Annotated in this window: 232 protein-coding genes and 4 pseudogenes (1 of these 236 only partly in view); 116 read left to right on the plus strand and 120 right to left on the minus strand. The window is 31.1% G+C overall.

Going from position 1 to position 230,686, the window contains the following annotated elements; all coding sequences use genetic code 11:
- Positions 1-1,197, minus strand: the 5' portion of a protein-coding gene (gene tssM / locus CCUN_RS00640; protein WP_027305845.1) for a type VI secretion system membrane subunit TssM. Its footprint begins 2,331 nt before the window's first position; only the first 1,197 of its 3,528 coding nucleotides appear in the window; the start codon lies at positions 1,195-1,197; its stop codon lies beyond the left edge, outside the window.
- Between the two features lie 130 nt (positions 1,198-1,327).
- Between tssM and CCUN_RS00645 the strand changes: the two genes are divergently transcribed.
- Positions 1,328-1,843 (plus strand): Hcp family type VI secretion system effector, encoded by a 516-nt coding sequence (locus CCUN_RS00645; protein WP_027305846.1) that lies wholly within the window; start codon positions 1,328-1,330, stop codon positions 1,841-1,843.
- Positions 1,844-1,869: 26 nt separating this feature from the next.
- Here the strand turns inward: CCUN_RS00645 and CCUN_RS10130 are convergent, their stop codons facing one another.
- From CCUN_RS10130 to tssJ, 7 genes are all read right to left on the minus strand, one after another.
- Positions 1,870-2,070: a zinc ribbon domain-containing protein gene (locus CCUN_RS10130; RefSeq protein WP_269474150.1), complete on the minus strand. Its 201-nt coding sequence runs from the start codon at positions 2,068-2,070 to the stop codon at positions 1,870-1,872.
- On the minus strand, positions 2,019-2,321 hold the full coding sequence (locus CCUN_RS09945; protein WP_027305847.1) for a zinc ribbon domain-containing protein: 303 nt from the start codon (positions 2,319-2,321) through the stop codon (positions 2,019-2,021). Before CCUN_RS09945 ends, CCUN_RS10130 begins: the two co-directional genes overlap by 52 nt.
- Complete coding sequence (locus CCUN_RS09950) at positions 2,309-2,521, minus strand: transposase (RefSeq protein WP_027305848.1); 213 nt, start codon at positions 2,519-2,521, stop codon at positions 2,309-2,311. Before CCUN_RS09950 ends, CCUN_RS09945 begins: the two co-directional genes overlap by 13 nt.
- Before the next feature lie 2 nt (positions 2,522-2,523).
- Positions 2,524-2,733: a hypothetical protein gene (locus tag CCUN_RS09955; RefSeq protein ID WP_027305849.1), complete on the minus strand. Its 210-nt coding sequence runs from the start codon at positions 2,731-2,733 to the stop codon at positions 2,524-2,526.
- 901 nt (positions 2,734-3,634) lie between these two features.
- Positions 3,635-4,408: a type IVB secretion system protein IcmH/DotU gene (gene icmH, locus CCUN_RS00660; RefSeq protein WP_027305850.1), complete on the minus strand. Its 774-nt coding sequence runs from the start codon at positions 4,406-4,408 to the stop codon at positions 3,635-3,637.
- The gene (gene tssK, locus CCUN_RS00665; RefSeq protein ID WP_027305851.1) at positions 4,405-5,802 is read right to left on the minus strand and encodes a type VI secretion system baseplate subunit TssK; all 1,398 of its coding nucleotides are present in this window, start codon (positions 5,800-5,802) and stop codon (positions 4,405-4,407) included. The genes icmH and tssK overlap by 4 nt, the downstream gene beginning before the upstream one ends.
- Positions 5,803-5,811: 9 nt before the next feature.
- Positions 5,812-6,258, minus strand: a complete 447-nt coding sequence (gene tssJ / locus CCUN_RS00670) for a type VI secretion system lipoprotein TssJ (RefSeq protein ID WP_027305852.1) — start codon at positions 6,256-6,258, stop codon at positions 5,812-5,814.
- Positions 6,259-6,379: 121 nt separating this feature from the next.
- Between tssJ and CCUN_RS00675 the strand changes: the two genes are divergently transcribed.
- The 16 genes and pseudogenes from CCUN_RS00675 to CCUN_RS10225 all read left to right on the plus strand — a co-directional run.
- Positions 6,380-7,627, plus strand: a complete 1,248-nt coding sequence (locus CCUN_RS00675; RefSeq protein WP_027305853.1) for a type VI secretion system domain-containing protein — start codon at positions 6,380-6,382, stop codon at positions 7,625-7,627.
- A gap of 67 nt (positions 7,628-7,694) precedes the next feature.
- Complete coding sequence (gene tssB, locus CCUN_RS00680; RefSeq protein ID WP_027305854.1) at positions 7,695-8,180, plus strand: type VI secretion system contractile sheath small subunit; 486 nt, start codon at positions 7,695-7,697, stop codon at positions 8,178-8,180.
- A gap of 1 nt (position 8,181) precedes the next feature.
- On the plus strand, positions 8,182-9,636 hold the full coding sequence (tssC, locus tag CCUN_RS00685; protein ID WP_027305855.1) for a type VI secretion system contractile sheath large subunit: 1,455 nt from the start codon (positions 8,182-8,184) through the stop codon (positions 9,634-9,636).
- A gap of 2 nt (positions 9,637-9,638) precedes the next feature.
- Positions 9,639-10,031 (plus strand): type VI secretion system baseplate subunit TssE, encoded by a 393-nt coding sequence (gene tssE / locus CCUN_RS00690; protein WP_027305856.1) that lies wholly within the window; start codon positions 9,639-9,641, stop codon positions 10,029-10,031.
- A complete protein-coding gene (gene tssF, locus CCUN_RS00695; RefSeq protein ID WP_027305857.1) occupies positions 10,028-11,749 on the plus strand; it encodes a type VI secretion system baseplate subunit TssF in 1,722 nt (573 codons plus the stop codon). The genes tssE and tssF overlap by 4 nt, the downstream gene beginning before the upstream one ends.
- Positions 11,746-12,654, plus strand: a complete 909-nt coding sequence (gene tssG / locus CCUN_RS00700; RefSeq protein WP_027305858.1) for a type VI secretion system baseplate subunit TssG — start codon at positions 11,746-11,748, stop codon at positions 12,652-12,654. The genes tssF and tssG overlap by 4 nt, the downstream gene beginning before the upstream one ends.
- A gap of 164 nt (positions 12,655-12,818) precedes the next feature.
- The gene (locus tag CCUN_RS00705; RefSeq protein WP_027305859.1) at positions 12,819-15,278 is read left to right on the plus strand and encodes a type VI secretion system Vgr family protein; all 2,460 of its coding nucleotides are present in this window, start codon (positions 12,819-12,821) and stop codon (positions 15,276-15,278) included.
- Positions 15,279-15,292: 14 nt separating this feature from the next.
- Positions 15,293-16,123, plus strand: coding sequence for a hypothetical protein (locus tag CCUN_RS09845; protein WP_232087694.1), 831 nt, complete (start codon positions 15,293-15,295; stop codon positions 16,121-16,123).
- Between the two features lie 91 nt (positions 16,124-16,214).
- Entirely contained in the window at positions 16,215-16,559 is a 345-nt protein-coding gene (locus CCUN_RS00715; RefSeq protein WP_027305861.1) for a hypothetical protein, read from the plus strand.
- A complete protein-coding gene (locus CCUN_RS09850; RefSeq protein WP_027305862.1) occupies positions 16,549-17,190 on the plus strand; it encodes a hypothetical protein in 642 nt (213 codons plus the stop codon). The genes CCUN_RS00715 and CCUN_RS09850 overlap by 11 nt, the downstream gene beginning before the upstream one ends.
- 452 nt (positions 17,191-17,642) lie before the next feature.
- Positions 17,643-18,506 carry a hypothetical protein gene (locus CCUN_RS00725; RefSeq protein WP_027305863.1) on the plus strand — a complete coding sequence of 288 codons (864 nt, stop codon included), beginning with the start codon at positions 17,643-17,645 and terminating at the stop codon, positions 18,504-18,506.
- Positions 18,503-20,032 (plus strand): hypothetical protein, encoded by a 1,530-nt coding sequence (locus CCUN_RS09885; RefSeq protein WP_027305864.1) that lies wholly within the window; start codon positions 18,503-18,505, stop codon positions 20,030-20,032. The genes CCUN_RS00725 and CCUN_RS09885 overlap by 4 nt, the downstream gene beginning before the upstream one ends.
- Before the next feature lie 16 nt (positions 20,033-20,048).
- On the plus strand, positions 20,049-20,885 hold the full coding sequence (locus CCUN_RS00735) for a hypothetical protein (RefSeq protein WP_027305865.1): 837 nt from the start codon (positions 20,049-20,051) through the stop codon (positions 20,883-20,885).
- On the plus strand, positions 20,873-24,064 hold the full coding sequence (locus CCUN_RS09960) for a hypothetical protein (RefSeq protein ID WP_232087695.1): 3,192 nt from the start codon (positions 20,873-20,875) through the stop codon (positions 24,062-24,064). Before CCUN_RS00735 ends, CCUN_RS09960 begins: the two co-directional genes overlap by 13 nt.
- Before the next feature lie 12 nt (positions 24,065-24,076).
- Complete coding sequence (locus CCUN_RS00745) at positions 24,077-24,940, plus strand: hypothetical protein (protein ID WP_027305866.1); 864 nt, start codon at positions 24,077-24,079, stop codon at positions 24,938-24,940.
- A gap of 31 nt (positions 24,941-24,971) precedes the next feature.
- Positions 24,972-25,073 (plus strand): annotated as a pseudogene (locus CCUN_RS10225) (DUF3825 domain-containing protein); the annotation flags it as partial.
- 433 nt (positions 25,074-25,506) lie between these two features.
- Here the strand turns inward: CCUN_RS10225 and CCUN_RS00750 are convergent.
- The 4 genes from CCUN_RS00750 to CCUN_RS00765 form a co-directional block, all read right to left on the minus strand.
- A complete protein-coding gene (locus tag CCUN_RS00750; protein WP_027305867.1) occupies positions 25,507-26,160 on the minus strand; it encodes a hypothetical protein in 654 nt (217 codons plus the stop codon).
- A 484-nt stretch (positions 26,161-26,644) separates the two neighbouring features.
- A complete protein-coding gene (hemH, locus tag CCUN_RS00755) occupies positions 26,645-27,574 on the minus strand; it encodes a ferrochelatase (RefSeq protein ID WP_027305868.1) in 930 nt (309 codons plus the stop codon).
- Positions 27,571-28,431 carry a Gfo/Idh/MocA family protein gene (locus tag CCUN_RS00760; protein ID WP_027305869.1) on the minus strand — a complete coding sequence of 287 codons (861 nt, stop codon included), beginning with the start codon at positions 28,429-28,431 and terminating at the stop codon, positions 27,571-27,573. Before CCUN_RS00760 ends, hemH begins: the two co-directional genes overlap by 4 nt.
- A 7-nt stretch (positions 28,432-28,438) precedes the next feature.
- Positions 28,439-29,515: a DegT/DnrJ/EryC1/StrS family aminotransferase gene (locus tag CCUN_RS00765; RefSeq protein WP_027305870.1), complete on the minus strand. Its 1,077-nt coding sequence runs from the start codon at positions 29,513-29,515 to the stop codon at positions 28,439-28,441.
- A gap of 107 nt (positions 29,516-29,622) precedes the next feature.
- On the opposite strand from CCUN_RS00765, the gene alaS reads away from it, so the two are divergent.
- From alaS to CCUN_RS00785, 4 genes are all read left to right on the plus strand, one after another.
- A complete protein-coding gene (gene alaS, locus CCUN_RS00770) occupies positions 29,623-32,163 on the plus strand; it encodes an alanine--tRNA ligase (RefSeq protein ID WP_027305871.1) in 2,541 nt (846 codons plus the stop codon).
- A complete protein-coding gene (gene maf, locus CCUN_RS00775) occupies positions 32,163-32,714 on the plus strand; it encodes a septum formation inhibitor Maf (protein ID WP_027305872.1) in 552 nt (183 codons plus the stop codon). The genes alaS and maf overlap by 1 nt, the downstream gene beginning before the upstream one ends.
- A complete protein-coding gene (locus CCUN_RS00780; protein WP_027305873.1) occupies positions 32,711-34,642 on the plus strand; it encodes a penicillin-binding protein 1A in 1,932 nt (643 codons plus the stop codon). The genes maf and CCUN_RS00780 overlap by 4 nt, the downstream gene beginning before the upstream one ends.
- A 653-nt stretch (positions 34,643-35,295) precedes the next feature.
- Positions 35,296-37,230, plus strand: a complete 1,935-nt coding sequence (locus tag CCUN_RS00785; RefSeq protein WP_164502901.1) for a DUF2972 domain-containing protein — start codon at positions 35,296-35,298, stop codon at positions 37,228-37,230.
- Between the two features lie 968 nt (positions 37,231-38,198).
- Here the strand turns inward: CCUN_RS00785 and CCUN_RS00790 are convergent.
- The 8 genes from CCUN_RS00790 to gatC form a co-directional block, all read right to left on the minus strand.
- On the minus strand, positions 38,199-38,987 hold the full coding sequence (locus tag CCUN_RS00790; protein ID WP_027305122.1) for a shikimate dehydrogenase: 789 nt from the start codon (positions 38,985-38,987) through the stop codon (positions 38,199-38,201).
- Positions 38,984-39,790 carry an SPOR domain-containing protein gene (locus CCUN_RS00795; RefSeq protein ID WP_027305121.1) on the minus strand — a complete coding sequence of 269 codons (807 nt, stop codon included), beginning with the start codon at positions 39,788-39,790 and terminating at the stop codon, positions 38,984-38,986. Before CCUN_RS00795 ends, CCUN_RS00790 begins: the two co-directional genes overlap by 4 nt.
- Positions 39,791-39,802: 12 nt before the next feature.
- The gene (locus tag CCUN_RS00800) at positions 39,803-40,348 is read right to left on the minus strand and encodes a DUF1882 domain-containing protein (protein ID WP_027305120.1); all 546 of its coding nucleotides are present in this window, start codon (positions 40,346-40,348) and stop codon (positions 39,803-39,805) included.
- Positions 40,345-41,589, minus strand: a complete 1,245-nt coding sequence (locus CCUN_RS00805; RefSeq protein ID WP_027305119.1) for a serine hydroxymethyltransferase — start codon at positions 41,587-41,589, stop codon at positions 40,345-40,347. Before CCUN_RS00805 ends, CCUN_RS00800 begins: the two co-directional genes overlap by 4 nt.
- A complete protein-coding gene (gene lysS / locus CCUN_RS00810; RefSeq protein WP_027305118.1) occupies positions 41,586-43,094 on the minus strand; it encodes a lysine--tRNA ligase in 1,509 nt (502 codons plus the stop codon). The genes CCUN_RS00805 and lysS overlap by 4 nt, the downstream gene beginning before the upstream one ends.
- On the minus strand, positions 43,095-43,565 hold the full coding sequence (locus tag CCUN_RS00815; RefSeq protein ID WP_027305117.1) for a Fur family transcriptional regulator: 471 nt from the start codon (positions 43,563-43,565) through the stop codon (positions 43,095-43,097).
- A complete protein-coding gene (locus CCUN_RS00820) occupies positions 43,565-44,140 on the minus strand; it encodes a CvpA family protein (RefSeq protein ID WP_027305116.1) in 576 nt (191 codons plus the stop codon). Before CCUN_RS00820 ends, CCUN_RS00815 begins: the two co-directional genes overlap by 1 nt.
- 70 nt (positions 44,141-44,210) lie before the next feature.
- A complete protein-coding gene (gene gatC, locus CCUN_RS00825) occupies positions 44,211-44,498 on the minus strand; it encodes an Asp-tRNA(Asn)/Glu-tRNA(Gln) amidotransferase subunit GatC (RefSeq protein ID WP_027305115.1) in 288 nt (95 codons plus the stop codon).
- 139 nt (positions 44,499-44,637) lie between these two features.
- Here gatC and CCUN_RS00830 point away from each other — a divergent pair, with 139 nt between their 5' ends.
- The 6 genes from CCUN_RS00830 to pyk all read left to right on the plus strand — a co-directional run bounded on the left by CCUN_RS00830 (position 44,638) and on the right by pyk (position 50,109).
- Entirely contained in the window at positions 44,638-45,216 is a 579-nt protein-coding gene (locus CCUN_RS00830; protein WP_027305114.1) for a hypothetical protein, read from the plus strand.
- A complete protein-coding gene (locus CCUN_RS00835; protein ID WP_027305113.1) occupies positions 45,213-46,211 on the plus strand; it encodes a PQQ-binding-like beta-propeller repeat protein in 999 nt (332 codons plus the stop codon). Before CCUN_RS00830 ends, CCUN_RS00835 begins: the two co-directional genes overlap by 4 nt.
- Complete coding sequence (locus tag CCUN_RS09965) at positions 46,208-46,531, plus strand: hypothetical protein (protein ID WP_027305112.1); 324 nt, start codon at positions 46,208-46,210, stop codon at positions 46,529-46,531. The genes CCUN_RS00835 and CCUN_RS09965 overlap by 4 nt, the downstream gene beginning before the upstream one ends.
- Complete coding sequence (locus CCUN_RS00845) at positions 46,518-47,147, plus strand: type III pantothenate kinase (protein WP_027305111.1); 630 nt, start codon at positions 46,518-46,520, stop codon at positions 47,145-47,147. Before CCUN_RS09965 ends, CCUN_RS00845 begins: the two co-directional genes overlap by 14 nt.
- A 117-nt stretch (positions 47,148-47,264) precedes the next feature.
- Positions 47,265-48,608: an FAD-dependent oxidoreductase gene (locus CCUN_RS00850; protein ID WP_027305110.1), complete on the plus strand. Its 1,344-nt coding sequence runs from the start codon at positions 47,265-47,267 to the stop codon at positions 48,606-48,608.
- 58 nt (positions 48,609-48,666) lie between these two features.
- Complete coding sequence (gene pyk / locus CCUN_RS00855; RefSeq protein WP_027305109.1) at positions 48,667-50,109, plus strand: pyruvate kinase; 1,443 nt, start codon at positions 48,667-48,669, stop codon at positions 50,107-50,109.
- Between the two features lie 176 nt (positions 50,110-50,285).
- Here the strand turns inward: pyk and hisIE are convergent, their stop codons facing one another.
- The 18 genes and pseudogenes from hisIE to CCUN_RS00940 form a co-directional block, all read right to left on the minus strand.
- Positions 50,286-50,912, minus strand: a complete 627-nt coding sequence (hisIE, locus tag CCUN_RS00860; RefSeq protein ID WP_027305108.1) for a bifunctional phosphoribosyl-AMP cyclohydrolase/phosphoribosyl-ATP diphosphatase HisIE — start codon at positions 50,910-50,912, stop codon at positions 50,286-50,288.
- Entirely contained in the window at positions 50,909-51,682 is a 774-nt protein-coding gene (locus tag CCUN_RS00865; protein ID WP_027305107.1) for a type II restriction enzyme, read from the minus strand. The genes hisIE and CCUN_RS00865 overlap by 4 nt, the downstream gene beginning before the upstream one ends.
- Positions 51,675-52,538: a DNA adenine methylase gene (locus CCUN_RS00870; protein ID WP_035175611.1), complete on the minus strand. Its 864-nt coding sequence runs from the start codon at positions 52,536-52,538 to the stop codon at positions 51,675-51,677. Before CCUN_RS00870 ends, CCUN_RS00865 begins: the two co-directional genes overlap by 8 nt.
- 227 nt (positions 52,539-52,765) lie before the next feature.
- Positions 52,766-53,068 carry a type ISP restriction/modification enzyme gene (locus tag CCUN_RS00875; protein ID WP_088245156.1) on the minus strand — a complete coding sequence of 101 codons (303 nt, stop codon included), beginning with the start codon at positions 53,066-53,068 and terminating at the stop codon, positions 52,766-52,768.
- On the minus strand, positions 53,061-53,213 hold the full coding sequence (locus tag CCUN_RS00880) for a hypothetical protein (RefSeq protein WP_027305104.1): 153 nt from the start codon (positions 53,211-53,213) through the stop codon (positions 53,061-53,063). Before CCUN_RS00880 ends, CCUN_RS00875 begins: the two co-directional genes overlap by 8 nt.
- The gene (locus CCUN_RS09695; protein WP_157258329.1) at positions 53,213-53,377 is read right to left on the minus strand and encodes a hypothetical protein; all 165 of its coding nucleotides are present in this window, start codon (positions 53,375-53,377) and stop codon (positions 53,213-53,215) included. Before CCUN_RS09695 ends, CCUN_RS00880 begins: the two co-directional genes overlap by 1 nt.
- Positions 53,378-53,382: 5 nt before the next feature.
- Complete coding sequence (locus CCUN_RS00885) at positions 53,383-56,406, minus strand: type ISP restriction/modification enzyme (protein WP_051521671.1); 3,024 nt, start codon at positions 56,404-56,406, stop codon at positions 53,383-53,385.
- A gap of 1 nt (position 56,407) precedes the next feature.
- Complete coding sequence (gene hisF, locus CCUN_RS00890) at positions 56,408-57,175, minus strand: imidazole glycerol phosphate synthase subunit HisF (protein ID WP_027305103.1); 768 nt, start codon at positions 57,173-57,175, stop codon at positions 56,408-56,410.
- The gene (hisA, locus tag CCUN_RS00895) at positions 57,157-57,894 is read right to left on the minus strand and encodes a 1-(5-phosphoribosyl)-5-[(5-phosphoribosylamino)methylideneamino]imidazole-4-carboxamide isomerase (protein ID WP_027305102.1); all 738 of its coding nucleotides are present in this window, start codon (positions 57,892-57,894) and stop codon (positions 57,157-57,159) included. The genes hisF and hisA overlap by 19 nt, the downstream gene beginning before the upstream one ends.
- Positions 57,895-57,897: 3 nt before the next feature.
- Positions 57,898-58,485 (minus strand): imidazole glycerol phosphate synthase subunit HisH, encoded by a 588-nt coding sequence (hisH, locus tag CCUN_RS00900; protein WP_027305101.1) that lies wholly within the window; start codon positions 58,483-58,485, stop codon positions 57,898-57,900.
- Positions 58,486-58,601: 116 nt separating this feature from the next.
- A pseudogene (locus CCUN_RS00905) lies at positions 58,602-59,574 on the minus strand (HTH domain-containing protein).
- 84 nt (positions 59,575-59,658) lie between these two features.
- Positions 59,659-60,737: pseudogene (locus CCUN_RS00910) on the minus strand (DNA-methyltransferase).
- 38 nt (positions 60,738-60,775) lie between these two features.
- Positions 60,776-61,489, minus strand: coding sequence for a R.Pab1 family restriction endonuclease (locus CCUN_RS00915; protein WP_035175609.1), 714 nt, complete (start codon positions 61,487-61,489; stop codon positions 60,776-60,778).
- Positions 61,482-62,522 carry a hypothetical protein gene (locus tag CCUN_RS00920; protein WP_027305099.1) on the minus strand — a complete coding sequence of 347 codons (1,041 nt, stop codon included), beginning with the start codon at positions 62,520-62,522 and terminating at the stop codon, positions 61,482-61,484. The genes CCUN_RS00915 and CCUN_RS00920 overlap by 8 nt, the downstream gene beginning before the upstream one ends.
- 105 nt (positions 62,523-62,627) lie before the next feature.
- Positions 62,628-63,686: a bifunctional histidinol-phosphatase/imidazoleglycerol-phosphate dehydratase HisB gene (gene hisB, locus CCUN_RS00925; RefSeq protein ID WP_027305098.1), complete on the minus strand. Its 1,059-nt coding sequence runs from the start codon at positions 63,684-63,686 to the stop codon at positions 62,628-62,630.
- A 1-nt stretch (position 63,687) separates the two neighbouring features.
- Positions 63,688-64,980: a histidinol dehydrogenase gene (hisD, locus tag CCUN_RS00930; RefSeq protein WP_027305097.1), complete on the minus strand. Its 1,293-nt coding sequence runs from the start codon at positions 64,978-64,980 to the stop codon at positions 63,688-63,690.
- Between the two features lie 6 nt (positions 64,981-64,986).
- Positions 64,987-65,886, minus strand: coding sequence for an ATP phosphoribosyltransferase (hisG, locus tag CCUN_RS00935; RefSeq protein ID WP_027305096.1), 900 nt, complete (start codon positions 65,884-65,886; stop codon positions 64,987-64,989).
- Between the two features lie 134 nt (positions 65,887-66,020).
- Positions 66,021-67,649 (minus strand): multidrug ABC transporter permease/ATP-binding protein, encoded by a 1,629-nt coding sequence (locus CCUN_RS00940; RefSeq protein WP_027305095.1) that lies wholly within the window; start codon positions 67,647-67,649, stop codon positions 66,021-66,023.
- A gap of 162 nt (positions 67,650-67,811) precedes the next feature.
- Here CCUN_RS00940 and CCUN_RS00945 point away from each other — a divergent pair, with 162 nt between their 5' ends.
- The 8 genes from CCUN_RS00945 to rplQ all read left to right on the plus strand — a co-directional run bounded on the left by CCUN_RS00945 (position 67,812) and on the right by rplQ (position 71,937).
- Complete coding sequence (locus CCUN_RS00945) at positions 67,812-68,606, plus strand: MBL fold metallo-hydrolase (RefSeq protein ID WP_084483653.1); 795 nt, start codon at positions 67,812-67,814, stop codon at positions 68,604-68,606.
- A 15-nt stretch (positions 68,607-68,621) separates the two neighbouring features.
- On the plus strand, positions 68,622-68,840 hold the full coding sequence (gene infA, locus CCUN_RS00950) for a translation initiation factor IF-1 (protein WP_027305093.1): 219 nt from the start codon (positions 68,622-68,624) through the stop codon (positions 68,838-68,840).
- Between the two features lie 175 nt (positions 68,841-69,015).
- Complete coding sequence (rpmJ, locus tag CCUN_RS00955; protein WP_027305092.1) at positions 69,016-69,129, plus strand: 50S ribosomal protein L36; 114 nt, start codon at positions 69,016-69,018, stop codon at positions 69,127-69,129.
- A gap of 2 nt (positions 69,130-69,131) precedes the next feature.
- A complete protein-coding gene (gene rpsM, locus CCUN_RS00960; RefSeq protein ID WP_027305091.1) occupies positions 69,132-69,497 on the plus strand; it encodes a 30S ribosomal protein S13 in 366 nt (121 codons plus the stop codon).
- A 21-nt stretch (positions 69,498-69,518) separates the two neighbouring features.
- Positions 69,519-69,911 carry a 30S ribosomal protein S11 gene (rpsK, locus tag CCUN_RS00965; RefSeq protein WP_027305090.1) on the plus strand — a complete coding sequence of 131 codons (393 nt, stop codon included), beginning with the start codon at positions 69,519-69,521 and terminating at the stop codon, positions 69,909-69,911.
- Positions 69,912-69,926: 15 nt separating this feature from the next.
- Positions 69,927-70,553 (plus strand): 30S ribosomal protein S4, encoded by a 627-nt coding sequence (gene rpsD, locus CCUN_RS00970; RefSeq protein ID WP_027305089.1) that lies wholly within the window; start codon positions 69,927-69,929, stop codon positions 70,551-70,553.
- Between the two features lie 13 nt (positions 70,554-70,566).
- Entirely contained in the window at positions 70,567-71,580 is a 1,014-nt protein-coding gene (locus tag CCUN_RS00975; protein ID WP_027305088.1) for a DNA-directed RNA polymerase subunit alpha, read from the plus strand.
- Positions 71,581-71,583: 3 nt separating this feature from the next.
- Positions 71,584-71,937: a 50S ribosomal protein L17 gene (rplQ, locus tag CCUN_RS00980; protein ID WP_027305087.1), complete on the plus strand. Its 354-nt coding sequence runs from the start codon at positions 71,584-71,586 to the stop codon at positions 71,935-71,937.
- 365 nt (positions 71,938-72,302) lie between these two features.
- Here the strand turns inward: rplQ and CCUN_RS09890 are convergent, their stop codons facing one another.
- Positions 72,303-73,442, minus strand: coding sequence for a CatB-related O-acetyltransferase (locus CCUN_RS09890; protein ID WP_051521669.1), 1,140 nt, complete (start codon positions 73,440-73,442; stop codon positions 72,303-72,305).
- 222 nt (positions 73,443-73,664) lie between these two features.
- On the opposite strand from CCUN_RS09890, the gene CCUN_RS00990 reads away from it, so the two are divergent.
- The 20 genes from CCUN_RS00990 to CCUN_RS01085 all read left to right on the plus strand — a co-directional run bounded on the left by CCUN_RS00990 (position 73,665) and on the right by CCUN_RS01085 (position 94,287).
- Entirely contained in the window at positions 73,665-75,197 is a 1,533-nt protein-coding gene (locus CCUN_RS00990) for an ABC transporter substrate-binding protein (RefSeq protein WP_027305086.1), read from the plus strand.
- Positions 75,197-76,141 carry an ABC transporter permease gene (locus CCUN_RS00995; RefSeq protein ID WP_027305085.1) on the plus strand — a complete coding sequence of 315 codons (945 nt, stop codon included), beginning with the start codon at positions 75,197-75,199 and terminating at the stop codon, positions 76,139-76,141. The genes CCUN_RS00990 and CCUN_RS00995 overlap by 1 nt, the downstream gene beginning before the upstream one ends.
- Positions 76,134-76,910, plus strand: a complete 777-nt coding sequence (locus tag CCUN_RS01000) for an ABC transporter permease (protein WP_027305084.1) — start codon at positions 76,134-76,136, stop codon at positions 76,908-76,910. The genes CCUN_RS00995 and CCUN_RS01000 overlap by 8 nt, the downstream gene beginning before the upstream one ends.
- A complete protein-coding gene (locus CCUN_RS01005; protein ID WP_027305083.1) occupies positions 76,910-77,653 on the plus strand; it encodes an ATP-binding cassette domain-containing protein in 744 nt (247 codons plus the stop codon). Before CCUN_RS01000 ends, CCUN_RS01005 begins: the two co-directional genes overlap by 1 nt.
- Positions 77,646-78,305 (plus strand): ABC transporter ATP-binding protein, encoded by a 660-nt coding sequence (locus CCUN_RS01010; RefSeq protein ID WP_027305082.1) that lies wholly within the window; start codon positions 77,646-77,648, stop codon positions 78,303-78,305. The genes CCUN_RS01005 and CCUN_RS01010 overlap by 8 nt, the downstream gene beginning before the upstream one ends.
- Positions 78,306-78,402: 97 nt before the next feature.
- On the plus strand, positions 78,403-78,792 hold the full coding sequence (locus CCUN_RS01015; protein ID WP_027305081.1) for an NAD(P)H-quinone oxidoreductase subunit 3: 390 nt from the start codon (positions 78,403-78,405) through the stop codon (positions 78,790-78,792).
- Positions 78,774-79,277: a NuoB/complex I 20 kDa subunit family protein gene (locus CCUN_RS01020; protein ID WP_027305080.1), complete on the plus strand. Its 504-nt coding sequence runs from the start codon at positions 78,774-78,776 to the stop codon at positions 79,275-79,277. The genes CCUN_RS01015 and CCUN_RS01020 overlap by 19 nt, the downstream gene beginning before the upstream one ends.
- The gene (locus CCUN_RS01025) at positions 79,274-80,068 is read left to right on the plus strand and encodes an NADH-quinone oxidoreductase subunit C (RefSeq protein WP_088245155.1); all 795 of its coding nucleotides are present in this window, start codon (positions 79,274-79,276) and stop codon (positions 80,066-80,068) included. Before CCUN_RS01020 ends, CCUN_RS01025 begins: the two co-directional genes overlap by 4 nt.
- 1 nt (position 80,069) lies before the next feature.
- Entirely contained in the window at positions 80,070-81,296 is a 1,227-nt protein-coding gene (gene nuoD, locus CCUN_RS01030; RefSeq protein WP_027305078.1) for an NADH dehydrogenase (quinone) subunit D, read from the plus strand.
- Complete coding sequence (locus CCUN_RS01035) at positions 81,293-81,514, plus strand: NADH-ubiquinone oxidoreductase subunit E family protein (protein ID WP_027305077.1); 222 nt, start codon at positions 81,293-81,295, stop codon at positions 81,512-81,514. The genes nuoD and CCUN_RS01035 overlap by 4 nt, the downstream gene beginning before the upstream one ends.
- Positions 81,515-81,519: 5 nt before the next feature.
- On the plus strand, positions 81,520-82,212 hold the full coding sequence (locus CCUN_RS01040) for a hypothetical protein (protein ID WP_027305076.1): 693 nt from the start codon (positions 81,520-81,522) through the stop codon (positions 82,210-82,212).
- Entirely contained in the window at positions 82,209-84,674 is a 2,466-nt protein-coding gene (locus tag CCUN_RS01045) for an NADH-quinone oxidoreductase subunit G (RefSeq protein WP_027305075.1), read from the plus strand. Before CCUN_RS01040 ends, CCUN_RS01045 begins: the two co-directional genes overlap by 4 nt.
- Entirely contained in the window at positions 84,667-85,665 is a 999-nt protein-coding gene (gene nuoH / locus CCUN_RS01050) for an NADH-quinone oxidoreductase subunit NuoH (protein ID WP_027305074.1), read from the plus strand. Before CCUN_RS01045 ends, nuoH begins: the two co-directional genes overlap by 8 nt.
- A gap of 11 nt (positions 85,666-85,676) precedes the next feature.
- Entirely contained in the window at positions 85,677-86,348 is a 672-nt protein-coding gene (gene nuoI, locus CCUN_RS01055) for an NADH-quinone oxidoreductase subunit NuoI (RefSeq protein ID WP_027305073.1), read from the plus strand.
- Complete coding sequence (locus CCUN_RS01060; RefSeq protein ID WP_027305072.1) at positions 86,345-86,863, plus strand: NADH-quinone oxidoreductase subunit J; 519 nt, start codon at positions 86,345-86,347, stop codon at positions 86,861-86,863. The genes nuoI and CCUN_RS01060 overlap by 4 nt, the downstream gene beginning before the upstream one ends.
- The gene (gene nuoK, locus CCUN_RS01065; RefSeq protein WP_027305071.1) at positions 86,860-87,156 is read left to right on the plus strand and encodes an NADH-quinone oxidoreductase subunit NuoK; all 297 of its coding nucleotides are present in this window, start codon (positions 86,860-86,862) and stop codon (positions 87,154-87,156) included. The genes CCUN_RS01060 and nuoK overlap by 4 nt, the downstream gene beginning before the upstream one ends.
- A 1-nt stretch (position 87,157) precedes the next feature.
- Positions 87,158-88,954, plus strand: coding sequence for an NADH-quinone oxidoreductase subunit L (nuoL, locus tag CCUN_RS01070; RefSeq protein WP_027305070.1), 1,797 nt, complete (start codon positions 87,158-87,160; stop codon positions 88,952-88,954).
- A 1-nt stretch (position 88,955) separates the two neighbouring features.
- Positions 88,956-90,443 (plus strand): NADH-quinone oxidoreductase subunit M, encoded by a 1,488-nt coding sequence (locus CCUN_RS01075; protein WP_027305069.1) that lies wholly within the window; start codon positions 88,956-88,958, stop codon positions 90,441-90,443.
- Complete coding sequence (locus CCUN_RS01080) at positions 90,433-91,848, plus strand: NADH-quinone oxidoreductase subunit N (protein ID WP_027305068.1); 1,416 nt, start codon at positions 90,433-90,435, stop codon at positions 91,846-91,848. The genes CCUN_RS01075 and CCUN_RS01080 overlap by 11 nt, the downstream gene beginning before the upstream one ends.
- Before the next feature lie 69 nt (positions 91,849-91,917).
- Positions 91,918-94,287: a tetratricopeptide repeat protein gene (locus tag CCUN_RS01085; RefSeq protein ID WP_085296601.1), complete on the plus strand. Its 2,370-nt coding sequence runs from the start codon at positions 91,918-91,920 to the stop codon at positions 94,285-94,287.
- Here the strand turns inward: CCUN_RS01085 and miaA are convergent.
- Positions 94,276-95,145, minus strand: coding sequence for a tRNA (adenosine(37)-N6)-dimethylallyltransferase MiaA (miaA, locus tag CCUN_RS01090; protein ID WP_027305066.1), 870 nt, complete (start codon positions 95,143-95,145; stop codon positions 94,276-94,278). The genes CCUN_RS01085 and miaA overlap by 12 nt on opposite strands.
- Before the next feature lie 69 nt (positions 95,146-95,214).
- On the opposite strand from miaA, the gene mqnP reads away from it, so the two are divergent.
- The 17 genes from mqnP (at position 95,215) to CCUN_RS01175 (ending at position 107,238) form a co-directional block, all read left to right on the plus strand.
- The gene (gene mqnP / locus CCUN_RS01095; RefSeq protein ID WP_027305065.1) at positions 95,215-96,087 is read left to right on the plus strand and encodes a menaquinone biosynthesis prenyltransferase MqnP; all 873 of its coding nucleotides are present in this window, start codon (positions 95,215-95,217) and stop codon (positions 96,085-96,087) included.
- Positions 96,078-96,572 carry a hypothetical protein gene (locus tag CCUN_RS01100; protein ID WP_027305064.1) on the plus strand — a complete coding sequence of 165 codons (495 nt, stop codon included), beginning with the start codon at positions 96,078-96,080 and terminating at the stop codon, positions 96,570-96,572. Before mqnP ends, CCUN_RS01100 begins: the two co-directional genes overlap by 10 nt.
- Positions 96,572-97,099: a DUF6115 domain-containing protein gene (locus CCUN_RS01105; protein WP_027305063.1), complete on the plus strand. Its 528-nt coding sequence runs from the start codon at positions 96,572-96,574 to the stop codon at positions 97,097-97,099. Before CCUN_RS01100 ends, CCUN_RS01105 begins: the two co-directional genes overlap by 1 nt.
- Before the next feature lie 9 nt (positions 97,100-97,108).
- Positions 97,109-98,071, plus strand: a complete 963-nt coding sequence (gene moaA / locus CCUN_RS01110; RefSeq protein WP_027305062.1) for a GTP 3',8-cyclase MoaA — start codon at positions 97,109-97,111, stop codon at positions 98,069-98,071.
- A 2-nt stretch (positions 98,072-98,073) separates the two neighbouring features.
- Entirely contained in the window at positions 98,074-98,808 is a 735-nt protein-coding gene (locus tag CCUN_RS01115) for a 7-carboxy-7-deazaguanine synthase QueE (RefSeq protein ID WP_027305061.1), read from the plus strand.
- Positions 98,805-99,386: a 6-pyruvoyl trahydropterin synthase family protein gene (locus tag CCUN_RS01120; protein WP_027305060.1), complete on the plus strand. Its 582-nt coding sequence runs from the start codon at positions 98,805-98,807 to the stop codon at positions 99,384-99,386. The genes CCUN_RS01115 and CCUN_RS01120 overlap by 4 nt, the downstream gene beginning before the upstream one ends.
- Complete coding sequence (locus CCUN_RS01125) at positions 99,386-99,826, plus strand: c-type cytochrome (protein WP_027305059.1); 441 nt, start codon at positions 99,386-99,388, stop codon at positions 99,824-99,826. Before CCUN_RS01120 ends, CCUN_RS01125 begins: the two co-directional genes overlap by 1 nt.
- Positions 99,823-100,233, plus strand: a complete 411-nt coding sequence (locus CCUN_RS01130) for a hypothetical protein (protein WP_027305058.1) — start codon at positions 99,823-99,825, stop codon at positions 100,231-100,233. Before CCUN_RS01125 ends, CCUN_RS01130 begins: the two co-directional genes overlap by 4 nt.
- Positions 100,234-100,887, plus strand: a complete 654-nt coding sequence (locus CCUN_RS01135) for a 16S rRNA (uracil(1498)-N(3))-methyltransferase (protein ID WP_027305057.1) — start codon at positions 100,234-100,236, stop codon at positions 100,885-100,887.
- A gap of 71 nt (positions 100,888-100,958) precedes the next feature.
- The gene (rpmE, locus tag CCUN_RS01140) at positions 100,959-101,159 is read left to right on the plus strand and encodes a 50S ribosomal protein L31 (RefSeq protein WP_027305056.1); all 201 of its coding nucleotides are present in this window, start codon (positions 100,959-100,961) and stop codon (positions 101,157-101,159) included.
- A 1-nt stretch (position 101,160) separates the two neighbouring features.
- Entirely contained in the window at positions 101,161-101,982 is an 822-nt protein-coding gene (gene rsmI / locus CCUN_RS01145) for a 16S rRNA (cytidine(1402)-2'-O)-methyltransferase (protein ID WP_027305055.1), read from the plus strand.
- A 19-nt stretch (positions 101,983-102,001) separates the two neighbouring features.
- Positions 102,002-102,685 carry a 23S rRNA (guanosine(2251)-2'-O)-methyltransferase RlmB gene (gene rlmB / locus CCUN_RS01150; RefSeq protein WP_027305054.1) on the plus strand — a complete coding sequence of 228 codons (684 nt, stop codon included), beginning with the start codon at positions 102,002-102,004 and terminating at the stop codon, positions 102,683-102,685.
- The gene (locus CCUN_RS01155) at positions 102,678-103,643 is read left to right on the plus strand and encodes a membrane protein (RefSeq protein ID WP_027305053.1); all 966 of its coding nucleotides are present in this window, start codon (positions 102,678-102,680) and stop codon (positions 103,641-103,643) included. The genes rlmB and CCUN_RS01155 overlap by 8 nt, the downstream gene beginning before the upstream one ends.
- Positions 103,637-104,443: a hypothetical protein gene (locus tag CCUN_RS01160; protein ID WP_027305052.1), complete on the plus strand. Its 807-nt coding sequence runs from the start codon at positions 103,637-103,639 to the stop codon at positions 104,441-104,443. The genes CCUN_RS01155 and CCUN_RS01160 overlap by 7 nt, the downstream gene beginning before the upstream one ends.
- Positions 104,444-104,447: 4 nt before the next feature.
- A complete protein-coding gene (locus tag CCUN_RS01165) occupies positions 104,448-105,653 on the plus strand; it encodes an LL-diaminopimelate aminotransferase (RefSeq protein WP_027305051.1) in 1,206 nt (401 codons plus the stop codon).
- A complete protein-coding gene (locus tag CCUN_RS01170; RefSeq protein ID WP_027305050.1) occupies positions 105,653-106,900 on the plus strand; it encodes a homoserine dehydrogenase in 1,248 nt (415 codons plus the stop codon). The genes CCUN_RS01165 and CCUN_RS01170 overlap by 1 nt, the downstream gene beginning before the upstream one ends.
- Positions 106,900-107,238 (plus strand): YraN family protein, encoded by a 339-nt coding sequence (locus tag CCUN_RS01175; RefSeq protein WP_027305049.1) that lies wholly within the window; start codon positions 106,900-106,902, stop codon positions 107,236-107,238. Before CCUN_RS01170 ends, CCUN_RS01175 begins: the two co-directional genes overlap by 1 nt.
- Positions 107,239-108,517: 1,279 nt before the next feature.
- On the opposite strand, the gene cgpA is transcribed toward CCUN_RS01175, so the two are convergent.
- The 4 genes from cgpA to recA form a co-directional block, all read right to left on the minus strand.
- The gene (gene cgpA, locus CCUN_RS01180) at positions 108,518-109,180 is read right to left on the minus strand and encodes an AMIN domain-containing protein (RefSeq protein ID WP_027305048.1); all 663 of its coding nucleotides are present in this window, start codon (positions 109,178-109,180) and stop codon (positions 108,518-108,520) included.
- Entirely contained in the window at positions 109,170-109,373 is a 204-nt protein-coding gene (locus tag CCUN_RS01185; protein WP_027305047.1) for a hypothetical protein, read from the minus strand. Before CCUN_RS01185 ends, cgpA begins: the two co-directional genes overlap by 11 nt.
- Before the next feature lie 65 nt (positions 109,374-109,438).
- A complete protein-coding gene (gene eno, locus CCUN_RS01190; RefSeq protein WP_027305046.1) occupies positions 109,439-110,683 on the minus strand; it encodes a phosphopyruvate hydratase in 1,245 nt (414 codons plus the stop codon).
- A gap of 1 nt (position 110,684) precedes the next feature.
- Positions 110,685-111,713, minus strand: coding sequence for a recombinase RecA (gene recA, locus CCUN_RS01195; protein WP_027305045.1), 1,029 nt, complete (start codon positions 111,711-111,713; stop codon positions 110,685-110,687).
- Positions 111,714-111,819: 106 nt separating this feature from the next.
- On the opposite strand from recA, the gene CCUN_RS01200 reads away from it, so the two are divergent.
- Genes CCUN_RS01200 through CCUN_RS01210 form a run of 3 tightly spaced genes read left to right on the plus strand, consistent with a single transcriptional unit; the run spans position 111,820 to position 113,735 of the window.
- Positions 111,820-112,680: a menaquinone biosynthesis family protein gene (locus CCUN_RS01200; RefSeq protein WP_027305044.1), complete on the plus strand. Its 861-nt coding sequence runs from the start codon at positions 111,820-111,822 to the stop codon at positions 112,678-112,680.
- A 12-nt stretch (positions 112,681-112,692) separates the two neighbouring features.
- Positions 112,693-112,962: a flagellar biosynthesis protein FliQ gene (fliQ, locus tag CCUN_RS01205; RefSeq protein WP_027305043.1), complete on the plus strand. Its 270-nt coding sequence runs from the start codon at positions 112,693-112,695 to the stop codon at positions 112,960-112,962.
- Positions 112,959-113,735, plus strand: coding sequence for a UDP-N-acetylmuramate dehydrogenase (locus CCUN_RS01210; RefSeq protein ID WP_027305042.1), 777 nt, complete (start codon positions 112,959-112,961; stop codon positions 113,733-113,735). The genes fliQ and CCUN_RS01210 overlap by 4 nt, the downstream gene beginning before the upstream one ends.
- A gap of 181 nt (positions 113,736-113,916) precedes the next feature.
- On the opposite strand, the gene CCUN_RS01215 is transcribed toward CCUN_RS01210, so the two are convergent.
- The 3 genes from CCUN_RS01215 to CCUN_RS01220 are packed head-to-tail and all read right to left on the minus strand — an operon-like array spanning position 113,917 to position 114,832.
- On the minus strand, positions 113,917-114,324 hold the full coding sequence (locus CCUN_RS01215) for a hypothetical protein (protein ID WP_027305041.1): 408 nt from the start codon (positions 114,322-114,324) through the stop codon (positions 113,917-113,919).
- A 43-nt stretch (positions 114,325-114,367) separates the two neighbouring features.
- Positions 114,368-114,532 carry a hypothetical protein gene (locus CCUN_RS09700; RefSeq protein WP_157258326.1) on the minus strand — a complete coding sequence of 55 codons (165 nt, stop codon included), beginning with the start codon at positions 114,530-114,532 and terminating at the stop codon, positions 114,368-114,370.
- Between the two features lie 9 nt (positions 114,533-114,541).
- Positions 114,542-114,832: a hypothetical protein gene (locus tag CCUN_RS01220; protein WP_027305040.1), complete on the minus strand. Its 291-nt coding sequence runs from the start codon at positions 114,830-114,832 to the stop codon at positions 114,542-114,544.
- A 90-nt stretch (positions 114,833-114,922) separates the two neighbouring features.
- Between CCUN_RS01220 and CCUN_RS01225 the strand changes: the two genes are divergently transcribed.
- Positions 114,923-115,183: a helix-turn-helix domain-containing protein gene (locus CCUN_RS01225; RefSeq protein ID WP_027305039.1), complete on the plus strand. Its 261-nt coding sequence runs from the start codon at positions 114,923-114,925 to the stop codon at positions 115,181-115,183.
- A 30-nt stretch (positions 115,184-115,213) separates the two neighbouring features.
- Here CCUN_RS01225 and CCUN_RS01230 read toward each other — a convergent pair whose 3' ends face one another.
- The 4 genes from CCUN_RS01230 to CCUN_RS01245 all read right to left on the minus strand — a co-directional run bounded on the left by CCUN_RS01230 (position 115,214) and on the right by CCUN_RS01245 (position 118,444).
- The gene (locus tag CCUN_RS01230) at positions 115,214-116,092 is read right to left on the minus strand and encodes a hypothetical protein (RefSeq protein WP_027305038.1); all 879 of its coding nucleotides are present in this window, start codon (positions 116,090-116,092) and stop codon (positions 115,214-115,216) included.
- 265 nt (positions 116,093-116,357) lie between these two features.
- Positions 116,358-117,092, minus strand: coding sequence for an amino acid ABC transporter ATP-binding protein (locus tag CCUN_RS01235; protein WP_027305037.1), 735 nt, complete (start codon positions 117,090-117,092; stop codon positions 116,358-116,360).
- Position 117,093: 1 nt separating this feature from the next.
- Positions 117,094-117,750 carry an amino acid ABC transporter permease gene (locus CCUN_RS01240; protein ID WP_027305036.1) on the minus strand — a complete coding sequence of 219 codons (657 nt, stop codon included), beginning with the start codon at positions 117,748-117,750 and terminating at the stop codon, positions 117,094-117,096.
- Complete coding sequence (locus tag CCUN_RS01245; RefSeq protein WP_027305035.1) at positions 117,743-118,444, minus strand: amino acid ABC transporter permease; 702 nt, start codon at positions 118,442-118,444, stop codon at positions 117,743-117,745. Before CCUN_RS01245 ends, CCUN_RS01240 begins: the two co-directional genes overlap by 8 nt.
- A 193-nt stretch (positions 118,445-118,637) precedes the next feature.
- Between CCUN_RS01245 and ctb the strand changes: the two genes are divergently transcribed.
- A complete protein-coding gene (gene ctb / locus CCUN_RS01250; protein WP_027305034.1) occupies positions 118,638-119,021 on the plus strand; it encodes a truncated hemoglobin Ctb in 384 nt (127 codons plus the stop codon).
- A gap of 4 nt (positions 119,022-119,025) precedes the next feature.
- Here the strand turns inward: ctb and recG are convergent, their stop codons facing one another.
- The 19 genes from recG to CCUN_RS01350 form a co-directional block, all read right to left on the minus strand.
- Positions 119,026-120,843 carry an ATP-dependent DNA helicase RecG gene (recG, locus tag CCUN_RS01255; RefSeq protein WP_027305033.1) on the minus strand — a complete coding sequence of 606 codons (1,818 nt, stop codon included), beginning with the start codon at positions 120,841-120,843 and terminating at the stop codon, positions 119,026-119,028.
- On the minus strand, positions 120,833-122,053 hold the full coding sequence (locus tag CCUN_RS01260; RefSeq protein ID WP_027305032.1) for a M16 family metallopeptidase: 1,221 nt from the start codon (positions 122,051-122,053) through the stop codon (positions 120,833-120,835). The genes recG and CCUN_RS01260 overlap by 11 nt, the downstream gene beginning before the upstream one ends.
- Complete coding sequence (locus tag CCUN_RS01265; protein ID WP_027305031.1) at positions 122,053-123,099, minus strand: dehypoxanthine futalosine cyclase; 1,047 nt, start codon at positions 123,097-123,099, stop codon at positions 122,053-122,055. Before CCUN_RS01265 ends, CCUN_RS01260 begins: the two co-directional genes overlap by 1 nt.
- A 276-nt stretch (positions 123,100-123,375) precedes the next feature.
- Positions 123,376-123,594 carry a hypothetical protein gene (locus CCUN_RS01270; protein ID WP_027305030.1) on the minus strand — a complete coding sequence of 73 codons (219 nt, stop codon included), beginning with the start codon at positions 123,592-123,594 and terminating at the stop codon, positions 123,376-123,378.
- A gap of 1,441 nt (positions 123,595-125,035) precedes the next feature.
- On the minus strand, positions 125,036-125,236 hold the full coding sequence (locus CCUN_RS01280; protein ID WP_415270575.1) for a hypothetical protein: 201 nt from the start codon (positions 125,234-125,236) through the stop codon (positions 125,036-125,038).
- 449 nt (positions 125,237-125,685) lie between these two features.
- Complete coding sequence (locus CCUN_RS01285; RefSeq protein ID WP_027305027.1) at positions 125,686-126,051, minus strand: hypothetical protein; 366 nt, start codon at positions 126,049-126,051, stop codon at positions 125,686-125,688.
- Between the two features lie 187 nt (positions 126,052-126,238).
- Positions 126,239-129,241, minus strand: coding sequence for a coiled-coil domain-containing protein (locus CCUN_RS01290; protein WP_085296602.1), 3,003 nt, complete (start codon positions 129,239-129,241; stop codon positions 126,239-126,241).
- On the minus strand, positions 129,234-130,685 hold the full coding sequence (locus CCUN_RS01295; protein WP_027305024.1) for a coiled-coil domain-containing protein: 1,452 nt from the start codon (positions 130,683-130,685) through the stop codon (positions 129,234-129,236). Before CCUN_RS01295 ends, CCUN_RS01290 begins: the two co-directional genes overlap by 8 nt.
- Positions 130,686-130,698: 13 nt before the next feature.
- Positions 130,699-131,292 carry a hypothetical protein gene (locus CCUN_RS01300; protein WP_027305023.1) on the minus strand — a complete coding sequence of 198 codons (594 nt, stop codon included), beginning with the start codon at positions 131,290-131,292 and terminating at the stop codon, positions 130,699-130,701.
- Entirely contained in the window at positions 131,289-132,128 is an 840-nt protein-coding gene (locus CCUN_RS01305; RefSeq protein ID WP_027305022.1) for a hypothetical protein, read from the minus strand. The genes CCUN_RS01300 and CCUN_RS01305 overlap by 4 nt, the downstream gene beginning before the upstream one ends.
- Positions 132,129-133,046, minus strand: a complete 918-nt coding sequence (locus CCUN_RS01310; RefSeq protein WP_027305021.1) for a hypothetical protein — start codon at positions 133,044-133,046, stop codon at positions 132,129-132,131.
- Between the two features lie 42 nt (positions 133,047-133,088).
- Positions 133,089-134,264, minus strand: coding sequence for a phage capsid family protein (locus CCUN_RS01315; RefSeq protein ID WP_027305020.1), 1,176 nt, complete (start codon positions 134,262-134,264; stop codon positions 133,089-133,091).
- 14 nt (positions 134,265-134,278) lie between these two features.
- Positions 134,279-134,659, minus strand: a complete 381-nt coding sequence (locus CCUN_RS01320; protein ID WP_027305019.1) for a hypothetical protein — start codon at positions 134,657-134,659, stop codon at positions 134,279-134,281.
- 23 nt (positions 134,660-134,682) lie between these two features.
- Entirely contained in the window at positions 134,683-135,267 is a 585-nt protein-coding gene (locus CCUN_RS01325; protein WP_051521668.1) for a hypothetical protein, read from the minus strand.
- A 31-nt stretch (positions 135,268-135,298) separates the two neighbouring features.
- Complete coding sequence (locus CCUN_RS01330) at positions 135,299-135,544, minus strand: hypothetical protein (RefSeq protein ID WP_027305018.1); 246 nt, start codon at positions 135,542-135,544, stop codon at positions 135,299-135,301.
- 22 nt (positions 135,545-135,566) lie between these two features.
- Positions 135,567-135,890, minus strand: coding sequence for a hypothetical protein (locus CCUN_RS01335; protein ID WP_027305017.1), 324 nt, complete (start codon positions 135,888-135,890; stop codon positions 135,567-135,569).
- Between the two features lie 10 nt (positions 135,891-135,900).
- Positions 135,901-136,068, minus strand: a complete 168-nt coding sequence (locus CCUN_RS09705; RefSeq protein WP_164502902.1) for a hypothetical protein — start codon at positions 136,066-136,068, stop codon at positions 135,901-135,903.
- Between the two features lie 493 nt (positions 136,069-136,561).
- On the minus strand, positions 136,562-137,299 hold the full coding sequence (locus CCUN_RS01345; RefSeq protein WP_027305015.1) for a hypothetical protein: 738 nt from the start codon (positions 137,297-137,299) through the stop codon (positions 136,562-136,564).
- 2 nt (positions 137,300-137,301) lie between these two features.
- The gene (locus CCUN_RS01350) at positions 137,302-137,640 is read right to left on the minus strand and encodes a hypothetical protein (RefSeq protein ID WP_027305014.1); all 339 of its coding nucleotides are present in this window, start codon (positions 137,638-137,640) and stop codon (positions 137,302-137,304) included.
- Positions 137,641-137,775: 135 nt separating this feature from the next.
- Here CCUN_RS01350 and CCUN_RS01355 point away from each other — a divergent pair, with 135 nt between their 5' ends.
- From CCUN_RS01355 to CCUN_RS01365, 3 genes are read left to right on the plus strand one after another with little or no spacing between them, the layout of a single operon-like run.
- The gene (locus CCUN_RS01355) at positions 137,776-138,273 is read left to right on the plus strand and encodes a hypothetical protein (protein WP_027305013.1); all 498 of its coding nucleotides are present in this window, start codon (positions 137,776-137,778) and stop codon (positions 138,271-138,273) included.
- 6 nt (positions 138,274-138,279) lie between these two features.
- Entirely contained in the window at positions 138,280-139,014 is a 735-nt protein-coding gene (locus CCUN_RS01360) for a hypothetical protein (RefSeq protein WP_027305012.1), read from the plus strand.
- A 9-nt stretch (positions 139,015-139,023) separates the two neighbouring features.
- Positions 139,024-140,571: a terminase large subunit domain-containing protein gene (locus CCUN_RS01365; protein WP_027305011.1), complete on the plus strand. Its 1,548-nt coding sequence runs from the start codon at positions 139,024-139,026 to the stop codon at positions 140,569-140,571.
- Between the two features lie 159 nt (positions 140,572-140,730).
- Here the strand turns inward: CCUN_RS01365 and CCUN_RS01375 are convergent, their stop codons facing one another.
- Both CCUN_RS01375 and CCUN_RS01380 read right to left on the minus strand, forming a co-directional pair.
- Positions 140,731-140,946, minus strand: a complete 216-nt coding sequence (locus CCUN_RS01375; protein ID WP_035175604.1) for a CopG family antitoxin — start codon at positions 140,944-140,946, stop codon at positions 140,731-140,733.
- A complete protein-coding gene (locus CCUN_RS01380) occupies positions 140,943-141,221 on the minus strand; it encodes a BrnT family toxin (protein WP_027305008.1) in 279 nt (92 codons plus the stop codon). The genes CCUN_RS01375 and CCUN_RS01380 overlap by 4 nt, the downstream gene beginning before the upstream one ends.
- Positions 141,222-141,588: 367 nt before the next feature.
- On the opposite strand from CCUN_RS01380, the gene CCUN_RS01385 reads away from it, so the two are divergent.
- From CCUN_RS01385 to CCUN_RS01425, 9 genes are all read left to right on the plus strand, one after another.
- Positions 141,589-142,122, plus strand: coding sequence for a DUF5675 family protein (locus CCUN_RS01385; protein WP_027305007.1), 534 nt, complete (start codon positions 141,589-141,591; stop codon positions 142,120-142,122).
- 87 nt (positions 142,123-142,209) lie between these two features.
- Positions 142,210-142,389 (plus strand): hypothetical protein, encoded by a 180-nt coding sequence (locus CCUN_RS01390; protein ID WP_027305006.1) that lies wholly within the window; start codon positions 142,210-142,212, stop codon positions 142,387-142,389.
- Complete coding sequence (locus CCUN_RS01395; RefSeq protein WP_027305005.1) at positions 142,389-142,820, plus strand: hypothetical protein; 432 nt, start codon at positions 142,389-142,391, stop codon at positions 142,818-142,820. The genes CCUN_RS01390 and CCUN_RS01395 overlap by 1 nt, the downstream gene beginning before the upstream one ends.
- A gap of 11 nt (positions 142,821-142,831) precedes the next feature.
- Positions 142,832-144,910, plus strand: coding sequence for a hypothetical protein (locus CCUN_RS01400; RefSeq protein WP_085296603.1), 2,079 nt, complete (start codon positions 142,832-142,834; stop codon positions 144,908-144,910).
- Positions 144,911-145,163: 253 nt separating this feature from the next.
- Entirely contained in the window at positions 145,164-146,885 is a 1,722-nt protein-coding gene (locus CCUN_RS01405) for a portal protein (protein ID WP_035175602.1), read from the plus strand.
- A gap of 624 nt (positions 146,886-147,509) precedes the next feature.
- Positions 147,510-148,097 carry a Panacea domain-containing protein gene (locus CCUN_RS01410; RefSeq protein ID WP_164502903.1) on the plus strand — a complete coding sequence of 196 codons (588 nt, stop codon included), beginning with the start codon at positions 147,510-147,512 and terminating at the stop codon, positions 148,095-148,097.
- Complete coding sequence (locus CCUN_RS01415; protein ID WP_085296605.1) at positions 148,079-148,261, plus strand: hypothetical protein; 183 nt, start codon at positions 148,079-148,081, stop codon at positions 148,259-148,261. Before CCUN_RS01410 ends, CCUN_RS01415 begins: the two co-directional genes overlap by 19 nt.
- Before the next feature lie 607 nt (positions 148,262-148,868).
- A complete protein-coding gene (locus CCUN_RS01420) occupies positions 148,869-149,429 on the plus strand; it encodes an ImmA/IrrE family metallo-endopeptidase (RefSeq protein WP_169732376.1) in 561 nt (186 codons plus the stop codon).
- Positions 149,422-149,874 carry a hypothetical protein gene (locus tag CCUN_RS01425; protein ID WP_027306085.1) on the plus strand — a complete coding sequence of 151 codons (453 nt, stop codon included), beginning with the start codon at positions 149,422-149,424 and terminating at the stop codon, positions 149,872-149,874. Before CCUN_RS01420 ends, CCUN_RS01425 begins: the two co-directional genes overlap by 8 nt.
- Before the next feature lie 204 nt (positions 149,875-150,078).
- On the opposite strand, the gene CCUN_RS01430 is transcribed toward CCUN_RS01425, so the two are convergent.
- The 10 genes from CCUN_RS01430 to CCUN_RS01470 all read right to left on the minus strand — a co-directional run bounded on the left by CCUN_RS01430 (position 150,079) and on the right by CCUN_RS01470 (position 163,984).
- Positions 150,079-150,438, minus strand: coding sequence for a PBECR3 domain-containing polyvalent protein (locus CCUN_RS01430; protein WP_085296606.1), 360 nt, complete (start codon positions 150,436-150,438; stop codon positions 150,079-150,081).
- Between the two features lie 127 nt (positions 150,439-150,565).
- Complete coding sequence (locus CCUN_RS01435) at positions 150,566-157,594, minus strand: putative barnase/colicin E5 family endoribonuclease (RefSeq protein WP_085296607.1); 7,029 nt, start codon at positions 157,592-157,594, stop codon at positions 150,566-150,568.
- 59 nt (positions 157,595-157,653) lie between these two features.
- Positions 157,654-159,249, minus strand: a complete 1,596-nt coding sequence (gene dnaG, locus CCUN_RS01440) for a DNA primase (protein ID WP_027305289.1) — start codon at positions 159,247-159,249, stop codon at positions 157,654-157,656.
- 9 nt (positions 159,250-159,258) lie between these two features.
- Positions 159,259-160,422, minus strand: coding sequence for an ATPase domain-containing protein (locus CCUN_RS01445; protein ID WP_027305288.1), 1,164 nt, complete (start codon positions 160,420-160,422; stop codon positions 159,259-159,261).
- A 1-nt stretch (position 160,423) separates the two neighbouring features.
- Entirely contained in the window at positions 160,424-160,750 is a 327-nt protein-coding gene (locus CCUN_RS01450) for a hypothetical protein (protein WP_027305287.1), read from the minus strand.
- 41 nt (positions 160,751-160,791) lie between these two features.
- Positions 160,792-161,094 (minus strand): hypothetical protein, encoded by a 303-nt coding sequence (locus CCUN_RS01455; RefSeq protein WP_027305286.1) that lies wholly within the window; start codon positions 161,092-161,094, stop codon positions 160,792-160,794.
- Positions 161,095-161,096: 2 nt separating this feature from the next.
- Entirely contained in the window at positions 161,097-162,155 is a 1,059-nt protein-coding gene (locus CCUN_RS01460; RefSeq protein WP_027305285.1) for a hypothetical protein, read from the minus strand.
- A 20-nt stretch (positions 162,156-162,175) separates the two neighbouring features.
- A complete protein-coding gene (locus CCUN_RS09915) occupies positions 162,176-162,340 on the minus strand; it encodes a hypothetical protein (protein ID WP_169732370.1) in 165 nt (54 codons plus the stop codon).
- Positions 162,333-162,782: a DUF3310 domain-containing protein gene (locus tag CCUN_RS01465; RefSeq protein WP_027305284.1), complete on the minus strand. Its 450-nt coding sequence runs from the start codon at positions 162,780-162,782 to the stop codon at positions 162,333-162,335. Before CCUN_RS01465 ends, CCUN_RS09915 begins: the two co-directional genes overlap by 8 nt.
- A 2-nt stretch (positions 162,783-162,784) precedes the next feature.
- On the minus strand, positions 162,785-163,984 hold the full coding sequence (locus CCUN_RS01470; protein ID WP_027305283.1) for a tyrosine-type recombinase/integrase: 1,200 nt from the start codon (positions 163,982-163,984) through the stop codon (positions 162,785-162,787).
- 553 nt (positions 163,985-164,537) lie between these two features.
- On the opposite strand from CCUN_RS01470, the gene CCUN_RS09555 reads away from it, so the two are divergent.
- The 5 genes from CCUN_RS09555 to CCUN_RS01490 all read left to right on the plus strand — a co-directional run bounded on the left by CCUN_RS09555 (position 164,538) and on the right by CCUN_RS01490 (position 167,472).
- Positions 164,538-164,720: a hypothetical protein gene (locus CCUN_RS09555; protein ID WP_125921752.1), complete on the plus strand. Its 183-nt coding sequence runs from the start codon at positions 164,538-164,540 to the stop codon at positions 164,718-164,720.
- A gap of 88 nt (positions 164,721-164,808) precedes the next feature.
- On the plus strand, positions 164,809-166,113 hold the full coding sequence (locus tag CCUN_RS01475) for a HipA domain-containing protein (protein ID WP_174564649.1): 1,305 nt from the start codon (positions 164,809-164,811) through the stop codon (positions 166,111-166,113).
- Between the two features lies 1 nt (position 166,114).
- Positions 166,115-166,309, plus strand: coding sequence for a hypothetical protein (locus CCUN_RS01480; RefSeq protein WP_027305282.1), 195 nt, complete (start codon positions 166,115-166,117; stop codon positions 166,307-166,309).
- Positions 166,310-166,348: 39 nt separating this feature from the next.
- On the plus strand, positions 166,349-167,242 hold the full coding sequence (locus CCUN_RS01485; protein WP_084483661.1) for a Fic family protein: 894 nt from the start codon (positions 166,349-166,351) through the stop codon (positions 167,240-167,242).
- Positions 167,239-167,472, plus strand: coding sequence for a hypothetical protein (locus CCUN_RS01490; RefSeq protein WP_027305281.1), 234 nt, complete (start codon positions 167,239-167,241; stop codon positions 167,470-167,472). Before CCUN_RS01485 ends, CCUN_RS01490 begins: the two co-directional genes overlap by 4 nt.
- Before the next feature lie 437 nt (positions 167,473-167,909).
- On the opposite strand, the gene CCUN_RS01495 is transcribed toward CCUN_RS01490, so the two are convergent.
- From CCUN_RS01495 to exbB, 3 genes are read right to left on the minus strand one after another with little or no spacing between them, the layout of a single operon-like run.
- Positions 167,910-168,587, minus strand: a complete 678-nt coding sequence (locus CCUN_RS01495) for an energy transducer TonB (RefSeq protein ID WP_027305280.1) — start codon at positions 168,585-168,587, stop codon at positions 167,910-167,912.
- Entirely contained in the window at positions 168,584-168,973 is a 390-nt protein-coding gene (gene exbD / locus CCUN_RS01500) for a TonB system transport protein ExbD (RefSeq protein ID WP_027305279.1), read from the minus strand. The genes CCUN_RS01495 and exbD overlap by 4 nt, the downstream gene beginning before the upstream one ends.
- Positions 168,966-169,397 carry a TonB-system energizer ExbB gene (exbB, locus tag CCUN_RS01505; RefSeq protein WP_027305278.1) on the minus strand — a complete coding sequence of 144 codons (432 nt, stop codon included), beginning with the start codon at positions 169,395-169,397 and terminating at the stop codon, positions 168,966-168,968. Before exbB ends, exbD begins: the two co-directional genes overlap by 8 nt.
- Positions 169,398-169,628: 231 nt before the next feature.
- On the opposite strand from exbB, the gene CCUN_RS01510 reads away from it, so the two are divergent.
- A complete protein-coding gene (locus tag CCUN_RS01510; protein WP_027305277.1) occupies positions 169,629-170,048 on the plus strand; it encodes a PepSY-like domain-containing protein in 420 nt (139 codons plus the stop codon).
- Between the two features lie 474 nt (positions 170,049-170,522).
- Here the strand turns inward: CCUN_RS01510 and metF are convergent, their stop codons facing one another.
- The 3 genes from metF to luxS all read right to left on the minus strand — a co-directional run bounded on the left by metF (position 170,523) and on the right by luxS (position 174,632).
- Positions 170,523-171,371 carry a methylenetetrahydrofolate reductase [NAD(P)H] gene (gene metF / locus CCUN_RS01515; protein WP_027305276.1) on the minus strand — a complete coding sequence of 283 codons (849 nt, stop codon included), beginning with the start codon at positions 171,369-171,371 and terminating at the stop codon, positions 170,523-170,525.
- 1 nt (position 171,372) lies between these two features.
- The gene (gene metE / locus CCUN_RS01520) at positions 171,373-173,649 is read right to left on the minus strand and encodes a 5-methyltetrahydropteroyltriglutamate--homocysteine S-methyltransferase (protein ID WP_027305275.1); all 2,277 of its coding nucleotides are present in this window, start codon (positions 173,647-173,649) and stop codon (positions 171,373-171,375) included.
- A 485-nt stretch (positions 173,650-174,134) separates the two neighbouring features.
- Positions 174,135-174,632, minus strand: a complete 498-nt coding sequence (gene luxS, locus CCUN_RS01530; protein ID WP_027305274.1) for an S-ribosylhomocysteine lyase — start codon at positions 174,630-174,632, stop codon at positions 174,135-174,137.
- Positions 174,633-174,765: 133 nt separating this feature from the next.
- Here luxS and gatB point away from each other — a divergent pair, with 133 nt between their 5' ends.
- The 3 genes from gatB to CCUN_RS01545 are packed head-to-tail and all read left to right on the plus strand — an operon-like array spanning position 174,766 to position 178,258.
- A complete protein-coding gene (gatB, locus tag CCUN_RS01535) occupies positions 174,766-176,184 on the plus strand; it encodes an Asp-tRNA(Asn)/Glu-tRNA(Gln) amidotransferase subunit GatB (protein ID WP_027305273.1) in 1,419 nt (472 codons plus the stop codon).
- On the plus strand, positions 176,184-177,080 hold the full coding sequence (locus tag CCUN_RS01540; protein ID WP_027305272.1) for an NAD(P)H-dependent glycerol-3-phosphate dehydrogenase: 897 nt from the start codon (positions 176,184-176,186) through the stop codon (positions 177,078-177,080). Before gatB ends, CCUN_RS01540 begins: the two co-directional genes overlap by 1 nt.
- Positions 177,081-177,088: 8 nt before the next feature.
- Positions 177,089-178,258, plus strand: coding sequence for an amidohydrolase family protein (locus CCUN_RS01545; protein WP_027305271.1), 1,170 nt, complete (start codon positions 177,089-177,091; stop codon positions 178,256-178,258).
- Here CCUN_RS01545 and CCUN_RS01550 read toward each other — a convergent pair.
- From CCUN_RS01550 to CCUN_RS01600, 11 genes are all read right to left on the minus strand, one after another.
- Positions 178,255-180,156 (minus strand): Na/Pi cotransporter family protein, encoded by a 1,902-nt coding sequence (locus tag CCUN_RS01550; RefSeq protein ID WP_084483657.1) that lies wholly within the window; start codon positions 180,154-180,156, stop codon positions 178,255-178,257. The two genes, CCUN_RS01545 and CCUN_RS01550, sit on opposite strands and share 4 nt — an antisense overlap.
- 19 nt (positions 180,157-180,175) lie before the next feature.
- On the minus strand, positions 180,176-180,613 hold the full coding sequence (locus CCUN_RS01555) for a hypothetical protein (RefSeq protein ID WP_027305270.1): 438 nt from the start codon (positions 180,611-180,613) through the stop codon (positions 180,176-180,178).
- On the minus strand, positions 180,610-180,921 hold the full coding sequence (locus tag CCUN_RS01560; RefSeq protein ID WP_027305269.1) for a rhodanese-like domain-containing protein: 312 nt from the start codon (positions 180,919-180,921) through the stop codon (positions 180,610-180,612). Before CCUN_RS01560 ends, CCUN_RS01555 begins: the two co-directional genes overlap by 4 nt.
- Positions 180,918-182,747, minus strand: coding sequence for a molecular chaperone HtpG (gene htpG / locus CCUN_RS01565; RefSeq protein ID WP_027305268.1), 1,830 nt, complete (start codon positions 182,745-182,747; stop codon positions 180,918-180,920). Before htpG ends, CCUN_RS01560 begins: the two co-directional genes overlap by 4 nt.
- 217 nt (positions 182,748-182,964) lie before the next feature.
- Complete coding sequence (gene crcB, locus CCUN_RS01570; RefSeq protein WP_027305267.1) at positions 182,965-183,333, minus strand: fluoride efflux transporter CrcB; 369 nt, start codon at positions 183,331-183,333, stop codon at positions 182,965-182,967.
- A gap of 1 nt (position 183,334) precedes the next feature.
- A complete protein-coding gene (locus CCUN_RS01575; RefSeq protein ID WP_232087697.1) occupies positions 183,335-184,042 on the minus strand; it encodes a lysophospholipid acyltransferase family protein in 708 nt (235 codons plus the stop codon).
- On the minus strand, positions 184,020-185,204 hold the full coding sequence (locus tag CCUN_RS01580) for an SH3 domain-containing protein (RefSeq protein WP_027305265.1): 1,185 nt from the start codon (positions 185,202-185,204) through the stop codon (positions 184,020-184,022). Before CCUN_RS01580 ends, CCUN_RS01575 begins: the two co-directional genes overlap by 23 nt.
- Complete coding sequence (gene purQ, locus CCUN_RS01585) at positions 185,201-185,848, minus strand: phosphoribosylformylglycinamidine synthase subunit PurQ (RefSeq protein WP_027305264.1); 648 nt, start codon at positions 185,846-185,848, stop codon at positions 185,201-185,203. The genes CCUN_RS01580 and purQ overlap by 4 nt, the downstream gene beginning before the upstream one ends.
- Entirely contained in the window at positions 185,845-186,081 is a 237-nt protein-coding gene (purS, locus tag CCUN_RS01590) for a phosphoribosylformylglycinamidine synthase subunit PurS (RefSeq protein ID WP_027305263.1), read from the minus strand. The genes purQ and purS overlap by 4 nt, the downstream gene beginning before the upstream one ends.
- 9 nt (positions 186,082-186,090) lie before the next feature.
- The gene (purC, locus tag CCUN_RS01595; RefSeq protein ID WP_027305262.1) at positions 186,091-186,801 is read right to left on the minus strand and encodes a phosphoribosylaminoimidazolesuccinocarboxamide synthase; all 711 of its coding nucleotides are present in this window, start codon (positions 186,799-186,801) and stop codon (positions 186,091-186,093) included.
- On the minus strand, positions 186,798-188,120 hold the full coding sequence (locus CCUN_RS01600; protein WP_088245161.1) for a S41 family peptidase: 1,323 nt from the start codon (positions 188,118-188,120) through the stop codon (positions 186,798-186,800). Before CCUN_RS01600 ends, purC begins: the two co-directional genes overlap by 4 nt.
- Before the next feature lie 293 nt (positions 188,121-188,413).
- Between CCUN_RS01600 and CCUN_RS01605 the strand changes: the two genes are divergently transcribed.
- The gene (locus CCUN_RS01605) at positions 188,414-188,719 is read left to right on the plus strand and encodes a metal-sensing transcriptional repressor (protein ID WP_035175651.1); all 306 of its coding nucleotides are present in this window, start codon (positions 188,414-188,416) and stop codon (positions 188,717-188,719) included.
- A gap of 86 nt (positions 188,720-188,805) precedes the next feature.
- The gene (locus tag CCUN_RS01610) at positions 188,806-191,379 is read left to right on the plus strand and encodes an ATP-dependent Clp protease ATP-binding subunit (protein WP_035175649.1); all 2,574 of its coding nucleotides are present in this window, start codon (positions 188,806-188,808) and stop codon (positions 191,377-191,379) included.
- Between the two features lie 47 nt (positions 191,380-191,426).
- Here the strand turns inward: CCUN_RS01610 and CCUN_RS01615 are convergent, their stop codons facing one another.
- Positions 191,427-192,134, minus strand: a complete 708-nt coding sequence (locus CCUN_RS01615; protein WP_125921754.1) for an FkbM family methyltransferase — start codon at positions 192,132-192,134, stop codon at positions 191,427-191,429.
- Positions 192,122-192,310, minus strand: coding sequence for a hypothetical protein (locus CCUN_RS01620; protein ID WP_027305258.1), 189 nt, complete (start codon positions 192,308-192,310; stop codon positions 192,122-192,124). The genes CCUN_RS01615 and CCUN_RS01620 overlap by 13 nt, the downstream gene beginning before the upstream one ends.
- A gap of 206 nt (positions 192,311-192,516) precedes the next feature.
- On the opposite strand from CCUN_RS01620, the gene ccoN reads away from it, so the two are divergent.
- From ccoN to flhB, 11 genes are read left to right on the plus strand one after another with little or no spacing between them, the layout of a single operon-like run.
- Positions 192,517-193,983 (plus strand): cytochrome-c oxidase, cbb3-type subunit I, encoded by a 1,467-nt coding sequence (ccoN, locus tag CCUN_RS01625; RefSeq protein ID WP_027305257.1) that lies wholly within the window; start codon positions 192,517-192,519, stop codon positions 193,981-193,983.
- Between the two features lie 12 nt (positions 193,984-193,995).
- A complete protein-coding gene (gene ccoO / locus CCUN_RS01630) occupies positions 193,996-194,661 on the plus strand; it encodes a cytochrome-c oxidase, cbb3-type subunit II (protein WP_027305256.1) in 666 nt (221 codons plus the stop codon).
- A 4-nt stretch (positions 194,662-194,665) separates the two neighbouring features.
- Positions 194,666-194,929: a cytochrome c oxidase, cbb3-type, CcoQ subunit gene (locus CCUN_RS01635; RefSeq protein WP_027305255.1), complete on the plus strand. Its 264-nt coding sequence runs from the start codon at positions 194,666-194,668 to the stop codon at positions 194,927-194,929.
- Positions 194,929-195,807 (plus strand): cbb3-type cytochrome c oxidase N-terminal domain-containing protein, encoded by an 879-nt coding sequence (locus CCUN_RS01640; RefSeq protein ID WP_027305254.1) that lies wholly within the window; start codon positions 194,929-194,931, stop codon positions 195,805-195,807. The genes CCUN_RS01635 and CCUN_RS01640 overlap by 1 nt, the downstream gene beginning before the upstream one ends.
- Positions 195,804-196,025, plus strand: coding sequence for a DUF4006 family protein (locus CCUN_RS01645; RefSeq protein WP_174564650.1), 222 nt, complete (start codon positions 195,804-195,806; stop codon positions 196,023-196,025). Before CCUN_RS01640 ends, CCUN_RS01645 begins: the two co-directional genes overlap by 4 nt.
- Entirely contained in the window at positions 196,022-196,123 is a 102-nt protein-coding gene (locus CCUN_RS09560) for a hypothetical protein (RefSeq protein ID WP_088245160.1), read from the plus strand. The genes CCUN_RS01645 and CCUN_RS09560 overlap by 4 nt, the downstream gene beginning before the upstream one ends.
- The gene (locus CCUN_RS01650) at positions 196,120-196,710 is read left to right on the plus strand and encodes a hypothetical protein (protein WP_027305252.1); all 591 of its coding nucleotides are present in this window, start codon (positions 196,120-196,122) and stop codon (positions 196,708-196,710) included. Before CCUN_RS09560 ends, CCUN_RS01650 begins: the two co-directional genes overlap by 4 nt.
- On the plus strand, positions 196,703-197,221 hold the full coding sequence (locus tag CCUN_RS01655; RefSeq protein WP_027305251.1) for a FixH family protein: 519 nt from the start codon (positions 196,703-196,705) through the stop codon (positions 197,219-197,221). Before CCUN_RS01650 ends, CCUN_RS01655 begins: the two co-directional genes overlap by 8 nt.
- Entirely contained in the window at positions 197,218-199,605 is a 2,388-nt protein-coding gene (locus CCUN_RS01660) for a PD-(D/E)XK nuclease family protein (RefSeq protein ID WP_027305250.1), read from the plus strand. Before CCUN_RS01655 ends, CCUN_RS01660 begins: the two co-directional genes overlap by 4 nt.
- Positions 199,602-202,337 carry a RecB-like helicase gene (locus tag CCUN_RS01665; protein ID WP_027305249.1) on the plus strand — a complete coding sequence of 912 codons (2,736 nt, stop codon included), beginning with the start codon at positions 199,602-199,604 and terminating at the stop codon, positions 202,335-202,337. Before CCUN_RS01660 ends, CCUN_RS01665 begins: the two co-directional genes overlap by 4 nt.
- 47 nt (positions 202,338-202,384) lie before the next feature.
- A complete protein-coding gene (gene flhB / locus CCUN_RS01670) occupies positions 202,385-203,482 on the plus strand; it encodes a flagellar biosynthesis protein FlhB (RefSeq protein WP_027305248.1) in 1,098 nt (365 codons plus the stop codon).
- Here flhB and motB read toward each other — a convergent pair.
- From motB to CCUN_RS01700, 6 genes are all read right to left on the minus strand, one after another.
- Complete coding sequence (motB, locus tag CCUN_RS01675) at positions 203,479-204,213, minus strand: flagellar motor protein MotB (RefSeq protein WP_027305247.1); 735 nt, start codon at positions 204,211-204,213, stop codon at positions 203,479-203,481. The two genes, flhB and motB, sit on opposite strands and share 4 nt — an antisense overlap.
- Positions 204,214-204,222: 9 nt before the next feature.
- On the minus strand, positions 204,223-204,996 hold the full coding sequence (gene motA, locus CCUN_RS01680; protein ID WP_027305246.1) for a flagellar motor stator protein MotA: 774 nt from the start codon (positions 204,994-204,996) through the stop codon (positions 204,223-204,225).
- Between the two features lie 12 nt (positions 204,997-205,008).
- Positions 205,009-207,642, minus strand: coding sequence for a DNA polymerase I (polA, locus tag CCUN_RS01685; RefSeq protein WP_027305245.1), 2,634 nt, complete (start codon positions 207,640-207,642; stop codon positions 205,009-205,011).
- 49 nt (positions 207,643-207,691) lie between these two features.
- Entirely contained in the window at positions 207,692-208,138 is a 447-nt protein-coding gene (locus CCUN_RS01690) for a YqaA family protein (RefSeq protein ID WP_027305244.1), read from the minus strand.
- A gap of 333 nt (positions 208,139-208,471) precedes the next feature.
- Positions 208,472-209,668, minus strand: coding sequence for a metallophosphoesterase (locus tag CCUN_RS01695; protein ID WP_027305243.1), 1,197 nt, complete (start codon positions 209,666-209,668; stop codon positions 208,472-208,474).
- Positions 209,669-209,671: 3 nt separating this feature from the next.
- Positions 209,672-210,499: a TerC family protein gene (locus tag CCUN_RS01700; RefSeq protein ID WP_027305242.1), complete on the minus strand. Its 828-nt coding sequence runs from the start codon at positions 210,497-210,499 to the stop codon at positions 209,672-209,674.
- 377 nt (positions 210,500-210,876) lie between these two features.
- Between CCUN_RS01700 and CCUN_RS01705 the strand changes: the two genes are divergently transcribed.
- Together CCUN_RS01705 and CCUN_RS01710 are read left to right on the plus strand one after the other, a co-directional pair.
- Positions 210,877-212,670: a flagellin gene (locus tag CCUN_RS01705; RefSeq protein ID WP_085296609.1), complete on the plus strand. Its 1,794-nt coding sequence runs from the start codon at positions 210,877-210,879 to the stop codon at positions 212,668-212,670.
- A gap of 199 nt (positions 212,671-212,869) precedes the next feature.
- Positions 212,870-213,058, plus strand: a complete 189-nt coding sequence (locus CCUN_RS01710) for a hypothetical protein (protein WP_027305240.1) — start codon at positions 212,870-212,872, stop codon at positions 213,056-213,058.
- A 223-nt stretch (positions 213,059-213,281) separates the two neighbouring features.
- Here CCUN_RS01710 and CCUN_RS01715 read toward each other — a convergent pair whose 3' ends face one another.
- The 13 genes and pseudogenes from CCUN_RS01715 to CCUN_RS01775 all read right to left on the minus strand — a co-directional run bounded on the left by CCUN_RS01715 (position 213,282) and on the right by CCUN_RS01775 (position 226,674).
- Positions 213,282-213,998, minus strand: coding sequence for a hypothetical protein (locus CCUN_RS01715; protein WP_244893540.1), 717 nt, complete (start codon positions 213,996-213,998; stop codon positions 213,282-213,284).
- Between the two features lie 11 nt (positions 213,999-214,009).
- Positions 214,010-215,044, minus strand: coding sequence for an AAA family ATPase (locus tag CCUN_RS01720; protein ID WP_027305238.1), 1,035 nt, complete (start codon positions 215,042-215,044; stop codon positions 214,010-214,012).
- Positions 215,028-216,137, minus strand: a complete 1,110-nt coding sequence (locus CCUN_RS01725) for a DUF262 domain-containing protein (RefSeq protein ID WP_035175647.1) — start codon at positions 216,135-216,137, stop codon at positions 215,028-215,030. The genes CCUN_RS01720 and CCUN_RS01725 overlap by 17 nt, the downstream gene beginning before the upstream one ends.
- Before the next feature lie 585 nt (positions 216,138-216,722).
- A pseudogene (locus tag CCUN_RS10230) lies at positions 216,723-216,969 on the minus strand (flagellin); the annotation flags it as partial.
- 523 nt (positions 216,970-217,492) lie between these two features.
- Positions 217,493-220,306 carry an excinuclease ABC subunit UvrA gene (gene uvrA, locus CCUN_RS01735; protein ID WP_027305236.1) on the minus strand — a complete coding sequence of 938 codons (2,814 nt, stop codon included), beginning with the start codon at positions 220,304-220,306 and terminating at the stop codon, positions 217,493-217,495.
- 61 nt (positions 220,307-220,367) lie between these two features.
- Positions 220,368-221,153 carry a sulfite exporter TauE/SafE family protein gene (locus tag CCUN_RS01740; protein WP_027305235.1) on the minus strand — a complete coding sequence of 262 codons (786 nt, stop codon included), beginning with the start codon at positions 221,151-221,153 and terminating at the stop codon, positions 220,368-220,370.
- A gap of 50 nt (positions 221,154-221,203) precedes the next feature.
- Complete coding sequence (locus tag CCUN_RS01745; protein ID WP_027305234.1) at positions 221,204-221,968, minus strand: TSUP family transporter; 765 nt, start codon at positions 221,966-221,968, stop codon at positions 221,204-221,206.
- Positions 221,950-222,735 carry a TIGR02757 family protein gene (locus CCUN_RS01750; RefSeq protein WP_051521679.1) on the minus strand — a complete coding sequence of 262 codons (786 nt, stop codon included), beginning with the start codon at positions 222,733-222,735 and terminating at the stop codon, positions 221,950-221,952. Before CCUN_RS01750 ends, CCUN_RS01745 begins: the two co-directional genes overlap by 19 nt.
- 13 nt (positions 222,736-222,748) lie before the next feature.
- Positions 222,749-224,575, minus strand: coding sequence for a flagellar hook-associated protein FlgK (flgK, locus tag CCUN_RS01755; protein WP_027305232.1), 1,827 nt, complete (start codon positions 224,573-224,575; stop codon positions 222,749-222,751).
- A 9-nt stretch (positions 224,576-224,584) separates the two neighbouring features.
- Entirely contained in the window at positions 224,585-225,022 is a 438-nt protein-coding gene (flgN, locus tag CCUN_RS01760) for a flagellar export chaperone FlgN (RefSeq protein ID WP_027305231.1), read from the minus strand.
- A 39-nt stretch (positions 225,023-225,061) separates the two neighbouring features.
- Positions 225,062-225,259, minus strand: coding sequence for a flagellar biosynthesis anti-sigma factor FlgM (locus CCUN_RS01765; RefSeq protein ID WP_027305230.1), 198 nt, complete (start codon positions 225,257-225,259; stop codon positions 225,062-225,064).
- 57 nt (positions 225,260-225,316) lie between these two features.
- Complete coding sequence (locus CCUN_RS01770; protein ID WP_027305229.1) at positions 225,317-225,628, minus strand: hypothetical protein; 312 nt, start codon at positions 225,626-225,628, stop codon at positions 225,317-225,319.
- The gene (locus CCUN_RS01775) at positions 225,628-226,674 is read right to left on the minus strand and encodes a flagellar basal body P-ring protein FlgI (RefSeq protein ID WP_027305228.1); all 1,047 of its coding nucleotides are present in this window, start codon (positions 226,672-226,674) and stop codon (positions 225,628-225,630) included. Before CCUN_RS01775 ends, CCUN_RS01770 begins: the two co-directional genes overlap by 1 nt.
- A gap of 158 nt (positions 226,675-226,832) precedes the next feature.
- On the opposite strand from CCUN_RS01775, the gene CCUN_RS01780 reads away from it, so the two are divergent.
- The 3 genes from CCUN_RS01780 to CCUN_RS01790 all read left to right on the plus strand — a co-directional run bounded on the left by CCUN_RS01780 (position 226,833) and on the right by CCUN_RS01790 (position 230,659).
- Positions 226,833-228,737, plus strand: a complete 1,905-nt coding sequence (locus CCUN_RS01780; protein WP_232087699.1) for an HAD family hydrolase — start codon at positions 226,833-226,835, stop codon at positions 228,735-228,737.
- Entirely contained in the window at positions 228,734-229,447 is a 714-nt protein-coding gene (locus tag CCUN_RS01785; protein ID WP_027305226.1) for a glycosyltransferase family 2 protein, read from the plus strand. The genes CCUN_RS01780 and CCUN_RS01785 overlap by 4 nt, the downstream gene beginning before the upstream one ends.
- Before the next feature lie 72 nt (positions 229,448-229,519).
- Positions 229,520-230,659 carry a hypothetical protein gene (locus CCUN_RS01790; protein WP_027305225.1) on the plus strand — a complete coding sequence of 380 codons (1,140 nt, stop codon included), beginning with the start codon at positions 229,520-229,522 and terminating at the stop codon, positions 230,657-230,659.
- Positions 230,660-230,686 lie beyond the last annotated feature (27 nt).

Here is a 230,686-nt window from a genome sequence, read left to right on the forward strand (position 1 = left end):
ATTTCTAGGAATATTTTCTTGATAGGCACTAACAAAGTAAATTCCTCTAAGATAAGAATTATTTTTAAGCTTGTTTTCTTCTTGCATTTCCAAAATAAAAGTCTTTGCTAATGCAAATAAATTATCAAGTTGTTTTAAAAATAAGTAGCTTTTATTTTTATTTTCTATATTATAAATATGGGAATTTTTACTCATCAAAGAACATAATAATGAATCACTTAATTCTTTAAATTCATTATTTAAAAATTCTTCACTTAAGATTTTATCAAAAGATAATCCTAAAATTCTATCTGAAATTTTTTTATCGAAAATATCAAAATACTCTTTCATACCTTCGATCAAGTCGAGTTTTGAAAAAACTATATAGATAGGCAGCTTTAAATTCAAAGTTTTTTCACATTCATTTACTCTTTTTGTTAGATATCTAATAAGATTTTTGGAATACTCCTTAGGATTATTTAAGAAAATTACAGTGTCGACAACTAAAATAATTCCATTTAGTTTGCTATGAAAAAAATTTTTATTGAGAAAAGTAAGGAATTTTTTCCATATATTTTTTTTAATTAAAAAATCTCTATTTTTATCTATATCATCTTCGGGTATTTCGTCGCTACTTGTAGGCTTAAAAAATTCTTCTTGTGAAAAGTAGTTTCCTTCTGTATCTAACAAAGCACCTTTTTTTGATACATAAAGTGCAAAATTTCTAGTAGACTTATGGAATTTTTTATAAGACTCTAAACTATCGCTAAGTGGATATTCGATGTCAGAATAATTAATAAAAGTGCTTTTTCCAGCTCCTTCATTTCCTATGATGATAATTAAAGGTAAATTTTTTGTTTTTAAATCATTCTTCCATGTTTCTTTGGCATCTTTAAGAGATAAAAAGAAATTTCTTTTAGATTTGTAAATGAACTCATCAGCTTCTTTTTTTAGGTCTTTAAATTTTAATCTTTTTTCGCTTTTAAAAAAAGATATAAAATTTATAATAGGCTTTAATAAAAAAAACAAAAAAACAATAAGCCAAATTATCAAGATAATACTAAATCTTAAAAATGAACTACTAAAAATATATATGTCATTAAAAGCTACTAAAGAACCCCAAAACCAAAATAAAATACTAAAAAGAAAAATACAACAAAGCAAAAAAGCAGTTATAAATAATCTTGATTTCATAAAATCAAATATTTTTTTAAACATCATTACTCCTTATTAAAGTAAAAACAAATAAATATTAATATCAAATATGCAAATATTTTGCAAAAATTTAATAGATTAAGATTAAAATGATACAATTTTGAATGTTAAAAAAAATTAAAGGAGGTTTTTTATGGCTGAACCAGCGTTTATAAGAATTGAAGGTTCCACACAAGGTTTGATTTCAAGTGGTGCATCTACTGAAGCGAGTATTGGCAATAGATATAAATCGGGTCATGAAGATGAAATCATGGCTCAAGAGGTATCTCATATCGTAACCGTGCCTGTTGATCAGCAAAGTGGACAACCTTCTGGACAAAGAGTTCATAAGCCTTTTTCTTTTACTTGCTCATTAAATAAATCTGTGCCTTTGTTATATAATGCACTTACCAAAGGAGAAAGACTTCCAACAGTCGAGGTTCATTGGTTTAGAACCGCAACAAGTGGCGGATCTGAACATTTTTTTACTACAAAATTGGAAGATGCAATTATTACAAATATTGAATTAATAATGCCAAATGCACAAGAGTCAAGTAATCATGATAAAACCGAGCTTTTAAAAGTTTCAATGAGCTATAGAAAAATAGTTTGGGAACATACTGCTGCTGGAACTAGCGGAAGCGATGATTGGAGAGAAGGTAAAGCTTAATTGTAATTTATCTTAAAAAATCCTGACTAAAATGCGTAATTATAGTTGGGATTGTATCGTGAATTATACCCACAAGCGTAACTTCGGGTAATTCCTACCCTAGATTTATCTAATTTGATTTTATATCTATCATCGATTATGCCTAGTGCATAGTTTCTTATATTTATACTAGCATTCAAATCTCTATTGTGTTTAATAAGACAATTAGGACAAGTAAAGCTTCTAATATGAAGTGGCTTTTACCTGTATTAGTGCCACAATGACTACAGATTTGAGAACTAGGGAAAAACTTATCAATTTGTATTAGTGTTTTGCCTTTGTTTTCAGCTTTGTATCTTAGCAAGTTAATAAATTTACTCCAACTAGCATTAGTAATAGATTTAGATAAATGTTTGTTTTTAATTAATCCTTTGATATTTAGATTTTCAATCGCTATAAAATCATATAAATTTGTGATTTCATCGCTTATCTTATGCAAATAATCATCTTTTTAGCTCTTGTAATTTTTTGATGAGCTTTAACTACTTTTAGTTTAGCTTTTATTCTATTATTTGAGCCTTTTTGTTTTTTGCTAAGTTGTCTTTGAAGTTTTATGAGCTTGTTTTTTTTATCTTGTAAAAATTTGTGATTTTTATAAATTACACTATCACTTCTAATGATAAGATTTTCTAAATCCATATCTAAACCAACAGGATTTTTATTACTTTTGGCTTAGGTAAAGTTTTATTGTTTTCATAATTAATTACAATATAGTATTCATCAACTATTTTTGAAATAAAGGCTTGTTTTATTATGTAATTACTATCAAGTTTTCTATGGATTTTAGCTTTTATACCTTCTGTAAATTTTGGAATATAAACTTTTTTGTCATCTAGCTTAATATTTTGCACAATAGAATAACTTTGCCTTGCATTTTTCTTTGACTTGAAATTTGGGTATTTTGTTCTTTTGGCAAAGAAATTATCAAATGCAGTTACAAGTTGTCTTAAATATTTTTAAATCATATCAAATTTTTACAAACAATATTATTATTCACACTTGTAAGTACTTTTTTCAAGCTTTCTTTCTATTTCTTTTTTCGTTTTTTCAATGGACTCATTAATCCTTTAAGCACTGAGAATGGAGCAAACTGTGCTGCTCTTTTTCTAGTGGCATAGGAGGATATTTTGTAGATTTTTTATATTCTATGTTGATAATGTCATTATAATCACTAGGCATTGTGTCCTCCTATTTGAGAATTAATTTGTATATCATTTTCTAAACTTGAAGCTTTAATTATAAAATTCTTTCCAAATTTATTAATAATTGCAAGTCTCGTATCCCCTGCTTTTGCAGGGCTTAGAACAATCCCTTTGGCTTAACAAACAAACTTTTAACTAAGCTTCTCTCCTTTCTATTGAATTTCTATGTTGTTTTATATTTTTAATATTTGCACCAAATAAAAATGAAGGTACAAAAAACAAAGTGCTAAGGAATAAAAAGTAAAATCTTTTCATAAACTTTTAAAGAAGTTAAAGAGTTTGTTTAGTATAATTGCATTAAGGGTTTTGCCACAAGGCTGCAACCCTGCGGCATAATCACGCCCTAGAAAGGGAGTGAACTATATAACACGACTCATATTATAATTATACTAATTTGCATAATTACTGTATTAAATAATGATAAAGCTTGTTTTTCATATATTATTTTATCCTTTATGGTTTGCATTTGATTTTTTATTCTAGCAGTAAAACAATTTTTATTCAATTTTACTCATAACAAATAAATTGATATTTAAAAAATTTAATATCTTTATTCTATATGTGTTAAATTTTTTATCAATACAGATATATTATTATCCACTTTAAGATTATTAGTTTCTAAATTAAAAATTGCATAGCTTAATACTCCTAATATAATCAATACTGGAACAATGATAATAAGTTTTTTAAAATACAATCTTATAAATTTTTGCCAAATATTTTCTTTTAAACCAGTTTTATATGCTTTATTAAAAGCTAGATCTTCTTCCATCTTATAAACCGGTCTTAAAGATGTGGCAATATTATTGCAAAAATGGATTATTTTTTCATCTCTATCCTTGACTTCATTATATTTTCCTTTATAACCAAGAATTAAACAAGCATAAATAAATTCCAAAAAATCTTTAAACTTAAAAGGATTATTAATCCAAGATGATGCAATATCATAAAAATTATTTCCACCTAATGTTTCATCAAATAATCTTACAGTTAGAGTATTGTGAGCCCAAAAATTGATAAAAAGTTCATTTTTCATTAAACTTTCATCTATAAAGACACAAAGACAATATTTGAATTTAATAATTTCTTTTTCATCATATTCTTTACATATACTTAATTTAGCGGTTATATCTAAAATTTTATTAATCAATGTTTCTCTAAGTTGATTAATATTACTTGTATCCATAGAGCTTATTTTTGAAAGTCTATAAGAAAGCAAAAGCAACTCCAAAGAATAATCAATAATTTTATTGTTTTTTAAACCATCAAAATTTGAATCAAGAAGTAAGCTTAATGCCTTTTTTTCTCCATTTATTTCTTTCATTGAAATACCGCCCACATTATAATATCAGGGTTTTTTATATTGTTGGTCAAGTACATACTAATGATACTTTCATTTTTAAAATCTTTAAACAGTTGATCTCTTTTATCTATTTTATAATAAACATAACCATTTAAATAAGGAATACTAGATGGAACATTAGGTACTTGATCTACATTTAAGCCCTTAAGCTGGGTTGCTACTATATTTTTAATTTTACTTTGCGTATGTATCTTGCTTTGAATTTTAAAATTATTAAGTAGATATTCTGTAGTAACATCTGCACGGATTGCAAAATAAATTTCGGCATCCTCTAAAATTCCTGAATTATCAAAAATAAAATCATAAAAACCATTACCATTAATACTAGTCTTAGCTATAAAATATTTAGGACTTGTGATTTTAGAAAATAACAATCTTAGATTATTCATCATATTTAAAAAAGTATTATAGAGATTATCGTGTTTATAAGGAATAAAATCTAAAAAAGATTCTTCGTTGCTAAAAGCTGCAAGCTCTCCTTGAAATTCTAAAAATTTTTCGTATAAAAATTCAGGATGTATTTTATCTTTTTTTGATAGATGTGAAAATATTAAATACCATTTTTTTAAAAGATTAAGAGATAAAAAAGTGCTAAAATCCAATGTATTTTTTGTTTGATCGATTCCTTTGAAAACATTAGATAGAACTTTTTTATGTTGATTGATTGAAAAAATGATTTCTTCTAAAAAGGATCTTATGGTAGATATTTTGCTGATATTTAAGCAAGTGGGTATAAAATCACTTTCTAATTCGATTTTTTTATTGATATCGATATTTTTAATTTTTGCAATTGGCAATTCAAGTTCATCAGGAGTTGAATTGCCTAAAATGCCGAGTTTTAATCTTAAACTAGCAAGAAGTAAATCTTTTTTCTCTTGTGTAAAAGTCAGATTTTCAAGTTCGTACTCATCTTCAATTTTGTCCATTGCATTGGATTTTGAATCATCATAATTTCTTAAAGCAATACTATTTCTAAGACATATATACTTTGAATTTGGAAAAGTATTTCTTAAAGACAAATCAGCAATATCAGTAACTCCGATAGGAATTTTTAATACCACAATTGAATCAATTAAAGATTCATAATTGATTTCAATAGGCTCAGGCAACAAATCTTGCTCAGGTGCATTAAAAATGCTTCCATCTTGTGCAATACCTGAAATTTTAGAAAGTGCAATTTTTCCTTGCAATAACATCTCTTGAGAAAATTCCAAGTCTATTATTCCATATAAATTACTATATATATTTATAGTTTTAAGATCTATATTTCTATTAAAAAATCTTTCTTGCTGCTCAAAATGGGTTTGTCCAATATTAAGCCCATCAAACCAAGCAACTTTTAATTTATTTGCCATATATGATTCCTATTTAATTCTTTTGATACCTTCTTTGGATATTTCAAATTTTAAATACTTGTTCTTTCCAAACCCATTTGCATCTTCGGTCTTTGCCCATATTTTTGTTACTTTTTTTGTATTATTTGCAAATAATACAAGAACGCCTACATAAGGAACCTCTTCTTCATCTACTTTAACCGCGATAATATTGTCTTTAGGTGCAATTTGCGTTTTAATAGAATCAAGCTTATCTTTGCCCAATACCCCATCTTCTCTAGTAGCCAAATCTGTATCACTTGCTTCTTCAAATTTTTTAATATCCTTAAGTTGATATACAATAGCCGTAACAGGAACATCATCATATCTATTATTAAGATTGGAATTCTCTATATTATTTATCTTAACACTAACAACACTTGAGCAAGCACAAAAGAATAACGGCAATAAAAAAAATAAGCTTTTTTTACAAAACATAAAACCAAAGTATCCTTTCTATAATATATAATTTGTGATTAATTGAGTAAATTTTTTTAAAAAATTAACATAATATTTTTTAAAATTTAATTATAATGAGGAAAATTTTTGGAGGAATTAAATGTTTTTTTGCGATCAATTGAAAAATAATTTAGATGAGCTACAAGAATTTCAGTTACTTGAAGATGAGATGTCAAAATATAAGACTTTAAATCATGAAAATATTTCTTGGGATAAAGTTTATCAATATTCTCAGTTTATATTATTGCATCATTCTTTAGATTTTAAAGTTTGTAACTATTTTCTTTTATCGTGTTTCAATTTAAACAATGAAGAATGCTTTGAAAAGCTTTTGCTTCTTTTTCAACATTTAAAAAAACTTATGGATGAAAATAATGCTTATATATCAGCTCAAATGCGAAAAATTCAAATTTTTATTCAAAATTTTATTCAAGAATACAATAAAACAAAAGTGCTTGTATCATCTGAAATTATTAATCAATTTATTGCTTTATTTTCTGAATTTGAAAATTTACTATCTTGTAATTTTGCAAAAATTGAAATTGCTCAAGTTGCACCACAACTTCCAAAATCTCCTGTAGTCCAAGTATCTGTAAATATTAGAAGCGATAATATTAACTCTTTAAACGAGAGAGAATATAAAAATTTTTATCAAAAACTTGCATTTGAGCTTTTGGAAGAGGATGAAAATAATCTCAATATCTACGCTTTATTCACCCAAGCAATGTGGGGAAAAATCAGGTGCTTGCCTGAATGTAATAATGAAAAAATTACCAAAATAAGAAAACCTGATGCGGATATAATTCGTATATTACTTTCTGATAAAGAAAATGATATAGAACATATTAAATGTTTTATGCATGAACTTATTTTAAATCCTTTTTGGATAGAGGGTGTGCAACTCTTTTGTGATTTTTTAGAGAAAAAGAAAAAAAATAAACAATTAGACATTCTTATAATATTAACAAGTGATTTTATTTCTAAATTTGATGCTATTGAACTTCTCCGTTTTCAAAATGGTGATTTTATCTGCAAAGAAGAAGTTTATAAATATTTTGTTAAACCCAAAGAAAATAAAAAAAGTTTTTTTTCAAGTAAAAAAACCGAAAAAGAACACACATTGCAAGATTTTGAGCAAATGATGATGAATATTGATAAAGAAAATTTTAATAATTCTATTATGAATAATATTAATTCCTTGCTAGATATGGTAAAAATTTTTGAATCAAAAGGAATGAAAAAGAACTCTAAAATTTTAAATATATACTTAGTAGAGTTAATGGAAAAAACTCTACTAAAAGATTATCTAGCCGAAGAATATGAAAACGCAAAAAATAAAATTAAATGATGCAAGATTAAATTTAGTAAATTTTAATATAATTACTAAACTAAAATTTTGTTTTTAAGGATTTTAAATGTCAGATGGATCTCATGCTCCAAAAGAGCGGATTAATATTACATATAAAGCTAAAACTAATGGACAAAATGAAGATGTAGAGCTGCCGTTAAAATTAATGGTAATGGCAAATTTAAAAGGAAAAAACGAAACTCCTTTAGAGGAAAGAGAAATTTTACAAATTAATAAGATTAATTTTGATCAAGTTATGAGAAAACTCGATATAACAACAAGTTTTAGCGTAAAAAATACTCTTGGAACAGGAGCTGAAGAGCTTGATGTTAAGCTCAATATTGCTAGCATGAAGGATTTTTCTCCAGATAGCTTAGCTAAACAAATACCCGAGCTAAACAAATTATTGCGGCTAAGAGAAGCATTAATGGCTTTAAAAGGTCCTATGGGTAATATTCCTGATTTTAGAAAAGCTGTTTTAGAAGCGTTAAAAAATGAAAAAACTAAAGAAAAATTACTTTTAGAAATTAAACAAGAAGAACAAGGAAATTAAGATGGCAAATACTAAAGCAGTTGATACGCCAATTATTGAACAAATTATGGAGAAAAGCAAATACTCTAAAACTGATGAAAGTTATAGTATTGCTAAAAGAGGTGTTGCTGAATTTATTTCAGAGATTGTAAAAAGCGATAATGCTGAAGAAAAAATCAATAAATTTGCACTTGATGAAATGATAGCCCATATTGACCATTTACTCTCAAAACAAATGGATGAAGTTTTACATAATGAAGAATTTCAAAAACTCGAATCTACTTGGCGTGGACTTAGATTTCTAGTTGAAAGAACTGATTTTAATGAAAATATAAAAATTGATCTGTTTGATATAACAAAAGAAGAAGCTTTGGAAGATTTTGAAAATAATCCAGACATCACACAAAGCGTTATTTATAAAAATATATATTCTTCAGAATATGGACAATTTGGAGGAGAGCCTGTAGGAGCAATCATTGGAGATTATCAACTTGGATCAGCAAGTCCTGATATGACTTTTTTAAATAAAATGGCTAGTATTGCGGCTATGAGTCATTCTCCCTTTTTAACATCTTTTGGACCAAAGTTTTTTGGGTTTGATGATTATTCTGAACTTGCAAATATTCAAGATTTACAAGGTTTGCTAGAGGGGCCTCAATATACAAGATGGAGAACTTTTAGAGAAAATGAAGACTCTAAATATACAGGCTTACTAGTGACAAGATTTTTAGCAAGAAGCCCTTATGACCCTGAAGAAAATCCTATTAAAAGCTTCAACTATAAAGAAAATGTTCATGCTTCACATAATCATTTATTGTGGGCTAATTCTTCATATACTTTTTGTACAAGATTAACAGAAAGCTTTGCTAAATATAGATGGTGTGGAAATATTATAGGACCAAAAAGCGGAGGAACTGTTAAGGATCTGCCTACTTATCTTTATGAAAATTTTGGAACTATACAATCAAAAATACCTACAGAGGTTTTGATTACAGATAGGAGAGAATATGAACTTGCTGAAGCAGGTTTTATAACTTTAACACTAAGAAGAGATAGCAACAATGCAGCATTTTTTTCAGCAAATTCTCCATTAAAGCCAAAAATATTTCAAAATACCCCAGAAGGCAAAGAAGCTGAAACAAATTATAGACTAGGAACTCAGCTTCCATATATCTTTTTAATCTCAAGATTGGCACACTATTTAAAGGTTTTACAACGAGAAGAAATAGGGAGCTGGAAAGAAAGAAGCGATATTGAAAATGGTCTTAATGAATGGATTAGACAATATATTTCTGATCAAGAAAATCCACCTTCTGAAGTAAGAAGTCGTCGTCCGTTTAGAGCAGCACAAGTGAAAGTTGATGATATACCAGGAGAGCCAGGGTGGTATAAAATAGGACTAAGTGTCCGACCTCATTTTAAATATATGGGTGGTAATTTTGAACTTTCTTTAGTAGGAAAATTAGATAAGGAATAATAATGTCCCTGCTAGATAAACTGATCCATAATTTAGACGAGCAAAACATTCATATTCCATTTTATCAAAATGATTTTGAAGATGTAAAAAACAATATAAAGGTTTTGCTCAATGCAAAAATTAATGATTGTTATGCTGTAAAAAATTTAGGAATGCCTAATATGGCTGATATTAATCTTAACTCTAATGAATTATGCGTATCAATGGCTAAGGAAATAAGAAAACTAATTGATAACTATGAAAAAAGAATATGTGTAGTTTCTATCACTTACGATAGCAATTTAAGTCCTTGGCAGCTTTCTTTTATTGTAAAATGTTTCTTTCGGAATGATCGTTTTAAAGAATTTAATATAGAAATCATCTTTAAAAACAATAGATATTGCGAGGTTAAATGAAGGATAATATTTTTTATTATCAAAAAGAACTTGAATATCTCTATGAAAAAAGAGAGTATTTTATAAAAAATTATCCAAAGCTAACTCCGTTTTTAGCATATGATAGTAAAGATCCTGATATAGAAAGAATTATTGAAAATTTAGCTATTCTCAGTTCTAAAATTCATCAAGAGCTTGATGAAAATATACCACATATAGCAGAGTCTCTAATCAATATCATTTCCCCAAACTATACAAATCCTTTACCTTCTTTATGTATGCAAGAATTTAAATTTGAACAAAATAGTAAAGAAAATAATTTAATCATTCCTAAAGGAACTCTTATTAAATCAAAACCAATAGACAAATGTGTTTGTGAATTTAAAACAGTTTATGATGTTTATCTTTATCCTATCTCCATCAATGAAGTTTTTATATCTAGTAAAAATCAAGATTATACTTTCAATTTAACTTTGCAAGTCAATAAAGCAGAAACAAAAATATGTGATTTGGGTTTAGAAAAAATTAATTTATATCTAGGCAATGATACTTATATGTCTAGCACTTTATTATTATACATGCATTCTTATTTAAAAGAATTAAAAATTCAAAGTTTAGATACCGATGAAGAATTTTTTCTTAATACCTATAATATTGAAAAAATAGGATTAAATCCAGATGAAAGCAGTTTATCTTATAATGATTTAGGTTTTGAAGCTTTTTCTTTGTTAAGAGAATATTTTTTTATGCCACATAAGTTTAATTTTTTAAGAATCAATGGTTTGGATATTTTAAATAATTGTCAAGGAAAGACGATTAATATTGAATTTAAATTCTCTAAACCATTTCCGGCAAATTGTATTTTTAGAAAAGAATTATTTTCTTTAGGCATGACGCCTATTATCAATATCTTTGCAAAAAGTGCAGAACCTCTTATAAATAATCACAAAAAAGATAGTTATAGAATTTTTGTGGATAGAAGCCAACCTAAAGCTTATGAAATCATACAGACACTACAAGTTAAAGCACACAATAGCGAAGGTGGCAAAAGGTTATTAAAAAACTATAAAAGTTTTGAACGCTTTGAATTTTTAAAAGATAATCAAAAGGATTTTTATAGTGTAAATACTAAAAAGAATTCCAAAGGAGAGGTATTTAGCGAAATTTCCTTCTTTTCCTCTTGTTTAATGGATGAAACTATAAGTATTGATCTTTTATGTTCCAATGGAGATTTACCTTCAAAATTAAAAATAGGTGATATTAATACCTGCAACCTCAAAGGTGTCGATACCAAAAATGTGGAAATTCCAAGCGAAACAAGAAGATGTAGTGTTGATGGTAACTTATTATGGAAGCTTGTTTCTGTATTATCTTTTTCATATCAAACAATATTGAGCAAAAAAGCTTTTTTTGGTGTGTTGGAAAGCTATAGCTTTTTGGATAATCAATCAAATTGGAAGATTTATAAGCTTTTGCAAGAATCTATAATTGATATTCAAAGTAAAAGCACTTATTTAATAGATGAAAATATCACAAAAAAAGGAACCTTAGCTATTTTTAGCATTAAAGATTCGAAGTTTTATACTTTAGGCGAGGTATATTTATTAGGATTGATTATATCTAAATTTTTAGCATCTTTTGCTAGTATTAACTCCTTTTGTGAATTAAAGATAAAATGTCTTGACTCAAAAGAAATTTTACATTATCCTGCTTCCTTTGGAAAAAAAGCTTTGATATGAACAATCTTGCTTCATATAGTTTTTTTAAATTAATAAAAAAATTAGAAAAAGACTATGGAAGAAAGAATATATTTTTAAGGACAAATAAAAGTTTAAAACATCCAAATAAAGATATAGAAAAAATCATTTTTTCAGAACACGAACAATCAGTTATAGAATTGTTTATAAATTTCATGGGGCTGCATGGAGTCTCTTCACAACTTCCTTCATTTATGCTAGATAAACTGTCAAGAAATGAAGATGGCGATCAGGGTTGGACTCTATTCTTTGATTTTTTTAATCATTATTTACTTTGGATATTTTTTGATGTAGTAAGTTTAAAAAATTACCCTCGATCTTTTAATGAAAATTTCAAAGATTCAATTTCAAAAATTTTATTTAGCATGTTGGGAATTAAAGAATACGATATTGCAAAAAAATACTTACCATTTGCACCTTTATTATTGAGCTTAAGACGCCCAAAAACACACATTGAAAGAGTTTTGCAAGCCAATTTTAAACTTAAGGATAAATTATCAATTATTGAAAACCTGCCACATCAAATTTTAATTTCAGATTCTCAAAAAAATAAATTAGGGATAAAGAATCATACTCTAGGAAATAATTTTATATTAGGTGATAAATTTATCTCTTATCAAAACAAAATAGCGATCTATATAAAGGATATTTCATATCAAGAAGCAATTAAGTATATGCCAAATGGTTCTAAATATAATGATTTAAAAAATAGTATAATGTTTTTAACAAATAATGAATTTTGTGTTGATTTATATCTTAAAATCAACTATTCTTCAGAAATGAAGTTTGTATTAGGAGAAGAAAATACTGCCAAGCTTGGTTGGGCAAAAATTTTAGGTAATGTGCAAAAAAAATATACAATAGTATATATGAAACTATGTGAATAACCTAACACAAAAATATGTTTAAAAATTTTATTTCAAAAAATCACAATCTCTCTTCACTCGTAACCCACACCCTAAAATAAACTTTATTTTACCCACTTTATGCTAAAATAAATTACATAAGCTTATAGGCTATTAATTATTAACAAAACCCAAAAGGATTATCAATGTCCCTTAATTCTTATATGAATCTTGATATTTTAAACTCTACTTCAAATCCCTTACCCTTTAAAATCACTAAAGCCCTCATCAAAGAAAGTTTTGAAGAACTTTTTTCTATAGAATGTGAAGGCTTTTTTGAAAGCTTAGAGCAAGATTTATTTTCTTTAAATACTTTAACCAATACTTTATCTAATCCAAGCACCCCTACAACTTTTAATTTTCATCCTAATGTTTTAATCGATCAAGAAGCTGTTTTAAGTATCAATAATCCTTATGAGAATAATACCTTAAACTTTGATAATAATGAGGTAAAGAACTATAAGGGAATTATCACTTATATAAAATATCTAGGCATTAATCATGAAAGTGCTTTAAATATTAATGATAGCACTTCAAATACTAAGCAAATAAAATACAAGCATTTTTTTTCTTTTAAACTTGAATCAGTCTTACTAAGACTTTCTTTAAATAAAGCCAATCGTATTTATACTCATACAAATATTATAGAAGTGATCAAGCAAACCCTTGGTTTTTATCAAGATATATTGCACAAACAAATCGATTATTCTAACATACATTTTAATTATGAAACCGAGGAGCTCATCTCTCAATACAATGAAAGTGATTTAGACTTTATTACAAGATTAACCCATAATAATGGAGTCTTTTTTTATGAAGATGAGAACACTATTTATTTTTGTGATGTCTATAAAAATGTAAAAAGTAAAGAAATTGAGTATAATCCTAATGTTAATAATATTTTAAATCAAGCTTGTATTTCTTCTATTTATAAAGAGCAAAGCTTAAGGACTAATTCTTTTACCCACTCTAGTATCTCTTCTAACACTCCTTTAAATCTTTTATCTTTACACTCCAGTAAAGTTCCTTATGAACAAGAACTTAACAATAAAGCTTATTATAATGAACACTTTTATGAGAGCGAATATTCTTTTACAAGAAGCATTGATTTAAAGACTAAGCCTTTTCTTAAAGAAAAAAGAGCCTTGGTCTTAAATGAAAGTTTGTTAGCAAAAAGCAATATCTATCATCTTAGCTTAGGAGATTTTATCACTTTAAATGATAAGGAGTTTAATCTTGATGGATTGAGTGATGAAAATACAAAAAGTCAAGACAATACTTCTTTACTTAAAGACTTTATTATTATTGCCAATACTCAAATTTTAATGGATGATGCCATCTTAGCTAATTCTATTAATACTAATGATCATTTAAATTTAAAAGATTTAAAGCTGAGTAAATCTTATTCTAATACTTTAACTTTATTAAAAAAGAATATTATCTTTACTCCAAGTTTTAAAGCTAAACCTAAAGCTCCTAATAGCACTCAAGGTATTGTTATAGGAGAGAGTAAGGATATAGAAAGTGAGAGAAATACTATTTATACTGATGAGTATGGAAGGGTTAAGGTAAGAATTAATCTTTATGCCAATCAAGAAGAATTAGATGAAAAAGAAAGTTTATATCATCACACTCCTTTTTTAAGAGTAGCTTCTAGTATAGCAAGTAATCATTCAGGCTTTTTTCATACTCCAAGAATAGGAGATGAAGTGATTATTTCTTTTTTAGATGATGATATAGATAAACCTTATGTGAGCTCTAGTTTGTATAATGGGACTAATCCAAGTTTAGTAAATCTTCCTTTTAATGATCATCAAACCTCTCTTTCTTCTAAGACCATAGGTGCAAATGAAGAAGGTTATAATGAACTCACTCTCTCAAATATAAAAGATAAAGAACAAATTTATTTAAAAGCCCAAAAAGATTATGATGAATTAGTGCAACATAATTTCACTCAAAGAATCTTAAATGATAAAGATTCTATAGTGGATGGAATTTATAATGAAAGGATTAAAAAGATTCATACTCAAACCATAGACCTAGCTAAAAATGTCAATGTAGGAGGAGAATATTTAACCAATGTAGGTTTATCTAAAGATACTATAGTGGGGTTAAGCAATACTTTAAATGTAGGAGTAGATAATAAAGTAAGAATAGCTAAAAACTCTCATGAGTTTGTAGGAGAAAACAAAGACATAGAAATAGGATCTAATCAAAATACTATTATACATAAGGATGAGATAAGAAACATCAAAGGGAATAAGAAGGAAGTGGTTGAGGGGCATTATGATGTTAATATCAGCGATAAAATGCAAGTGTTAAGTGAAAAAGAGATGAATTATAAAAGCAAAGACAATATTCTTTTTACAAGTAATGAATCCATAGGATTTGAAAGTGATAAAAATACAAGCATGGTAGCTGATAATATCACAACTTATGCAAAAACTATTCATGAGTTAAAAGCCGATAGCGAGGCGACTATACAAGTAGGGGAAACAATTATCAATGCAAAACCTGATTGTGTGATTATCAAAGCAGGTGGAATAGAAGTGCTTATAGACTCTAATGGACTTGTGGTTAAAGGTGGAGAGATTAAAGCAGAGTAGATAAAGGATAAAAAATGAATAAACCTTTTTACAAACTTAAAAGATTTTATATACCTTGCATTATATTTATTATAATACTTGCCGTGCTTGCAAAATTACTTTATTCTCCTTTATACACGATTTATTGGGAAGCAAATCATCGCTTTGAAAAAAAACAAGAATCTAAAGTCATTGAAAAAATGACTTTAGATTCAATTCCTAAAGATATGATTAAAATTGTAGATGATTATCAACCAAAACTAAAAGATTTTAAAGATTTAAATGCAAAAATGCAAAAGGCTATTTTTGATTTTAAGGTAGCTAAATTATTTGGATTTGAGGATAGGTATTATAAAGCCTCTCTTCAAAATTACGCTAAGACATTTTACCTTTTAGTTGGTAATGAACGAATTTTTTTTCGTTGCCTTAATTTAATAAGTAATTTAAACTCAAGCGAAAAACAAAAATACCTAAGCTTAAGAGCATCTACCAAAGATTTAGAAAAACAAATTTTTAAAGAAGAACTTAATTTTATAAAGCATTATGATGATTTTTACAATTACTTAGAGAGTATAGGTTATTTGGATAAGGGAACCGAATATAAAAATGCAGCAATTTATTTAAAAATATCAATTCTGAGCTCTTTTTTACTTTATAATAATCAATTATGTTCTTTTGAAAATAGAAACTTAATGTTTAATCAAATAAAGAGAAGTTATACTATATTCATTAACTTAGATCCAGATGGCTCAAAATTTTTCGACAAGACATTAAAAGAAAATTTTAGGAATTATCGTAAGGATATATCACCTTTTTTAGAAGACACGATAAATAAAATTCAAAAGGCTTTAGATGAATGCAAATGAAAACAATGCCACTATTAACATTGAAGAAAGTATAAAAGAAGCCTTAAGAGAGGGGCAAGAAATTGTAGAGAATAGTAAAGGAATAAGATAAATGTCTATTTATAAAGAATGTGAAGTTTGTAAAACAAAAATCAATAAATTACAAAATATTTGGAATATATTCTCAGGCAAATTAGAGATAAAATGCAAAAATTGTAAAAGTAAATATCGTGTTTCTAGTAAGATTATAAACTGGATATATAATATTTTTGGAGATTTATTGCTTATTCCAGATAGTATGGTTGTAATCATAATACTTTTTGGTGGATATTTTTTTGTCAAATATGGATTATTAGTAATACTTTACCTATTAGCAATTATCCTTCTCGCTAGGAAATTAATTAGTGTTGTTTTACTTCTTCTTTGCAAATTAAAAAGGTTAGAAAATGAAAGATAAAAAATTAACAGAACCTCTTAAGGATATAAAAGATAGTTTTGTAGACCTCTTTATAGGAATTTATGATTTTGGGGATTTTTTAGCTAGAATTTCAGGTTTTAGAGATTGGCAAGAAAAAAGTGTTGTTTTAGATGATTTTTATCAAAAACAAGCACTAGAAGAATTAGATTTTTTGAAAGATATTATTAAAAATGAAACTTCTAGAAATCTTATAATTGAATATTTAGAAAAAGATTTTAATGAAAGACCTTTATATTATTTAACTCCATCAGGGATAATTTTAATTTTAAATATAACAATAAAAGCAAAAAAATTATTTATAATAAACTTAACTTCTCTAGAAGGGAAAATAACATCTACTACACACTCTCTCTACCCTTACTACAAAAACATACAAAATTCCTTCACTCCTTTATGTTCTATAGGTAATAAAAATAGTAATTTACTAAAAGAATTTAATTTTGATAGTTTTTCTTGTAATTTTTACAATAATAATATTTTCAATCAAAGTCTTAAGTATTTAAACAATATGCAAAATGAAAAAGATTATATCAATGAGTATAAAATATTTTTAGAAAATCTTAATCACTTTAATCAAGAATATAATAGTTATAAACTTATGTCTATATAAGTAATCAATAATTCAAAAATAGCCTATATACAAAAACTATCTTTACAAGATATTGATAATATCAACATCGATTCAAAACCTTATCTATTAAAGGCTTTATATTTTTGTGAAGATTATGTTTTATTTGATAAAGATAAAGTAAGCCTTATTTGATGAAAACACAATAAAAGAATTAGAATTTGACTCTAGCTTTTACACTATCTTTATCTCTTACAAAGCAAAACTAAACGATACTTATCTAAAAGCAAGAAAAGAACTTTATAAAAGTATTAATGAATTTAAAAGACTTGGTTTTAAAGATTTAGAAGATGCTTATCAAATTTATATCAATTCTTTAATTGCAAATAAAGAAATAAATAGCAAAGATGAAACAATAAATAAAAATGAAAACTTTAGCATTTCATTCAATAATACTAAAATACAAAACAATATTATTTTTAAAGGTAAAAAACTTGCTTAAAATATCAAAAAGAATTTCTACTATTATTGTATTGATTTTTATCATAATTGTTAGTAGTGCTTATGACTTTATCCATGAAGCTCTAAAATTTAAAGAAGAAAATGAAAGTAAAGCAAGAGAAAATCTTAGTGCTTTAATTAAATGGAGTGAGAATGAAGGTAAAGAAGAATTAGAGTATGCCAAAAATTTAAGCAAAGAAACCTATAATCAAGAAAAAGTTACACAAATGATTATTAAAAATCTTAAGATGATACAAGCTGGTATTGAAGATATAAGAATTTTAACTATTTATTCATTTATAGATGAAGATGAAGAACTTTCAAGAAAAGCTAGTCAAATTATCTTAAGATTAAATATGGATATTATACTTTATCTTTTAGATAATGAAAAAACTTTTATAGGACATCAAACTTATTTTTTATTTGATAAGGAAAGATTTGATGCACTTGAAGATTTTTTATTTTTTTTAAATACTCATTTAGAAGAGGATTTTTTACAAAAAGATGATAATGATTTTGAAATAATAGAAATTGTAACATATATTAATCTATTGATTGGCTTAGATGGTGCGTTTGTTAATAATATGTACCTAGAAGAACTTTCCATAGCCCCTATTTGTGATTTAAATAATCCTAAAACCATAGCAATTCTAAATGGCATAGAAAAAATTGGTATTGCAGTTGATAGATATATCAATCTTATAAATTCAAAAATTAAATTTATTGCTCATAAAGATGATTATCTTAAAATGAAAATAGAAAATATAAACAATAATTATCCAAAACTCAAACTCGGTCAAAAACAAATCAATCAACTTAACGCCATACAAAATAAACTAAAAGAGTGTAAACAATGAATGAAGAATTAGAAAAAGAAGAATTACCTAAAAGAGAATTAAACGAAACAGAAAAAGATTTGCAAATTCTTTTAAAAGATGCAGGTGTAGATGAGATAGGAGAAAAACTACTTAAAGAAGTAGAAGATGTAAATAAAACAGAAAATTTTATGCACCAAAATGAAATTCAAGCCATGAAAGGTGCTACTGGATTTATAGATAATACAAGGGATGCAATATCTAACTTTTTCAAAAACCTCGAACCCTACCTTCTTCCTTTTAAAATCATCATAAAAAGAGCAAATAATACTCTTAGTGTAATTGATGCTTTAATAGAATATCAAAAAACAAAAGATGGTTTAAAAGTTTCTGTAAAAATTGGCTCTGAAATCATAGCTTCACAACTTTTTAAAATAGGAATACCAATAATAAGCACAGCAGCCATTACAACTTTTAGTGTAACAGCAATTTATACAAGTAGCACTTTATTAGGTGTTTTGGCAGCCATTAGTATTGTTGGCACTGGTATGATAATCCTTTGGTGGATTAATTCTAAAATAGAAGACTGGTTAAAAGAAAGTGGTATTTCTTTTATTGATTTTATGAGAGAATTTGAAACTCATTTAAGTCCTGAAGAAAAATATTATTATAATTTAGCACATTGTCATAAAACACAAATTAGAAATATGCAAAGAATGCAATTATATCGTAATGGTGAAATTTCAGAAGAATTAAAAAATTATTATTATCCTTTTTATGACTTTAAAAAAGCTCCTATACTTGATAGTAAAAATATTATCGAAAGAATGCAAAATAATTACAAAATATTAAGCCCAAAAGATACAATAGACACTATCCATATAAGTTCAGAACCTTATCTATTAAAAGCTTTATATTTTTGTGAAAGTTTTGCTGACTTTAATCAAAACAATCAAGCTTTATTAAACACACCATATATAGAAGAAAAATTTCCTTACAATTCTAGCTTTTATATTATATTCTTACTACACAAAGATAAAATCACAGATACTTATCTAAAAGCAAGAAAAGAACTTTATAAAAGCATTATAGCATTCAATCAAATTCAAAATAAGAATATATTAGAACAAAATAAAGAAGATTTTCAAGAATACAACCCAACTTCCCACTCTAAAAACCTAAACCATTTCATCTTAGAAAACAAAGACAAAAACAAAAGAATTATCTTTTTAAATAATGCTTCATCTCTGTCAAATTTAATCCATATTTATGATAATCATTGTGATATATTTATCAAAAATGAATCTTTACTTGATATTAAAAAAATAGAAAAAGAATATGATATTAACTTTAAAGAATTTAATACAAGAGTATTTTTTTATGAAAAACTTCTTTTAGGTGCAAAAGAAAATAATGAGTTTTTATTTGAAGATAAAAAAGAAAATTTACTTTATCATTTTAAATACGATAAAGAAAATTTAAGTTCTTTAAAAGATTTAAATATAAAATATAATTATTATAATGCAAAGATTAAAAATTATTCTAATGATTATTGTAAAATAGCTTAGATTTTTAGGAGTATAAATGAAAAAATTCCAGTTTTTATTTGACACAAAATTAAAAAAATTAGCTTGGATTGTAGCTATATTATTTATTGGATTTATAGGATATAAGATACTTTTTTATACTGAATTTAAAAATGGTTATGTAAAAGTAATTTTACGCTCTAATGCAACACTTAACCGAGAGGGTTATTGTATAAAAGAAAATAGAAAATTAAGTCAAAATGAATTATTTGAAAGAGCCACTAAAGACCTACTTGAAAAGTTTTACAATGAAGCACATGATCCATTATTTACAAATATAGATGGAGAATGGCTTAGTGTTGATAATTGTTATTATGAGAGCAAAGAAAAAGCAAAGAATGCTCCAAGTTGTCAATTTTCTAGCAATGGCAAGCAATTTGATATCAACGATATCATAAAACAAATTGATCTTAATCAAACTAAAAAAGAAAATATGCAAAAAATAATGCAAGGTTTCAGTATTGTAAGACCTTTTGAAGAAGAAAAAATTTTAACAGATGATTTAAAGCTAAAATATTCTTTATTCTTGGAAGACAAATTTTATAATTATATTTTTATCCCCTATAGTATTGACTTTATTGCGATTGGTGGCGATATTGCCAATAACTCAAAATTTGGTTATTCTGCTTATGCCTTAATGATAAAAGAATTTTATATAGGTAATCTTGGTTTCAAATTTACAAAAGAACAATTAAAATCTTGGGAAAATGCAATTTATAGGTATTACCCTATTACAAATTGTGGCGAGGTTGAAATGCGTTATGATTTTGATCCTCCTGGATTATATTATCAGTTATTTTATGATATGCAATGGAGAGATGAATGGCATCGTTAAATTTAAAAGGCGATTATGGAATAGAAATTTTATCTTATTATCTTTGGGGAGAAAGCACACCGCCAAGTAATTTAGCTAGAAAAGATAATCGTGTGCTTATCGCTAAAGATTATAAAGCAAGAGATGAAAAAGCAAAGATAACCATACAAGCTTCGGCACTTGATTATATGAAATTTGTAGATAGATATACTAGTGCTACAGATTTTGGGGTGTTTCAAAAATTTTTTGAATGCGAATTTAGCGAAAAAGAACTTGAAGAATTTAAAGGTAAAATAGAAAATGAAATGTATGTTTTAGGATTGGATGATATAGTAAAAACTAAGATGTATAAAGGTGTAAATCCGTTTATTAGCAATAATAAAAAAGATGATGAAAAATATGATGAAAATAAAATGGCAGTTGAAATAAGCCACTACTACTTAGATATAAATTCAAGTGATTATGCCAAAAGATCTTTTGCTTTTGGAAGCACAAGTATAGCATTTAATAAAGATGTGAAATTTCATATTAATGTCAAAACTTACAAAGCTGAATATATTTCTAATCTAAAGCTTTATCCACTCGGTGATAATTTTGATTTTAAAAGTGATGATGGATTTGCAAAATATATAAATCTTTACTTAGAATATGAATTAGATCCACTAGAAATAGGTAGAAAGATTAATATTGAATTTATTGATCAAGAAAAAATTGAACCTATAGTTATTTACAAAAGGATGTTTGAAATACTTCAAAAGCAATCTTTTAAATCTCCAATTCCTTTTTTTCCTTCATTTAAAAAATATTATGATAATAATATCCTACCATCTGGTGTATTATATTTACAAGATGACCATGCAAACTCCAAAACCCATTCAAAGTATTCTGCTTTCTTTAGTCAAAACGAACAAAATAACTCAAGCGAGTCTTCATCAAGTGCCAAAGAACCCTGCTTTATCACTTTATATTTAAAAGATGAACACAATAAGCCTATTGCTAATGCAAAAATTATTATAAAAGGTTTTAAACATGATAAAGCTTTAAGAGTGTTAAATCTAAAAAGATGTAGTGATGAAAAAGGAAAAATAAGATTTGACAAGGAAAAGTATTTTAGTGATTGTTATAGCTTTAAAGTAAAGCTTGATGAAAAAGAAGCTTATTTTTCTACTCCTTTACAAAATGCTAAAAGGATATTTAATAATTATATCAATCATAAAGAAGGACTTGTGCTTAAATTTAAAGCTAAAGATCATTTAATTTATGATGGATTTAATGTCTATCATTACAAAGGAAATGATTTAATTAATTCTTATATGGCAAGAAGTGGAACAGCTAAAGCAGACAATAAAAAAAGAAGTAAAAAACAAATTGCACATTATTTTTACCAAGATGAAAAAGATAAAAGCAAAAGTGGAAAGGCTTATTTTTACTATGATGATGAAAGTATTAAAGATAGATTTGCAAGCTTACCTGAAGGGGAGTATTATTTAAAGATTAATGAAATAGATAAAGACACTAATCCTAGCTTTTTAAAAGATTATCCCTTTGAAATAGGAAAAACTTGGGGAAGATATTGTGTGAGATTATACACTGATAAAGAATGCTCTAAAACTTCAAAAGAAATAGAAATAAAAGAAAGTAATGAAAAAGAAAATAAAAAAAGCAAAAAAGACAAAAAAGAACAAAGCATAATAAAAGATAATCTATATCTTTACTCTATCAATGAAAAGGGAGAGTTTGGCAGCAGTGGTAGCATAGGTATGGCACAAGCACAGTTATTAGAGAATTTAAGTAAGCAAGCTAAATTTATACAGAGTGAAGAAGAAGGAATTATTTCTTTAAGGGTGGAGTATGCTAAACAAGAAAAATCTAAAGTAAATTTCATAAAAGAAATAGAATGGGAGCTCGATGAAGATAAAGATGTGGTAAATGCTGAAAAAAGTGTAAGGATTATTATCGATGAAAAGGCAAATTTTGCACCAGGGACTTACGTAGAATGCGAAGTTGATGGTTTAGAAGATGATGTAAATATTGTTTGGGCTTTAGCTCAAATTCAAAATGAAGCAAGACTTCAAAGAATTTTAGAAGGCAAAGAGCATTTAGAATTTAAAGATATAAAGTTTTTAAAAGATGAAAGTAAATATTTTCATGAATGCTGGGAAATGGATGATGAGGAAAAAGATGAAGAATTTGAAAAAATAGGCTTTAGTTTGCCACTAACAAGGGCTAATGAAGAAGAATTTGATAAATATTATGCTTTAGTTTTTGCTTATGAAGATAAAAATAAATTTAAAAGACTTCCTAATTTAAATGATGCTTATAAAATCATAGATATGAGCTTTAAAGTTGGCTCTGGTAGAGATGATAGAGTAAAAGAATTATTTACAAGAGAGGAGCTAAAAGCCTTTAATGTATATAATCTTAACCGACAAAAATCAATCGATAGTGTCGAAGAGGCAAATTGGTTTTTAAGAGCAAATTTAAGAAATCAAGAAAAAAGAGACTTTTTTACCTATCTTAGAACTTATCCGCAATTTGCTGGAAAAATCGCTTATATATACTATAGATTTGATTTAATCAATAAGGAATTTTTAACAAGTGTATCGGAAAAAGATAAGGAATTTTACCTTCAAGATAGAGACGACAAATATATTAGCACTATAATTAATAAAATTTTACCTTTAGAATATAAGAATGGTAAAAGTTTTAAACAATTCCACACAGAGCTTTTAAATAACAAAAACAGAGATCTTGAAGAATGTAAAGATTTTTTAAAAGCTTTAACTCAAACTCTTTGTAAAGAATTTGATTTACCTTTAGAAAATGTAGTCTTTTATAGCGAAAAGCCTAGTGGATCTTTATCTTTTGGAGCTTATAAAGAGAATAAGGTCAGATTAAATCAATACATTTTAAAAGCTTATTTTAAAGAATTTGCAAAAACGGTTTTTCACGAATGCAGGCATTTTTATATAGAAAAATATTATAATCACAATACGGACGCCCTAGGTAGATATGTTTTTTATTCTGAAAAAGCTTATATCAATGAGAAAATTATTTTTGACAAATTTAGTAGAATTTGCGATTCTGGTGAGAATTATTTAGTAGGTTGTAATATAGGTGCTATACAAGATGCTTATGAAATTCAGCCCAATGAAAGAGATCCAAGATATGTAGAAACCCTCATAGGTAGAAGTTTATAATCAAGGAAAACAATGAAAACTATAAAAATACCGCTTAAAGATTATATCTCCAATATAAGGGAAGATAAAACTATTTACTTAGGTTTGCAAAGTGATATGAGCATAAAAGGACTTGATGAAGAATTCTTAAAAAAAGAATATAATCTTAAGAAAAATTTCAAATTTGAAACAAGCATTTATTTAGGTAAAATTATAATCAAAGAAAAAAATATCATCTTTAAAGCTTTTAATGTTGATGAGAATTGCTTTGAAGGGCTTAAAGAACTTTTCTTCAAAAATAACCCCGATAAAATTATAGATAATTTAGAATTAAAAAAATATTTTTTAAAACTTTATAAAGATAATATTGAATTTTTGACTTCTTATATTAATGAGATTAATCAAGTTCATGGTATTAAACTTTACTATATCGAAAATAAAAATTTAAATAAATTTGAACTAATTTCAATGCTAGATGAAATGGTGCAAAAAAATGACTATGACATAGTAGATTTTAGCGATGATTTATTTTATTCTTATCTTGTATGGAGTTTGAGAAAATTTATCATTGCTTATGATATAGGTTTGTATCAAGATAAAAATAATTTATTTTTTAATTTAGCTACCTATAAAATACATGGAAATCATTCTTTTTATGTAGAAGCGAATAATAATTTAAATTTTAATCTTATTGAATTATTTTTCTCAAATATCTCTCCTTTGAAATATGCTGTGGGTTATTTGCAAAAAGAAGAGATAATATATAATGGAGCTTTAGAATATTCTTTAGGAACTCTTCAAAAAACTTTAAATACTACAACCCAATTTCATAATAAATTTTATTTTAAACTAAAAGAAAGACCTTTTGAATATGCACAATATTTTAAACAAAAATAGACTTAGTTGAAATAATTCAATTTTGATTGCTTACATTAAAGTAAGAACCATACTAAATCTGTATGATAATATCTACAAAACTGCAAGAGTTCTTTCGATAGTTGAATCTGAGTGGGTTAAAAATACTATTTAAGAAGAAAAACATTGATAAAATAGTCTTTTGAAATGAGTCTATTTTATCACATAAACGTTAAGATGCTAAAACATTCTATAATTAAAATATATTAAGTATGGCTACTCTTTCGGTTACAAGAAAGAGACATAATGAGTAAGATCATTGAGTTTTTAGTTCTTATTTTAGAATTAATTAATAAGATAACCAAACTCATTAATTATCTCATTTAAACAACCTTAAGAAATTTTATAAAAACCGCACTTAGTCTAAGCTTAATGCAATTGTAGCAAAAAACATTTAACCGAAAGAGGCGTGGCTTTCTGTTATTTGGAGTTTTAGTCAAAAGTAGATGCAAAATATTAATTTTTTATTTTTTTAGTTTGCTTTAAATATTTTATCGCTATAATCACAATGAAATTCGAGGGACTCCTTGTGTCCCACCTTTCTCATCTTAACAATATTCTAAAATTCTTTCATCAAATGTTTTAATTAAATCATTTAAAAATGTTTCTATCTTTTGTGGATTGATACCTATATAAGTATTTTCAATCTTTGTTGTTAATCTTGGATAATGTTTTGTATTTTTCTCTGTTGTTTTTAAAATATTCTCCCAATGATAGCCTCTATTTCTTAGATTTTGCAATAGACTAAGAACAATATCAACTTTGTGTGTATTTCTAAAGCGTAATTTTATTCCATTTTCAAAAAAGAAATTTCTATTGTATTCTCCATAGTTTCTAAAATTAATATCTTTTAAATTCATTATAGAATTTTGCAATCTATTTTCTTTGATGAGATAAATAATCGTTCCTAAGCTCATACGAGAAAGATATTGATGATGAGATAAAACTCTATTTTTTCCCTTATCTTCAATTTTTTCTCTAGCTTCTTTTATTTTTTCATCCTTAGAATTTTTTATCCAATCATTATCTTTTTCTGTTAATTTACTATCGAGTTTATTTCTCAAAATAATTTCTAATGTAGCAATTTTTGGAGTGATTTTTCCTATAAGTTTAAGATTATCATAATGTTTTATAATATTATTGTTATAGGATGACAATAATATTTGAGAAAATAGAATGTCAAAATCTATTAGATTGTTTATTTTTTACCTTGATTGAGATTTTCGTTGTTAATTTCTTTATCCTTTACCATAAATCTCACTGCCTATATTTTGTCCTATGCCCTTTGCCATCTTTTTTAAACAGAGCAATCAAATCTCCTACATAGTTTTCATCATTACTATCTCCGAGCCATTCCCAAGTTTTAACATTTCTAGCAAACCACTCGCAATGTTTTAATCCTTTTGAATTTTTTAAAGATTTTATATTAAATAAGCTTTACAATGTATAAAATAAAATGATTGAATGGATTAAATATTATAAAACAAATTATTTATTATTTTAAGATAAAATGCACCGAAAACCTAAAATTTTCTTATCACAATGAAATGAATTTTTCTCAATTTAGAATGATTTTGAAAATTTAATTTGCCCTAATGAAATCAATTCCTTGCCCTGTCTTATAATTTTATTTTTAATTTTTGTAAATCAATCAAGTTTAAAAAATATAAAATAGAATTGAGTGATTCATAAATTTTCTAAATCCATTAAAATGAATTTCATAAAATTCTCACTATCATTAGGACAAGCAATCACTTTATAATCTTTTTGTGCAATCTTTCTGTATTCAATTTCAAGTTCAAAAACACTTTCTGAACAATCAATGCAAAAAGAAATAGGATAAATCAAAGCTTCATTTTTTAAATTCGCCAAAATATTTCCCGTATGAGGCTCAAGCCATTTCACAGGACCGAGCCTAGATTGATAAGAAAGTATGAATTCATCAAAATTATCTTTGAGCTTTTCTTTTAAAATTTCTGTATGTTCTACAACATGTTTTTCATACAAATCGCCTTTTTTGATAAGGGAAATTGGCAAAGAATGTGCTGAAAAAATCAAGGTTTTAGCCACGGTGAATTTTTGCTTAGCCTTAAGAATATCATCAACAAGCATTTGGTTATAAAATTGATGTTTGTAAAATACCTCTACGATTTTAAGTTCAGCCTTGCAATTTAATTGTGCGATTTCTTTTTTTAAAACCTCAACAGATGAGCCTACTGTGGTTTGAGAATGATGAGGATAAAGTGGAAAAAGCACGATTTCATCATTTTGAGTGAGTTTATATTTTTGCAAAACTTCTTTAGCAAAAGGCGAGACATATAAATTCACAAAATCAAATTTCCATTCTTTTTTTGTGCTTGAATTTTCGCATTTTAAATTAAGTTTTTGACAAAGACTTAAAGTCAGCTCATTTAAGGGCGATTTCCCGCCAATTTGTCTATAATTTTCTTGCATAGTTTTAAGTCTCAATTGAGAAATAATTCCCGCAACCATCTTTCTTAAAAAAGCGTTTTTAATGCCTAAAATATAAGGGTCATTAAACATATTTTTTAAAAAAACTTCACATTCTTCTAAAGAACTTGCCCCGCCCATATTTAAAAACAAAACAAGTCTCATTCGCACCTTTCTAAAAGCTCTTGCACTGCATAAGCATCTTCGATACAAGCCAAATCATTCTGTTGAGACAAAGCTAAATCAAATAAGGCATTATGCTCCGAAAAAAGCGGAGAATTCAAGCTGATCATTTGCAATTCCTTTCCGTCTTTTTTAAGGCTAAATTCATTTAAATCGGCTTCAAAAAAGTGGTTTTGAGTGATGAGATGAATTTTTCTAAGCTTTTGAGAGCTATTCCAGCTTTGATGCACACAAGCGATGAAATTTTCACACTCACAAGCAAGTATGCTTTCACTTTCTCTGTGCTTATTTTGAGTGCTCTTTTTTAAAATTTCTGCTTTTGTGATTCTTTGCTTACTTAAAAAATAAAGCAAATCCAAATCATGAACTGCTAAATCTTGCAAGACTCCAATATCAAGAATGCGAGTGGGGTAAGGCGAGTATCTTTGTATATTGATGCTAATGATTTTTTCGTTTTTTAATTCTTGTTTTAAGGTCAAAACGGCGGGATTAAATCTCTCGCAAAAACCGATTGCAATATTATTTTGATAAGAAATTGCGAGTTTTTGAATCTCTTCAATCTCTTTTAAATTTATAGCTAAAGGTTTTTCAATCAATAAAGTTTTAACTTGACCAAAAAGCTTTTTTGCTAATTCTAAATGCGTATTTGTAGGAGTTGCAATGATAACGCAATCATTATTTTGAGCTAAAAATTCATCTAAATTTTGAAAAAAAGGAGCGTGAGAATTTAAGTTTTGATTCAAATCAAAAAGAGCATTGATAGTAAATTTTGGATTTTTAGAGAGTTCTTTGAGATGATTTTGTCCCATTTTTCCAAGTCCGATTATACCAATTTTCATTTTTTTCCTAAAATTTTGCAAAAATTTCAATCACTCTTGCTTGTTCATCTTCACTTAAAAATGCAGAAAATGGCAAAGAGAGTATATGTTTGCTTACAAATTCTGTATTTTTAAGAGTTAAATCATTAAAAGCCTTAAAACAAGTTTGTTTGTGAAGTGGAATCGGATAATGCACAGCATAGGGCACCTTTGCTTTTTCAAAAGCTTCTATCACTTTGGCTCTATTTTCTACCAAAACGCTATATTGCGCATAAGCACTGATGCAATGTTTTTTAATCTCAGGAACCTTGCAATTTTTAAGATTTTCATCATAAATTCTAGCGATAACTTGTCTTTTTTCAAGCTCTTTTTGAAAATGTTTTAACTTCACATTCAAAATCGCAGCTTGTAAGGTGTCAAGTCTTGCGTTAATGCCTATGAATTCGTGTTTATAACGTTGAGTTTGTCCGTGATTGAGTAAAATTCTTATTTTTTGAGCCAAATCATCATCATTGACAAAAATCGCTCCGCCGTCTCCATAAGCACCTAAAGGTTTTGACGGAAAAAAACTCGTGCAAGAAATTTGGGCAATAGAACAAGATTTTCTGCCTTTAAAACTCGCTCCAAAACTTTGAGCCCCGTCTTCGATGAGAATGATTTGATTTTCTTCACAAAGTTGATTTAAACTTTCTAAATCACTCATTTGTCCAAACATACTCACCGCTATGACCGCTTTAGTTTTTGGGGTGATGGCTTTTTTAACATTTTCAAAATTTAAGTTAAAATCTTGAGTATTTATATCGACAAAAACAGGTTTTAAACCATTTAAAACCACCATTTCAGCCGTTGCAATGAAAGTAAAACTTGGCACAATAACCTCATCTTTTTCATCTTCTTTTAAGGCTTTTAAGCTTAAATCCAAAGCACTTGTGCCACTAGAGCAACCAATAGCGTGTTTAACGCCGACAAAAGAGGCTAAATTCTTTTCAAATTCTTCTAATTGACTCCCACCTATGAATGAAGAATTTTCTAAAATATTAAAAATTTCTGTATCAATTTCTTGTTTGTAAGCGTGATATTGTGCCAAAAGATTAATAAATTTCATTTAAGAGCCTTATAAAAATTTAAAAGCGTAATTATAGTTTAGTTTTACTTAATTTAAAGTAATTTTGGTATCATACAAAATTAATTAAAAATCTTAGGAAATTTGATATGGATATTAGAAGTGAATTTTTAAATTTTTTTAAGTCAAAAGGGCATGAAATCACTCCTTCAAGCCCTTTAGTACCCGATGATTCAAGTTTGCTTTTTACAAATGCTGGAATGGTGCCTTTTAAAAGTATATTTACAGGAGAAATTCCAGTGCCTAAGCCTCCGAGAAAAACGAGCTGTCAAACTTGCATTCGTGCCGGAGGAAAACATAATGATTTAGACAATGTCGGTTACACAGCAAGACATCATACTTTTTTTGAAATGTTAGGAAATTTCAGCTTTGGGGATTATTTTAAAAAAGATGCCATTGCTTATGCGTGGGAATTTGTAACTGAAATTTTGAAATTTCCAAAAGACAGACTTTATGTTACCATTCATACTGATGATGATGAAGCTTTTGAACTTTGGCAAAAATTCATCAGTAAAGAAAGAATTTATAGATTTGGAGATAAGGATAATTTTTGGCAAATGGGCGATACAGGACCTTGCGGACCTTGCAGTGAAATTTTTTATGATCAGGGTGAAGAGCATTTTAAAGGCGAAGAGGATTATATGGGCGGAGAAGGAGACCGCTTTTTAGAAATTTGGAATTTGGTCTTTATGCAATATGAAAGAAACAGCGATGGAAGTTTAACGCCTTTACCAAAACCAAGCATTGATACAGGTATGGGACTTGAGAGAATTACAGCGATTAAAGAGGGAAAATTCAGTAATTTTGACAGCTCTTTATTTATGCCCTTGATTGACACTCTTTCTAAACTTTGTAAAAAAAGCTATGTGTATGAGGAGGGAGCGAGTTTTAGAGTGATAGCTGATCATATTCGTTCAAGTGTTTTTTTACTCGCTCAAGGTGTGAGTTTTGATAAAGAAGGCAGGGGTTATGTATTGCGTAGAATTTTACGCAGGGCTTTAAGGCATGGATATTTGTTAGGGTTTAAAGAACCTTTTATGTATAAACTTGTTGATAAGGTTTGTGAGCTTATGGGTGGGCATTATAGCTATCTTAATGAAAAAAAAGAATTTGTTAAAGAGCAAATCAAACTTGAAGAAGAGAGATTTTTAAGCACTATTGAAAATGGTATTGAAATTTTTAATGAAGAACTTGCCAAAACGCAAAAGATTTTTAGCGGAGAAGTTGCCTTTAAACTTTATGATACTTATGGATTTCCTTTGGATTTAACTGCAGATATGTTAAGAGAAAAAGGACTTTTAGTTGATGAGGATAAATTTGATTTTTTAATGCAAGAGCAAAAAAATCGTGCTAAGGCTTCGTGGAAAGGAAGTGGAGATAAAAATACAAGCGGAGATTTTAAAAATTTACTTGAAAAATTTAAGCAAAATATTTTTAGTGGCTATGAAAATACTTGTGAAAAAAGTAAAATTCTCGCACTTTTAGATGAGAATTTTAAAGAAATTTCTAAGCTTAAAACCGGACAAATTGGTTGGATAATGTTAGAATCCACCCCATTTTATGCTACAAGCGGAGGGCAGGTCGGTGATACAGGAAAAATCGGTCAAAGCCCCGTTTTGGATACACAAAAATTCTTTAATCTCAATCTTAGTCAGGTTAAAGCCGAAGAAAATTTAGAAAGCGGACAAGTTGTTTTAGCACGTATTGACACAGAAAAAAGACAACAAATTGCAAGACACCATTCAGCCACTCATTTGCTTCATTTTGCTCTAAGAAAAATTCTAGGAACTCATATCTCTCAAGCCGGTTCTTTGGTGGAATTTAATAAATTAAGATTTGATTTTACTCATCCTAAGGCTTTAAGCAAAGAAGAGCTTGAAAGTATCGAAAATTTAGTCAATGAGATGATTTTAAATTCTCACGAAGCCAAGCTTGAAATTCTGCCCTTAGATGAGGCTAAAAAAAGCGGTGCAATCGCTTTGTTTAACGAGAAATATCAAGAAAAAGTGCGTGTTTTAACCTTAGGTGAAAGTAAGGAGCTTTGCGGGGGAACTCATGTTGAAAATACAGCACAAATTGGCAGTTTTTTTATCATCAAAGAAAGTGGGGTGAGTGCTGGGGTAAGGCGCATTGAAGCGGTTGTTTCTAAGGCGGCTTTAAATTTTAATCAAAAAAATATTGAAGCATTAAATATTCTTAAAGAAGAGCTTAAAACAAATGATTTATTAAGCGGGATTAAAAAACTTAAAAACGAGCTTTTAGAGCTTAAAAACGAGCTTAAAAATTCTCATAAAGAAGAACTTCATTCAAAAGAAATCAACGGGACTCAAATTTGTGTTCAATGTGTTGATAGGGGCGATATTAAGGCGATGATTGATGAGTTTAAGAATGGGTTTAATCAAGCTGTGGTGCTGTTATTGCAAGTGAAAAATGGAAAAATCACCCTTGCAGCAGGAGTGAAAAATTGCCCTTTAAAAGCGGGAGAAATCGTTAAAAACGCCGCTCTTATTTTAGGTGGAAATGGAGGCGGAAGAGATGATTTTGCAACAGCTGGAGGAAAAGATTTAAGCAAGATTGACGAGGCTTTAAAACAAAGTTTAATTTCTATAGAAAATGGACTTAAAAATTAATGCTCTATCTGATTTCAAGCTCTTCTTCTCGTGCAAATTTGCTTCAAAACGCAAGATTAGCTTTTAAGCAAATCAAATTTGATTTTGATGAAAATTTTGATAAAAATATCCCTGCAAGTCTTTATGTGCAAAGAGTGGTGTTAGAAAAAGAGAGACAATTTTGCGAAAAAATGAGCCTTGATTTTAAGGATAAAACTCTTCTTTTTGCTGATAGCATAGTGTGTGTGAAAGAACAAATTCTCACTAAGGCAAGGAATAAAGAAGAAGCTTATAAAATGCTTGATTTACAAAGCAATCAAAGTGTGAATATTTTGAGTGCTTTTATCTTAAAGAGCCCTCAAAAACAGATTTTTTCCCTTTCTAAAACCACGCTTTTTTTTAAAGAATTTGAGCCTAAAGATGTAGAAAATTATGTAGAAAATGATTTTTATAAGGGTAAAGCAGGAGCAATTTCTTGTGAGAGCTTTCATAAGAAATACATTATCAATCGTATAGGGAATTTAGACACTGCTTTGGGGCTTGATACCTTAACTTTAAAGGCTTATTTATGAGAATTTTGACTTATATTTTTTCTTTTTTTCTTCTTATTATCGTTGCTGGAGCGATTTATGCGACTTATCTTTTTACACTCGCAGATGATAAGGGATATACTTTTAAAGAATACAAACCTCCTCTAACCACACAAATTTTCGACATCAACGGCAAACTCATTGCTAATATCTTTGAACAACACCGCTTTTATGCAAATTACAATGAATTTCCGCCGCGGTTGATTGAAGCTTTGATTGCGATTGAAGATACAAGTTTTTTTGAGCATAATGGAGTGAATATTGATGCGATTTTCAGAGCTGTGATTAAAATCATTAAAAGTGGTGGAAAAACAATGGAAGGAGCTTCAACTCTCACACAGCAATTTATCAAAAACACCGAACTCACGCCCGAAAAAACCTTAGAAAGAAAGATACGCGAAGCTCTACTTGCTTATAAAATGGAGACATTTTTAAGCAAAGAAGAAATTTTAGAAAGATATTTGAATTTTATTTTTTTTGGACATGGATATTATGGGATTAAAACAGCGGCACAAGGGTATTTTCATAAAAATTTAAATGAACTCACTCTTAAAGAAATAGCTATGCTTGTAGGTATGCCAAAAGCACCAAGCAGTTATGATCCGACTAAACATTTAGACCTTTCAGTTTCACGAGCAAATAATGTCATTCAAAGACTTTATAGTTTAGGCTGGATTTCAAAAAACGAATACGACGAAGCCCTTAACGAAATTCCAACGATTTACGATGATACGCTCACTCAAAATATGGCACCTTATGTTGTTGATGAGGTGATAAAACAACTAAGCCCCAATTTCAAAGACCTTAAAACCGGAGGCTATAAAATCACACTCAATATAGATTTAGATGTGCAAGAAATGGCAAGAAAAGCTTTGCAATTTGGTTATGATGAAATTGTTAAAAGAGACAAGGATGCAAATTTAAGCACTTTAAATGGGGCTATAGTTGTAGTCAATCATCAAAGCGGAGGGGTTTTGGCTTTGGTGGGCGGGGTGGATTATGAAAAGAGCAATTATAATCGTGCTACTCAAAGTACAAGACAGCCCGGAAGCTCATTTAAGCCTTTTATTTATCAAGTTGCTATCAATTTAGGATATTCTCCTATGAGTGAAGTGGCGGATATTTCAAGGATTTTTGAAGGCGGTGCAGGAAATAACGAGGATTGGAAACCTAAAAATTATGGAGGAAATTTTGAAGGCATTATCACTCTAAAACAAGCATTGACAGCTTCAAGGAATCTTGCAACAATCAATTTGGCTTTGGATATAGGAATTGATGTTATATACTCAAAATTATTACAGATGGGTTTTAAAGATATTCATCCGGATTTGTCTTTAGTGCTTGGAAGTTTTGGCATTTCACCCTTAGAATTTTCTAAATTTTATACAATGTTTGGAAACAATGGGGTGATAAAAGAGCCGCAAATCATCAGAGAAATAGCAGATAAAGAGGGTAAAATTTTACTTGAATTTCCTTCTAAAGAATATAGAGTGAGCGAAGAGGGACAAAGTTTTTTAGTGCTTGATATGATGAGAAATGTTGTTGAGCACGGCACAGGACGCAATGCAAGAGTTAATGATATAGAAATTGCGGGGAAAACCGGCACAACCAATAAAAGCGTCGATGCTTGGTTTTGTGGAATCACGCCTGAAATTGAAGCCTTAATTTGGTTTGGCAATGATAATAACAAACCGATGAAATCCACCGAAGGCGGAGCAAGGACAGCTGCACCTGTATTTAGGGAATTTTTAACTCAATATTTAGAAAAATTTCCAGATACTACAAGAAAATTTAACATTCCAAGCGATGTGAGAAAGGGCTTATACAAGGGTAAAAGCGAATACTACACACCTAAATCTCCGCTTCCAAGAATGAATGCGAAATTTAATGAAAGTGAAATTTTGTTTTAAGCTTTTTTAAAGCAATTTCTAGCTCTATTTTAAATTTTGCTTTTTTAGGCTTTAAACCCTTTTTGGTTTATTTCTATTCTTGCTTTTAATTTTATCTCTTTGCTCTTTTTAAAATGATATATTTTCAATTTCTTTTTAATCTTGTTTTGTATTTTTACCCCCCCCCCCTTTTTTTAAACACAATCAAATTCTTAATATGAGAGTCTTTGCAATATCCTAAAATTAAGCATAAAGACTGATAGTTGTCTTTTTAACTGCTTGAAGCTTTTCTATCACCCCCCCCCCATTCTATAAAATCAATAAAAAAATTTCATAAAATATCTTCTTTATTTAATCCCTTGCATTTGTTTTTTTTTTTTTGATACAATAAGCTTTTTGTTTTTATTAAAATCTTTTTCATCAAGATGCTTTAAGGCTTAAACATTCATTGAAAAGATGAAAGGACTTAAGTATGCATAGCTTTGTAAAAGCAAAGACTAAAGATAAAAGCTTTTTTAAAAATAAAGACTCATCATCCCTGTAGGGCTAAAGATAAGAGCTTTGTGTATTTTGCTAAGGGATGAAGCAATTTCAATCAACAAAGTCTATGAAAGCTTCATTAAAAAGATGAAAAGAATTTAAAAACAAAACACATTATTATATAAAGGATGAAAATGCAAAAGGCTCATTGTGCTGTTTTAAGAATCAAAGATTGTCTCTCTTATCGTTTAGGACAGGCTCTTATTGATTATGATAAAAATGGGGGGGGGCTTTGTCTTTTAATCAAAAAGCTCTATCATATCAGTAAAACTCATCAAAGAACTCAAAGACTCTACAAAGATTTCATCTCTCTTTATCCCCATCTTAAATATCCTGCTTTAGAACAATGCAGTGATTATGAAGAGGCTTTAAGATATAAATATCATCTGTCTTATCTCTTAGGACAAGCCTTGATTAAGGCTCATAAATCTTGGTATAGGGGTGGGTATTTAAAACTCTACACTTCAATCAAAGATGCTCGTAAGATTTATAAAGAATTCAAACAATTCATTCAAGACCATCAAGACTTTAAACTCAATAACTCTTCTCTTATTCTTATCTTTGAAAATAAAGAATTCATCAATGATGAGGAATATAAAAATTATCTCACATTCTTACTGCAACATCTAAACCCTAAACAAAAACAAGAATTCATTAAACTCTTATTCTCTTTACCAAATTCAAATTCTTTATTGAAAGAGTTTAAAGAATTATTTGAGGAATTTAAAGATTATGAAGCCTTACTTGTTGTTTTAAAACATAATATCTCCTTTCATCTTCAATTCATCAATAACAATTTAACTCTCATCAAAGAATGGCTTCATTCAAAAGAATTCAAAGAAAAATACCTTGATACAAAACATCCTTATCCCTCTTTGCTTAATCCTTTAAAGCTTGATTATGAGAGTGTGGATGCTGAATTAGCTTGGGATATGAATGTGCCTTTGCCAAGGTGTTATGAGTTTATATTTTTAGGAAATTATGGAGCTGGAAGTGCGGCAATGCAACTTTACTTATCAAGTTGTGGTATTCATATTAATCGTAGAATTTCAAATAATCAACAAAGATATATTGATTGTTTTAAACTTTGCAAACATAATCAATATAACGCTTTGGTTATAAGCGGATATCGCTTTACAAACGACAACGATAAGTTATATTTTTTAATAACAAAAAAAGTTCCAATTTTGTGTATTGTTAGAGACCCTATATCTGTTCTTAAACCCATTGTAAATCATCATGAAACCGCAAATTCCTATAAAGCTTTTCCAAGAAATATATCTTTAAAATCCGATTATAAGCATTTAATTCAAGGTTGCATAAAATACCAACATTATGTAAAAACTGAACAAGGTTTAAAATACACAGCTTCAGATCATCCGACCTTAGCTAATCTTTATGCTTATACTGAAGGAAACCATTTTATTTTGAAAGAAAGAATTGATATTTTAAAAAATATTGCAAGTGAAATTTTATATTTTGATATGGAGGCAATTAAAGGAAAAAATACTTTTAAAACATTTAATAGATTAAAAGAAATTTTACATTTTCCAAGCTTACGTGAAGAGCAATTTTATTCATCAAAAGTTTGTGTGAATGATATTTTACTTGCTCTTCCGGTAACATTAAGTATTCCTTTAGAATATACAGAATTAAAAATTGATATACTTATTACCACTTATAATTCAATACCTAAAAACAATGAATTTATTGATTTAAAAAGACAACTTTTTAACAATGAAGTTTTATTTGAACATATTGTATATTTAGTGAAAAAAGAAGACTATTCTAAATTGATAAATAATTCTAAACTTTTTAATGATGTTAAAAAATATTTAATTGAACTTACTAAAACTTTAGAGGAACAAGAAAAAATAGAGGTAAATAAACAATTTAAAGAGAAAGATATTTTGGAGTATTTTAGAAAAAATAAAGATTTAAGAGATAGTTTTAAAAAAATCTTTGATAAAGAATACGCTCATCTTAAACAAGTGCGTCCGGATATTGTCGCTTCTTGGAACTATTATAATGAATTTGAAAAGATATGCGAGGAGTTTGATAAGCATTGATTTAAAAAATAAAAACGAAAATAAATAAATCAAAACATTGAGCCTAAAATCATTAGCAAAGCATTGAAAGGCTTTTTAAAAATATCTCTTGATTTTAGAGCTCAATTCATGGGATGATTTTAAGAAATAAAGAAAATTTTTGTTTAGTAATCATACTTCAAAGCTTAGTTTAAACTCTATTTTTTGTAAAATGTGCTTTGGGTTTGTTTTGCTTGGTTAAAGTGTTTGTTTAAGGGCTTAAGCTTGTGGATTAACAAAAGCTTTATGGATAAAAGCTTAACTTTGTTTAAGACTATTAAAAACATTCATTTAATCTCTTTTAACAAAGTGCAAATTTTGCTTTTAAAGTCCTATTTGTCTAAAAGCTTGGTTTTTGCTTGGGGCTTGTTTTGAGTTGGTAAAAAAAGCTTAAGCTTTATTGTCAAGCTCTTTAAAAGGCACGTGCTCATTTTAAGTTTTATTTAAAAAACTTCTTAAAGCTTTGAGCTTGTTAAAAAACACTTAAAAGTCTTGAGAGACTTAAAACACTCACACAAAAACGTCTTAGGTTTGATTTTGTTTTATTAATGTGAAAGATTTTAAAAGCTTTTACACAAATACGATAAAAGCTTATGAAATAGACATTTGCAACGCTTTTTTGTCGTGATTTTAGAATTTTGACACAAATTAAGAGACGCACAAAATAAAAAATAGGAGGTTCATAGCCCCCTTAAAATCAGTGCAAAAATCCTAAAATATCAAGGCTTTAAGAGATTAAAGTGCTTGTTTTAAAGGCTTGTAAGGCTCTTTTTTAGGGCTTTAACTCGGCTTTATTTCTTGCTTTTTATGCTCTTTTATAAAGTTTAATCACGTTAAAGCTTCACAAAGAGCGTCTTAAAATATTCTAAAAAAAAGCAAAATAAAAGCGTAGTAAAGTAAAAAATAATATAAATTTTTATAAAAATTTTAAGAACTTTGAATTTAAAAATTTATTTTAAATTCAAAGCTTCAAGCATTGCGGATTTGATTTTTTCTTGTTGATTTTTAATGTCAAAAAAAAGCTCGAAAGCAAAGACTCCTTGCCATAAAAGCATTAAAAGCCCGTCTTTATACTCAACTTGATATTGTTTGCAAAGTTTTAAAAAAGGAGTTTGTTTGCCATAAATCACTTCAAAAGCATATTTTGAATGGGATAAAATTTTATCAAGGATTTTTTTATCACAAGGCAAATTTTCATCATTAAGACCTGCTGAAGTTGTATTGACTACAAAATCAAAGTCAAAATCCCTCAAATCTTCATAAACAACACTTTGAAAAGCTTTAAAATGTTCCAGCCTCTCTTTAGAGCGATTGGCTATGCAAAGCTGTATCTCTCTTTGTTTCAAGGCAAAAGCGATAGAACGAGCTGTGCCACCTGCTCCTAAAATCAAAGCTTTTTTTATGGTTTTAAAATCCTCAATCGCCTTTAAAAATCCCGTTGCATCGGTATTATAGGCATAAAGCTGATTGTTTTTTAAAACAAGCGTATTTGCACTTCCTATTTCTTGTGCGAATTTATCCTTAATGTCGGCTATTTTTAAGGCTTGTTCTTTAAAAGGCAAGGTGATATTTGCACCATTGAGCTTAAGTTTAAAAAATAAATTGCGAAGCTCACTTTCCTCTTGTAAATGATAGCGGGTATAAATGCCATCAAGTCCCAAAGACTTAATGGCGTTATTATGAATTCTAGGGGATTTAGAATGCTTTACCGGATCACCTATGACGCATAAAAATTTCATTTTAAGGTAAAGGAAAAAGCATCTTTTGCAACATCTTTGCGAATTTTTTCAAGCTCCGCACTGATATTATTTTTATCAAAAGGACCGATTAAAACCTTAGTGATTTCTCTCCCATTGATACTTGTTTTATAGAGTTTATAATCATAACCTTTTTTCTTAACAGCTGCGAGTTCTTTGGATTTTTGGTCTAAATTATTCACAGAAAAAATTTGCACATAAAGTCCCGGAGTTAAGCCGTCTTTCGAAACAGGTTTTGTTTCGACATTTTTAAAAAGTTCTTTTGTGTCAGATTTTTCTGGCTCTTTAGGAGCTTGTGGTTTTTTTGTTTGAGTCGGTTGAGTTTTTGGCTTAGCCGGAGCAGGTGTAGGCTCTTGCACCTTAGGAGTTTCCTGTGTACTTTGCTCTGTTACGTTTAATGGAGGAGTCGCAGGCTCTTCACTTGGTGCTGAAAAATTTGTATCCGGAAGTGAAGAATTATTTTCAGCAAGAGCTGTTTGTGAATTTTCACCTTCAATTTGTCTTCTTAGAGCTTCAAACTGGTCTTCTGGAGAATCATTTTGAGTGATAGGGACATTTTCAAAGCCATTATTATCTGAATTTTCATTTTGAGTGCTTAAAGGTTCGGGAGGTGTGATGTTATTTTGTGTCGAATCATCGTTACCATTGATGAGTTTCATCACTATCATAACAACTAAAAATAAAATAACTAAGGCAATAATTCTAAGCAAAATTTTCTTAATTTTTTCATTTTTATTGCTTTTTTCCAAAATGATATCATCAAATTCATTTTTATTCTTTTCCATATCTTTCCTTTCTCACATATGTTTAGACCAAGAACTGCCACGTTCTTTTTGATAAACCTCATAAGGCACAATTAAAATATTAAAATCCCTAGGCATATCCATAGTAGGAAAAACCCTCCATTCTATAGGCATTTTACTTGCAAACATCATAGACAATTTTGAGGCTAAGGTGTATCCCTCGTTTAAAGCTGTATGTCCCTTGTGAATATATAAGTGCAAATGTCCGGGCGTTTTAGTTTTATAGGCTGTAAAATTTATAAAACCCTCTTCACGCAAAATAAGTTGAGCCCTATGCCAAAATCTTTCTGCGTTAAAACCATTATAATCAAAAACAATATTTTCAACTTTATTATCTCTAGTGATTAAATCGTGTGCAACGACAATCTTTTTTGCTGCATGGTCTCTTATGATATTAGCATTTAAAGGTGCATTCACTCTTTCAAATTTATCGAAAAAATAACGACCACGAAATTCACACTTTCTAACAATCTTATCCCTTTTAATATAATAATGGTCGCTAATCATTTTAATGAGCGACAAATCCATACTTGAAATCAAAACATAGCCTTTGGATAAATGATAAAATTACTCGCAAGAGTTTTGAGTTTTTCTCTAATTTCTGCTTGTAATTTTGTATTATTAATGTCATCTAAAATATCAGCAATATAATTTGCAATGCTTTCCAATTCTTTTTCTTTAAAACCTCTTGCAGTGAGTGCTGGAGTGCCAAGTCTTAAGCCGCTTGTAACAAAAGGACTGCGAATTTCACCCGGCACAGTGTTTTTATTTGCTGTAATTCCTGCATGACCTAAAGCTAAATCCGCATCTTTTCCGCTAAAAGCTCTGTCTAAAAAGCTCATTAAAACCAAATGATTGTCTGTGCCATCGCTGACAAGTTTATAATTTCTCGCAATGAGAGTTTGAGCTAAAATTTTAGCATTGCTAATGACTTGTTTTGCGTAAATTTTCCATTCCTCGCTAAGATTGAATTTAAACCCTACCGCTTTAGCTGCAATCACATGCATTAAGGGACCACCTTGAATTCCGGGAAAGATTGCGGAATTGATTTTTTTAGCAATTTCTTCATCATTACACATAATAATCCCGCCTCTTGGTCCTCTTAAAGTCTTATGTGTTGTTGAGCTTACAACATGAGCATGTGGAAAAGGACTTGGATGTTCTCCTGCTACAACAAGTCCTGCAATGTGTGCAATATCAGCAAACAAATAAGCCCCAACCTCATTGGCAATTTCTCTGAATTTCGCAAAATCAATAATTCTTGCATAAGCACTTGCTCCACACACAATAAGCTTTGGTTTGACAATATGGGCAATTTCACGCACTTTTTCATAATTAATCCTGCCATCAAGTTCAACCCCATAAAAAAAGCTTTGGTAAATTTTGCCTGAAGAGCTTACCTTAGCTCCATGTGTTAAATGTCCTCCGTGACTTAAGTCCATTCCTAAAATTTTATCTCCCGGATTTAAAAGAGCTGAATACACGCCTTGATTCGCTTGCGAACCAGAATGAGGCTGAACATTTGCAAAAGAGCAATTAAAAAGCTTTTTACATCTTTGAATGGCTAAATTTTCAATTTCATCAACGCATTCACAGCCTCCATAATATCTCTTTGACGGATAGCCTTCGGCGTATTTATTTGTCAAAACACTTCCCATCACTTCCATAACTTCTGGCAAGGTGAAATTTTCACTTGCTATCATCTCTAAGCCCTCGCATTGACGCTCGAGCTCTTTATTTGTCAATTCAAAAATTTCTTTATCAAATTTTTCTAAACTCACTGGTTCTCCTCTTTTAATTCTGATTTTAAAGGACGCATTGCTGGGAATAAAATCACGTCACGAATGGATTTTTTATTCGTCAAAAGCATGACCAATCTGTCAATGCCTATACCCTCTCCCGCAGTCGGTGGCATCGCATAACCTAAAGCATTGACAAAATCTTCGTCCATCTCACAAGCTTCTTCATCGCCGGCTTTTTTAGCTTCGATTTGTTTTAAAAATCTTTGATATTGTTCTATAGGATTATTAAGCTCATTAAAACCATTAGCTATTTCTTTTCCACAAATGAAAAGCTCAAATCTTTCAGCAATGCTCTCATCTTTATCGCTATGTCTTGAAAGGGGACTGATTGAAACAGGAAAATCCACCACAAAAGTAGGATTGATTAATTTATCTTCAACATAGCAATCAAAAAGCTCAGCTTGTAAATGTCCAAGCTCTAGTTTTTCATTCACTTCAAAACCATCTGTTTTAAGCTTGATTAAAATTTTTTCTTTATTTTCTATGAGCTCATCGCTTAAATTTCCATATTTTTTAAGGGCGTCTTTATAGCTGATTCTCTCAAAAGGTTTTGAAAAATCGATTTTTTTATCATCAAATTCAATGATTTTTCCCAGATTTAATTGTTCTAAAAGCACAGCAAAAAGCTCTTCGGTTAAATCCATTAAATCTTTATAATTATGAAAGGTCCAATAAAATTCAATGGTTGTAAATTCAGGGTTATGTGTAAGGTCCATTCCCTCGTTTCTAAAACAACGATTGATTTCAAAAATTGCTTCAAATCCGCCGACAATCAATCTCTTAAGATAAAGTTCAGGAGCAATCCTTAAAAATCTTTCCACTCCTAAAGCATTATGAAAGGTCTTAAAAGGTTTTGCATTTGCCCCTCCTGCAATAGGATGCATCATCGGTGTTTCAACTTCTAAAAAGCCTTTGTCTTCAAAAAAATGGCGAATCAAACTCACCACACGAGAGCGTATGAAAAAATCTTTTCTCACTTCTGAATTTATAATCATATCCACATAACGTTTGCGGTATCTTTGCTCTATGTCTGTTAGTCCGTGGTATTTTTCAGGAAAAGGCACAATAGCCTTTGTCGCTAAATCAAGCTCACTAATATGCAAACTGAATTCGCCGGTTTTGGTTACAAAAGCATAACCTTTAGCCAAGATAATATCACCCACTTCTAAATTTTTCTTAAATAAATTGTATTTTTCTTCTCCAAGTGTGTCTTTATTAAAATAAATTTGTAAGACTCCACTTTGATCTTCTATATTTGCAAAAATTGATTTCCCAGCAATCCTAAGAAATTTAATCCTCCCTGCAAGGCTTACGCGTTGATTTTCATCTCTTTTTTCTGTTAAATTTAAAATATAAGCAAATTTTTCTTTAAAAGCTTGAATGGAATATTCTTTTTTTAAAAAATGCGGATAAGGATTTACACCTGCATTCTTAAATTCCTTTGCTTTGTCTATTTTTTGTTGCTCTAAAATGCTATCAAACATTTATATTTTTACCTTTGCTTTGTGATTGCAATCGCTACAAATTCCATAGAGTTGCATCAAATGTCCTGTGAGCTTAAAACCATGTTCTTTTGCGATTAAAGATTGTTGTCTTTCGATGGTTTGATTTTCAAATTCTATAATCTTACCACAATTTTTACATATCATATGATCGTGGTGAGGTTTATTAGCAAGTTCGTATTTTTTTCCCGCTGAACCAAAAGAGATAGAAGTTACCATTTCAGCTTCTTCAAGCAAATTTAAAGTTCTATAAACCGTTGCTATGCCAACATTTAAATCCGGCTCATTGCGTTTGATTTCCATATATAAACTTTCAGGAGTGTAATGTATATCGCTATTATACAAGGTTTTAAGTAAAACTTCTCTTTGCTTGGTGTATTTAAGCCCACCTTGTCTAAGAATCTTTTTAAATCTTTCTAATAAAACATCGTATTCTATATTTTCAATCAGCATTATAACTCCTCTTGAGTATGATTTAAATCAGAATTTAATTCTTGCAAATTTTCTTTAACTTCTTCGTGTAAATTTTGCAAACCTTTTTCAGCCAAAGGTTGATTCATTATATAAGAACCCGCATTTTTTAGCAAACTCAAGGTATAACTATCTTTTGCAAAATTCTCTAATTTTTCATTTAAAAAATTAATTCTTGAAATACAAAAAACCAAAATTGCAAAAATCAAAAAAACCTTTACTCCGCCAAATAAAAATCCTCCCAAGCGGTCTAAAAAACCTAAACCACTCAATTTAACCATCTTAGATAAAAGATTTCCAAATAATAAACAAAAAATCCAAAAAAGAATCAAAAGGGCTAAAAATCCTACAAAAGATGCTAAAGATTCATTTTGTATTTTATAAAAGGTGTCTTGTATAAATAAGGCTGCTTGATTAGAATATTTTGAAGCAATAAACACACCTCCTACGATACCAAGTAGTCCAAAAGCTTCCTTAATCAAGCCATTTAAAATGCCTTTAAGTCCTAAAAGCAAAGTAAAACCCAAAATAAACACATCGAACCAATAAAAATTCATATTCTAAAACCCATAAATTTTCAGCAAAGTAAAGTATAATTCTATGTTATAAAAATAAATATTTAGTTAATCACTCTATAATCTTTGGCACCGCAAAAAAATGCCCATTAGTTTTTGGAGCATTTTTTAAAATTTCATCAATAACTTCGCTACTTTTAACCTCATCTTTTCTAAAAGGTGTTCCCCCTTCGATTGTATTGATTGTAGCTTGCAATGAACTTAAATCAAGCTCATTAAGTTTTTCAACAAAATTGACGATTTCGCTCAATTGATTAACAAGCTCATTTCTTTTTTCATCATTGATTTTTAAAGCACTTAATTTTTCAAGTTTGCTTAATAATTTCTCATCAATTTGCATTTTTAATAACCTTTTTTCATAATAATATAAACTTTCAAATTAAGATTATATCATAAAAAATCATAAAAAGGCTTAAAATGTTTAGCGTGTATTTGCATTTATTATGATATAATTTAAATCATTTTTTTAAGGATAGCACTTGACGCTTAAAGATAATTTAAAAGCTGTAAAAACAGAGCTTAACACAGAGGAACAATTTTTAGAAAAATTCATAAAAAGCGAAAAATTTATAAAAAAATATAAATTTTATATACTCGGGGTTTTAGTTATTTTATTGCTTTATTTTGCAATTAATTTTATTGTCAATTTTTTAGAAGAAAAAAATATCAAAGAGAGCAATGAAATTTACGCAAGTCTTATTCAATCCCCAAAAGATAAAGAAAAACTTGCAAATTTAAAAGAGAAAAATATCAATCTTTATACAATTTTTTTAATAAATGAATTCGATAAAGAACAAGACAATGTAGAGCTTTTAAATGAGCTAAATGCTCTTTATAAAGATAAAAATCTCGATAACAATCTAAGAAATATTTTAGCTTTAAATTTAAACCAAAAATCTTTCTTTTTAAAGGATTTTAATAAAATTTTAGAAGCTTATAAACTTTTAGAAGAAGATAAAATTGAAGAGGCAAATATCTTGCTTTCTCAAATCAAAACAGATTCAACCTTAGGGCAAATTGCTAAGAATTTAAAACATTATCAAGGGATTAATCAATGAAAATATTCATCTTAGCTTTTAGTTTTATTGTATTATTTTGTGCTTGTGGAACAAAAAGGCAATATTTTCAACCTGCTGAAATTGACGGAAATTTAAATCATACTGAAAATTTAAAAGCAAAAATTGTTTCCACCAGTCTTTTCTCTGCAACATTGAATAACGATACTGCTATTCTTAAAAATGAAGAAAACATTGGGAATTTTAAACTTGAAAAAAATTATAATCTTCTTGCTTATCAAGACGGAGAATTTATTGTTGCAGACAATGATGGCAATTTAAAAATTTTTGACAATAATCATCAAGAAGTTTATAGTGAAAAATTCGATGCAAGTGTTTTAAGCGTGGCTTTGGAAGGCAATGATCTAGCCTTAGTCCTTGCGGATAATACTATAGTTTTAGCGAACAGAAGTTTAGGAATTAAATTTTCTCAAACCCTCCCTCCAGCCGTTGCTCAAGATAGTCGCGTGGCAGCTCCTGTATTTTTAGAGAGTGTGATTGTGTATCCAAGTTTAGACGGAAAAATTGTGATTTTTTCAAAACAGACTCAAAAAATTTTAAGAGATATAATCGTTTCTGCGGAATATTTTTTCAATAATATCATCTCTCTTAATGTATTTGACGATAAAATGATTGCTGCAACAGCTAAAAAAATCATTGTATTTTCCCCGTCTCAAACTCTGCATTTAAATGCTGAGATTAAAGATGTTGTTTTGGATAAAGATTCTATTTTCATACTCTCAAAAGACGGAAATGTGATTAAAACAGATTTTAATTTAAATAAAAAAGCGGAGAAAAAATTTGAGTTTGCTCTATTCACTCAAGCTAACATTCATAATGACCATTTATATATCATTGAAAAAACAGGTTATTTAATTAAATGTGATTTAAATTTAGAAAACGCTCAAGTTTTCAAACTTCCAGATATTAATGAAAAAATGTCTTTTATAGGCTCTACAAAATTCTATTATGCGGATAAAATTTTAGATTTGTTATGAAAAATTTAGAAGAAAATCTTAAAATATTAGACTTCCATTTTGAAGATTTTAGAATTTTAAATTTAGAAAAACTAACAAAAAAGAAAAGTTATTTATGCGGATTTAATCATAAGGCTTTGGTCTTTGTTTATAGAGCTAAAACAAGATTTCTTAGTAAAGATGCTTTATTTTTAGAAAAATTATTAGAGCAAATTTTTGAAGAAAAACTTTTAATCGAAAGTCAAATATCTGAAAAATATTTTATTTACAAAGCAGCTCTTTGTTCTAAGGCTAAAAAATTCTTAGAAGAGAAAGGATTTAAAGTCTATGCTCTTATGTGATATTGGGAATTCTAGTGCGAGTTTTTTGCATCATAATAAATATTTTTGTTTAAGCATAGAAAAATTTTTAGAATTTAAAAACGAAGAAAAAGTTTATTATATCAATGTAAATGAAAGACTTAAAGAACATCTAAAACTTAAAAAAGATTTTATAAATCTTGAGCCTTATTTTGCTTTTGATACCATTTATCAAGGTTTGGGTGTGGATAGAATTGCAGCCTGTTATACCATAAATGATGGAGTTGTGATTGATGCAGGCAGTGCAATCACTATTGATGTTGTTTCGAATTCCATTCATTTGGGTGGATTTATCTTGCCCGGAATCGCAAATTATCGTAAAATTTTTTCCCAAATTTCACCAAAACTTAGATGTGAATTGAATACTCAAATCAGTCTTGATGCTTTCCCACAAAGGACAATGGACGCTTTGAGTTATGGGGTTTTTAAAGGAATTTATCTTTTGATTAAAGATACAATGCAAAATAAAAAGCTTTATTTCACGGGCGGAGATGGAAAATTTTTAGCAAATTTTTTTAATTATGCAATTTATGATAAACTTTTAATTTTTAGAGGAATGAAAAAGGTTATAGAGCAAAATCCGAATTTGTTGCTTTAATTTAATGTTACAAAAATACTCAAGCTTTTTTCACTCTGTTTTATTTTATGTTTTTGTAAAGTAAAATAAACTAAACTTTAATGTTTGAAAGATAATATTTTTCTAAAGGAATGAAAAATGAGTCAACAAGAATTTGATGTATTAATCATTGGAGCTGGAATTTCAGGCACAGCCTTATTTTACGAACTTGCAAGATATACAGATATTAAAAATATTGCTTTGATAGAAAAATACAATGCTCCTGCTACTTTAAACAGCAAAGGAACAAGCAATTCTCAAACCATTCATTGTGGTGACATAGAAACAAATTACACACTTGAAAAGGCTAAAAAAGTCAAAAGAAGTGCTGATATGGTCGTCAAATATTTACTTTTGCAAAATGCTCAAAATCAATTTATGTTTGCTCATCAAAAGATGGCTTTAGCGGTCGGAGAGAGTGAATGTGAGTATATGAAAAAACGTTATGAGGAATTTAAAGAACTTTATCCTTATATCGAGTTTTTTGATAAAGCTAAGATTAAGCAAATTGAACCAAAAGTTATCTTAGGTGAAGACGGGGTTAATGATAGGGCAGAAAATATTTGTGCTATGGGCGTTGAAGTTGGCAAAGCCTTTACAACTGTGGATTTTGGAAAGATGAGTCAAAGTTTAATCGAACAAGGACAAAAACAAAATAAAAATACCTTTGTTGCTTTCAATCAAGAAATTGTCAGCATAGAAAAAAAGGACGGAATCTTCATTCTTAGAACTCATACTTATCAAGAATATCGTGCAAAAGCGGTTGTTGTTAATGCTGGAGCACATTCTTTGTATTTGGCTCATAAAATGGGATTTGGGCTTGATAAATCTTGTTGGCCTGTTGCCGGGAGTTTTTATCTGACCAAACAAAAGCTTCTCAATGGTAAGGTTTATATGGTGCAAAACCCAAAACTTCCTTTTGCAGCCTTGCACGGAGATCCTGATTTACTTGCTGATATGAATACACGTTTTGGTCCTACAGCTTTAGCCATTCCTAAACTTGAACGTTATAAGGGCTTAAAATCTGTGCCAGAATTTTTCCAAACCTTGCAACTTGATACAACCGTGATAAAAATTGCCTTTAAAATACTTAAAGACTCTACGGTAAGAAACTATATATTTTATAATTATCTTTTTGAAATTCCATTTATCAATAAAAATTTATTTATCAAAGATGCTAAAAAAATCGTCCCTAGCCTGAAAGCAAGTGATATTTACTATGCTCAAGGTTTCGGTGGGGTGCGTCCTCAAGTGATTGACAAAACGCGTGGAGAATTAATGCTTGGTGAAGCAAGCATTGTCGAAGATGGAATCATTTTTAATATGACTCCAAGTCCCGGTGCAACAAGTTGTCTTGGTAATGCGGAAAGAGATGCTAAACTTATATGCAAATATTTGGGAGTTAATTTTAAAGAGGATCAGTTTGCTTCTGAATTATTGTAAATTTTGTAACCATTTTGTTTCTAAAATTTTAGTATAATGATTCAAAAAAAGGAAAGTTATGCTTAAAAAAACCAAAATTGTCGCAACCATAGGACCTGCGAGTGAAAAAAAAGATGTTTTGCGACAGATGATTATCAATGGAGTTAATGTCTTTCGCTTTAATTTTTCTCACGGAACTCATGAGTATCATAAAAAAAATTTACGCAATATTCGTAAAGTTGCTAAAGAATTAAACACTAGAGTGGGAATTTTACAAGATATTAGCGGTCCTAAAATTCGCACAGGAGAGCTTAAAGAGCCATTTGAGCTTAAAAAGGGCGATAAACTTGATTTTTATAAAGAGCAAATTCTTGGAGTTAAACTTGATTCTAATCATTATAAATTAAGTATCAATCAAAGTGAAATTCTCAATATACTTAAAATTGATGATTATATCTATCTTTATGATGGAAGCATTCGTGCTAAAGTTACAAAGATTAATCAAAATTATATCCAAACTTTAATAGAAAATGATGGATTTTTAAACTCAAATAAGGGTATAAATTTCCCAAACACTAAAATAAATATTGATGTTATCACTGAAAAAGATAGAAATGACATACTTTGGGGCATTGAAAATAATGTGGATTTTTTAGCCATTTCTTTTGTGCAAAATGCAAAAGACATTAATGAAGTGCGTGAGATACTTGAAAAAAATAATGCCGAAATTGCTATTTTTGCTAAAATAGAAAAATTTGATGCTGTAGAAAATATCGATGAAATCATCAACTCAAGCGACGGGATTATGGTTGCTCGCGGAGATTTGGGTATAGAAGTGCCTTATTATAAAGTGCCAAACATTCAAAAGCAAATCATTCATAAAGCAAATAGTGCGAGCAAACCTGTTATTACTGCCACGCAAATGCTGTTTTCACTCTCCAAATCCAAAACCGCAACAAGGGCTGAAATCTCTGACGTTGCCAATGCTGTTTTAGACGGAACAGATGCGGTAATGCTTAGCGAAGAAAGTGCTGTGGGTATAGACCCGGCTAATGCTGTGGATATTATGTGTAAGACTATTATAGAAACTGAAAAATACTATCCCTATAATAAATTTGATATTTTTGAGTATTGTGATGATACAGACAAAATCATGCAATCAAGTGCGAAACTTGGAGTGGATTTAAAGGTGGATTCAATCTTTGCTTTAACAAGTAGTGGAAAATCTGCCATAAAAATTGCAAGATATCGTCCAAATATCAAAATTATTGCCATAGCACATTCTAAGAAAACTTTAAATTTCTTAACCATAGTTTGGGGGGTTAATCCTGCAATTTTAGTCAATCCAAGCAATGAATTAACTCTTTTACTCAAAGATACCGTAAAATCAAGCGTAGAGAAAGGTTTAGTGGATAGGGAAAAATGCTATATTTTAACAGCAGGTTTTCCAATAGGCGTTAAAGGCTCAAGCAACTTAATACGCATACTTCAAAAAGAGCAAATTGATTATTATCTTAAATAATTTTATATCATAAAAATCAATGCTGAATGAAAAAAGATTCATCGAATACAACCAAAGGTTTAAATAAAAGATAAATAGAGCTTGTATAGCTTTTAAGCCAAAAATAAGCTTTGAATTTACTCAAAGCTTTTATTTTTAATACAGATTAATGAAAAAGAATTTATAGATAAGAACAGCTATTCGCTTCTATGTCTTTCTTTTAATTTAGCAATGATTTCATTAAAACTTAAATTCGCATCAGCTAATAAAACACTAAGATGATACATCAAATCCGCCGCTTCGCAAATGAGTTCTTCTTTATCTTTAACGACTGCAGCTAAGGCTGTTTCAACGCCTTCCTCTCCAACTTTTTGTGCTATTCTTTTTGTGCCACTTTGAAAGAGTTTTGCGGTGTAAGAATTTTTTGCGTCTGCATTTTTGCGTGAATCAATCAATCTTGAAAGTCTTGATAAAAACACAAAATCCGCCTGTTTAGACAGCTCTTCAAAGCAAGAAATAGCTCCTGTATGACAAGTTGCTCCTACGGGATTGACCAAGATTAAAAGCGTGTCTTTGTCGCAATCAAGTGTTAAATCCACGATATTTAAAAAATTCCCGCTTTCCTCACCCTTAGTCCAAAGTCTTTTTTTAGTGCGTGAGAAAAATACAACTTTTTTTTGCCTCAAGCTTTCACGCAAGGCTTCTTCATTCATAAAACCTAGCATTAAAACTTCACAACTCTTATAATCTTGAATGATAACAGGCAAAAGTTTATTGACTTTTTGCCAATCAATTTGCGAATTTAAATGTTCAAAATCTTTCATTTCTTTCCTTTAATCTTAAATTTTGCACTCTTTTTTAAGAATATGCTATTATAATTTTGCAATTCTTTAAATCCAAATTCTCCCATCAAAAAGCATTCTTTTCTTTTTTCAAAAAAGAGCGTTATAACTTCTTTTTGTGTATGGAGTTGCCATTGTCTCATCGGGTAGTAAAGTTGTCTTATGATGATGTTTTTTGTTTGATTATTTTTTGCTTCAACCAATACAATTTTATCTCTACCCTCAAAACCAGAATCCACTTCCGTTTGGACAGATTTTACTTCTATATTATCATAAATATTTGTATAAAAGGAAAATTGTGGCGTATATTTGCGTCCTCGTATGCTTAAAACCAAGCTTTCATCGTCAATAAATGTGCGAATAAGACTTGAAGCATAGGCAAAATCCAAATGTTGCATTTCAGAGTTTCCAATGCAAGCACTTTTTAATTCAAAATCTAATTTACTCTCATATTCTTTGATGTCTGCATGAATGTCTGGAATATCCACATAACCCTCCCCTTTGCAAAGAACATACTCTCCATTTTTAATAGGTAAAATAAAAAGCTCATTATCAATAAAAATTTGCGGACGATCTTCTCTAGAATCTTGTTTGCATAAAATCCTCACTTCTCTTTGTGAAGTTTGCTTGAAATCTTTAACACAATCTTTAATCTCTTCAGCATTTATAAAAAATGGTTTTGATTTGAAATCATGTTTGTCAATTTTTAAATCCTTGTAGATTTTTTGCCAACTCTCATTATTTTTACTCATAATTTCCCTTGATTAAAAGCTCTGTTATTTTACCTCTCTTAGCACCTTTGCAATTAATGGCACGATTTGCTTGAATTTCTATGCAATTAAAGCCCTTGTATAAATTGCGTATAAAAGGTGCATTAGAATTGCTTTGCAAAACCTTTGAACCACGTGAATTTAAGGCTTTAAAGACTTCAAAAAGTTTCTTTTGTTCTTTTTCTAAAAAAACATCAATATAGCTCACAAAACTTGAAGTTTTATTGAGCGGATAATAGGGAGGATCAAAATAGACAAAATCTCCGCTTGCGGCATTCATTGCAACTTCCTCAAAATCACCCTGCAAAATTTTCACCCCTTGCAGAGCGTTTGAAGCATTTAAAATCAAATTCTCATTGTAAATTTGAGGATTCTTATAGCTTCCCATCGGTGTGTTAAATTGCCCCTTTGCATTATAGCGACACAGCCCATTAAAGCAGGTTTTATTAAGATAAATAAATCGTGCAGCTCTAAAAATAGAATCCAAATTTGCAAAATCCTCTTTTCTGTCAAGATTGCGTATCGTGTAGAAAAAATCCTTATTGTGCTTGTTTTGAAAGGATTTTAATTCTTTTAAAAGACTTTGTGGGCCGCTTTTTATGACTTCATAGGCATTGATGAGCTCACGATTTTTATCACTTAAGACAATGCTTTTAGAATCCAAAAGCCCTTTACTCTGCAGAGCAAAAAATAAAGCCCCACCTCCCACAAAAGGCTCAAAATAATTCTTAAAATCACGTGGCATTAAAGAAATGATAGAATCAAGCAAGGCTCGTTTGCCTCCAGCCCATTTCACAAAGGGCTTAGCTTCGCAAAAACTATAAGTCTTAATTGCCATATATTTCCTTACTATAAGCATCATAAAATACAAGAAAATTTTCTTTGCTATCAAAAGCAATTTATGTTTATATATCAAAAGAATTTAGAAAAATCGCATTTTTATATTTTTTGACCCATTTGACTTTTTGCCAATCAATTTGCGAATCTAAACGTTTATATCTTTCATTTCTTTCCTTTTTAAAATTCAAGTTTAACATAAAGCTTTTTATGAAGTCTTTAAAAATTTTAAATTTCATCAAAGATATTAATCGCAGCAATTTTGCTCTCTATCTCTAAGCTCTTATGCAGAGCTTGAATGATTTTTGTAAAATACTCTGTGTCAATCTCCTCGTTTTTGTGTGATTTGAGATATTTGTCTAAAACCTGATAACCCCCGATTTTATACTCCCACACTTCCTTAGAGACTTTTATAAAATACAAAAAATCATTGACAAAAAGCTCTTGCTCTTTTTCATTATAGGAAATTTTTTCTATTTTTTTATTATCCCTCTTATTGTTTTTAAACCGACCCTCACCGATTTCACTCATTGCTGACTCCTTTGTCAATATAAAGTGGAAAAACATAACTTCCACTGCCAACTAAATGCAAGTCTATAATATTTTGTGTGATAAAAATATTATTTATTTCTTGCAATTTACACCCTCTATCACACACCAAGCCGATATTTTGCATTATTGTGCCTTCTGATAGAGATAGAGCGGGAAGATTGTCCCTGCTCCTGTATTGCCTCCACCCATAAGAGAAAGATCTACTAGAGTGCTTGTTACTATTACACATTGCCAAGAGCCATTTATTTTGTATTGTCTTGCTACATTTAGTCCAATATTGCAAGTCATTCTCATTATGCTCTGTTCTCTCTCATTAAATGCACATCTATAAGCTCTAATCCTAACTGACTAAGTTCTAAAAATTTCTCTTTAGAATCCACAAAAGGCACTTTAGGAAAATCAATTTTAAGAAAATCAAGGTATCTCTCCCTATAGCCCTTGTGAAACAGCACAGCATAAATATAGCCTAGAATCTCAAGAGGCTCAAAATGCTCATTGTATTTTTTATCAATAAACTCACGAAATTCTGGCGTGAAATTTTCTACCCACCCACCTTTTTCTGCGTCTTTTTCTCTTTCTTGTGTGTTCTTTAGAATCTTAGAGCTTTTATTTTGAGGAGATTCTGTGTTTTTAAGGTAAAGAGGCATTACCTGCTCTCCTCCTCTGCGATAAAAATTAATATCCACCATTTTATCAGTGATTGCAATAGTATTTATCTCGCTATCTCCAACAGCAGAGCTTTGTCTGGACACGATTAAGGCTTGATTCTCACCCTGCAGAAAATGCTTCATAATATCTTCCACACAACGCCAAACAAGCTTTCTTTCATAAAAGATATAACGAAAGTCAAAGGGGCGATAGGCGATTTTTTTAATGAACTTTGATAAATCATTTTGATTTTGCAAATTTTTCCAACCTTGCAAAATATCCCATCCTTTCTTTTCTTTAACTCCAAATGTTTTATATAATTCGTTGGCATTTGGTGATGATCTTTTAAAAGATTCAAATTTTTGCAATAATTTTTCTTTAGAAATATCAATTACAAAATTATCATGTGCTGAAGTAATCCCAACTCCAGAAACCCTAAACATATCCTTGACACTCCAGCCTTTCTCGTATTCTGCCCTCAAATCATCATTTTGTGGAATGAACAGATAAAAGGGATCTTGAGGATTTAATTCTTTCCATTCAATGGAATCTAAGGAATTTTCATAAAGAAATTTGTATTTATCCTTGCGTTTGCCATATAAATCATAATGGTAAAGTGAGGCTAAGCTGTCATTGCAAGATGTATTTTTTATAAAGATATTGATAGAAACGCCCTGCATAATATCAAAGACATTTTCATCTTTGTTTCCATCAGGAGTTGCTTCCTTTTTCCTTGTGTTGCCATGCAGGTCTAAAATATAAATGGCATCAAAGCTCTTAAGAAGTGAGTAACGCATTCCTCTAAAGGTAGGATTGTCTAAAAAGCTGTTATTAGAGATAAAGGCGAAGATTCCCCTCTCTTGCTCTTTGATTTTAGATTCTGCAAAGCAAATGAATTTCACATAATCATCCAAGAGCCATTTTGTGTTTTTTTCATCTTTGAGCTTATTCTTTTCAAAAGCTTTTTTAAAGGTTGTTTTAAGGCTTAAATAATCTTTTGGTTTCTCTTTGCTATCTTTGGCATTAAGATAGCGTTTTATAAGTCTTTGTTGTTCTTCATTTAATTGCGATTCTGGCTCTAATCCATAAGTTATGCGTATATTATCCTCAAATAAGCCCTTATTAGCACTTGCACCACTATAGGGCGGATTGCCTGTGATGATGAGGATTTGTTTTTCTTTAGTTTTTTGGGCATTTATAGCTTCTTCTATGAGTTCTGGATGTTCGCTATCATGGATATTGCTTTTGTCATTTTGTTCTTGCTTTATATCTTTAAAATAAAGTGTGTTTGTGAGATAGATTCCTACCCTTTCTTCATCCTCTAGCGGTTGTTCAAATTCCTCTTTGAAACTTTGATGAAGTTTAAGATGAGCAATAGTATAGGGAGCGATGAGGTATTCAAAGCCAAAAAATCGCGTAAGGAGTTTTTTGGGTTCACATCTTGTGCTATTTTTGTCTTCTATGTCCCCTAAAGCCTTTCTAAAGGCTTCTAACAAAAAGGCCCCTGTGCCTGTGGCAAAGTCTAGCAAAGTGATATTTTCATTGTCTAATGCCGCACTTAAACCTGATAATTCAAAATCTCTTTTAAGCACAGAATCTATAGCATTGATAATAAAATTCACAACACTTGCAGGGGTATAATACACACCGCGAAGCTCTCTTAATTGCGGATCATAATATCTCAAAAAGGTCTCATAGAAATGTAAATAGGGATCCTTATGCAAGGCGGTTGTGGGAATTCCAGATAAATCCTTTTCAAAGGTCTTATTAAGTTCCTTAATAATGCTTGCAGTATCAATGTGATTGATGATATAGAGCATATCTTCTAAAAGCCATTTTATATCCACTTTATCAAGTTTTCTTAAAAATTCACTCATAGTTTGGACTAAAGGAAAATTGTTAGGTATGAAATCTGCTGCTGTACTCAGTCTGATTTTTTCATTGTTATTATTGTTAAGCTTTGCAAGAAAAAGGCTATAAGTGAGCGTTTGTGCAAAAGAATCGCAAAATTCACTAAATTCTAATTTTTCATAAAGTTCTCTTTTAAAAGTATTGTAAAGACCCTTAATATGTGCTTCTTGTTCGCATCTTTCTAAAGAACCTCTAAGGTTTCTTGTGCGTCCAGCAAGAGCGGAGGCAAATTCTAATGCACTGGTAATAGGCTTTGGCTTGTAACTCAAAAAGAGTTCAAATAATTCTAAAAGCTCCTTTTCTTTATCCTCTAAATGCCCCCCAGACTTAGCATTTGCAAGGCTTTTAAGCGCATTGAAATCACAAATCTTACATTCTTTGATAATCTTTGCTTGATTTTTATCATTTTGACGCACAAGAGAAAAATGCAAATAATCTGTCAGTATGATATTATCTTTGATTTGCATATATTTTGCAATCTGCTCACTTTGCACAATGGACTTTAAATCCGTATTGATGCGTTTGTTTTCAATCAATCCCACCAACAAATCTGCTCTTGTAACTTCAAAATCGGGCATTCCAAATTTTTCTTTATTGTTTGGCTCGTGCTTAATATTGAGTTTTTCAAAATCCTTATGCTTTGAAGAAAGCTCGTTCTTTAAGGCTTTTAAGAAATTTTCAAGTGCCGGCCTGTGCGAAAGCTCTCTGTCATTTTCTTTCATATTTTTTATACTCTTAAGATAATCTTGTAAAATCATTTCAACTCCTTATGGGAATTTGATTGTCTTTTAAATAGAGCTTTAATTCTTTAATATCCACGAGTTTTTGATGGAAAATACTTGCTGCTAAAGCTCCATCAACGCCGAGTTTAAAAGCTTCTAAGAAATGTTTTGCATTTCCAGCCCCTCCGCTTGCAATCAATGGAATTTTACAAATCGCACGCACAGCCTTTAATTGCTCTAAATCATAGCCATTTTTGCGTCCATCTTCATTCATCATATTAAGCACAATCTCACCCGCTCCCAAATCCTGCACTTCTTTCACCCATTCAAGCGTGTTTTTTCCGCTGTGTCTCGAGCTTTTTTCATCGCCTGTGTATTGATACACTTTAAGCTGTGCATTTTCATCTTTAAAACTATCAATCCCAACAACCACACATTGAGTCCCAAAGCTTTTTGCTAAAATTGTGATGAGTTGAGGATTGTTTAAAGCAGGAGAATTGATAGAAATTTTATCCGCACCATTTGCTAAAAGTTCTTTTGCGTCATCCTCGCTTTTTATCCCTCCAGCTACACAAAAAGGTATGGATATATTTTTCGCCACTTCACGCACCCAAGCTCTAGAAATTCTTTCTTTCCTCACGCTTGCAGCAATATCGTAAAACACAAGCTCATCAATGCCATTTTGCGAGTAAAATTTCGCAAGTTCTATAATATCTCCCATATCTTTGTGATTTTTAAACTGCACACCCTTAACAACTCTGCCGTCTTTTACATCCAAACAAGCAATTATTCTTTTTGTAAGCATTTTATCGCCTCTTCTACACTAAAAACACCCTCAAGTAGAGCCTTTCCTACAATCACCCCGCTACAAATTCCTTTCAATCTTTTTAAATCATCAAGGCAAGAAACCCCGCCAGAAGCCTGAATGCTAAGATTTGGAAAAATATCGTGGATAAGATGATAAAGCCTTGTATTAGGTCCTTGCATTGTCCCATCTTTTGAAATATCAGTGCATAAAATATGCTTGAGTTTTCTGTCCGCATAAAATTCCAAAACTTCCATAAGTTTTTTATCGCTTTCTTCTTGCCAAGCATTGATAGCAATTTTATAATCTTCTTTTAAAACCACATCTAAGGCTAAAACTATGGATTCGTTTCCAAATTCTTTAAGAATTTCAAGGCAGAGTTTAGGATTTTTAATCGCTAAAGAACCTATCACCACTCTTTTAACCCCACTACCCAACAAGGCTTTAACCTCCTCTTTAGAGCGAATTCCTCCGCCCACTTGCAAATCCACTTTCACACAATGACTCAATTTTTCTATGAGAGCAAGCTGTCTTTTACGCGGATCTTTTGCACCGCTTAAATCCACCAAATGCAACTCTTTTGCCCCAGCCTTTTCGTAGGCTTTAAGCAAATTTTTAGCATCTTGCTTATAAATCTTTTTTTGAAAATAATCGCCCTTAAAAAGTCGCACTACCTCGCCGTCAATCAAATCTAAAGAAGGAATGATTTTTGTTTGCATCGCTTATCCTATGTTTTGTATAAAATTTTTTAGCAAAAGCTCTCCCGCTTCTGCACTTCTTTCGGGATGAAATTGCACACCATAAAAATTATCTTTAGCCACTGCTGCACTAAAGGGCTTAGAATACTCGCAAGTTGCGATTGTGTAGGGATTTAACTTCACACAATAACTATGCACAAAATAAAAATATCCTCCTTGCAAACCCTTAAAAAGCTCGTGCTGACTTAAAACCTGATTCCAACCCATATGAGGCAAAGCATAGCCTTGTTTTTCTTCAAATTTAGAAGTTTTAAAAGGAATGATATTTAAAGTGTTTTGAGAAAGTTCTTCTGAAAATTCTCCTAAAAGTTGCATTCCTAAGCAAATTCCCAAAAGAGGTTTTTGAGTGTTTTTGATAAAATCAATGAGTTTAAAATTTTCTAAGTTATTCATCGCTTTTAAGGCAGTTCCAACGCCGGGTAAGAGAAGTTTATCGGAATTTTCTAAGATTTTTAAATCTTTGCTGATTTGATTTTTAAATCCTAATCTGTCTAAAGCAAATTTCAAAGAAGCTAAATTTGCACAAGCTGTGTCGATAATGGTGATTTTCATTTTTTTGCTTTCATAAAAATTCTAAAAACTAATAGCATTTTAGCAAAATAAACTGAAATTAATGTTTTGTTTGATATAGAAACACTCTATTTGAAATTTGTTTTATGGTTAGAAAACTAGTCTTGAGTGATTTTTTTATTTTCAATATAATTTTCAAGTTTCTCATCATCTAAGATTTTATCATAATTTTGTATAGCAATTCTATCCTTGTCATTAGTTTTAAAATCTTTATTGACATTTTGTATAAATTCTTTAAAATCTTTTATTTTTCTCAATCAGCATTTCAATGGTTTCAAAATCCAGCTCCCTTTCTTTAGCATTTAAAATGCATTCTATGTCCTCAAGTCCAAGTTGTATCAACCCGATTCCAAAACTTTGATTCAATCTTTTAATCTCGTCTAAAATTTCATTGTCTATCTCCTCAAAAACAACCAAATAGCCCTCGTTAGCCCAGCTAGAATTACTCACCGCTTGAAAATAAGATTCTTTAAGATTGCCCCAACTCAGTGCAATTTTAAGCTCAAAAGAATAAATCTTAGGTTTGCTTTGATTGATATTTTTTGCAAGGTCTAAGGCATCTTCTGTGTAGTCATCAAAAGGAAAATGCACAGCAACAATGTCGGGAAAATTCCATTTATCCACACCTTTTTGATTTTTGGTGCTTTTTTCGTGATAGATGGTTTTTGCATAAGCATTAAATTTGTTGTCTTTACTATCTTTTAGAAATTTCACAAATAAAGGATGTAAATCTCTCTCATTAAACCTTTTCTTTCCTTCATTTAATTCCTTGACTCCCAATTCCTCCGCTTCATTGTTTTCATTAATCTTAGTTTCTAAGTTTGCTAATTCCCTTTCCCTTGCTTTAAGCCAGAATGTTGTAGGTTTTTTGGAAGCAAACATAAAAATAGAATCCGCTTTATCTCTTATATTAACATAAAGACGGGCTGCTAAACTTCTTATAGGGGTTTTTCCAGAGCTTACAAGTTTTTTTGCCAAACCTCTCTCTTCAGCGAATTTCCATATTTCCTTGTAGCTTAGCGGATACTCCGCATCTTGTAAAATCTCTTCAGCACATTTCAAAAAAGTCATTTTAATCCTTTTTATATTGAATTTGCATAAAGGCGTATTATATCGTAATTTAATCTAAAAAATTTATAAAATAACTATCATCATTTATATTGTATCTTTAAGATTTACGAGTTTTTCATATCCATATCTTAAACTATCGATACTCACAAAATCCCCATTTTTAAAAATATAAAAATAATTCCAGCCGTTATAATTTTCTTTATTTAAATATTTTGCTGCCATTTTATGTATGCTTAGTGTTGCGTCTTTGTCTTTGACTTTATTGTTTTTTGTTAGAGTGCAGATGAAATTTTTGTTTTTATCATAAAATTTTTCATTTTCACTTAATAAACCGGCACATTTAAGCATTTCAAGGCTTACTCTAGGTGGTTTGGTTTCAAGTTTGCCTTGAATGAGCTCATTGGATAATGTTTTAACTTTTTCAATCCTCGAATAAGCAATTTTAACATAAAATTCGTTTTGTTCTATGCCTATAAAATGTCTGTTTAATTTTTTTGCTGCTGCTCCTGTTGTTCCTGTGCCAAAAAAGGGTCTAAAATCAAATCCCCTTGTTTTGAGCTAGACATTATCACCTTTTCAAGCAAAGATTGAGGTTTTTGAGTGGAGTGAATTTTCTTGCCCGATGCGTCTTTTAATCTTTCATTACCTATGCAAATTCCTATATTCCAAACAGATTTTTCTTGTTTGTTATTGTTTAAAAATTTCATAGTTTTATAGTTAAAAGTATAAGGGGCATTTTTATTTTTAGAACACCAAATCAGAGTTTCATGTGAATTGCAAAATCTTGTTCCCTTAAAATTTGGCACAGGATTAGGTTTATTCCAAATGATATCATTTAAAATCCAAAATCCTAAATCTTGCATAATATATCCTAAGCGAAAGATGTTTTGAAAAGAGCCTATAACCCAAATACTCCCATTATTTTTTAAAATTCTCTTGCATTCACGCAACCAAGCTTTACAAAAACTATCATAAGCCTGTAAAGATTCAAATTTATCCCATTCATCACTCACTCCACTAAAAAGCTCACCATTTGTTCTTAAAAGCTCTCCTTGTGTTTGCATAAAATAAGGTGGGTCAGCAAAAATCAAATCCACGCTTTGTTCTGGAAAAGTCTTTAAAATTTCTAAACAATTGCCTTGTAAGATGGTATCTTTTTGCATTAGAGTCCTTTTAAATTTTGACTTGATTTAAACACCTGCTAAGTTTTAAGAATAAAGTTTAAAATCTGTATAAGATCATATTTGTGATTTGGGCTTAAAATACCAAAAATCTTAAGCATTTGTATAAAAATGTCAATATTTTTCTCATTAATTTCTAAGTATCCTTTCTCTTTGCTTTGAATTTTTCTGCCCAAAAAACTTTCCTTTCCCTTTGAGTCTTTAAGCAAATAAAGCGGAAAGCAAAAAAATAACATCGCTTGAATTCCTATAGCCTTTTGTTTTTCTTTGATAACAATTTCGCTTAAAAAATTATTATTTTTAAAAGAATACACAAGCAAAGGATAAGAAATTTTAGATTCTAAGAAGTCAATGTGAGCAATTTTAAGGGGTTTAAATACACTACGATTGATTTGCATTTTATCCTCTATAAGTGCGTCATTATTCTCTAAAAAAGTTTTAAGTTTTAAGAGTGTTTCCTTTTTTATAATATTTTGTCTATAAAATTGCCAAATTATATCACTTAATTCGTATAGTTTTTTAAATTTTTTATTTGCACCAACGAAATGGTAAGCGTCTTTTTTCACAACTTCATCATATCCGATTTGCCATTCTATATAATGTTTAATATTAATTTTTGTTTGCGTGGGTGCGATAGGCTTTCCATAATCATTGAAAGTATGACGTTCTTTGATTCTAATCTTACCACCAACAGCAGTTAAAGCAAGTTCGTAAAGCATTTTAAATTCATGCATTTTTATCCTTTAAATTTGTAAAATAATGCAAAAAATATGTTTTAATCTTTTCTTCATTATATTTTTTTTGATAAAACCAAGCTAAGAGTTCATCCTCAATGCTTTTAAAAGAAGCATTATCTATAAAAATGTCCATATTTCCAAAATAATAGGGTAAAAGATGGGCATATTTTTTAAAAAAATGGATATAAATATAATATTTTAAATTCTCCTTAAAGATTTTTATCGCATTTTTATTTGGGTTTTGTATAAAGGTTTTATTGCGTTTTAGAGCGTTAATATCTCTTAGAGGATGAAAATAAGCTACAGCCTTTCTTGTGTCCTTTGGATTAGGATATTTACAAATATAATGATTGATACTATCAAACTGCGATAAAGAAAAGGTATGTTGTTCTAATGTTTTGAATGTATATTTTTTGATATATTCATAGTCCATACCTTGCTTGGTTTTTTCATACAAAGCTATGATAATAGGGAAAAATGTGCTGGATTTTGGAGTGAAAAATTCCGATGAAACGACCACATCATCAATCAATCTAAAATGGAGTTTAAAATCCTTTAAAGCCTTAAAATTTGCTTCTTTAATCAAGTATGATAAAGGATGCAAAACGCAAACAAAATCGGGATTTAAAAGCTCATAAGAGCGTAAAAAAGAAATTCCTAAATCCCTATGTCGCAATTTTTCATCACAAGAATGCAATTCTTTTTTTATTTCAGAGCGAATGATGGAGGTTTTGTCGTTATAGGGAGGATTTCCGATAATTATAATTTTTTGATTATCTTTAATGCCAAATTTTGATCTATGGACTTCAAATAAAGAATTTGTGCAAATACTTTTGGCATTTTTTACTTTGTTTAAAGCCATTTCATCAATATCCGCACCGATATAATCTAAATCTTGTGTAAAAAAATCCCCATATCCGCAAGAGCTATCTAAAAAAGTGTATTCTTTGAGATTTTTGATGTATTTTTCTAAAAGTTCGTAAGCCTTAGAAACTAAGATTTTAGGTGTATAAAAGCTTCCTAAATTGATTGTCATTTTTTCATCTAAATGATTTTGTTTGGGCTTAATGCTTTGAATCATTTTAAACATTCCTGCAAATTTTAAACATTTCTAGCCTTGACTTCTAAAAATAATTCATATCACACCTTTAGAGCTTGCGAGTTTTTCATCTTCTATTTTAATCGCCATTTTTAAAGCTCTTCCAAAGGCTTTAAAAAGCCCTTCAGCCTTGTGATGCTCGTTTTGTCCCTTAACTTTTAAATGCAAACTTGCTCCCATAGAATAACTTAAAGAATAAAAAAAATGCTCTATCATTTCAGTGCTTAATTCTCCAAGTTTTTGCTTTTTAAATTTAGCTTTATAAACCAAATGAGGGCGGTTGCAAAAGTCTATGCTGCAGCTTGCAAGAGCTTCGTCCATCGGCAAAACAAAACCATAGCGTCCTATGCCGATTTTATCACCTAAAGCTTTTTTTATCGCACTTCCAAAGGCTAAAGCCACATCTTCAACGCTGTGATGTTCATCAATTTCTAAATCCCCTTTGCAAGAAATTTCAAGCCCTATGCCCGAATGCACAGCAATTTGCTCAAGCATATGATTGAAAAAGCCCACACCTGTATCAAGCTTGATTTTCCCTCCATTTAAAGCAAGTTTAACTTGAATTTTAGTCTCTTTAGTAATCCTCGAAACACTTGCATTTCTAAAAGTGCTTAAAATTTCATCACAGAGTTCTTGCCAAGTGAAAGTTCCATATTTTAACCCTCTAACGCCTAAATTTTGAGCTAAAGCCATATCACTCTCTCTATCACCTATGACAAAACTTTGCTCTCTATCGTAGAGTTTGTGCTGGATATAATCCTTAAGCATTGCTGTTTTTGGTTTTCTGCATTCACAATTTTGGTGTTCAAAATGCGGACAAATGAAAATATCTTTAAATTCTATTCCGCAACTTTTAAGAATATCAAGCATTTTTTGATGAGCCGATTCAAAATTTTCTCTGCTAAAAGTAGGGCTTCCTAGTCCGTCTTGATTGCTAATCATGACAAATTGAAAACCGAAATTTTTAAGTTTTAAAAGGGCTGGAATCGCTCCATTTTCAAAACGTAGCTTTTCAAGGCTATCAACTTGCAAATCACTCTTTGGCTCTTCAATGAGAGTGCCGTCTCTATCGATAAAAAGAATTTTTTGACCCATTTTATTTTTCTTTCAAGCTTTTAAGTCGCAATTCCACAGCATTTTTATGGGCATCTAAGGCTTCAGCAGCCGCTAAAATCGCAACACTTTTTCCAAGTCTTTTAAAACCTTTAACGCTAAGTTCTTGCACGGTCATTTTTTTACTAAAATCCGCAAGATTCAAGCTTGAATGAGTTTTGGTTAAGCCATAAGTTGGCAAAACGTGGTTGGTTCCGCTTGCATAATCTCCCATAGATTCAGGAGAATAAGCCCCTAAAAATACCGATCCAGCATGTTTGATTCCACTTAAGAGTTCTCGTGGTTTTTGAGTTTGTATGATGAGGTGTTCTGGAGCATAAGCATTTGAAATTTCAAGGCTTTGTTCTAAATTTTTTGCAACAATGATTTTAGAATGCACTATGCTTTGCGATGCCAATTCTTTTCGTGCTAAATTTTCAAGCTGTTTTTGCACCTCATCATTAACTTTTTGGGCAAAGTTTTCACTCAAACACACCAAAAGTACTTGAGAATCCGCTCCATGTTCAGCTTGAGAGAGTAAATCACTTGCTACAAATTGAGCATTAGCGTATTCATCAGCGATAACTAAAACCTCACTTGGTCCCGCTTGCATATCAATATCCGCCCCTTCAATATCCGCACTCACTCTAGCCTTAGCTTCAGTAACAAAGGCGTTTCCAGGACCAAAAATTTTATCCACTTTTTCAACGCTTTGAGTCCCATAGGCTAAAGCAGCGATGGCTCCTGCTCCGCCCATTTGATAAACTTCATCAACTCCGCATAAATTGGCACAAAAAAGCACAGCATCATTGATTTTAGCAGGACTTGCAAGGACAATTTTTTCACATCCTGCAATCTTAGCGGGAATGGCAAGCATTAAAACAGTTGAAAATAAAGGAGCAAGTCCTCCGGGTATGTAAAGTCCGACTTTTTCAATAGGACGCGTTAAAAGCTCACATTTTACGCCTTTGGTTGTTTCAAGCTTTATTTTTTTAAAAATTTGTGCTTCGTGGAATTTTTTAATATTTTCAAAGGCAAGTTTAATCGCTTTTTTTAATTCTTTATCAATTCTTTTACTTGCGTTTTTTATTGAGTCTTGACTGATTTTTATGCTTGAAATTGTAACTTTGTCAAATTTTAAAGCCTGTTCTATCAAGGCTTCATCACCTCTTTTTTTTACATCTTGAATGATTTCTTCAACAATCTTTGAAATTTCATCTTTTGCTTTCACAGCAGGACGCCTTAAAATTTCTTTTTTTTGTATTTGATTTAAATTTTCATAGATTAAAATTTCCATATTTTCTCACCTTAACATTTTTTCTATTGGTAAAACTAAAATCGAACTTGCACCTTCTTTTTTTAGGGTTTCCATAGTTTCCCAAAATAAATTTTCTTTACTCACTATATGGATAGCTAATTTTTTTTCATCGTGAGCAAGCGGTATAATCGTAGGTTTTTCAAGTCCGGGCAATAACTTTTCAATGACACTTAGCTTTTCTTTTGGAATATGAAGCATAATGTATTTAGACTCTTTAGCACCGATAACTCCTTCAACTCTAAGCAAAATTTTATCAACAAGGGCTTGAATTGTCTCATTTAAGGGGTCTTGTTTTTGTATCAAACAAGCCTTTGATTCATAAATGGTCTTAACTTCTTTAAGTCCATTTGCTTGCAAGGTCGCCCCACTTGAAACCAAATCACAAATTGCATCGGCTAAATTCGCCTTAGGAGCAATTTCAACAGAACCTGTAAGGGTGCAGTTTTGGTAATTTATCCCATTTTTTTTCATAAAATTTTTAAGAAGATGAGGATAAGAAGTAGCGATTCTAAGTCCTTCAAAATCTTTTAAATTTTCAAATTGAGCATCATGAGGGAGAGCCAAACAAAGACGACAATACCCAAAATCAAGCTTTTTAAGCAGTTTAAAATAAGCTTTTTCTCCTAAAGATTTTCTCTCAAGCTCATTTTCTTCTAAGACATTTTCGCCTATAATGCCAAGATCTACAATACCATCAAAAACAAGTCCGGGTATATCATCATCTCTTACCCTTAAAATATCTATGGGAAAATTCGTAGAAAAGGCAATTAAATTTTGTTCATGAATATGCATTTTAATTCCACAATCTTTCAAAAGTTGCAAAGATTCCTTAGAAAGTCTTCCGGACTTTTGTATGGCGATACGAAGACGCGAATTATTTTGCATTTTTTATCCTTGATTTAATTTTTGAGCGTCTATCTTAGCAAAAATATTCTTAAAAAACTAAAATTCTTAAAAGATTTTATTGATTTAAAATGATAGAAGAATCTTTTTGTTTTTGAAAGAATTTAAAAAGGATTTTAATCAAAATGTGCGACTAAATTTTTAGCTAATTCTTTGATATTATCACCTTTAAGCTCTGAAATTTCACCATTTTGTGCAAGAAAAATTCTATCGGCAATATCAAAATAAGAATCATCGTGCGTGATAGCAAAGATAGTCTTACCCTCTTCTTTAAGAAGAGGCAAAAGCTTTTTGTAAAAAAAGCGACGAAATACAGGATCTTGATCAGCTGCCCATTCATCAAGCACTAAAATATCACGTTCTTCAAGCAAAGCAATGAACATAGCCAAACGTTTTTTCTGTCCCATAGAAAGCTTGGTTATGCTGATATGATTGTTTTCAACGCTTGTTTTACTCTCAAGTTCTAAAAATTTAAGCCAAAAATCAATTCTTTCTTGATTTGCAAATTCTGTGTCTTTAAGGGTTTGAGTGAAAAGATGAAAATCACTGAATACTGCACTGATGAGTTTTCTGTATTTTTGGATGTTTTTGGCGTTAATTTTTTCATCATCAAGATAAATGGCTCCTGATTTTGGTTGAAAAAGTCCTGTTAAAAGCATACAAAAAGTGGATTTTCCGCTCCCGTTTTTTCCGATTAAAAAAACTAACTCTCCTTTTTTAAGACTTAAATTGACAGGATTGAGTTGAAAATTTTGGTAAGAAAAACTTGTATTTTCAAAGCGAATTTCTTTCCATTTGACCTTTTCATCTAAGAGGGTAAAATTCTCTTTATAAGCGTCAAGCTCAAGTTTTGCAATCTTATCAAGTGCGATTTTTGCTAGAATTAAAGTTGGAATTGAGCTAATCATAGAGACCAAAGGCGTTCTTAAAAAGAGTATAGATAAAGCAATGGTTGCCGCATTTTCTATGCTTGTAAGCTTAAAATGCAAGGCTAAATAAAACTGCACACCGACTAAGGCAAGAAGAGCGATATTGGTGATATTATTTGAAATATTATTTAAGACATTACCTTTTATGTTATGAATTCTTTTTTCTTCTGCTTTTTTTTCAAATTCTTCTTCATAATAGTACTTAGCCCTAAAAGCATTGATAATGAGTTCTTTATGCCCTTCAAGTATATTTTGATAATTCAAATTCAAAGCATCATCGCTTTCTCTAGCCTTTCTAAAACATTTATAGACCTTTAACATCAAAAAATGATTATTAACAAAAATCAACAATATCCACACAAAACAAAGCAAGAAAAGTTGCGGAGAGAGATACAAAAGATAAAAGCAGGTGCAAAGGATTAAAATCGAAGCTTGTAAAAATTCAGGCAAACGCAAAAGTCCAAATGAAACACTCCTTACATCAGAGTTTAAAGAGGCTAAAAGTCTTGCTTTGCCGATTTGTTCTATTTTGAGTAAGGGTGTATCTAAGATTTGTTTTACAACCCGTCTTTGCATTTTAAAGATAAAATTTTGTCCAAAAACACTAAGACTAATTTCCACAAAAGAAGTGCTTATAAAAAAGATGATTAAAAGAAAAATAAAATTAAAAATAGGAATATGTTCAGTGTTTTTAAGTAAAACTTCATTAATAAAAACTAAGGTCAAAACTCCCATAATACTTGCAAAAAAACTAAAAAATAAAAAAAATGCAATTCTTAGTTTATTTTGTCTTAAAAGCTCTAAAATAAAAGGCATATTTTCTCCATAAAAATCAATTGAAGTTATATTTACAAATCATTTTTGTTTATTATAATTGTATTTTAATTAAAATTTCATCAAAATTTAAGCAAATTTTTTGAATATTAATTTATTTACATTATAATCTTTAGCTTAAATAAAAAATAAAAGGAAATTGATATGTTGAAATGGTTTTTATCGTTTTGTTTATTAACTTTAGGTCTTTTTGCACAAGATACTTTTACAACTAAGGTTGGAGAAAATCAAATTTTTATCACTTCTCTTAAAGATAATGTTGTTGATAAAAATATATTAATCCCTAAAAATGAAGAGGATAAAAAACTCATTGCTGAAGTTTATAAGGATAAAAAAATCAACAAACACAATGTGATTTTAATCAAAAATCCAAATTTCACAGCCTTAATCGACACAGGTTATTTGGATACTTTGGATAAACTTCAAGCTTTTTTGCAAGACAATAAAGTCAAAAGCGAGGAACTTGATTATATCATCTTAACACATGCACATCCTGATCATATCGGTGCTTTAATGGGCGAGGAAAATCCTTTCACTAAGGCTAAAATTCTAATGGATAGAAAAGAACATGATTATTGGATTGATGGTCAAAACGAAGCCATCAAAAATGCCTTAGAAAGGCTAGAAAATATAGAGTTTTTTACTCATGATAAGGATTTAATCATCGAGGGTTCAGGACTTAAAGCCATAGCTGCTTATGGACACACTCCGGGGCATAATATCATTATGATAGGCAATCATCTCGCTTTTTGGGCGGATTTAGTCTATGCTTTTGATGTGCAAATTAAACATCCCCAAATTGCTGTCAGTTTTGATGTGGATGCAGAAGAAGCCATTAAAACAAGGGAGAAATTTTTTAAAGAATTTAAAGATAAAAACATCCAAATTTTAGGGGCTCATATGCCTTTTACAGAGCCTATAATTTTAACAAATTTTTAAATAAAGGAGGGAATTTTGGCAAAAGATGATGTGATTGAGATTGATGGCAATGTGATTGAAGCCTTGCCTAATGCAAATTTTAAAGTGGAATTAGACAATAAGCATGTGATTCTTTGTCATATTGCAGGAAAGATGCGTATGCATTATATAAGAATAATGCCCGGAGATAGGGTTAAAGTTGAATTAACGCCTTATAGTCTTGATAAAGGTCGCATCACTTTTAGATATAAATAAAAAACTCTAAGTTATTTAAAAGCTATTTTAGATATAATTAGAATTTTTTGTGATATATGCATCAAACTACAAAGAAGTGTTTTCAAAATTCACCACTTATTTTGAAAATAGTTGGTTCATTAACCTGATGCATTCACAATCAAGAAGTGGAATTTATATATTTGAGGAGAAACTTATGAAAGTTAGGGCATCGGTTAAGAAGATGTGCGACAAATGTAAAGTGATTCGTCGCAAAGGTATCGTTCGCATTATTTGCGAAAATCCAAAACACAAACAAAGACAAGGATAGATATGGCTCGTATTGCAGGTGTGGATTTACCAAAGAAAAAAAGAATTGAATATGGGCTAACCTATATCTATGGTATAGGTCTTTTTACTTCAAGAAAAATTCTTGATAAAACAGGAATTTCTTACGATAAAAGGGTTTATGAGTTGAGCGAAGATGAAGCTGCGGCGATTCGTAAAGAGATTCAAGAAAATTATAGGGTTGAGGGCGATCTTAGAAAGCAAGTGGCTATGGATATAAAAGCCCTTATGGACTTAGGGAATTATAGAGGATTAAGACACAGAAAAGGTTTGCCTGTACGCGGTCAAAAAACAAAAACTAATGCGAGGACTCGTAAAGGCAAAAGAAAAACAGTTGGTGCAAAATCATAAGAAGTGTTAAAGGATTAAAATATGGCAAAAAGAAAGATTGTTAAGAAAAAAATTGCTAAAAAAAATATAGCAAAAGGTATTGTTTATATCAGTGCAACCTTTAACAATACTATGGTTACAATTACTGATGAAATGGGAAATGCTATTGCTTGGAGCAGTGCAGGGGGACTTGGTTTTAAAGGTTCTAAAAAATCAACGCCTTATGCAGCACAACAAGCGGTAGAAGATGCATTAAACAAAGCAAAAGAACACGGCATAAAAGAAGTAGGCATTAAAGTGCAAGGACCTGGAAGCGGTAGAGAAACTGCTGTTAAAAGTGTTGGGGCTGTTGAAGGGATTAAGGTAACTTTCTTAAAAGATATCACGCCTTTACCTCATAATGGTTGCAGACCACCTAAACGTCGTCGTGTTTGATATAAGGAGAAAATTATGGCAAGATATAGAGGACCCGTAGAAAAACTAGAAAGACGCTTTGGTGTTAGTTTAGCTTTGAAAGGTGAAAGAAGACTTTCAGGTAAAAGTGCTTTAGATAAACGTCCCTATGCACCCGGACAACACGGAGCGAGAAAAGGTAAAATCAGCGAATATGGACTTCAGCTTAGAGAAAAACAAAAAGCTAAATTTATGTATGGAGTGAGTGAAAAGCAGTTTAGAAGACTTTTCAGTGAAGCCGCAAGAAAAGAAGGCAATACAGGGGTTTTACTGATACAGCTTTTAGAGCAAAGACTTGATAATGTGGTTTATAGAATGGGTTTTGCGACAACAAGAAGATTTGCAAGACAGCTTGTCACTCACGGACATATTTTGGTCAATGGAAAAAGAGTGGATATACCGAGTTATCGGGTTGAAGCTGGGGCTAAAATTGAGGTGATTGAAAAAAGCAAAAATAATCCTCAAATCACAAGAGCAATCGAACTTACAGCACAAACAGGCATTGTTGCGTGGGTTGATGTTGAAAAGGACAAGAGATTTGGAATTTTCACACGTAATCCAGAAAGAGAAGAAGTTGTCATTCCAGTAGAGGAAAGATATATCGTCGAGCTTTATTCAAAATAATAAGGGCTAAATTATGAAGAATATTAAAACATCTGCTTATACGCCAACAGAATTTACCATAGAAAATATCAGTGATACTGTGGCTAAAATCAGTGCTTGGCCTTTTGAGATAGGTTATGGAATCACTTTGGCTCATCCTCTGCGTCGTTTGCTTTATACCAGCACTATAGGTTATGCTCCAACAGCTATTCACATTGAGGGTGTGACTCATGAATTTGATAGTATGCATGGTATGCTTGAAGATGTCGCCTTTTTTATTATCAATCTTAAAAAATTGCGTTTTAAACTCAAAAGTAATTCAGATAAAGAGAGCGTAGAATTTAGCTTTAAAGGACCTAAGGAAATTCACGGAAAGGATTTAAGCAATAGTCAAGTTGAAGTTGTAAATGCCGATGCGTATCTGGCGACTATCAATGAGGATGCAGAGCTTAAATTCACTCTTGTGATAGAAAAAGGTATAGGTTATGTGCCAAGCGAAGAAACCAAAGAACTTTTAAACGATTCTAAATTTATTGCTTTGGATGCTTTTTTTACTCCTGTACGTGAAGCGACTTACGATATAGAAAAGGTTTTATTTGAAGATAATCCAGACTATGAAAAGGTCATTTTAACCATTACAACGGATGGACAAATCAGTCCAAACGAGGCTTTTCAAAATGCTTTAGAAGCAATGTATAAACAATTATCCGTCTTTGATAAAATTACTAATGTGAGAAATATCATCAAAACTCAAGCCTCAAACAATGAATTAGAAAGCACTAAATTACTTCAAAATATTGCTGATTTAAATTTAAGTGCGAGAAGTTTTAATTGTCTTGAAAAGGTTGGAGTGGTCTATATAGGAGAACTTGCCCTAATGAGTGTCAATGAATTGGCTGGTCTTAAGAATTTGGGTAAAAAATCCTTAGATGAGATTAAAAACATTATGGAAAGCATAGGTTTTCCTATAGGAAGTTCTAAATTAGGGGACAATAGAGAACTTCTTGAAAAGAAAATTGCTGAACTTAAAGCACAACATGAAGGATAAATAATGAGACATAAACATGGATACAGAAAACTTGGTAGAACTTCTTCACATCGCAAGGCTTTGCTTAAGAATTTAGCTATAGCCCTTATAAAAAGCGGTAAAATAGAAACAACACTGCCAAAGGCTAAAGAATTAAGAATTTATGTAGAAAAACTCATCACTCGTGCCAGATTGGGAGATTTAAATGCTCATAGAGTGGTTTTTGCAAATTTACAGGACAAAACAAGTACTCATAAACTTGTTAATGACATCGCACCTAATTTTAAAACAAGAAATGGAGGCTATACAAGAATCATTAAGACAAGAATGCGTCGCGGTGATGCTGCGGAAATGGCTTTCATTGAATTTGTAGCCTAAATCTTCAAAATGAAGATTTAGGTGCTAATTTTTTAAGCTCGTTTAATCAGTTTAGAAATTTAGCATTTAAAAAACCAAAAGATTTTTAATGCTCTATACAAAACATAATAAGAAACCTCAATGTTGCCATCAATATAAGAAACATTGATGATAGATATAAAATCAAATTAGATAAATCTAGGATAGGGATTATCTGAAGTTACGCAGATTAGTGGGGTATCAAAGTATGGTAAGATATTAACTATCTATCGTAGAAACAAGAAGCCCAAATGTCTTTAGCACTCGGGCGATTCACTCGTTTGATTTATTGCTCGATATTAAAATTTTATTTGTTTTTATTGAGTTTTTTATATTGATTTTTGAGTTTAGGCAGCTCTTTGAGAAAAAAGTTCAAATACCCCCCCCCTGTGCCAATTTTTATGAGCTTTTATTAAGGCAAGACCGAGTTTATAGGTAAAGCATTCTTTTTCTTTTAAAGCTTCTTTATAATCACTGCATTGCTCTAATTTAGGTAAAGCAAGAGATGGATTAAATTGAGTCATTATTCTAAAAATTTCTTGTTCTTTTTTATGTTTTTTATTGATATTTAAAAGAGTCAAAGGCAATTTTATATAATCTTTGAAATGTTTAGAATTTTTAATCATAGCATTTCCAAGTTTATAAGAAAGATGATTATGAATTTGAGCTTTTGCACTTAAAATTTTAGATTTTTCTATAGCCTTGCTAATAGAAATTTGAGTTTTATGTTTGCTTATTTCAATGATTTCTTGAAAATCAAATTTTTTAGGCTTAAAAGGATAAATTTCTTTGTTTTCTATACGAGCTTCAAGTTTATCAAGATAGTGATTGATATCAAGTTTTAAGTCAATTTTGTCAAAATCACAAAAATTGTATTCCCACCATTTTAATTTTAAAAGTCTTTCTATAGTTTTTTCATCAAAACGATACTTTACAATCCTACCCGGATTCCCAGCTACGACAGCATAGGGAGGCACATCTTTTGTAACCATAGCGTTTTGTCCTACAACGCAGCCCGTATGAAGAGTGATTCCGGGTTTTAAACAAGCATTAGTGCAAACATAGACATCATCCATAAAAATCGTAGGTTTATCCGCAACAACAAAATCTCTATAAGTTTGAGTTTGAAAATTTGATTGAAAGACTTCTTTAGCCTTTCTAAAAATTATAAAATATCCATCATAAGTAAATGATGAAGTTGAAAGGATATTAAGCGGATGATGAGTTTTTCTAAAATTAAGATGAGCAGCAATAGAACAATATCTGCCAATCTTTAAATCTGTTCTAGCAATGGCTGCATTACTATAAGAAAAAGCACCCATTTGACATAAAACATTGCCTTGATTAAAAGAGCTATACTCCTCTAAATACCCTTCATTTGGGACAATGATTTTATCATTTTCTTTAAATCTTACCCCATTTATACCACTATAAAGCTTGTTTTTATTGAAAAAATCCACCAAATGCTTATTAACGATAATCTCCATAAATTAACTCCTAATAAAAAATATATTTTTGTTAAGGTTTTTATTATATCAAAAAAAAAAAAAACAAATTATGAGCTTAAATTTTTAATTCTAAAGACCAAAATACACTTTGAAAAGTTGAATTTTTAGGTATTTTATTGAAAAATCAAAATTTTATATCCCCATAGAGGGCTTACATTAATTTTGATTTTATTCTATAATATTAAATTTATAGGAGAAATTATGCTAAAGATATTGATTTTATTATGCTTAAGCTTTGCAAGTCTTTTAGCTCAAAAGGACACGCTCATTCTTGCAGTAGAAAATGAAATTTCTCGTATCAATCCTGCTTTTAGCGAGGATCATGACGTAGCCATTGCACTTGTATTTTCGGGACTGACGCGTTTTGATGAAAATTTAAATTTAAGAGGAGATTTAGCAAAATCTTGGAAAATCAGTCAAAACGGGCTTGTTTATGAGTTTGATTTAAGAGACGATGTTTTTTGGCACGATGGAGTTAAATTTGATGCAAGAGATGTTAAATTCAGTCTTGAAGCCTTTAAAAATCCTAAAAATAACTCGAATTTAAGAATAAGATTTGAAGAACTTGAAAAGATAGAAATTTTAAATCCTTATAAGATTAAAATCACACTCAAAAATCCTTATCCTGCCTTTTTAGATGCTTTGAGTATAGGCATAATCCCTGCACATTTGCTTGAAAACAAAGATTTAAATACAGAACAATTCAACCAAAATCCCATAGGAACAGGTCCATTTAAATTTGTGAAGTGGAAAAAGGGTGAATATATGGAATTTAGGGCAAATGAAAATTATCATTTAGCTCGGGTGCAAACTCAAAATTTGATTTTAAAACATATTGCAGATCCTAGTGTTGCAGCTTTAGCCCTTAAGAATTCTCAAATTGATGCCGCTTTGATTGAAAGCTCTTTGCTTAAAGTTTTTAATGAAGATTCTCGCTTTGAAATTCTAAGGGAAAAATCCGCAGATTATAGGGCTTTGATGTTTAATCTTGAAAATGAATTTTTCAAGGATAAAAGAGTGCGTTTGGCTTTGAATTATGCGGTAGATAGGGAAATGATTGTAAAAAATGTTTTATATGGCTATGGTTTTATAGCAACGCATCCTTTGGAGCTTTCTTGGGCTAATCCTAAAGATTTTAAGCATTTTGAATATGATTTAAAAAAGGCTGAAAATTTGCTTGAAGAAGCGGGATTTAGCAAAAATAAACAGGGATTGTATGAAAAAGATTCTAAAATTTTAAAATTTGATATTTATACGATGAGTAATGACCCTTTGCGTGTGATTTTGGCTGGAATTTTACAGAGTGAGTTTAAAAAACTTGGGGTGAAGACTCGTGTTATTACCAAACTTGCAGGAAGTTTTGATTATTCTAAGGTGGATAGTTTTTTAATCGGTTGGGGCAGTCCGTATGACCCTGATTTTCATACTTTTAATGTTTTTACAAGCTCTAGTGATACTCATTTAAATTCTAAAGGCTGGAATTTTGGACACTATCACAATGCTAAAGTTGATGAGAGTCTTTTTAAAGCCCGAATTTCTTTTAATCAAGAAGAGCGTAAAAGGTATTATAAAGAATTTATCGATGCTTTAAGTGAAGATCCTCCTTTTATCTTTCTTGTGTATTTAGATTTTGCTTTTGTGTATAATAAAGATATTAAAGGAATTAAACCTAGAATTTTAGGGCATCATGGCGTAGGTTTTTCATGGAATATTTATGAATGGAGCAAACATTAGTGTTAAAAAGATTTTTATGGAGTATTTTGATTGCTTGTTTGAGTACTTTTTTGTGTTTTGTCCTATTGCATTATAGCAAGGGTAATGCAGCTTTAGAGGGGCTTAATACCATAAGTGCAGAAGTAAGAGAGCAAATTGAAAAGAATTTAAATCTTGACAAACCCTTATTCACTCAATATAAAATTTGGTTTTTAAAGGTTTTCAAAGGAGATTTTGGGGTGTCTATGGTGAGCGGAGAAAAGGTTATAGACTTGCTTAAAACTCGTTTGCCAAATACTTTATTTCTCACTCTAAGTGCTTTGGTGTTTTTGTTTGTTTTTTCTATTATTTTATCTCTGCTTTCTTTAATCTATAAAGAGAGATTTATAGACAAGATGATTAATTTATTATGTATAAGTTTTTTTGCCTTGCCTTCTTTTGCTCTTTGTATTATTTTTATATTGATTTTTGGAGTTTTTTTACAAATTTTACCAATTTCTGGCACAAGTGATTTGGGTTTTGAAGAGGATTTTTTCAATAAAATTGAACATTTAATTTTACCCGTTAGTGTGCTTGTTTTATCGCATTTGGCAATTTTTGTGCGTATAGGACGCAATGCTTTGATTGAAAGTTTTGGACAAAATTTTGTTTTAAATGCTTTTGCGAGAGGATTGAGTAAAAAAAGAATTTATTTTCATTTTGTGCTTAAATATGCTTTAAATCCTATGATTGCTTATTTTGGAGCGAGTGCTTTGAGTTTCATTATGGGAGCTTATGTCGTAGAAAGCGTATTTTCATATACAGGAGTGGGAGAACTTTTGATAAAAAGCATTATTCTTAAGGATTATCCAGTGGTTTTAGCCTTAGTTTTTATCAGTGTGTTGCTTGTAAGTTTTTTTACTTTTTTAGCAGATTTTCTTTGCGGACTTATTAATCCAAGATTAGATAGGGTAGTTAATGTTTAGGATTTATCTTTGTTTTGCATTGATGATTTTTTTGGTTTTTGCACCAAAATTCAGTTCTTATAATCCAAGCATGAGTGATTTTTTAAGTTTTTATCTCGCTCCAAATTCAAATCATTTTTTTGGAACCGATATGTTAGGACGCGATCTTTTTTCAAGAGTACTTTATGCCCTTAGAAATTCTATTTTTATAGGGGTTTGTGCTTCATCACTCGCCTTAGTTTTCGCTCTTTTTTATCTCTTGCTCGCAAGAATGTTTTTTTATAATTTTTTTATGAGAATTTTAGATTTGTTTTTGGCTTTGCCGTCTTTACTCTTAATGATGTTTTTTCAAAGTTTTATAGAAGGAAGTTTTATCAGTATGATTTTTATTATAGCACTTTCGCATTATGCTTTCATTGCTAAGCTTTTTGAAAGTGAGTTAAGAGCCTTAGAAAAACTTGAGTTCTATGAAGCTGCTCTTGTGCTTGGAAGCTCTAAAATAAGGGCTTTTTTTAAAGAACTTCTTCCCCCTTGTTTCTCCTTGCTTTTTTTGCTTTTTGTTTTAAATATCATTCATGCCATAAGCACAGAAGCCACTCTTAGCTTTTTTGGTTTGGGACTGCCTTTTGACATTCCAAGTTTGGGTAATATCCTAAACGATGCAAGCAAAGCGATTTTTATGGGGGCGTGGTGGGTTATAGTTTTTCCGCTTTTAGCACTTCTTATGCTCATTTTACCTTTGCTTTGGCTTAGCAATTTTTTACAAAAATATTGGGGAATTCATTTATGATTATTATTGAAAATTTAAATTTAAGTTTTAAAAATAAAAAGCTTTTAGATAATATAAGCTTTAGTTTAGAAGATAAAAAAACCTTAGCGATTATAGGAGAAAGTGGATCGGGAAAGAGTTTGTTGAGTCGTGCTTTAATACGACTTTTTGATGAAAATTATAAATTAAGTGCAAAAAGATTTTTAATAGCAGATGAAGAGCTTTTAAAACTTAAAGAGAAAGATTTAGGAAAATTTAGGAGTAAGGTTGCGTTGATTTTACAAGATGCACATTCAAGTTTTTATCCTTTTTTAGATGTAGGAAATATGTTTCACATCGTTTTGAAAACTCATACAAATTTGGATAAAAAACAAAGAAAACAAAAAACTTTTGAATGTTTTGAAAGCTTAGGTTTTAAAGATTTAGATCTTTTATGGCATTCTTATGCCCATCAATTAAGTGTTGGAATGATAAGACGCGTTCATTTGGCTCTTGCCTTAGTTTGTGAGCCTGAATATCTCATTTGTGATGAAATTACTTCTTCTTTGGATAAGGAAAATGAGCTTAGAATTTTCAAACTCTTAGAACAATTTAAAAAACAAACAAATTTAATTCTTATCACCCATGATTTAAATTTAGCTAAAAATTTAAGCGATGAAATTTTGCTCTTAGGCAAGGGTAAGGTTTTGCAGAATTTTTCTACAGAATTATTCTTCCAAATTTCTAGTGATTGGGTTAAAGCTTATAAGGAATTTTATGCTTGAAGTCAAAAATTTAAGCAAGAGTTACGAATTTAAAAAACATTGGTATTTGAAAAAGCAAAGCATTTCGGTGTTTAAAAATCTTAATTTTTCTTTAAAAATAGGGCAAAATTTAGCAATTTTTGGAGAAAGTGGAAGCGGTAAAAGCACTTTGGCTCGAATTTTATGTTTGCTTGAAATTCCAAGTGCTGGAGAGGTTTTATATGAGGGTAAAAATTTGCACACTCAAAAGTGGAATAAAAATTTAAGAAAAGAAATTCAATACCTCTTCCAAGAACAAAAACTTGCTTTAAATCCTTATAAATACATTAAAACTTCTCTTTTTGATGTGTATGATAATTTTAATTTGAAAAGAAATGAGGAAGAAATTTTTGAATTTTTTTCTGCTTTTAGGCTCAATAGAGATTTATTAAGACTCAAACCTTTGCAACTAAGTGGCGGAGAAGCTGCTAGAATAGGTCTTATAAGAGCTTTAATTTTAAAACCTAAAATTTTAATTTTAGATGAACTTACAAGTTCTCTTGATTTAATCCACATAGAAAAAATTTTGCATTTTTTAAAAAAATATCAAGAAAAACATCTCATTTCTTACATTTTTATCACGCATCAAGAGGAATTTTTAAGAAATTTTAAATATGCAAAAATGAAATTTTAATTTTTTACCATAAAAATTAAAATTTTAAGCTTATTATAGATAATTTTAAGATAAAATGAATTAAGTAGAATTATTTATTGATAAATAGGGAGAAAATATGTCTCATATAAGCACGGCTCACCCGTATTTTGGTATTTTTTTAATGTTAATTTTTTCAGCTGTGATTTTTTTTACTCTCGTTTTTTTAGCTTCTAAAATTGGAAATTCGCTTGCTGCAAGAAATCGTAAAAAATTAGGACTCGGAATTTACGAGTGTGGTCCTATCCCTCTAAAACAAGCCAATAAAATCAACTCGCAATTTTTTATCGTCGCACTTGTTTTTATACTTTTGGATATTGAAGTTGTGTTTTTATTTCCTTGGGCTTTAATTTTTAAAGATTTAGGTTGGTTTGGACTTTGGGAGGTTGTTATTTTTATTTTACTTTTAGGCATTGGTTTTTTATACGCTTATAAAAAAGGAGCATTTCAGTGGCAGAGCATCAGATAGATTATGCTAAGGGTTTGCCTGTGGTCTTAACCACAGTGGATAAACTTGTGCAATGGGGTAGGAGTAATTCTCTATGGGCTTTAACTTACGGACTCGCCTGTTGTGCGATTGAGATGATGGCAGCAGGCGGTTCAAGATACGATTTTGATAGATTTGGGACAATTTTTAGAGCAAGTCCTAGACATTCTGAAGTGATGATTATCGCTGGGACTTTGTGTAAGAAACATGCTGAATTTACAAGAAGACTCTATGATCAGATGCCTGATCCTAAATGGGTGATTTCTATGGGAAGCTGTGCAAATACCGGCGGTATGTTTAACACTTATTCAACTGTTCAAGGTGTGGATAGAATCATTCCTGTAGATGTCTATGTCCCCGGCTGTGCCCCGCGTCCTGAAAGTTTTCAGTTTGCTTTAATGATTTTGCAAAAAAAGATTAGAAAAGAAAAAGCAAGTCGTAAAATTGCACCAAAAAGGTTGGTATGATGAGACCCTATAGTGATAAAAAGAATGCTCAACTTAAAAATTATTATAAAGATAGATTTTATCACGCTCCTCATACTCCAAAAATTCAAGTAGAAGAAAGTGCTTTTAAAGAAGATTTTCAAATACTTCAAAATGAATTTAAAATTTTATCTTCTTTCATAGAACTTGATTTTTGGGTGATAGAAATTCAAAAACAAGATAATGTTGAAGTATTGCAAATGCTTAAAAAATTAGGTTATGTGGCTTTTACTGAAGCAAGTGCAATTGATTTTATTGCACAAAAAAATGGTTTTGAAGTTTTTTATCAGCTTTTAAACCCTAGTAAGAGATTAAGAGTACGTGTTAAAACCTTTGTAGGGGTTAAAGAAAAATTAGAAAGTGTGAGTTGTGTTTTTAAAGGAGCAAATTGGAGTGAGAGAGAAATTTATGATATGTTTGGAATTTTTATCATCAATCACCCTAATTTAAAGCGTATTTTAATGCCTGATGATTGGTTTGGACATCCTTTATTAAAAACTTATCCTTTAAAAGGTGATGAATTTGCAAGATGGTATGAGATTGATAAAATTTTTGGTAAGGAATATCGCGAAATTGTAGGAGAAGAACAAAGGGATCCAGGCTTTGCCGATGACAAAGATACTCTGAATTTTTCAAGAATTTATCACGAGGTTAAAAAGAATGATACTCCAAAAGAGCTTTCTTTTAAACAAGAATATCAAGAAGAACAAGGGGTGCTTTTTGTTAAAAAAGTCAAACGCAATCAAGCAAAAATTTTAAATCAAAGGCGTTAAAATGCAAATTCCTAGCAAATTAAAACCTTATTATGAAAATATAGTTTTTGAACAAGAAGACTCAAAGATGATTATTAATCTAGGTCCGCAACACCCAAGTGCTCACGGGAATTTGCGTCTTATTTTGGAGCTTGATGGAGAGCAAGTTGTTAAAGCTTGTCCTAGTATAGGCTATATGCATCGTGGTATGGAAAAAATGGCTGAAAATATGATTTATCAAGAATTTATCCCCACCACAGATAGAATGGACTATATCGCCGCTTCTGCAAATAACTATGCTTATTGTGCTGCGGTAGAAAAACTTTGCGGTTTAGAAATTCCACGTCGTGCAGCTGTAATTCGCATGATACTTTTAGAACTTAATCGCATTGCCTCGCATTTGCTTTGGCTCGCCACACATGCCCTTGATATTGGTGCGATGAGCGTGTTTTTGTATTGTTTTAAAGACAGAGAATATGTGCTTGACTTGATTGAGAAGTATTGTGGAGCAAGATTGACTCATTCTTCGATGAGAATAGGCGGAGTGATGCTTGATTTACCTGAAGATTTTTTAACGGAACTTTTAGCCTTTTGTCAAAAATTTCCACAATCTGTTAAAGAATATGAAGATTTGCTTGATGATAACAGAATTTGGCGTTTAAGAACTGAAAATATAGGAGTTGTAAGCAAAGAAAAGGCTTTAAATTGGGGCTGTAGCGGGGTGATGTTAAGAGCAAGTGGAGTAGAATACGATATTCGCAAAGAGGAGCCCTATTTATTGTATGATGAGCTTGATTTTGGTGTGCCTTATGCGACTCAAGGAGATTCTTATGCCAGATATAAGGTTTATATGCAAGAATTTCGCGAGAGTTTAAAGATACTCAAACAATGCAGTGTGCTTTATAAAGACACTCCCCCTGAAATTTTATGCAATCATCCAGAATATGTGAGTGCTTCTAAAGAGCAAATTTTAACTCAAAATTATTCTTTGATGCAACATTTTGTTTTAATTACTCAAGGGCTTAAACCTCCTCAAGGTGAAGTTTATGTCCCAACCGAAAGTCCTAAAGGCGAACTTGGCTTTTTTATCCATTCAGATGGAAGTAGCAGACCTTACAGACTTAAGGCTAGAACACCGAGTTTTTGGCATTGTGCATTTTTTGAAGAAATGCTTGTAGGAACTTATTTGGCTGATGTTGTAGCGATTATGGGTAATGTCAATATTGTTTTAGGTGAGATTGATAGATGAGAAGGGTGGATTTAAGGAAAAGTAAAGATTTTTTTGAAGATTTAGCAAAAACAATCAAAGAAGCAAAAATTAATGAAGTTTTGGTAATACTTTTTGAAATTGGAGATTTTTCAGCAGTTGAAAAGAGTTTTTCTTTTGTTAAGGAACAAGGTTGTGAGCTTTTAAATTCTTTGAAATTTAATCAAGTTGATTGGACTATAGTCATAAAAAAGGTTTAAAAAATATGAGTTATGAAAAAGCATTTTGTTTTTTAGATATGTTAAGCCTTAAAAATAAAGCTCTGTGCGAAAAAATTAAAGGGGATAATATTAATATTTCTTGTCTTGAAGACAAAAAACTTCATGCAAAATTTTATAAATGCGAGATAGCAAGCATTTCTTTTGTCTTAGCTCTGCTTTGTAAATTACAAGGTGATAGTCAATTTAAAGCGTTTGATGAGGGTTATTTGAGTGCAGAATCTTGCTTAGGCGAAGAGGAAGCTTTAGAGCTTTTAGCCTTTTTAAAACAGGCAAAATGGTTGATTATTGATGCAAATTTAGAATTTCATAAAGATTTTGAGAATATTAAGTATTTTTTAAATTTTTTAAGCAAAGAATTTAAACTTCAAATCATAAACTCTAAAGAAGAAAAACAAGATTTTACAAATGCAAAATTTAATGGACTGAAAGAACTTGATAATTACGATGGTTTAGTGCTTTTTAGGGTTAAAACCGAAGAAAATGTCCTGCAGTGTTCTCAACAATTTTTACAGATTGCAAAATGTGAAAATCATCAAATTGTTGAGCTCATTGGAAAGAATTTAAATCTTAAAGCAAAGCTTTGTTTAGATGAAAATTTACAAGGCACTATAGGATTTTTAGATTTTGAAAATTCGGGTTTTGATTTTGTTCAGATTCGTGTAAAGGAAATAAAGTGACAATTACCATTAATGGCAAAGAATGCTTTTTTGACGAGGGTGAATATATCCTTAATATTGCGAGAAGAAATGATATTTTTATTCCAGCGATTTGTTATCTAAGTGGCTGTAGTCCTACTTTGGCTTGTCGTATGTGTATGGTTGAAGCTGATGGAAAAAAGGTTTATTCTTGTAATACTAAGGCTAAAGATAAGATGGTTGTTGAAAGTGATTTGCAAAATTTATGGGATGAGCGCAATGAAATCATGCAAGCTTATTGTATCAATCACCCTTTAGAATGTGGAGTTTGTGATAAATCAGGCGAGTGTGAGTTACAAAATTTCACACATAAGGCAAGGGTAAATATACAAAATCATTGGATTAAAGATACACATAAACCTCATAAAAAATGGGGTTTTATTAATTATGATCCCGCACTTTGTATTGTTTGTGAAAGATGTGTTACGGTTTGTAAGGATAAAATAGGCGAAAGTGCTTTAAAAACGATTCCAAGAGGAGGCGATAGCGTCGATAGCACCTTTAAAGAAACTATGGGTAAAGATGCCTACGCGATTTGGACAAAATTTCAAAAGAGTTTGATTGCTCCTACAAAGGGGGATGTTTTGGATTGCTCTTTTTGTGGAGAATGCACGAGTGTTTGTCCTACCGGAGCTCTTATTGGAGCTAGGTTTCAATACACATCAAATATTTGGGAGCTTAAAAGAATTCCAGCTTCAAATCCGCATTCTAGTGATTGTGAATTGATGTATTATGATATAAAACAAAGTGGTATTAGTGTGCAAAAACCTAAAATTTATAGAGTGAGTAATGATTTTGCATTTGCAAATTTAAATAAGGCTGCAAGATATGGTTATGATACACAAAATGAAGCTAAAAAGGACGAAAAGGCTTTTCAAACTTTGGTAAATCTTATTAAAACAGGTGAAATTAAAAATATTAAATTCAACAGCTTTATTACAAATGAAGAGGCTTTAATTTTACAGAATCTCAAAAATAAATTCAATTTAAATTTAATCAATGATGAAGCTTTGGCTTTTAAAACTTTTTTAGAAGCATTCATTCTCAATGCAGGCGAATTTTATAATGCAACAAGCGAGGATATTGTTAAGAGTGATTTTTTAGTCGTCAGTGGGACCTTATTAAGATATGATGCTCCAACTTTAAGTTATAAAATCAATAATGCTTTAGTGATGAATAAAGGCTCGGGGCTTTATTTTCATCCTTTAGAAGATTTAGGTGTGCAAAAATACTCTAAAAATTTTATTTCTTGTATCCATAAAAGCGGACAAGAGGAACAAATTTTATATTTTTTACTTCAAAAATTCACTCAAGATGAAGAAATAAAAAACAAACTCAATTCTTTTGTAACTCAAGAATTAAAAGAAATTGAAGAAAGTGTTAATGAGGAGATTACAGAAGAAGTTTTAGAAAAAGATGAAAATGGAAACGAGATTAAAAAAGAAGTTAAAAAAACCATCAGTAAAAAAATTAAAAAAAATATAGAAGTAAGCCGTTCAATATTTGCTAAAAATTTAGGTTTGGATGAGGATAAATTGCAAGAATTACTCCTTAAAAAAAATAATTTTGTTTTAGTGATAGGAAGTGATTTTTATTTCCATAAAGATGCTTTAAAATTAGCAAAACTCTTAGCACTCATTCAAAAAACAACACCTTTTAAAATCTTTTTAAATCCTACTCATACAAATACTTTGGGCGTTTCTTTGCTTTGCGATTTGACAAAAACGAGTGAGGGTAAAATTTTAGGATATAACGAAAAGGGAGATTTTAGTTTTTCTTATGAAGAGTATAGTGATTTGGCGAGTTCAAGCTTAAATCAACAAGAGGGGACCTTTTTAAATTACGATAAAAGAATTGTTCCTACAAATGCAGCCTTAGAATTTGGAGGTTATTTTCTCAATGATTTAGCCAATGCCTTAGGTTTTGATGAGCCTTATACGATTTCTTATACCAAGCGACTTCCTATTAATAAAGGCTTTTCTCCGCTTGATTTTGATAGTTTAGAAAATCATTATACCAATGGAGGAGAGAACAAAAGAGGCTATCTTTTAAATTTAGAAGCCTTTAAAAACAAAGCTTCATTAGAATTGATTTTACCCAATGCAGAGCTTCAAAATTTAGAGCCCAAAGAAAATGAAATTTTACTTTATAGTGCAAATCCTAGTTATCAGTTTGGTAGATTTTCCAATCGTTCAAGTGCCTTGAATGAAGTTATTTTTTTGGGAGTGGGAGAAAATTTAGCACAAAATTTGGGATTAAAAGATAAAGAAGTGATTAAACTTAAACTTAAAAACAAAGAGTTAAGCTTAAGCATTAAGGTTGATAAAGATATTAAAACAGGAGCTTATTTGCCATATTTTGATGAAAAAATGGATACTTTGGAATTTTTCGATGAAAGATTTATTTGTGCTGAAATTTCAAAAATAGGAATAAACAATGAGTGATTTTGCTTTTTTTGCTCTTGAAACTTTTATAAAATGTTTGATTGTATTAGCGATTTTTGCTTCTTTAGCTGGTTTGGCAACCTATGCAGAAAGAAAGATTTTAGCTTATTTTCAAAGACGCGTAGGTCCTGATATGGTAGGACCTTTTGGACTCATTCAGCTTGTAGCGGATATGATTAAGCTTTTTACGAAAGAAGATATTATCCCTTCAAATTCGCAAAAAATTATCTTTGCTATTGCTCCTTTGATTGCAGCTATTTGTGCTTTTGTGTCTTTAGCAGCCATTCCAATGTTGCCTGAATTCACTCTTTTTGGACATACCATTAAACCTATTATTGCAGATATTAATGCGGCTTTACTTTTTATCATCGGCACTTCTGGGCTTTGTTTTTATGCTGTATTTTTGGGTGGAATTGCAAGCAATAACAAATACTCTATCATAGGTGGTGCAAGAGCTTTGGTAGCAATCATTTCTTATGAGAGTGTTGGAGCCTTAGCCTTGATTGCTGTTGTTATGCTGACGGGTTCTTTTTCTTTAGTTGAAATCAATCATTATCAAAATGATGGTTTATTTTCGTGGTTGATTTTTAAACAACCTTTAGCCTTTGTGCTTTTTGTGATTGCATTGTTTATTGAAACCAATAGAACTCCTCTTTGTTTAACCGAAAATGAAGCGGATATTGTTGCAGGTTATGGAACGGAATATTCAGGTTTGCGTTGGAGTATGTTTTTTATCGGAGAATACACAAGTATGATAGCCGGAGCACTCTTAATTACGCTTTTGTTTTTAGGGGGGTTTAATGATTTTTGGATTATTCCGGGTTGGATTATGATGATTTTAAAATCAAGCTTTGTTTTCTTTTGGTATTTTTGGGCAAGAGCAGCGTTTCCTCAACTTCGTCCGGATCAAGTGATGAAGATGTGTTATTTGATTTTAATTCCTTTAGCGGTGCTTAATCTTTTATTCACTGCTTTAGCAATTTTAGTTTAAAGGATTTTGTGATGAAAAACTATTACTTAGTTGATGAAAAAAGAAAAAATCCTAATACAATCTGGCAAAAAATCTCTCAAGCTTTATATAGAAGCATTAAACTTGAACTTTTTGTGGGGCTTTTTGTAGTGATGCGTCAAATGCTTCAAAGAAATAATAGCGTTACTATCAAATACCCCTTTGAAAAAGTGGAACTTAACGAAAGATACAGAGCTGTGCATAGATTGATGCGTTTTATAGAAAGCGAAAATGAAAGATGCATAGGTTGTGGGCTTTGTGAAAAAATTTGTATCAGTAATTGTATAAGAATGGAAACTTCTTTAGATGAAGAGGGACGGAAAAAAGTTGGAAATTATAGCATTAATTTAGGGCGTTGTATTTATTGTGGTTTTTGTGCTGAAGTTTGCCCTGAACTTGCTATTGTTCATGGAAAAGAATACGAAAACGCAGCCGAACAAAGATCATATTTTGGTTATAAACAAGATTTTCTTACTCCCATTGATAAACTTAAGAATCAAGTTGAATTTGAGGGTGCTGGAAGTCTTAGAAAAGATGCCGATGATTTTGTTAAAAAAACACCTAATTATTATGATGTTTTAAAGTCCAGAGAAGAGCATTTATGCGATGAAAAAAGCTGTGTTTTACATAATTCACCTAAAGAAGTTGAAGGAAAAGTGCAATGATAGAGGAATTAGCATTTTATTTTTTTTCTGTGATAGTACTCGGCTTTTTTTTAATAGCCGTTTTAAGTAAAAATATGCTCTATGCTCTCTCAGCTTTGGCTGCGGGAATGGTCTTCTTGTCAGGATTTTATTTCCTTTTAAATGCCGAATTTTTAGGAGTGATTCAAATCATCGTTTATAGCGGGGCTGTCTTAGGGCTTTATAGTTTTGCAATGATGTTTTTTGACTCTTCTAAAGAATTTAAAGAAAATTTAAAGTCTAAAAAAAGATTTTTTATCTTGATTGTTTTGAGTGCCTTTTTGCTTTTAGCTATGTTTAGTGGCTTTAAAATTCAAAACATCGATACAGATTTAGCTTTACAAGAACTTGCATTCTTTGATATAAACAAACAACTTGCTTTTGCAGTTTTTTCTAAATACCTTTTAGCTTTTGAATTCATTGCAATCTTGCTTTTAATTGCTCTTGTTTGTGCCATTTTACTCACTCATAAAGATCTTCTTAAGGAAAAACAATGATAGAAAAATATTTTATCATCGCTATTTTGATGTTTGTGATAGGTCTTATAGGAATTTTAAAAAGACAAAATCTCATCATGCTTTTTATTTCAAGCGAAATTTTACTCAATAGTGCAAATTTAGCTTTAATCGCCGCTTCAAAAATGCACAATGATTTAAATGGACAAGTTTTTGCACTTTTTATAATGGGTGTTGCAGCTTGCGAGGTGGCTGTTGGAATTTCTCTTTGTGTGCTTTGGTATAGAAAAAAAGGCACTTTAGAGCTTAAAAGCCTTAAAGAAGTAGAGGCTTAAGATGCAGAATTTAGCTTTAATTTCACTTTTTAGCCCCTTTGTGGCTTTTTTGTTTGCTTCGTTTTTTTCTTTAGGTCAAAAGAGAATTATTCTGGGTTATATTTGTTCTTTATTGATTTCTTTTAGTGCTATAAGCTCTTTGATTTTGCTTTTTTATAATCAAAGTTTTAATATCATTCTTTTTGAGTGGATTAGCATTATCGGACTTTCTTTTGGTTTTAGTATTGATAGCATTTCTTTAGTGATGATGAGTGTTGTAGGGATTGTCGCTTCTTTAGTGCATTTTTATAGTATTTTTTATATGAAAGATGATGAAGGCTTTAATAAATATTTTTCCTATCTGGCTCTTTTTGTTTTTTCTATGCTTTTTTTAGTTATGAGTGATAATTTCTTAGGGCTTTTTGTTGGTTGGGAAGGTGTTGGGCTTTGTTCTTGGTTGCTCATAGGTTTTTGGTATAAAAACGATCGGTACTCTTTTGCAGCAAATGAAGCTTTTATAATGAATAGAATTGCCGACCTTGGAATGCTTTTGGGAATTTTTTGGCTTTATTATCAAGTGGGAAGCTTACAATATGAAGAAGTTTTTAATTCAGTCTCAAGTGTAGAGCATTCAGCCTTAGTTTTCATAGCAGCTTGTTTGTTTATCGGTGCTATGGGAAAATCTGCTCAATTTCCTTTTCATACTTGGCTTGCAGATGCTATGGCCGGACCTACTCCTGTATCTGCACTCATTCACGCTGCGACTATGGTTACAGCGGGAGTGTATTTGGTGATTCGTGCAAATGCAATTTATGATTTAGTACCTGAAGTGGGTTATATTATCTCTCTTATCGGTGCTTTTGTGGCTCTTTTTGCTGCTTCTATGGCTTTAGTCGCAAATGATTTAAAACGTATTATTGCGTATTCTACTCTTTCACAGCTGGGTTATATGTTTGTAGCAGCTGGGCTTGGAGCTTATGGAATCGCTTTATTTCACTTAGTCACTCACGCGTTTTTTAAATCTTTACTCTTCTTAGGTGCGGGAAATGTTATGCATGCTATGAATGATAATTTAGACATTAAAAAAATGGGAGGACTTTATAAACCTTTAAAAATCACCGCAATTTTTATGACAATAGGTTCTTTGGCTTTAGCAGGAATTTATCCTTTTGCTGGATTTTTTTCAAAAGATTTAATTTTGGGTTATTCTTTTATTTCTTTTCATCATGGAATTTTTTTAGTGCTTTTAATCGCTGCTTTTATGACTGCATTTTATAGTTTTAGACTCTTAATGCTTGTATTTTTTACCCCGCAAAGGCATTCTTTACATCCGCACGAAGCCGGTAAAATAGCACTTTTAGCCATGAGTCCTTTAGTGATTTTAGCCATAATTTCAGGTTTTTTTGAACATAAATTTTTTGAATACATAGAGACTAAATTAGTCCTTATTAACGCACAAAATACCTTAGTGATGATTCTAGCAAGCACAGCAGCAATTTTAGGTGTGCTTTTAGTTATCATAGCCTATAAAAAATCTTGGTTTAAGCCTAGCATAGAACAGAAAAGTATCTATAAACTTTTAAGTAATGATTATTTTATACCAAAATTTTATCAAGAATTTATGGTCAATATTTTTTCTAATCTGTGTTCCGTATTTAAACATTGCGATATTTACATTTTTGATGCTTGTGTTGAGAAAATTTCTTGTTTTGTTAATCTGCTTGCAAAAAGAATCATAATGCCAAATAGCCTTTCTTTAATGCTTCAGTTTTTGGTGGGTGCTTTTATCGTTTTACTTCTTTTAGTATGGGTGGTTTGATATGCTAAATTATTTGATATTTTTTCCTTTAATTGCTGCCTTTGCAGTGCTTATTTTAAATCGTGGTGGAGTTAAAATTTTTAGTGTTGGCGTCAGTTTGATGATTTTAGTGCTTAATGGAAAAATTTTTATAGACTATTTAGATGGAGTGAATTTTGATTTTAAATTAGGTTCTAAAATTTTAAACCTTTTTAATTATCACATTGGTGTTGATAGCATAGCTTTAATCTTAATGCTCCTTTCTTCTTTAATCATTTTTCTTTCTTTTTTATTTTTAAAAATTGAAAAAAGGGCTATGGTTTGTGCAATTTTCTTTTTAGAATTTGCCATAATGGGACTTTTTAGTGCTTTAAACGCCTTGCTTTTTTATGTATTTTGGGAATTCTCTCTTTTACCACTCATTTATATTATAGGAGTTTATGGGAAAGATTTTAGAGCTGGGATTAAATTTTTCATTTATGCTTTTGCGGGTTCAATTTTAATGCTCGTTGCAATGATTTATCTTGCATATTTAAATTGTACGCTTTTAAATATTTGGACTTTTGATTTAGAGATTTGGAAAAACAATGTTTCTGCAGCAAGTTTTAAAGAACAGCTTTTCCTTTTTGCGGCGTTTTTTGTCGCTTTTGCAATTAAATCTCCACTTTTTCCTTTTCACACTTGGGCTCCAAAGGTCTATGCAAACGCACCGGTTTTGGTTTCTGTAATGCTTGTGGCTTTTAAAATGGCACCTTTTGGTTTTTTACGATTTTGTTTGCCACTTTTTCCGGATGCAAGTGTATATTTTACACCATTGATTGCCGCTTTGTGTATAGTGAGTGTGATTTATTGTGCTTTGATTGCTTTTAGAGCAAAAGATTTAAGAGAACTCATCGCATATAGTTCTATCTCTCATATAGGGATTATGATACTTGGAATTTTTTCTTTCAATGATTTAGCCCTTAGCGGTTCAGTGTTTTATATGTTTGCCCATGGACTTGTAACTGCGGCTTTATTTTTAATGGCACAAAGTTTGTATGAAAGATATAAAACTACGGAATTAAATTTCTATCATTCTTTAGCCTCCCATGCCCCTTCTTTTGCGATTTTCTTTTCTATTTTAGTTTTAGCGAGTGTATCTTTACCTTTAACTCTATCCTTCGTGGGTGAATTTTTAATTCTTTTAGGGGTTGCAAAACTTAATCTACTCTATAGTTTTTTAGCAGGATTTGTAGTGATTTTGGGAGCGGTTTATATGTTAAATCTTTTTAGAAAAATATTTTTTATGCAAAAAGAGGGAGAAATCGCAAAATTTAATTTGCATTTAAGAGAAACTCTTGCTTTGATTCCTATTGTGTTTTTAATTTTTTATTTAGGAATTGCACCAAAAATTTTTTTAGATCCCCTCCAAAAAGATGCAAAAATTTTGTTAGAAATTATGAATTTAAGAGCAGTTGAGCAAAATACTTTAGATTTTTTGTCTAAAATAGGAGAAAGCAATGCTAAATGATTTGGATTTTGAAATTTTAAATATCTCTTTATCTTATCCTTTTTTATTTTTGATTGGTGTGGGTATTGTTCTTTTGTGTTGTTCGGCTTTTTATAAGCTTCATCGCAATTTTTTCGTTGGCATCAGTGCTTTATCTTTGATTGTAAGCTTTTTTTTAATACTTTATAATATCAATGTTCAAGGCTCTAAAGGAGCTTTTTTAGGGACTTTAAATAACGATATTCTTTCTTTTGCGTTCTCTTCACTTATTTTGCTTTTTTCTTTTTTGTATCTTTTGATGGAAAAAGAAGAGAATCAAGGTGAATTTTATGCTTTATTTCTTTTTATGATTGCTTCTTTAATGCTTATGGTTTCAAGCTCAAATTTGGTTTTAATTTTCATAGGGCTTGAAGGCTCATCTTTGGCTCTTTATACTCTCATAGCAATACGCGGAACGCAAAATTCTATCTCTGCAGCAATTAAATATTTTAGCATTGCAGCTGTGGGTTCAGGTTTTTTTGCTTTAGCTTGTGCTTTGATTTATATCAAAACGGGCAGTTTAAGTCTTGATGAAATAATCAGTTTGCAAGATTCAAATGATGATATTTTGCTTTCATGTGCTGGAGTTTTAATCTTTGTTCTTTGTGCAATCAAACTTTCCTTAGCCCCTTTTCATTTTTGGCTAAGAGATGTGTATTATGCTGCTTATCCAAATTTGGTCGCTTTTATTTCAGTTGTGCCAAAAATTGCTATGTTTGTTGTTGTGATAAGAATCTTTATGTTTTTAGAACCAAAAACAAATGGATTTGAATATATTATAATGGTTTTAACAATTTTTTCTATGCTTGTAGGAGCCTTAGCTTCTTTAACGCAAAAAGATGTAAAAAAAATGTTTGCCTATAGTTCTGTGGTGCATTCTTCTTTTGTATTAGCAAACATTATTCCTTTGCTTGATCATCAAGTATGGATTTTTAATTATCAAGCGTTCTTTATTTTTTGGTATTGGGGGCTATTTTGGTATTGGGGACTATTTGCTTTTAGCAATTATGGAGTGTTTTTGATTTTAAGCACCTATAAAAATACGCATTGTGAATCCTTAAAAGGACTCTTGCTTAAAAAACCTCTTATAGCAATTTCTTTGAGTGTTTGTGTGCTGTCTTTAGCAGGAATCCCTCCTTTTGGAGTGTTTTGGGGTAAATTGATTGTATTAAATTCGGTTATGATCGCGAATTATTGGTATTTAGCTCTTTTTATTGCTTTGAGTTCGGTTATTATGCTTTATGGATATTTAAAGGTTATCATTTACGCTCTTTTTGTAAAAGGCGAGGGAGAAACTTATACGCGTTTAGATTTTAGACAAAATTTTATTCTAACACTTTGTGTGTGTGTAAGTATTTTTGCGGTATTATTAGTCATGTTTCTTTAAATCATCTAAAATAGAGAAATTTTTGAATGCAAATTTTTGATATTATAAGAGTTTTGCTATAATTGTTTTATGAAACGAATTTTATTTTTGATTGCTTTGAGTTTTTTAAAACTTTTTGGTTTTGAGCTTAATTTAAATACGGGTCGTGAAGATAATCAACCCTTTGCCATCTTGCATATTGCAAATGACCAAAATTTCACTTGTCGAAGTGTTTTTGTTGATACTAAAACACATTTTGAATGTGAAATTCCCGGCGTTGTGGATAATGAATTAAAAGACCAAAGTTTTTCTTTTTTTGACCTAAAATTTATCAAAGAAGAATTAAAAATTAAGGTTTTAATCTTACCAAAAATGCAAGCAAAAATGTTTGATTCATCACAAAATATTTATATCGATAAAGAAATCAGCCCTTCAAATTCACCTCAATCTACAAAATTTACCTTTATCTTTGCTCCTGAACTCTTTGGTGTAAATCATTATGATGGACTTGATTTTGATGTGGATTTTCCGCATGAAAGTTTGCCTTATGTGGGAGCACTTGATTTAAATTCAAATCCCGTCATCATTCCTCAAAGTGCAGATATTAATACCTATCTTCGTATCAAACAAGAATACGAAGATGGAAATTTTCCCCAAGTCATAACCGATGCACAAAATGCTATCAATCGTTATAGAAATAGTATTTTTATGAGTGAATTTATACTCTATAAATTAAGGGCACAGAGTCAAATTTATGCTCAAAATTCTGATGTAAGAGATCAAGAAATTTTGGAAAATATGATAGAAGATATTAAGAATTGGACCAGGACCTTTACAAGCGATAAAAATTATCCCGAAGTTTTGTATATTATGTTAAAAACTTATATTGCACTTTCTCAAAGAGCTGATGTGGATTATACAATGTCCTTGATTAATAATCAACAATTAAACGAACATTTTACAAGTCTTTCACGTTTGGATTATGCGGATTATATTTATAATTTAGGTGAAAGAGAAAGAGCTATTGGAATCTATGAAAATATTTATTTTAATACCAAAGATTTAAATCTTGCCGCAAGGGCTACTATGTCTTTGGCTAAAGATTTGCTTTTAAATTCAAATCCTAACAGAGCCATTCAATACATTAACACCATTCTTAAAGCAAATAAATCTTATTTTGGTAAGGATATTAGCAGGTCTTTAGAACTTGCAAAGCTTTTTTATCAAAATAAAATTTTTGATACAAGTGCTGAAATTTACGAAAACACCTTTAAAAATATGCCAAAGATTGATGATCGCTATGAAGAAGCTTTGAAGGATTTTGCTTTAGCTTTGGCTCAAACTTCAAGATCAAATGAAGCTAAAAAATATCTTGATTTGTATATGGATGAATTTTTAGATGGAAAGTATTTAGAAGAGATAAGAAAAGCAAATGATGAAGTATTTTTTAATCTCAATGATAATAACGCAACTTTTTTACATCAACGCTACAAAGAACTGATGAAACAATATGCTAATGAGGATGAAAATATTGCTCATAGGGCTTTAGATGAGGACATTAAACTCTATTATAAAGAAGGAAATTTTTCAGCTATTTTAGACTATCAACAACAAATTGAAGATTCTAAACTCCCCGATACAAGGCGTTTCTTAGAAGACTCTGCGATTAAAGCCTTAAATGATGAGTTAAAAGCGGATAATTGCATTAAGGCTGTAGAAATTTTTACACGTTTTAATGCCTATAATTTAGGACAAAAGATTGAGAATAAAAAACAAATGCTCTCTTGCTTACAAAGAACTTCTAAGATGGAACAAGCCTTAGCTTATGCGAATGAAAATTTCGATGAAGATAAGATTTTTTATGGTTTGCAAAAGGCTTCAATACTCCTTGATAATAAGCAGTATCAACAGACAATCAATCTTGCTCAAGATATTATCAATTTAAGAGTTTTAAAAAGCGATGAGGAGCTTTTTAAGGCGTATTATTTGCAATTTTTAGCCCTTTTGCGTTTAAATGATTATAATCAAGCCATTAAAATTTTAAAAATTTTAGAAACCTTTCCTATGAGTTTTAATATGGTTGAAGCCTATGATGCTTTGCTTGGTTTTGCCTCTGATCATAATATGCAAACTACAATTTTAAACTATGCTCCAAAGGCTATTGATTATCAAAATTTCAGAGGAATTAACCTTTTTAGCCCTCAATTAGAATTCATGTATTTGCAAGCCTTGCAAAATGTCAATGAAAATGATAAAGCTTTAAATATTTTAAAAGACCTTTTAAAGCTTAAACTTTCTGCAGAGGATAGAGCCAGAGCCTTATTCATACAAAGTTCAGTGTATGAAGCTTTACAAAATACTGCCTTGCAAAAAGAAAGCCTTAAGGAATGTCTTGATATTAATGCGACTTCAAGTTGGCAGGATTTATGCCGCCAAAAGAATCAAATTTTAGGAGAATGATTTAAGTTTTTGTCTTAGAATTTCAAAGGCTTTGTCAAATTCTAAAGGAATGCTTTGGAATTTTTTATTGAAAGTTCTTTGTCTCTTTGCAAGTTGTGCGGTGTGAGTGTTAATCAAATATTCAAGCTCATTGAAAGAAATTTCGTGCTTTAAAAAACTTTTGCACTCTTTTAGTCCTATGGAGTTTAAAGGTTTTAAAGACGGATTAAAATTTTTAAAAAGATGATTTGCTTCTTCAATGAGTCCATTTTTAAGCATCGTTTGAGTTCTCTTTTGAATGTTTTTTCTTAAAAGCTCTTTATCCCAAATGATTTCATAAATCAAAAGCTCTTCAATCACAGCTTTTTTTCGCGTTCTTTTTAAAAATTCACTCGGAATTTCATTGCAACTCTCATAAATATTAAGCCATTTTCTAAGTCTATAGGTGTCATTTTTTTCGATTTTAAATTGAGGATCAATCGTCTTTAAAAGGTGATAAATTTCATCATTACTCAACGAGCTTTGTCTTTCTTCTATGTTTGCACTCAATCCTTGCATCATTGTTTTAAGATAAAAACCCGTTCCGCCTGTAATGATTAAGGCTGTATTTTTTTCTTTTGCAATTTTTTTAGCTTTTTCGTATTCTTTGATGAATAAAGCCACATTAAAATGCTCACAAACACTCAATAAATTCACACCAAAATAATCCAGCTCTTTTAAAGTTTGTGCAGAGCTTTTTGCATTAGCGATATTGATTTCTTTATAAACACACAGGCTATCAAGACTTAAAATGACAGCTTTAAATTCTTTTGCTAAAGCATTTGCGAGTGAAGTTTTGCCACTTGCTGTTGTGCCTATAAGTGCAAATTCAAAAAACATTTTTAATTTTTCCTAAAATTTATAAAATTTTTAGTAAAATCATAGCAAATTTTTTTAAAAGAGTGAAGAATGACTTTTTGGACTAAATTTAAAGACATTTTGGATTTGATTGTTTTTAAACATTCAGTTTTTGCTTTACCTTTTTTATTCACAGCGATGATTGTTGCATCAAAGATGGTCAATGATAGCACCTGGTTTGGTTTTAAAGCTCTGATTTTAGGTATCATTTGTGCAGTGAGTGCAAGAAATTTCGCAATGGCTAGCAATCGTTTGATGGATGAGGATATAGATAAGGACAATCCACGTTGTAAAGAGCGTCCAAATATCGATGGACGCATAGGCAAAAAGAGCGTTTGGATTTTTATTTTAATCAATGCTTTGATTTTTATATTCTGTTCTTATTTTATCAATCCTTTAGCCTTTTATCTTAGTTTTCCTGTATTGTTTATCTTAGCTTTTTATTCAGCGTTTAAACGTTTTAGTTCTTTAGCCCATTTGGTTTTGGGTTTTTGTTTAGGACTTGCTCCGGTTGCTGGAAGTGTGATTGTGATGGGAGAAATTCATCTTTTTAGCATACTTTTGTGTTTGGGTGTTACTTTTTGGACAGCTGGATTTGATTTGCTCTATTCTTTGCAAGATATGGAGTATGACAAAAAAGTGGGTTTGCATTCTATACCTGCGAAATTTGGAAGCAATGCCACTCTTTTTTTCTCTGCTTTTTGTCATTGTTTAGCTGTCATTTTTTGGCTTTTATTTGCTTGGGTTGCTCCTTTGGGGAAATTGGCTTTTTTAGGGATTGTCATTTGTGCTTTGATTTTATTTTTCGAACATAAAATCGTGCGTAAAAATTTTTCTCATATTGATAGAGCGTTCTTTACCTTAAATGGGTATTTGAGTATAATATTTTTTATTTTTATGTGGGTGGATTTATTATGCAATTAAATCTTTTTAAAGCCGGATTGAGTGCAGAGTTTCAAAGTTGCGATATAAATGATAGTTATTTTTTACAAGAATATCTTAATATTAATATTAATTCAAGGCTTAATAAATGGAAAAAACTTGCTTCTAAAGTTGATTTTGAAGAGAGTGAAAAATTAATTTTTGAACTTCTTTTAAGTCTTAAAGAGGATATTGCAAGGCTTCAAAACAATCTAAGTGAGCAAGATAAACTTTTACCTTTATCTCAAAAAGGAATTATTGATGCTTTAAATTTTGAATATTTAAATTTTTTAGAACCTCTTTTGGAAAAAGACAAGCAATATTATATGAGATTTGAGATTAATAATCAAAAAATAGCACTTTTTATTGAAGCACAAAGCGAAAATTTAGCTAAAATGATTAAAATCAAACCTGAAGATAGAATCATTTATGATGCTTTTGTGGTTGAAATTCAAAGAGATATGATAAGAAGTAAGAAAGGGGATTGATGAGCGAAGATGTGCTTTATTTGGTTTTTGTGATTGTTTTGTTGATTGCAATGTTAGCTTATATGAATATCAAAGATAGAGAAAATGGGGCTAAAATCGCTAAACTTCAAAATGCAATGGAGGATATAACAAAAGAGCTTCATTATTTAAAAAAAGAATTCTTGTCAAAAATGGAAAATTCAGACGCGAGTTATAATGATGAAAATTATAATTTAGAGCTTTTAAAAGATGAGATGAAAATTCTGCTTGAAAAAGAACTCACTCAAAGAATTTTACCCGTATTAAAAAGCATTCAAGGTATGGAAAATATCATTGAGGAATTTCAAAACGAACAGCAAAATCGTATTTTAAATTTGGAGCAAAAAGCACAAAGTATGACAAAACTTACTCCAAATTATGATACAGAAGAGCAAAAAATCATTGATTTATTTAAAGAGGGAAAGAGTATAGAACAAATCGCAAAAGATTTAAGGATAGGGACAGGAAATGTAGAACTTGTGCTTAAATTTAAAAAACTGATTAAATAGGTTGCAAAGATGTTAATGGATCAATTTGGGAGAAAAATCGATTATTTGCGTATCTCTGTAACACAAAGATGTAATTTTCGTTGTCTTTATTGTATGCCAAAAATTCCTTTTGATTATGTTCCCAAAGAGGAATTATTAAGTTTTGAAGAAATGTTTTGTTTCATAAAACTTGCTATTGATGAGGGAATTTCTAAGATTCGCATAACGGGCGGAGAGCCTTTATTGCGTAAAGAATTGAGTGTTTTCATTAAGATGATTAAGGATTATAAAAAAGATATTGATTTAGCAATGACTACGAATGGTTTTTTGCTTAAAGATTATGCGAAAGAACTTAAAGATGCAGGACTTGAGCGTATCAATGTCTCTTTGGATACTCTTGATTCTAAAAAGGCTAAAATTTTAGCTCAAAAAGATGTCTTAAGTAGCGTTTTATCAGGCATTGAAGAGGCTTTAAAATATGATTTTAAAATCAAGCTCAATACCGTAGCCTTAAAGACCTTTAATGAAAATGAATTAAGTTCTCTTTTGGAATTCGCTAAAAGTAAAAACATACAAATTCGTTTTATAGAATTTATGGAGAATCATCATGCTTACGGACAGCTTAAAGGTTTGAAAAGGGATGAGATTTTACAAATTTTAAGTCAAAAATATCAAATTTTTCTTCTTGAAAAAGCTGAAAAATCTCCGGTAACTTTATACACTGCAAATGATTATAAATTTGGTATAATAGACCCGCATAGCCACGAATTTTGCGATACTTGCAATCGTATAAGATTGAGTGCAAATGGTTTGCTCATCCCTTGTTTATATCACGACGAAGCTTTGAGTATCAAAGAGGCGGTGAGAAAAAAAGATATGCAAAAAGCTTTTCAAATTTTAAAACAAGTTCTTCAAAACAAGCCTGAAAAAAATCGATGGAGCGTAACAGACAATCAAATTTCTTCAAGAGCTTTTTATCAAACCGGAGGATAAATTTGCAAGTTGTAGAAAGTTTTTTAAGCATTCAAGGTGAGGGGAAATTTGCTGGAAAATTGGCTGTTTTTATACGCTTTGCGGGTTGTAATTTAAATTGCATAGGTTTTGGAGTTAAGAGGCAAAAAAATGGCAAGATTTTACAAGGTTGCGATACTTTAAGGGCGGTTTTTACTAAGGAATTTGAATCGCAAACTTATGATTCTAAAAGTCTTTTTGAAAGGGTTTTAGAGCTTAAGAAAGATTTTCGTGTTATCATTGTCATTACCGGTGGTGAGCCTTTAATCCATCATCAAGATGAAGAATTTATAAATTTTATAGAACTTTTATTGAATGCAAATTTAGAGGTGCATTTTGAGAGCAATGGAAGCATTGAGCTTGATTTTAACAAATATCCTTTATATAAAAAATGTATTTTTGCTTTGGGTATAAAACTTAGCAATAGCGGGATTGCTAAAGAAAAAAGAATCAATTTTAAAGCCATTGAAAGCATTGTTAAAAATACTCAAAGTTTTTATAAATTTGTTTTAGATTCAAAAAGCATTCAAAGGAGTGCAAGTGAGATTGATGAAATTGTGAGTCAAATTCCTAATGAGGTCTATTGTATGCCTTTGGGAGAAAATGAGGATAAATTAAGAGCAAATGCACTTAAAATTGTAGAGTTTTGCATAAAAAATGGGTATAATTATACGGATAGAATTCATATAAGACTTTGGGGAGAGCAAGAGGGTGTATGATTATTAGGAAGATATTTGAATTTGAAAACGCACACATTGTTCGTTTTTGTTCTTCTAAAAGATGCAAAACCAGCATACATGGACATTCTTATAAGATTGAGATTTTACTTGAAAGTCAGTATTTGGATAATGCGGGCATGGTTTATGATTTTGGACTTTTAAAACAAGAGATTAAACAAATTGTCGATAGTTTTGATCACGCTATAACACTTTTTAGTGCAGATGATAAAGCGTATTTAAAACAGATGCAAAAATATTCTTCGCGTTGGATACTCTTACCCCTTAATGTCAGTGCAGAAAATTTTGTAAGAATTTTTTTCGTACTCATTGACACCTTGCTTAAAAAAACAAAAATGGTTAATGGCGAAAAAGGTGTGAATTTAAAAAGCATTATTATACATGAAACAGCTAAGAGTTATGCACAAGGATTTAGAGAAGATGCCTATAGCGAATTGTTGCCTAAGATTGAGCTTAAGGACATAGAATTTTCACCTGCGATAAAAAGTGAATGGAAGGATAAGGATTTTTTTGAGAAACTTAAAAATTCTTATATTTTTATAAATCCTAAGGAGGTTTGATGAAAAAAAAATTATTTATATTTTTTATAGGATTTGTTTTGTTTTTTTTATGTGCATGTCAAAGTGAAGAAAAAGATTTGGTTAAAGAACAAAATTCCACAGAAGAACTTGTGCAAATTGAGCAAAATGATGAAAAGACTCAAATCAGTGATTCAAATTTACCCTTGCCGATTGAAGATGAAGTTAAGGAAAATGCTACAGATTTAGGATTTAATCTAAGTGTTGTGAATTCTTTATATAAGAAAAAATGTTCTTCTTGTCATGGAAAAAAAGCAGAACTTGAGGTTAATGGAAGCAGGGCGATTAAAAATTTAGACAAACAGAGCTTGATACAAAGGCTTAATGATTTAGAACAAGATAAAAACAAGAATCATATTTTAGAACTTAGTCAAAGACAGATTGAAAATTTAGCCGAGTTTATTAGTAAAGGAAATAAATGAATGAAGAAATATACGAATTTATTGTAGCTTTTCATCTTTATAGTCTTTATGCAACGGGATTTTTAATGCTTTTTTATCTCTCTTTAACTCAAGGAAATTTTAAAACTGAATTTGAATTCATTAAAAAAATTCGTTTATTTTTGCCCATTTATTATATTTTCTTAGCCTTTATAATCTTTACAGGAGCTTTGCTCTTAGCCTTGAATCATTTTGCAATGAATTTTGATATTTATCTGATGATTTTATGCTGGATTTTGATTTTTTCTCTGGCAATTTTTCATTTTATTCAATTTAAAAAAGCAAGAAAAATAAGACATTATAGGGTTTTTAGATTGCTTAGTTTTATCGTTTTACTTTCTGAAATCATCTTGCTCATTTTGCCTTTTATCAGTTACAAAGTTTTATAAATGCAATTTTTGTATCATAAAAATAGCGGAGCACAATTGATAAAATTAGAAAATGAGGAATTTTCACACCTTAAAGTGCGTCGCATTAGATTAGGAGAGTGTTTAAAGCTTAGAAATTTAAACGACGAATATTTATTTTCCTATGAAGTGATAAAACTTGATAGACATTCTTGCGTTTTAAAGCTTGTAAAAAGCGATTTTGTGCCTATGCCAAAGAATCATTTAGCTTTAGCTTTAGCAGTCATCGAGCCTAAAATTTTAGAAAAAACCTTAGCTTTTTTAAATGAAATAGGCATAGCAAAACTCATTTTAGTCTATACGCAGTTTTCTCAAAGAAATTTTAAAATCGATAAGAATCGTTTTGAAAGAATACTTATAAATTCTTGTGAGCAATGCGGAAGGAGTTTTAAAATGGAGATTGAAATTTTCAATGACATAGAAAATTTTTTAAAAGCTTATCCCCATACGATTTTGGTTGATTTTAGCGGAAAAAAAGAAGAATTTGACAAAGATAAACTCTATTTTATAGGACCTGAAGGGGGTTTTAGTGAGGAAGAAAAATTGTTATTTAAAAGAAAAATTTGTTTAGATTGTGCTTATATTTTAAGGAGTCAAAGTGCTATTATGGCTGTGGCTGCAAAAATTTCAATCTAAAAAAATAAAATTTATATTTTTTTTATTTGTATTTTAATATAATTTTAGTTTTTAAAATGCGAGGAAATATTATGAAAAAAGAAATTCACCCAGAATTTGTAGAATGCAAAGTCAGTTGTGCTTGTGGAAATACTTTTGTTACAAAGTCAAATAAGAGTGAGCTTAGAGTGGATATTTGCTCAAATTGCCATCCTTTTTTTACAGGAAGTGAAAAAATTGTCGATGCAGCAGGTCGTGTAGAGAAATTTAAGAAAAAATATTCAATGCAGTAATATGCTTTATTTTATTCCTACACCTATAGGAAATTTGAACGATATAAGCTTTAGAGCTTTGAGTGTTTTAGAGAGTTGCGAGTTTTTATTTTGTGAAGATACAAGAGTAAGCAAATCTTTAATCGCTCTTCTTAATACCAGATTTAATGCTAAGATTTATCCTAAAAAATTCATTTCTTTACACTCTCACAATGAAAAAGAATTGTTAGAAAAACTTGATTTAAGTATTTTTGATAAAAATACAGCTTATGTTAGCGATGCGGGAATGCCAACAATTAGCGACCCGGGGAAATATTTGCTTGAATTTGCTTTAAAAAACAAGCTTTCTTATGAGGTATTACCCGGAGCCAATGCCGCCTTAGTAGCACTTGTAAGTTCTTCATTTTGTGAAAAAGAATTTATTTTTATGGGATTTTTAGCTCATAGAGGAAAAGAGCGTCAAAAAGATATAGAAAAACTTTTATCAAATCCCTATCCTAGCATTGTTTATGAATCTCCAAAAAGAATTTTATCCCTTGTTAAAGAACTTGCAAATTTAGACGCAAATAAAGAGCTTTTTGCCATTAAAGAAATCAGCAAAAAATTTCAAACTCAATTTAAAGGCAGAGCAAAAGAGCTTTTAAAAGAACTTGAAAATGCAAATTTAAAAGGGGAGTGGGTTCTTGTTGTGCAAGGGAATTTCAAGCAGGAATTTAATACAAACACCCTATGCGAAAAAGATATTTTAGAGCTTGATTTGCCTTTAAAAATCAAGAGCAAACTTTTGGCTAAAATGAGCGGAAAAAGCCCAAAAGAATTTTATAAAAAATTAATTTTAAGTTAAAATTAGGTAGAATTTCTCAATGTTGGTTTATGGTAAGCAGATTTTCTTTTATATTTTAGAGCGTCACAAAGAGTGCGTCAATGAGCTTTATTTAGCAAAGGATTGCGATAAAAAAACCTTTGGGAAAATTTTAAGTTATGGTTTTAAGATTAAAAAGCTTGATTTTAAAACAGCACAGGCTTATGCAAGAGGTGGAAATCATCAAGGTTTTTTACTTGAGATTAAAGACTATGAATTCGTAAGTTTGAGCGAGCTTAAAGAGAAAAAATTTATTGTTATACTCTATGGTGTGAGTGATGTGGGAAATATCGGTGCTATCATAAGAACAGCTTATGCTTTAGGAGCAGAGGGTTTGATTTATATTGGTGAAAAACTTGCTATGGAAGGCGTTATTCGCACAAGTAGCGGTGCAGCGATGGATTTTCCTATTGCTTTGTGTAAAGATATTCTTAGTGTTTTAAATGAATTAAAGCAAAAAGGTTTTTATCTTTATGCAAGTGATAGTAAGGGTCAATTAGTCCATACTTTAGAAATTTCAAAAAAGCCAAAAGTTTTGGTTTTGGGTGGCGAGGGTTTAGGTTTGACAGATAAAATCATAAAAAAATGCGATGAATGCTTAGGTATAGCAATGAAAAATGGCTTTGATAGTCTTAATGTCAGTGCAGCCTTTGCAATACTTTGTGATAGGATAATGAATGCTTAATTGGAAAAAATTACAGGATTTAAATCTCAAAGAAGTTTCGATAAAAACTCAAATCGAGGTAAAATTCTTAGAGGCTTTAGTGGAAAAGGATTTTGAAACTTTAAGACGTTTTAATGTAAAAGGCTTTATCAAAATTTTAAATCGTGAGTATGAGCTTGATTTTGGTGATTTTTTAGAAGAATATGAGAATTATCTCAATGAAAATAATATTCAAGTCTTGGTTAAGAGTAAAAACAACACAATCACACCTAAGCTTGATTCTTACTATCCTCAAAAGAAATTTTCTTTTTTGCCTATAATTATAATCGTCGTTTTTATCGCAATCATAGCAGCGGGAGTGTATTATTTTGATTCAATCAAAGATTTTTTTAACAATGAAGAAAATAATGCTAGTGTAAATTCCGTAACGAATATGGTCAATGAAGCTGAATTTAATCTTAAAAATTTAAAAAACGATGTTTTAATCGTTGAAAATGAAGAAAATACAAGCCCAAATACAGATGAAGAAAATATTGATGAAAAAAATGCAGATGAGACAAGTGCAGACGCAAATACAACTCAAAATGATACAGAAAACAATACAACAAGTGAAATGAAAATCGATGAAGAAAACCAAAATCTTGAAAATATCACTCAAAATACGGAGATTGCAGAGGAAAATTTAAGTTCAGCTCAAAAACAAGTTGAATTTAAAGCAAATATGAAAATATGGGTCGGACTCATTGATTTGGACACTTATAGGAAAACCACTTCTGTTGAAGAGGGTGATTTTAATATTTCTTTAGACAAAGACAGACTTATATTAACCGGTGCTGCAGCTTTAAATGTGATTAATGAAGAGGGGCAAGAAGAGAATTTTCCTGCTGGAACTTCAAAGCGATTTTTGATTAAAGATGGTAAGATTAAAAGCATTACTTTGGCTGAATTTATGAAGCTTAATAAGGGCAAAGAATGGTAAAAAAAATCCTTTTAATCTTTCTTTTATCCAGTCAGCTTTTTGCTCTTTCAAGTTTGGAACTTGCCAAAAATATCGTCAATAATTCTAGTAAAAAAACTCAACTTGAACTTTTATTTTCTGGGCAAAGCTATACAGATTCAAATGGAAATTTGGATATTGATAAAATTTCTAGGATATTAAAAACAAATTCTTTGCTTAATCTTGCTCTTAAGAATTCGCAAAGCTTAAGGCTTAATTTTAAGGCAAAAGCCGATGCGGTTTTGTTTTTTAAAATCATCAATGATGCTTTAAATGATGCAGGATATGTGTATTTTATCCCTACGGATTTGCTTCTTAAAGACGGCGAGATTGATTATACGATACAAGTGGAGTCTCAATACATTCTCGATCCGGGGACTTTTTACACGCTTTTAAAATCAAATTCAGTTTATATTAAAGATATTAAACGCGTGGGAAGTTATGATTATGAATACAACTTGGATTTTAACAAAGCAAAACTTAAGACAAATATCAATCTCGATTTAAATGTGCCAAAATCTTTAGAAAAACCTTTAAAAGATTATGTTCTATCTTTAAAAAATGCTTCAAGTCTTGCGATTGAAGCAAATGAAGCAGATAATTGGTTTCCTAAAGTTTTATTTTTAGATAAGAATTTAAATTTGATTAAGGGTGTTAAGAGTGAGGTGAAAAATAATGAATTTTTAGAAATCATTCCAAGCGGTGCAGTTTATGCAATCATTAGCGATATGTATAGTTTGGATAATATTAGAAGAGGACTTAAAATAACACTTAAGAGGTAAAATTATGTTTGATGAAATTCGCTTTAATACCATAGAAAGACTTCCAAATTATGTGTTTGCAGAAGTTAATGCGATTAAAATGGCAGCAAGAAGAGCGGGAGAGGATATTATTGATTTTTCTATGGGAAATCCCGATGGAAAAACTCCACAACATATTATTGATAAACTTTGCGAGAGTGCAAATAAAGATAAAACTTCAGGTTATTCAACTTCAATGGGAATTTATAAGTTAAGACTTGCAATTTGTAATTGGTATAAAAGAAAATATGGAGTGAGTTTAGATCCTGAAAGCGAAGTGGTTGCGACTATGGGTTCAAAAGAAGGTTTTGTGAATTTAGCAAGAGCGGTAATCAACCCCGCTGATGTTGCAATCGTGCCAACTCCTGCTTATCCTATCCACACTCAAGCCTTTATCATTGCAGGAGGCAATGTGGCTAAGATGCCTTTAGTTTATAATGAGAAATTTGAACTTGATGAGAATAAATTTTTTGAAAGTTTAAATTATACCCTACAAGAAAGCATTCCACGCCCTAAATATCTTGTTGTAAATTTTCCACACAATCCCACTACAATTACAGCAGAGAAAAGTTTTTATGAAAGATTGATTGCTGTGGCAAAAAAAGAAAGATTTTATGTGATTTCAGATATTGCTTATGCTGAATTGACCTTTGGAAATTACAAAACTCCTTCAATCTTTGAAGTTGAGGGTGCAAAAGATGTTGCAGTAGAAACTTACACCCTTTCAAAATCCTATAATATGGCGGGTTGGCGTGTAGGTTTTGTTGTGGGTAATAAAAGACTCATAGCAGCTCTTAAAAAAATAAAATCTTGGTTTGATTATGGAATGTACACTCCTATACAAGTTGCTGCTACAATCGCCCTAGACGGAGATCAAAGTTGTGTCGATGAAATTCGCTCAATTTATGAAAAAAGGCTTGAAATTCTACTGACAGCTTTTGATAATGCGGGATGGAGTTTATTAAAACCGCGTGCAAGTATGTTTGTGTGGGCAAAGCTTCCTCAAAATAAAGCCCATTTAAAAAGCTTGGAATTTTCTAAACAGCTCTTGCAAAGAGCTAATGTCGCAGTCAGTCCGGGCATAGGCTTTGGAGAAGCGGGAGATGAATATGTTCGTATTGCTTTGATAGAAAATGAAAACCGCATCAGACAAGCTGCTAGAAATATCAAAAAATATTTAAAAGAAGAATAATGAAAGTTGCAATACTCGGCTATGGCACTGTTGGAAGTGCTGTTGTAAAAGCTTTAATCGAAAATGAGAAAATCATCAAGGCAAGATGCGGACAAAATATAATTCCTGTGATTGCTCTAGCGAGGAGCGTTAAAAAAAATTCTTTAATCCCCGTCACTCAAAATGCTGATGAAATTTTAAACCGAAAAGATATTGATGTTTTTGTCGAGCTTATGGGTGGGGTTAAAGAACCTTTTGCGATAATAAAACAACTTTTAAAAAAGAAAAAAAATGTCGTTACAGCGAACAAAGCAATGCTTGCTTATCATCGTTATGAGCTTGAAAAACTTGCTTCAAATTTAGCCTTTGGTTATGAGGCAAGTGTTGCGGGTGCCATTCCTATAATCAAGGTTTTAAAAGAGGGTTTGAGTGCAAATCATATTTTAAATATCAAAGGAATTTTAAATGGCACAAGCAATTATATTTTAACCCATATGAGTCAAAAAGGGAGTGATTTTAAAGAGGTTTTAAAAAGGGCTCAAGAGCTTGGTTATGCAGAGGCTGATCCAAGTTTTGATATTGAAGGCTTTGATGCAGCCCATAAACTTTTAATTTTAGCAAGTATTGCTTATGGGATTAGAGCTGTTCCTGAGGATATTTTGATTGAGGGTATTAGCGGAATTAGCAATGAAGATGTGTATTTTGCAAATGAATTTGGCTTTACGATTAAGCTCTTAGGTGTTGCTAAAGCTCAAGATTCTAAGGTGGAGTTAAGAGTGCATCCGACTATGCTTTCTAAAAATGAGATGATTGCTAAGGTTGATGGAGTGATGAATGCTGTAAGTATTAGAGGAGATATGCTTGGCGAAAGCTTATATTATGGAGCGGGAGCGGGAGGATTAGCCACAGCAAGTGCAGTGATAAGTGATCTTTTAGACATTGCAAGGGGTCAGCTTAAGACACCTATGTTTGGTTTTAAGAGCGATATGAAGTATTCTTTATTGCCTATTGAAGATATTTATACTAAATATTATTTAAGATTAAAGGTTGAAGATAAAATCGGTGTTTTGTCTAAAATCACTCAAATGATGAGTGAAAATTCAATTTCTATCGATAGTTTTTTACAAAAACCTAAAGCGGATGAAACATACAGCACTCTATTTTTTACAACTCATCATACTTTTGAAAAAAGCATTAAGAATTTAATCCACACTCTTAAAAAGCAAAAATTTATTAAAACCTCTCCTTTTATGATGCGTATAGAATAATGGGTTTATCAGCATATTTAAGCGGAATTTTAGGTGAAGATAAGGCTTGTGTTTTTTTAAAAAAACAAGGTTTTGAGATTTTGGAAAGGAATTTTCATTCAAAATTTGGTGAAATTGATATTATTGCCCAAAAAAACAAAATTTTGCATTTTATAGAAGTGAAATTTACGCAAAAAGATTATGAACTTTCCGAACGACTCGATGAAAAAAAATATCAAAAACTTTTAAAAACCATAGAATTTTATAGGCTTAAAAAAGGTGATTTAAGTGATTTTCAGCTGGATTTGATTTGTATAAAAAATGATCATATAGACTTTTTAGAAAATATAAGTTTTTGAGGATAACTCATATACAATAAAGCCCTCAAATTTCATATCATTATCCGGTTTTAAAGATTTAAATTTTCTTTATCATGTTTAAAAGATTAAAAAATTTTATTTCTGCTTGAATTTTAGATGAGATTTTTTTTATATTTTTGTATTTTCTTTATAGAATTTAAAACAAACTTTGATGATTGTGCTTTGAAAAATTATAACTTTTCTTGTAAAATATTTTTGATTTATTTAAATCATTAAAGCAAAGTTTTATAAAATCATCGTTTGATTTTTTATCATTAAACCCATTTCTTTAATGCATTAAGAAGCAAAATAACAAAAAAAAGATTTTAAAGCACTAAGATGAGGAAATAAAAAATTCATCACATTAGCATAAGTCAATTTGGTTTTTTTAATCAACTTTGTTTTTGTTGTAATTTTTATTTTAACTTATTTTTTGATTTTGCTGTATTCATTTAAAGCAAAATTTTCTTCTGCAAAGTCAAAAAAACTTAAATTCAAAAGAGCTTAAATTCAAAAAAGTTTTTCAAAACCCATCGTTGTTGCTTTAATACGATTTGATTTTGTTGCGATTTTTTAAATATTTTTGAGTTAGATTTTTTATTTCTTTAGTTTTTCATCTCTTAATTTTCTAGTTTTTTAAAATAATTTAACTCAAAAGCTAAGCCTCACCTTGCAAAGACTCAGCTTGAAAAATTAAAGTATTTTAAGACTAACTTAAGCAAGGTAAGACTATAATTAAATTAGCTTATTTTTTTAAAGTGTGTTAATCTTTAGTTTTTTATAACTAAAATTAACACGATTAAAAGAATAATTAGAAAATAAATTTCATTCATCTTTTAACCTCCTTAAAACAAGCCAAGTCTTTTAAGGATAAAGTCTTAAAATCATCAATTATACTTTTTTATAGCTTAAAGTCCCTTAAGGAATTTTTTTAATATTAATGATGTTTTTTTATTAATAAACTTTATTCAATATTTTTTTACAGCACATTCCTTACAATAGAACATAACAAAGAAAATTGAATTTTAATTCAAACTAAAACATACCAAAATATATAAACAAAGTTTTTATTTTTAAATCTCATTGATAAAGAATAAAAATCATCAAAGCAAAAAACCATAGCTTTATAACTAAAGAAAATTTAATTTTTAGTTTGAAAGATTAATTTTTTAGTTTTTCTCTTAATCTTTTCAATTTATTTTGTTGCAATTTTTATTAAAATAGCTTTAAAATTTTAAAAAACCCGTGTTGAATTTCTAAAATTTCATTCTTAAAAAAATCATTGCAAACTAATCAAATATCCGCTAGAGTCTTTTTGTATATTATAATTATATTTACCATCAAGATAAATCACCAAACGATAATAGCCTTTATGAGAGCCAAAATCAATGCGTTTAAACAAAGAATGATTCAATCTTATATTCTTAGTTAAAGCAATTGCATTTGATTTAAAATCGACTATGATTTTACTTGGATTTCCTATAGAAAAATCAGATATTATTTCATCATTTGTATTGAGTTTAATCTTATTTTTATAAGTGGTATAAGCGATAAAATCATAAATCTTACCCGTTTGCTCAGGAAGTTCTAAATCAAGAGAGACATTGCTTTCAGCACTTAAATCATTTTTTTCAGGTATGGTTACTGAAACATCTAAAATTTTGGAAGGGTTTGGATTATTTTGACGCGTGATAATATAAGTATCGTGCCAATCAATGCTTTTATTAATATCTAAAGTGATAGCATTCTCACTACCATCAAGATTGATATAATTAAAAGTTACACTTTTTAAAATTCTAGCATTAGAATTAAATTTCACTTCATCTTTTTGAAAATTTGGTGGAGTGATAATGCTAAGATTTTGTTCGCTTTGAAAAGGATTTTCATCTGCATTAAGAATGTTAAGCAAAATTAGGCAAATCAATAAAATTTTAATTTTCATTTGAGTACAATCCTTGCAATTCAAAATAATCTTTTTGTGCTTTCGCATTTTGTTCTTTGAGTAAAATGATTTTTTTATTCAATTCTTCTTTTGTTTTTTCTAAAGAAAGCATAGTATCTAAAGAGTATTGCCCAAAAAGCATATTTCCTAGATAAATTGCCCCAATCACAACCAAAAAAATCCAAAAAATCATCTTTAATACAGCTGTATAAAAACTACTTTTTTTAGTGCTCTCGTCGTATTCTTTTAATAAATCACTCAGAGTTTTTCTCCCAAATATTCATCATTTTCAAGCTCAATTTCTAATAAGCGATTGTATTTAGCAGTTCTTTCAGCTCTTGCTAAGGCTCCTGTTTTAATTTGTCCCGTGTTTAAAGCCACTGCAAAATCGGCGATAAAAGCATCTTCACTTTCACCTGAACGATGACTCATAATGCATTTATAATCATTTCTATGAGCAAGTCTTACGGTACGCATTGTTTGCGTAAGAGTGCCGATTTGATTAGGTTTTATAAGCACAGCATTTGCCATTTTTTTAAGTATGCCTTCTTTTAAAATTTCCTCATTAGTTACAAACAAATCATCTCCCACAAGTTGAATTTTCTTACCAAGCTTTTCTGTAAGTTTAATCCAACCTTCAAAATCATTTTCCGCCAAACCATCTTCAATGCTGTATATAGGATATTTCGTGCAAAGTTCTGCATATCTTTCTATGAGTTCTTCGCTTGAAAAAGTTTTGTTTTCTAAATGATATTTTCCATCTTTATAAAATTCTGTACTTGCAACATCTAAGGCAAGTTTGATGTTTTTTTCATAACCTGCTTTTTTAATACAAGTCATTAAAAGCTCGATAGGTTCTGTATTGTTTGCTAAATTTGGTGCAAAACCTCCCTCATCACCCAAAGCAGTTGAATGCCCTAAATTTGCTAATTCTTTTTTAAGAATTGCATAAATTTCGCAAACAGAGCGTAGAGCTTCTTTAAAAGAAGTAAAACCAAAAGGCATAATCATAAATTCTTGAAAATCCACATTATTATTAGCGTGAGCTCCGCCGTTGATGATATTGCACATCGGCACAGGCAAAACACTTGCATGAACTCCACCTAAATACCTATATAAAGGAATTTTTAAGGCATTTGCTGCTGCTCGAGCATTTGCCATAGAAACACCTAAAGTTGCATTTGCTCCCAAACGAGAATAATTCTTTGTGCCATCAAGTTCTTTTAAAGTTTCATCGAGTGTGCTTTGATTGAAAGCATTAAGTCCTATCACAGCATCAGCTATTGTTTCATTGACATTTTTTATAGCCTTTAACACACCCTTTCCGCCAAATCTTTCATCTTTATCTCTTAACTCCAAAGCCTCTTTTGAACCTGTGCTTGCACCACTTGGGACTATAGCTGCTCCTATGCTTCCATCGCTTAAACTCACTTCAGTTTTGATTGTAGGATTGCCTCTGCTGTCTAAAATTTCATAAGCTCTAATATTTTTTATCGTCAGCATTTTATTGTTCCTCCTCATCTTCACTTGCACTGATGACATTTTCTATGCCCATAGAATTTTGAATTTCTTTTGTGATTTCTTCAACAAGCTTTGGATTTTCTTTAAGGAAAGCCTTAGAATTTTCTCTGCCTTGTCCTAATTTTTTATCTTTATAAGAAAACCATGCCCCACTTTTATCGATAATATCGAGTTTAACTCCATAATCAATAAGCTCACCCTCTTTACTCAAACCTTCCCCAAACATCACATCAAATTCAGCTTGTTTGAAAGGTGGAGCCACTTTGTTTTTAACAACCTTAACTTTAACGCGATTGCCGATAGATTCTTCATTTTGTTTTAAGGTTGCGATTTTTCTAACATCTAAACGCACTGAAGCATAAAATTTAAGAGCATTTCCTCCCGTTGTGGTTTCTGGAGTACCATAACCCATAGCCCCGATTTTCATACGAATTTGATTGATAAAAATCACGGTTGTGTTCATTTTATGCACTATACCTGTAAGTTTTCTTAAAGCTTGAGACATTAATCTTGCTTGAAGTCCGACATGTTGATCACCCATATCACCTTCAATTTCAGCCTTTGGTGTTAAGGCTGCGACACTATCGACCACAATCAAATCAATAGCCCCACTCCTCGCTATAGTTTCAACAATCTCTAAGGCTTGTTCGCCAAAATCAGGTTGAGAAATGTAAAGATTGTCTGTATCCACGCCTAAATTTTTCGCATATTTGACATCTAAGGCATGTTCAGCATCTATAAAGGCACAAACTCCACCCGCTTTTTGACATTCTGCTATAATATGTAGAGTTAGAGTTGTTTTTCCCGAGCTTTCAGGACCATAAATTTCAACGATTCTTCCCTTAGGAATTCCACCGATTCCTAAAGCCAAATCAAGTCCGACAGAACCCGTGCTTATAGAATCAATTTGCTCAATTTGTTTATCTCCAAGTCTTAAGATTGTGCCTTTACCAAAGGCTTTATCGAGACTTTTTAAGGCTGCATCGAGAGATTTTTTTTTATTATCGTCCATAATTGTCCTCAAAATTTTAAAAATTAAATCAAAGAATTTTAACAAAATAAAATTAAATAATGTTTTATTTTGCTAGAATTAGAGAAATTATTTAGGATGCTTAATGATGAAAAAAATTAAAATCGCACATTCTCCCGACGCAGACGATATTTTTATGTATATGGCTATCAAATTTGGTTGGGTTGGAAATGAATTTTCTTATGAAAATTCAGCCTTAGATATACAGAGCTTAAATGAATTTGCCCTAAAAAATGAATTTGATGCCACAGCAATTTCTTTTGCACTTTATCCTTTAATCGCTAAAGAATACGCTCTTTTACGCACAGCTGTAAGTTTTGGAGAGGGCTATGGACCTAAGCTTATTAAAAAAAAAGGCACAAAGCTTAAAAAAAATTTCAAAGTGGCTTTAAGCGGTGCAAATACGACAAATGCTTTAATTTTTCGTATGAAATATAAACAAGCACGTATATCGTATAAAAATTTTTTAGAGATTGAAAAAGCTGTGCTTGATGATGAGGTGGATGCGGGAGTTTTGATACATGAGAGTATTTTGGAATTTGATGAAAATTTGTGCGTTGAAGCTGAGCTTTGGGATATTTGGCGTGAATTGATTCAAGAAGAATTGCCTTTGCCTTTGGGTGCAATGGCTTTAAGACGCTCTTTGCCTCTTAGCGATGCGATAAAGGTTGAAAGGGATTTGAGTAAGGCGGTTGAACTTGCTGATTCTAATCGCAAAATTTTAGCCGCTATGTTAATGGAAAGAAAGCTCATCCGTGTCAATGAAGAAAAACTTGAACATTATTTGGATTTGTATGCCAATAAAAATTCCATTTCTATGAGTCAAACGCAAATTGCAGCAGTGAATGCTTTATTTAAATTAGGATATGAATATAAATTTTATGATAAAATTATCGATGCAAAGGATTATTTAATCCCTATAGAATACGAAAATGCAAGAAATTCTTAAAAAGGAGAAAACATGGAAGAAAGTACCTTAGTTGCACTTGGGGTTTCAACTTTTAAAACCACTCTTATGCTTTCTTTGCCTATGCTTTTAGCGGGGCTTATTGCGGGACTTTTAATCAGTATTTTTCAAGCAACGACTCAGATTAATGAAATGACGCTTTCTTTTGTGCCAAAGATTATTTTGGTGGTTGTGGTGATTATCTTTTTAATGCCTTGGATGGTTACGACTATGGTGGATTTTACTTCGGGTATTATCAATCAAATTCCAAGTTTTATTAAATGATTATAGATTTTAAAAAATACAGCTCTGTAAAAATAGGCTCACAATTTGAGGTTGAAATTTTAGAACAAAAATGCGATTTTGATGGTTTTTTAATCGGTGGAGCAAATAATTTACTTGTCAGCAACAACCCTAAAAAGCTTGGAATTTTAGGCAAGAATTTTGATTTTATCGAAATTTTAGAGAAGAATAGGGAATTTTATATTTTAAAGATAGGCTGTGCAACAAAATCAAGCACAATGTATCGTTTTGCAAAAGAAAATAAACTCGCAGGCTTTGAATTTTTAAGCAAAATTCCCGGAGTACTCGGAGGGCTTTTAAAAATGAATGCGGGTTTAAAAGATGAAAACATCAGCAAACATTTGCAAAGTATTGAAAGTTTTGAAGGTGAAATTCCTAAACAAAATATAGCTTTTCAATATCGTTTCAATCCTCTTCAAAAACCTATGTTTAGTGCGAAATTTAAACTTTATTTTGGATTTGATGCACAAAAAGATACAATTTTAAAAAATACAAGGGATAATCAGCCTCAAGGTGCGTCTTTTGGTTCGATTTTTAAAAATCCAAGCGGGGATTTTGCGGGCAGGTTGATTGAAGCTGTGGGACTTAAAGGTTTTTGCAAAAATGATGCAATGATTAGCGATAAACATGCTAATTTTCTCATCAATAAAAAAAATGCAAGTTTTGAAGATGCGATTTATCTCATAGAACTTGCAAGAAAAAGAGTGTTTGAGGAATTTGGTGTAAGACTTGAAAATGAAGTGATTGTGATTTAAGCATAGTATGATTGAAAAATTGCAAAATGTGTTTTTGAAATCAAACGCCTTATATAAGAAAGAGTTTAAAAGTTTGCTTAGGATTTATGCAAAAATAGAAAATTCCTCATAGATTTATAATATAATTTGGATTTATTATGAAACTAAAATAAGATTAATGCCATGACCCGCAAAAAATGTTTTATTTGTGTAGAATTGCAAAGCAATATAAAGCTAAATAAAAAATCGTAATAAAGCCAAGACTAAGCCGAAACCAAAAAATTAAGTTGTTTTCTGATTCTTCTGACTCATTAGGTAAGAGATTTTGCTCATTTTGATGATTTTCTGTTTCTTTATTAAAATTAACAAAGGATTTTTCATAAAGACTTTGATTTTGTTTTTCTTTTAGTTTTTGTTGTCTTAAAAACTCCTCTTCTTCTACCCTCTTTCTAAAATTTCTTTCCTCTTCTTCTATTCTCCTTTTTTCCTCTCTTTTATTAATTAAAAATGCTATAATTTCTAAAGGAAACACAATAATACTAATCCACAAGGGAAGAAATCCTATGAGTAAAATAATAAAAACCATAATCCCTATAATAGTCCAAAGCATTTTTCACCCTTTTAAAATTTGATTTGAAAATAGTGATATAAATTTATTTATTTTTTAATAGTATCTTAATAATTGCTATAAATCCACTAAATAGTGCAACAGCTAATGCAGCTTTTAAAAATCCTAAACTTAAATCTTCAGAAGTCAATTCAAAAGCAGCCAAAGCTAAATTCACCCCTAATGCCAAAAATAAAATCATTGTTTTCATGTTTTCTCCTTATATAATGTTTTCATCAAAACTAAAATTTAGATTATTATCCTCTTCAATTTTAAGGACGTTATCATCAGTCATTGCATTTAAAAAATTCCTCACTCTTTCCTCATCGATTTTTTTACAATAAAACCTAAGATTTTTCGGTATATTTCTTTGATTGATGTGTAAAAATTCATTAGAAATTATTGTAATAGCGAGTAATTCTCCCTCTGTTTTAAATTTTGGAAAAACGGGAGCTTTAAAAATTCTTTCCCCTCCTGTTTTTTTGATGATTTTTATATTCTTTATATTCATAGAAACTCCTTAAAATTTATCCTATAGGATAAAGATAAGAAAATTATATCTCTATATAATTTAATTTTAGCTTATCCTATAGAATAAATGATGAAAATAAATTTTAGTAATTCTACAGAAAAAGAAATTTTAGAATTTCATAAAAAATTATCTGCAAAAATAAGAAAATTAAGAGAAGAAAAAGGAATTTCTCAATTAAATTTAGCCTTAGATATCGGTATAAAATCCGTAGCTTTTTACTCAAATTGTGAAAATAATCGCTATGGAAAACATTTCAATCTTGAACATTTATATAAAATTTGCAAGAGTTTAAATATCAGTTTTAAAGAGCTTTTTGATGAAATTGATTGATAAAATTTGGCTTTGAAATCCAAGCTAGGATTAGTTTATAGTGTGAATCTCTCTAAATTTAAGCCATGCTACAGCCAAAAGAGCAGAGGAGGCAATAGCACAAATAACTGCAAAATCATACCAAATGCCAAATTCTTCACGACAAAGAAGCATAATAATCATAATGATAAGACAAGCATAACTTGCAAGTTGTGCATACAAGCTATACATAAAGAATTTTTCATTTGTGATTTTTCCCACTCTTATATACCATAAGAGTATGAGCACTGCATATGCAATAAATAGCAAGACAATAAGCGTTAATTTAAAATAAGGAAGTCTTCCGCCAAACATACTCATCATAAGAGAATCCGCTAGAGTTTTGAGCAAAATACCCATAACCGCAACGACAATCACACAAGAAATAAAATATACAAGTGGTTTTTTATCGCTACTTGTTTGAAAGAGCAAATAATTCACCCACAGCCCAAGCACAAGACTTAAAATTCCAAAAATATAAAAAAATGCAGCACTTGCACCGCCTCCATATACAAAGCTTTTAGCCAACAAATTTGTAATGAGATAACATATAAGGGTTAAGAGTGCAAAAAACTTCATTGAATGGATATTTGGAGCAAAGATAAAATTTTTTACCGCATTAAAATCTAAAAATACAAATTTTGTATCGATATTTGGTAGATTTGTCATAGATGCATTAAAAGAGGCGTTTAAAGAGCTAAAATTGCTTGAAAAGCTAGGTTTGTTTAGGATAAAAACACCTACAGCCTTACCATCAATCACTTCAAAATCAACCTCAAGTCCCTCGATATTTTGCCCTTCTTTTGCGTTTTTTAACTCATTTTCTTCATAATAATAACGTTTGCCATCATCACCACTAATTGCACCTGCACCTAAAATTTTACCTTTCACAAGCTCTCCTTAAAATCAAAAATCTCCGATAAATTTCACTTTTTATAACAAAGCTTTATTTATGAGTTTAGTTTGTAAATTTCAAACGCAACATTATACAAAAAAAAAAAAAAATAAATCAACACTTAAAAATAATGTTTAATTTGTAAAATTTAGGATTTTTATATAAAAATTTATCTTGTAAAAATGAAGTGAAGTTTAGTAATGATAAAATTGCAGAATTTTAAAATATAGCAAAAATAAAGATTTTTTTAACAAATTTCAATTAATGATAATCAAATAAATTTAAAAATCTTTTTGCTCTTGTTGTATAAGGATTTTTAAAAAAATTATCTGGAGTATTTTGCTCTATGATTTGCCCTTTATCCATAAAGACAATTTTATCTGCAACCGCTTTAGCAAAACCCATTTCGTGTGTTACTATGAGCATGGTCATCCCTTCTTTAGCAAGATTAAGAATCACTTCTAAAACTTCACGCACGATTTCAGGATCAAGTGCAGCCGTTACTTCATCAAAAAGCATTAATTTTGGATTCATACAAAGACTTCTCACTATGGCTATTCTTTGTTTTTGTCCGCCACTAAGCTCTCTAGGATAAGCATCGATTTTATGTGCTAAACCTACTTTTTCAAGCCAAATTTTAGCTTCTTTTAGAATTTCATCTCTGTTTCTTTTTTGCACTTTTAAAGGACCTAAAAGTATATTTTCACGCACACTTAAATGTTCAAAGAGTTCGTAAGATTGAAAAACCATTCCGATTTTTTGACGCATTCTTGTCCATTCTTTAAAATCCTTAGTGATTTTTTCATTATCAATATACAAGGTCCCGCTTTTAAATTCTTCAAGTCCGTTAATGCAACGCAAAAGCGTGGATTTACCACAACCACTAGGTCCTAAAATCACTGCAACTTCTTTGGCTTCAATCTCTAAATTAATATCCTTTAAAACTTCAATATCTCCATAATTTTTATACAAATGCTCTAATTTTAAAATACCCATATCAACTCCATTTTTTCTCTAAATTTTTAGAATACAAAGAGATAGGATAGCAAATCAAAAAATAAATGATAAAAATCACTCCATAAATCATGAAGGGAGCAAAGTCATTTTTATTATGCAATTCTATAATTTGCTGTCCAACTTTTACAAGCTCTACTGCACCAATTAAATAGGCAAAAGTTGTGCTTTTAATCATACGCGTGAGGAGATTCATACTCGCAGGCGTAAGTCTTCGCACCGCTTGAGGGATGATAACATAAATAAAGCTTTGAGTTTTGCTAAGTCCTAAGGAGCTTGCTGATTCGTATTGATGTTTTGGAATGCTTTGTAAAGAAGAACGCACCAAATCCATCATTTCAAAACAACCCCAAATGCTAAAAACCACGACTGCAGAAGTTACAGAACTAAAATGCACACCAAACCATCTTGAAAAGCCAAAATACACGACAAAAAGCCATACAAGCAAGGGCATCACTCTAACAAATTCAAGTCCAAAGCGGCATATTGTATAAATACAGCGATTTTTAAGACTCATTAAAATTCCTAAAATAAGTCCCCCAAAAGAAGTGATGAGTATGCTTAAAAAAGAAATTTCAAGCGTGATTAAAAGTCCTTGAAAAAGTCTATAAATGCTTGTTGAATTGAAAATTTCAAGCATAATTTAACCTTTTTTCTACTCTCGATAAGATAAAAGATAGGGGCAAGATAATGCACAAATATCCTAAAAATAGCATCAATAAAAGTTCATTTGTTTTATAGGTTAAGGAATTAAGGCTTGTCATTAGAGTCACTAAATCAGGTAGTGCAATGATACTGACTACAGAAGTTTCTTTGATTAAAAAAATAATATTTGCACTCAAACTTGGCATAGAGATATTTAAAGCTTGAGGCATGATAATGTATCTTAAATTTCCAAAATGACTAAAGCCTAAAGAAAGCCCGGCTTCAAATTGCTGTTTTCTCACAGCTTCAAAACCTGCCCTTAAACTTTCAGCCATATAAGAACCTCCTAAAAAGCTAAGTCCGACGACCGCACAAGCAAAAGAGGGACGCAAACTCTCATCGACACTTAAACAAAGCAGATTGAGTCCGTAAATCTTTTCAAGATGAATGCCAAATTTAGGTAAAGCATAATATAAAAAGAAAAGTTGTATCAATAGGGGAGTATTTCTTGAAAATTCAATATAAATTTTACAAATTTTTTCTAAAAAATGCCATTTAAAATAACCCATCAAAACACAAAACAAACCGATGATAAAAGAAAAAACTATGCCAAAAAAACTAAGCTTTATAGTCAGCCACATTGCTTTTACAAAAGCTGGAAGAGTGCTTAACATAAAATCTAAATCCATATTTCACCCTCGTTTTTAATGCTATTTTACTCTTAATTATGTTAATAAATTCTAAATTCCTTAAATATACAATTTTACTTATACTTTGATTTAAAAATTTGTTGATATAGAAATTTTTAAATCAAAGTATAAGATTTATTTTATCTTAATTTGTTATATTTACGCGTTTATAAAAATTTAAAAAGGAGTTTTAATGAAATACGAAACCATCAACGAAGAATCGATTGGAAAACTTATGGAAATTTTTTATGAGAAAGTGCGAAGAGATAAGGATTTATCTCCTATTTTTAACGCTTCTGTTGGAACAAGCGATGAAGAATGGACAGCTCATAAAGCAAAGATTGGAAATTTTTGGAAAGGAATGCTTTTGGGTCTGGGTGATTATAATGGGCAACCTTTGAAAAAACACCTTGATTTGCCACCTTTTCCGCAAGAATTTTTTGGTGTTTGGCTTGGTCTTTTCGAAGAAAGTCTTAATGCTCTTTATAATGAAGAAATGAAAAATGTGATTTTTCAAAGAGCAAATATGATTGCTTCACATTTTCAAAATATGCTTTATAAATTTGGGGGACATTGATACATCAAGATTTTGATAAATCTTGTTTGACTTTTTGTAAAATCATTTCATCGCTAGAAAAGTCAAAAAATTTAAATTCGTTTCCGTGTTGCATTAAACCATCGATAAGGTCTCCGCTCAATCGATTTTTAAGGTCAAGTTCAGCAATCTTAAAGCCGTCCATTGTCAGAGCAAATTCCTCAAGTCTTTGTGGAATGTTTTTAAGTTTGGTGTAAAGATAACAGCTGCTTTTAAGTCCAACCCTGCCGACGCGCCCGCGAAGCTGATGTAGGGTTGCAAGCCCCAATCTTTCAGCACCAACAATCACAATGGTGCTCAATCTGGGCAAGGAAATTCCGACTTCTACAACAGTAGTGCTAAGGAGGATATTTCCTTCTTCTTTGAATTTTTGTAAAATTTCATCTTTTTGCTTGTCTTTTCCATGCGTTACAAAAACCTTATCATAATGACTCTCCCAATAAGCCCTAGCTTGTTCTAAAGACAAATAAGGAATTTTATCGCTCTGATTCACTAGAGGGTAGATGATGATGATTTGATGATTGAGTGAAATTTCTTTTTTGATTTTTTCAGTAAGCTTTGAAAAATCCTCATTTTTGATACAAAATGTTTTAATCTCCTTTTTAAAAGGCATTTGTTTGATAAAGCTAAAATTTAAAAGTTCTGATTGTATCATGCTTAGAGTTCTTGGAATAGGGGTGGCGGAAAATTGGATGAAATGAGGGCTTAACTCTCCCTCACTTGAGAGAGAATGAATTTTTTGTCTTTGTGCAGAACCAAAACGATGCTGTTCATCAATCATCACCAAAACCGCTTGAAAACCGGTGTGGTAAATGAGTGCATGTGTGCCGATGATTAAGTGTGCTTGTTGGATTTGTGCGTCTAAGCCTTTATCTTTTTTACCTCCTTTAATGAAAGCAATATTCATAAATTCGGGCAAAAGTTTTTTTGCCTCTTCAAAAAGTTGAGAGGCTAAAATGCTTGTGGGTGCCATCAAAATTGCTTGTTTAGGATAAACCATTAAAGCAGCTGCTAATAAAACCAAAGTTTTTCCACAGCCCACATCTCCCATAATCACGCGTCTTTTAGCTTCTTTAGAATGCAAATCTTCTCTAATGTCTTTGATTGCATTAAGCTGATCTTGTGTGGGCGTAAAAGGTAAGTTTTCAAGCCAAGTTTGAATGTCAAAAATTTCAAGCTCAAAACTCTTTTTTTGAATTTTTTTTGTTTTCAGTCTTTTGAGAAAATTATACATTTCAATGTATTTTAAATTCTCGTAAAATTGTTCTAAATTTTGAAACATTGCGAAACTTTTTTCATCATAAGCATGAAGGGCTAAAAGAAAATGGATATATTTTTCATCGATTTGACTTTCTTTTAAATTCTCAAAATTGACATAGCTTTGAATGAGATTTTTAATCGTGCTGTCTTTAATGCTTTGAATTTGATATTTGGGCACAAAACCACCTGCTTCATTGAGAATTTTAGGATTGTTAAATTGCCACGATTGATTGAAAAAAACAAGTTTTGAGTGAAAAATCAATTCTGCTCCAATCTTACAAAGGCTATGATGCCATTTGTTCGCATTAAAAAACACAAAAGAAAGCTCTTGATTCCACATTTTACATTCGCAAATTCCAAAAAGTTGGTTGTTTTTAAAGCCCACACTTTTAATTTGAACCTTTTGAGTGCAAATTTCATTCGGGTTTGGCTTAGGGGTGAGATTTAAATTTTCAATCTTTTTAGGTAAAATCAAAGCTAAATCAATCACGCTTTTTATTTTAAGTTTCTTAAAAAATTCAAAATCTGTGCTTTTAACCTTCATTTTGTATGCTTGCAAACGTTAAATTTAAGAGTTCTTTATGATTTTTTATATAAGCATTGAGTGCTTTTAACTCAATTTTTTGAATTTTTTCAAGCTCCTTTTTGTAATGCCCCAATGGCAAACCTTGATAATACTCGCTCAATGAAAGAGCCAATCTCTTGCTCAAACTCTCATAACGCAAAGGAGTGTTGCCGATGATAAAATTCTTAGCCTGATTAAGACTGGTTTCATCAACTCCTTTTTGAATAAAATCTTTAAAAATCTCTCTGATGAGGTTTTTAGCTTCGTTTGCATTTTCATTTTTGGTCTGCAAATATCCAAAAATTCGTTTGTAGGATAAAGTCATATCTAACATCGCATAGGCTGAATAAGCCAAGCCTCTTTTCACACGAATTTCCTCCATAATTCTTGATCCAAATCCGCCTTGTCCTAAGATGAAAAGTGCAATTTTTCCAAGATGCAAATCCTCATCTTTGAAATTTGCAAAAAAAGGTGCTGCAAAATAAATATAAGCTTGTTCGCTCTCTTTTCTTATAAGAATTTCATCCTGATTTTTTGAATTAAGATGATAAGTTTTATCTGCAAGAGTCTTGCCTTTATCAAGCCCTTCTAAGATTTTTAAGACAAAATTTTTACCTTCATTAAGACTTAAATCCCCTCCTAAAGTGATGATAAGATTATTTAAATGAATGTGTTTTTTATGAAAGTTTTTAAGATGATTAAGAGAAATAGAATGGATGCTTTGTTCGTCTCCATCATTAGGGCTTTGGAATTCTTTATAATCAAAAATTTTAGAATTGAGTAAATTTTTTGCTAAATAATCAAAATCGCTGTTTTTACTCGCAAGTTCGCCCAAAGAATTGAGTTTGATTCTCTTTAAAATTTTTTCCTCAAAACGTGGATTTTTAAGCAAATCACATAAGGCTTTAGCTGCTGCATTTTTATGTTCTTTGAGTAAAGAAAGATTGATTTCTAAGTTTTCAAAACCACTATTTGCGTCTAAATTAATCGCTTTAAATTCTAAATTTTTGAAGAATTTATCATCAACACCTTCATTAAGAAGTTTTGCAAACATTCTTGCAAGTCCAGCCACTTCATCAAAACTTCTGCCACAATTTTTAAAAATAAGCTTTAAAATAATAATAGGAAAATCCCTATTTTCTTCAAAAATAAAAGGAATTTTAATTTTTTTAATCTCTAAATATTGCATTAAAACCTTTCCAAAATTTCATAAGCTGTATTGCGTTTAGCAGGAACTTCACCTAAATTTCTAATCAATCTTATCATTTCATCTTGATTCATTTTATAACTCGCTCCAGCTGCAGAAACGACATTTTCCTCCATCATTGTTGAACCCAAATCATTGGCTCCAAATTTCAAAGCAAGTTGTCCTATTAAAGAGCCCTGCGTGACCCAAGAGCTTTGTAAATTTTTAAAATTATCCAAATAAAGCCTTGCAATTGCGAGGAGTCTTAGATATTTGTTTGAGCTTTGTTTTTGAATTTGAGGATAATCTTGAATGAGTTTGGTGTTTTCACTTTGAAAAGACCATAAGATAAAAGCTCTAAATCCTTGCGTTTCATCTTGTAAATTGCGTAAATATTCTAAATGTTCTATAATCTCTTCATCGCTTTCTAAGGTTCCAAACATCATTGTAGCTGTGCTTTTCATACCGATTTTATGAGCATTTTTATGCACTTCAAGCCAAGTGGCTGTATCACATTTGTTCGGAGCAATGAGTTTTCTTACTCTATCGCTTAATACTTCAGCCCCCGCTCCGGGAATTGAAAAAAGCCCCTTATCTTTAAGTCTTTGCAAAACTTCGGTGATAGAAATTTTAGAAGCTTTGGCAATATAAGCAATCTCAACCGCAGAAAAGCCATGTATAGTGATATTAGGGTAATGCTCTTTTATCCAAGAAACCAAATTTTCATACCATTCTATCTTAAGCTTAGGATGCACTCCACCTTGAAATAGAATTTGCGTCCCGCCTATGGCTTCTAATTCCTCGATTTTTTTGCCTATTTCTTCAAAACTTAAAATATAAGCATCATCTTCTTTATGATGGCGATAAAAAGCACAAAAAGAGCAGTCAATACAACAAACATTGGTATAATTAATATTTCTATCCACAATAAAACTCGTGATTTTTTCAGGATGAAGTTCTAGTTTTTTTGCATAAGCTCTTTCTCCAAGTTCAACTAAAGAGCTATTTTTAAGCAAATTTAAAGCTTCTTTTTTATCAAGTCTTTTCAAATTTTTCCTTTGACTTAAATTTAAAAGGATTATAGCATTTAAAATTAAATCAATTTTGTATTATAAATCCAAGGTTCATAACTTTATTGTTTAATTTAGAGTGTATTTTAATTTTTTAAATTGTTTTTTATCGTAAGTTTTTTAAGAATTTTTAGTAAATGCTATTTTTATCTGTAGTTAAAAAATTGCAAAAATTATCAATGTAAGTTTTATCTAAAATACATTTTGACAAGTTTTATGTTCTGTATAAGAGCTTATATTTAAACTTAAAAACATTCAATGATAGCGATATTTTAAGAAATAAGGATTATGAAAATTTTTACAAAGAATTTTGTAATTTTGCTCATCAAAAATGATTCCACCGGTATTAAAATAAGTGTAAAGAGTAGAAAATTTTTGTTTGAAATCAAACAAAGAATCATCTTTTTTAAATCCTCCTCCTAAAATACAAAATTTACAAGCTTTTTGTGAAGCATATTCAAAGAAAAAATCCAAAAGAACCGCATTAGCATGAGATTCTAAAGTGTTAGCACTAAGATGATAATAAGAAAAGTCCTTGTGTAAGAAAAAGGAGGCATAGGCGAGAATTTCATTTCCAAGACTTGCTTTTAAAACTTTGTATTCTTTAAAATATAAACAAGGTGAAATTAATAAAATTTATCAAAAGCCACAAATAAGCCCATTTTAATTAATTTCAATTATTTCAATTGTAGATTTTACAACATATTTAAAAAAACAATCAAACACCCATTTAATAGGTATTTAATCGATATAAAAAATCAAAGAACGCTTTAAAGCTCTGCCAAAATGTGCCATTAAAGACAATTTTTCTTAAAACAAGCTTTAAAAATATCTCCTATTTTAAAATAAAATTTTTAATTTGTCAAGGGCTATCAACAAAACTCAAAAACACCATAAGCTTAAGCATACAAACCAAAATACGATTTTAAGGGCTTTCAACATTGCAAAACACCAAAGCACTAAAGACGCATAGAAGTGAATGCTAAAGACACTAAAGGCTTCTTATTTCTGCGATAGATAGCTAGAGTATAATGATATTTCCATATAGTGTTATCTCCACAAGCATAATTTCGGTTAAAAGTTAGTTTTGCATTTTACATTTTTCACAAAACGCAAAATAACGCCCGATAAAGCCCATTTAAGTCAAATCAAAAAACAAACATTTTTTATTTTTTTGTTTTCATATACCCTCGCTCTTGTGTGGGGCGACTTAGAAAACGCAACAAAAAGCACAAAACGCTTCATTTTGTGCATCTGTGGGGCGACTTGAAAAGGATTATAGGGTTCAAAAAAAGGATTATGAACTTTGAAATTGTGGCAAAGACTCAAAAAATCAAGTTTAATGTGAGTTTGTGTCTTTAATAATTTAAGCAGGAGCTTGAGTCTTTAAGGTTAAAAAACCAAGCTTAAAAGGTTCAAAAAAGGATTAGAGTCTTGCGGACTTTCAGGGCTGTCTTTTTGTGGGTGCTATCGCCTTGCAACGCGTCGTCTGCATTATCAGCGTCTTGTCTTTCACTCTCTTGCTCTTTTTTATATTGCTCTTATGCGATTTTTAAGCTTTCAAGCACAGAATAAAACGCGTCTTAAAATCTCATCATTTTCACTCTTTAACGCTTCATCATTCAGTTTTTCTCTAAATGCATTCACATTTTCATTCATTGTCTTCTCCTTTTACATTGTCTAAAATCAAATGCACCAACGCTTCAAACTCAAAACGCAAAGCCTCATCATTCAAAGTCTCTTTAAAGCTCTCAAGCAAGGCGTTAAAGCCTCATCCTTTCATACGCAAAAGCGTGATAATCTTGATTGTTCTGCATTCTGTGCGATTTTTAAACTGACAAGCAAAACAATCAAGACGCTTAGTTTTCTGCCAAAAGAGATTAAAACACTCCTTTATTTTATGACATTTTTAAACTCACTCGCCACTCGTGCAACTTTTAGCGATGTATTCCACTTCCAAATAATAAGTACTCAAGCGTTTCGCACTGCTTAAATCATTATTAAATCGCGGTTTTTTTGGGACTTTTAGCGGACATTTGATGGGCACTTTCACCTCTTGATATTCTGTTTTTATCATCAGCTCTTTTTTTGCACTGCAACCTAAAAATATGTGCATTAAAAGCAAAGAAACAAAACAAAAAATTATAAATTTTAAAATCGTTTTCATTTTTACTCCTCAAACTCTCAAACTCTCAAACTCTCAAACTCTCAAACTCTCAAACTCTCAAACTCTCAAACTCTCAAACTCTCAAACTCTCAAACTCCTCGCCTATTTTCAAAGGCTCTTTTAAGCCTCAAATCCCGCTTTTTCATCTCTTTTTCATCTCTTGCCCTGCTAAAAACCTTTAAAATTTCACCTCAAAGAGCTTCACATCTTGCAACAAAGCCATTTCAAGAGTTGAGTTTGTGCTTTTTCAAACATTTTTTCACAAAATTTTTCCGCTTTGAGTGAGAGCATTTACTTAAAAAATGTTTAAGCCCCTTTAGGTAGAAATATAAGCGTCTTTAATGTTTGAGTGATTCACATCCTCTCATAAAACTCATAAACAAAAACACCAAAAAAACTTAATTTGCCTTGCTTAAAACATTAAATAAATCCTTAAAGCTCTTAAGCTCATTTTCACAATTTTGCAAAGCCCCCAAATGCTCATCTTTCTTAAAATCAATCCGCTCTAACGCTTCCATCGCCACTTCATCGCGTTCATAAGAAACGATTTTAAGTCTCTCTATCGCTTCATTTTGTGCTAAAATCTGTTTTAAAGCCTCGTTTTTTTCATTCTGCAAATGCAAATTTTTAAGCTGCTCTTTTTGAAAATCCGCACTCAAAAGCTCATTTTGTGTGTAAAAAATCGCACACAACACCCCCAAAGCGATAATAATCATTATTTTTATATCAATGAAACTCGTTATAAGAGAACTCAAAGAAAACATTTGCCCTCCTTTTAGTGTTTTTTTGCAATGCTTTAAACCGCATTTTTTAATGTTTTTTGCGTTTGTGTAACGTTTTATTTCGCATTTTCACACAATTTTCACAAAACATAAAGCCTCCAAAAGCATTAAATCCCCTTTTAAAGCCCTTTAAACGCATTTAAAACGCCCTTTTCACAAAAACAAACACTTATTTATATTTATTTTGTATGTTTGTTGTCTGGGTTACAAAATAAGTGATTAAATTTGTTATATCACTCACTTTTACAGCTTGCGTTGCGGTTTTATACGCACCCGTCCATTGTGTTTTAACCGCATTCATCGCTTCAAGTGCTGCAGCCTCGCCATTGAATTTTATCGTTTTAGCTAAGTTTGTCTTTGTCGTGTTAAAATCTGTCTTTAAGGCATTCAAAGCGTCTTCAAGCCCCCCCCCTAGTTTTTCAATGACTTGCTTCACTAAAGAATCAATAATCACATCATCATCAATCATCAAAGTCTCTCTTTGCTCTTCACTCAACGCAAACAAATGATGCACCTGCAATACATCATTGAGTTTAAACGCCTCTTTTAAAGGGGCTTTGATATAAGAGATATTTATCCTTAAGCGTTTAATGTCTTGCTCTAAAGACGCGTTTGATTGCTCAAGGGCAACACTCTCATCATAAAGCTCTACTAAATGATGATTCAAACTCTCTCTTTGCATATCTTGCTCGTGTTCTTCCTTGCTTAAAGTGTGCTCTGCGATTGTGCCTTGTAAAGTTTCAAGCTCACTCTTTGCTGTTTGAGCTAAACTTTGTTTATTTGTCAAAGCCTCGTTTAAAGTCGTTAAATCCTCGCTGTCTGGGTTTTGTTCGGTCGTGTTTTTAATCTGTAGTTGTAACATCGCTATTTGTAAATTAAGCTCATTATACTTTTGAGTCTTTGTTTCAAGTGTGCTCTTTTCACTCTCAAGCTCTGTTTCTAAATCCTCAATGCTTTCACAATGCTCTTCATAACGTGCTTTTATCTCAAAATTTTCTTTCACAAGCTCTAAGTTCTCAAGCGTTTCTTCCGCATTTTTTATCGCTTCATTTTGTTTTTCGATGGCTTTGAGTTGTGAGCGGATTTGTTCGTTTTTAGCCTTAACTTCGGCTTGTTTTGTCGCTAAAGACGCTTTATCGTCCAAAGCCTCATCCAAATCATCCGCCTTTGTCTCAATGCTTTGTTTTAAGGCTTGTATGTCTGTGTTTAATTGATTGCGTTCGCTCTCATAAGTGCTTAAAGTCGTTTGCAAACTCTCAAGCTCTGTTTTTAAACTCTCAATCGTGCCTTTTTGTGTTGTGATGGCTGTGTTTTGAGTCTCAATGCCCTTTTTAAGCTCTCTTTTATGCAAAACAAAGGCTTTAAGCTCTTCTTTTAAAGCAAGTTTATTTTCTTTGTCCGATTCTTTGATGCGTTTAGTGCTTTCTTTGGTTTGAAGTTCGCTCTCTTTGTTCTCAAGCTCACTCTGTTTTGTGCTTTTTGTCTCTTCATCGGCACTCTCAAGCTCTGTTTTTAAAGTTGCGATTTGCGTTTGCAAAGTTTCTATTTCACTCGTTAAAGTCGTAATCTCGCCTTCAAGTGTGCTCAAAGCGATTTTATTATCTTTATAGGCTTGTTCTTTTTCAGTGAGTAAGCTTGTGAGCATTGACAACTTACTCGCCGCTGTGATTTGCTCTTTTGTGCTTGTAATTTTTGCTTTTAAAGTCTCATTTTCTGTTATTAAAGCCTGTTTGCTCGTTGAGCGTTGAGCGATGGACGCGTCAAGCTCTGCGATTTGAGCTTCTATCTCACTCGTATCTTGCTGGGCGGTCTCTAAAATGCCTTTTTGCGTTGTGGCTTCGTTCTTTTGAGTCGTTAAAGTCTCAATCTCACCTTCAAGTCCTGCGATTTTGCGTTCATTTTCAATGATTTTACTTTCACATCTTGCAATCTCAAAAAACATACAAGGCAATTTTTTATCAAGTTTTGAAAGTGCGGTTTTTGCAGAAGGCAAATCTGTATCATTTGTTTGCTTTAAAAGTATTTCTATCTCCTCTTTACGGCTTTGTTTTTCTTGCTTTAACTCTTCATTGCGTTGTTTTTGTGAAGTTTTTAAAGCAAGTTCAGCTTCCTTTGAGGCTTTAAGCTCATTGTCTTCGCAAAGTTCTATCTCGGTCGTTAGATTTGTAATGCTTAGTTCTAACTCCTCTAATGTGCTCTCAATATTTGGCAAATCCGTTTCAAGCTGGGTTTTTTCTGCATTCAAAGACACAATCAAGGCTTCAAATTGTGCGATTTTGCGTTCTAAATTCTCTTTTTCTGTATTCAAAGCGTCTTCAAGAGCACTTAAATCTTTTTGAATGTCTTCAGCTTTAACTTGCAACTGCTCTTTTTGAGCGTTGTTTTGAGCGATTTGTGCGTTTTTTATCGCAATGTCATTTTCAAGCTCTGCAACCTGTGAGAGTTCAAGCTCATCGGGTTCTTTCAAATTTGCAACATCGCCGCATTTATCAAATAAAAACTCTGTGCTTTTATGCAATTTATCCACATAAGCCTTTGTTGCTCCGTGCTGGGCTTCTTTAGGATAAAGGGCATTACTCACGGCTTCTTTAGCGTCTTTAACGTCTTGCTCTTTTTCTTTATAAAGAGCATCTTGCGTTGCGATTTCTTGTTTTTTTTCTGCTAAATCCTGCATTAATTGCTCTTGTTGCTCTGCGTTTTCACTCTGTTGCGTTTTAAGCGTATTAAGTGTTTGCTCATCTTGTAAAAGCTCATTTTCAAGCTGGGCTTTTTTTGCATTCAAAGCGTCCTCATCGCGTAAAATCACGCGTGAAAAAAGCAAAGTTAAAGATTCTTGCTGTTCGGGCGTGAGTTTTGTTTTAAAACTTTCATAACTTTGCACGATTGATTCTGCATTTTCTAAGCTCTCGCTCATTTGGGGCAAAAGTTCTTTTAAGCTCTCTTGCGGGTCTGGTTGTGCTGTGTCTTTTTGAGTGTTTTGTTCTGCTTTTAAACTTTCAAGCAAAGAGTCAAACTCACTCTTTAACGCTTCATCATTCAGTTTTTCTCTAAATGCATTCACATTTTCATCGCTTAAAATTTCATTTTCTAAACTTTCAAGCAAAGAGTCAAACTCACTCTTTAACGCTTCATCATTCAGTTTTTCTCTAAATGCATTCACATTTTCATTCATTGTCTTCTCCTTTTACATTGTCTAAAATCAAACGCACCAACGCGTCAAACTCAAAACGCAAAGCCTCATCATTCAAAGTCTCTTTAAAGCTCTCAAGCAAGGCATTCGTTTCAACACAAAGAGCAAGTTTTGAGATACAATCATTTTTCATATTGTAAATTTGCAAAGAATGCTTATAAGTCTCATCATAATTTTTCTTTAAATCCTCCGCATTGTGCGTTAAAACCGCATTTTGATTATAAAGTTCCATCAATTCATCTAAAAGGGCATTAAGGGCATTTTGAGCGGATTGTAACGCGTTATTTGCAGAAATTAAAAGCTCTTGTTCATCGCTGTCATTTGGCAAATACGCGTCGATTCTTTTGGCAAAATCTTCAAGCCTGTGCTCATAATCAGCCTTTGCATTATCAAAGGCATTCATCGCTGCATCGCGACGCGTTTCAATTTCATTCAAAGCCGCGTCAATCTCGTTAATCTTTTCTTGTTTGAAGGTTTCAAGGTTTTCTTTTACAGCATTTAAATCATCTTGACCTTGTTTAATTGTGTTGTTTAAATCATCTTGACCTTGTTTAATTGTGTTGTTTAAATCATCTTGACCTTGTTTAATTGTGTTGTTTAAATCATCTTTAGCACTTTGCACAAGTTCGCGCCCCTCTGTGATGCTCTGCTCTAAAGCCGCGTTCGTTTCAATGACTTCATCCAAGCGATTAATGGCTTCTTGTATCGTATTTTTAAACACAATCACCTCGCCCGCACTTTCTTTTGTTTCTTTATTGATGTGTTTTATCTCCTCGATGAGGGCTAAGGCTTGATTTTGACTTTGCACTAAAGACTCTTTGGTTTGAACTAAATCCTGCGTATGTGTTGCGATTTTTTCATTCAAAGCCTCATTTTGCGTTTGCAGTTGTGAAAAGATGTTTAAGGCTTCATCATAAAGGCTTTGCGTTTGTGTTTTGATGAGCTCGTGACTCTTAAAATCATACTGATAATGCTGCTCTAATTTCTCAAAATTTTTATAGAGCTCATTCACGCTTAAAAGTGTCATTTTGATCTGTTCTAACCAAAACACATTATCATTTAACGCTTCACTCAAAGCGTCTTTAAAACTCTTTTTCTCGCGTTTTTCAACCTCTTTTGTGTCAATGAGTGGGCTTTGAAATTGTGGCAAAGGCTCAATATGCGGACTTTGCGGGTCTTTTTGTTTTTCACTCTCTTGCAAGTCTGGTTGTGCTGTGTCTTTTTGAGTGTTTTGTTCTGCTTTTAAACTTTCAAGCAAAGAGTCAAACTCACTCTTTAACGCTTCATCATTCAGTTTTTCTCTAAATGCATTCACATTTTCATCGCTTAAAATTTCATTTTCTAAACTTTCAAGCAAAGAGTCAAACTCACTCTTTAACGCTTCATCATTCAGTTTTTCTCTAAATGCATTCACATTTTCATTCATTGTCTTCTCCTTTTTAATATTGTATGCAAGGGCTGTGAAAGCTCTTTGCTTCCGTGAGTGAGGACAGAGTCGCCCTTAAAAAATCGCATTCTTTTTTAAAGGCATTTTCATAAAAACCCGCCCTTTGCAAATTGCCCTCGTTGCTTTCGATTTGAAAGAGCAAAGAAAGACTTTTATAAATGAGTGCCATTTTCAAAAAATCCCCGTTCTCAAGTGTGCTCTCTTCATTTAAAGCCTTAGCTAGATTTAAATACACCTCTAAAGTTCCATTCGCTCGATGTTTAGGTAAAACCGCAAAACTTTGAAAATTTGAAAACGATGAAATCTGCAAACTCAAAGCCTTATCATCATAAGCTTTTAAGGGCAAAGGCTTCGCGTTTAAAAAGGCTTTTTCAAAAGAAAGCACCATTTTAGGTGCGTGAAAGATGAAATCATTAGGTTTAAGCTCTTTGACAAACTTGCAAACATTAAGCTTAAACTGATAAATTAAATCACAATATGCATGATTTATCGCGTTTAAAATCTCCGCTGTTTCATAGCGATAAGGTTCTTTTGTATCTCTTAGCCTTGCTCTTATATTTGTGAGTAAATCACTCATTTTAATCATCGTTTTGCCCTTATGAATTGATTTTTAATATAATCATCATAAACACTTTTTTCATAAGTTTCAAAATTGAATTTTTTTCCATAAAGATGTGAATTAAGAAAATTTTGCTTTTTCTTTTGAGCCTTAATTTCATTGATTAATTGCGTATCAAGTCCTATCTGTCCGCCTTTTGCTTCCAAATCAGCCAACAAAGAATCAACGCGGTTTAAGATTGCTTCCCTTGCTTGTGCGGTTCTTGCAACGAGTTCTTTTTGAGAGCGAAAACCCGCCCCGAAAACCTCTTTTGCTTCTTTGCGACTCTCATTTGTCGCCTTGCCATCATTCATCGCCCCAGCGACTCCATAGGTCATTTTCATCACAGCCGAGTCAAGCTTAGCGCGTTCATCATCAAGCCCGATAAAACCGCCTGTTTTTTTGTTTAAACCTGTAACAAGTCCATTATAAACACCCGCTAAATCGCTTCTTTTAAGCACTTCATCGCTATCGCGTAAGCTGGTGAGCATTTGTCCTAATTCTTTCGTTGTTTGTGTGATGCTCGTATGTTTTAAATCCCCTTTCACCTGTGCATCAACATTTGCTTTAAGATTGAGTTGCCCGATATTCACACCTAAATATTTATTTGCCAAATAGGCATCGTAAGCACTCAAAGTTCCATTTTGGATTTTTTGATCCAAATAAGGCACTCCCGTCAAAGCAACCTGCGACTCTTGAGCGTTGTTTTGTTCTGCGTTGTTTTGAGCGTCTTGCGAGTCTTTTGAGTCTTTGCTTGTCTCTTGCGTTGTGTCCGCGTCCTGCTCTTGCGGGATGAGAAAATTGCTTAAATCATTATTATCCATTCACTCCACCTTTAACTTACCTTGAAAATGCAAAGTCTCATCTTCAATGCCCTTTTCTTTAACCTTTAAACGATTCAACGCGTCCATATTTTCACAAATCAAAGAAAGTTCATTTTTCAAAGACAAAGACGCTAAGACAAGATTTTGAATGAAATTTGTCTTAAAAAGTTCGCGTGTTCCCATAATCTTATCTACCAAATGATGATTAATGTCAATGAGTCTCGCTTCGATGTGCTCTTTTAAACTCTTTTGCGTAAAATTTTGCTCTAAAATGGCAGACAAACTCTCTTTAATGAGTTCTTGCGTTGCGTTTTGATGTAAAAAATGATTGAGTAATTGCTTCGCAATCTCACTCTTTTGCTCTTTAAGCACCAACGCTTCCAAAGTCTTAAAATCCTTTTGAACTTGTTTTTGAATGTAAGCGGTCGCAAGAGCCTTTAAATCAAGGGCGATTAAGTCTTCATTGAATCGTTCTTGTGTGTGCTTTAAAGCATTTAAAGCGTCTTTTTCAAAGGTCTTTAAAATGTTTGTGTATTTTTCTTTTTTAAACTCATTGTCTAAAGCCGCGTTGAGTTGTTTTTGTGCAAGGGCTAAAAATTGCGTTGCGTTTTGTGAAAGTAACGCGTCGTAATCGATATTGATAGATTTGATTAAATCCTCTTTATTATCCTCATAACTCTGTGCTGTTTGTGCGATGATATAAGTTTGTAGCTCTTCTTTTTTTGTGTCAAGCTCATTTTTAATCTTTTTCGCATTTTCAAACACCAAATCATTAATCATCTTTGATTTTATCGCGTCTAATTCTTCTTTAAAACTCTTTTTTTGTGTGTCAAACTCACTCTTTGCACTCTCAAATAAAGCGTTTAACTTCTCAACAATTTGCGTAATATTTTCTAATTCTACACTTGCATAATCCATTAAAAACCTTTCAAAAAAAGGCTTTAAAAAGCCTTTTGTGTGTTATTCTTTGCTTGAAATAATGCCGATGGTTGCAAAGTCTGTATTTGAATAAGGGCTTAAAATGCCTTGAGTGGTTTCAAATTTTGCTTTTGCAATGGCTAAAAGTCTATCACATCCGCATAAAATCTTGCGTCCCGCGTCTTGTGCTTCATCGATATAAAAATTCACCTTATCACTGCCCACCATTACAAGAGCAGATGCACCGATGAGAAAACCGATTGAAACGGGTTGTGTTCCTGCGTAATCACTCGGCGGGGTGATGTTTGAGACATTTGCGGGATTGATATTTGCCCTAAAACTCGCTTCACTCACTTCGCTGTTTAAAAGTCCCACTTGCGTATCTGTCCAAACGCCCATATCCAAAACTGGACATTCATCAATGAGCCCGATAAGTCCGGTAAAAAGATTATTTTTATCACCACGAACACCGACTTTTTGCATCGCAATCCACTCCGGATCGTTTTTAAGCTGATTGATTTGATAGGTATCAAGTAAGATGATATAAGAATAATTTTGCACATTTAAGCCATTAAGCGTATGCGTTGCAGAGCGTATCGGTTTTAACGGATACGCGTCTTTGCCTTGATAATTAATGCCACTTCTTGCCATCATTATCGCACGTCTTAAAGCCTTGACATTGCACACATCACCTTTAACGATTTTTTTACTCGCCTCTTGCACACTCGCTTCACTTGTTGTATCTTTGAAAGAGCTTGCACTATCGCAAATAACCGCATTGCTTAAATCATTGCTTAAAGCTGTGATAAAATTGCGATCTCTTTTATTCGTAATCCAATCAGTCAAACTTTGCACGCTTTCTTTGATAAAATCAATTTGCTCCATACTTTGATAATGCTTCACTTGTGATTTTAACGCATTGCCGACGATTTTAGGATAAATTGTTTGAGAGAGTATCTCTAAATTATCCAAATTCGCTTCAAAGTCTGTATTACCCTCAACGCCATCGCCTGTTAAAGCGGCTTTTAAACGCGGTCTAAAAGGCTCTCCATTTTTAGTAAGATAAGTTCTTATGCCTCTATCTTGTCCGCGTCCTACTAAAGGCTCAAAAGGGCTTCTTTGCCAACTTGCCTTTTCGATGATGGTTGCAATCTCAACGCTGATATTTGGGTTTTCTTTCCATTGATTGAGATTGATTTTATTGAGTTCGTTTAACATATTTTGCTCCTTTTTTAAAATTCAACTAAAATCTGACTCGGCATAAAATACACGATTTTAACGCGTGCCGTTCCGCTTGTAAAAGCTCCACTTTTAAGCTCAACGCTCAACATATCCACCATTTGGCTAATCGTATGCACTGAAGAATTAATAAAAGCACTATCTTTTGAAGTAGAATCCAAGCTTACATTTTCTAAAAATGCAACATCTTGCTCTTTGAGCTTCACATCAACACTTCCGCTTCCGCTCGTGTTTTGCACCTCCACTAAAAGCTGAATAATACTTGCACCCTTTGGCACCAAAAGGGCATCATAAGCATTATTTTCTTTCATATCTGCTAAATCAATCACCGATTCAGCACAATAAACAACATTTTTCACTCTTTGAGTTCCCATTTTTTTACTCCTTTTTTTAAGATTCAATAGCGATTTGTGACTAAATCATCGCCCGAGTCATTTTCTTGCACACCTGAACTTGTGCCCTCGAGTCTTTTCGGTAAGCCTGTTTGCTCTTGTTTTTCTGCATTTTGTGCCCTGTCTGACGCCTTTGAAAAATACTCAAGCAATAATTCGAAAAAGTCTTGCGGTTTGGCTTTATCCAACTCATTTTTAAGCCGGGGTGGTAAATCTTGCTGATAAAAGTCCAAAAGCTCTTCAACATCAACGTCCGGGTGAGCCTCCTCGAAAGCCTTTTGTGCCGCTTCAATGGCTGAAAAGCTCTTTTTGATTTGAATGTCATTGTTTAACGCGTCGCGTTTTTGAATTTTTGAGCGATAATCGCCTAAAAATTCATTCTGCCATTGCAAAACTTGCTTAAAAAACTCTTCTTTGTTTTCAAAAAACAATTCCTCCATTCTTTCATCGATTTTTCCACTTGCAAATTTGGCAAAATCACTCTCTAAAGATTGACTCGCTTGTGCGATTTCAGACTCTAAAGCCTTTAATGCTGCTTCATCTTCTTGCGTTGAAAATGGGTCGATGAATTCTTTTTTTTCTCTATCCATTTTTTAACTCCTTGTAAAAATTATGCTTATTTTAGGATTTTTCATTTTTAAAAAATAGGGTTAAAAGTTTCAAGCTCACTCGCATTTTTATCAAAAAAAGAGTTTTGTGATGAAAGATGATATTATGAACATCGTGCTCTTGCATATGAAAACAATCTGCACGGAGTTTTTTGGCTAAATTAAGCTTATAACATAAAACAAGATTGAGTGCTAAGCTAAAAATAAAACAAGCCATAATAAGTCTTGTCAAAACGCGTCTAAGATGAATAATATTCACGGAGAACTCCTTTATTGATTTTTTATTTGACATGATTTTTTAAATTCAAAATTTTCTCTATCATCTCAATGGCTTTATCAATGCCTAAAAACGAAACCAAAGCGGCGATTCCAACCCGTGCTTCGTAAGAAATATTTGCCAAATCAAGAATAAAAAAAATCGCAGAGGATACAACGCAAGAAGAGGTCGCGTATTTGATAAAGAGTAAAAAAGGAGTGAGAACTTGTTGATTTTCTTCGCTATATTCATTATAATGCAAACAATTATAAACCCCGCAAATGATTCCAATAAACAACAAAGGCAGAAGTTCTAAATAAATAAGATAATGATTGATAAGTTCTTGCATATCCCCCCCCCTAAAACATCAAAAATACATAAGTGTAAATGACACTAAAAAGGATAATGAGCCATAAAAAACAATTGATGGTTTTAAACATTTTTTTACACCAAAGTGGCACATCGCAATGCATTTTTCCGATGAGAAACCAACGCAGGATAAAAAAAGTTTTTTTCAAAGTTTTCATGCATTCCCTTTTTTATATTTTTCAAGGCTTTATGAAAATTTTTTTATCTTAAAGCCCTTTCATAAACCTTTTAAGCTCTGTTTTTAAGCTTATAAAAACGCTTTATTTTTTTAAGTCTGTTTTTTGCTCTTTCCTTATTTTTTCCTTTTTCTTTACTCTTTCTTTTGTTTTTTTGCTCTTTCCTTTTTCTTTTTGCTTTTTAAGCCCTTTTCATCGGGGTGTTTGTGTGCTTTTCAAACGCTTTTTCATTTTGAAAGCTTTCAAAGCCTTTTAAGCTCTGTTTCAAAACAACTTCAAAGCCTTTTTAAAACCTTTAAACGATGTTTAAGGCTTTGTTTTTAGTGTTTTTTCTCCTCTCTTTCTTTTTCTTTTTGCTCTCTTTACTTTCTCTTTTTGCTCTTTAACCTCTCTTTTTTTCACTTCTCTTTTTCTGCTATTTTTTTAAGATTATCATTTTCATTTTAAAAATATAAGTTTTTTTAAGCCTTTGATTTTATTCTTTTGTGATAGTAATAATTATTTTATCCATAAGCCAAGTGCCTAAATCATTTTTCACCTTAAAAACAATCTCCTTTTCACCCTCTTCTTCACTTGAAAAAAGCAAAATTTGCGAATCCTTTAACACCTCTTCATCATCGATAAGAAACATATGCTCATTTTGATTGTAAATGCTAAAACCTAAAATCTCTAAAGGCTCATTGACTTTAATCTCCGTTCGTGGGGCGATGATAGAGCATTCTTTGATATGTCCGCTTTTATCAAAACTGCCTAAAAGATTATTTCTTATATTATTGAGTATGTTTGTGTAAGTGTTTATAAGATTTGTATCGCTAATCTTTTTTATCTCCGCAACGACATTTGCAGTATGACTAGCAATCGCTGCACCTTCACTTGCATTTCCAACAACATTCAAAAAGCCAACATAAGCATTCGCGCGGTTTATCACGGCATTATCCCCAACGCTTCGCACCATCGACTCCGCTTGCACCAAAGACTTAAGCGTTTCAAGCTCAATGTGGCGGATTTCCATTTTTGTTTTGAGAGTTAAAATCTCAAGTTCTTTTTCAAGTTTTTCACAATTTAACGCACTCTCTTTTTCTTTAAAATGCACTTCAACAAGCTTTAAAGCTAATTCACTCGCAAAAGTATAGAGTTTATCGTCTGTAAAATTAAAGCTTTTAAGATTTTCTTTCGCAAAGTCAAAAAATTTCCAAAAACGTCTGACACTCATTTTTATTCCCTTTGCATAGGGTTATCATTCCACGCGGTAGCGGATTGACTAATCTGTGCGTTTGCATTGACGCGTTCGTTTTCTCTTTTATTCCAACGTTCATTTTCGATATTTTGTTGAGCTTGTGCTTGATTGAGAGCCTTTTTTTGCAGATTTAACGCCTTATTTTGCAAAAACATTCCATAGATTCCCGTGCCGATACTTGCTAAAGACCCTAAACCCTCTAAACTCTTCCCAATTCCGCCCAAATCATCAAAAAAAGACAGCATTGAGTTCGTGCCACCTTCTGCAGCGGGTGTTGCATTTTGTGCGATATTTGTCGCTAAAGCTGATTCTTCCATTTTCACAACCTTTATTTTATTTTTTGCGTGATTTTAGGAGTTTTTCAAATGAAAAAATAGGGTTAAAGCTTTTAACCCTATTTTTTAAAAAGTTTTTTTGCTAAGTTTTTTAAAAAAATAAAGAAAGGTTGAATTATGGCAAGAGACCCGATATCAACAGGACAACAAACGCAAATCATAGGACATTTAGCCGCTTCTTTTGCAGACACAGCAAACAATCTCGCAAAAAACTCGAGCGGAGTGTTTGATAGATTCATTGATTATCAAAGAAATGCAAGAAAAGAAAAAATGCAAGAAGAAGAGTTTAATCTCAAACAAGAAGCAACGCAAACGCAAATCGCAAATGAAAAGAGCAAAAACACACTCTTAAACAAACAAATCGATTCTTTTGATGAGGATAAAGCCTTGCAAAAAAGACAAGCCGAAAGTGAGATTAATGCAAGAAAATCCGCAACGGCTCTCAATGCTGCAAATACAAGAAGTATCAATCAAACAACGCAAGAAAAAGAGGATTTAAAAAAACTTCAAGCCACTGCTTACAATCCTTTAGCCGAGAATATGAAAAATAATGCGAATAATGCGGATTTAAATGCGTTGTTTAACGCGTCTTTGATTCCCACTTCAAGGCAATGATTTTTTATGATTGATAAAGCCTTAAAAGAAAAAATGCGTTTGTATTTTGAAACGCATTTTGAGAGTGCAAAAGAACTCGCACAAAGATTTGATGTTAAATATCGCACTTTGATGGTGTGGATAAAAAATGAAGGCTGGATTATGGGCAAAGCCCTCGATGAAGTATGCAAAAAAAACATCAAAGAAGAGGCTTTAAAAACAGAGTTTGGCAGTATTTTACACTTAAATAAAGAACAGATTAAACAAAATCTCAAAGACAATCTTAATCTTAATCATTACACAGAATTAAGCGAACTTGATGAGATTTTAGAGGGCGTGAGTGATGATTTATTGTTTAAGATGATGAATAGCGATTTTTTGCATAAAGAGATGATAAAGGGGGCATTAATCGCTAAAGAAGAGCTTTTAAAGATGCGGACTTTGAGCAAAAGACAAAGCAAAGCAAATGTCAGCCTTATCGTTGCAAGTGAAAAATATGTTAATATGCTCGGCAACATTCAAAAAAATCTCTATGATGATAAGATTTTAAGCAAGGCATTAAACTCTCCGCTTGAAAAAGAGCTTGAAAGCTTAAGCACAAATGAGCTTCTGGCTTTAATCGAAGATAAAAGCGAAGAAAACGCGGTTTTGAATGAAACGAACGCACAAAATTCAAATGCGGAGCAAACGAACGCAGAAGAAAACGCTTTGCAAGAGCAAAACGCAACAGAGTCAAAATTAGAACTTGCAAAAAAGGGCTGATAAAACACAATGACTAAAAACAATCCCGCTTTAAAAGAACTTGCTTTAAGAGAGTTAGCAAGACGCGATCTCAAAACCTTTTTAAAGCTTAAATGGCAAAGGTATAATAAAGCGGTGTTTTTGGATAACTGGCATTTTGATTATTTATGCAAGATTTTAGAACACACTCTGCCGTTTAAGACAAAAAACCCGCTGACGCGTTTAATGATCAACATGCCCCCTTCCTATGGTAAAACAGAAACTATCGCAAGAACATTTATAGCGTGGGCTTTGGCTCAAGATAGAAAGCGTAAATTTATTTATATCTCTTACAGCGATGAACTTTGCAAAAAAATCTCTAATCAAGTCCGCGATCTTTTAAAATCTGGCTTTATGCAAAGCATTTTTAAAGAAAAATTCCATTTTTTGCAAGATAATTCAAGTGAGTTTATTTTACAAGAAGGCGGAGGGCTTTTTGTAACCACTTTAAAAAGTGCGATTACAGGTTTTCATGCACATCAAATTCTCATCGATGATCCGATCAAAGTGAGCGAAATGGTGAGTAAAACGGCAAGAAACCTTGTTAATCAAAATTTTAAAGAAAGCGTTTTAAGCCGTTTGCAGGATAATCAAAGCAATATAACCATTTTAATGCAAAGGCTAGGTTATGAAGATTTATGCGGTTTTTTGCTTGATGAAAAGAATTTTAAACAAGAGATTATTAAACAATGGCACATCATCACTTTAAGTGCATTAAACGATACAGAAGAAACCTATAAAATCGCTAATTTTTCTTATACAAGGGCAAAAAATGAGGCTCTTTTTCCTAAAAGGCATAATCTTAAAGAGCTTCAAAGCTTAAAGCTTCAAATGGGCGATGATGAGTTTAGCACTCAATATTTACAGATTCCTCAAGCAAGTGAGAGCGGATTTTTTGAGAGCGTATATTTTAAAGAGATAGCAAGTTATGAAGTGGGTTTGTGTAAAGATTATATTTTTATCGATAATGCACAAAGTCTTAATGTCAAGGCTGATAATAGAGCGATTGTGGTTGTAGGTGTTGAAAATTTTAAAGAAAGCGCACGTTATGTGGTGAAAAACTGCTTTTATGGCATTTGGGATGAAGAGCAAACAATAAGGCATATCATTCAAACGCTTTTAAGCTATCCAAAAGCCTCGTGTTTTATAGAAAGCGACGGCGGGGGCTTAACCTTGCATCGTCTGCTTTTAAAAGAGATTGTAAGAGTGAATGAAACGCTTAAAAGTAAGAATGAAGAGCTCATTACTAACACGATTAAAACTTACACGCCGTCAAGAAAAATCAGCAAAGTCGAAAAAATCAAAGCCTTAAAACCCTTTTATAACACCGGCTATCTCGTGTTTTTACATAATGCATTTGGCTTAAACCAAATCAAAAAAGAACTCTTAGCCTTTAACCCCGAAAAACCTTTTAGAAAAGATGACTGCATTGACGCGATAGCTTCGGCTTTGGCTCATAATGAAGTCATTGCTCCCCCAAAAGAACACATAGAACTAAATAAAACGCGCATTAAAAGCCTTCCAAAATGGAGGATTTAAACGCGTTTTTTAGTCTGTTTGTTTGCATTTTGTGTTTGTTTTGCTTTTTTAGTCTGTGCGGTTTTTATCTTCTTTTGTGCTTTTTTAGTCGCACTTTGCTTTTTGTTTCTCTCTTATCAAAATTCAGGCTTTGTTTAAAAATCAATGATAAAAAACAATTTAAGGCTTTTGAATAACGGCAATATCAAGTTTTTTATCCACGCAATCATTTAAAAAAATGTTGATAAGAGTTTGATAGGGTATGCCCTTTTTTTCAGCCATTTCTTTAAAATAATCAAGCACTTTTGCGTTTAAATTAATCGTTATTTGCCTTTTAAGGCTTTTATCAACATAGGGGTTTTTAATGGCTTTTGAAAAATCATACTCTTTTTTCATAATCTCTCCTTGTATTGCTTTTTTTCCTTTTTGGTGGCTTTTCTTGCTGAAATAATGCGAATGATGTCGCCTTGCTTATAACAATGCACAACAAGCAAAATCCTTTCTTTTATACTTTGTCCTAAAAGCAAAAATCTTTCTTCATCGCTTGAGTGTTCTTCATCAAACATAACAAGAGCACATTCATCATTAAAGACGCTTTTTGCCTCATCAAAACTCACGCCGTGCTTTGCGATGTTAAGCTGTGCTTTGACTTCATCCCATTCATAAGTCATATTTTATAAACTCCTTATAATATAATTATATCATATTTTTTAAACATAAGCTTAAATGAAAACTAAAAACACAGCAAATTTTGCAAAAATGTCGTGCGGTTTTATTTAACTGGGGACAAACGCAAAAATATTTTTTAAACTTTTGCTTGTTTTCACTCAAAAACGCGTTTAAGGACTATTTTTATCTGCAAAAAAAGCCGATGAAGAAACAAAGTCAAAAACTCTTAAAAATAAAACGCAAAAAAAGACTTAAAAAATCCTAAAAACAAAGTTTAAAAGCCTTTCAACAAGCTTTTTAAACTTTTAACCCTATTTTTTCATTAAAAAATCTTTTATACTTAACGCTATTTTAAAAAAAGGATGAAAAATGGCACGATTTAAAATAGAAATCACAAGAGACGCATTAAGACAGACTTGTCGTTTGGGACGTGTGCGTGTGATTGCCATCAACGAACAAGCGGGGGCAGCGGATAAAGTGATTTTTGAATGCGATGAACTTTGCAACTCAAAAACAGGTTTAAAAAGTGGCGAGGATTTAGCCCTGCCTTCGGGACGATATAAGCTTGAATATTTTTTAAGCCCAAAATTCAGCTCCACTCTGCAAAAAGACATTTTAAAGGTGGATTTTAACACGCCTCTCATTTGCATTTATAATGACAAAAGCGACGGCAATACAAGTGATGATGTGGATAAAACGCGTCGCATCTTAATCCACTGGGGCAATACAGAAAAAGATACGATAGGTTGCGAACTTTTAGGCTATGGACGCAGCAGTGAGGGCATTACAAACAGCCGCAACGCGTGCGGTGATTTTTATCGTTTGATGTATGAAATCGCCCCTTTGGATAAAACGCAAATTGAAAATGTAGAATTAGAGATTATCGATAATTTAGAGGCTTAAAAATGATGAGTTTGTGTTTTTTTGCGTTAATGCTTTGTATCGGTTTGGCAGCTTATTATTATCATCAAATAAAACAAGGAGATAAAAATGTTTGATTTTATATTATATGTCGCGTGTGTGCTTTTTGGCATAGGTTTGGGGTTTTTGATTTTTAGAAACAATGCCGTTAAAATCGATGATTTTTTAAATCGCAGTGAGAGCGAATTAAAAGAATTTAAAGATAAAGTGCAATCAAAAATCGATGAACTGAAAAAAAGGAATGATTAATGGAGGTTTTAGCACAACTTCAACATTTTAAAGACGCTTTAAACGCGTCTTTGCAAGAGGAGTTTGACGCGTTATTGCAAAAAGAAGCAAATGCGGATGAACTTGCAGAGTTTAGCTCAAAGCTTGATGAGCCTTTAAAAACAGAGTTTAACGCCTTGCTTGAGAGCTTAAAAGAGCAAAAACAAGAACAGACTCAAAACACATCAAACAGCGACACTCAACAAAAAAAGCCAAAAGCTAAAACGCCTAAACAAAAAAGGCATTTTATCGATATTGTGAGCTTTGAGTATTTGGGAGAAAAAAACTACGAGCACCGCGATGAAAAGGGCAAAAAATATATTTTTCATCAGGGCGATACGATTTTTTTAAAAGATGATGAGAGTGCACGTTATTTTGCGTATAAAAATGCTCTGTTTAAAAAGCTTTGTTAAAAGATTTTTAAATGGGACTTTTCAACAAATGGAAAAAAGTCCGCGATAAGTATTTAAGGCAATGGGGAGGCATTATCGATAAATACGAGCTAAACATCCCGCAAGATAAATATTATCACATTGCAACAGCCTTAGGAAAAGCAGAGGGTAAATCGTGGCTTCAAAGATTTGTCGAGGGTGTTTTTAGTGGAAATATCTTTAGCATTTTAGGGGCGATAGCCTCTATCGTTACGGGCGGGGTTTTAGGACTTTTAGCGGGGGCTTTAACCTTAGCACAAAATGTTTATACCGCTGTCATCGGGGAAAAATCCGCAAAACTAGCCACCGCTCTCAATGCAGTGCAATCTCATACTTCACTTTTGAAAGAAAAGCAAGAGGTTTATAGCACAGGCGATAAAATCACAGAATACATCGTTTATACAGATTATGAGATTTATGCGAATGGAAGCATTTATAATAAAAACAATGCCGGAAGTCAAACATACAGCCCAAGCCTTGTTTATGATACGAGCAAGGGCATTTATGGAAAGGTGAATTTTGAGGAATTTGACGAGCAAACGCAAAATCGGGCTCATTTTACAAAGGCAGGAAACAAGGGTTATTTTCAGCAAGAGCTGGGCGTGAGTTTTGCGTTGAGTGAAGGGGGTTTAACCAACGAGCAAGTGCAGGATTCTTTAGAAAATAATGTGCGGGTTAATCACAGAAGAATCGTCAGTGGTTTTACAGAACTTGCTGCGGCGAAATTTAATTATACCGGTGAGCTTGAAGCGATTTATCAATGGGTTATTGAACAGCAGATTTATCCCTTTTGGCATAAAATGGTGAATAATGATTTTTTAGACAAACTCAAAAATTACCAAAGGGCAAAAAGGGCGGATTTTAATTATTTATTTATGTCATTTTTCACAAAAAAGAACATCACAGAAGAAGAGAAAAAGAAAAAATATAAAGAAGTATGGAAACAAACGCCCGAAGTGAAAGACTATGTGAAGCGGTTTTTTGCGGATGAGAGTCTTTGGTGGCCGGCATTTTGCAAATGGAATGATGAATTTTTTAATTTGAATCAAAATTATTATTTTAACAATGCTCAAGCACTAAAAAATTTCTCTCCTTTGCTGGGTTATTTTGATACTATTTATATAGATGGCAAAACGCCTTATCGTAATTATTTTCAAATGCTTTTTTTACAAAAGAAAGAAAAGGTTGTGATAAGACAAATGAAAAGCATTAATATATTACAAGGCACAACGACCATTTACAACAAAGTGATAACCAATTTTAATGAACTCAAAGAACTTGCAAAAAAGGGCTTCTTAGTGCGTTTTATAATGAAATATGAATGGGTGTATAACAACACCGATAGTAGAGGATCTTATGCAAACAAAATAAATATTGAAAAAGTCCTTGATGAAGCGGGGCTTAACGCAGTTTTTACAGAGTTTAAAAATGCTTATGAGCAAACAATGCTTGATGAGCTCTTTGAGTATGAATACAGCATCATCAATGACCTTTATTTCATCCAAAAAAGTCGCGTTTATACGCTTGAACGCAAAGCAGAGGATCATTTGCAACTCATCGATATGCTGTTGTTTAATCTGCTTCAAAGTTTGGATTATCGTTTTTATCTCATCACTCAAATGTCTTTTTATCCCTATTATGATAATGCAAGTGGTGAGCAAAAAGAACTCCCGCTAATTTTGACAAGCTTTCAAAGCGTGGATAAATCCAAAAAAACTTTTTACACTTTAGAGAATGAACTGCTTTTGAGAGAAACAGACACGATTTTTGATAAAGCCTTAAAGACAAATAATGGCTTAAGAGCCTTTTATTTTGACGCTTACAATCATTATCTAGGCAACGCAACGCAGAACAATAAAAGCACTCACGCTTTTGTGTATGAAAATTATATCGCGTATTTTAAGAGTATCGATGAGTTTGATATTTTTAGAAAAAGCATTTATTATGACAAGGCTTTAGATTCTTTTGATTTTGATAAGATTGATTTAGATGAGTATTACACGCGGGGGGGGGGCTGGATTAGTCGGCTTGATGGTGGATTGAACTGCTTTTTTTACATTGTGAGCCATTAAAGAATGTTTTTAAAAGTGTTTAAAAGTGTTTTAATGGGATTTAAAGAATGTTTTAAAAGCTTGTTTTAAAGCGGATTTAAAAGATAAAAACACATTTTTTATTTTTAACCCTATTTTTTCATTAAAAAATCTTTTATAATGCGTTTAATCCTTGATGATTGCTTTAAAATCTTATCTGTCCTCAACTTGCAAAGTAAAACATAAGATTATCTCCAGAAGGGCAATCATTAAGGCTTTAAAAAAAGGTTGATGAATGCTTGATTTTACGACATTAAAAAATCTTTATGAACTGGATAAAAAAGCGAATGATTGTGCGTTAAATGAATATTTAGAAGCAAAAAAATACTATCACGGAGAGCAACTGCCACCCGAAGTTAAAAGCATTATTCTTAATCGCGGACAAGCTCCCATCATCGAAAACATCTTTAAACTCATCATCAATAAAATCATCGGTTATAAGGCTCAAAGTATCAGTGAGATAAAAGTCAGCGGACGTCAAGAAATGGACACGCCTTTGGCAAATGTGCTCAATGATTTGCTCAAATATTTTTCACAAAATCGCAATTACAACCGCGAAATGACTGCAAGGGATAAAAATCTCATCTTTGGTTTAGCAGTGATAGAACTTTGGATACAACAGGATGAGAATAAAGATTTTGATTTGCAATTTAAGAGTTTAGAGCCCGAAAGTTTTTTGATTGATTGTTATTCTAAGGATTTAAATGCCCTAGATGCAAGACGCTTTCATAAAAAAATCAATATGAGTTTAAACGAAGCAAAGCAGATTTTAGATGTTACGCCGTTTAAAAACGCAGGAGGAACAAATGAGGATGAACGTTGTGTGATTATAGAAAGCTGGATTAAAGATGAAAACGGGCTTTTTCATCGCTACATTTGGCAAGAAGCAGGACTTTTAAAGAGTGAGTTAAGCCCTTTTAAAAATGGGGCTCATCCTTTCATCATCTCAAAATATCAAATCGACGATAAGGGCTTATGGTATGGACTTTTTAGAGACATTAAACCTTTGCAGGATTATGTGAATTTTGCTGAAAATCGCATGGCAAATATGATGGGCTCTTTAAAGGCATTTTTTGAAGAAGACGCGGTTTTAAATGCTGAAGAGTTTATCAATGAAGCAAGTTTGGATAATGCGATTGTCAAAGTGCGAAGCGGAGCGTTAAAAGAGAATAAATTTCAATTCATACAACATCACAACGACATCGCGACACTTTCACAAAAGGCAAATGAAAAAAGACAACTGGCTAAAATGTTAAGCGGACTGAATGAAGAAGCCTTAGGACTTGCAAACAATCGCCTCTCTGCCGCCGCTGTTTCACAACGCAAAGAAACGGGCTTGATGGGCTTGCAAGAGTATTTAAACGCGTGTGAACATATGGATAGGCTCATTTTTGAAAAAGTGATTTTTTTTATCACGCATTATTTTACCAAAGAGCAGGTGTTTAAAATCACAGATGAAAAGACGGGAGAGCGTTATTTTAGCATTAATTCAAGCGAGGATAATAAAATCAAAGTCGGAAAATTTGATCTCATTTACAAATCACAGCTTAAAACCACAGGACGCGAAGAAAGATTTGCTTACTGGAGCGAAATGTTTAAGACCATTTCAAGCGTGAGACCGGATTTAATCAGTGATATTTTGCCTTTAATGCTTAAAGACACAGACAGCCCAGTCGCTGCGGACATTGAAAACATCTTAAAAGAAAAAGAAGCGATGATGCAAGAACAAGCAAACGAACCGAATGAAATGCAAAATTTACTCAATGAATTGCAAATTGCGAAACTTCAAGCAGAAATCGCTGAACTTCAAGCAAAAGCGAAAAAATATGCTTCTCAAGGGGATTTAGCCGATTCTGTTACTTTAGCACAAAGTTTAGAACTGCAAGAACAAGCTTTAAACCCCGAACAAACAAGTCATAATAAATCGATGCAAAAAGGCGGCATTGATTTAAGATAAAGGCTTTTAAATAAACTTTTAAGACTTGACAAGACAAGATTTTAAAGGGCTTTACTAAGACGCGATTTTAGCTTGACAAGACAAGATTTTTAAGCTTGTTTTTGAAATAATATCTATTATCAATATAAAAAATCTTGTTAAAATCCTTTTTTGATAAAATGCTTATTTAAGAAGTGTTTTAATGTCTGCACTTTTTAAATCTTTAATGTGCGGATTGTTTTTTTAAAAAAACAATCCTAAATTAACCAAAAAGCCCTAAAAAAGTGAGCTTTATTTAAGCATAATTGCGTTATAATTTCACAAGTTTAAGCGGTTAATTTCTCTTGGTGGGAAAGGAGCTGATAATGGGAGATAAAATTTTAAAAATTATAATTTTATTGCTCTTATTAGCGAGAGAGCTTAATAAGCTTCTCTCTTAACTTTTTCAACTGAATTATAGAATAGCCTTACTTAGCCTATGCTTAAACTAAAAATTTACGCCAAGAGAGTAAGGCTCTTGGCTTTAAAACCCTAAAAATCAATAAAAAATAAATTTTTAATTTAAATTAATGTAATTTATAATAATATTATATTATATGTAATATTTATGAATAATTGAAAATGCAAAATCAAGGGAATAATTTGATGAAAAATAATGATGTTTCAAATAGAGCAGATAGGGATAAAATCCTCGCCATTGCTGTATATTTTCTATATCTTAATAAACTGAGTGCAACAAAAACTCAAGAAGGTATCAATGAAAACGATCGAGAAAATCCCGATGAAATTACAAAACTTAAGCTTATAAAACTTGTCTATTATGCTAATGCTCTAAGCTTAGTCTATCTTGAAAAACCTCTTTTTAAAGAAGCGATTGAGGCTTGGAAACATGGCCCCGTGATTGCTTCTTTGTATGATGAATTAAAACAATACAAAAAAGAAAATTTAATGAACATAAGCTCCTTAAATGATTATGAGCGATATTCTCAATGTCTTACAGATGAGGAAAAAGAAATTGTCAAAATGGCTTTTAGAGAATATGGAGGATATACAGCCTTTAAACTAAGAGATAAAACACACAAAGAAAAGCCTTATTTGCAAAATTATGAGGAAAATAAAAAGAATATTATCCCTAATGATGAAATAAGAGAATATTTTAAACAAGTTCAAGAACAAAAAACACAAGATTTGTATGAAAAGAGTGAAGAGTTTAGATGTCTGTTCAAGTCGTAACTCCTCTTATTTGGGATTTGAATGCTTATTATAAGAATGAGGAAAAACTTTATCAAAACAGGCATTATCTTGATAGGGCTTTTTCTGCATTTGTGCCAGAAAATTTTAGTGAAAATAAAGAAGCTTTAAAGAAATGCTCTTGTAGAAATGATAAAAAATATTGATGAGAGATTCTTTGAGATTTTTGATGATGAAAAGATTAATGTTCAAGCTTATATCTTAAAAATCTTACTCACTCAAAACCCTTAAAATCGATAAACCTTCATAATCAAACAAGAACAAGCTTTAAACGCGTTTTTTATGAAAAAAAGCTTAGCTTAAATGTTTTTTTGCGTTTAAAAGTCCTTAATTAAGTTTATATTTAATAAAAAATGGTTAAAATATCACAAAAGCAGAACGATAGAAGCGTGAGCCTATCCACAACCTAAAGGGTGTTTTCTTTGTTTTAAAAGAATTTACATGTTAGAAATGGAGTGTCGGATCTTTTTGTTTTTCAATCTTTTTTTTCTTGTCTTTTTTAAGGGCTCTTTTTTGTAAATAAAAAACATCTATCGTATCCGCAAGAATGCAAAGCATAAAAATAATCCAAATAGTTATATTCAATATAAACATATAGTCCAAAGAGTCCTCCTTTGCTGTGTTTTTTGTGATTTTATCAAATATTTTGTTTTTATCATAGGGTTAAAAAGAAACAAAAAATAAAAATGATAAAATTTTTTGAAAATTTTTAAGATAATTTAATAAAATTTTTAATATGATTGACTGAAACAAGTGAGGCTTAAAAATTGTCTTTCAAGGCATTTAAAGACTTTGTATAAAAAAGAGGGCGTTATGATTGTGATTTCTCCAAAAGAACAAATAAGCTTAATTGCTGATGATATACGCACAAAATATAGCACGTCTTTTCCTGTTAATGTGATTGAAATTGCAAATAATCTCGGTTTAAAAGTATATACTTATAATGAAAAAAATCCTAACATTTCGGGGATGCTTAACGCAAATAAAAAAGAAATTTTCATTAATGAAAACGATTTACCTTTAAGACAAAAATTTTCTATTGCACATGAGATTGGGCATTGGGTTTTGGATTATAAAAGCATTGCACCGCAAAAGGACATTTTTGAAATTAGCTATCGCAATGTTATTTCTAAGCAAGAACTCAAAGAAGTTAGAGCAAATCACTTCGCGGCTTGTTTGATAATGCCTGAAGAAGAAACTAAAAAAGCGTGGGCTTTAAATAATTATGATATAGATGATACTGCTAAATACTTGTCAGTTAGTCGTTCGGCTTTAACCTTTAGACTTGATAATTTAGGGCTTTTAAATGAGTGAAGACGATAAAGCTTTTATTTCTAAAACATATCCGACAGAAACTGAACAAAAGCCTAAAGAATATAAAGAGAAAACAAAAGAACATGAAGAGCTAGAATACAAAGAAAATAAAAATAATTATTGGGCTAAATCACGTTATCATGATTTATTGAAATTATTTATTTCTAGACGTTGGGTATTCTTTCTTTTTTCAGCATTCTTTTTATTATTATATTTAATAGGACATATGAATAACGATATTTATCAATCAATAGTAAAAAATATGAATGAAAATTATAAGCTTTATATAGATGTTTTTATGGATGTTTGCAAAAATTTATTAACATTTTCTTTTTATCTCTTTTTATTTTTATTGTTGTTTCCTTTAACTTTTAAACTAAGAGAACATTTTAAAGAAATATTAAATGCTTTATTAACATTTTTAAACCGCAAAGAAAGCAAATAAAAGGATACACAATAAAATCTTTTTCTTGTTAATCATCTTTTGTTGTTTTAATCATATATTTAGTGATTTCTTGCTCTTAAAATTTTCGCAAATTTTATCTGTTAAGTTTTAATTTATAGAAAATTATTATAATTATACTTGGCTATTGATAGAAACTTATCTAAGTGATGGCCGTGCTCATAACATAGTCGTAATCACGCATCTTTATTTTTGAGATGTTAAGCGTTCAATAGCCTCTTTCGTAAGCTCTCCGCTGTAATGATACATAGTTTTTAATGCAAGTTCATTATGTTTTCTTTTAATCTGCTCTATGACAATATAATTATTTTCATCCTGTGCTTTGATACTTATAAGCACGTCCTGATTGCTTCTGCTTTTTGATAGTTTTTTGATTTCTGCACTATCTGCTAAATCTTGATAATGGATAATTTCATTTAAACTTATCGGCTTTTGTCCTGTTTTCTTGACTAATATGAGGTCAATGCTCTTTGGTGTTAATTGATGCAAAATGTCTTTATAATCGCAATTATAAAACTTAATCTTTTCCGTTTCAAAACAATCCACTTTTTTAATCTCCTTTTTAGGTTGTTTTAAGGTCTTTTATGTAAAATTTTCTCTAAAATCCCTTAGAGATAGATTGTTTCCATTCTCTAGCTTGTTTAAGCGTGTATCTTGGTCGAAATTCTGTACACTAGGGATTTTTTTTGTAACTTGTCAAAATCCATTCATTAGTTCCTTTTCCATTAAAGCCCTTTGATAATCCTACACGATATTCTTTATTATTTTCTTTTAAAATAATCGTTTTAACTCCTGCGTTTTCTACAATGACGCCTTTTTGTATAATTTCGGGGATTTTCTCTATAATGTCGGGATGTTTTTCTAAAATGTGCTTTAATCCAAAACGTGAGTCTCCAAAGACAACATCAATATTTCCATTACCACTTAATGCGTTTAAATCCTCCCTATAAAATGCTCCTGCTACTTGGGCCTTAAAACTTCCATTTTTCAGTTCTGATTCTGTGAGTTCTTGCGTTGCGTTTCTTGCTTCATAGTCTCTCGCCTCTGCTAAAATCTTATCAATAGCGGCTTTTCCTGTATGATAAAATTCAGAATAATTTTGCCCAAAATCTTCAATAGGATTTATACCCTGTAGGCTTTCAGCTAGTTTTCTTTGCCTTTTGAAACTCTCACGTGTCATGGTGAAGTTTTTAAGGTTGTCTAATTTAGATCGCGTCAAAGTCAGCGCTTCAAATTTGAGACTTTCATCTTCTTCTATCTGTTTTTCAAGTCGCTTTATTAGTTCTTGGGTGTCTGGTGAAACTTTGTTTTTTGTATGAAATTCTTTTAGTGCTTTTAAAAGTTGGCTGTCGCTTATAATACCATTCTGGATATACATTATTTGTAAATTTTTAATATATTCATTATTAAAGAGTTTATCAAAGATTGCATTAGTAGATTTTTCAAGCTCTACAGCCCGATCGCTCTGACTAAAAAGCTCTCTTAATGGCGTTTGGTATATGTTGGTTTGTAATAAGCTTTCAAGCTCTTTAAGGTTGTTTTGTAAAACTTTTTTAAACTCTTTAATCTCTGCGGGTTTGTATCCTGTGATGTGTGCTATTGTTTCATCATTTGCTTTTAAATAAGGGATTAATGCATCATGAAAAGCAATTTTTATACGTGATATTAAAGGATTAGCTACGATGTCCATATATTCAGGATGTGCCTTAACTAAGCTTATCGTCATGTTTAAGCTACTTGTGAGTTTTTTATTAAAATCTTTGTTTAAATAGCGTTTGTTTATGCTTTTCTTAAAAGCTTGTAAATCTTTAAGCGTTATATTGTTTTCCTTTGTGAGATTAGTGAAAGAATGATCTAAGGCTTGGGTTGCTTTTTCTTTTAAACTTGGATTTACAAAGTCTTTAAATAATTTATCAACGAAAGAAAATTTATGTTCAAGTTCTTTTCCTGGGCTTTCTAAAAGTTCTTTAGTTTCCGGCTTTGTGTTGAAAGTTTCATCATCCTTTAAGCCTTTATTTGTTAAAGTATGATTATCGGGCTTGTCAATAGGCGCTAAAGGTTGTTTAACCTCTCCGCTAGTGGCTTGAGTGAGATGAGTCCGCCCTTGATTGTTAGCGTTATTTAGCGGGGTTTCGTTAGCGTTAAATCTTGGGGTTATTTCTAATTCTACGCTATAAATCCGATTTTTATTTGTATCTAAACGCTCTTTTGTTGTGATTAAAGCATTTGCATTTTCAAAATCACTATTAAAACGATTTATAATTAAGTCTTTATCTGTGGGCTTTGTGCCTTTTTCTGTATGTGCTAGATGTGCATTTTCAAATAAACTTTTAATCTCTCTTACAGCTCTTAAATATTGCTCTCTTGTAAAACCATTTTTAAGGCTTTTGTTTATGGCTGTGCCGCTTAACATTTTAGAGAGTGATTTTAAGTTTAAATGTGCCTCTTTGCCCTCTTTACTTGTCAAAACTTCATTAAAAAGCGGTTGCAATTCTTTTAAAAAGACGCGTTTAATCTCGCTTGTTTTTGCCTTGTTTAAGTCTAAATCTTGGGTTAAAGGCTTTTGCTTCTTGGATTTTTCTAAAGTTTCATCATCCTTTAAGCCTTTATTTGTTAAAGTGTCTTTTGGGTTGGATGCAGGGTGTGCATCTGTAAAAAAGATATCGCCGAACGTCTTATCTTTTTCCCTGTCAGTTTTGTATGTTGTTATAATCCATTGATTATAGCCTTCGCCTTTCCACCCTTTGCTTAATCCTAATTTATAATAATCATTATCTTTTTTATACCAAATGGTTAAAATATCGTTTTTATTGTCAATTTTCCCTTTTTCTACAATCTCACTTAAAGCATTGATGAGTTTAGCCTCTTCGCTTTCTCCTTTGAAGGCGTTAAACTCTCCCCTGTGTTTTTCTAAAATGTGCTTTAATCCAAAATGTGAATCCCCAAAGACAACATCAATATTTCCATTTCCACTTAATGCGTTTAAATCCTCCCTATAAAATGCTCCTTTAACCTGCCCTTGTTTTTCTTTTAACAAATGATTAATGGCTTCTTTGCCTTTATGATAAAAGGCACTAAAATTCACACCGAAAGGTTCATTTTCTAAAGGCTCTTTAGAGTCTTTTAAGGGCTTTTGTGTTAGATTTGCACTATCAGTTTTAACAATACTAGTAGGGGTTTTAAGCGGGGCATCTACCGATTGAGTTTTAACTGCCATCTCTGCATTATCCGCTTTAATGCTTAAGGGGGTGGGTTTTTCAAGGCTTTCTAATTCTAACGTGTAAATTTTATTTTTGCCTTGCTTCTTTTCAAAAAGCGTTATTTTGGCAGTTGCTTCTTTATCATTTATCTTTAAATCGCTTTTAAATCTATGCACAGCTAAAATGTTCATTCTGTGCTTGTTGTCCGCGTGTGTCTCTGTGAGTGTTGCATTTTCAAATAAATTTTTAATTTCTGCACTCGCTTTAAAATGCTCGTCTGTGCTAAATCCATTTTTTAAGCTTTTTTCCACTGCTTTATTGCTAGATATTTTATTCATCTCGCGTTGCGTTATCACTCCATGCATATTGGTTTCTTTGTTTATAATCTCTTTATTTAAAAGCGGTTGTAAATGAGCTTTTAAATCCTCTCTTAAAGCCTTAATGCCTTTTGGTGAGTCTGTGTTGAGATATAACATTTCATTTTGCGTTTCTTGTGGGCTTTCTTGCACGTCTTGTTTAAGCCCCTCTTGAGTCTTAGCGTTTAAAGACTTCTCGCTTGTGTTTTTAGCATTTTTTAAGTCTTTATTTGATATGATAGCGTTGTTTTGGTAGCCCAAACCTTGATTTAAGTCTTGTTTGCTACCCGGCCGAATGAAAGTTTGGATAATGTCGGCATTATACTCTATAGTATCATAGTCACTTAACTCTTTTTTTATCGTATTAAGTTTATTTGTTTTAAATCCTGTTAAAAGTAAATTATCGTTTTCTTTCGTAACTAAGAGATAAAAAAAGTCGTGTCCATCGCTGAATTTTTTAAGTCTTTTTTCTTTTATGATTCCATTTTCTGTTTTTTTAATGAGTATGTCCGGATTCTTAAAAGTCGGTTCAACGAGATTAAGCAAAGCAAGACGTTGCTCATTGTCTGGCTTTGAAAGCAAATGCTCTAAGAAATTATTTTTATTATTAAAAGCTTCTAAAGAAGATAAAAACTCATCAATGCTTATTGCTTTGGGCATCTTTTCGGGTTTGATAGCATTTAAAAGTTCGTTTAAATCGATATTATCAAGCTCATTTTTAGAGTCTTTTAAGCCTTGTTTGGTTAAATCATCCTTAGCGTTCTGCGTTAGGTTGTTAGCTCTGCTTAGCGATTGAGCTTCTGTTAAAGGCTCTTTTTCTTTGCTTGTTTGTTCTGCATTCTTTGCTTGTGTGGCTTCTGGTGCGTTAGCCTCTGTCTTATTTATCTGTTTTTGTTCTGCATTCTTGGCTTGGGATTCTTCTTCTTTAGCTATAAGTTTAAGATGCTCATAAAACTCATCTTCGCTTTTTTCTAAAGCTTGAGTGAATTGCTCTAAAGCTTTTCTTGTTCCGTTTGAAAAATCCCCTGTTTTTGTTTTGCTCTGCAAAATTTTCTTAAAATCACTCAAACCATCGGCATGATTTAATGCCCTTTCGATTTGAAATTTTAACGCCCTTTTGCTGATGCTTTGATCCATTGTCCCCCCGCGTAAAAAGAAAGGCAAAGATAAGTTTCTTAAAATGCTGTCCATTAAAAAATTAGTGATTTTTACCTGTGCAGAACCTTGAATGCTTGTTGCCATTGTGCTTGAGCTGCTCGTTGCCTTTGGTTCAAAGATTGAACTTGCGATTTTCACATCATTATAAAAAAGCTTGTTAAAGTCCTTTGTGTATTTGATAAAGTCTTTTGCTTCTTGGCTTTTAAATTGATAGTTATTAAGATTTTCTAACGCGTTTAAAAAGCCTTGAGAATCAAAAACATTCAAGCCATTTTTAAATTGCTTTTCATTGTCCTTATAAAGTGTATTTAATACACTGATTTCTATATCTTTAATCTCGCTTTGCCTTAAGCCCTGCGTTAAAACATCTAAATTATTAAGCTCTTTTTGCCCCTGTCCCTTTGCAAAATCGATGAGTTTGTGCAAGATTTTATCTTTTTTTGTGTTCTCATCAAAGATTTTTAAACGTTTTGCATTTTTAAGCACGGCTTTAAGCTGTGAATAATCCTCATTTGCCGTTTGAAAAAGCTTCATCGCTTGAGTGGTGAGTTTAGGATTTTGTTTAAAAATGTTTTCAATGCCTTTATCAATATCATCTTTAATAAAATTTTCGATAGCACTTTGAAAATGATTTTTAAGATTTGGGTCTGTAATCTCCTTAAAATTAGCGTTTAAACTCTTACGCATATTAATGAGTTGCTTAAGATTCACGCCGTCTTCGTTGTAAAGATTTTTACTTAACACTTGCAAAAAGTTTTTATCTTTAAGCTCTAAAATGAGTCCGCTCTCTTGTATTTCTTGGGCGAATTTTGCAAAATTTGCCGGGCTGATTGTTGTTTTTTCATCCTTAAAAGCATTAAGAAGTGTCTTGTCTATGGCTTCATTGTAAGCCTCTTTGCTCTCACTCTCAAAGCCCTTAAAAATCTCTTTTAAATCCTTAGAATCAATGTTAAGATTTGAAAGCTGTTTTTTAATCTCATTGCTGGAGCTTTGCAAGATTTCTTTTAAAGCCGTTTGAGCCTTAGGACTTTGCGAAGCGACTTGAGTTAAAATGCCGACATTAAGTCCGCTCTCATCCGCTCTAATCAAATCGACAATCTTCGCACGTCTATGCTTAAAACTTGTTTCATTCAACGCATCAAGTAATGCAGAAGTGCCCTTGACAAAAGGGCTTTTTGTTCCGTATTTTTCACTTAAAAAGGCTTGGGCTTGTTTTAAACGCTCTAAATTATCGGCGGTTTGAGATTGCAAAGCCCCGCCAAATTCGCGACTTAATTGTTCTAAATCGTCTTTTTGACTTTGAGAAAAATTTTTAAACGCTAAGTCTTCGGCTGTTTTGAGATTTTGCCCCTGTTTGAAGTTTTTGCCTGTGCGATAAAAAATGCCTAAACTTGGCAAGTTTGAGGCGACTTTGTCTGCGGCTTTAAAAGGGGTTTTTAGCAATTCTTTTAAGCCCATTTTTGCACTTGCTTTTTGCAATCCTGCGATGGCTGTGCCTCCTGCTAAATCAAGCATTCCCGCTTGCGTTGCATAGCTTAAAAACTCGTTAAAATTGCCCTCTCTGTCAAGTTTCATTTGAGCGATTTTATAATCCGCTCCTGCTCCGATTCCTGAACCGATAGCCGCACCGATGATTCCTTTAACCAAAGCCCCAAAAGGACTTTTACCCTTAGACGCTCCTGCTAAGCCGCCCGTGATTGAACCTGCAATCTCAAACTTAGAATCATTTAAAAGATTGAAAAAATTATCAAAAAAGCTCGTATTGACATGATAGGCTCTCTCTTGCCCGTTTTCATCCTCTTTGAAGAAAAAAACATCGCCCTCTTGATTCAAACCCGCTCCGCTAAAGCCGTGCATTGTTGCAATATCGTCTAAAGCGTTAATATAATCTTGCTTTATCGCCTGTGCTTCTGGGCTTTCATTGTCTTTTAGCAGATTAAGCAGATGGTGCGATTGATGAAATTGCTCTAAGGTTGAAACAGAATCTTGAATCTGCTGTGTGATTTCACTTTTGGCTTCTGTGTTGAGTTTAAACTCTTTAAAATCCCTTTCTTTAGCCGTTGTATCGGTGAAAAATCCTAAAACTTCATTAACAAAATGATTCACAGCCCCGACATCTTCTTTGATGAGTTTTTCATCCTCTTCGCTTAGAGTTTGCGGGTCTTTTTGAGCGATAAAAAACTTTTGCCTTTCCTTTTCATAAGCTTTTTTTGCAAAGTCTTCATCGCGTCGTTTTAACGCGTCTTTATCATTTAAAAGCGTGTCTTTAAAAGTGTCAAAAAAATACTCTTGAGTCGTGCCTTGAACCTTGCCATCTTTGATGGATGAAAAATAACTCAAATCATCTCTTGCTTTATCCCTTAAAAGGAGTTTTTCCGCGTCGTTTAAATCCTCAAAGGCGATTCCTTCTTGGATTTTTTTATTAAGTCCCCTTTCAAGCTCTTGTTTTAAAGACTCTTCGTTTGTGAGTTTTTCAGCGATCGAACTTGCAATATTGCCCGTGATATTGTCCGCTTCTTGAATCACTTGCCCTAAAAAATCGCTATTATCTTTCACATATTGTTGATTAAAAGCGTCTTGTCTTTCACTCTCTTGCTCTTTTTTATATTGCTCTTGTGCTTTTAACTGCTCTTTTGTGAGCTTGAGTTGTTTTTGTCTTTGCTCGGGTGTGAGCCATTCTAAAGCCGCGTTAAGCTCTTGCTCTTGCGGGTCTGGTTGCGTTTGCGGTTTTTGCTCTTGCTCTTGCGGATCTGGTTGCGTTTGCGGATTTTGCTTTTTGATTTGAAAAGAGAGTCTTTTTCCCTGTGCTTTTAACACATCATAAGCACTAATCTGACTCTTATTTTTTTCATTATACGCTTTGACATTGTTTTCTAATGCGTCAAAATCGATATTTGATTCTAAACTTTTCAAATAATTCACCGCGTCCATTTTGTCGCGTCCTGTTTTTTCAAAGGCATCAAAATCAAAATTCACAAAATCACTCATCGTTCAATCCTCTTAAAAAATTTCTATAAAATAGCACAAAAAGCCCTTTAAAAATAGGGTTAAAAGGGCTTTGAAAGTTCAGCGATTTTTTGACTCATTTGCATGGTTTTTTGAAAATCCTTTGCTTTTTTTGCTTGCATAAGAGCTTTTAAATAATGCGTTTTGACAAGATTTTTTAACGCAAGAGAAAAATAGGCGGGTTTAAGGATATTAATGCTCTCATCCGCACAAAGCTCTAAAAGTTTCGCATCCATTTGAGAACTTTGCAAAAAATCTTTATAACTTTGTGCAAACTCTCCTAAAAACTCCGCAGACACAAAAAAGTTAAATCTTTGTTTAAACTCTTCATTATTTAAAGCGGTTTTTAAGCAGGTTTTGACATTAAAATCCTCATTTAAAGCAGTGTTTTTATCGATGATTTTTGCGTTAAAAACATTTGCATTGACGCCAAAAACTGCACACGCTTCTTGGATGCATTGCTCTTTGATGAAGTATTGTTTAATATTTTTGATTAAAGTGATGATTTCTTTGAGAAAATTATCCTTTTGCACGGCATTTTTTAAACGTTTTAAATGATACCTTAAATAAAACTCAAAACCACTATAAAAGGTAAAATGCTCTTTTAAATCGCATATGCCTTTAAGCTGATAAAATTCGCCTAAATCCTTGCATTTTTCCATCAAAAGAGCGACTTTGACATTGAAAAAATTTTGTTCAAAACACAATTTTAAAGAACGTATCACACTCTTATAACCCGGTGCATCTTTATCGGGCACAAAGCACAAAGTGAGTTCGCTTGTTTTAATGTGTTTAAAAATTAAAGCAAGATGTGAAGTTGTAAAGGCAGTTCCACACGTTGCAACGGCATTTTTAAGTCCGCATTTGTAAGCAGCAATCACATCAAAAAAACCCTCCATAATAAACAATTCTTTTTCTCTGTAAGCTGGGGTTTTTGCGTTGCAAAGATTATAAAGAATGAAACTTTTATTAAAAGTATTTGAGTTTTTAGAATTGATATATTTAGCTAAATGTGGATTTTTGATGAGCTCTCTTGTTGAAAATCCTCGCACCTTACCATAAGCATCTTTAAGAGCAAAACTTAAGCGGTTTGCAAAAATAACGCCTTCTTTTTCACTGACAAGCCCTAATTCATAAGCCTTTTTTCTTGCATTCAAAGAATCAATAAAACGCAAAAACTCCTCTTTTTTTGGCACATAACCCAAAGAAAAATGTTCGATGTCCTCTTCATCGATTCCGCGATTTGAAAAATACATTTTAGCTTTTTCATTTTGCTTTAAATGAGTTTTAAAAAATTCATTGAGTTGTTTTAAAAATTCTAGGTTTTGAAAATAAGCGTTTGATTGCTCGTTAAAAGAGAGTTCTATGTGTTCAAGCCTTGCAATTTCTTCAACAGCAGCAAAAAAATCAAGGTTTTTAAATTTTTGCACAAACTTAATCGCGTCTCCTGATTCATTGCAACCAAAACAATGATAAAAGCCCTTATTTTCATCGATAATAAAACTCGGCGTTTTTTCGTGATGAAAGGGGCATAAAGCCTTAAAATAAGCCCCCTCTTTTCTCAACACCAAATAATTTTCAAGCACTCTTATAATGGAGACTTGAGACTTAAAAGATTCTATATTAAAACGACTCATAAAGTTCTCCTAAAAAATGCTCTCTTGTATCTTTTCAAAATCCACCTCTTGCACGGGTTGATCTGTGTTTTCACTCATTGCACAAAAAGTTAAAGTTTTATCATTGAATCTAACAATTTCTTTAAAATGTTTGCCCGTTTGTTTGTTTTTTCTCACTAAAAAAAGCCTTTTATTCGGGTCAAATTCTTTGTTAAATTGTGACGCGTCTTTTTTATCCGCTTCGATTCTTTCCACTCTTAAAATCACACTCGCTTCGTGCGTTCCCTTTTTGGAGCCCATAGGATTATCGCGGTCGCCTTTTGCGGTTTGAATAATAAGAAAGATAAGTAATTCGTATTGATGTGCTAATTTTGCAAGGGTTGAAAATTTCAAACTCTCTTCTTCTTCCATATTTCTCGCTCTTGGGCTTGTGATTCTCATTTGTGAGTCAATCAAAAAAATCTTCACGCCTCTTTTGGAGAGGATTTTAATGTTTTGAACGATTTCATTGATGTCATAGCCATCATTAATCATAAAGAAATTTTCTTGTTTAAACGGCACATTTTGCGTTTTGCGTTTAAGATATTGTTCGATTGTGAATTCAAAGCAAAAAAAGCAAACGGGATAAACGCGTGAGATGTTTTCTAAGAGTTGCAAACCTAAACTCGTCTTTCCTGCTTCAGCATCCCCACTGATTAAAACAAGTTGGGCTAATTCAAAACCGCCATCAAAAGCGGAGTCTATAAAAGAAATACCGCTTTTAATCTGTGCTAAAACGGGTTTGTTTTTATAATATTCTAGCCATTGTTTAAAATTCATAAAATCATTATTTGCAAGGGTGAGTTCGCTCTCAAATAAAGACAAATCTAAAAGTTGATTCTCTTGTGCAGCACGGATGAGTTTTTCACCGATATGCTTTTGTGCGTTTAATTTGTAAGTATCTTTTAAAATGTGTTCATATTCTAAAAAATCCGGCACACAAACAGCCGCACAAAGATTTAAAAACTCCTCGCTTTGCTTCTCATCATCACTTAAAACACTGACAAAACTTTCAAAAGAAAGCGGATTTAAACTAAGGATTTTTTGACAAAAAACCTGATATTTTCCACTGAATAAAACGGGTGAAAATCTTTGCTCAAACTCATCTTTAAACTCGGGGTATTCAAGCAAAGATTTTAAAATAATGCTTTGCATTTTAATATCCCCTTTCTAGTTTTTTCTTAAAATAAGTAAAAAGCAACTCAAATTCGCTCGATTTTTGAGCGTTTTTTTGTGCTTCGTTTTTAAACTTGATTTTCGCATTCATCGCTAATTCATAAGCCTTTTTGTTTAAAAGCTCTTCGTATTGTTCTACCAAATCTTTATAAAACACTTGATTTTTTAAGAGCAAAGCCTCACTTAAAGAATCTAAAAGACTCGGATTGAAAGTGTTGATTAAATCGTGTGCTTTTTGCATAGCATAGCCATTGAGATAAAAATTTTTACTTGTAAAAACAAAATGCTTAAAATCTTCATGCGTCATTTTCAACCCTCCTAAAAAAAAGATTCTCTTGTTCTAAACGTTTAAAAAACGCATTCAAACTCGCTATCAAATAAGCATTTTTGCTTAAAGTATTCATCTTTGCACTTCTTGTAAGCCTTTTTAACACGGCTTTTGGGAGTAAAAACTTTTTTCTTTGTTTTAAAACTTTTTTTTCTTGCCCTCTCATAATCTTCTCCAGAATAAAATCTTAAAGCACATTCAACAAGTTGTGCCTGTGAAATATTTTCAAGCTCACTCGCATTTTTAAGCTCTTTTAAAAGCCTAAAATCCAAATAAAAACTCGGACTGACTATCTTGTTGCGGTGTGATTTTTTATAATGCATTTTTAAGCCTCTGCTAGGCTGTAAAGATAAGTTTTATTATCAAATAAAACTACACGTCCTTCAATCTCTAAGTCCTTCACGCTCTCTTCATTGAAAATCTTAAAATCGCTTTTTAATTCGTAGCATTTAGAAATAATCTCTTTTGAGAGTTCTTCCTTGCTTTTAAAACGTGTGCTAAGCTTTGAAAATTGTGCCTTTGTTTCTTTGGGTTTAAAGAGCCCTTGCCACGAATTAAGAATGCTTGTTTGAATGATGTGCTTGATATTATAGCCCTCGTTTTTAAAGCTTTTCAGTCGTGCTAAGATGTATTTTTTGGTGCTTGGGGTCAATTTTTTATCCCGCTCTAATCTGTAAGCAAAAAAGTTTTTTATCTCTTGCACTTCATCATCTAAAAATCCCTCATAAGACTCATTTAACACATTTTTCTTCTTAAGCTGTTTTTTAAGAGAAATGAAAAGTATTTTTTTATCAAAAAAAGAGCACGCTAACAAATTTTTATTTTTTTGTTCTATATTATTTATTTTGTAAGGCGGACAAAAATCCGCATGCGGTTTTTTGTCGCAGTGTTCAAAGTGTGTATTTTGCGTTTTATTTTGCTCTTTATTGTCCGCGTCCCGCCTTAAATGCTCACTTTCTTGCGGAGTGTAACGCTCTAAAGTCTCATTAATGCCCTCTTGGCAAGATGAGTCTTTTTGCGTTGTTTCTTGTGTGTTTTCATTTGGCTGTTTTTCTTCCTCTTCTAAACTTTCAAAAAGGGCGTTTGTATTCTCATCGATGAAGATATAAAGTGAAAATTTGTTAAAACTTCCATCTTTATTTTTTGCTTGTTGTTTGATGAGATAAGAAGAGTCGATGAGCTCTTTAATGTATCTTTGAAGAGTCCTTGTTGAGATGTGAAAATTTTTTGCTAAAAATGTGCTATTGAGTTTAAAATCTTTGGGTAAAGACAGCACAAAAATCGCTAACATTCTCGCCCCTATGCTTAAGTTTTCATCGCGTATGAGTTTGTTTGAAATCACGCTAAAATTGCTTTTAGGTGGTGTGTAAAAAATCGTTTGCATATTTAAATCCTTTCTTTTTTTTAATTTTTGATTTTGTCAATGAGTTTTTTTCCGTTGTAAATATAGCCCTCATTGTCTAAGATGTAAAACTTAGAATTGTAAAGCCCTTTTTGTCCCTTGATAATAAAAAAGCTTTTGTTCTGCTTTTTAAAGCGTTTAAAAATGTGATAAAAAAGTTTAAACATTTTGCATGTCCTCCTCCTGTTCGCGTTTTTTAATTTCTATGATTTGAATTTCTAAATTAAGACAAGCAAGGGCTTTTGACAAGCTGTTATAATCAGCTTTGAGAGCAAAAACCGCAAACGCTTCGACTATTTCGCAAATGTCTTCATCAATGAGTTTAATTTTTTGCAAAAAGGGTTCTAAAAAGCTCAAATCTTTAAAACTGATATTAACGTCTTCGCTGATGAGCTTTTCGCAACGCAAAATGTGCCACCTTGCTTTTTGCAGGTCCAAAAGACAATTTTCTTTAAACTTGCAACGCAAGACATATTTTAACGCGTTGCCTATGCTAAAAATCAAGCGTTTTTCTTTCATCCTTGAAAAAAGACTTTCAAGCAGTTCTATACTTTCAAAGCCATAAGCTCTATAATAAAGCGGATTTGTTTTATCTTCTTTTTTGTGCATACTTACTCCTCTTCTAAAGTGATAGCGTCTAAAAATTGTGCGTGTTTAACTTCTTTTGATGGGATATATTGAGCGTATTTTTGCAGAGTGGTCTGTGAATTATTATGCCCTAACATTGCACTCACCCACAAAAGAGGCTCATTTTTTGAAAGCATTAAACTCGCAAAAGAATGCCTTGTGCTGTAAATGGTGCGATAGCTGATATTTAAATGCTCTAAAAGAGCAAGATATTGCGTTCTAAGATGCGAATGATAAAAATGCGTAATCCTTTTTCCCTTTTCATCTGTGAAGATAAAATCTTCATCTTTTTTAAGCTCTTTTGCTTTTAAAAGCTCTTTTTCCAAAAAAGGCAACATGTCTATGCTTCTCGTGCTTGAACGCGTCTTTGGCGTAATAAGTTTGCCACTGATACTGCATACCGCTTTATAAATATGGATTTTTTTATGGATAAAATCAAGGTCTTTAAACTGCAAGGCTAAAATCTCGCCCTTTCTTGCCCCTGTTAAAAGGGCGATTTTAAGATAAAGCCCTATGTCTTCTTTTGCTTGAAGCAAACGCATAATTTCTTCTTCAGTGAAAGGGTTGATTTGTGGTTTGAGTTGATGTGAGAATTTTTTATTAAAAATGGGATTTGTGGCGATGACTTTATCTTTCACCGCACAATCAAAAATTCTTTTTGCGACGCTGATGCAAATTTTTATGCTCGAGGGTTGCAATCTTTGCTCTAAAAAAGAATAAAACTCTAAAACATCTTCGCTCTCAATGCCTTTAATGCTGCGGTTTTTGAAAAACTCTAAAATCAGCCTGACGCTGTTGTTGATAGAAGTTTTTGTGCTTGACTTTAAGCCGCTGCTTTGTTTGATGAGAAAATCCGCATAAAAACTAATACGTGTTTTTGCCTCTTGCGTAAAATCTAAGAAAAGGCTTGTGAAATTTTCATTGCCCTCTTGGATATAACGCAAAATGAGTTCTTCATAATGAGACTCTAAAAAGTCCCTTGCTTTTGCTGTATCGTGCAATTTGCTCGAAAATCTAAGCCTTTTAAAGCCCGATTCTTTTAACTTCAAATCCTTGATGTGCTCTTGAGTGAGAAAATGCTCTTGTTTTTTGAGTGCATCCCATAAAGAAAGACTCACACAAGAATCAATATAAAGAGTGTTTTCTCTGCTGTAGAGTTTGTAATTTTTGATGAGTTTAAACATTTTTTTACCTCCAGATATAATTTTTTTTATGTTTTCTCATTTATGTTTTTCCTTTTTATGTTTTCTCGCTTAAACTTGACTTTTTTAACCTTAAAGACTCAAGCTCCTGCTTAAATTATTAAAGACACAAACTCACATTAAACTTGATTTTTTGAGTCTTTGCCACAATTTCAAAGTTCATAATCCTTTTTTTGAACCCTATAATCCTTTTCAAGTCGCCCCACAGATGCACAAAATGAAGCGTTTTGTGCTTTTTATTGCGTTTTCTAAGTCGCCCCACATGAAAAGCTTGGGTTAGCGATTTGACACATAATTCATAAATCCTATAAAATCAATATTTGAAATGCTTTTTTAAGTTAATTTTAGAAGTTTTGACACAACTTTCTTAAAGAACCTTTGGGGTCATACCCCCTAAGAAATGCTTAGAAAAATCCTAAAAATAAATATATTGTAAAAATTTTTAAAATGTTTAATATTTTTAAAATTATAAAGTTGTTTAAAATAATTTTCATCAAAAAAATAAAAGTTTTCAGCCTTATTTATTCTTAATTGCGTGAAAAGAAAAGGTGCTGTATTTTTTTATCAATATATGGAATTTAAAAATAGAATTAAAGATTATCTTAAAGAGGATAATAAAGAACTCAATCCTAAAGAAGAAGGATTTGATGAAAATTATGCAAAGGAAAATGATAGTGATAAAACACCTTATACAAATAATGAAAAAGCACAGAAGTGAAAATGAAAATTCTTTCTTTTGTTTTAGAATTTTATACAGATAAAAAGAAAAATGATTATAATGCTAAGAAATATAAAAAGGGTAAAATATGAGTAAATATCTTTTAAAGAATAAAGATAAGATTATTTTGGAGTTTGAAGTCATTGAGGAAAATGAAACACTTAATGGACAAACTATAAAATATTTCTCACTTGCACATGTAAATATTATTCAAAAAGAACTCTTGCCAAAAGCAATACAAACAAAGAATATTCTAACTTCTTTGGAATCGTGGATAAAACAAAGAAAAATTCCTAAACACAGAAATTTTGCTCATAATATTCTTTCTTCAATATCAATGGATTCTGAAAATAATTTAATGTCCTATATTGATGTATCTTTTGGACTCTCTCTTAATGATTCTTTTTGGATTGTCCCAAATGATAAAAACTATCAATGGAAAGATTATAATCTCTATGAAAATGAATTCAGTGAAGCTCTAGCATTGAGTGCTTTTGGATTAAAAATGACAAAAATTAATGGCTTTACAAGCTCACCCGAATTTACAACTAATGGAATGTTAAAGAAATGTTGGCATAGAGAGAATAAACAAATTTATCTTTACAAAGGAAATTCTGAAGAATCTAACGATGGAACAGAATATGGAGGAAAAGAAGCCTATAGTGAATATTATATGGCTCAAATTGCTCAAATTATGGAATTTGAATGTGTTCCTTATGATTTAAAGCTTTTTCATAATGAGCTTGTGAGTGTTTGTCCTATTTTTACAAATGAAAATGAGGGCTTTATGCCTATACATGTTCTTTTAAAAAAATCTCTTAGAGAATATAATAAGATTGAAATGATGCGAGAAATTTCTGTGTTGTATGGTCAAGATTCTTTTAATGACCTTATGCTCTTTGATGCCTTGATTTGCAATATTGATAGACATTTAGGGAATTTTGGAATGATGATTGATAATAACACAAATGAGATTTTGCGTCCTGCACCCATCTTTGATAATGGTATGTCTTTTATCTCAACTTTAGGCAAAAATGAACTGAATTATATCAATGAATGTCTGGCTAAAGATATGAGCTATTTTGAATTACGTTTTGATGAACAACTCAAGCTTTTCGTGCAAGAGCGACACAAAGAAAATTTAGAAAAACTCACAGATTTTAGTTTCAAAAGACATTCACAATTTAATTTGAGTGAAGAATGGCTCATCCCTATTGAAAATTGTATAAGAACACGAGCTAAAAGGGCTTTAGAATTCATAGAGGAAAAGTGCAAAGCAATACAAAAATCGCAAGATTCTTTGCACCCTAAAGATTCACAAGAGACGGAAAACAATGCAGTAACTAAAGATTCTCAAATAACAACCTCTAAACAAATAAAAAGGAAACGATAGAATGAACGAAGTAGAAATTGAAAATGATAGTGGTGTTAGATTTAGAATAACAACCGATAAAATCAAAGGGGAGGGTCTCCCGAAAACGCCACTATCCCCCTTTGATGAAGTCATTATAACATTTTACTCTGATAGAAATCTTAAGGAAAGAATGGAATTCAAAAATCCTAGAGTTAGAGAGTATTATGAAAGATAAAGTTAAAATGATATATTGCAGTCGTCAAAAGAGGAATCAATGACATTAGAAGAAAATATTTTTCTAGCAAAACGTAATCTCGTAGATACTATATGGAAACAAGCTAATTTGGAGGGAGTGAGCGTAACTTTCCCTGAAACTCAAATGATAATCGATGGTTTTAGTGTAGCAAATAAAAGCATTGAAGATTTAACGATAATTTTAAATCTCAAAAGAGCTTGGCAGTTTTTGTTTGATAGCATTAATGAAAGAGTGAGTTTAAACCTTATACAAGATTTTAACAGACTCATAGGCAGGGATTTGGTCTATAAATCTGGTTTTTTAAGAAATGCTGATGTCAAAATAGGCGGAACAGATTATAAGCCCAAATTGCCCATTGAATACGAAGTTGTAGAGCATATAGAAATGATTTTACAAAATGAAAATAAAAAAGATATGGCACTTGATTTGATGTTATTTTTAATGCGAAGTCAGCTTTTCTTTGATGGAAACAAAAGAACGGCAATGCTCATTGCAAATAAGATTCTCATTGAAAATGGACTTGGAATTTTAGCTGTCGCCCAAAAAGATATGAATGAATTTTTTACCAAACTTATTGACTTTTATGGAACTAATGATTCTAGGGAAATAAAATTATTTTGCGAAAAAGAATGCATTGAAACTATAAATTTTCCAGAAGAAATTCAATCAACAGAAGAGAGAATACAAATCAATAAAGATTTTAAAAAACCACTTCTTAAAGAAACTACAAAAAAGCAAAATAAATCACAATCTCAACAAAACATCTTTTCCAAATTCAAACAAAAATTCCAAGAAATTAATGAGAATTTAGAAAATCATCACAACAAAATCAATGAAGAGAATTCACATCATAAACAAAAGCAAACTTCAACCCAACAAACCACAAAAACAATAAAAAGGAAACATAAATGAATAAAATATACAGATATTCTCTGTTTATTTTTTTACTCTTAGGTATAGCACAACAAAGTTATGCTTGTGGAGGCTGTAGGGATTCTTATTTAGGCAATGAGCTTTCAAATGAAGCTAAGAATTTTTATCATCAAGGTGAAGATGCTATCTTTCAAAGCATAGAAGAACTTAATGAACTCGTGAATCACCCAAGTGCTAAAGACACTTGGGTGATTCACGCACACTCTTAAAAGAGGCTATTGCTTATAAACAAAAAACAATATAAAAAAATAGAGAAAAACTCAAACAAAAAAAGTGTTATGATTAAATTTGGTTTAATATATTATCAATTAATAAGGGTATAAAAATTAATTAAATTCACTATATAGTAGTTTAAAACTTTTTAATATAAAATTTAAAATATTTTTAATTTATATATTTAAATTAAGCTATATAGTTAAAATACAATTTCACAAATTTATGTTATATTATAAAAATTTAAAAAAGATAAGGTTACCAAATCAAATTTATTTTTTAATTTTATATAATATTTTTTCATTTTTTAAGTTTGTTGTAGTTTTAGCATAAATAAGACTTTTTCACAAATTAAATTATATTGATAATTTGTATTAAATCAACGATAAATCCATAATCTCAACAATTTGTTTTGAGCCCTTATTTGAATCAATCATCTTTTTAAAATATAACTTATAGGGACAATGATTCTTACATTTTTATGATAGCTTGGAAAATACATAGAAGCCTTTTGTATGGTATTTAAAGCACTTTCATCTAAAATTTTATGTCCTGAGCTTTGTAAAATTTTAAGTTCGCTTAATTTTTTATTTTCGAGCCATAAAAATTGCACCATTACAACACCTTGCAAACGCATCTTTCGAGCAAATGTTGGATAATCTTGCATGTTTTGAATGATTCTTTTTAGTTCTTCTAAAAAAGGATTTTTGTCTTTGCTGAAGTTTAAATTTTCAATGTTTTCTTGAATGGGATTTTGAACTTGCTCGTTTTGAGTTTGTATATTTTGAGTTGTTAAGGGTTTAGGAAACGTTTCTTTGGTTTTTTTAATTCTGCGTTTTTTGGTTTTTGCAGGAGCTTTTAAATCATTTTTAGACACAATTTCTTCGGGCAAAGTTGCTTGAGTTACTTCTTCAAAGGTTTGAGGAGGAGTTTGGGTTGTAAGACTTTGAGAAAGGACAAATTGCTTCATTGTAAGAGTAAAAGTATCCTCACTTTGAGGCTGTATTTTTAAAATTTCTAGGCTGTAAAAACTAAAAAATATCAAGGGTAAAAATACCAAAGAAGTGATATAAAAAGCTTGATATTTGTGATTGAATAAAAGGGTTTTCATGGATTTTTCTTTGTTATAATTTGGAAATTTTCGTGTTTTTTAGCCTTAAGCAAATCAATCACTTGCACAAAACTTTCAAATTTGGCATTTTTATCACTTGAAAGCTCTACAAGAGTTTTAGAATTTAGGGCATTTATGGCTTGTTTTAGTTGTTCAATATCGCTTATTTTATCGTTGATATAAAAAGCATTTTGCTCATCAATAAGAATTGAAAGCTTTTCTTTGTTTTCATCGACACTAAGGCTGTTTTCACTTATGGGAAGATTAATTTTGATTTGTCCGTGTGCAATGAAAGTTGAAATGCTAAGAACGATAGCAAGTAAAACAAGCATTATATCTATAAAGGGGACTATATTTAAACCTTCATTTTTAGGGAGTTTAAGCATTTTCTTCCTTTTTTATTTTATAAATATTGCTCAACAAAGAGCTTTTACGAAATAAAGCATTATAAGCCATTAAAGTAGGTATAGCGACAACAAGTCCTAAAGCTGTGGCTTTTAAGGCTAAAGAAAGCCCTAAAACTATGGATTTTACATCAATATTTCCGGCAAGAGACATATCATAAAAAGTAATCATTATCCCAATGACCGTCCCCAAAAGCCCAACATAAGGAGCATTAGAATAAATCACATAGAGCGTGGTTAGGTTTTCGCTTACAGCATTATCGAAATTTTCTTGAGAGGCATAATCCTTAAATTCTAATTTCCTAAAAAACAATATCCTTTCAATAACACACCAAAGAGCTACAAAAGCCATCATTGCAAGAATGATAAAAATGATTGAATCGCTATAATTTTTCAAAAATTCCATATTAAAATCCTCTTTAAAATGAATTTTTATTTTAGAAATACCATTATAAATAAAATTAATTTAAATTAATATTAATTATCAATTATAAAGTAAAGATAAAGTTATTTAAAAAATATTTTAAAATGCGACTTAAAAATATTTCAATAAGTGCTGTCATAAAATATTTTTTCATTCACATTGACTTCACAAAAAAATACTACAATTTGCTATCTTAAAAATAAAGGAGATAAAATGAAACTCAAATCAGCTCTTTGTGCTTTGATTTTTGCAGGATTTGCTTATGCGGATATGGTTGTAGGTCCTAATGCTTTACCACAGAATGCTCAAAATTTTATTCAAACTTATTTTAAAGGCGTTCAAATCGGTCTTGTCAAGCAAGATATGGATTCTTTTGATGTGGTTTTAAATGACGGCACGGAAATTGATTTTTTTATCAACGGAGAATGGAAAGATGTTGATGGTAAATACAAAGCCATACCGACTGGATTCTTGCCTCCTGCAGCGGTTGCAAATGCCAGAGCCACTCAACCTAATGCTCAAATTTTCCAAGTCGATAGAGAACCTTATGGTTTTAAATTTAAATTTAACAACCAAATGGAGGTCTATACAGATATGAATGGGAATATTATGGGACAAAAATTTGATGATTGATTTAAAATAAATGCTAGTTCAACTAGCATTTATGATTTAAAAGTTTGCTTTTTTGGTGTTAGATTGACTGCTTTTAAGATTTTAAATCTTTAAGAGTTTTATAATTTATGGCTAAAATCTTAAAAAATAATATAAATTATCATTTTAAAGGTTTTGCTATACGAGAAATAAAAATTAAAATCGGTTAATCTTTTGTTTTTAATCTCATTTTTAAATCAAACTTAAATTAAAAAGTTATTTTTATGTCTTTTAAGAATTTTAAATTGTCATTTTTTATAATTTAAATTCTTAGTTTTTTAGAATTTAAATCTTTCGGTATTGTCTTAAAAATTATAAAAACTTGATATTTTTATCTTTAATCGTTTTGATTGTTTAATTGCACCATATAGATTTAAATTAAAATAGAATTTTGGTCTAAATTTGTATGGTTTTATTATTTGCAATTTTATTTTTAACAAAGAAACTTAAAAATTTTTAAGTTTCTTTAAGCAGATAAGATGTTGCTTCATAGATTTTCTTTGCAGCTCGGCTTTTATTCATTGTATAAAGATGAATTCCACTCACTCCACTTGCAATCAAATCAACAATTTGATCAATAGCATAAGCAATTCCGGCATCCTCTAAGGCTCTAGGATTATCCTCGTATTTTTCTAAAATTTTCATAAATTTAGGCGGAATTTTTGCTCCACATAAAGAGCTGATTTTAAGAATTTGCTTTTTATTAATAATGGGCATAATTCCCGCTAAAATCGGCACACTGATTCCTTTTAAGGCACAATATTCTTTAAATTTATAAAAATCTTCATTGTTAAAAAACATTTGAGTGATGAGTTTATCAACTCCGCAATCAACCTTGATTTTTAAATTCTCAATATCTTCAACGAAATTTTTAGACTCATTATGTTTTTCAGGATAACAAGCGGCATAAATTTCAAATTCTCCTTGTTTTTTTATAAGGGTGACCAAATCACTTGCATAAGAAAAATCTCTACTCTTTTGTGCACCCTCACACACATCTCCTCTTAAAGCAAGAATGCTATAAAGTCCTTTTTCTTTGCATTCTTTTAAAATTTCTAAAGCTCTTTCTCGACTTAAATGTATGCAAGGTAAATGCACTATACTAGGAATTTTATGCGTATTTTGAACTAAATTAGCAATTTCAAGTGTGTGTTTAGAATTAACAGAACCACCAGCACCAAAAGTTACGCTAATAAAATTAGGTTTCAAAGCTTTTAAATCTTCTAAAATTTGAGAAAGATTGCTGATATTTTCATCCCTCCTAGGAGGGAAAATTTCAAAAGAAAAAGTCGTTTGAGAATTCATTTTAGCCTTTCAATTCTTCTCGAATTTCTTTTGTCGCTTGAGTCATATTTTTAAGGCTTGCAAGAACTTCCTCATAACCCCTTGTCTTCAATCCACAATCAGGATTGATCCAAATTTGCTCTTTAGGAAGTTTGGCAAGAATTTTTCTAATGGTTTCTTTTATCTCTTCAACGCTTGGTACTCTTGGACTGTGTATATCATAAACACCCGGACCCACTGCGGTTTGGAAATTAACGGCTTTAAGAGTGTCTAAAAGATTTAGATTTGATCTTGAAGCTTCAAAAGAAATGACATCAGCATCCATTGCGTCAATTTCTTTGAGTATATCGCTAAATTCACTATAGCACATATGAGTGTGAATTTGAGTTTCTTCTTTAACCCCGCTATGCACAAGATTGAAAGCAGGGATAGCCCAGTCTAAGTATTCTTTATGCCAATCACTTTTTCTAAGAGGAAGCTTTTCTCTTAATGCCGCCTCGTCAATTTGTATGATTTTAATCCCAGCATTTTCAAGATCTAAAACCTCATCTCTTATCGCTAAAGCAATTTGTTGTGTGCTTTCTTTAAGGGTAATATCTTCTCTAGGAAAAGACCAATTGAGTATGGTAACAGGACCTGTGAGCATTCCTTTAACGATTTTTGAGCTTTGATTTTGAGCAAATTTTGCCCATGAAACGGTGATGGCTTTAAGTCTTGAAACATCGCCCCAAATGATAGGAGGCTTGACGCATCTTGTGCCATAGCTTTGCACCCAGCCATTTTGAGTGAATAAAAATCCTTGCAAATTCTCTCCAAAATACTCCACCATATCATTTCTTTCAAATTCTCCATGTACAAGCACATCAAGCCCAATTTCTTCTTGAATTTTTATACATTCTTTGATTTTATTTTGATTGAATTCTGTATAGCTCGAAGCTGAAATTTTTTGTTGTTTAAAAGCAAGACGATTTGAACGCACATCCGGACTTTGAGGAAATGAACCTATGGTTGTAGTCGGCAATAAAGGAAGTTTTAAAAGCTCTTGTTGAGTCTTTGCACGAGTCTTAAATTCAGGCTTTCTTATAAAATCTGAATTTTGCAAATTTGCAACCCTTTGACGCACTTTTGCGTCGATTTTATTTGGAGCATTTTTGAAAAGCTCTTGATTTTGGATAAAGAATTTATGCGAATTTGGATGAGAGCTTTGTAAAATTTCTTTAAGCTCTTTAAGCTCGTTGAGTTTTTCTTCTGCATAAGCAAAATGTTCTAAATAAGCCTTGTCAAGTTTGGTTTCAAATTTTGTCGTATAAGGCACATGCAAAAGAGAGCATGAGGTATTTAAAACTATATTTTGAGTGTATTTTTGAATTTTTTGTATGAGATTAAGGGTTTTAGCATAGTCGTTTTTGTAGATATTTTTTCCATTCACTACACCTGCAAAAAGAATTTTATTTTCACTAAAGCCATATTTTTCAAGCAGAGTTAAACTCTCTTTTCCTTCGATAAAATCAAGTCCCAAACCATCAAAATCATTTTCTAAAAGTTTGCTATAAATATCTCTTAAATCTCCAAAATAGCTTTGAAGAAGGATTTTTAAACCTTTTTTATTTTGAAGAAGCTCTTTATAAAATTCTTCAAACAAAGCAATTTCTTTTTCATCCAAATCATAAACCAAATAGGGCTCATCAAGTTGCACCCATTCTGCTCCAAGCAAATTAAGCTTTTCAAACAAAGCAATATAAGCCTTTACAAGCTTTTCTTTTGCTTTTTCTTTTGCACTCTCATCTATAAAATTGATGAGTTTAAACAGGGTGAAAATTCCTACCAAAACAGGTTTTGCGTTAATGCCTTGCTCTTTTGCTTCTTGAAATTCACTAAAAATTTTATCTCCAACAAGAGAAATAGCCTCCGCATCGTCGCATTCTGGCACAAGATAGTGATAATTTGTATTAAACCATTTTTTCATCGCAAGTGCAACCACATCCCCATTTTGTCCTTGATAGCCTCTACTTTGTGCAAAATACTCATCAAGAGGCTCCAAATTTAAAGCTTTGTATCGCTTTGCCACGATATTAAAAAGCACGGCTGTATCCAAAACATTATCGTAAAGGGAAAAATCATTGCAAGGCACAAAATCAATTTCTGCTTTTTGTATGCTCTGCCAATGTGTTTTTCTTAAATTTTTTGCCAAATCTAAAAGTTCTTTTTTTGAGCTTTCTTTTTTAAAATATTTTTCAATACCAAATTTAAGTTCTCTTAAAGCACCGATTCTTGGGTAAGAGATGATTGAATTTTTCATAATTAATACTCCTTATTGCTTTGTGAATTTATGGAATTTTTTAAGGTAAATTCTTTTACCGACTTTAGATTTTTGAGTGAAGTTCGAGTGAAGTTTTTGCAGTTGATAAAAAAATTTAAATTTTGAAATAAAATTCGCTTTAAATTTTTACACAGGCTCAATTTATAATTTAAATAAAATCTTAAATCGCAAATCTTTTTTATACCGAAATTCATCATTTTCCTTAAATATTAATTTTCAAGGATTAAGAAAAACTTTGTTTATTAAGAAAGATTTAAATTTCAAAAATCAAATGAATTTGGCTTTCTTATACTTCCCTCAATCCAAAATTTAGACCTTTGGAAGCACAATATTTATCCAAAGGACGCACTAGATAGTCATCTGGCACATCAGTTTCATTCATTTTCTCCTTTAAATTTTTAAAATCAGCTAAGAATTCTAAATTAATTTTTATTAAAACAAGCTGAAAATCCTTGAATTTTTCATTAACTTATATTTTTAAGCTTTAAAATTTCATTATCCATGACAGCAATTCCTGAATTTAAGACTTTTTGAGCAATTTCTTTAGCCTCATCAAGAGAATGCATTGCACAAGTACCGCATTGATAAATATTTAACTCCGGAATTTGATTTTGATTGCTCACATTTAAAACATCTTTCATTGATTCTTCCCAAGCTTTGCAAACTTCTTTTTCATTAGGAGTGCCAATCAAACTCATGTAAAAGCCTGTGCGACAACCCATAGGTGAAATATCGATAATTTCAACTGCGTTTGAGTTTAAATGTTCTCTCATAAAACCCGCAAACAAATGCTCTAAAGTATGCGTTCCTTTTTCACTCATAATATCTTTATTTGGTAAGCAAAATCTCAAATCAAACACGCTAATATCATCGCCCTTTGGAGTCTTCATCGTTTTAGCGAGTCTAACCGCTGGAGCTGGCATTTTAGTATGATCAACTTTAAAACTATCGAGTAAAGGCATTTTGTCTCCTTCTTAAGAAAAATAATCAGTCCAAAATTATACATTAAAAAAGCTAAATTCAAAATTTAAAGCCTTTTCTAAATTTAAAAAAGATAAAATAAAAAACTAAAAAATGATTTTTAAGGAAAATATAATGTTTGAAGTGGTTATAGGACTTGAGGTTCATACCCAGCTTAATACCAAAACTAAAATTTTTTGTTCTTGTGCAACTTCTTTTGGAGAGATGCCAAATACAAATGTTTGCCCAACTTGCCTTGCTTTGCCGGGTGCATTGCCTGTTTTGAATGAAGAGGCGGTAAAAAAAGCCATTTCTTTTGGTCAAGCCATCCACGCTACAATCAATAAAAAAAGCATCTTTAATCGTAAAAATTATTTTTATCCAGACCTACCTAAGGCTTATCAAATTTCGCAATTTGACATTCCTATTGTTGAAAAAGGCGAACTTTTTATTGATATTAACGGAGAAAATAAACGCATAGGTATTACAAGGGCGCATTTAGAAGAAGATGCGGGAAAAAACATCCATGAAAGTGATTTTTCTAAAGTGGATTTAAATCGTGCAGGAACTCCATTGCTTGAAATTGTTAGTGAACCGGAATTAAGAAGCAGTGATGAAGCTGTGGCTTATCTTAAAAAACTTCATTCTATCATCAGATTTTTGGATATTTCAGACGCAAATATGCAGGAGGGAAGTTTTCGTTGTGATGCAAATGTGAGTATAAGACCAAAGGGAGAAAAGAAGCTTTATACACGGGTAGAAATTAAAAATCTTAATTCTTTTCGTTTTATACAAAAAGCAATTGAATATGAGGTTAAAAGACAAATTGATGCGTGGGAGGATGGAATTTATGACAAAGAAGTCGTGCAAGAAACAAGACTTTTTGACACAACAAAACTCATTACAAGGAGTATGAGAAATAAAGAAGAATCAGCAGAATATCGCTATTTTCCAGACCCTGATTTATTGCCTGTGTGTTTAAAAGATGAATTCTTAGAATGTGAAATTCCTGAATTGCCCGATGAAAAAAAGTTAAGATACATTAAGGATTTTGGCATCAAAGAAAATGATGCACAAATTTTAATTTCTTCACTTGAAATGAGTCGCTTTTTTGAAAATTTAATTGCACAAAAATTAAATCCAAAACTCTGCGTTACTTGGCTTAATACCGAACTCATGGGACTTTTAAAAGCAGAATTAACGATAGAGAATTCTCCTGTTGATGCGGAAAAACTTGGCTCTTTGATTCGTTGCATCGAGCAAGGAGTGATTAGTGCTAAGGCAGCTAAAGAAGTTTTAGCCTTTGTGTTTGAAAATGTTGATTTTGGGATTGATGAAGCCATTGAAAAATTAGGGCTTAAACAAGTGAGTGATGATACAGCAATTGAAGCAGTGATTGAAGACATTTTAAAAGCAAATCAAGACAAGGTTAGAGAATACAAAAACGGAAAAGATAAACTTTTTGGCTTTTTTGTCGGGCAAGTGATGAAAGAAGGTAAAGGAGCTTTTAATCCTGCTAAAGTCAATGAAATTTTAAAGGCAAAGTTAGCTTAATGAGTATAGCTGTTATCGGTGCTGGAAAATGGGGGAGAGCTTTATTTGAAGCTTTGAGTATAAAAAATTCTTGTTTGATAAGCTCAAGGACAACTAGAGATTGTGAAAATTTTGTCAGCATCTCTCGGGCTTTAGAATGTGAATATTTAATCTTTGCTTTAAGTACTCAAGGAACTTCTTTGTGGCTTGAACAAAATTTTGTCAATCAAGGACAAAAAATTTTGATTGCTTCAAAAGGTATAGAAAGCTCAACTTGCAAGTTTTTAGATGAAATTTTTTTGAATTTTGTTAAGAAAGAGCAATTTTGCGTTTTAAGCGGACCCTCTTTTGCAAGTGAAGTGAAGGAAAAACTTCCTACGGCTTTGATGATTAATGGTTTTGATTTGAAACTTTGCAAGGAATTTGCAAAGTTTTTTCCAAATTTTATTAAAACTTATGTGGATAATGATGTTCGAGGAGCTGAAATTTGCGGAGCCTATAAAAATGTTCTAGCGATTGCAAGTGGGATTTGTGATGGGTTAAAACTTGGAAATAATGCTCGTGCAGCCTTGATTGCAAGGGGGCTTATAGAAATGCATCGTTTTGGAAAATTTTTTGGAGCAAAAGAAGAAACTTTTTTAGGGCTTAGTGGGGCTGGAGATTTGTTTTTAACTGCTTCTAGTGTGCTTTCTAGGAATTATCGCGTGGGTTTAATGCTCGCTCAAAACCAAAAACTTGATAAAATTTTAAAAGAATTAAATGAAGTTGCAGAAGGTGTAAAAACAGCTTTTGCGATAGAAAAAATTTCTAAAGAAAAAAATATTTACACCCCTATTGTTAGTGAAATTGTAAAGATTTTAAATGGAAAAGATGTTAAAGAATCAACGCAAAATTTACTCAAACAAAACACTTTTTAGGAAAGACAATGATTATTAAAAATGCAAAAATTTATGGTAAGGCTCCAAAGGATATAATCATAGAAAATCAAATCATCACTCGTATTCAAGAATGTGGCTTAAAACACGACCAAAAAGAGGTTTTAGATGCTAAAAATCTCACTCTTTTACCTTCTTTTGTCGATTTAAATGTTCATTTAAAAAATGATAAATTTTCTCTTGCAAATTTAGAACTTTTAGAAAAAGAATGCTTAAAAGGCGGGATTGTAGCCATTATTTTACGCGATGTTATGGATTTTGATGAGGAAAGTTTTGAATTGTTTTTGCAAAATTTAAAACAAAAAAAACTTAGAATTTTTACAAGCATTAAGGTCAAAGAAAATAAAAATTTAGCCACTTTGATTAATAAGGGAGCTTTTTGTTTAGAGCTTGAAAGTTCGCTTAATGCTAATCTTTTAAGATTGAGTATGCAATATGCTTTGATGAAAGATGTGCCGATTTTCGTTCGTTGCTATGATGAGGATTTTGATGACAATGGAGTGATGAATGATTCTGCTATGAGTTTTGAACTAGGACTTTCTGGAATGAGCAGGGTGGCTGAATTGAGTGAGGTTGCAAAGATTAAAGAAATTGCAAAATTTTATAAAAGCAAGATAGTCTTTGACCTTTTAAGTCTTAAAGAATCTTTGAATTTACTCTCCTCAAAAGAACTTGCTCTCGTGGGTTTGCACCATTTAATCAAGGATGATAAAAATTGCGAGGGTTTTAACACAGCAGCAAAGATTATGCCTCCACTTAGGACTTCTAAAGATGTGCTTTTTTTAAAAAAAGCTCTCAAACAAGGAAAAATCAAATTTTTAAGTGCAATGCATAGCCCAAAATCCATCTCTTTAAAAGATTTAGCCTTCGATGAAGCTGCATTTGGAATTCATAGCATTTGTGAATTCATTAGTCTTTGTTATACTTTTTTAGTGAAAGAAAATTTTTTATCCTGGGAGGAGCTTTGTAAGGTTACGAGTTTAAATCCTTCCGAGTTTTTAGGCTTAAATAGCGGGGAGATTAAACCCGGAAGAGAGGCTAATTTTGTGCTTTTTGATGAAAATGAAAGTTTTAAGCTCAATTCAAGCTCCCTTTATGCTAAAGACACACTTTTTGGTGTGCCAAAACATCATATCTTGCAAGGAGAGGTAATTTTTTAGTTTTCTTCTTTTTTACTTTTCTTCTTTTCAGCCTTTTTCTTTTTACTTTTCTTCTTTTCAGCCTTTTTCTTTTTAGTTTTCTTTGTCTCAATTTCTTCATTTTCTTCTATGAATTCTTCTATATCTTCTATGTCTTTTGTATAAATGATTTCAATAGCTTCTATAATTTCTATAGAAATTTTTTCTATGAAAGAGCTGTCATTGAGTATTGAAATTCCCTCTGCTGCAGTAATTTTTTTATCTGCAATTAAATTTTCTATCTTTTTTAAGACCCGAGTGTCGCTTTCTTTAAGTATTTCCTTAGCCTTTGTAAAATTCTTAATGATTAAATATCTTTTCTCTTTTTTCATTATTTTAAGCTCTTCTATACTTCTTAAAAGCTCTCCTAAATTTTTTCTCATTATATTGTATTCTTCGGCTAGTTCGTGATTGGATGAGGCTGAATATTTTTTTATATTATTTTGGATAATTTTAAGGTCTTTACTGGTTTCAGTTAAATTTTTTGAAGCCATTTTAAGAGCAAAAATTTCGTGATTTTTTTCTTCATCGTTAGTGTAAGATTGCATTTTTGTAGAAAAATCTAAAATGGCTTCAAAGAGTACTTTAATTTTTATTTTATACAAATAATCCAAATTTACATCTTTTTTATAAATCCATTTTTCTGTTCTAATCAGCTCATCAAAACTTTTATCTCCTTTTATATCACTTTGTTTAAAACCTATGGAATGAGCGATGATTCTACAAGCATTATTGCATAAATGTTCGCTTTCTTTTCTTAAGGCTTCAATGGCTGTGTCTGTGTATTGCACGAGATTTGGTTCTAAATATAAAGGCTCATCCATATCTTTATCTTTAGCAGTTTTGATAAATTTATCCAAAAAAATCACAATTTTATCAATAAAAGCACTAAAAAGTAAAATAGCTGTAAGGTTAAATAGAGTATGAAACAATGCAGTTTTTAAAGCAAAATTTTCCGCACTTATGTTAAGTATATTTGCACTCAAATCCACCAAATGCACAAAATAAGGAAAAAAAGCGATGATAATAACAGCAATACCAAAATTAAAAATACAATTTGCAAGGGCAAGTTTTTTTCCTTCCACATTAGCACTCAATGAAGCGAGTAAGGCTGTAACAACTCCGCCCACGCTTGTTCCTAAGGTTGCAGCTAAAGCATTTTCATAGTGAATTTGTCCAGAGATTAAAGCGGAGATGATTATGGCTAAGGTTGCGTGGCTTGATTGCACGACTCCGGTTAATAAGGCTCCAAGTCCTACGAAGATTAAAATCCCTTTAAAGCCGTCAAAATTAAAACGAGAAAGGTCTAAAATATGCTTTACACTTTCAAAACCATTTTTAATATAATCAACCCCTAAAAAGAAAAAACCAATCCCCATAAAAACCATTCCAATGCCTTTAAAGAGCTTATCTTTTTGGAAAAATAATAAAACCCCAATCACAATAAGAGGAGTAGCAAGCACCGAAATATTAATACTTGTAAGTCCAACAATGAGCCAAGAACCCGCACTATTGCCTAAATTTGCACCAAATAAAATTCCAATGCCTTGAGTTAAAGAGATTAATCCTGCTGACAAAAAAGATATAGAAATAACTGAAATGAGTGTTGAAGATTGCATAATTATAGTGCTTATGACACCAAAAATAATGCTTTTTGGCTTTGTATTTGTCGATCGTGCTAAAATCCTTTCTAAAAAACCACCGCTAAAGGTTTTAAAACCATCACTTAAATTCATCATACCAACAAGTAAAATTGCCACACCTGCTAAAATACTTGCAAGCTCTTTATAAATGAGTAAAACATAAGTTAAAAGCACAACAAGAAGAACTAAAATCCATTGTTTATAGTATTCTAAGCCTATGGTCTTGATTTTTTGCATTGTTTTCCTTTTTTAGATTTTAAGAATTTTTGAGTCTTTGAAATTCTTGCATTAAATCTTGTCTTAAATCTTCACTGATTTTTTCACTTTCCTCCAGATATTTAAGAATTAAATTCTCTAATTCTTTTAAAAAGCCAAAAAGCTCACTCTGCCAAATGCTGTCATTTTTTTTACTCAAATTCATTGTTTGGATGAAAACTAATTCCCTATTTAAATCTCCTAATTTTTCTAAAAATTCGCTTTTTTTTGTCTCATCTAAGAGTTTAAAATTCTCATTTTCTAAATCTTCTCTAAGCTCTTTAATTTTTTGGTCAATATAATCGCAAAATTTAGGATAAAGCTCCGCTTTAATAGGTTCTATCAAAGCTTTTTCATCAACATTTAAAGTGAGTTTTTTCACAGCAAAATAAAGCAACAAAAAAGCAAGAGCTGAAATAAAAATATAAATTTCTATCATAAATCAGCCCCTAAGCCTAACATTCCACCGGCTAAATTCACTCCAATAATGCCCAAATGTTCAGCCACTATTTGTGCTGCTATCTTGCTTCTGTGTCCGCTACGACAAATGAAAGCGGGTTTTTTACTTGCATCAAAGTTTTTTTGAAATTCTTTTAAGAAATTTTCATTAAAAGAACCAAAATCATCTAAAAGAGCAACGCATTCTACCCCCTTTAAAATCCCATTTTCCCATTCTGATGGACTGCGGACATCAAAAATTTGATAATCTTTTAGACTTAAATCCTCTAAAGAAAGATCTTGTATCAAGCCAGAGCCTTTGTGATAATTTTGCCAAGAATTTGATTAAATTGTGCAGGATTGTCTATACCCATTCCTTCACTAAGTTTTGCCATATTAAGCACTAAGGTGGCTATATCGGGCGTAAAGCTTTGATTTTCTTTGAGTTTTGTGAAAATGCTATGCTTTGGATTAAGCTCTAAAATTGGTTTAACTTCTTGCTCTTGTCCCATTTGCTTAAGAAGCTGTTGCATCGCAAAATCTGGCTTATTTTTATCATAAACAATACAGCTTGGACTATCACTCAATCGTGAAGTTAAGCGAACATCTTCAACTTCATCTTTTAAAAGTTCTTTAAATTGAGCTAAGAGCGGAGCGAAATTTTGCTTTTCTTCATCGCTTAACTCGTTTTTATTCTCAACTTGATTAATCGCTGTGAATTTTAAACCTTCAAATTCGTTAAGCATAGGCATAATTAAAGAATCAATTTCATCAGCTAAAAGCAAAACTTCTACATCTTTTTGTTTGTATTCTTCGAGCAAAGGTGAAGTTTTGAGTAAATTTTCATTGTTTCCTGTGATATAAAAAATCTCTTTTTGTTCTTTTTGTATATCATTTTTGTATTCTTCTAAAGAGCGTAAATTTTCTGCTTTTGTGGTTTTATAAAGCATTAATTTTAAGAGTTTATCCTTATTTTCTCCAAAGCCATAAAGACCCTCTTTAAGCACTTTTCCAAAAAGTTTAAAAAATTCCAAATACTTATCTTTATCTTTTTCTTTTAATTTTTCAAGTTCGCTTAAAATTTTTTTAACACTTGATTCTTTGACGGCTTTTAGAATTTGATTTTCTTGCAAAATTTCACGGCTTACATTAAGAGGTAAGTCCTCCACATCGATAATCCCCCTTACAAATCTCAAATAAGTCGGTAAGAGTTCTTTGTCATCATCGCTAATAAAAACCCTTTTAACATAGAGTTTTAAACCGCTTTGATAATCCACTCTAAAAAGGTCAAATGGAGCCTTTGAAGGGATAAAAAATAAAGAATTGTATTCAAGTTTGCCTTCTGATTTTGTGTGAATGTGAAGCAAAGGTTTATTGCTATCATGGAAATTTTGCTCATAAAATCTTTCATAATCCTCCGCTTTTAAGCTTGATTTTTGCATTCTCCAAAGAGCATTAGCTTTATTGATTTGAGAAATTTTTAGCTCATTTTTGCCTTCTTTTTCATCTCCTTCTGGTGCAATGTATTCTTCTTTTTCCATAAAAATCGGAAATTGTATGTGGTTAGAATACTTTTCAACTATGCTTTCAATCCTATAAGAATTTAAAAATTCTTCATCTTTTAAATGTAAAATAACCACCGTGCCTTGCTCTTCTTTTTTATCCTCTTTTATCTCATAACCGCTTGCATCAGAACTCCAAAGATAAGCCTTTTCATCCAAGGCTTTTTTGCTTAAAACTTCTATTTTATCTGCAACCATGAAAGCAGAATAAAAACCCACACCAAATTGCCCTATGAGTTGTGAGTCTTTTTTAATATCTCCGCTTAAATTTTCTAAAAAACTTTTTGTCCCGCTTTTTGCAATGGTGCCTAAATTTTCTATCATATCTTTTTCATTCATTCCTATGCCATTATCGCTTATGCTTAAAGTTTTTGCATCTTTATCGAGTTTAATTTCAATTTTTGGTTCGAATTTAAGATTTTTATAAGCATCATCACTCACACTTAAAAAATTAAGCTTATCTAAAGCATCGCTTGCATTTGAAATGAGTTCTCTTAAAAAAATTTCTTTATTTGAATACAAAGAATGTATCATAAGTTGCAAGAGTTGATTGACTTCGGTTTGAAATTGCATTTTTATCCTTTAAAATTAAAATTTGCGTATTTTATCAAAAAATTTAAAATTTATGAATAACAAAATGGATTTAAAATTTTATTCAAACTTAAAAAACAATGCAAATTCCTTAATGAAAGTGTTAATGAAACAATATAGATTTTTCTATAAAGAAAATTCTTTTTGCTTCTTAAGTGAAAATAATTGATAAAATTTAAGCAATATTTTGCTAGAAAATTCATTTAAAAACTAAAGAACCAAGCCATATCGCAAATAAGCAAAGTCCTACATTTAAGAAGACATTAAAAATCAAATGAATATAAGAATGATTTTGCAAAAAGAGTAAATTCTCATAAGAAAAAGCTGAAAAAGTTGTGAAAGCTCCTAAGAATCCTATACCGATAAAATTTTTAACCAAAGCAGAAATGCCCTTATTTTGGGCATAAAAAAATAATATCCCCATTAAAAATGAACCTAAAACATTCACAAAAAGAGTTGCGAGAAAGAAGTAAGATGGGGGCAAAATTTTATGGATAAATTCAAAGCTTAACATTCTTAAAATTGCCCCTAAAAAGCCGCCCAAGCCTACCATTAAACATGTGAGCATTTTATTCTTCCTTTTTATTGTTTAAAGCTCTTTCTTCATCTAAGATTTTTTGCATATTTTTTCTCGTATTTTCAAGCCATTTTTCATCATCTGTGTCAATTAAATTCATACAGATGATTTTAAGAATTCCGCCACTTGCTGTAAAATTTTTAGTGTCTAAAATTTTTGCAGAATCTACGATTAAGATAGGCTGAACTTTTAATTTTAATTTCTCTGTTAAGATTTTTGCTCCACTTTGAAATTTTAATAATTTTTGCGTTTTTGAGCGAGTGCCCTCTGGAAAAATGGCTAAAACTCTACCTTCATTAAGACTTTGCTTTGCTTCTTTTAAAATACGCACCAAATCGCGAGGATTTTTTCTATCGATACAAAGAAATTTAGGTTTTTTCATGGCTATTTTAAACACAGGAATTTCGGCTAATTCTTTTTTAGCTATCCATGCTAAATTTTTTGGAAAAAGCTCTTCTAAAGCAATAATGTCCAAAGTACTTTGATGATTGATGATAAGCATTGAGGCTTGTGGATTAAATTCTCCTACAAGTTTGATTTTATAATGAATGATGTATTTTTGAGTTTTTGCCCAAAATTTACGAATTTTCCAAAGAGTATTTTGATTTTTTGTAAAACAAAAAGCGAGTAAAACTAAAGCAACACTAAAAACAAAAAAAATCCAAAAATAAAGGGCTTTAATTCTTTTGTAAATTTTCACGATTCACCCAACCTATTTTTCCATTTTCTAATAAAATTTTAATATAATTTTCTCTTTGATTTAAAATTTCTACCTCTTCATTTGAATTTGCTGTATAAAAATAAGTCGAAGGTGTGGTCGGTAAAATTTTTACCTTAGTGCCGGCTTTTAAAATACCACTATGAGTGCTTGTATCAACTAAAAAACTTAAGGCAAAACAAATAAGAGCTAAAAACAAAACAATAAAACTTCGCGTAAAAATAAAAATGATAGCAAAAAGAAAGGACAAAATCCAAAGTCCGTATTGTTTATAAACATTAAAATCTTTATTTGTGGGATTTAAATCACTTTGAGTGCTGATTTCATCATCGCTAATCTTAAGTTCTAAGTTAAAATTTTCAAGTTTTTTTGTGTCCTTATTAAAATAAGAAAATTCAAAACGATTTTTATAATCGGGAAAAATAGCGTAATAAAATGCGTTTGAAACATTAAAATCACCTTTGAAATTTTCTATGCCTTGCTTGGGTATATTGTCTATATAAAAGCCTTTAAGATTTGCATTTGTGGCATTAAGCTCGAGCATCATAATGAGATTTTTATCATCAAAATAACTTGTTTTGATTTTTTTAATTTCTAAAGAACTAGCCACAATATGAGAGAAATTTTTATTTGTGGGAGTAAGCTCAAATTGTATGGGATTGATTTTAAGACTTGCTTCTTGAAACATTTCTTTATTTCTCGTCAATTGCACAAAAATTTGCTCTAAATTTGCATTAGAATTTTTGGCTATGAAACAAAGATTTGTTTCATAGCTGTCTTCTAGTTTTTTCCATTTGGGGTTTGGATTTAAAAATTCTAATTCTTTATTTTTCTCCACACTTAACTCAAAATCAAAATTTGTATTTTCTGTGGTTTTAGCATAGAGTTGAATGCAAAAAACCTCTCCGACATAAACTTTATGAGGATAATCTTGAGTGCTTAACACTAAAGAACTTTGAGGGATAAAAGGATCTTCTACATTGCTCTCAAAATCTTCTTGTTCATCGCTTGGTGCAATGTTTTGATAAATTCTTTGTTCTTCTTTGGCTAAATTTTGTATTTTATTTCCTTCCTCAAAATTATGGATTTCATTTTCAGAAAAAAGATTTAAGGTCAAAAGAAAGAAAACAAATAAAAATCTCAAATCATAAAACCTTCTAACATTTTTAAACCCACATTTGAACCCAAAAGCTCTTCACAAGCTCTTTCAGGATGAGGCATAAGTCCAAAAATTTTTTTATTTTCATCGCAAATTCCTGCTATATCGAGGATTGAACCATTTGGATTGTCTATATATTTTAAAAGGATTAAATCTTTATCTTCTAATTCTTTTAAGGTCCTTTCATCTGCGAAATAATTTCCCTCGCCATGAGCAATGGGTAAGATAATTTGCTCATCTTTTTTAAATTTTCTTAAAAAAACATTATCATTTGAAACAATCTTTAAAGCTTGATTTTTGGATATAAAGCTTAAATTTTCATTGTGTATCATCGCACCTTTGAGAAGTTTAAGTTCTAAAAGCATTTGAAAACCATTACAAATTCCTAAGATAAACCCTCCTTTTTTTGCGTGTTCTAAAACTCCTTGCATTGCAGGAGCAAATTTTGCAATGGCTGCAGACCTTAGATAATCTCCATAAGAAAACCCTCCGGGCAAAACCACTAAATCGGCTTTAAATTTTTTTTCCTCATGCCAAATGAGCTCCACTTCGGCTCCGATTTTTTCAAAAGCATAAACGGTGTCAAATTCGCAATTTGTCCCCGCAAATCTTATAATAGCAACCTTCATAAAACCAACTCATAATCTTCAATCACACTATTAACAAGCAATTCTTCGCACATTTGAATCACTTCTTTTTTAGCTTTTTCTTTGTCTTTTTCATCAAGTTTGATTTTAATTTGTTTGGCAATTTTTACTTCGCTAACTTTGTGGAAATTTAAAGAATGCAAAGCCTTTTGAATCGCTTTTCCTTGAGGATCTAAAACACCTTCTTTGAAAAATATATTAACTGTTATTTCCATGATTTGCTTTCAACTTAAAATTCTTTTTAACACTTCTTCATAAGCCATTTTAACATTTCCTAAATCTTGTCTGAATCTGTCTTTATCAAGTTTTTCATTTGTATTTTTATCCCAAAATCTGCAACTATCAGGACTTATCTCATCGGCTAAGATTATTTTTCCTTCTTTATCGATACCAAATTCAATTTTAAAATCTATCAATCTTAAATTTTTAGAATCAAAAAATTCCAGCAACACAGCATTGATTTTTCTTGCAAGAGTTTTAAGCTCTTCAATTTGCGTTTTATCTTTGACTAAATTAAGAATAAGACAATGTTCATCATTGATAAAAGGATCGCCTAAGCTGTCATCTTTTAAACAAAATTCAACCAAAGTAAAGGGCAAAATTTCTCCATCTTTTATCCCAAGTCTTTTGGTCAATGAACCTGTAGCAACATTACGCACTATCACTTCAATAGGAATGATTTTGCATTTTTTAACTAGCTGTTCGTTTTCACTGATAGTTTGGACTAAATGAGTAGGAATTCCTTGCTTTTCTAGCAAATGAAAAAGTGCGGTGCTGATTTTACAATTCAAAGCCCCTTTACCCTTTTCATTCCCTCTTTTTTCAGCATTAAAAGCGGTTAAATCATCTTTAAATTCTGTGATAAGAAAATGTTCATCTTCAGTTTTAAACATTTTCTTACCTTTGCCCTCATAGAGCAATTCTTTTTTGGTCATTTAAATTCCTTATTTATATTTAAAGTTTTTATTGTATCAATTGCACATTTGAGTTGAGCGTCTTCATTGATTTGTTTTTGAGTGATGAAATTTTTATCATCTTTTTGTTCGGTTTCATTATTTTTCTTATCAAGTTTTTCAAGTTCGCTTTGAAGATGCTGTTTTAAATCGCTCTCTTTAATGCTAAAATTATCTTCAGCAGTATTTACCTTACCCGGAAAAATTTCAATATCAGGTTTAACTCCTACAGCTTGTATGGTTCTGCCACTTGGGAGATAATATCTTGCTATGGTTAGCCTTAAAGCTTCTGTTTTATTAATCGGTATGATTTGTTGCACACTGCCTTTTCCAAAGGTTTTTTCACCGACAATGACAGCTCGTTTTAAATCTTGCAAAGATCCGCTAACAATCTCACTCGCACTCGCACTTCCGCCATTGACTAAAACGACTAAAGAGCTGTTAGAAATTTTCTTTTTAGGATCAGCTTTATATTCTTGATTTTCGTTTTGAATGCGACCCTTTTGAGAAACGATGACTCCTTCATTGACAAATAAATTTGTCAATCCTATGGCTTGATTTAAAAGTCCGCCCGGATTATTTCTAAGATCAAGTATCACTCCTTTAACCTTTGGGTATTTTTTAAGCTCTTTACTTGCCTCATCTATAACATTTTTATCAAAATTTGTGACTCTTAAATAGAGTATGTTTTCATCTTTGATTAATTTTGCATAAACGCTATCAACTTTAATAATATCTCTTGTAAGAACTACATCAAAAGGCTTTGAGGCTCCTTGTCTGAATATGGTTAAAGTAACTTGAGATTTAGGTTTTCCACGCATTTTATCCACAGCATCATTGAGTGAAATTCCCAAAGTTGCTTCATCGTTGATTTTAAGGATAATGTCTCCAGATTTTATTCCAGCTTTGTCTGCAGGAGTTCCTTCGATTGGAGAAACGACGGTTAAAGCACCATCTTTCATTCCCACCGTGATACCAAGCCCACCGAATTCCCCATTAGTTTGAATTTTCATATCATTAAAATCTTTCTCATTGAGAAAAGAAGAATGGGCATCCAGATTGCTTAAAAGCCCTGAAAGAGATTTATCAACCAAATCACTAATATTTTGTTCATCAACATAATATTGCTCAACGATAGCTAAGGTTTTAGTGAGTTTATCCAAGGCTTCAAGACGTTGTGTTACTTGAGCATTATCGGTTTTAGCTTGTAAAGAACTTGCTAAAAAAACACAAAGAGCTAAAGCACTAATAAATCCTACAAATGTGGCAAAAAATCTTTTGGTTTTCAAAATAAACTCCATTTTTAATTTTTTAGGACTAAATTTTAATGAAATTTGTTTAAAGAAATGTAAATATAAGAGTAAAATATTATATTTTTCAAAAAAGATTTGCATTTCATAGAATTTAAAACATTTTAATAAAGACCTTTTACAAGTTATAATCATAATATAGATTTTTTAATCTCAAAAGATAAAATTGAAGCGATAAAAATTTAAAAAATATTAATATAATTTTTATTGAGGAGCAAGAAAAATTATGAAATTTTTATGTTAAAATTAATAAAGCTTATAGGGCTTATTTTAAGGAAAATATAATGAAAAAATCAAAACATATTGAAAACGCACACACTCATCATCATTCTTCAAAACACATCAAAGCAGTTTCAAATCGAATCAGTCGCACTATAGGGCATTTACAAGCTGTTAAAAGAATGGTTGAATCGGATAAGGATTGTAGTGAAATTTTAATTCAACTCGCTGCAGTTAAAGCAGAGGTTAATAATACAGCAAAGGCTGTTTTAAAAGAGCATTTAGCCCATTGCATGATTCATGCTGTATTAGAAGAAGACTCCCAAAGTATAGAAGATTTAAAAAAAGCTATAGATATGTTTGTAAAATAAATTAAATAAATCTTATAAATAAACTTGACATTATTTGACTAAAGTTATATAATATCATCTGTATAAAATTATATTAAGGATAAGAAATGGCAAATTTACAAGATTTTTTAACTGATTCTATGCTTTCAAATTTAGAAAGTGCAGTTTCTCTAGCAATACATTCTAAAAATAATGAAGTGCTTCCTTTGCATCTATTTTGGGCTTTAAATGTCGATAGCAGTAGTCTTTTAAATCAAGTTTGCAACAAATACAATGTTTCAAAAGAGGCTTTAGAACTTCAGATTAAGAGTCAAATTGCAAATTTAGCCACAAGCTCAAATGTCAATAAAGAAAACATAAGAATTTCTCATCAAATGCTTAATTCTCTTGAAAATGCTAAGGGTTTAATGAATGCAAATGGTGATACTTATTTGGCTGTGGATACTTGGCTTTTAAGTGAAAGCGATAGTGGGATTGTGAAAGAAATTTTATCTCAATTTATGGATTTAACCGAATTTAAAAAAGAGCTTCAAAATCTTAGAGCAGGACGCAAAATCGAAAATAAAACAAGTGATGAAACCCTTGATTCTCTTAATAAATTTGGTATTGATTTGACTCAAAAAGCAAGAGAAGGAAAGCTTGATCCTATAATCGGCAGAGAAGAAGAGATTGAAAGAGTGATGCAAATTCTTATACGCAAAACCAAAAATAATCCTATATTATTAGGTGAGCCCGGAGTTGGAAAAACAGCGATTGTAGAGGCTTTGGCTCAAAGGATTGTTAAAAAAGATGTGCCAACGTCTTTAAGAAATAAAAAAGTTATCAGTCTGGATATGAGTGCTTTAATTGCGGGAGCAAAATACAGAGGAGAATTTGAAGACAGACTTAAAGCTGTGGTGAATGAAGTGATAAAAAGTGAAAATATTATCTTATTCATCGATGAAATTCATACCATTGTAGGAGCGGGAGCAAGTGAGGGAAGCATGGATGCTGCAAACATCTTAAAACCTGCCCTTGCTAGAGGAGAACTTCACACCATAGGTGCAACCACTTTAAAAGAATACCGCAAATATTTTGAAAAAGATGCAGCCTTGCAGAGGAGATTTCAACCCGTCAATGTCCCTGAACCAAGCGTTAATGAAGCCTTAGCAATGCTTAGAGGAATCAAAGAAAAGCTTGAAATTCACCATAATGTTAGCATAGCTGATAGTGCTTTGGTTGCTGCGGCAAAACTTTCTAAAAGATATATAGCGGATCGTTTTTTGCCTGATAAGGCTATTGATTTAATCGATGAGGCTGCAGCTGAACTTAAAATGCAGATTGAAAGTGAGCCAAGCTCTCTAAGAAAGGTGCGTAAAGATATAGAAACCTTAGAAGTAGAAAATGAAGCCCTAAAGATGGAAAATGATGAAAAAAATCAAAAAAGACTCGATGAAATTTCTAAAGAACTTGCAAATTTAAAAGAAAAACAAGGGACTTTAAATTCTCAATTTGAAAATGAAAAAGCCGTTTTTGATGAAATCAGTGCAAAAAAGAAAGAGAGGGATAGCCTTAAAATGGAGGCAAGTTTTGCTAAGGACAGAGGAGAATTTCAAAAGGCTGCTGAACTTGAATATGGTAAAATTCCAAGTCTTGAAAAAGAGCTTTTAAATTTAGAGGAAAAATGGAAAAATATGAGTGAAAACGGGGTTTTGCTAAAAAATCAAGTTGATGAGGACTTAGTTGCTGGAATTTTAAGCAAATGGACAGGAATTAGTGTGCAAAAAATGCTCACTTCAGAAAAACAAAAATTCTTAAATGTTGAAAAGCATTTAAAAGAAAGTGTTGTGGGACAAGATAGGGCTTTGAGTGCTTTGGCTAAGGCGATTAAACGCAATAAAGCTGGATTGAATGAAGGCAATAAACCTATAGGCAGTTTTTTGTTTTTAGGTCCTACGGGCGTGGGAAAAACACAATCTGCTAAGGCTTTGGCAAGTTTTTTATTTGATGATGAAAAAGCAATGATACGTTTTGATATGAGTGAATTTATGGAAAAACATAGCGTTTCAAGACTTTTAGGAGCACCTCCGGGTTATGTGGGACACGAAGAAGGGGGTGAGCTTACTGAAGCGGTGCGTCGCAAGCCTTATAGTGTGCTTTTATTTGATGAAGTTGAAAAGGCTCATCAAGATGTTTTTAATGTGCTTTTAGGGATTTTAGATGATGGTAGGGCAACAGATAGCAAGGGAATCACGGTGGATTTTAAAAATACTATCATTATTTTAACTTCAAATATCGCTTCACATGCTATTATGAATTTAACAGGTGAAGAGAGAGAAGATGCTATTAAAAACGAGCTTAGAACCTTTTTTAAGCCTGAATTTTTAAACCGCCTTGATGATATTATTACTTTCAATGCTTTAGGTAAAGATGAGGCTTATGAGATTGTCAAACTTTTATTTGTATCTTTACAAAAAAATTTGGCAAATAAGGGCATCAAAGCGACTTTGAGTGAAAATGCTGCTTTATTTATCGCAAAAGATGGTTTTGACCCAGATTTTGGTGCAAGACCGCTTAAAAGAGCGATTTATGATAGGATAGAGGATAAACTTAGTGATATGATTTTAGCTGATGAATTGAGTGAAAATGCAGAAATTTTAATCGACGCAGATGATAAAGATATAGTGATTAAAAAACTCTAAAAATTCAAAGGTGCGAAGAGTCTTTTGCACCTTTATTCTTAAAAAAACTAAGTTTTGAAAAATAAAAATATAAAAAATACTATACCCAATAAAAGATTAATAAACGCAAAACCTAAAGTGATACAAATGAGAATTCTAAGTTGTTTAACTTTACGCCAAAGATATCTTGATTGTAAAAGTGTATTAAAATACGCTAAAGAAGAATTCGTGTAGGAATTGATACGTAAAAGTTCTTTGTCCGCTTTATCTTTATACACAAAAACATGCATCCACGCACCAAAATCTCCTAATAAATTTTCATAAATATAACCCAAATTTTCTAAATATTTTTTTATAGGAGCAAGATGAGCGTAGTCATTTGCTTCTAAATAAATCAGCGGTTTATCTTTAAGCAAACTTTGCTTTGCACCCTTTAAAACTTCAAGTTCCATACCTTCAACATCAATTTTCATTAAAACAATTTTTTCTTTAAATTCAAAGCTGTCGATACTTTTACATTCTATGAAGGCATTTTCATCTTCAATCAAATGCATATTCCCAAAATTTCCGGGATTTTCCTTACTCATAGTTGCTTTGTGGGAATGACTTGAAATACCATAGGGAAAAATTTTAACCCTCTCTTCAAAATGATTGATTTTAACATTTTCTTGAGCGATTGCGAAGATTTTAGGATTTGGTTCAAAACCTATAACTTTGATACCATGAGCAGCAAAAAAACAAGTATGATTACCGATATTCATACCTATATCAAGCACAATCTCCCCCCCCCCTCGTTTATTTTTTCATCTTTGAGTTTTGTGAGCATATGTTGCAGTAAATCAAGCTCATAAGGGCTTTTCGTCATATAAATATGCCTTTGAATCATATCTGTATCTTTAAAGGGTAAAAACATTTTATATTTCAATTCATTGATACAAAGTTCTGTTTGCATTTTCTCTCCGTATTTAAGTAAGTTTTTAATAATTTTAACATAAATTTAGTTTATTAAAGTTATAAAAGCTTTTTATTCTTATAAATTTTGTATGTTTTATAATATAAAAATAACAAAAAATTAACAAGTAATATTATTTTAAGCAAAATATATGATATAATATAAGCTGTTTTTTAAATATTTTAAATTTAAAAGGAGAAGAGTCGATGCACCCAGGTAATGTATTAAATTACGACTATACGGTTGCAAAATGTTTTATGTTTGCTGCCATATTGTTTGGGATTGTAGGTATGGCTATAGGGAGTTTTATAGCTTTTCAGATGGCATATCCGGATCTGAATTATTTAGCAGGTGAATACGCAACTTTTTCAAGACTTAGACCTTTACACACTTCGGGTGTGATTTTTGGTTTTATGCTTTCTGGGATTTGGGCGACCTGGTATTATATAGGACAACGTGTCCTTAAAGTCAGTATGGCAGAATCCGGGTTTTTAATGTTTATAGGCAAACTTCATTTTGTGCTTTACATGGTTTTAATGGTGATAGCTGTTATAACTCTTTTTGCAGGTGTAAGCACTTCAAAAGAATATGCCGAACTTGAATGGCCTTTGGATATTTTGGTGGTTTTGGTTTGGGTTTTATGGGGTGTGAGTATTTTTGGACTCATTGGAATTCGCCGTGAAAAAACCCTCTATATTTCGATTTGGTATTATATTGCAACTTTCTTAGGGATTGCAATGCTCTATCTTTTCAATAATATGGAAGTGCCAACTTATTTTATAGCAGATATGGGAAATTGGTGGCATTCTGTTTCTATGTATGCAGGGACTAATGATGCTTTGGTGCAATGGTGGTATGGACATAATGCCGTTGCTTTTGTCTTTACGGTTGGAATTATTGCCCAAATTTATTATTTTTTACCAAAAGAAAGTGGGCAAGCTATTTTTTCTTATAAACTTTCTTTATTCGCATTTTGGGGACTAATGTTTGTTTATTTATGGGCTGGAGGACACCATCTTATTTATTCTACTGTTCCTGATTGGATGCAGACTATGGGTTCAATTTTTTCAGTAGTGTTAATCCTTCCTTCTTGGGGTTCAGCAATCAATATTTTACTCACAATGAAAGGAGAATGGACACAACTTAGAGAAAATCCATTGATTAAATTTATGATTCTTGCATCAACTTTTTATATGTTTTCAACTTTGGAAGGTCCTATTCTTTCGATTAAATCTGTTAATGCTTTAGCACATTTTACAGATTGGATTCCAGGGCATGTCCATGATGGAACATTGGGTTGGGTTGGTTTTATGACTATGGCTGCACTTTATCATATGACTCCTAGAATTTTCAAAAGAGAGCTTTACAGCAAATCTTTAATGGAAGCTCAATTTTGGATTCAAACGACAGGAATTGTGTTGTATTTTGCATCAATGTGGATTGCAGGTATTACGCAAGGTATGATGTGGAGAGCCACAGATGAGTATGGTAATTTGCTTTATACTTTCATCGACACAGTTGTAGCGATTATTCCTTATTATTGGATTAGAGCAATTGGTGGTTTATTGTATGTTATAGGTTTCTTTATGTTTGTTTATAATATTTACAAATCTGTTTCTTGTGGTAGAGAGCTTGATAAAGAACCAAAAAATGCCTCACCTATGGCAGCATAAAAAGGAGAAAAAATGTTTAGTTGGTTAGAAAAAAATCCATTCTTTTTTGCTGTGGCGGTTTTTATTGTAATCGCTTATGCGGGCGTCGTTGAGGTTTTGCCAAGTTTTGCAGACAATGCAAGACCGATTGAAGGTAAAAAACCTTATTCGGTTTTACAACTTGCAGGGCGTCAAGTGTATATCAATGAAAGCTGTAATGCTTGTCATTCGCAACTCATTCGTCCTTTCAAATCTGAAACCGATCGCTATGGAGAGTATTCTAAGAGTGGTGAATTTGCTTATGATAGACCTTTCTTATGGGGTTCTAAAAGGACAGGACCAGATTTAGCACGTGTAGGAAATTATAGAACAGCTGATTGGCATGAAAATCATATGTTTGACCCAACTTCAGTCGTTCCCGGTTCCATTATGCCAGCATATAAGCATATGTTTAATAAAAATGCCGATATTGAAACAGCTTATGCAGAGGCTGTAACGGTTAAAAAAGTTTTCAATGTCCCTTATGATGTTGAAGGACAGACAAAACTAGGCACTTGGCAAGAAGCAAGTGAGGAAGTTCAAGCTGAAGCTAAAATTATCGTTGATCAGATGAAAAATCAAGAAATCAAAGATGCTTTTGCAAGAGGTGAAATCAGAGAAATTGTTGCTTTAATTGCCTATCTTAATAGCTTAAAGTAAAACGATGGAAAATTTGGAAACGATTTTTGCTGTGATTAAAAATTTAATTACATTTAATTTATCGGCGATTCAAAAACATGAGTGGGAGCTTTTCCAAGGCTATGGTTTTTTTATGCTTGTAGTTTTTTTGGTAGTAGTTTTATACGCATATTGTTTTCATCTTTACAGGAGTGAAGCAACAGGCGAAAAAAATTATGAAAAATATGCTAAACTCGCTCTTGAAGATGATATTGATGATAGTGTTTTAGAAAATAAAAGGAGTGCTTGATGCAATGGTTAAATTTAGAAGATAATGTCAATCTTTTGTCTTTGATTGGAGCTATTCTCATCATTTTAATCACGCTTGTGGTTGTGGGTAGAATGTTTCAACAAATGAAAGAGACAAAAGGCGAAGCTGAATTAAGTGAGCATAATTGGGATGGCATAGGAGAATATAAAAATGCTGTTCCTTTGGGTTGGGCTATTATGTTTTTACTTTTGATTGTTTGGGCAATTTGGTATTTCTTATTAGGGTATCCTTTAAATTCTTATTCTCAAATTGGTGAGTATAATCAAGAAGTTGCCGCACACAATGCAAAATTCCAAGAAAAATTCCATAATCTCTCTGCAGATGATAAGGTTGCAATGGGAGAGAATTTATTCTTAGTTCAATGTTCAGCTTGTCATGGAATTACAGGAGATGGAATCAATGGAAAGGCTCAAAATTTAGGTGTTTGGGGTTCTGAAGAGGGAATTATCGAGGTTTTAAACAAAGGCTCAAAAGGTATGAATTACGCAATGGGAGAAATGGCACCAGCAGCTGACCTCGGCGTAAATGCAGAAGACGTTCCAGCCGTAGCTGCTTATGTGGCTAAAGAAATTTCTGCGATTAAAAAGACAGCCAACGAAAATTTAGTGGCTCGTGGGAAAGAAGTTTTTGCAACTTGCACCGCTTGTCATGGAGAGGATGGCACAGGAGTGATTGGTGGCGAGGTTATGGCACCAAATTTAACTCAATATGGTTCTGCTGAATTTGTTGTTGATGTGTTAAATCGCGGTAAAGATGGCAATATAGGTGTAATGCCTAAGTTTAGTAGCAATATTTTAAATGATATTCAAAAACAAGCAGTTGGCGAATATGTAATTTCTCTTTCAAGAGGTGAGTGATGGAAAATACAAACAGATGCGTATTCTCCCTTTCGGGAGTTACAGGGATGTTGATTGCAACGGTTTTATTGCTTACAATTTTAGTTTTATTAACGATTTGGGGGATTAAAGCTCAACAAGAGGTGATGCAAAAGCCTTATATTTTTAAAGACGCCCAAAAGGTTCAAATGATAGGTTCTAAGTCTAGTGATCATAGGGTTATAAAGGAAATACGATGAGTAAAGCAATAGAATATTTAATTATTATCGGCTTAATTGTTACTGCTGTGATTACAGCGTGGTCGGTTTTGACTCAAAATCATCTTACTATAGGATGAGAAAAATTTTAAAAGGCGGCATTTTGATTGCCGTCTTATTTATACCTTTACAAATTTTTGCCTTTGAAGCTGTTGTTTATAATGAAAATGTTTTAAGTCAAAAGGTTAGTGAAGAATTAAATCTTATAGGTCAAGAGCTTTATGATAAAACAGGCATTCATCTTTTTGTAGCTGCAGGGGCTTCAACTCCCTTAGAAGAGCTTTTAAAAAAGCAAGATGAACTTCCAAAACCTAATGTTTTGCTTGTGCTTTCTCAAAATTCTCATAAAGTCGATATCGTTGGCTCCCAAGAGGCTTTAACATTTTTTGATAAAGAAGCAGTTTTAAGTCCATATCCCGGAACAGGAACCATACTTCCTATTTTAACCTCTCATAAGGGGCAAGATGTTTTTAACGCCGCAATTCTCAATGGCTACGCTGATATTGCAGACAGACTTGCAAAGTATTTTGGTCTGAAACTCGAGCATTCCATAGGCAATGCAAATCGTGATACAATAAATATTTTAAGAATTCTCTTTTATGGTTTCATTTGCTTTGCTTTGTTATACTATGTCCAAAGGAAAATGAAAAGAGCAAGACATGTCTAAAGATAAAACCTTTTGGCCCTATGGAATTTTATTGTCTATTTTGGCTATTATTATTGCTTGTATTGTAACTATTGTTTATGCAAGCCGTTATCCGGTTTATGAGGATGATTTTTACTTAGATTCATATCAAAATATAGATTATCATTTTAATGAAATTCAACGAAAGCAAACGAATTTTAATCAACTTTTCAATCTATCTTTTCAAAATGATAAAATCACAATTTTAGGCAAAAGAAAAATAAAATCTTACGAGGTTTCATCTGCAGAACTTTTGCATTTTAAGATAGAAAAACTTGCTAATTTAAATCCTAATATATTAAAAACTCAAATTTTACTTACAAGACCTCATCAAAACACTCAAGATCAAGTTCTTCAAGCAAAGATTGAAAAGGATACTTTAAACATTCAGCTTCCAAATGAACTTGAAAGTGGCAGATGGCAACTTAAAATCAAACTCATTGCAGATGATGAAGCAATAGGTTTTTACAATTTTGAACTTAAAATTCCATGAAACTTTTGGTTTTTAGCTCTTCAAGAAAGATTAAAGAATACTATAATTCTTTTAAGAATCAAGATTCTTTGATTGATAATGCAATTTTAATCGAAGATTTTTTGGAAAATGTTTGCTTGGTTAAAGGACGCAAAGCAAGTGAATATGAGAGTTTGCTGTTCATGCAAGAAGCTTGTAAGCAAAGCAAGGATTTAGAGCAAAAATTAGGAATTTCAAGCGAATTTTTCGCTTTTTTAAGAAACAATGAATACCTCTTTTCTTTTTTTAAAGAACTCTGTCTTGAAAAAAAAGATATACAAGAGCTTAAAAATAACGATTATTACGCAGCTTACAACGAGCATTTAGAGATTTTAGATGAGGTTTTAAAAAATTATTTGAATCTTTTAAAAACACAAAATTTATATGATAATCTTTCTTTGATTAGGGATTATTTTATTCATTGGGATTTTTTAGAGGATTATGAAAGCATAATTTATGATATGCAAGGTTTTTTAAGCACTTTTGAGAAGGATTTACTCAAAGAACTTTCAAAACGAAAGTCTGTAATCTTAAAATTTAATACAAGTGTGTTTAATTTAGAATATCTCAAAAGTTTGGATTTTCTAGAGCATTTGAATTTAGAGATAAACAAAAGCTATGAATTTAATATAAGCACCAAAGAGATGTTAAAGCAAGACGCGTTTGATTCTAAAAATACTTCGATTAAGGTGCAAAGTTTTGAGCTAAGAAGCTTACAAGTGGCTTATGTGATGAATGAAATTGCAACTTTCATTCATGAAGGATTGAAAGCTGAAAATATTGTTGTTATAACGCCTGATGAGAGTTTTTGCGAACTTTTAAAGCTTTTAGATAAAAACAATAATCTTAATTTTGCAAGTGGAAAAAGCATACAAGAGAGTGAATTTTATCAAAAATTAAGAGCCTTGTATTTGAGTGCGAATTTAGAGGATTTTGATTTTAATGAAACGAAAGATTATTTTGAAGATAAAAAAACGATTTTTGATTATCATAATAGTCTTTTGCATTATTTTGAGCTAGAATTTAAAGAATTTAAAAGGCATTTCAATCAAAAATGCGATTTAGAATATTTTAATGCTCTGCTTGAAAGGCTTTTAGAAAATGAAAATGATGAATTAAAATTTCTTATTAAAGAGCAAATGCTTTTTATTGCAGATTTATTTAAGAATCAAACCTTGAAATTAAAAGAGCTTTTAGAACTTTTTTTAATACAAATTAAAAGTTTAAAACTTAGCAGTGTTGGTGGTGGAAAAGTAGTTGTTATGGGACTTTTGGAGAGTAGGGGGCTTTGTTTTGATGGAGTGATTATCGTTGATTTTAATGACGATATTATACCAAAAAGAAGTGTCAATGAATTGTTTTTAAACAATGAAATTCGTAAAAATTCCGGACTCATTTCTTATGAGAGAAGAGAAAATTTGCAGAGATTTTATTATGAAAGTTTGATGAAAAATGCTCAAAAAATTTCAATTTCTTATGTGGAAAATGAAGAAAAAATCAAATCGCGTTTTTTAGATGAATTAGCTTTCAAGTGCGATACTCAAACAGAATTTACGCAAAAAGCTTATTTACAGGCTTTAAAATTTGATTATAAGCCTATAAAACTTGATTTAAAGCCTTTAGATGCACCCGTTTTAAAACACAAGCTTTTTGATAAACCTTTATCTTTTAGTCGTTTGAATCTATTTTTAAAGCAAAAAAGGACTTATTATTATCGTTATATTTTAAATCTTTTAGAACCACGAGCATTTTTAGAACAGAATAGGGCAAAAAATTTAGGCATTTTAATCCACAAACTTTTAGAGCTTTATTATAAAAACAATGAAAAAAATCATTTTGATGAAAAGAAATTTTTAATTTTGCTTGAAAATGAGAAACACACTATAAACGCATTAGATTTTGAGATTTTAAAGCTTAAATCTCATCATTTTGCACAGAGTGAAAAGAAACATTTTGAGCAAGGATTTAAGGTGAGTGAGCTTGAGTATAAAATCAGTGAAGACAATCCTAAAATATTTCAATTTCAAACCCCTTTGGGACAGGTTAAAAGCGTTGATTTAATCGGACAAATCGATAGAATTGATACATTGTTAGGGAAGGATAAACTCATCATTGATTATAAAAATGGAAAAATTGAAGAAAATTCTTATCAACTCGCTTTTTATAAGGCTTTGAGTTTTGAAAATGCAGATGCGAAATTTTATGATTTGAATGATTTTGTTTTAAAAACGGGTAAAAATACTAAGACCTTAGAGGAGCTTAAAGAGCTTTTTAGTGAGCTTTTAGAGCAAGATGAGTTTGAATTTGAAAATGAAAAAGATACCTATTGTCCCTATAAGCTCATTTATAAAAAGGATTTAAAATGAGTGAATTTAAACCTTTTTTAGCCTTAGAAGCGAGTGCGGGAAGTGGAAAAACTTTCGCTTTAAGTGTGCGTTTTGTGGCTCTTATTTTGATGGGAGCAAAAATCAATGAAATTTTAGCCCTAACCTTTACGAAAAAAGCGTCTAATGAAATGCAAAAAAGGGTGATTGAAACCTTTCTTCATTTTGATAAAGACGCTAAAAAAGCCGAGTGTGAGCAACTCTGTCGCTTTTTGCAAAAAAGCAAAGAAGAACTCATCGCTTTAAGAGATAAAAAAAAGCAAGAATTTTTGCGTCAAAACCTTAAAATTTATACCTTTGATGCTTTTTTTGGCAAAATTTTAAGAAGTTTTGCTTTGAATTTAGGTTTGATGAGTGATTTTAAGAGCAGTGAAAATGAACTTGACATTAAAGCTGTTTTTTTAAGAATTTTAAATCAACAAGAGCTTGAGGATTTAGCTCATTATATCGTAGAGCTTGATAAGCGAGAAGATTTTTTTGAGGAGCTTGAAAATTTATACCAAAATGCTTATTTTAAAAAATGTGAAAACATTCAAAAACCAAGTCAAATTCAAATCAATCAAAGCTATGAAGAACTAAGGGCTTATTGCTTAAGTCTTAATGATAAGAGATTGAGTGCAAATTTTGACGATGAAAAACTTAATTTAGAAGAATTCTTAAAAAAAAGTTTTATGGATAAATTTGAAACAACGCAATATTTAAAAAAACTTGGAGAAAAAGATGAAATATTGAGAGAAAAAAGGCAAGCTTTTTTGACAGCTTTAAATGCTTATGCTTTGGAGCTTGAAAGTTTTAAGATTGCGAAATTAATGAATTTGCTTGAGCATTTTTCTTTGGCAAAAAATCAAATCCACAAAGAAAAAAATGTCTTAAGTTTTGCAGATGTCAGCAAAAAAGTGCTTGAGCTTGTCCAAAGTGAGCTTAAAGATATGATTTATTTTCGTCTTGATGGCTTTATTGCTCATCTTTTAATCGATGAATTTCAGGATACAAGTGTCATACAATACCAAATTTTAAAGCCTATTATTTGCGAACTTGTTTCAGGTGAAGGCGTGAGAAAATTTCGCAGCTTTTTTTATGTAGGAGATAAAAAACAAAGCATTTATCGTTTTAGAAAAGGCAAAAAAGAATTATTTGACCTTCTTAAGCGAGAATTTCCTCAAATTCAAAGTGATAGCTTGGATACTAATTATCGTAGCACAAAAGAAATAACAAATTTTATCAATACAATTTTTAAGGATAAATTTTTAAATTATATCCCGCAAAAAACTCCAGATGATGAGCATAAAAAAGGTGGTTTTGTGCGTGTTGTAAGCTCAAAAGAACAAACAAAAGAAGAGATTAAAATAAAAACCTTAGAGGCTTTAGAGGAGCAAATTAAATTTTTGCGAGAAAAAAATATGCAAGAGCCTTGCATTTTATGTTGGAAAAATGATGATTGCGACCTTGTTTTGGATTTTTTAAGAACAAAACATATTAATGCTTTCACTCAAAGCAATATTTTGCTTGAAAACAAAGCAAATGTGCGTTTATTGCTTGAATATGCGAAGTATTGTATATTTGGAGATGAATTTTACTTGCATTTTGTTCAAGCTTTAACAGGTGTAAAAATGTCAAGATTAAAGCTTGATTTGAGTAAGAATGCGGCTGAAAATGTGCTTTATTTGATTAAAAAACTCAAGCTTGATTTAGCTGATGCGGCTTTGATTCAGTTTTTAGAATACGCACAGGATAAGGAGAATTTTTTAGATCTTTTGTTTGAACCTTGTCCTTTGAAGATTGTCAATGAGCAAAATTTGGGCATTAGCATTATGAGTGTGCATAAGTCTAAGGGCTTGGAATTTGAAAATGTGATTTTGCTTGATAGTCTTTCAAAGCCTAAAACGAATTCGAGTAAGATTTTATTAGAATATGATATTGATGAGGGTTGGGAGCTTAAAATTAAAGACAAATTGCGTAAAAATGACTCTGATTATAAAAAATTTTTAGACAAAATTCAAAAAGCCGAGCTTGATGATGATATTAATAAGCTTTATGTTGCAATGACTCGGGCGAAAAAATCTTTGATTATCATTAAGAGGAATGAAGCTTGTATCGATGGAAATCATCCGAGCTATTTTAATTCTGATGTGTATTTAAATTTGCAAGAGCAGGATTTAGGAATTTTAGAACAAGAAGAATTAAAAATTCAAAAGAAAAATTTCACAAGCAAAGATAAGTTGCCACATTGCATTAAAGTGGGTTTGCAAGAGCTTGAAACTCAAAAGAATTATGAGACAAAACAGAGTTATTTTGGTGAGGCTTTTCATTATTTTATGCAAAATATCAATCTTAAAACGAAAGCAAATTTCACAAGACTTTGTGAGAGGCTTGAAAATAAATTCAGATTTTTAGATAAAAATGAAGTTAAGGAGCTGATTTTAAGGATTGAAAATCTTTTAAACAATGATACTTTTAACAAACTTCTTAAGGATAAAAAGCTTTTAAAAGAACAGAGTTTTAGCTTTAAAGGACAGATTAAAAGACTTGATTTACTTGCTTTAGGTGAAGATGAAAATTTCATCATAGATTATAAAACGGGTAAAAGTGCCACAGATGAGCATAAAAATCAAATTATTTTTTATAAACATGCTATTTGTGAAATTCTTAAAAAAAATACAAGGGCTTTTGTTGTATATTGTTTAAAAAATCAAATTGAAATTATAGAGCTGTGATTGATGATTTTATATTTTAATCCCTATCAAATTCATTGAGGTAGAATATGGCTGGAGAAGATCAAGAAAAAACAGAAGAGCCCACGTCCAAGAAAATCGAAGACGCGAGAAAAGAAGGAAATGTTCCTAAAAGTCAAGATGCAGTAGCTGTAGCAACTCTTATTGTTGCTATTACTATCACCCTTCTTTTGATGGGCTTTTTAGGGGAAAGAATCGCGAATTTATATCGATATTATCAAAGTTTTATCGGCGTTGAGCTGGATATGAGGATTTTGCATTCTATTATCATTAAGAGCATTTTTGAAGCTTTGATTATGCTTGCACCCATAACTTTAAGTATTATGATAGCTGGAATTTTAGGAAATGTGATGCAGTTTGGTTTTATCTTTACGACCACACCGATTATGCCAAATTTAGGAAAAATCAATCCGCTCAAAGGTCTTAAAAATCTTTTTTCTCTTAGAAAACTCATAGAAGCTGTGAAAATCATTTTAAAAGTTAGCGTGGTTTTTATTATAGCTTTTATTGTGTTGCTTTATTTTATGCGAGAACTTCCTAGAGTGGAGCTTTATGGTATTTTTGCTCAAATGCTCTGGCTTAGGGATAAGGCTGTGATTTTAGCTGCTATTGTTATCATTGCATTTATGATTATTGCGGTTTTGGATATATTTTTGGTGCGTTTTCAATACTTTAAAGGGCTTAGAATGAGTAAGCAAGAAATTAAAGATGAATACAAGCAAATGGAAGGAGACCCGCAGGTTAAAGGACGCATTCGTCGCTTACAAATGGAAGCGGCACGTCGCAGAATGATCCAAGATGTTGCAGGTGCTGATGTGGTCATTACTAACCCAACCCATTATGCTGTAGCCATTCGTTACGATACAACCAAAGAGCAAGCTCCAAGAGTTGTAGCTAAGGGCGTGGATTATTTGGCTTTGAGGATTAAGGAAATTGCTTATAAAAATAATGTCATTGTTTATGAAAATCCGCCTTTAGCAAGAGAGCTTTATAAGGTTTGCGATGTTGATGATATTATTCCTAGAGAGTTGTTTAAAGCCGTTGCGGAAGTCTTAAGCTTCGTTTATAGCTCTAACAATAAAAGTCGTCTTTCTAAGCAAATTAAAAAGACAAACAATCAGGGCTAATTTTGCTCTGATTGTCCTATAAATTCTAGCACAGATTTTCGTGCATCTTCATCTTGCGTATCAACCTTGAAATAAATTTCAACGCGGTTGTTTTCTAAAGCCGAAGGATTGTTATTGAGCGGTTCATTTAAGCCATAACTTTTAATGCTAAGATTGTTTATATTCACACCGCCATTTATAAAATATTGAGTCACATTTTGAGCCCTTGCATAAGCGAGTTCAAAACTTCTTAAGATAGAATCGCTATTGTCTGTATAACCACGAATTTCGATTTTAACTTGAGGGGGCAGACGCAAAATGAGTTGAGCCATTCTTCTAAGATAGTCTTGTATATCTGCAGACACAATAGCAGCACTCCCTCTTTCAAATTGAATTTTAGAAGGTAAATTTAAGACAGCTTGATTGTCTATTTGGTCAAGTGCGGCTTTGAGCTTATTGATAGTTTCTTGTTGAGAAACAGTCATTTGTTTAAGGGCTTTAACCTCATCACTTTCTGTTCGCGATGCTCCCTTGTATTTTTCTTGTGATTGACTATCTTGTTGCACGGTTTGAGTCGTAGTGTAGTCAAAAATCTTAACAAATTCGGTTTTTAAAGCTTCAACCTTTGCAGGGTTGCTTTCAGAAATTGCCCAAAGAGCAATGAAAAGTGCCAAAAGCAAAGATAAAAAATCCGCATAGGGCACAGCCCATCTTTCACCTTGAGGACATTCCGGACATTTGTTTTTAGCCATTTGAGTTTCCTATTTGTCAAATTGAGAAATTTTAGGGTCGCCATGTCCTAAGAAATTAAACAATTTAGCCTCCAAATCTCTAGGATTAGCACCTTCTGCTATACCTTTAATCGCTTCAGTAATCACTCTTTGTTCTTTAACAAGTTCTCCGCCATTAGCTTTCATTTTATTACCCCAAGGTGCAAAGAGTGCATAGGCTCCAAAAATTCCCGTAACCGTTGCAGTAAATGCACCTGCAATCCCTGCTGCCATTGCTTGAGGATTATCTAAGAGTTGCAAAGCAAGCATAAGCCCCATAACCGCTCCAACAAGCCCCATAGTTGGGCAAGTTTCACCAAAACGTATCCAATATTCTGCACATTCTTTATAATGCTCTTCTAATTCTTCGGTTTGAATTTCCATGCTTTCTTTGATTTCATCAAAACTTTTGCCATCAACAAGCATCATCATTGAATTTTTTAAAAATTCATTGTCGATTTCGTTTGTTTTTGATTCTAAGGCTAAAAGTCCATCTCTTCTTGCAATGATTGCGTATTCGACGAGTTGAGCGATGGTTTGAGACAGATTGACATTTGCTCCTTTAAAGACTATTTTAAGCTCTACATAAGCTGCTTTGACAATTTTTTTATGAGTTGCGGTCATTGCACAAAATGCTGCTGTTGGCATCACAATGAGGAAAGAAGAAAGGTGAATAACATGTAAAGGATTTCCGCCCTCAAGTATATCCCCAACACTGATGCTTGTTATTGCAAACACCATTCCAAGTATGGTCGAAAGGTCCATTGATATTTCTCCTTATTTTAATTCACCCCAATTTTTAGCACTGCTTGATGAGGTTTTTAATTTTACCTTTAATTTTACTATATTTTCCATAATATCACTAGTTTTTTTTATAAAATTTTCACAAAGTTCATCTTTAACTTCGAAAATAAGTTCATCGTGGATTTGTAAAATCATTTTTTTATCTTCATTTAAATCTTTAGAAATTTCTATCATTGCGAATTTAATAATATCCGCCGCAGAGCCTTGAAGTATAGAATTAATACTTTCTCTTTCATACATTGCAATTTGCACAGCCTTAGCATTTTCAAAATCAAAATACCTCTTTCTACCACTTAAAGTTGTGATAAAACCTTTTTGTTTTGCTTCATTTCTAACGCGTTCAAAATAGCTTTTAATGCTTGTAAAATTTTCAAAATAACTTTGAATGTATTTTTTTGCAAGCGAGGCTTCAATCTTTAAATTTTGACTTAAGGTTTTGTATCCCATTCCATAGATGAGCCCAAAATTGATACTTTTAGCGATACTTCTTGTATGATAATTATTTTCTTTAAAAATCATCATCGCTGTTTTTGCGTGTATATCTTCATCGTTTTCAAAAGCATTTAAAAGCTTTTCATCTTCACTAAAATGAGCCAACATTCTTAGTTCAATTTGAGAATAATCAAGAGAGATGAAACTAAAACCTTCTTGAGCGACAAAACAAGTTTTATAATCCTTAGCGTATTGTCCGTGTGCAGGGATATTTTGTAAATTGGGGTCCTTTGATGAAAGCCTTCCCGTTGCAGTTCCGGTCTGTAAAAAATTTGAATAAATTCTTGAATGTTTATCCTTAAGAGCAAGTTTTAGCAAAGGCTCACAATAAGTAAAATATAATTTTGCAAGTTCGCGATAAGCTAAAATTTTTTCAATCACAGGGTGCTTGTCTATCAAGGTTTTTAAAACCTTTTCATCGGTAGAATATCCCGTTTTGCCTTTTTTTCCACTAGGAAGTTTGAGTTTTTGAAAAAGAATATCCCCAACCTGCTTAGGAGAATTGAGATTGAATTTATCCTCGCAAAGTGTGTAAATTTCTTCACTTAAAATTTTAATCTCTTGTTCGTATTGTTTCATCAAAACACTCAAAGCCTTAGTATCAAGTTTAATGCCGTTATTTTCAAGCATTGTAAGGGTTTTAATGAATTCAAATTCACTTTTTTCAGCAAGTTCAAGCAAGGGTTTTTCTAATTTTTCTAAAAAATAAAGATAAAATTTCAATGTGATATACGCATCTTCTGCCGCATATTCACATGCCTTATAAACATCAACACTTGCAAAATTCTCACCTTTTTTCACCAAAGTTTCAAAATGCAAGGTTTCGTAGTTAAAAAGCCTCAAGGCTAAATCGTCCATATTGATTCTTAAGCTTGGATTTTCAAGCCACGCTAATATCATCGTATCCGCGTATTTTAAAGGAAAGCTCAAACCAAAATTATTTTCTATGATTTTAAAATCATATTTGAGATTATGCCCGATAACATAATGTCTATAAATCATTTCTATAGCTTTTTTAGCACTTTCTAAAGAGATTTGCAAAGGCACATCTAAATAATTATGAGTTAAAGGTACATAAAAAGCTTCCTCTTCACTCACACAAAAACTAAAACCAACAATCCGGGCTTCTTTTGCGTCCAGCCCCGTTGTTTCAGTATCAAAGGCTATAATGCTTTCTTTGGGAAGTTCATTAAGAATGCTAAAAAGTTCATCTTCGTTTAAAATCAATCGTGCTTGAAAGGCTAAATTTTTATCCTTTTTCTCCAAAGAGAGTTTTTTAAGCACAGAATGAAGTTCATAATGTTTTAAAATATCAAGCACTTTAAGCAGGGGTTCATCGTCTAAGACAGCCGATTTTTCGATGAAATTTTCAAGTTCTAAATCTTCATAGAGTGAGGCAAGTTTTTTGCTTAAAAAAGCATTTTCTTTGCCTTCTAAAAGCAAGTTTTTATTTCTTTGATTTCTTATAAGAGTTAAATTTTCAAAAATACCCTCCAAACTTTGAAATTCCTCAAGCAGGGTTTTAGCTCCTTTTGCCCCTATGCCTTTAACTCCGGGAATATTATCCGAGCTGTCGCCACAAAGAGCTAGAAAATCACGGATTTGACAAGGTTTAACTCCATATTTTTCAACACAAGCTGCTGTGTCATAATTATTTTTAGAAAGGGGGCTATAAATGCTCGTTTTACCATCTTCAATCAATTGATACAAGTCCTTATCTTGCGTAATAATGCGTATAAAAATATCCTTATCTTTGCAAATTTTTACAAAAGAAGCGATAATATCATCAGCCTCATAACCCTCTTTTGACACACTGATAAAACCCATTTTTTCTATCATTTCTATACAAATAGGAATTTGAGCTAAGAGTTCAGGCGGGGGCGGAGTGCGATTTTGTTTATAAGCTGGATAAAGCTCATTGCGAAAGGTTTTACCCTTAGAATCTAAAGCAAAGATGATGTAATCACTTTTATGCTCATTTTTAAGACTTAAAATAAAATTTGCAAAGCCTAAAATCATTCCACTCGGCTCTTTTTTTGAATTTTGCAAATCTTTGAGTGCGTAAAAAAGACGAAAGAAAAATCCAAAAGTATCAATAAGTGTTAAAGTTTTCATTTGCTTTCTTTAAATTAATTTTTTAAAATATATTATCTCAAAAATACTATTAAATTTTAATGATTTGAAAAAAATTTCCTAAAAATATAATGAAAACATAACGTATCAATTTGCCCAAAAATATAAAAAATGCAGATTTTAACCAAGGATATTTCGCAAAACCAAGCCCTAAGGCAAAAATATCACCTATAAAAGGTAAAAAAGTAAAAAAAGCAAAAAATGCTCCTAATTTATAAAAATTAAAACGGAATTTTTCAAGTTTTTTAAGACTCTTGCTAAAATATTTTTCTAAAATATAATTCTTTCCTAAAAAAGCAAGAAAATAAGTGCTTAAACTTCCTAAAGTATTTGCAAAAGTTGCGATAAAAAGCACAATGTAAGGGTCAAAATCAAGTTTTATAAAAGCTAAAACAAAAGCCTCACTTGCAAGAGGCACAAGAGTGCTTGAGAGAAAACTTACCATAAAAAGAGAGCCATAACTAAAATGTTCAAGCATTAAATTCCTAAAAGTATAAAAATATCAAAATATATCTAAATTAAGTTAATTTTTAGCTTATTTGTAAAAATTTGATTTTAACAAGGCTTAATTTCATTAAAAAGTCTCAAACACATAAAATCATTTAAAACATATTTGAGAAAATAAAACATAAAAACAAGGGATAAAATTTTTTAATTTAATATAAATTTTTCATATTGTTTTAAAGGATAAAAAATAAAGCATTAAATTCTAAAACAAAAATTACTTAAATAAAATCAATCCATTATAATTTTTTAAGAGTTTTTATAAAGCATAATTATAATTAAATCTTTTGATTTTACAAAATCAACCCTATTTTTTTCTATAGACCTCGTTTTTAAGCTCTATGCATTCAAATCCCTTTTTATCTAAGGTTACCACACGCAAATATCCCCCATCATCAACTTTTCCCTCGCATAAAAAAACCCTTGAAGCAAGTCTTATAGGGAGTTTAAAGCGATTTCTGTGCCCAAAAAGCTGGAAATAATTTTTTGGCGTGTTTTGACAAAATTGCATGGCAATCTCTTCACTCTGTTCATAATCTCCCACACCAAAAACAAAATCCGAACTTGGGACAAAGCTTAAATCTTGTGCTTTTTTAGGCAAAAAATTCACTCCGCCATGCGAACAAAAAATCTTTTTTTTATCATATTCATACAAAAGACATTCTTTAAGATAGGGATAAAAATCCGCAGCATGTTTTCGCGTGAATTTTTCTTTTTGAAAATCCTTTAAAGTGTTTTCATTAAATTCCTTAGAACTTACACTCTCACCCCTTGCCCAGTGGATTAAATGCCTTTCGTGGTTGCCCTCTAACAAATAAACATTAGGCTTTTGACAAATTTTAATTAAATATTTCAATACCTTAGCATTTTCTATGCCCCTATCGATATAATCTCCTAAAAAGATATAATACTCATCATCTTTAATCTCTTGAATATAGCTTTTAAGAACACTATAACAACCTTGTATATCTCCTATATGATGAATTTTTTTGTATGAATTTAAATCTTTGCTTTGATAAAGACTTTGTTGCCATTCATAAGGTTTTAAAATTTCATTTTTTTCATAATCTTTTGGGGCTTTTTGCAGAAGCTCCGCCCTTTCTTCTAAGAATTTATAAGGCGTTAAAATTCCATATTTTTTAGCCTTAGCGATATTATTTTTTTGACATTCTTTCAAAGAAATATCACTAAAATCAATGATAAAAGTCCTATAAAGATATTTCAAAGCCAAATCTTTATAGACCCTATAAGAATTTTCATAGGTGTTAAGCACACAGAATTCGCCTTTTTTCATACGCAATTCCAAAAAATGGAGCAAAATTTTAAACAATTCTTCATCGTGCTTATAATCAAGACTTTTAAAAGAATTTGCAAGCTGACTCGTGCGTGTGCTAAAAAATCTCAATTCATTAATATCAAGCGTAAAGGACCTTAGATTATTTTCACGGATAAACTCATCTTGCCCCGCGTGATAATTTCCTCTTAAAATCAGTAAAGTTCGCAAGAATCACTCCTGATTTTCTTTGTGTTTTAAAGCCATGATATTTAAAATTTCAACAAGCAAAGAAAAGCCCATTGCAACATAAATATAACTTTTACTGATATGCAAATCAAAGCTTTGTGCAATCAAAACCGCCCCAACAAGCACCAAAAAAGTTAAAGCCAAAATTTTGATACTCGGATATTTTTCGACAAAATTTGCTATAGGTTTTGAAGCAAAAAGCATAACAAATACCGCGATAATAACCGCGATAATCATAATTTCAACCTCTTGAGCAATACCAACAGCAGTAATAACACTATCGAGTGAAAAAACTATATCGATGATAGCAATTTCAGCAACCACAACCCAAAGATTTGAGCTTATTTTTAGAGAAGAATTTTCTTGTTCATTGCCATTGATACATTCTTTAATCTCTTTAAATGATTTAAACAACAAAAATAATCCTCCCAAAAACAAGACCAAATCTCTACCCGAAATTTCTCCCGCATAATCTTGCATATTTGGGATGGCTCCGCTAAAAAAGGCAAAAAAAGAAGTGCTAAAAAGAGCTGAACTAAGAGCCAACTCACTTAAATTGCGTATATCTCCTATGTAAAAAGAAAATAAAGCATTTGTAAGTTTCATCACCCAAAAGAGTGATAAAAGCAAGGCTATCCTTGTGAGCATAGCAAAGCCAAGCCCTAAAATGCGTCCCTTGTCTCTAAGATGAGGCGGAAGTTTGCTGACTAAAATCGCTAAAAAAATGATATTATCAATCCCTAAAATAATCTCAAGCACACAAAGCGTAAGAAGCGTAAGCCATGCATCAACGCTCAATATCCATTCAAACATTATAATTCCCTAAAAAGTTTTTAAGACGATATTTTACTAAATTGAAAGCAAATTTAATATAAATTTTTTCATAAAATATAAAAAATTATGCTTTGAAATTTTCTACGCTTATGTTTGAATTTTAAATTCATCGCAGACTTTAAGAGTTATTCATTATTTTTGAATTTGATTTTTATATGATGAGTCTCATCGCACACATTTTTTGCGGTTTAAAGGTGAAAAATTCATTTTTTTTACTTTTTATTTATTTTTTTTAAAAAAATTGTTAAAAATCCTCAATTTTTTTAAAAAAACTATAAACTTATTTCTTAACCAAACGATATAGCACTTAACAATGCACATGGACGCGCATTGAATTCAATATAAAAGGATTTACAATGGGTTTTCGTATTAACACAAATGTGGCAGCTCTTAATGCCAAAGCAAATTCTGATTTAAACGCTAAGGCTTTAGACAATTCTTTAGCCAGACTTTCTTCAGGTCTTAGAATCAATTCAGCCGCAGATGATGCTTCAGGTATGGCTATTGCAGACTCGCTTAGAACTCAAGCTAATACCTTAGGACAAGCTATTAGCAACGGAAATGACGCTTTAGGTATGCTTCAAACTGCAGATAAAGCAATGGACGAGCAACTTAAAATCTTAGATACAATCAAAACCAAAGCCACTCAAGCGGCTCAAGATGGACAAAGCTTAAAAACAAGAACGATGCTTCAAGCTGATATTAATCGTCTTATGGAAGAACTTGACAATATCGCAAATACAACTTCATTTAATGGCAAACAACTCTTAAGTGGTAGCTTTATCAACCAAGAATTCCAAATCGGTGCAAGCTCAAATCAATCTGTTAAAGCTTCTATCGGTGCGACTCAAAGTTCTAAAATCGGACTTTCAAGATTTGAAACAGGAGACGCAGTTAAATCAAGCGGTTTGGTAGGACTCACAATCAAAAACTATAACGGAATCGATGATTTTAGATTCAGAGACGTTAAAATTTCATATTCAGTAGGAACAGGACTGGGAGCTTTAGCTGAAGAGATTAACAAATTTGCAGATAAAACAGGGGTAAGAGCCACTGCTGATGTAAGAACAATCAGTGGAGGAACTATCGTAGCAGGTCATACAGGAGATGATTTTGCTATCAATGATGTAAAAATCGGTAAAGTGGATTTTAAAGACGGTGATGAAAATGGCTCTTTAGTCGCTGCAATCAATGCTGTTAAAGATACAACCGGAGTGGAAGCCTCTGTTGATCAAGGTGGTCGCCTTGTTTTAACCTCAAGAGAAGGCAGAGGAATCAAAATCGAGGGAGAAGTTATTGGTGTAGCCCTTGCAAGAGAAAACTACGGACGCCTTTCTTTGGTTAAAAACGATGGACGCGATATACTCTTAAGTGGAACAGGACTAAGTAGCACAGGATTTGGAACAGGACAATTCATCTCTCAAGGTTCTGTATCTTTAAGAGAATCTAAGGGACAAATCGGTAAAGATATGGCAGATGCTATGGGCTTTGGAACAGCCAGAAAAGAAAATATAGTAACTATAGCACTTGAGGATTATATATCAACAATGTTGGGTACAGAATTGAGTACTGCACTTGGCACAACTGCTGTTGGAGTTTGGAGTGCAATAACTTGGACTGCAGTTAAAGGGGGTTATAGCGGACAACTCTCTAAAATGCTTCAAGATGTTATGGGATTTTCATCAGCAACAGTATTTCAGGTAACAGGTGCTATTGCTTCACTTGGTGCGGCTTATTTGATTTCTGCAGGGTCAGGCTTCTCTGCAGGTTCAGGTATGTCTCAATTTGCTAAGATGAGAGAGGGAGGCATTAGTGTTTTCAATAATGGTTTTAATGTCAAAGATGAAACTTCAGGTGTTACCACACTTAAAGGGGCTATGGCTGTGATGGATATCGCAGAAACTGCAATCGCTAACTTAGACCAAATCAGAGCTGATATCGGTTCAGTGCAAAATCAAATCACAGCGACCATCAACAACATCACTGTCACTCAAGTCAATGTCAAAGCCGCTGAAAGCCAAATCAGAGATGTGGATTTTGCAAGTGAATCTGCGAATTATTCTAAAGCAAATATCCTTGCACAAAGTGGAGCTTATGCTATGGCACAAGCCAATGCAAGCCAACAAAATGTTTTAAGACTCTTACAATAGTCTTTAAAAGCTTTAAACATTCGAGCTTTGAAAATAAAAGCTTTGAAAATAAAAGCTTTAAAAACAAGAGCCCGCTTCTTCAGCGGGTTCTTAATAAAATTTCAATGCACTCAAAATTTTTCTTAAAATTTTTTATTTCTTTTCAATCTATTTTTTTCAAGCTAAAAATTCGGTTTAAATTTAGTTTCGATATGATTTAATGTGTGCAAAATATCTTAATTTAGACAATGAATGGAAGTTAAAAGATTGTGAAAAACTCCTCTTAGGCTTTGAAAAACATTGTCAAATTTTCATCAAAAACTTTCACACATTCAGCCAAGAACAAAGGGCTAAGAGTTTAAAACAAATCAGTGCTTTAGCGAGAGAGCTTAACAAGCTTCTCTCATAATCTTTACTAATCAAATTATAGAATACTTTTATTATAAAATAGTCTTACTTAGCCTATGTTTAAACTCAAATTTTGCCAAGATTGATTTTAAGTTCTAAATGATAAATTAACAATTCTTAATTTATTTCTTTTTAGATTTTTATACTTTAAGATAATCATTCAATGAAAAGGTATTTTTTAGGGTACTAAATAAAGTTTTATTAATTTTTAAAAATAAAAAGATTTATAATTGATATTCAATTTCTTTTATAATGTATGTAAAATCTTTTTTAGTATTGATTAAATTATCAATACCGCTTGTTAAGATAATTTGGATTTTATTATCTATAATAATATATCTATCGTGAAGACCGCTATATTTGTTATTTATAGTAGAATATTTATTTTCTTTTATTTCCCATTTTTGATTAATTTTTTTTAATTCTGTGCAAAGTTCTTGTGAAAATTTGTTAGAACTTAGAAAAAGAATATTTAATGGTTTTTCAGGAAAGCATTCTTTTGCAAATTCTATAAATTTCTTCTGATTTTTGTTTATAAACTTATCATAAATAAATAAATCTTCTGCATTGTCAAGTAAAGCTTTTAAATGTTCTTTAGCTTTTTTTCTATCTTCACTTTTAAAAAAGCTAGCTGAAAGATTATTTTCTATTTTATCTTTAAAAATATTGACATAAGGAAAAGTATCTTTATCTTTAGATAAAATAATTTTATATATAGTATTATTAGAAAGACATTTTAAGTTATCATTATATCTTAAACTAGTATTTCCTCCAAGAATAAGACTTAAAGCTGCAGCACCATAATATCTTTTCATATATTCTTTTTGCAATAAAACATATTGTTTGTAATAATATAAAATTCTTTCAATGGTTTTGTTATCACATTCTTTTTTGTCTTTGAAATTACACAATTCTTCTGCTAAATTATTTTCTAGTACCATTGTAAATTTCATCACATCATCTCCAAAAGATGATTTAAATCACTATCAAAAAATCCTTCAGGGAAATCAATAATTTCGTTATTGCTATTAATATATTTACTTTGTTTATTAATACTAATAGCTTGAAAATTTTCTTTCAAATTATCTCTATAATAAATTTGCACACTTTGTTCTGGAATCTCGCTTTTAAAAATATTCCATCGAATTCCATTAAGTATATGTTCAGAATGCGTTTCTATTATTACTTGAATTCCAGCTTTTGTTAAAAAAACAAAAAAATCAGTTAATTTTGAAATCGCTTTAGGATGTAAATGAACTTCCGGATTTTCCACAATTAAAACATTACCTTTTTCTAAAGATAATCCCAAAATCAATATTTTAGTAAGATAACTTACTCCAGAACCTAAATTAAATGGGGAAAATTCTACGCCCAAATCATAATTTTTATACAATATTTTTACACTATTATTATCAAATTTTTGAGTTATTGGCTCAAGTTTTAATTCTAAAATTTTATTTATCCAAAATCTAATTTGTATCGATAATGAATGTGAATCTTCATTGCATATAAGTTTATCGTTTTTTAAACTATTATTTTTATTTTCTTCATAAAAACCAAATAAGAATTCCCCGTTATTTCCACTTCTTAAATCACGATGTTTTTTGCCTAAATCTTCTTGTCCAATTCTATTTGAACAAAGATGAAATAATTCTTTTTCAAACTCAAAGAATTTATTATTATTTAATTTTTTCCACTGATTGTCCTTTAAAACCAGAGAAAATATTTTTTTATCATCTACGCTAGAGGTAATTTTAATTTGATTTTTATCTGAATTTAAATATAGGAGATCTTTTGCTTCTCCAAAACTACGCAAATAATCTTCTAAATATATATTTTTATTAGCATAATAAGAACAAAATAAAAGTGCTTGAATAACACTTGATTTTCCAGAAGAATTTGTTCCAGCTAAAATCGTTAATGGTCTAAAAATAAAGTTTTGATTTTGAATACTTTTAAAATTTTCTATTTTAATATTTGTAATCATTTTTTACCTTATTAAAAAATTCTGTAACTTTATTAAATCTATATTCTACACTGGGTATGCTGTCAATACCAATAATAAATTTTTTAGAACTATCAAATTCAGATTTTAATTTTTCTATTTTTTCTTTTTTAGGGATTATATTTGTTTCATAGCATAAAGCAAATAAATAAGATAAGCTTTCAAATAGTGCCATATTGATAGGCCTTCTGTTTTCATTAGAATTATTAAAGCGAAAGATATTTTCTCCATAATTTTTATGAGCAAAAGTCATTATTCTTTTAAAGTTAGCTTCTATTTCTCCTATTAAATATGAATCTCTTTTATTGTTTAAAAATATCATAATTTTGGATAAAAATTCATTGATATTGCCTTTATATTGGATATCATTTGGAAGAATACGATAAAAATAAAGATAAAAACCAATAAAACGTAAAATTATATATCTGTCTTTCATACGTTTTGGTTTAATAGAATTTCCTGTTGCTTTTTTAAAAATTTCTAGTTCGCTCAAATTTTTTATAAGTTCAGTTGATTTACCTTGATAAAGTGCATTTCTCATTTCTTGATTGTTTAATTGAGTTCCACCACGATTAACCCTATCAAAAATATTAAATTTTACTTGTTCTGGAGTTGGCGGCTGAATGGTATAAATATCAATTTGATAATCTTCTATTTTTCTTTTTTGAATGGCTGTTAAATCAGAAAATTTTTTACTGATAATATCCTTAATAATATTTAATTGTTTTAATTCAAATTTATCATTCATAAAATCAATAAAAGTAGAAATTCTTTGTCTGCCATCTACTATTTGAATTTTAGTATCTTTAGATTCAAAAAAATAAAACACAGGAATAGGAATTCCCATTAGCACAGATTCTATAAGTTCTGATTTTTGTTTTTCTTTCCAAACATTTTCTCTTTGAAATTCTGGAGAAATCTCAATATCGCCTTTTTCTTGTCGTCTTTTAATTTCAAAAAGACTCATCCTTCCTTTTTCTATCCTTATATTTTCAAGAGGATAAGTCTGTTCATCATTCTCATTATTATTAATATCTAAAGAATATTCACCTTCTAATTCTTCTTTTTCTTTCATAATTAAGCTTTCTTATTATATTAACAACTAAATTATAACATATTTTTAGTTTTACTTTTTAATATTTTATTAAATAAAAAATTATAAAAAGTAGAACTAAGAAGTTAAATTCAAGTTTTTTTAAAAATGAAATTAAGATTGATTAAAAATACTCAATACTAAAAAGAGCTGATGAAAAAGAATGATTCACAGCCATAGCCCCTTTAAGTGTGGTAACACCTGAAGTTTCATCTTTGATGTTAAAACCATTATTCATAGCACTTATGCCTCCCTCTCTCATCTTAGCAAATTGAGACATACCTGAACCTATAGAGAAGCCTGACCCTGCAGAAACCAAATAAGCCGCACCAAGTGAAGCAACATTACCTGTTACCTCAAATCTTGTTGCTGATGAAAATCCCATAACATCTTGAAGCATTTTAGAGAGTTGTCCGCTATAACCCCCTTTAACTGCAGTCCAATTTATATTACACCAAGTTCCAAGAACAGTTGCGGCAGTTACGCCAAGTGTATCACTCACTGCCGTTACACCCAACATTTGTGATAAATAATCAACAAATACTAAAGTTACTGCATTTTCTTTTCTGGCTGTTCCAAAGCCCATAGCATCTGCCATATCTTTACCGATTTGTCCCTTAGATTCTCTTAAAGATACAGAACCTTGAGAGATGAATTGTCCTGTTCCAAATCCTGTAGAGTTTAATCCTGTTCCACTTAAGAGTATATCGCGTCCATCGTTTTTAACCAAAGAAAGGCGTCCGTAGTTTTCTCTTGCAAGGGCTACACCGACAACTTCTCCGTCGATTTTGATTCCTCTGCCTTCTCTTTGACTATCAACAACAGAAATGATGTTTTTCTAAGGTGCAGAGTCTGTGCAAAAATTCATTCTAATTTTTCTTATAATTGACTTGAATGTGATATTTTAAATTAACTTAAATATATAAAAAATTTATTTAAAAATATGATAATTTATGAAATGTAAGATTTAAATATTTTGTTTTCAAAACTTAATTTTAAGGTTAAAAACCAAATGATTTTATTTTTATAAAAATATAACTTAAAAATCTTTTGAATTTTTAAATTCTTAAAAAATAAGTTAAGAATCAAAGATTTGAGTTTTTTGTATGAATTGCAGTGTGAAAACTCATCAAAATTATATCAAGTTTTATTAAAGAATGCGGACAATAAATCATTAAAGATTGACAATATTTCTTGCAAAAATATAGAGATATTAAAATCAAATTTAAACTACAGTTGAAAAATTAATGTTTAAAAATCATTTCGCTTTTGTGTCATAAGTTTTATTTTAAAGCAAGATTTTTTATATTTTCATCCCTTGATTTTAAAAATATTTTTTAGCTTTTTAATTCTAAATCCAAATAATACCCCGTATAAGAATTTGTTTTTTTATGCTCTTTAGCAAGTTTTGCGGCACTTCCTGTGGCTATGATTTTACCGCCTTTATTGCCTCCCTCTGGTCCCATATCGATAATATAATCAGCATTTTTAATCACATCAAGATTATGCTCTATCACAAAAACAGAATTTTTAAGTGCGACTAAATGTTGTAAAACACTGATGAGTTTATTGACATCTTCAAAGTGAAGTCCTGTTGTTGGCTCATCTAAAATATAAAGAGTCTTTCCTGTATCGCTACGACTTAATTCTTTAGCAAGTTTGATTCTTTGAGCCTCACCTCCGCTTAAAGTTATCGCATTTTGTCCCAAAGTAAGATAATCAAGTCCAACTTTTACAAGAGTATCAAGTTTTTGCTTAATCTTTGGCACAGCAGAAAAAAATTCACACGCTTCTAAAACGCTCATATCAAGCACATCGGCTATACTTTTGCCTTTATATTGAATTTCAAGTGTGGCTTCATTATAACGTTTGCCTTTGCAAGTATCGCAAACTACCATTACATCGGGTAAAAAATGCATTTCTATTTTAATCTCTCCATCTCCGCTACACTTCTCACAGCGTCCGCCCTTGACATTAAAAGAAAAGCGTCCCGCTTTATAGCCTCTTATTTTCGCTTCTTTGGTGCTTGCAAAGAGATTGCGAATTTCATCCATTGTGCCTGTATAAGTTGCAGGATTTGAACGAGGAGTGCGTCCTATAGGACTTTGGTCAAGATAAATCACTTTATCGAGTTTTTCCAAACCTTCAATCACGACTCCACCGAGTTTTTTAACCTTTCTTGCGTGGTTGAGCTCTTCTTTTGCAAAGGGTAGAAGAGTTTGAAGTATGAGCGAACTTTTTCCGGAGCCTGAAACGCCGGTGATTGCAACGAGATTTTGCAATGGGAATTTAACATTGAGATTTTTGATATTATTGATATTGACATTTTTGAGTTCTAAAAATTCCTTTTGAGGACGATTTTTTTGTTGAGAAATTTTCTTTTTTCCACTCATATAAAGAGCAGTTTGACTTTGACTTTTAAGAAGTTCTTTATAGGTTCCACTAAAAACGACTTCCCCGCCAAATTTTCCAGCTTTTGGACCAATATCAACGATAAAATCCGCCTTTTCAATCGTCATTTTATCGTGTTCAACGACAATTAATGTATTTCCTTTTTGTTGTAAATTTCTTAAAGTTTTGATGAGTTTATGCGTATCTCTTTCGTGAAGTCCTATGCTTGGCTCGTCTAAAACATACATCACTCCACTCAATCCACTGCCAATTTGCGAGGCAATGCGAATTCTTTGAGCCTCGCCTCCGCTGATTGTCCTTGCATCTCTGCCTAAAGATAAATATCCAAGTCCCACATCAAAAAGAAAAAATAATCTTTCATTGATTTCTTTTAAAATCGGCTTTGCAATGAGTTTTTGCTGTTCGTTAAGATGAGAAAAATGGCTTTCTTTTGAAAAAAAATGTGTGCATTCTTCTATACTCATATCCAAAAGCTGACCTAAATTTTTGTTTGCAACTTTCACAGCAAGACTTTCGGGTTTGAGTCTGTGTCCCTTGCAGTCTTTGCAAATTTTTTCACTCATATATTCATCTAAATCTTTTTCATCTTTAAGTATATCATAAGCAATTTTTACAACGCCTTCAAAATTGCGTTTCAAGCGATTTCTCTTCCAAAAAAATTCAATGCTTTTAGCATTTCCATAAAGCACGAGTCTTTTTTGCTCTGCGTCCAGCTCTGCGTAAGGAATTTTGATATTGATATTGTTTTGCTCACAAAAAGCAATTAAAAATTTATAATAATAACTTTTGTTAAAACCATACATAATTTTAATTGCACCATTTTCAAGGCTTAAATTCTCATCAATGATTTTTTTCATATCCAAAGTGAAGCGAATGCCTAAACCATCGCAAGATTCACAAGCTCCTTTAGGGGAATTAAAAGAAAAACTCAAGGGTTCAAGGGGGGTAAAAGAGATTTTACAATCAAAACAAGCATTATGCTCACTATAATGATAATGCTCTTTAATGCCTAAATCCTTAGCATTTAAAATTTCTAATTCAAGCTCACCAAAACTTTCTTCAAGAGCTTTTTCAACATCACTTGCCAAACGTGAAAGCAAATCTTCTCTAAGCTCTAAGCGGTCGATTACAAGTTTTATCGTATGTTTTTTTGTTTTGCTTAGCTCAATATCCTCATCCAAACGCACCAAAACCCCATCAATTTGTGCCCTTATATAACCTTTATTTCTTAAATTCTCAAGCAAATCGACATAAGTGCCTTTTTTTTCGCGTATGAGTGGAGCATAAAGAATGATTTTTGCCCCTTTAGGGAGTTTTAAAATTTCATTGACAATATCAGCAGCACTCATTGATGAAATTTCTTTGCCACATTGATGGCAATATTGAGTGCCAACTCTTGCATAAAGTAGCCTTAAATAATCATAAATTTCAGTAATAGTCCCAACGGTTGAGCGAGGATTTTTAGAAGTGGTTTTTTGATCAATTGCAATTGCAGGAGTTAAACCTTCTATTTTATCCACATCCGGTTTGCCAACCTTATCTAAAAATTGTCTTGCATAAGCACTCAAACTTTCTATATAACGTCTTTGTCCTTCAGCATAAAGAGTGTCAAACGCAAGGGTCGATTTCCCAGAGCCTGAAAGCCCGGTAAAAACGATGAATTGATTTTTTGGAAGCTGTAAATTAATATTTTTAAGATTGTTTTCTCTTGCACCAATGATTTTTATACTTTCTTGCATAATGCTCCTAAATCAATAAAATTAAACCTGCTATTTTAGCATAAGTTATAAAATTTAGACTTTAAAAAGTAAAAAATTCTAATTTTCTTAACAAACCAAAAAAAGTCATTGCAATGGATAAAGCATAAGCACAGAGTAAAAATTTTCTGTGTGAGGATAAACGCAGTTTTTCCATAATCTTTATACCAATCAACACGCCTATCATCGAGGCTATTCCTACAATGATACCTTTATAGATTATCAAGTGATTAATCACATCTAAGCGAAGAAAAGAAATCGAACCTGAAACCGAAGCAAAAATGATAAAAAAGAGAGAAAGAGATGTAACTTTCTTGCTATCATAACCTAAAAAATAAGCCAAAATAGGAGCAATTAAAAGTCCCCCGCCAATCCCTAAAGAAATGGCAAAAATTCCCGTAAAAGCTCCGGCACAAAATAAAATAATATTTTTACTCCAAGCACTTCTTTGAATTTCAGAAGGATTTTCTTTAATTCCAAAGGCATATTTTAAAAAAAACAGACAACTTGTTGCTAAAAAAATTCCCGTAAGCGTAATATCACTAAGAATTTTTAGAATCTCTCCACTAAAACTTGCTCCTAAAATTCCCCCACAACCTACTATGAATCCATTTTTAAGATTTAATTTCTTTTTTTTATAATTGATATAAGAACCAAAAATTGAAGAAAAAATCATTTGTATGACTGAAATTCCTATAGCATGATGTGAGCTAATGCCTATAACAAGCATACAAGGAACGATAATCATCCCTCCGCCTATACCAAAAAGTCCTGAAGTGATACCTGCAATAATTCCTACAATAAAATAAAATAAATCAAATAATTCCATACATTAAAATCCCTTAAAGGAAAGATTTTATCTTATTAAAGTTAATATTTTTAAGAAAAATAATCCCAAGCAACTTTTAAAATCGTAAGAGCAACAACAAATAAAAATAAAATTTTAATGAAACGAGCATTTGTTTTTAATACAAATTTAGCTCCCAAAAAAGCTCCCAAAATTTGTCCTAAACCCATTAAAAGCCCTACACTCCAAAGCACTTCGTATTGCCAAAGAAAGATAAAAAGAGCGATGATATTGCTTGAGAAATTGAAAATTTTTGTATTAATGCTTGCTTTTTTCATATTAAAACCCAGAAAAAGCACACAGACAAAAATCCAAAATGAACCTGTGCCCGGTCCTAAAAATCCATCATAAAAGCCTAAAATTAAACCAAAAATCAGATAAAAAACTTTGATATTTTTGATTTTTACCTCCCCATCTTCTTTGCCTAAATGAGGTTTAAAAGCTGTATAAAGAAAGGTGAGTGTTAAACAGATGAGTATGATTAATTTGAGTTTATCATCTCTTACAAAAAGCACCCCATAACTTCCAAGTGCAGCCCCTAAAGCTGTAAAAAGCACTCCCCAAGTTAAATAGGGCATGGTTGTAGAGCGAAAATAGGTCATTGCAGCTGTAAATGAACCAAAGACACTTTGAAGTTTGTTTGTCGCTAAAGAAAGATGTGTGGGAATTCCACAAGCTATCAAGGCAGGAAGAGTGATCAGTCCGCCTCCACCTACAATAGAATCAATAAAACCTGCAAAAAGTCCTACAAAAAATAAAATCAAATAAAAAATTGTATCTAAATTTTCAAAGCCCAATTTAATTTCTCCCCGCTTTGACCAAGTCTATAAAGTGCAAAATCGTATTTGATAGGGTCGTTAGAATCAAATTCTTTTAATCTATCAGTCAATTCCAACACACTTTTAAAATCATAACTCTTACGTTTTATCAAGTTAAGCTTTAGCGAAACTTTGTGTGTATGAGTGTCTAAAGGAATGAGCAGGTCTTTTGTGTGAATTTTCCTCCAAAGTCCTATATCAAGTGCGTCTTGTCTGACCATCCATCTTAAAAACATATTATAACGTTTCAGTGTGGTTTGAGGTAAATTTTCAAAGGGTTTTAAAAAGAAAAAATTATAACCATAGCTTTCATAAACATTGATTTGTCTTGCTTTTTTGATAAAAGTTTTAATTGCATTCAGTATGTTTTTATCTTGTTGATAGGCTTGAGTGAAAAGATTTTCTAAGGAATCTTCTTGTTTTAATCTTCTTAAGGTAATAAAAATTTGGGCAATATCTTTTGAGTTTTGAAAACGATATTTAAGATTTTTACATTCTTTTTGAATGCATTCTTCATTGAAATCAAGCAAAGAAAAATCAAGTTTTTTTAAAAAATTGAGTATATTTCTTGCATGACCATAAGAAAATAAAGCACAGAGTAAGGCTATCCATTCTTCTTTGTATTTTTTAGCGATTTGTAAAGGATCGGGGGCATTGAATAGGGCTTGAGAATTATTTTGCTGACGCACCAAATTTTCAAATTGAGCTTTAAATTCAGCCTTACTCAATAATCTCTTAGCCTCCATTTCCCATACTTTTTTACGATTTTAAGCCAAGCAAGGTGTCAAGCATTTGATCAACGGTTGTTACAACTTTTGCAGCAGCTCCATAAGAGGCTTGATATTGTATTAAAGCAGCTAGTTCCTCGTTTGTATTCACTCCACTTTTGGATTGATATTCGCTATAAACAGAATTATAGAGCGTGGTATTGCTTGTATGGACTATTTCATTGTTTTCTCCATCACTTGCAATTTGTCCCGTAAATTTCCTATAATATTGTTCTAAAGTAAGATTATCAATCGTCCCATCAGCATTGTAAAAATTGACTTTGTCGTATTGAAGTTGTATGATTTCATTTGCCATATCATTACCACTATCAACCCCGTTTTTACTCGCTCTTAGTGTGCTAGGATCATTCATTAAAGAGTCTTTAACTGAAATATTTTCTGCATTATTACCGCTAAAAAATCCGCCTATGCTAAAAGCCCCTGCGAAATTTGTCCCCTTATCTTCAATGGAAACCTTAAAACCTGTTTTTGCATTGATTTGAAACAATCCGCTTTCAGTGTTTAAATCATAGCTAAAACTTGCATTGATATGGTCATCAACATCGTTTAAAGGGTTGTTATCTTTATTATCATCAGTATTTGAAGTGATTTGTGCGACAAGATCTTGCATTGTGGTATTGACATCAATGGTAATGGTTTTTCTTACTTGCTCATCACCTTTTTCATCATAAATGACTATATCAAAGCTCCCCGGCTGTATGGTCCTGTCATAATTTACCAAAGGTATATCCCCTCTTAAATAGGGTTGATAATCCGAAGTTATAGAACTTTTTGCAGAGCTTGCATAAATATTATTTGTTTCATTAATCAAAGTCTTTGAAAAAGTATCCAAAGAGTCCATATAACCTTGAATGATACCATCTTTGTATTTGCCTTCAGTTTTATTGTAATTTCTTCCTCTAAGATCAAGTTGTGCCCCAAGCTGTCCGCCTTTTAATTTAGCTGTAAGATCATGAACTTTTTCATCAGAAGTTTGATGATAAATGCTGTAAGATTTGTTTTTATCATCATAATCAAGCTTTAAAGGATGAAAATCCACCCCATCGACTAAGGTAAAACCCTCTATGCTAAGATTATATTGATGTCCGGGGTCTGTGATTTTAGTATCTAAGCGATTATTTTGCTGAATTTCATTCTTACTTGCTACACTATCAACGAGCTTAGAAAGAGTGAGCTCTAACTCATCTCTTTTATCCCTTAACTCATTAGCGTGGTCGGTAGTTAAGACCTCTTGTCCGTAAATTCTTTTATTGATAAGTGCAATTTCTTCGCCGATTCTATTAATCTCTTCCACCGTTGATTTTATATCGTCATTAATTTTTTGTTGAATTTGTTTTAAGGTTGAAAAAGACCCATTAAGGCTTTCAGCAAGAGTTTTAGCAGAATTAATCAAAGCGATTTTTGTAGAATCTTCATTAGGATTTGAGGCAAAATCATTCCAAGCTTGATTATATTTTTCTAAATTATTTAAAACCCCTGTTCCTAAAAGATCGGGAAATCTTTGTGCAATCTCCTGTAAAGAATCGCCCATATATTGAGTGTATTCAAGCTGATTTGTAGCATTTTTAAGCTTATAATAAGAATGCTCGTCATGCAAACGCACTATGCTTTCTACGAATGTTCCCATTCCAACTTCAACGCCATTTGTATTATAATATCCGCCCGTAGTTTGCACCACTCTTTGACGCGTATAAAAAGTGCTATTAGCATTAGAAATATTATTACCCGTAGTAGCAATTTGAAGCTCACTTGCTTTTAAACCGCTCACTCCTGTATATAAAGAAGAAAAAATTCCCATCTTAAATCCTTATACATTAATCTTAAAAATTGACTCTGGAATATCCTTTTTATTTCTATAAGCATTATCTGTTCCATTGCTATGAATGTCAAACATTTTATCGATTAAGCCATCGAGAAAATCCTTGACAATAAGCACGAGTTTAGCGTATTCTTTATTTTTAGTGTAAAGAGTCTGTAGATTTTTTTTAAGAATATCAAGCTTATTTTTATCTTCTTCATCAAGCATTTCGCTTAACCCCTTAGTGGAACTATTGTTTAATTGCACTAAGCTAAGATCAAGCTTTTTTTTAGCATTTACAAATTCGGTGATGAGTTTGTTTTTCTTTTCAACATTAGGTGCGACACTTTCGTGTTTAGCAATTTTGATATTTTCTAAGTCTTCTTCAGTCAATGCTATGAGTTTATCTAAGATAGCATTCACCTCATCTAAATGTTCTTTAAGCATTTTATCTCCTTTTTAAACTCTTAAAAAGGAGATAAATTTTTAGATTAGAGAATCTGCCATTGCAGAAGCTGTGGCTTTAAGATCAATCTTATAAGTGCCATCTTTAACTTCTTGTGCAATCTTTGAAACTTTATCATTCTCCATTTTTTGAGTTTCGTTTATTTTAGTTTCTTTATCAGTTTTATTTGTATTTAATGCTGCATTTGCAACATAACTTTGTTGTATAGAATTTATCATTATCTGCCTCCTTGATTAAAAGTCTTTATGAACCAAATCGGCTTTTAAGATAAAAACTTAACCTCTTTCTTTCAAAAAATCAAATAATAATTTTGAAAAACCTAAACCACCACTTAAAGCTTTACTCATCGTATCATTATACATAGAAGAATAAATCTCATCGCTCGCATCTTTTCCAAAAAGAGAATTTTGATTTTTTAAAGATATATCCAAAATTTCTTTGATTAAAAAAGCTTCAAAAGCGTCAGTTTGTTCCTTTAAAAGCTCATCTTCTTTCGTTTGAGTTTTAAATTCGCTTTTATCAATTTTATTTTTTGTAGCATCTAATAAAGCTGTGTTTAAATGATAAGTGCTTAAAAAATTATCCATCATATCACCTCTAAATCGGCATTAATCGCCCCAGCACGTTTTAAATTTTCCATTATAGTAATGATGTCATTAGGTGATGCACCAAGGCGATTGAGCATTCTTGCAACATTAGCCACCGTTGTTTTTGAATTTGAAATGCGAAGAGTGTTTGAAGTTGGGTCTATCATACCCCCATCTTTCATATCAATTTCATTTTGTGCTGCTGGATTATCATTATTTGGTTCAATTTTTATAGTAATATCTTTATGTGTAATGAGCACAGGCTCAACTTCAACATCCACCCCTGCAATCACGGTTCCGGTTCTTTCATCGATAATGACTTTATTTTGCGGAGTGTAAGCAATGTCTTGCTCTAATACTCTTGCCATAAATTCAACATTTGAAAGCTCTTCAGGTTTATTGAGTTTAATCGTTCTTGAATCAACAGCTCTTGCAACACTTTCGTCAAAAATAGTATTTAAAACCCTTTCTATATCGTGAGCGGTCTTAAAATCTGCTGTTTTTAAACTCAAGGTTAAATCATTATTTTCGCTAAAATTCTGTGAAATTTCTCTTTCTACATTAGCCCCGCCCATAATTGTTGCTGCAGTAGTGTGTGTCCCTGCTCCACCGGGTCTTGCCGCTAAACCGCCGGTTGAAAGTGAGCCTTGTGCTATGGCATAAATCTCACCATCAATTCCTCTTAGAGCTGTAAGCAAAAGAGTTCCTCCTTGCAAGGACTTCGCATCTCCTAAAGAAGCGACCGTAACATCAAGTTTATCCCCGCTTTTAGCAAAAGCTGGAATGGTAGCTGTAACCATAACAGCAGCAGTGTTTTTGGACTTAATATCATCAGGATCGACTTTAATGTTCATTCCTTGTAAAAGGTTGGAAATGGATTGAAGTGTGAATTTAGAGCTTGTCCCATCTCCACTTCCATTAAGTCCCACAACCAAACCATAGCCTATGAGCTGATTGTCCCTAACGCCAACTGTATTGACCACTTCTTTGATTTGAATTGCTAAAAGGCTTAAATTCATTAATAAAATCGTCAATAAAATTCTCATCGCATTTTCCTTAAAAATACTTTAGATTAAAAGAAAGCAAAAAACATTCCAACATTGAAGCCCTTGTTTTAATTCAGAGCTTTGTAAGGTTTTTAATAAAATTTTATCTTATTTTAGATAAAATGTTGCAATTTTATATTATATTTTTAAGGTAGGGATTGAAAAAATTAGTCATAGACCTTGATGGAACACTTACAATTGATGATAAAAATGTGCCTTATGAAAAGAAAAAAGTCAATCAAGAAGTTTTGGAAAAACTTAAAATTTACAAAAAAATGGGTTTTAAGATTACCATTTTTACAAGCAGAAATATGAAGACTTATAGAGGTGATATAGAAAAAATTAAGGCTTTAACTCTCCCTAAAATCAAAACTTGGCTCGCAGAAAACCATATCGTTTATGATGAGCTTATCGTTGGAAAACCTTGGTGTGGTGATGAAGGCTTTTATATTGATGATAAAGCAATTCGCCCTCTTGAATTTAGCACACTTGATTTTAAAGAAATTACTCAATTGCTTAATACAAAAAAGCAACAAAAAGCTGTTTTAATCACTTCGGCTAAATACTTAAGTGATGAATTTACCCTTGAGTTTGGTCAAATTGTGCCTTCATTTTTACCCTTAGGCAATAAAAGATTGTATGAGTATCAAGCAAAATTATTTAAAGATTGTAGAATTTTCTTATCCTTACCTAAAGATTTTAAAATCAATACTTTTGATTTAAAAAAATTTAAAAATTTAGGTATAAAACCGCTTTTTGTTCCAAATGATTTAAATCTTGGTGAATCCATTGTATATTGCATAAATTTGCTTTGTGAAGACGAACTTTATATTATCCATGGAGATTGTTTTTTTAAAGATTTAGAATTAATTCCTAATTCTTTAGTGCTGGCAAGAGTAAAGGAAAATTATAATTGGGCTTATATGGATAAGGATTTTAAGATAAAAAATTCTGAAGAGCTCGATGAAAATTTAATCTTAGCAGGAGCTTTTCACATACAAAACACACGCGTTTTAACAAGGACTATTGTTCGAAATGGTTATTCTTTTTTTAAGGGTTTAAAATCTTATTCTAAGATTTTACCTTTTACAATTTTGAAAAATGATTCTTGGCTTGATTTTGGATTATTAACAAATTATTTCCATTCTAAAAAAGTTATTCAAACTCAAAGGTCTTTTAACACTCTTACCCATAATAAATGGGGGGGGGGAATGGTCCAAAAGACTTCCTCGTGGCTTAAAAAGATTGAAGCAGAAATTTCTTGGTTTGAATCTTTACCCAAAGAGCTTTGCATTTTCATACCTCAATTTTTACGAGGACAGGGTTGCTATTTTACTGAATATATCTACAATAATACTCTAGCCGAACTTTTTGTTTTTGGTAAGCTTCCAAATTATGTTTGGGTAAGAATTTTTTATTCTTTAAAAGATTTTTTGGATAAGCTTCATTCTTTTAAAAATGAGAATCTTGTTTTAAATTTTGATTATAAGGCAAAAATTTTACAAAGACTTGAAGAATTCTCTAAACAAAATAACATTGATTTGAATCAAAAATGGCAATTAGGAGATAAAACATTGCCTTCAATTTTAGAACTTGTTAAAAAACTTGATAAATATATAAAAAGTCCAAAATGCTACACTCTAATCCACGGAGATTTTTGTTTTTCAAACATTATGTATGATTTTAGGGCAAATAGTATTAAAACTTTTGACCCTAGAGGTATGGATTTTGATGAAAAAATTTCAAATTTTGGCGATGCAAATTATGACTTAGCAAAATTAGTTCATAGTGTGTTTGGTTACTATGATTTTATCATTGCTGGATTTTATAATCTAAAAATCAAAGCAAATACAATTCAATTCTCATTTTTTCACCATAATGAACTTAAAAATATACAAAAGAGTTTCTTAGAAATTTTTAAACCGGATAAAGAAATTTTCGCTTTAAATATACATTTATTTTTATCAATGCTCCCTTTGCATAAGGATTGCAAAGAAAGACAAATGGCATTTTTAGCTAATGCCTTAAGGCTCTTTGATGAATTTTTTGAGGAGGAGTTGTGATTATCATCTTCCCTATGGCTGGACTTTCAAGTCGTTTTGCAAAGGCTGGTTACCATAAACCCAAATATATGCTTGATTTAAATGGCACGAGTGTATTTTCAAAAGCTGTTTTAAGTTTTAAAAAATATTTTAATCATTTTAAAATCCTTTTCATTTATAGAAATATAGAAAATTCTAAAGAATTTATTAAAAGAGAGTGTGAAAAAATGCAACTTGAATTTTATGAATGTGTAGAATTAGAAAAGGAAACAAAGGGACAGGCTCACACCGTAATGCTAGGACTCCAAAAAGCAAAGATTAAAGCAGATGAGAGTCTTTTGATTTTTAATATCGATACTTTTAGACCTAATTTTTCTTTGCCACCAAATTTGGATATTTTTGATGGATATTTGGAAGTTTTTGAGGGCGAGGGCGAACAATGGAGTTTTGTTTTGGCTGACAAAAATGGCAGGGTGCTTAGAACAACAGAAAAAGAAAGAATTTCAAATCTTTGTAGTAGCGGGATTTATTATTTTAAAAAAGCTAAAGATTTTAAAGAAGTATTCTTAGAACTTCAAAGTAAAGATGAAAGAATCAAAGATGAATTTTATATCGCTCCTATGTATAATGTTTTGATTAAAAAAGGAGCTTTTATAGGCTTTGTAAAGATTAATTTAGATGAAATTATCTTTTGTGGAACCCCTTTAGAATATGAACATTTGATACAATGATTTTTTAAGTGCATTTACCATTCGTTTTTTTTTTTTTTGTAAAAATTGCTTTGGAATTTTTAAGGAAAAACGATGAAAAAAATAAGCTTTGCAATGCCAATTTATCCTCCACATTTTCGTAATGCTTTAAATTTTATTACAAGTTTTAAAAAGCATAAGCTTCATTTGCAAAGTGATTTTTACTTGGTTTTTTCTAATTCTAATGATCAAGAAAAATTTAAAGCTCTTGCAGGTAAAGCAGATTTTAAAAGTTTAATTTTACCCTTTATTCCACAAAGAACTAATGCAACTGCAGCAATTAAAAAATTCTATGCTTTATCTTGTTTAAAAAAATTATATCAATATATCATCGTAGTTGATAGCGAGAGTTTAATCATCAAAAATATTGATTTAATGAAAATGTGTGATGAATTTTATCAAAATAAAATTCTTTATGGTAATGAAACATTAGCAGGAATAAAACTTGACAGAATTACTAACCGAGCTCTTTGGCATTTTAAAAATCATCCTCAATTAAAAAATGCAAAGACGAATTTATATTTATGGTTTAATCAAATTTGTATTTATGAAAATGAGTGTTTAGAAGAATTTTTTAAGCTTACAAAAATTAATGAGAATTTAACCGAAGTGCTTTGGGAAGATTTTGAACACTATATTTATATGACTTATCTTATTCTTTATAGAAATTTTAGGATAGAAAATATAGAAATTATTTCTCGCTATGGGATTTTTGAAGCATATAATTTTAAACCTACAAGCATGAAATTTCTTTATACTCAATTTTATCATTGCACCCCCGGAATTTATAATCTCATTGACACTCGAAAAGTTTTTATGTTTATACAAATAGATAGAAAAGGAATTCTTCCTCTCAATTCTCCAGATTATATTTTCAAAAATGCTTGTTCTCGTGTCAAAGAAACATTATCTTATCAATTAGGATTTGCAATGATAAAAAATTTTAAAGGATTTAAAATTTTTAAACTTCCTTTTATTTTGGCAAAAATTGCAATCAAATATAAAAAAATACAGCAAAAATATCAATTTTTAAGTCTTGTAAATCCTATTTTACAGCTTCCTTCTTTAGAGAGTTATGTTGATTTTCCAAAGGCTTTAGAATGTAAAAAACATTTATCTTATATTTTAGGTTCGACTTTGATTAAATCATATAAACGATATAAATGGGGGGGGGGGATTAGTTTTTTTGTTTAAAATACCTTCTATCGTCAAAGAATTCAA

The organism is Campylobacter cuniculorum DSM 23162 = LMG 24588, assembly GCF_002104335.1.
GTDB classification, from domain to species: domain Bacteria; phylum Campylobacterota; class Campylobacteria; order Campylobacterales; family Campylobacteraceae; genus Campylobacter_D; species Campylobacter_D cuniculorum.

Excerpts from the sequence above, each read along its gene's own strand:
- CCUN_RS00645 (WP_027305846.1), top strand. The coding sequence starts at position 1,328 with ATGGCTGAACCAGCGTTTATAAGAATTGAAGGTTCCACACAAGGTTTG.
- CCUN_RS09950 (WP_027305848.1), bottom strand. The coding sequence starts at position 2,521 with ATGGATTTAGAAAATCTTATCATTAGAAGTGATAGTGTAATTTATAAA.
- icmH (WP_027305850.1), bottom strand. The coding sequence starts at position 4,408 with ATGAAAGAAATAAATGGAGAAAAAAAGGCATTAAGCTTACTTCTTGAT.
- tssK (WP_027305851.1), bottom strand. The coding sequence starts at position 5,802 with ATGGCAAATAAATTAAAAGTTGCTTGGTTTGATGGGCTTAATATTGGA.
- tssJ (WP_027305852.1), bottom strand. The coding sequence starts at position 6,258 with ATGTTTTGTAAAAAAAGCTTATTTTTTTTATTGCCGTTATTCTTTTGT.
- CCUN_RS00675 (WP_027305853.1), top strand. The coding sequence starts at position 6,380 with ATGTTTTTTTGCGATCAATTGAAAAATAATTTAGATGAGCTACAAGAA.
- tssB (WP_027305854.1), top strand. The coding sequence starts at position 7,695 with ATGTCAGATGGATCTCATGCTCCAAAAGAGCGGATTAATATTACATAT.
- tssC (WP_027305855.1), top strand. The coding sequence starts at position 8,182 with ATGGCAAATACTAAAGCAGTTGATACGCCAATTATTGAACAAATTATG.
- tssE (WP_027305856.1), top strand. The coding sequence starts at position 9,639 with ATGTCCCTGCTAGATAAACTGATCCATAATTTAGACGAGCAAAACATT.
- tssF (WP_027305857.1), top strand. The coding sequence starts at position 10,028 with ATGAAGGATAATATTTTTTATTATCAAAAAGAACTTGAATATCTCTAT.
- tssG (WP_027305858.1), top strand. The coding sequence starts at position 11,746 with ATGAACAATCTTGCTTCATATAGTTTTTTTAAATTAATAAAAAAATTA.
- CCUN_RS00705 (WP_027305859.1), top strand. The coding sequence starts at position 12,819 with ATGTCCCTTAATTCTTATATGAATCTTGATATTTTAAACTCTACTTCA.
- CCUN_RS09845 (WP_232087694.1), top strand. The coding sequence starts at position 15,293 with ATGAATAAACCTTTTTACAAACTTAAAAGATTTTATATACCTTGCATT.
- CCUN_RS00715 (WP_027305861.1), top strand. The coding sequence starts at position 16,215 with ATGTCTATTTATAAAGAATGTGAAGTTTGTAAAACAAAAATCAATAAA.
- CCUN_RS09850 (WP_027305862.1), top strand. The coding sequence starts at position 16,549 with ATGAAAGATAAAAAATTAACAGAACCTCTTAAGGATATAAAAGATAGT.
- CCUN_RS09885 (WP_027305864.1), top strand. The coding sequence starts at position 18,503 with ATGAATGAAGAATTAGAAAAAGAAGAATTACCTAAAAGAGAATTAAAC.
- CCUN_RS00735 (WP_027305865.1), top strand. The coding sequence starts at position 20,049 with ATGAAAAAATTCCAGTTTTTATTTGACACAAAATTAAAAAAATTAGCT.
- CCUN_RS09960 (WP_232087695.1), top strand. The coding sequence starts at position 20,873 with ATGGCATCGTTAAATTTAAAAGGCGATTATGGAATAGAAATTTTATCT.
- CCUN_RS00745 (WP_027305866.1), top strand. The coding sequence starts at position 24,077 with ATGAAAACTATAAAAATACCGCTTAAAGATTATATCTCCAATATAAGG.
- hemH (WP_027305868.1), bottom strand. The coding sequence starts at position 27,574 with ATGAGACTTGTTTTGTTTTTAAATATGGGCGGGGCAAGTTCTTTAGAA.
- CCUN_RS00760 (WP_027305869.1), bottom strand. The coding sequence starts at position 28,431 with ATGAAAATTGGTATAATCGGACTTGGAAAAATGGGACAAAATCATCTC.
- CCUN_RS00765 (WP_027305870.1), bottom strand. The coding sequence starts at position 29,515 with ATGAAATTTATTAATCTTTTGGCACAATATCACGCTTACAAACAAGAA.
- alaS (WP_027305871.1), top strand. The coding sequence starts at position 29,623 with ATGGATATTAGAAGTGAATTTTTAAATTTTTTTAAGTCAAAAGGGCAT.
- maf (WP_027305872.1), top strand. The coding sequence starts at position 32,163 with ATGCTCTATCTGATTTCAAGCTCTTCTTCTCGTGCAAATTTGCTTCAA.
- CCUN_RS00780 (WP_027305873.1), top strand. The coding sequence starts at position 32,711 with ATGAGAATTTTGACTTATATTTTTTCTTTTTTTCTTCTTATTATCGTT.
- CCUN_RS00785 (WP_164502901.1), top strand. The coding sequence starts at position 35,296 with ATGCAAAAGGCTCATTGTGCTGTTTTAAGAATCAAAGATTGTCTCTCT.
- CCUN_RS00790 (WP_027305122.1), bottom strand. The coding sequence starts at position 38,987 with ATGAAATTTTTATGCGTCATAGGTGATCCGGTAAAGCATTCTAAATCC.
- CCUN_RS00795 (WP_027305121.1), bottom strand. The coding sequence starts at position 39,790 with ATGGAAAAGAATAAAAATGAATTTGATGATATCATTTTGGAAAAAAGC.
- lysS (WP_027305118.1), bottom strand. The coding sequence starts at position 43,094 with ATGTTTGATAGCATTTTAGAGCAACAAAAAATAGACAAAGCAAAGGAA.
- CCUN_RS00815 (WP_027305117.1), bottom strand. The coding sequence starts at position 43,565 with ATGCTGATTGAAAATATAGAATACGATGTTTTATTAGAAAGATTTAAA.
- CCUN_RS00820 (WP_027305116.1), bottom strand. The coding sequence starts at position 44,140 with ATGAATTTTTATTGGTTCGATGTGTTTATTTTGGGTTTTACTTTGCTT.
- gatC (WP_027305115.1), bottom strand. The coding sequence starts at position 44,498 with ATGCAAATTGATGAGAAATTATTAAGCAAACTTGAAAAATTAAGTGCT.
- CCUN_RS00835 (WP_027305113.1), top strand. The coding sequence starts at position 45,213 with ATGAAAATATTCATCTTAGCTTTTAGTTTTATTGTATTATTTTGTGCT.
- CCUN_RS09965 (WP_027305112.1), top strand. The coding sequence starts at position 46,208 with ATGAAAAATTTAGAAGAAAATCTTAAAATATTAGACTTCCATTTTGAA.
- CCUN_RS00845 (WP_027305111.1), top strand. The coding sequence starts at position 46,518 with ATGCTCTTATGTGATATTGGGAATTCTAGTGCGAGTTTTTTGCATCAT.
- CCUN_RS00850 (WP_027305110.1), top strand. The coding sequence starts at position 47,265 with ATGAGTCAACAAGAATTTGATGTATTAATCATTGGAGCTGGAATTTCA.
- pyk (WP_027305109.1), top strand. The coding sequence starts at position 48,667 with ATGCTTAAAAAAACCAAAATTGTCGCAACCATAGGACCTGCGAGTGAA.
- hisIE (WP_027305108.1), bottom strand. The coding sequence starts at position 50,912 with ATGAAAGATTTTGAACATTTAAATTCGCAAATTGATTGGCAAAAAGTC.
- CCUN_RS00865 (WP_027305107.1), bottom strand. The coding sequence starts at position 51,682 with ATGAGTAAAAATAATGAGAGTTGGCAAAAAATCTACAAGGATTTAAAA.
- CCUN_RS00870 (WP_035175611.1), bottom strand. The coding sequence starts at position 52,538 with ATGGCAATTAAGACTTATAGTTTTTGCGAAGCTAAGCCCTTTGTGAAA.
- CCUN_RS00875 (WP_088245156.1), bottom strand. The coding sequence starts at position 53,068 with ATGAGTGAAATCGGTGAGGGTCGGTTTAAAAACAATAAGAGGGATAAT.
- CCUN_RS00880 (WP_027305104.1), bottom strand. The coding sequence starts at position 53,213 with ATGCAAAATATCGGCTTGGTGTGTGATAGAGGGTGTAAATTGCAAGAA.
- CCUN_RS09695 (WP_157258329.1), bottom strand. The coding sequence starts at position 53,377 with ATGACTTGCAATATTGGACTAAATGTAGCAAGACAATACAAAATAAAT.
- CCUN_RS00885 (WP_051521671.1), bottom strand. The coding sequence starts at position 56,406 with ATGATTTTACAAGATTATCTTAAGAGTATAAAAAATATGAAAGAAAAT.
- hisF (WP_027305103.1), bottom strand. The coding sequence starts at position 57,175 with ATGCTTACAAAAAGAATAATTGCTTGTTTGGATGTAAAAGACGGCAGA.
- hisA (WP_027305102.1), bottom strand. The coding sequence starts at position 57,894 with ATGCAAACAAAAATCATTCCTTCTTTAGATTTGATTGACGGCGAGGTA.
- hisH (WP_027305101.1), bottom strand. The coding sequence starts at position 58,485 with ATGAAAATCACCATTATCGACACAGCTTGTGCAAATTTAGCTTCTTTG.
- CCUN_RS00915 (WP_035175609.1), bottom strand. The coding sequence starts at position 61,489 with ATGCATGAATTTAAAATGCTTTACGAACTTGCTTTAACTGCTGTTGGT.
- hisB (WP_027305098.1), bottom strand. The coding sequence starts at position 63,686 with ATGGGTCAAAAAATTCTTTTTATCGATAGAGACGGCACTCTCATTGAA.
- hisD (WP_027305097.1), bottom strand. The coding sequence starts at position 64,980 with ATGGAAATTTTAATCTATGAAAATTTAAATCAAATACAAAAAAAAGAA.
- hisG (WP_027305096.1), bottom strand. The coding sequence starts at position 65,886 with ATGCAAAATAATTCGCGTCTTCGTATCGCCATACAAAAGTCCGGAAGA.
- CCUN_RS00940 (WP_027305095.1), bottom strand. The coding sequence starts at position 67,649 with ATGCCTTTTATTTTAGAGCTTTTAAGACAAAATAAACTAAGAATTGCA.
- CCUN_RS00945 (WP_084483653.1), top strand. The coding sequence starts at position 67,812 with ATGTTGAAATGGTTTTTATCGTTTTGTTTATTAACTTTAGGTCTTTTT.
- rpmJ (WP_027305092.1), top strand. The coding sequence starts at position 69,016 with ATGAAAGTTAGGGCATCGGTTAAGAAGATGTGCGACAAATGTAAAGTG.
- rpsM (WP_027305091.1), top strand. The coding sequence starts at position 69,132 with ATGGCTCGTATTGCAGGTGTGGATTTACCAAAGAAAAAAAGAATTGAA.
- rpsK (WP_027305090.1), top strand. The coding sequence starts at position 69,519 with ATGGCAAAAAGAAAGATTGTTAAGAAAAAAATTGCTAAAAAAAATATA.
- rpsD (WP_027305089.1), top strand. The coding sequence starts at position 69,927 with ATGGCAAGATATAGAGGACCCGTAGAAAAACTAGAAAGACGCTTTGGT.
- CCUN_RS00975 (WP_027305088.1), top strand. The coding sequence starts at position 70,567 with ATGAAGAATATTAAAACATCTGCTTATACGCCAACAGAATTTACCATA.
- rplQ (WP_027305087.1), top strand. The coding sequence starts at position 71,584 with ATGAGACATAAACATGGATACAGAAAACTTGGTAGAACTTCTTCACAT.
- CCUN_RS09890 (WP_051521669.1), bottom strand. The coding sequence starts at position 73,442 with ATGGAGATTATCGTTAATAAGCATTTGGTGGATTTTTTCAATAAAAAC.
- CCUN_RS00990 (WP_027305086.1), top strand. The coding sequence starts at position 73,665 with ATGCTAAAGATATTGATTTTATTATGCTTAAGCTTTGCAAGTCTTTTA.
- CCUN_RS01000 (WP_027305084.1), top strand. The coding sequence starts at position 76,134 with ATGTTTAGGATTTATCTTTGTTTTGCATTGATGATTTTTTTGGTTTTT.
- CCUN_RS01010 (WP_027305082.1), top strand. The coding sequence starts at position 77,646 with ATGCTTGAAGTCAAAAATTTAAGCAAGAGTTACGAATTTAAAAAACAT.
- CCUN_RS01015 (WP_027305081.1), top strand. The coding sequence starts at position 78,403 with ATGTCTCATATAAGCACGGCTCACCCGTATTTTGGTATTTTTTTAATG.
- CCUN_RS01025 (WP_088245155.1), top strand. The coding sequence starts at position 79,274 with ATGATGAGACCCTATAGTGATAAAAAGAATGCTCAACTTAAAAATTAT.
- nuoD (WP_027305078.1), top strand. The coding sequence starts at position 80,070 with ATGCAAATTCCTAGCAAATTAAAACCTTATTATGAAAATATAGTTTTT.
- CCUN_RS01035 (WP_027305077.1), top strand. The coding sequence starts at position 81,293 with ATGAGAAGGGTGGATTTAAGGAAAAGTAAAGATTTTTTTGAAGATTTA.
- CCUN_RS01040 (WP_027305076.1), top strand. The coding sequence starts at position 81,520 with ATGAGTTATGAAAAAGCATTTTGTTTTTTAGATATGTTAAGCCTTAAA.
- nuoH (WP_027305074.1), top strand. The coding sequence starts at position 84,667 with ATGAGTGATTTTGCTTTTTTTGCTCTTGAAACTTTTATAAAATGTTTG.
- nuoI (WP_027305073.1), top strand. The coding sequence starts at position 85,677 with ATGAAAAACTATTACTTAGTTGATGAAAAAAGAAAAAATCCTAATACA.
- CCUN_RS01060 (WP_027305072.1), top strand. The coding sequence starts at position 86,345 with ATGATAGAGGAATTAGCATTTTATTTTTTTTCTGTGATAGTACTCGGC.
- nuoK (WP_027305071.1), top strand. The coding sequence starts at position 86,860 with ATGATAGAAAAATATTTTATCATCGCTATTTTGATGTTTGTGATAGGT.
- nuoL (WP_027305070.1), top strand. The coding sequence starts at position 87,158 with ATGCAGAATTTAGCTTTAATTTCACTTTTTAGCCCCTTTGTGGCTTTT.
- CCUN_RS01075 (WP_027305069.1), top strand. The coding sequence starts at position 88,956 with ATGCTAAATTATTTGATATTTTTTCCTTTAATTGCTGCCTTTGCAGTG.
- CCUN_RS01080 (WP_027305068.1), top strand. The coding sequence starts at position 90,433 with ATGCTAAATGATTTGGATTTTGAAATTTTAAATATCTCTTTATCTTAT.
- CCUN_RS01085 (WP_085296601.1), top strand. The coding sequence starts at position 91,918 with ATGAAACGAATTTTATTTTTGATTGCTTTGAGTTTTTTAAAACTTTTT.
- miaA (WP_027305066.1), bottom strand. The coding sequence starts at position 95,145 with ATGTTTTTTGAATTTGCACTTATAGGCACAACAGCAAGTGGCAAAACT.
- mqnP (WP_027305065.1), top strand. The coding sequence starts at position 95,215 with ATGACTTTTTGGACTAAATTTAAAGACATTTTGGATTTGATTGTTTTT.
- CCUN_RS01100 (WP_027305064.1), top strand. The coding sequence starts at position 96,078 with ATGCAATTAAATCTTTTTAAAGCCGGATTGAGTGCAGAGTTTCAAAGT.
- CCUN_RS01105 (WP_027305063.1), top strand. The coding sequence starts at position 96,572 with ATGAGCGAAGATGTGCTTTATTTGGTTTTTGTGATTGTTTTGTTGATT.
- moaA (WP_027305062.1), top strand. The coding sequence starts at position 97,109 with ATGTTAATGGATCAATTTGGGAGAAAAATCGATTATTTGCGTATCTCT.
- CCUN_RS01120 (WP_027305060.1), top strand. The coding sequence starts at position 98,805 with ATGATTATTAGGAAGATATTTGAATTTGAAAACGCACACATTGTTCGT.
- CCUN_RS01125 (WP_027305059.1), top strand. The coding sequence starts at position 99,386 with ATGAAAAAAAAATTATTTATATTTTTTATAGGATTTGTTTTGTTTTTT.
- CCUN_RS01130 (WP_027305058.1), top strand. The coding sequence starts at position 99,823 with ATGAATGAAGAAATATACGAATTTATTGTAGCTTTTCATCTTTATAGT.
- CCUN_RS01135 (WP_027305057.1), top strand. The coding sequence starts at position 100,234 with ATGCAATTTTTGTATCATAAAAATAGCGGAGCACAATTGATAAAATTA.
- rpmE (WP_027305056.1), top strand. The coding sequence starts at position 100,959 with ATGAAAAAAGAAATTCACCCAGAATTTGTAGAATGCAAAGTCAGTTGT.
- rsmI (WP_027305055.1), top strand. The coding sequence starts at position 101,161 with ATGCTTTATTTTATTCCTACACCTATAGGAAATTTGAACGATATAAGC.
- rlmB (WP_027305054.1), top strand. The coding sequence starts at position 102,002 with ATGTTGGTTTATGGTAAGCAGATTTTCTTTTATATTTTAGAGCGTCAC.
- CCUN_RS01155 (WP_027305053.1), top strand. The coding sequence starts at position 102,678 with ATGCTTAATTGGAAAAAATTACAGGATTTAAATCTCAAAGAAGTTTCG.
- CCUN_RS01160 (WP_027305052.1), top strand. The coding sequence starts at position 103,637 with ATGGTAAAAAAAATCCTTTTAATCTTTCTTTTATCCAGTCAGCTTTTT.
- CCUN_RS01165 (WP_027305051.1), top strand. The coding sequence starts at position 104,448 with ATGTTTGATGAAATTCGCTTTAATACCATAGAAAGACTTCCAAATTAT.
- CCUN_RS01170 (WP_027305050.1), top strand. The coding sequence starts at position 105,653 with ATGAAAGTTGCAATACTCGGCTATGGCACTGTTGGAAGTGCTGTTGTA.
- CCUN_RS01175 (WP_027305049.1), top strand. The coding sequence starts at position 106,900 with ATGGGTTTATCAGCATATTTAAGCGGAATTTTAGGTGAAGATAAGGCT.
- cgpA (WP_027305048.1), bottom strand. The coding sequence starts at position 109,180 with ATGAAAATTAAAATTTTATTGATTTGCCTAATTTTGCTTAACATTCTT.
- CCUN_RS01185 (WP_027305047.1), bottom strand. The coding sequence starts at position 109,373 with ATGATTTTTTGGATTTTTTTGGTTGTGATTGGGGCAATTTATCTAGGA.
- eno (WP_027305046.1), bottom strand. The coding sequence starts at position 110,683 with ATGCTGACGATAAAAAATATTAGAGCTTATGAAATTTTAGACAGCAGA.
- recA (WP_027305045.1), bottom strand. The coding sequence starts at position 111,713 with ATGGACGATAATAAAAAAAAATCTCTCGATGCAGCCTTAAAAAGTCTC.
- CCUN_RS01200 (WP_027305044.1), top strand. The coding sequence starts at position 111,820 with ATGAAAAAAATTAAAATCGCACATTCTCCCGACGCAGACGATATTTTT.
- fliQ (WP_027305043.1), top strand. The coding sequence starts at position 112,693 with ATGGAAGAAAGTACCTTAGTTGCACTTGGGGTTTCAACTTTTAAAACC.
- CCUN_RS01210 (WP_027305042.1), top strand. The coding sequence starts at position 112,959 with ATGATTATAGATTTTAAAAAATACAGCTCTGTAAAAATAGGCTCACAA.
- CCUN_RS01215 (WP_027305041.1), bottom strand. The coding sequence starts at position 114,324 with ATGCTTTGGACTATTATAGGGATTATGGTTTTTATTATTTTACTCATA.
- CCUN_RS09700 (WP_157258326.1), bottom strand. The coding sequence starts at position 114,532 with ATGAAAACAATGATTTTATTTTTGGCATTAGGGGTGAATTTAGCTTTG.
- CCUN_RS01220 (WP_027305040.1), bottom strand. The coding sequence starts at position 114,832 with ATGAATATAAAGAATATAAAAATCATCAAAAAAACAGGAGGGGAAAGA.
- CCUN_RS01225 (WP_027305039.1), top strand. The coding sequence starts at position 114,923 with ATGAAAATAAATTTTAGTAATTCTACAGAAAAAGAAATTTTAGAATTT.
- CCUN_RS01235 (WP_027305037.1), bottom strand. The coding sequence starts at position 117,092 with ATGGGTATTTTAAAATTAGAGCATTTGTATAAAAATTATGGAGATATT.
- CCUN_RS01240 (WP_027305036.1), bottom strand. The coding sequence starts at position 117,750 with ATGCTTGAAATTTTCAATTCAACAAGCATTTATAGACTTTTTCAAGGA.
- CCUN_RS01245 (WP_027305035.1), bottom strand. The coding sequence starts at position 118,444 with ATGGATTTAGATTTTATGTTAAGCACTCTTCCAGCTTTTGTAAAAGCA.
- ctb (WP_027305034.1), top strand. The coding sequence starts at position 118,638 with ATGAAATACGAAACCATCAACGAAGAATCGATTGGAAAACTTATGGAA.
- recG (WP_027305033.1), bottom strand. The coding sequence starts at position 120,843 with ATGAAGGTTAAAAGCACAGATTTTGAATTTTTTAAGAAACTTAAAATA.
- CCUN_RS01260 (WP_027305032.1), bottom strand. The coding sequence starts at position 122,053 with ATGCAATATTTAGAGATTAAAAAAATTAAAATTCCTTTTATTTTTGAA.
- CCUN_RS01280 (WP_415270575.1), bottom strand. The coding sequence starts at position 125,236 with ATGCACATATTTTTAGGTTGCAGTGCAAAAAAAGAGCTGATGATAAAA.
- CCUN_RS01285 (WP_027305027.1), bottom strand. The coding sequence starts at position 126,051 with ATGTTTTCTTTGAGTTCTCTTATAACGAGTTTCATTGATATAAAAATA.
- CCUN_RS01290 (WP_085296602.1), bottom strand. The coding sequence starts at position 129,241 with ATGAATGAAAATGTGAATGCATTTAGAGAAAAACTGAATGATGAAGCG.
- CCUN_RS01295 (WP_027305024.1), bottom strand. The coding sequence starts at position 130,685 with ATGAATGAAAATGTGAATGCATTTAGAGAAAAACTGAATGATGAAGCG.
- CCUN_RS01300 (WP_027305023.1), bottom strand. The coding sequence starts at position 131,292 with ATGATTAAAATGAGTGATTTACTCACAAATATAAGAGCAAGGCTAAGA.
- CCUN_RS01305 (WP_027305022.1), bottom strand. The coding sequence starts at position 132,128 with ATGGATAATAATGATTTAAGCAATTTTCTCATCCCGCAAGAGCAGGAC.
- CCUN_RS01310 (WP_027305021.1), bottom strand. The coding sequence starts at position 133,046 with ATGGATTATGCAAGTGTAGAATTAGAAAATATTACGCAAATTGTTGAG.
- CCUN_RS01315 (WP_027305020.1), bottom strand. The coding sequence starts at position 134,264 with ATGTTAAACGAACTCAATAAAATCAATCTCAATCAATGGAAAGAAAAC.
- CCUN_RS01320 (WP_027305019.1), bottom strand. The coding sequence starts at position 134,659 with ATGGGAACTCAAAGAGTGAAAAATGTTGTTTATTGTGCTGAATCGGTG.
- CCUN_RS01325 (WP_051521668.1), bottom strand. The coding sequence starts at position 135,267 with ATGGATAGAGAAAAAAAAGAATTCATCGACCCATTTTCAACGCAAGAA.
- CCUN_RS01335 (WP_027305017.1), bottom strand. The coding sequence starts at position 135,890 with ATGCAAGAACTTATCAATCATTATCTTATTTATTTAGAACTTCTGCCT.
- CCUN_RS09705 (WP_164502902.1), bottom strand. The coding sequence starts at position 136,068 with ATGAAAACTTTGAAAAAAACTTTTTTTATCCTGCGTTGGTTTCTCATC.
- CCUN_RS01345 (WP_027305015.1), bottom strand. The coding sequence starts at position 137,299 with ATGAGTGTCAGACGTTTTTGGAAATTTTTTGACTTTGCGAAAGAAAAT.
- CCUN_RS01350 (WP_027305014.1), bottom strand. The coding sequence starts at position 137,640 with ATGGAAGAATCAGCTTTAGCGACAAATATCGCACAAAATGCAACACCC.
- CCUN_RS01355 (WP_027305013.1), top strand. The coding sequence starts at position 137,776 with ATGGCAAGAGACCCGATATCAACAGGACAACAAACGCAAATCATAGGA.
- CCUN_RS01360 (WP_027305012.1), top strand. The coding sequence starts at position 138,280 with ATGATTGATAAAGCCTTAAAAGAAAAAATGCGTTTGTATTTTGAAACG.
- CCUN_RS01365 (WP_027305011.1), top strand. The coding sequence starts at position 139,024 with ATGACTAAAAACAATCCCGCTTTAAAAGAACTTGCTTTAAGAGAGTTA.
- CCUN_RS01375 (WP_035175604.1), bottom strand. The coding sequence starts at position 140,946 with ATGAAAAAAGAGTATGATTTTTCAAAAGCCATTAAAAACCCCTATGTT.
- CCUN_RS01380 (WP_027305008.1), bottom strand. The coding sequence starts at position 141,221 with ATGACTTATGAATGGGATGAAGTCAAAGCACAGCTTAACATCGCAAAG.
- CCUN_RS01385 (WP_027305007.1), top strand. The coding sequence starts at position 141,589 with ATGGCACGATTTAAAATAGAAATCACAAGAGACGCATTAAGACAGACT.
- CCUN_RS01390 (WP_027305006.1), top strand. The coding sequence starts at position 142,210 with ATGTTTGATTTTATATTATATGTCGCGTGTGTGCTTTTTGGCATAGGT.
- CCUN_RS01395 (WP_027305005.1), top strand. The coding sequence starts at position 142,389 with ATGGAGGTTTTAGCACAACTTCAACATTTTAAAGACGCTTTAAACGCG.
- CCUN_RS01400 (WP_085296603.1), top strand. The coding sequence starts at position 142,832 with ATGGGACTTTTCAACAAATGGAAAAAAGTCCGCGATAAGTATTTAAGG.
- CCUN_RS01405 (WP_035175602.1), top strand. The coding sequence starts at position 145,164 with ATGCTTGATTTTACGACATTAAAAAATCTTTATGAACTGGATAAAAAA.
- CCUN_RS01410 (WP_164502903.1), top strand. The coding sequence starts at position 147,510 with ATGAAAAATAATGATGTTTCAAATAGAGCAGATAGGGATAAAATCCTC.
- CCUN_RS01415 (WP_085296605.1), top strand. The coding sequence starts at position 148,079 with ATGTCTGTTCAAGTCGTAACTCCTCTTATTTGGGATTTGAATGCTTAT.
- CCUN_RS01425 (WP_027306085.1), top strand. The coding sequence starts at position 149,422 with ATGAGTGAAGACGATAAAGCTTTTATTTCTAAAACATATCCGACAGAA.
- CCUN_RS01435 (WP_085296607.1), bottom strand. The coding sequence starts at position 157,594 with ATGAGTGATTTTGTGAATTTTGATTTTGATGCCTTTGAAAAAACAGGA.
- dnaG (WP_027305289.1), bottom strand. The coding sequence starts at position 159,249 with ATGAGTCGTTTTAATATAGAATCTTTTAAGTCTCAAGTCTCCATTATA.
- CCUN_RS01445 (WP_027305288.1), bottom strand. The coding sequence starts at position 160,422 with ATGCAAAGCATTATTTTAAAATCTTTGCTTGAATACCCCGAGTTTAAA.
- CCUN_RS01450 (WP_027305287.1), bottom strand. The coding sequence starts at position 160,750 with ATGACGCATGAAGATTTTAAGCATTTTGTTTTTACAAGTAAAAATTTT.
- CCUN_RS01455 (WP_027305286.1), bottom strand. The coding sequence starts at position 161,094 with ATGCATTATAAAAAATCACACCGCAACAAGATAGTCAGTCCGAGTTTT.
- CCUN_RS01460 (WP_027305285.1), bottom strand. The coding sequence starts at position 162,155 with ATGCAAACGATTTTTTACACACCACCTAAAAGCAATTTTAGCGTGATT.
- CCUN_RS09915 (WP_169732370.1), bottom strand. The coding sequence starts at position 162,340 with ATGTTTAAACTTTTTTATCACATTTTTAAACGCTTTAAAAAGCAGAAC.
- CCUN_RS01465 (WP_027305284.1), bottom strand. The coding sequence starts at position 162,782 with ATGCACAAAAAAGAAGATAAAACAAATCCGCTTTATTATAGAGCTTAT.
- CCUN_RS01470 (WP_027305283.1), bottom strand. The coding sequence starts at position 163,984 with ATGTTTAAACTCATCAAAAATTACAAACTCTACAGCAGAGAAAACACT.
- CCUN_RS01475 (WP_174564649.1), top strand. The coding sequence starts at position 164,809 with ATGAGTAAATATCTTTTAAAGAATAAAGATAAGATTATTTTGGAGTTT.
- CCUN_RS01480 (WP_027305282.1), top strand. The coding sequence starts at position 166,115 with ATGAACGAAGTAGAAATTGAAAATGATAGTGGTGTTAGATTTAGAATA.
- CCUN_RS01485 (WP_084483661.1), top strand. The coding sequence starts at position 166,349 with ATGACATTAGAAGAAAATATTTTTCTAGCAAAACGTAATCTCGTAGAT.
- CCUN_RS01490 (WP_027305281.1), top strand. The coding sequence starts at position 167,239 with ATGAATAAAATATACAGATATTCTCTGTTTATTTTTTTACTCTTAGGT.
- CCUN_RS01495 (WP_027305280.1), bottom strand. The coding sequence starts at position 168,587 with ATGAAAACCCTTTTATTCAATCACAAATATCAAGCTTTTTATATCACT.
- exbD (WP_027305279.1), bottom strand. The coding sequence starts at position 168,973 with ATGCTTAAACTCCCTAAAAATGAAGGTTTAAATATAGTCCCCTTTATA.
- exbB (WP_027305278.1), bottom strand. The coding sequence starts at position 169,397 with ATGGAATTTTTGAAAAATTATAGCGATTCAATCATTTTTATCATTCTT.
- CCUN_RS01510 (WP_027305277.1), top strand. The coding sequence starts at position 169,629 with ATGAAACTCAAATCAGCTCTTTGTGCTTTGATTTTTGCAGGATTTGCT.
- metF (WP_027305276.1), bottom strand. The coding sequence starts at position 171,371 with ATGAATTCTCAAACGACTTTTTCTTTTGAAATTTTCCCTCCTAGGAGG.
- metE (WP_027305275.1), bottom strand. The coding sequence starts at position 173,649 with ATGAAAAATTCAATCATCTCTTACCCAAGAATCGGTGCTTTAAGAGAA.
- luxS (WP_027305274.1), bottom strand. The coding sequence starts at position 174,632 with ATGCCTTTACTCGATAGTTTTAAAGTTGATCATACTAAAATGCCAGCT.
- gatB (WP_027305273.1), top strand. The coding sequence starts at position 174,766 with ATGTTTGAAGTGGTTATAGGACTTGAGGTTCATACCCAGCTTAATACC.
- CCUN_RS01540 (WP_027305272.1), top strand. The coding sequence starts at position 176,184 with ATGAGTATAGCTGTTATCGGTGCTGGAAAATGGGGGAGAGCTTTATTT.
- CCUN_RS01545 (WP_027305271.1), top strand. The coding sequence starts at position 177,089 with ATGATTATTAAAAATGCAAAAATTTATGGTAAGGCTCCAAAGGATATA.
- CCUN_RS01550 (WP_084483657.1), bottom strand. The coding sequence starts at position 180,156 with ATGCAAAAAATCAAGACCATAGGCTTAGAATACTATAAACAATGGATT.
- CCUN_RS01555 (WP_027305270.1), bottom strand. The coding sequence starts at position 180,613 with ATGATAGAAATTTATATTTTTATTTCAGCTCTTGCTTTTTTGTTGCTT.
- htpG (WP_027305268.1), bottom strand. The coding sequence starts at position 182,747 with ATGCAATTTCAAACCGAAGTCAATCAACTCTTGCAACTTATGATACAT.
- crcB (WP_027305267.1), bottom strand. The coding sequence starts at position 183,333 with ATGCTCACATGTTTAATGGTAGGCTTGGGCGGCTTTTTAGGGGCAATT.
- purQ (WP_027305264.1), bottom strand. The coding sequence starts at position 185,848 with ATGAAGGTTGCTATTATAAGATTTGCGGGGACAAATTGCGAATTTGAC.
- purS (WP_027305263.1), bottom strand. The coding sequence starts at position 186,081 with ATGGAAATAACAGTTAATATATTTTTCAAAGAAGGTGTTTTAGATCCT.
- purC (WP_027305262.1), bottom strand. The coding sequence starts at position 186,801 with ATGACCAAAAAAGAATTGCTCTATGAGGGCAAAGGTAAGAAAATGTTT.
- CCUN_RS01600 (WP_088245161.1), bottom strand. The coding sequence starts at position 188,120 with ATGGAGTTTATTTTGAAAACCAAAAGATTTTTTGCCACATTTGTAGGA.
- CCUN_RS01605 (WP_035175651.1), top strand. The coding sequence starts at position 188,414 with ATGAAAAAATCAAAACATATTGAAAACGCACACACTCATCATCATTCT.
- CCUN_RS01610 (WP_035175649.1), top strand. The coding sequence starts at position 188,806 with ATGGCAAATTTACAAGATTTTTTAACTGATTCTATGCTTTCAAATTTA.
- CCUN_RS01620 (WP_027305258.1), bottom strand. The coding sequence starts at position 192,310 with ATGCAAACAGAACTTTGTATCAATGAATTGAAATATAAAATGTTTTTA.
- ccoN (WP_027305257.1), top strand. The coding sequence starts at position 192,517 with ATGCACCCAGGTAATGTATTAAATTACGACTATACGGTTGCAAAATGT.
- ccoO (WP_027305256.1), top strand. The coding sequence starts at position 193,996 with ATGTTTAGTTGGTTAGAAAAAAATCCATTCTTTTTTGCTGTGGCGGTT.
- CCUN_RS01635 (WP_027305255.1), top strand. The coding sequence starts at position 194,666 with ATGGAAAATTTGGAAACGATTTTTGCTGTGATTAAAAATTTAATTACA.
- CCUN_RS01640 (WP_027305254.1), top strand. The coding sequence starts at position 194,929 with ATGCAATGGTTAAATTTAGAAGATAATGTCAATCTTTTGTCTTTGATT.
- CCUN_RS09560 (WP_088245160.1), top strand. The coding sequence starts at position 196,022 with ATGAGTAAAGCAATAGAATATTTAATTATTATCGGCTTAATTGTTACT.
- CCUN_RS01650 (WP_027305252.1), top strand. The coding sequence starts at position 196,120 with ATGAGAAAAATTTTAAAAGGCGGCATTTTGATTGCCGTCTTATTTATA.
- CCUN_RS01655 (WP_027305251.1), top strand. The coding sequence starts at position 196,703 with ATGTCTAAAGATAAAACCTTTTGGCCCTATGGAATTTTATTGTCTATT.
- CCUN_RS01660 (WP_027305250.1), top strand. The coding sequence starts at position 197,218 with ATGAAACTTTTGGTTTTTAGCTCTTCAAGAAAGATTAAAGAATACTAT.
- CCUN_RS01665 (WP_027305249.1), top strand. The coding sequence starts at position 199,602 with ATGAGTGAATTTAAACCTTTTTTAGCCTTAGAAGCGAGTGCGGGAAGT.
- flhB (WP_027305248.1), top strand. The coding sequence starts at position 202,385 with ATGGCTGGAGAAGATCAAGAAAAAACAGAAGAGCCCACGTCCAAGAAA.
- motB (WP_027305247.1), bottom strand. The coding sequence starts at position 204,213 with ATGGCTAAAAACAAATGTCCGGAATGTCCTCAAGGTGAAAGATGGGCT.
- motA (WP_027305246.1), bottom strand. The coding sequence starts at position 204,996 with ATGGACCTTTCGACCATACTTGGAATGGTGTTTGCAATAACAAGCATC.
- polA (WP_027305245.1), bottom strand. The coding sequence starts at position 207,642 with ATGAAAACTTTAACACTTATTGATACTTTTGGATTTTTCTTTCGTCTT.
- CCUN_RS01690 (WP_027305244.1), bottom strand. The coding sequence starts at position 208,138 with ATGCTTGAACATTTTAGTTATGGCTCTCTTTTTATGGTAAGTTTTCTC.
- CCUN_RS01700 (WP_027305242.1), bottom strand. The coding sequence starts at position 210,499 with ATGTTTGAATGGATATTGAGCGTTGATGCATGGCTTACGCTTCTTACG.
- CCUN_RS01705 (WP_085296609.1), top strand. The coding sequence starts at position 210,877 with ATGGGTTTTCGTATTAACACAAATGTGGCAGCTCTTAATGCCAAAGCA.
- CCUN_RS01710 (WP_027305240.1), top strand. The coding sequence starts at position 212,870 with ATGTGTGCAAAATATCTTAATTTAGACAATGAATGGAAGTTAAAAGAT.
- CCUN_RS01715 (WP_244893540.1), bottom strand. The coding sequence starts at position 213,998 with ATGGTACTAGAAAATAATTTAGCAGAAGAATTGTGTAATTTCAAAGAC.
- CCUN_RS01720 (WP_027305238.1), bottom strand. The coding sequence starts at position 215,044 with ATGATTACAAATATTAAAATAGAAAATTTTAAAAGTATTCAAAATCAA.
- CCUN_RS01725 (WP_035175647.1), bottom strand. The coding sequence starts at position 216,137 with ATGAAAGAAAAAGAAGAATTAGAAGGTGAATATTCTTTAGATATTAAT.
- uvrA (WP_027305236.1), bottom strand. The coding sequence starts at position 220,306 with ATGCAAGAAAGTATAAAAATCATTGGTGCAAGAGAAAACAATCTTAAA.
- CCUN_RS01740 (WP_027305235.1), bottom strand. The coding sequence starts at position 221,153 with ATGGAATTATTTGATTTATTTTATTTTATTGTAGGAATTATTGCAGGT.
- CCUN_RS01750 (WP_051521679.1), bottom strand. The coding sequence starts at position 222,735 with ATGGAGGCTAAGAGATTATTGAGTAAGGCTGAATTTAAAGCTCAATTT.
- flgK (WP_027305232.1), bottom strand. The coding sequence starts at position 224,575 with ATGGGAATTTTTTCTTCTTTATATACAGGAGTGAGCGGTTTAAAAGCA.
- flgN (WP_027305231.1), bottom strand. The coding sequence starts at position 225,022 with ATGCTTAAAGAACATTTAGATGAGGTGAATGCTATCTTAGATAAACTC.
- CCUN_RS01765 (WP_027305230.1), bottom strand. The coding sequence starts at position 225,259 with ATGATAAATTCTATACAACAAAGTTATGTTGCAAATGCAGCATTAAAT.
- CCUN_RS01770 (WP_027305229.1), bottom strand. The coding sequence starts at position 225,628 with ATGGATAATTTTTTAAGCACTTATCATTTAAACACAGCTTTATTAGAT.
- CCUN_RS01775 (WP_027305228.1), bottom strand. The coding sequence starts at position 226,674 with ATGAGAATTTTATTGACGATTTTATTAATGAATTTAAGCCTTTTAGCA.
- CCUN_RS01790 (WP_027305225.1), top strand. The coding sequence starts at position 229,520 with ATGAAAAAAATAAGCTTTGCAATGCCAATTTATCCTCCACATTTTCGT.